213 protein-coding genes, 4 tRNA genes, 1 other RNA gene, 6 pseudogenes and 1 riboswitch (1 of these 225 cut by a window edge) are annotated in these 224011 nt (G+C 64.9%); of the genes and pseudogenes, 121 read left to right on the forward strand and 103 right to left on the reverse strand.

The annotated features are described in order from the left end of the window. A pseudogene (locus tag FDW84_RS19230) lies at nucleotides 1-631 on the forward strand (hypothetical protein); the annotation flags it as partial. Between the two features lie 269 nt (nucleotides 632-900). Here FDW84_RS19230 and FDW84_RS05185 read toward each other — a convergent pair. The 4 genes from FDW84_RS05185 to FDW84_RS05205 form a co-directional block, all read right to left on the reverse strand. Further along, a complete protein-coding gene (locus FDW84_RS05185) occupies nucleotides 901-1032 on the reverse strand; it encodes an Lsr2 dimerization domain-containing protein (RefSeq protein WP_305775689.1) in 132 nt (43 codons plus the stop codon). Between the two features lie 969 nt (nucleotides 1033-2001). Beyond that, nucleotides 2002-2265, reverse strand: coding sequence for a hypothetical protein (locus tag FDW84_RS05190; RefSeq protein WP_138607261.1), 264 nt, complete (start codon nucleotides 2263-2265; stop codon nucleotides 2002-2004). A 191-nt stretch (nucleotides 2266-2456) separates the two neighbouring features. Continuing rightward, complete coding sequence (locus tag FDW84_RS05195; RefSeq protein WP_138607263.1) at nucleotides 2457-2846, reverse strand: winged helix-turn-helix transcriptional regulator; 390 nt, start codon at nucleotides 2844-2846, stop codon at nucleotides 2457-2459. A 459-nt stretch (nucleotides 2847-3305) separates the two neighbouring features. After that, nucleotides 3306-4787 (reverse strand): amino acid permease, encoded by a 1482-nt coding sequence (locus FDW84_RS05205; RefSeq protein WP_138607265.1) that lies wholly within the window; start codon nucleotides 4785-4787, stop codon nucleotides 3306-3308. 410 nt (nucleotides 4788-5197) lie between these two features. On the opposite strand from FDW84_RS05205, the gene FDW84_RS05210 reads away from it, so the two are divergent. From FDW84_RS05210 to FDW84_RS05225, 4 genes are all read left to right on the forward strand, one after another. After that, the gene (locus tag FDW84_RS05210; protein WP_371419133.1) at nucleotides 5198-6031 is read left to right on the forward strand and encodes an IclR family transcriptional regulator; all 834 of its coding nucleotides are present in this window, start codon (nucleotides 5198-5200) and stop codon (nucleotides 6029-6031) included. Between the two features lie 202 nt (nucleotides 6032-6233). Then, the gene (locus FDW84_RS05215; RefSeq protein WP_138607267.1) at nucleotides 6234-7931 is read left to right on the forward strand and encodes a urocanate hydratase; all 1698 of its coding nucleotides are present in this window, start codon (nucleotides 6234-6236) and stop codon (nucleotides 7929-7931) included. A 2-nt stretch (nucleotides 7932-7933) separates the two neighbouring features. Beyond that, nucleotides 7934-9526, forward strand: coding sequence for a histidine ammonia-lyase (gene hutH / locus FDW84_RS05220; protein ID WP_138607269.1), 1593 nt, complete (start codon nucleotides 7934-7936; stop codon nucleotides 9524-9526). A 162-nt stretch (nucleotides 9527-9688) separates the two neighbouring features. After that, the gene (locus tag FDW84_RS05225; RefSeq protein WP_138607271.1) at nucleotides 9689-9925 is read left to right on the forward strand and encodes a hypothetical protein; all 237 of its coding nucleotides are present in this window, start codon (nucleotides 9689-9691) and stop codon (nucleotides 9923-9925) included. 107 nt (nucleotides 9926-10032) lie between these two features. Here the strand turns inward: FDW84_RS05225 and FDW84_RS05230 are convergent, their stop codons facing one another. Beyond that, nucleotides 10033-10293, reverse strand: coding sequence for a hypothetical protein (locus FDW84_RS05230; RefSeq protein ID WP_138607273.1), 261 nt, complete (start codon nucleotides 10291-10293; stop codon nucleotides 10033-10035). Between the two features lie 220 nt (nucleotides 10294-10513). Here FDW84_RS05230 and FDW84_RS05235 point away from each other — a divergent pair, with 220 nt between their 5' ends. Further along, nucleotides 10514-11404, forward strand: coding sequence for a fumarylacetoacetate hydrolase family protein (locus tag FDW84_RS05235; RefSeq protein ID WP_171046666.1), 891 nt, complete (start codon nucleotides 10514-10516; stop codon nucleotides 11402-11404). Here the strand turns inward: FDW84_RS05235 and FDW84_RS05240 are convergent. From FDW84_RS05240 to FDW84_RS05255, 4 genes are read right to left on the reverse strand one after another with little or no spacing between them, the layout of a single operon-like run. Next, nucleotides 11401-11793, reverse strand: a complete 393-nt coding sequence (locus FDW84_RS05240) for a universal stress protein (RefSeq protein WP_138132917.1) — start codon at nucleotides 11791-11793, stop codon at nucleotides 11401-11403. The genes FDW84_RS05235 and FDW84_RS05240 overlap by 4 nt on opposite strands. Next, nucleotides 11790-13430 carry a tripartite tricarboxylate transporter permease gene (locus FDW84_RS05245; RefSeq protein ID WP_138607275.1) on the reverse strand — a complete coding sequence of 547 codons (1641 nt, stop codon included), beginning with the start codon at nucleotides 13428-13430 and terminating at the stop codon, nucleotides 11790-11792. Before FDW84_RS05245 ends, FDW84_RS05240 begins: the two co-directional genes overlap by 4 nt. Beyond that, the gene (locus FDW84_RS05250; protein WP_138607277.1) at nucleotides 13430-13933 is read right to left on the reverse strand and encodes a tripartite tricarboxylate transporter TctB family protein; all 504 of its coding nucleotides are present in this window, start codon (nucleotides 13931-13933) and stop codon (nucleotides 13430-13432) included. The genes FDW84_RS05245 and FDW84_RS05250 overlap by 1 nt, the downstream gene beginning before the upstream one ends. Then, nucleotides 13930-14940 (reverse strand): Bug family tripartite tricarboxylate transporter substrate binding protein, encoded by a 1011-nt coding sequence (locus tag FDW84_RS05255; RefSeq protein WP_138607279.1) that lies wholly within the window; start codon nucleotides 14938-14940, stop codon nucleotides 13930-13932. Before FDW84_RS05255 ends, FDW84_RS05250 begins: the two co-directional genes overlap by 4 nt. A gap of 256 nt (nucleotides 14941-15196) precedes the next feature. Between FDW84_RS05255 and FDW84_RS05260 the strand changes: the two genes are divergently transcribed. Next, nucleotides 15197-16774, forward strand: a complete 1578-nt coding sequence (locus FDW84_RS05260) for a sensor histidine kinase (RefSeq protein ID WP_138607741.1) — start codon at nucleotides 15197-15199, stop codon at nucleotides 16772-16774. Beyond that, complete coding sequence (locus FDW84_RS05265) at nucleotides 16771-17436, forward strand: response regulator (RefSeq protein WP_138607281.1); 666 nt, start codon at nucleotides 16771-16773, stop codon at nucleotides 17434-17436. Before FDW84_RS05260 ends, FDW84_RS05265 begins: the two co-directional genes overlap by 4 nt. Nucleotides 17437-17464: 28 nt before the next feature. Here the strand turns inward: FDW84_RS05265 and FDW84_RS05270 are convergent, their stop codons facing one another. The 3 genes from FDW84_RS05270 to hutG all read right to left on the reverse strand — a co-directional run bounded on the left by FDW84_RS05270 (nucleotide 17465) and on the right by hutG (nucleotide 20065). Then, nucleotides 17465-18478 (reverse strand): cation diffusion facilitator family transporter, encoded by a 1014-nt coding sequence (locus tag FDW84_RS05270; RefSeq protein WP_138607283.1) that lies wholly within the window; start codon nucleotides 18476-18478, stop codon nucleotides 17465-17467. Then, nucleotides 18475-18984: a transporter substrate-binding domain-containing protein gene (locus tag FDW84_RS05275; RefSeq protein WP_138607285.1), complete on the reverse strand. Its 510-nt coding sequence runs from the start codon at nucleotides 18982-18984 to the stop codon at nucleotides 18475-18477. Before FDW84_RS05275 ends, FDW84_RS05270 begins: the two co-directional genes overlap by 4 nt. Nucleotides 18985-19075: 91 nt before the next feature. Beyond that, nucleotides 19076-20065, reverse strand: coding sequence for a formimidoylglutamase (gene hutG, locus FDW84_RS05280; protein WP_138607287.1), 990 nt, complete (start codon nucleotides 20063-20065; stop codon nucleotides 19076-19078). Between the two features lie 177 nt (nucleotides 20066-20242). On the opposite strand from hutG, the gene FDW84_RS05285 reads away from it, so the two are divergent. Next, complete coding sequence (locus tag FDW84_RS05285) at nucleotides 20243-21547, forward strand: cation:proton antiporter (protein ID WP_138607289.1); 1305 nt, start codon at nucleotides 20243-20245, stop codon at nucleotides 21545-21547. 11 nt (nucleotides 21548-21558) lie between these two features. Here the strand turns inward: FDW84_RS05285 and FDW84_RS05290 are convergent, their stop codons facing one another. Further along, a complete protein-coding gene (locus FDW84_RS05290) occupies nucleotides 21559-22998 on the reverse strand; it encodes an NCS2 family permease (RefSeq protein WP_138607291.1) in 1440 nt (479 codons plus the stop codon). A 111-nt stretch (nucleotides 22999-23109) separates the two neighbouring features. Between FDW84_RS05290 and FDW84_RS05295 the strand changes: the two genes are divergently transcribed. Next, nucleotides 23110-23733, forward strand: a complete 624-nt coding sequence (locus FDW84_RS05295; protein WP_138607293.1) for a copper resistance CopC family protein — start codon at nucleotides 23110-23112, stop codon at nucleotides 23731-23733. A gap of 35 nt (nucleotides 23734-23768) precedes the next feature. On the opposite strand, the gene FDW84_RS05300 is transcribed toward FDW84_RS05295, so the two are convergent. Then, nucleotides 23769-24395: an NAD(P)-binding protein gene (locus FDW84_RS05300; RefSeq protein WP_138607743.1), complete on the reverse strand. Its 627-nt coding sequence runs from the start codon at nucleotides 24393-24395 to the stop codon at nucleotides 23769-23771. A gap of 307 nt (nucleotides 24396-24702) precedes the next feature. On the opposite strand from FDW84_RS05300, the gene FDW84_RS05305 reads away from it, so the two are divergent. The 6 genes and pseudogenes from FDW84_RS05305 to FDW84_RS05330 all read left to right on the forward strand — a co-directional run bounded on the left by FDW84_RS05305 (nucleotide 24703) and on the right by FDW84_RS05330 (nucleotide 32415). Then, nucleotides 24703-25761 (forward strand): LLM class flavin-dependent oxidoreductase, encoded by a 1059-nt coding sequence (locus FDW84_RS05305; RefSeq protein ID WP_138607295.1) that lies wholly within the window; start codon nucleotides 24703-24705, stop codon nucleotides 25759-25761. Between the two features lie 301 nt (nucleotides 25762-26062). Then, nucleotides 26063-27100, forward strand: coding sequence for a universal stress protein (locus FDW84_RS05310; protein ID WP_138607298.1), 1038 nt, complete (start codon nucleotides 26063-26065; stop codon nucleotides 27098-27100). A gap of 129 nt (nucleotides 27101-27229) precedes the next feature. Further along, a pseudogene (locus tag FDW84_RS05315) lies at nucleotides 27230-29244 on the forward strand (PEP/pyruvate-binding domain-containing protein). Between the two features lie 69 nt (nucleotides 29245-29313). After that, a complete protein-coding gene (locus FDW84_RS05320; RefSeq protein ID WP_240721394.1) occupies nucleotides 29314-30549 on the forward strand; it encodes a LolA family protein in 1236 nt (411 codons plus the stop codon). 29 nt (nucleotides 30550-30578) lie between these two features. Then, the gene (locus FDW84_RS05325) at nucleotides 30579-31544 is read left to right on the forward strand and encodes an ABC transporter ATP-binding protein (RefSeq protein ID WP_138607748.1); all 966 of its coding nucleotides are present in this window, start codon (nucleotides 30579-30581) and stop codon (nucleotides 31542-31544) included. Nucleotides 31545-31560: 16 nt separating this feature from the next. Continuing rightward, complete coding sequence (locus FDW84_RS05330; RefSeq protein ID WP_138607745.1) at nucleotides 31561-32415, forward strand: ABC transporter permease; 855 nt, start codon at nucleotides 31561-31563, stop codon at nucleotides 32413-32415. Nucleotides 32416-32444: 29 nt separating this feature from the next. Here FDW84_RS05330 and FDW84_RS05335 read toward each other — a convergent pair whose 3' ends face one another. The 4 genes from FDW84_RS05335 to FDW84_RS05350 all read right to left on the reverse strand — a co-directional run bounded on the left by FDW84_RS05335 (nucleotide 32445) and on the right by FDW84_RS05350 (nucleotide 35963). Continuing rightward, nucleotides 32445-33365 carry a cation diffusion facilitator family transporter gene (locus FDW84_RS05335; RefSeq protein WP_138607300.1) on the reverse strand — a complete coding sequence of 307 codons (921 nt, stop codon included), beginning with the start codon at nucleotides 33363-33365 and terminating at the stop codon, nucleotides 32445-32447. A gap of 10 nt (nucleotides 33366-33375) precedes the next feature. Then, the gene (locus FDW84_RS05340; protein WP_138607302.1) at nucleotides 33376-33804 is read right to left on the reverse strand and encodes a metallopeptidase family protein; all 429 of its coding nucleotides are present in this window, start codon (nucleotides 33802-33804) and stop codon (nucleotides 33376-33378) included. Nucleotides 33805-33813: 9 nt separating this feature from the next. Next, nucleotides 33814-34797, reverse strand: a complete 984-nt coding sequence (locus tag FDW84_RS05345) for a DMT family transporter (RefSeq protein WP_138607305.1) — start codon at nucleotides 34795-34797, stop codon at nucleotides 33814-33816. A gap of 119 nt (nucleotides 34798-34916) precedes the next feature. Beyond that, nucleotides 34917-35963 carry a PHP domain-containing protein gene (locus FDW84_RS05350; protein WP_138607307.1) on the reverse strand — a complete coding sequence of 349 codons (1047 nt, stop codon included), beginning with the start codon at nucleotides 35961-35963 and terminating at the stop codon, nucleotides 34917-34919. A 164-nt stretch (nucleotides 35964-36127) separates the two neighbouring features. On the opposite strand from FDW84_RS05350, the gene FDW84_RS05355 reads away from it, so the two are divergent. The 8 genes from FDW84_RS05355 to FDW84_RS05390 all read left to right on the forward strand — a co-directional run bounded on the left by FDW84_RS05355 (nucleotide 36128) and on the right by FDW84_RS05390 (nucleotide 39118). After that, nucleotides 36128-36200 (forward strand) — tRNA-Glu (locus tag FDW84_RS05355). Nucleotides 36201-36291: 91 nt separating this feature from the next. Beyond that, nucleotides 36292-36365 (forward strand) — tRNA-Asp (locus FDW84_RS05360). Nucleotides 36366-36413: 48 nt separating this feature from the next. Further along, nucleotides 36414-36489: transfer RNA gene (locus FDW84_RS05365), tRNA-Phe, on the forward strand. 329 nt (nucleotides 36490-36818) lie between these two features. Beyond that, nucleotides 36819-37280 (forward strand): Asp23/Gls24 family envelope stress response protein, encoded by a 462-nt coding sequence (locus tag FDW84_RS05370; RefSeq protein WP_138607309.1) that lies wholly within the window; start codon nucleotides 36819-36821, stop codon nucleotides 37278-37280. Continuing rightward, nucleotides 37277-37468: a hypothetical protein gene (locus FDW84_RS05375; protein ID WP_138132894.1), complete on the forward strand. Its 192-nt coding sequence runs from the start codon at nucleotides 37277-37279 to the stop codon at nucleotides 37466-37468. Before FDW84_RS05370 ends, FDW84_RS05375 begins: the two co-directional genes overlap by 4 nt. Continuing rightward, nucleotides 37465-37845, forward strand: a complete 381-nt coding sequence (locus FDW84_RS05380; RefSeq protein WP_138607311.1) for a hypothetical protein — start codon at nucleotides 37465-37467, stop codon at nucleotides 37843-37845. Before FDW84_RS05375 ends, FDW84_RS05380 begins: the two co-directional genes overlap by 4 nt. Nucleotides 37846-37934: 89 nt before the next feature. After that, nucleotides 37935-38510 (forward strand): DUF6286 domain-containing protein, encoded by a 576-nt coding sequence (locus tag FDW84_RS05385; protein WP_240721412.1) that lies wholly within the window; start codon nucleotides 37935-37937, stop codon nucleotides 38508-38510. Continuing rightward, nucleotides 38507-39118 (forward strand): hypothetical protein, encoded by a 612-nt coding sequence (locus FDW84_RS05390; protein ID WP_138607315.1) that lies wholly within the window; start codon nucleotides 38507-38509, stop codon nucleotides 39116-39118. The genes FDW84_RS05385 and FDW84_RS05390 overlap by 4 nt, the downstream gene beginning before the upstream one ends. Nucleotides 39119-39137: 19 nt before the next feature. Here the strand turns inward: FDW84_RS05390 and FDW84_RS05395 are convergent, their stop codons facing one another. Beyond that, nucleotides 39138-40958, reverse strand: coding sequence for a glycoside hydrolase family 13 protein (locus FDW84_RS05395; RefSeq protein WP_138607317.1), 1821 nt, complete (start codon nucleotides 40956-40958; stop codon nucleotides 39138-39140). A 140-nt stretch (nucleotides 40959-41098) separates the two neighbouring features. Between FDW84_RS05395 and FDW84_RS05400 the strand changes: the two genes are divergently transcribed. The 5 genes from FDW84_RS05400 (at nucleotide 41099) to FDW84_RS05420 (ending at nucleotide 45750) form a co-directional block, all read left to right on the forward strand. Further along, nucleotides 41099-42385, forward strand: coding sequence for an ABC transporter substrate-binding protein (locus tag FDW84_RS05400; protein ID WP_138607319.1), 1287 nt, complete (start codon nucleotides 41099-41101; stop codon nucleotides 42383-42385). 6 nt (nucleotides 42386-42391) lie between these two features. Then, complete coding sequence (locus tag FDW84_RS05405; RefSeq protein ID WP_138607321.1) at nucleotides 42392-43426, forward strand: carbohydrate ABC transporter permease; 1035 nt, start codon at nucleotides 42392-42394, stop codon at nucleotides 43424-43426. Continuing rightward, complete coding sequence (locus FDW84_RS05410; RefSeq protein ID WP_138607323.1) at nucleotides 43423-44319, forward strand: carbohydrate ABC transporter permease; 897 nt, start codon at nucleotides 43423-43425, stop codon at nucleotides 44317-44319. Before FDW84_RS05405 ends, FDW84_RS05410 begins: the two co-directional genes overlap by 4 nt. Further along, the gene (locus FDW84_RS05415) at nucleotides 44316-44564 is read left to right on the forward strand and encodes a hypothetical protein (protein WP_013599672.1); all 249 of its coding nucleotides are present in this window, start codon (nucleotides 44316-44318) and stop codon (nucleotides 44562-44564) included. The genes FDW84_RS05410 and FDW84_RS05415 overlap by 4 nt, the downstream gene beginning before the upstream one ends. Before the next feature lie 133 nt (nucleotides 44565-44697). Further along, a complete protein-coding gene (locus tag FDW84_RS05420) occupies nucleotides 44698-45750 on the forward strand; it encodes a LacI family DNA-binding transcriptional regulator (protein WP_138607325.1) in 1053 nt (350 codons plus the stop codon). A gap of 25 nt (nucleotides 45751-45775) precedes the next feature. On the opposite strand, the gene FDW84_RS05425 is transcribed toward FDW84_RS05420, so the two are convergent. Both FDW84_RS05425 and FDW84_RS05430 read right to left on the reverse strand, forming a co-directional pair. Further along, complete coding sequence (locus FDW84_RS05425) at nucleotides 45776-46660, reverse strand: DUF8083 family protein (RefSeq protein WP_138607327.1); 885 nt, start codon at nucleotides 46658-46660, stop codon at nucleotides 45776-45778. Nucleotides 46661-46694: 34 nt separating this feature from the next. Next, a complete protein-coding gene (locus tag FDW84_RS05430; protein ID WP_138607329.1) occupies nucleotides 46695-47501 on the reverse strand; it encodes an exodeoxyribonuclease III in 807 nt (268 codons plus the stop codon). Nucleotides 47502-47754: 253 nt separating this feature from the next. Between FDW84_RS05430 and FDW84_RS05435 the strand changes: the two genes are divergently transcribed. Genes FDW84_RS05435 through FDW84_RS05450 form a run of 4 tightly spaced genes read left to right on the forward strand, consistent with a single transcriptional unit; the run spans nucleotide 47755 to nucleotide 52148 of the window. Continuing rightward, on the forward strand, nucleotides 47755-49254 hold the full coding sequence (locus FDW84_RS05435; protein WP_138607331.1) for a CoA-acylating methylmalonate-semialdehyde dehydrogenase: 1500 nt from the start codon (nucleotides 47755-47757) through the stop codon (nucleotides 49252-49254). Continuing rightward, entirely contained in the window at nucleotides 49254-50381 is a 1128-nt protein-coding gene (locus FDW84_RS05440) for an enoyl-CoA hydratase/isomerase family protein (protein ID WP_138607333.1), read from the forward strand. The genes FDW84_RS05435 and FDW84_RS05440 overlap by 1 nt, the downstream gene beginning before the upstream one ends. Continuing rightward, nucleotides 50374-51375 carry a 3-hydroxyisobutyrate dehydrogenase gene (gene mmsB, locus FDW84_RS05445; protein ID WP_138607335.1) on the forward strand — a complete coding sequence of 334 codons (1002 nt, stop codon included), beginning with the start codon at nucleotides 50374-50376 and terminating at the stop codon, nucleotides 51373-51375. Before FDW84_RS05440 ends, mmsB begins: the two co-directional genes overlap by 8 nt. Further along, nucleotides 51372-52148 carry an enoyl-CoA hydratase gene (locus FDW84_RS05450; protein WP_138607337.1) on the forward strand — a complete coding sequence of 259 codons (777 nt, stop codon included), beginning with the start codon at nucleotides 51372-51374 and terminating at the stop codon, nucleotides 52146-52148. Before mmsB ends, FDW84_RS05450 begins: the two co-directional genes overlap by 4 nt. 16 nt (nucleotides 52149-52164) lie before the next feature. Here the strand turns inward: FDW84_RS05450 and FDW84_RS19985 are convergent, their stop codons facing one another. After that, nucleotides 52165-52398 (reverse strand): hypothetical protein, encoded by a 234-nt coding sequence (locus FDW84_RS19985; RefSeq protein WP_371419134.1) that lies wholly within the window; start codon nucleotides 52396-52398, stop codon nucleotides 52165-52167. Continuing rightward, nucleotides 52376-53158, reverse strand: coding sequence for an NAD(P)/FAD-dependent oxidoreductase (locus tag FDW84_RS05455; protein ID WP_371419135.1), 783 nt, complete (start codon nucleotides 53156-53158; stop codon nucleotides 52376-52378). Before FDW84_RS05455 ends, FDW84_RS19985 begins: the two co-directional genes overlap by 23 nt. A gap of 65 nt (nucleotides 53159-53223) precedes the next feature. Here FDW84_RS05455 and FDW84_RS05460 point away from each other — a divergent pair, with 65 nt between their 5' ends. Beyond that, on the forward strand, nucleotides 53224-53799 hold the full coding sequence (locus tag FDW84_RS05460; RefSeq protein ID WP_138607339.1) for a helix-turn-helix domain-containing protein: 576 nt from the start codon (nucleotides 53224-53226) through the stop codon (nucleotides 53797-53799). Between the two features lie 79 nt (nucleotides 53800-53878). Beyond that, a complete protein-coding gene (locus FDW84_RS05465) occupies nucleotides 53879-54532 on the forward strand; it encodes a DedA family protein (RefSeq protein ID WP_138607341.1) in 654 nt (217 codons plus the stop codon). Nucleotides 54533-54545: 13 nt separating this feature from the next. Here FDW84_RS05465 and FDW84_RS05470 read toward each other — a convergent pair whose 3' ends face one another. Next, nucleotides 54546-55052: a MarR family winged helix-turn-helix transcriptional regulator gene (locus tag FDW84_RS05470; protein WP_138607342.1), complete on the reverse strand. Its 507-nt coding sequence runs from the start codon at nucleotides 55050-55052 to the stop codon at nucleotides 54546-54548. A gap of 95 nt (nucleotides 55053-55147) precedes the next feature. Here FDW84_RS05470 and FDW84_RS05475 point away from each other — a divergent pair, with 95 nt between their 5' ends. Together FDW84_RS05475 and FDW84_RS05480 are read left to right on the forward strand one after the other, a co-directional pair. Continuing rightward, entirely contained in the window at nucleotides 55148-56338 is a 1191-nt protein-coding gene (locus FDW84_RS05475; protein WP_138607344.1) for an acyl-CoA dehydrogenase family protein, read from the forward strand. A 150-nt stretch (nucleotides 56339-56488) separates the two neighbouring features. Beyond that, nucleotides 56489-57466 carry an SDR family oxidoreductase gene (locus tag FDW84_RS05480; RefSeq protein WP_138607346.1) on the forward strand — a complete coding sequence of 326 codons (978 nt, stop codon included), beginning with the start codon at nucleotides 56489-56491 and terminating at the stop codon, nucleotides 57464-57466. Between the two features lie 33 nt (nucleotides 57467-57499). Here FDW84_RS05480 and FDW84_RS05485 read toward each other — a convergent pair whose 3' ends face one another. The 5 genes from FDW84_RS05485 to FDW84_RS05505 all read right to left on the reverse strand — a co-directional run bounded on the left by FDW84_RS05485 (nucleotide 57500) and on the right by FDW84_RS05505 (nucleotide 61041). Beyond that, on the reverse strand, nucleotides 57500-58285 hold the full coding sequence (locus tag FDW84_RS05485) for a MerR family transcriptional regulator (protein ID WP_138607348.1): 786 nt from the start codon (nucleotides 58283-58285) through the stop codon (nucleotides 57500-57502). Between the two features lie 33 nt (nucleotides 58286-58318). Beyond that, entirely contained in the window at nucleotides 58319-58669 is a 351-nt protein-coding gene (locus FDW84_RS05490; protein WP_138607350.1) for a hypothetical protein, read from the reverse strand. 161 nt (nucleotides 58670-58830) lie between these two features. Beyond that, entirely contained in the window at nucleotides 58831-59034 is a 204-nt protein-coding gene (locus FDW84_RS05495; RefSeq protein ID WP_013599688.1) for a cold-shock protein, read from the reverse strand. Nucleotides 59035-59167: 133 nt separating this feature from the next. Then, nucleotides 59168-59794 carry a response regulator gene (locus FDW84_RS05500; RefSeq protein ID WP_138607352.1) on the reverse strand — a complete coding sequence of 209 codons (627 nt, stop codon included), beginning with the start codon at nucleotides 59792-59794 and terminating at the stop codon, nucleotides 59168-59170. Further along, on the reverse strand, nucleotides 59791-61041 hold the full coding sequence (locus tag FDW84_RS05505; RefSeq protein WP_138607354.1) for a sensor histidine kinase: 1251 nt from the start codon (nucleotides 61039-61041) through the stop codon (nucleotides 59791-59793). Before FDW84_RS05505 ends, FDW84_RS05500 begins: the two co-directional genes overlap by 4 nt. 219 nt (nucleotides 61042-61260) lie before the next feature. On the opposite strand from FDW84_RS05505, the gene FDW84_RS05510 reads away from it, so the two are divergent. The 3 genes and pseudogenes from FDW84_RS05510 to FDW84_RS05520 form a co-directional block, all read left to right on the forward strand. After that, nucleotides 61261-61830, forward strand: a complete 570-nt coding sequence (locus FDW84_RS05510; RefSeq protein WP_138607356.1) for a GlcG/HbpS family heme-binding protein — start codon at nucleotides 61261-61263, stop codon at nucleotides 61828-61830. A gap of 8 nt (nucleotides 61831-61838) precedes the next feature. Continuing rightward, nucleotides 61839-62543: an ankyrin repeat domain-containing protein gene (locus tag FDW84_RS05515; protein ID WP_171046667.1), complete on the forward strand. Its 705-nt coding sequence runs from the start codon at nucleotides 61839-61841 to the stop codon at nucleotides 62541-62543. Nucleotides 62544-62692: 149 nt separating this feature from the next. Beyond that, a pseudogene (locus tag FDW84_RS05520) lies at nucleotides 62693-63085 on the forward strand (IclR family transcriptional regulator C-terminal domain-containing protein); the annotation flags it as partial. Nucleotides 63086-63107: 22 nt separating this feature from the next. Here the strand turns inward: FDW84_RS05520 and nadE are convergent. After that, nucleotides 63108-63962 carry an ammonia-dependent NAD(+) synthetase gene (gene nadE / locus FDW84_RS05525; protein ID WP_138607358.1) on the reverse strand — a complete coding sequence of 285 codons (855 nt, stop codon included), beginning with the start codon at nucleotides 63960-63962 and terminating at the stop codon, nucleotides 63108-63110. 107 nt (nucleotides 63963-64069) lie between these two features. Here nadE and FDW84_RS05530 point away from each other — a divergent pair, with 107 nt between their 5' ends. The 5 genes from FDW84_RS05530 (at nucleotide 64070) to FDW84_RS05550 (ending at nucleotide 68604) form a co-directional block, all read left to right on the forward strand. Next, nucleotides 64070-65341: an FAD-dependent oxidoreductase gene (locus tag FDW84_RS05530; protein ID WP_138607360.1), complete on the forward strand. Its 1272-nt coding sequence runs from the start codon at nucleotides 64070-64072 to the stop codon at nucleotides 65339-65341. An 18-nt stretch (nucleotides 65342-65359) separates the two neighbouring features. Then, nucleotides 65360-65944: an orotate phosphoribosyltransferase gene (gene pyrE / locus FDW84_RS05535; RefSeq protein WP_138607362.1), complete on the forward strand. Its 585-nt coding sequence runs from the start codon at nucleotides 65360-65362 to the stop codon at nucleotides 65942-65944. Between the two features lie 47 nt (nucleotides 65945-65991). Next, nucleotides 65992-66759 carry a GAF and ANTAR domain-containing protein gene (locus FDW84_RS05540; protein WP_138607364.1) on the forward strand — a complete coding sequence of 256 codons (768 nt, stop codon included), beginning with the start codon at nucleotides 65992-65994 and terminating at the stop codon, nucleotides 66757-66759. Nucleotides 66760-66862: 103 nt separating this feature from the next. Continuing rightward, nucleotides 66863-67480, forward strand: coding sequence for a hypothetical protein (locus FDW84_RS05545; protein WP_138607366.1), 618 nt, complete (start codon nucleotides 66863-66865; stop codon nucleotides 67478-67480). Nucleotides 67481-67563: 83 nt separating this feature from the next. Then, the gene (locus FDW84_RS05550) at nucleotides 67564-68604 is read left to right on the forward strand and encodes an alpha/beta fold hydrolase (RefSeq protein ID WP_138607368.1); all 1041 of its coding nucleotides are present in this window, start codon (nucleotides 67564-67566) and stop codon (nucleotides 68602-68604) included. Between the two features lie 9 nt (nucleotides 68605-68613). Here FDW84_RS05550 and FDW84_RS05555 read toward each other — a convergent pair whose 3' ends face one another. Further along, the gene (locus FDW84_RS05555) at nucleotides 68614-69441 is read right to left on the reverse strand and encodes an HAD-IIA family hydrolase (protein WP_138132860.1); all 828 of its coding nucleotides are present in this window, start codon (nucleotides 69439-69441) and stop codon (nucleotides 68614-68616) included. 70 nt (nucleotides 69442-69511) lie between these two features. Here FDW84_RS05555 and FDW84_RS05560 point away from each other — a divergent pair, with 70 nt between their 5' ends. From FDW84_RS05560 to FDW84_RS05575, 3 genes are all read left to right on the forward strand, one after another. After that, entirely contained in the window at nucleotides 69512-70243 is a 732-nt protein-coding gene (locus FDW84_RS05560; RefSeq protein ID WP_138607370.1) for a TrmH family RNA methyltransferase, read from the forward strand. A 506-nt stretch (nucleotides 70244-70749) separates the two neighbouring features. Next, nucleotides 70750-71769: a class II fructose-bisphosphate aldolase gene (fbaA, locus tag FDW84_RS05570; RefSeq protein WP_138607372.1), complete on the forward strand. Its 1020-nt coding sequence runs from the start codon at nucleotides 70750-70752 to the stop codon at nucleotides 71767-71769. A 2-nt stretch (nucleotides 71770-71771) separates the two neighbouring features. Next, nucleotides 71772-72194, forward strand: coding sequence for a DUF3151 domain-containing protein (locus tag FDW84_RS05575; RefSeq protein ID WP_138607374.1), 423 nt, complete (start codon nucleotides 71772-71774; stop codon nucleotides 72192-72194). A 132-nt stretch (nucleotides 72195-72326) separates the two neighbouring features. On the opposite strand, the gene FDW84_RS05580 is transcribed toward FDW84_RS05575, so the two are convergent. Together FDW84_RS05580 and FDW84_RS05585 are read right to left on the reverse strand one after the other, a co-directional pair. Continuing rightward, nucleotides 72327-72956 (reverse strand): uracil-DNA glycosylase family protein, encoded by a 630-nt coding sequence (locus FDW84_RS05580; RefSeq protein ID WP_138607376.1) that lies wholly within the window; start codon nucleotides 72954-72956, stop codon nucleotides 72327-72329. Between the two features lie 212 nt (nucleotides 72957-73168). Continuing rightward, nucleotides 73169-74374 (reverse strand): cobalamin-independent methionine synthase II family protein, encoded by a 1206-nt coding sequence (locus tag FDW84_RS05585; RefSeq protein WP_138607378.1) that lies wholly within the window; start codon nucleotides 74372-74374, stop codon nucleotides 73169-73171. A gap of 11 nt (nucleotides 74375-74385) precedes the next feature. Then, a riboswitch (SAM riboswitch) is annotated at nucleotides 74386-74491 on the reverse strand. Nucleotides 74492-74708: 217 nt separating this feature from the next. Between FDW84_RS05585 and FDW84_RS05590 the strand changes: the two genes are divergently transcribed. The 4 genes and pseudogenes from FDW84_RS05590 (at nucleotide 74709) to FDW84_RS19660 (ending at nucleotide 78207) form a co-directional block, all read left to right on the forward strand. Next, on the forward strand, nucleotides 74709-75770 hold the full coding sequence (locus FDW84_RS05590) for a M14 family zinc carboxypeptidase (RefSeq protein WP_138607380.1): 1062 nt from the start codon (nucleotides 74709-74711) through the stop codon (nucleotides 75768-75770). A 259-nt stretch (nucleotides 75771-76029) separates the two neighbouring features. Then, nucleotides 76030-77319 carry an adenylosuccinate synthase gene (locus FDW84_RS05595; RefSeq protein WP_138607382.1) on the forward strand — a complete coding sequence of 430 codons (1290 nt, stop codon included), beginning with the start codon at nucleotides 76030-76032 and terminating at the stop codon, nucleotides 77317-77319. A 177-nt stretch (nucleotides 77320-77496) separates the two neighbouring features. After that, nucleotides 77497-77772, forward strand: a pseudogene (locus FDW84_RS19655) (GntR family transcriptional regulator); the annotation flags it as partial. Nucleotides 77773-77790: 18 nt separating this feature from the next. Next, nucleotides 77791-78207, forward strand: a complete 417-nt coding sequence (locus FDW84_RS19660) for a GntR family transcriptional regulator (RefSeq protein ID WP_240721414.1) — start codon at nucleotides 77791-77793, stop codon at nucleotides 78205-78207. 208 nt (nucleotides 78208-78415) lie between these two features. Here the strand turns inward: FDW84_RS19660 and FDW84_RS05605 are convergent, their stop codons facing one another. The 7 genes from FDW84_RS05605 to FDW84_RS05635 form a co-directional block, all read right to left on the reverse strand. Beyond that, on the reverse strand, nucleotides 78416-78940 hold the full coding sequence (locus FDW84_RS05605) for a flavin reductase family protein (RefSeq protein WP_205754727.1): 525 nt from the start codon (nucleotides 78938-78940) through the stop codon (nucleotides 78416-78418). Beyond that, nucleotides 78940-79296: a cupin domain-containing protein gene (locus FDW84_RS05610; protein WP_138607387.1), complete on the reverse strand. Its 357-nt coding sequence runs from the start codon at nucleotides 79294-79296 to the stop codon at nucleotides 78940-78942. The genes FDW84_RS05605 and FDW84_RS05610 overlap by 1 nt, the downstream gene beginning before the upstream one ends. Before the next feature lie 2 nt (nucleotides 79297-79298). Beyond that, on the reverse strand, nucleotides 79299-80765 hold the full coding sequence (locus tag FDW84_RS05615) for a 4-hydroxyphenylacetate 3-hydroxylase family protein (protein WP_138607389.1): 1467 nt from the start codon (nucleotides 80763-80765) through the stop codon (nucleotides 79299-79301). Continuing rightward, nucleotides 80762-81460 (reverse strand): DUF2848 family protein, encoded by a 699-nt coding sequence (locus FDW84_RS05620; protein WP_240721396.1) that lies wholly within the window; start codon nucleotides 81458-81460, stop codon nucleotides 80762-80764. Before FDW84_RS05620 ends, FDW84_RS05615 begins: the two co-directional genes overlap by 4 nt. Nucleotides 81461-81462: 2 nt before the next feature. Further along, nucleotides 81463-82257, reverse strand: coding sequence for a carbon-nitrogen family hydrolase (locus tag FDW84_RS05625; protein ID WP_138607393.1), 795 nt, complete (start codon nucleotides 82255-82257; stop codon nucleotides 81463-81465). Nucleotides 82258-82297: 40 nt separating this feature from the next. Next, on the reverse strand, nucleotides 82298-82957 hold the full coding sequence (locus FDW84_RS05630) for a GntR family transcriptional regulator (RefSeq protein ID WP_138607395.1): 660 nt from the start codon (nucleotides 82955-82957) through the stop codon (nucleotides 82298-82300). A gap of 82 nt (nucleotides 82958-83039) precedes the next feature. Then, nucleotides 83040-84404 carry an MFS transporter gene (locus tag FDW84_RS05635; protein ID WP_138607397.1) on the reverse strand — a complete coding sequence of 455 codons (1365 nt, stop codon included), beginning with the start codon at nucleotides 84402-84404 and terminating at the stop codon, nucleotides 83040-83042. Nucleotides 84405-84598: 194 nt separating this feature from the next. Between FDW84_RS05635 and FDW84_RS05640 the strand changes: the two genes are divergently transcribed. From FDW84_RS05640 to FDW84_RS05660, 5 genes are all read left to right on the forward strand, one after another. Beyond that, nucleotides 84599-86071 carry an APC family permease gene (locus tag FDW84_RS05640; RefSeq protein ID WP_240721397.1) on the forward strand — a complete coding sequence of 491 codons (1473 nt, stop codon included), beginning with the start codon at nucleotides 84599-84601 and terminating at the stop codon, nucleotides 86069-86071. A 23-nt stretch (nucleotides 86072-86094) separates the two neighbouring features. Beyond that, a complete protein-coding gene (locus tag FDW84_RS05645; RefSeq protein ID WP_138607399.1) occupies nucleotides 86095-86736 on the forward strand; it encodes a TetR/AcrR family transcriptional regulator in 642 nt (213 codons plus the stop codon). A 50-nt stretch (nucleotides 86737-86786) separates the two neighbouring features. Continuing rightward, the gene (locus FDW84_RS05650; RefSeq protein ID WP_171046668.1) at nucleotides 86787-88436 is read left to right on the forward strand and encodes an amidohydrolase; all 1650 of its coding nucleotides are present in this window, start codon (nucleotides 86787-86789) and stop codon (nucleotides 88434-88436) included. A gap of 191 nt (nucleotides 88437-88627) precedes the next feature. Next, complete coding sequence (locus tag FDW84_RS05655) at nucleotides 88628-88858, forward strand: hypothetical protein (RefSeq protein WP_138607403.1); 231 nt, start codon at nucleotides 88628-88630, stop codon at nucleotides 88856-88858. Between the two features lie 544 nt (nucleotides 88859-89402). Then, entirely contained in the window at nucleotides 89403-89627 is a 225-nt protein-coding gene (locus FDW84_RS05660; RefSeq protein WP_138607405.1) for a hypothetical protein, read from the forward strand. 513 nt (nucleotides 89628-90140) lie between these two features. Here FDW84_RS05660 and FDW84_RS05665 read toward each other — a convergent pair. Continuing rightward, entirely contained in the window at nucleotides 90141-90947 is an 807-nt protein-coding gene (locus FDW84_RS05665; protein WP_138607407.1) for a cyclase family protein, read from the reverse strand. Nucleotides 90948-91285: 338 nt separating this feature from the next. Between FDW84_RS05665 and FDW84_RS05670 the strand changes: the two genes are divergently transcribed. The 7 genes from FDW84_RS05670 (at nucleotide 91286) to FDW84_RS05700 (ending at nucleotide 99528) form a co-directional block, all read left to right on the forward strand. Then, on the forward strand, nucleotides 91286-92620 hold the full coding sequence (locus FDW84_RS05670; RefSeq protein ID WP_138607409.1) for an MFS transporter: 1335 nt from the start codon (nucleotides 91286-91288) through the stop codon (nucleotides 92618-92620). A 51-nt stretch (nucleotides 92621-92671) separates the two neighbouring features. Further along, nucleotides 92672-93811, forward strand: a complete 1140-nt coding sequence (locus FDW84_RS05675; RefSeq protein ID WP_138607411.1) for a thiolase family protein — start codon at nucleotides 92672-92674, stop codon at nucleotides 93809-93811. Then, nucleotides 93808-94125 carry a Zn-ribbon domain-containing OB-fold protein gene (locus tag FDW84_RS05680; RefSeq protein ID WP_138607413.1) on the forward strand — a complete coding sequence of 106 codons (318 nt, stop codon included), beginning with the start codon at nucleotides 93808-93810 and terminating at the stop codon, nucleotides 94123-94125. The genes FDW84_RS05675 and FDW84_RS05680 overlap by 4 nt, the downstream gene beginning before the upstream one ends. After that, entirely contained in the window at nucleotides 94122-95717 is a 1596-nt protein-coding gene (locus tag FDW84_RS05685) for an ATP-dependent acyl-CoA ligase (RefSeq protein ID WP_240721398.1), read from the forward strand. Before FDW84_RS05680 ends, FDW84_RS05685 begins: the two co-directional genes overlap by 4 nt. Before the next feature lie 32 nt (nucleotides 95718-95749). After that, nucleotides 95750-96712 carry a LysR substrate-binding domain-containing protein gene (locus FDW84_RS05690; RefSeq protein WP_138607415.1) on the forward strand — a complete coding sequence of 321 codons (963 nt, stop codon included), beginning with the start codon at nucleotides 95750-95752 and terminating at the stop codon, nucleotides 96710-96712. Between the two features lie 153 nt (nucleotides 96713-96865). After that, entirely contained in the window at nucleotides 96866-98584 is a 1719-nt protein-coding gene (locus FDW84_RS05695; RefSeq protein ID WP_138607417.1) for a thiamine pyrophosphate-binding protein, read from the forward strand. 68 nt (nucleotides 98585-98652) lie between these two features. Continuing rightward, nucleotides 98653-99528 (forward strand): PaaX family transcriptional regulator, encoded by an 876-nt coding sequence (locus FDW84_RS05700; RefSeq protein WP_138607419.1) that lies wholly within the window; start codon nucleotides 98653-98655, stop codon nucleotides 99526-99528. Between the two features lie 61 nt (nucleotides 99529-99589). On the opposite strand, the gene FDW84_RS05705 is transcribed toward FDW84_RS05700, so the two are convergent. Further along, nucleotides 99590-99988 carry a RidA family protein gene (locus FDW84_RS05705; RefSeq protein ID WP_138607421.1) on the reverse strand — a complete coding sequence of 133 codons (399 nt, stop codon included), beginning with the start codon at nucleotides 99986-99988 and terminating at the stop codon, nucleotides 99590-99592. A 136-nt stretch (nucleotides 99989-100124) separates the two neighbouring features. On the opposite strand from FDW84_RS05705, the gene FDW84_RS05710 reads away from it, so the two are divergent. The 7 genes from FDW84_RS05710 (at nucleotide 100125) to FDW84_RS05740 (ending at nucleotide 108755) form a co-directional block, all read left to right on the forward strand. After that, nucleotides 100125-100976, forward strand: a complete 852-nt coding sequence (locus FDW84_RS05710; RefSeq protein WP_138607422.1) for a fumarylacetoacetate hydrolase family protein — start codon at nucleotides 100125-100127, stop codon at nucleotides 100974-100976. A 5-nt stretch (nucleotides 100977-100981) separates the two neighbouring features. Then, nucleotides 100982-101464: a cupin domain-containing protein gene (locus FDW84_RS05715; protein WP_138607425.1), complete on the forward strand. Its 483-nt coding sequence runs from the start codon at nucleotides 100982-100984 to the stop codon at nucleotides 101462-101464. A 4-nt stretch (nucleotides 101465-101468) separates the two neighbouring features. Next, entirely contained in the window at nucleotides 101469-102341 is an 873-nt protein-coding gene (locus FDW84_RS05720; protein WP_138607427.1) for an acyl-CoA thioesterase, read from the forward strand. 52 nt (nucleotides 102342-102393) lie between these two features. Next, on the forward strand, nucleotides 102394-104052 hold the full coding sequence (locus FDW84_RS05725; protein ID WP_138607429.1) for an AMP-binding protein: 1659 nt from the start codon (nucleotides 102394-102396) through the stop codon (nucleotides 104050-104052). Between the two features lie 14 nt (nucleotides 104053-104066). Then, complete coding sequence (locus FDW84_RS05730) at nucleotides 104067-106457, forward strand: bifunctional salicylyl-CoA 5-hydroxylase/oxidoreductase (protein ID WP_138607431.1); 2391 nt, start codon at nucleotides 104067-104069, stop codon at nucleotides 106455-106457. Nucleotides 106458-106459: 2 nt separating this feature from the next. Then, a complete protein-coding gene (locus FDW84_RS05735; RefSeq protein ID WP_138607433.1) occupies nucleotides 106460-107833 on the forward strand; it encodes an MFS transporter in 1374 nt (457 codons plus the stop codon). 349 nt (nucleotides 107834-108182) lie between these two features. Continuing rightward, on the forward strand, nucleotides 108183-108755 hold the full coding sequence (locus FDW84_RS05740; RefSeq protein WP_171046688.1) for an adenylate kinase: 573 nt from the start codon (nucleotides 108183-108185) through the stop codon (nucleotides 108753-108755). 267 nt (nucleotides 108756-109022) lie between these two features. Here FDW84_RS05740 and FDW84_RS05745 read toward each other — a convergent pair whose 3' ends face one another. Next, the gene (locus tag FDW84_RS05745; RefSeq protein ID WP_240721400.1) at nucleotides 109023-109448 is read right to left on the reverse strand and encodes an acyl-CoA thioesterase; all 426 of its coding nucleotides are present in this window, start codon (nucleotides 109446-109448) and stop codon (nucleotides 109023-109025) included. A gap of 906 nt (nucleotides 109449-110354) precedes the next feature. Beyond that, the gene (locus FDW84_RS05750; protein ID WP_138607437.1) at nucleotides 110355-111434 is read right to left on the reverse strand and encodes a LacI family DNA-binding transcriptional regulator; all 1080 of its coding nucleotides are present in this window, start codon (nucleotides 111432-111434) and stop codon (nucleotides 110355-110357) included. Between the two features lie 194 nt (nucleotides 111435-111628). Here FDW84_RS05750 and FDW84_RS05755 point away from each other — a divergent pair, with 194 nt between their 5' ends. The 5 genes from FDW84_RS05755 to FDW84_RS05775 all read left to right on the forward strand — a co-directional run bounded on the left by FDW84_RS05755 (nucleotide 111629) and on the right by FDW84_RS05775 (nucleotide 116448). Next, nucleotides 111629-112462: an ABC transporter substrate-binding protein gene (locus FDW84_RS05755; protein ID WP_138607762.1), complete on the forward strand. Its 834-nt coding sequence runs from the start codon at nucleotides 111629-111631 to the stop codon at nucleotides 112460-112462. Nucleotides 112463-112569: 107 nt separating this feature from the next. Further along, nucleotides 112570-113358, forward strand: coding sequence for an amino acid ABC transporter permease (locus tag FDW84_RS05760; RefSeq protein WP_138607439.1), 789 nt, complete (start codon nucleotides 112570-112572; stop codon nucleotides 113356-113358). Further along, complete coding sequence (locus FDW84_RS05765) at nucleotides 113355-114137, forward strand: amino acid ABC transporter ATP-binding protein (protein WP_138607441.1); 783 nt, start codon at nucleotides 113355-113357, stop codon at nucleotides 114135-114137. Before FDW84_RS05760 ends, FDW84_RS05765 begins: the two co-directional genes overlap by 4 nt. Further along, nucleotides 114137-115195: a Gfo/Idh/MocA family protein gene (locus FDW84_RS05770; RefSeq protein WP_138607443.1), complete on the forward strand. Its 1059-nt coding sequence runs from the start codon at nucleotides 114137-114139 to the stop codon at nucleotides 115193-115195. The genes FDW84_RS05765 and FDW84_RS05770 overlap by 1 nt, the downstream gene beginning before the upstream one ends. A 71-nt stretch (nucleotides 115196-115266) precedes the next feature. Next, complete coding sequence (locus tag FDW84_RS05775) at nucleotides 115267-116448, forward strand: NAD(P)/FAD-dependent oxidoreductase (protein ID WP_138607445.1); 1182 nt, start codon at nucleotides 115267-115269, stop codon at nucleotides 116446-116448. A 114-nt stretch (nucleotides 116449-116562) separates the two neighbouring features. Here the strand turns inward: FDW84_RS05775 and FDW84_RS05780 are convergent, their stop codons facing one another. Further along, nucleotides 116563-117651, reverse strand: coding sequence for a LacI family DNA-binding transcriptional regulator (locus FDW84_RS05780; RefSeq protein WP_138607447.1), 1089 nt, complete (start codon nucleotides 117649-117651; stop codon nucleotides 116563-116565). 213 nt (nucleotides 117652-117864) lie between these two features. After that, nucleotides 117865-118719, reverse strand: a complete 855-nt coding sequence (locus tag FDW84_RS05785; protein ID WP_171046669.1) for a PfkB family carbohydrate kinase — start codon at nucleotides 118717-118719, stop codon at nucleotides 117865-117867. 269 nt (nucleotides 118720-118988) lie between these two features. On the opposite strand from FDW84_RS05785, the gene FDW84_RS05790 reads away from it, so the two are divergent. The 4 genes from FDW84_RS05790 to FDW84_RS05805 all read left to right on the forward strand — a co-directional run bounded on the left by FDW84_RS05790 (nucleotide 118989) and on the right by FDW84_RS05805 (nucleotide 122940). Beyond that, on the forward strand, nucleotides 118989-119861 hold the full coding sequence (locus FDW84_RS05790) for an ABC transporter substrate-binding protein (RefSeq protein WP_138607451.1): 873 nt from the start codon (nucleotides 118989-118991) through the stop codon (nucleotides 119859-119861). Between the two features lie 110 nt (nucleotides 119862-119971). After that, on the forward strand, nucleotides 119972-120988 hold the full coding sequence (locus FDW84_RS05795; RefSeq protein WP_171046670.1) for an SIS domain-containing protein: 1017 nt from the start codon (nucleotides 119972-119974) through the stop codon (nucleotides 120986-120988). Between the two features lie 636 nt (nucleotides 120989-121624). Next, a complete protein-coding gene (locus tag FDW84_RS05800; RefSeq protein WP_138607455.1) occupies nucleotides 121625-122176 on the forward strand; it encodes an RNA polymerase sigma factor in 552 nt (183 codons plus the stop codon). Further along, nucleotides 122173-122940 carry a hypothetical protein gene (locus tag FDW84_RS05805; RefSeq protein ID WP_138607457.1) on the forward strand — a complete coding sequence of 256 codons (768 nt, stop codon included), beginning with the start codon at nucleotides 122173-122175 and terminating at the stop codon, nucleotides 122938-122940. Before FDW84_RS05800 ends, FDW84_RS05805 begins: the two co-directional genes overlap by 4 nt. Before the next feature lie 13 nt (nucleotides 122941-122953). Here the strand turns inward: FDW84_RS05805 and FDW84_RS05810 are convergent, their stop codons facing one another. The 7 genes from FDW84_RS05810 to FDW84_RS05840 all read right to left on the reverse strand — a co-directional run bounded on the left by FDW84_RS05810 (nucleotide 122954) and on the right by FDW84_RS05840 (nucleotide 130841). Next, on the reverse strand, nucleotides 122954-123448 hold the full coding sequence (locus FDW84_RS05810; RefSeq protein ID WP_138607460.1) for a CoA-binding protein: 495 nt from the start codon (nucleotides 123446-123448) through the stop codon (nucleotides 122954-122956). Next, nucleotides 123445-124815 carry an O-acetylhomoserine aminocarboxypropyltransferase/cysteine synthase family protein gene (locus FDW84_RS05815; RefSeq protein WP_138607462.1) on the reverse strand — a complete coding sequence of 457 codons (1371 nt, stop codon included), beginning with the start codon at nucleotides 124813-124815 and terminating at the stop codon, nucleotides 123445-123447. The genes FDW84_RS05810 and FDW84_RS05815 overlap by 4 nt, the downstream gene beginning before the upstream one ends. Beyond that, nucleotides 124815-126005: a dimethylsulfone monooxygenase SfnG gene (gene sfnG, locus FDW84_RS05820; RefSeq protein WP_138607464.1), complete on the reverse strand. Its 1191-nt coding sequence runs from the start codon at nucleotides 126003-126005 to the stop codon at nucleotides 124815-124817. Before sfnG ends, FDW84_RS05815 begins: the two co-directional genes overlap by 1 nt. Next, nucleotides 126002-127954, reverse strand: a complete 1953-nt coding sequence (gene acs, locus FDW84_RS05825) for an acetate--CoA ligase (protein WP_138607764.1) — start codon at nucleotides 127952-127954, stop codon at nucleotides 126002-126004. The genes sfnG and acs overlap by 4 nt, the downstream gene beginning before the upstream one ends. Then, complete coding sequence (locus FDW84_RS05830; RefSeq protein WP_138607466.1) at nucleotides 127945-128847, reverse strand: ABC transporter permease; 903 nt, start codon at nucleotides 128845-128847, stop codon at nucleotides 127945-127947. Before FDW84_RS05830 ends, acs begins: the two co-directional genes overlap by 10 nt. Continuing rightward, nucleotides 128847-129899 (reverse strand): aliphatic sulfonate ABC transporter substrate-binding protein, encoded by a 1053-nt coding sequence (locus FDW84_RS05835; RefSeq protein WP_138607468.1) that lies wholly within the window; start codon nucleotides 129897-129899, stop codon nucleotides 128847-128849. The genes FDW84_RS05830 and FDW84_RS05835 overlap by 1 nt, the downstream gene beginning before the upstream one ends. 123 nt (nucleotides 129900-130022) lie before the next feature. Next, on the reverse strand, nucleotides 130023-130841 hold the full coding sequence (locus FDW84_RS05840) for an ABC transporter ATP-binding protein (RefSeq protein ID WP_138607470.1): 819 nt from the start codon (nucleotides 130839-130841) through the stop codon (nucleotides 130023-130025). Nucleotides 130842-131158: 317 nt separating this feature from the next. Between FDW84_RS05840 and FDW84_RS05845 the strand changes: the two genes are divergently transcribed. Beyond that, a complete protein-coding gene (locus FDW84_RS05845) occupies nucleotides 131159-131584 on the forward strand; it encodes a CoA-binding protein (RefSeq protein ID WP_138607472.1) in 426 nt (141 codons plus the stop codon). A 30-nt stretch (nucleotides 131585-131614) separates the two neighbouring features. Here FDW84_RS05845 and FDW84_RS05850 read toward each other — a convergent pair whose 3' ends face one another. Then, nucleotides 131615-132643, reverse strand: coding sequence for an isopenicillin N synthase family dioxygenase (locus FDW84_RS05850; protein ID WP_138607474.1), 1029 nt, complete (start codon nucleotides 132641-132643; stop codon nucleotides 131615-131617). A gap of 45 nt (nucleotides 132644-132688) precedes the next feature. Here FDW84_RS05850 and FDW84_RS05855 point away from each other — a divergent pair, with 45 nt between their 5' ends. From FDW84_RS05855 to FDW84_RS05870, 4 genes are read left to right on the forward strand one after another with little or no spacing between them, the layout of a single operon-like run. Further along, nucleotides 132689-133096, forward strand: a complete 408-nt coding sequence (locus FDW84_RS05855; protein WP_138607476.1) for an MmcQ/YjbR family DNA-binding protein — start codon at nucleotides 132689-132691, stop codon at nucleotides 133094-133096. Then, complete coding sequence (locus tag FDW84_RS05860) at nucleotides 133066-133647, forward strand: DUF1990 family protein (RefSeq protein WP_138607479.1); 582 nt, start codon at nucleotides 133066-133068, stop codon at nucleotides 133645-133647. The genes FDW84_RS05855 and FDW84_RS05860 overlap by 31 nt, the downstream gene beginning before the upstream one ends. Next, nucleotides 133644-133961, forward strand: coding sequence for a putative quinol monooxygenase (locus FDW84_RS05865; protein ID WP_138607481.1), 318 nt, complete (start codon nucleotides 133644-133646; stop codon nucleotides 133959-133961). Before FDW84_RS05860 ends, FDW84_RS05865 begins: the two co-directional genes overlap by 4 nt. 26 nt (nucleotides 133962-133987) lie before the next feature. Then, nucleotides 133988-134281, forward strand: coding sequence for a DUF503 domain-containing protein (locus FDW84_RS05870; RefSeq protein WP_138607483.1), 294 nt, complete (start codon nucleotides 133988-133990; stop codon nucleotides 134279-134281). A gap of 6 nt (nucleotides 134282-134287) precedes the next feature. Here the strand turns inward: FDW84_RS05870 and FDW84_RS05875 are convergent, their stop codons facing one another. From FDW84_RS05875 to purS, 4 genes are all read right to left on the reverse strand, one after another. Continuing rightward, nucleotides 134288-135109 (reverse strand): GDSL-type esterase/lipase family protein, encoded by an 822-nt coding sequence (locus FDW84_RS05875; protein ID WP_138607485.1) that lies wholly within the window; start codon nucleotides 135107-135109, stop codon nucleotides 134288-134290. 202 nt (nucleotides 135110-135311) lie between these two features. After that, nucleotides 135312-137699 (reverse strand): phosphoribosylformylglycinamidine synthase subunit PurL, encoded by a 2388-nt coding sequence (purL, locus tag FDW84_RS05880; protein ID WP_240721401.1) that lies wholly within the window; start codon nucleotides 137697-137699, stop codon nucleotides 135312-135314. After that, nucleotides 137699-138469 (reverse strand): phosphoribosylformylglycinamidine synthase subunit PurQ, encoded by a 771-nt coding sequence (gene purQ, locus FDW84_RS05885; RefSeq protein ID WP_138607487.1) that lies wholly within the window; start codon nucleotides 138467-138469, stop codon nucleotides 137699-137701. The genes purL and purQ overlap by 1 nt, the downstream gene beginning before the upstream one ends. A gap of 1 nt (nucleotide 138470) precedes the next feature. Further along, a complete protein-coding gene (gene purS / locus FDW84_RS05890) occupies nucleotides 138471-138722 on the reverse strand; it encodes a phosphoribosylformylglycinamidine synthase subunit PurS (RefSeq protein ID WP_138607489.1) in 252 nt (83 codons plus the stop codon). 310 nt (nucleotides 138723-139032) lie between these two features. On the opposite strand from purS, the gene FDW84_RS05895 reads away from it, so the two are divergent. Beyond that, nucleotides 139033-139218: a hypothetical protein gene (locus FDW84_RS05895; RefSeq protein ID WP_138607491.1), complete on the forward strand. Its 186-nt coding sequence runs from the start codon at nucleotides 139033-139035 to the stop codon at nucleotides 139216-139218. Between the two features lie 289 nt (nucleotides 139219-139507). Further along, nucleotides 139508-142612, forward strand: a complete 3105-nt coding sequence (locus FDW84_RS05900; protein WP_138607768.1) for a S8 family serine peptidase — start codon at nucleotides 139508-139510, stop codon at nucleotides 142610-142612. A 97-nt stretch (nucleotides 142613-142709) separates the two neighbouring features. Here the strand turns inward: FDW84_RS05900 and FDW84_RS05905 are convergent, their stop codons facing one another. From FDW84_RS05905 to FDW84_RS05920, 4 genes are read right to left on the reverse strand one after another with little or no spacing between them, the layout of a single operon-like run. Next, nucleotides 142710-143075 (reverse strand): serine protease inhibitor, encoded by a 366-nt coding sequence (locus FDW84_RS05905; RefSeq protein WP_240721403.1) that lies wholly within the window; start codon nucleotides 143073-143075, stop codon nucleotides 142710-142712. Further along, nucleotides 143072-144010 (reverse strand): 3-methyladenine DNA glycosylase, encoded by a 939-nt coding sequence (locus FDW84_RS05910; RefSeq protein ID WP_138607493.1) that lies wholly within the window; start codon nucleotides 144008-144010, stop codon nucleotides 143072-143074. Before FDW84_RS05910 ends, FDW84_RS05905 begins: the two co-directional genes overlap by 4 nt. Then, complete coding sequence (locus FDW84_RS05915; protein ID WP_240721404.1) at nucleotides 143982-144569, reverse strand: SSI family serine proteinase inhibitor; 588 nt, start codon at nucleotides 144567-144569, stop codon at nucleotides 143982-143984. The genes FDW84_RS05910 and FDW84_RS05915 overlap by 29 nt, the downstream gene beginning before the upstream one ends. Nucleotides 144570-144578: 9 nt before the next feature. Further along, entirely contained in the window at nucleotides 144579-145052 is a 474-nt protein-coding gene (locus FDW84_RS05920) for a MarR family winged helix-turn-helix transcriptional regulator (protein WP_138607495.1), read from the reverse strand. Nucleotides 145053-145128: 76 nt separating this feature from the next. Here FDW84_RS05920 and FDW84_RS05925 point away from each other — a divergent pair, with 76 nt between their 5' ends. Then, entirely contained in the window at nucleotides 145129-145371 is a 243-nt protein-coding gene (locus tag FDW84_RS05925; protein ID WP_138607497.1) for a hypothetical protein, read from the forward strand. Nucleotides 145372-145483: 112 nt separating this feature from the next. Continuing rightward, nucleotides 145484-145699 (forward strand): hypothetical protein, encoded by a 216-nt coding sequence (locus FDW84_RS05930; protein ID WP_138607499.1) that lies wholly within the window; start codon nucleotides 145484-145486, stop codon nucleotides 145697-145699. 109 nt (nucleotides 145700-145808) lie between these two features. On the opposite strand, the gene FDW84_RS05935 is transcribed toward FDW84_RS05930, so the two are convergent. After that, nucleotides 145809-147167, reverse strand: coding sequence for an aspartate kinase (locus FDW84_RS05935; protein ID WP_138607501.1), 1359 nt, complete (start codon nucleotides 147165-147167; stop codon nucleotides 145809-145811). Nucleotides 147168-147411: 244 nt separating this feature from the next. Between FDW84_RS05935 and FDW84_RS05940 the strand changes: the two genes are divergently transcribed. Together FDW84_RS05940 and FDW84_RS05945 are read left to right on the forward strand one after the other, a co-directional pair. After that, a complete protein-coding gene (locus tag FDW84_RS05940) occupies nucleotides 147412-148371 on the forward strand; it encodes an ABC transporter ATP-binding protein (protein WP_138607775.1) in 960 nt (319 codons plus the stop codon). Next, nucleotides 148368-149504, forward strand: a complete 1137-nt coding sequence (locus FDW84_RS05945; protein ID WP_138607503.1) for an ABC transporter permease — start codon at nucleotides 148368-148370, stop codon at nucleotides 149502-149504. Before FDW84_RS05940 ends, FDW84_RS05945 begins: the two co-directional genes overlap by 4 nt. A gap of 103 nt (nucleotides 149505-149607) precedes the next feature. On the opposite strand, the gene recR is transcribed toward FDW84_RS05945, so the two are convergent. From recR to FDW84_RS05965, 4 genes are all read right to left on the reverse strand, one after another. Next, nucleotides 149608-150207 carry a recombination mediator RecR gene (gene recR, locus FDW84_RS05950; protein ID WP_138607505.1) on the reverse strand — a complete coding sequence of 200 codons (600 nt, stop codon included), beginning with the start codon at nucleotides 150205-150207 and terminating at the stop codon, nucleotides 149608-149610. 82 nt (nucleotides 150208-150289) lie between these two features. Next, the gene (locus FDW84_RS05955) at nucleotides 150290-153784 is read right to left on the reverse strand and encodes a DNA polymerase III subunit gamma and tau (RefSeq protein ID WP_138607507.1); all 3495 of its coding nucleotides are present in this window, start codon (nucleotides 153782-153784) and stop codon (nucleotides 150290-150292) included. Nucleotides 153785-153805: 21 nt separating this feature from the next. Then, nucleotides 153806-153902, reverse strand: an RNA gene (gene ffs / locus FDW84_RS05960) — signal recognition particle sRNA small type. Nucleotides 153903-153947: 45 nt separating this feature from the next. Beyond that, complete coding sequence (locus FDW84_RS05965) at nucleotides 153948-154271, reverse strand: YqfO family protein (protein ID WP_138607509.1); 324 nt, start codon at nucleotides 154269-154271, stop codon at nucleotides 153948-153950. Nucleotides 154272-154599: 328 nt separating this feature from the next. Here FDW84_RS05965 and FDW84_RS05970 point away from each other — a divergent pair. Further along, nucleotides 154600-154684: transfer RNA gene (locus FDW84_RS05970), tRNA-Ser, on the forward strand. Nucleotides 154685-154762: 78 nt separating this feature from the next. Here FDW84_RS05970 and FDW84_RS05975 read toward each other — a convergent pair. Together FDW84_RS05975 and FDW84_RS19665 are read right to left on the reverse strand one after the other, a co-directional pair. Then, a complete protein-coding gene (locus FDW84_RS05975) occupies nucleotides 154763-155683 on the reverse strand; it encodes an oxygenase MpaB family protein (RefSeq protein ID WP_138607512.1) in 921 nt (306 codons plus the stop codon). Between the two features lie 219 nt (nucleotides 155684-155902). Next, nucleotides 155903-156139 carry a hypothetical protein gene (locus FDW84_RS19665; protein WP_171046665.1) on the reverse strand — a complete coding sequence of 79 codons (237 nt, stop codon included), beginning with the start codon at nucleotides 156137-156139 and terminating at the stop codon, nucleotides 155903-155905. Nucleotides 156140-156332: 193 nt separating this feature from the next. On the opposite strand from FDW84_RS19665, the gene FDW84_RS05980 reads away from it, so the two are divergent. From FDW84_RS05980 to FDW84_RS05990, 3 genes are all read left to right on the forward strand, one after another. Further along, nucleotides 156333-157535, forward strand: coding sequence for a M23 family metallopeptidase (locus FDW84_RS05980; RefSeq protein WP_171046691.1), 1203 nt, complete (start codon nucleotides 156333-156335; stop codon nucleotides 157533-157535). A gap of 108 nt (nucleotides 157536-157643) precedes the next feature. Next, nucleotides 157644-158129 carry a glutathione peroxidase gene (locus FDW84_RS05985; RefSeq protein ID WP_138607515.1) on the forward strand — a complete coding sequence of 162 codons (486 nt, stop codon included), beginning with the start codon at nucleotides 157644-157646 and terminating at the stop codon, nucleotides 158127-158129. Between the two features lie 162 nt (nucleotides 158130-158291). Then, nucleotides 158292-159221, forward strand: a complete 930-nt coding sequence (locus FDW84_RS05990; protein WP_138607517.1) for a phosphodiesterase — start codon at nucleotides 158292-158294, stop codon at nucleotides 159219-159221. A 100-nt stretch (nucleotides 159222-159321) separates the two neighbouring features. Here FDW84_RS05990 and FDW84_RS05995 read toward each other — a convergent pair whose 3' ends face one another. Together FDW84_RS05995 and FDW84_RS06000 are read right to left on the reverse strand one after the other, a co-directional pair. Then, nucleotides 159322-160737 (reverse strand): stealth family protein, encoded by a 1416-nt coding sequence (locus FDW84_RS05995; protein WP_171046672.1) that lies wholly within the window; start codon nucleotides 160735-160737, stop codon nucleotides 159322-159324. Nucleotides 160738-161014: 277 nt separating this feature from the next. Beyond that, on the reverse strand, nucleotides 161015-161944 hold the full coding sequence (locus FDW84_RS06000; protein ID WP_138607521.1) for a Cof-type HAD-IIB family hydrolase: 930 nt from the start codon (nucleotides 161942-161944) through the stop codon (nucleotides 161015-161017). Nucleotides 161945-162090: 146 nt separating this feature from the next. Between FDW84_RS06000 and FDW84_RS06005 the strand changes: the two genes are divergently transcribed. Together FDW84_RS06005 and FDW84_RS06010 are read left to right on the forward strand one after the other, a co-directional pair. After that, nucleotides 162091-162390: a type II toxin-antitoxin system VapB family antitoxin gene (locus FDW84_RS06005; RefSeq protein WP_138132825.1), complete on the forward strand. Its 300-nt coding sequence runs from the start codon at nucleotides 162091-162093 to the stop codon at nucleotides 162388-162390. Beyond that, nucleotides 162383-163054 (forward strand): LytR C-terminal domain-containing protein, encoded by a 672-nt coding sequence (locus tag FDW84_RS06010; protein WP_138607523.1) that lies wholly within the window; start codon nucleotides 162383-162385, stop codon nucleotides 163052-163054. The genes FDW84_RS06005 and FDW84_RS06010 overlap by 8 nt, the downstream gene beginning before the upstream one ends. 94 nt (nucleotides 163055-163148) lie before the next feature. On the opposite strand, the gene FDW84_RS06015 is transcribed toward FDW84_RS06010, so the two are convergent. Beyond that, complete coding sequence (locus FDW84_RS06015; protein WP_138607525.1) at nucleotides 163149-163799, reverse strand: TetR/AcrR family transcriptional regulator; 651 nt, start codon at nucleotides 163797-163799, stop codon at nucleotides 163149-163151. Between the two features lie 56 nt (nucleotides 163800-163855). Beyond that, nucleotides 163856-164554, reverse strand: coding sequence for a DsbA family oxidoreductase (locus FDW84_RS06020; RefSeq protein ID WP_138607527.1), 699 nt, complete (start codon nucleotides 164552-164554; stop codon nucleotides 163856-163858). A gap of 219 nt (nucleotides 164555-164773) precedes the next feature. Between FDW84_RS06020 and FDW84_RS06025 the strand changes: the two genes are divergently transcribed. Then, complete coding sequence (locus tag FDW84_RS06025) at nucleotides 164774-165835, forward strand: glycosyltransferase family 4 protein (RefSeq protein WP_138607529.1); 1062 nt, start codon at nucleotides 164774-164776, stop codon at nucleotides 165833-165835. 60 nt (nucleotides 165836-165895) lie between these two features. After that, nucleotides 165896-168076, forward strand: a complete 2181-nt coding sequence (locus FDW84_RS06030; RefSeq protein ID WP_138607531.1) for an amylo-alpha-1,6-glucosidase — start codon at nucleotides 165896-165898, stop codon at nucleotides 168074-168076. A 21-nt stretch (nucleotides 168077-168097) separates the two neighbouring features. Here FDW84_RS06030 and FDW84_RS06035 read toward each other — a convergent pair whose 3' ends face one another. From FDW84_RS06035 to FDW84_RS06055, 5 genes are read right to left on the reverse strand one after another with little or no spacing between them, the layout of a single operon-like run. Continuing rightward, nucleotides 168098-168631: a GNAT family N-acetyltransferase gene (locus FDW84_RS06035; RefSeq protein WP_138607533.1), complete on the reverse strand. Its 534-nt coding sequence runs from the start codon at nucleotides 168629-168631 to the stop codon at nucleotides 168098-168100. Nucleotides 168632-168647: 16 nt separating this feature from the next. Beyond that, nucleotides 168648-169643 (reverse strand): sugar phosphate isomerase/epimerase family protein, encoded by a 996-nt coding sequence (locus tag FDW84_RS06040; protein ID WP_138607535.1) that lies wholly within the window; start codon nucleotides 169641-169643, stop codon nucleotides 168648-168650. A 1-nt stretch (nucleotide 169644) separates the two neighbouring features. Then, on the reverse strand, nucleotides 169645-170844 hold the full coding sequence (locus FDW84_RS06045; protein WP_138607537.1) for a Gfo/Idh/MocA family protein: 1200 nt from the start codon (nucleotides 170842-170844) through the stop codon (nucleotides 169645-169647). Continuing rightward, nucleotides 170841-171983, reverse strand: a complete 1143-nt coding sequence (locus FDW84_RS06050; RefSeq protein WP_138607539.1) for a Gfo/Idh/MocA family protein — start codon at nucleotides 171981-171983, stop codon at nucleotides 170841-170843. Before FDW84_RS06050 ends, FDW84_RS06045 begins: the two co-directional genes overlap by 4 nt. Beyond that, nucleotides 171980-172726 carry a sugar phosphate isomerase/epimerase family protein gene (locus FDW84_RS06055; protein ID WP_138607541.1) on the reverse strand — a complete coding sequence of 249 codons (747 nt, stop codon included), beginning with the start codon at nucleotides 172724-172726 and terminating at the stop codon, nucleotides 171980-171982. Before FDW84_RS06055 ends, FDW84_RS06050 begins: the two co-directional genes overlap by 4 nt. 136 nt (nucleotides 172727-172862) lie before the next feature. On the opposite strand from FDW84_RS06055, the gene FDW84_RS06060 reads away from it, so the two are divergent. Next, on the forward strand, nucleotides 172863-174089 hold the full coding sequence (locus FDW84_RS06060; RefSeq protein WP_138607543.1) for an ROK family transcriptional regulator: 1227 nt from the start codon (nucleotides 172863-172865) through the stop codon (nucleotides 174087-174089). Here FDW84_RS06060 and FDW84_RS06065 read toward each other — a convergent pair. Beyond that, entirely contained in the window at nucleotides 174079-175038 is a 960-nt protein-coding gene (locus tag FDW84_RS06065) for a D-2-hydroxyacid dehydrogenase family protein (protein WP_138607545.1), read from the reverse strand. The genes FDW84_RS06060 and FDW84_RS06065 overlap by 11 nt on opposite strands. A 134-nt stretch (nucleotides 175039-175172) precedes the next feature. Here FDW84_RS06065 and FDW84_RS06070 point away from each other — a divergent pair, with 134 nt between their 5' ends. Then, nucleotides 175173-176366 carry an MFS transporter gene (locus FDW84_RS06070; RefSeq protein WP_138607777.1) on the forward strand — a complete coding sequence of 398 codons (1194 nt, stop codon included), beginning with the start codon at nucleotides 175173-175175 and terminating at the stop codon, nucleotides 176364-176366. A 244-nt stretch (nucleotides 176367-176610) separates the two neighbouring features. On the opposite strand, the gene aceB is transcribed toward FDW84_RS06070, so the two are convergent. Further along, nucleotides 176611-178263, reverse strand: coding sequence for a malate synthase A (gene aceB / locus FDW84_RS06075; RefSeq protein ID WP_138607547.1), 1653 nt, complete (start codon nucleotides 178261-178263; stop codon nucleotides 176611-176613). Nucleotides 178264-178598: 335 nt separating this feature from the next. After that, the gene (aceA, locus tag FDW84_RS06080; RefSeq protein WP_138607549.1) at nucleotides 178599-179915 is read right to left on the reverse strand and encodes an isocitrate lyase; all 1317 of its coding nucleotides are present in this window, start codon (nucleotides 179913-179915) and stop codon (nucleotides 178599-178601) included. A 175-nt stretch (nucleotides 179916-180090) separates the two neighbouring features. Between aceA and FDW84_RS06085 the strand changes: the two genes are divergently transcribed. Further along, a complete protein-coding gene (locus tag FDW84_RS06085) occupies nucleotides 180091-181578 on the forward strand; it encodes an XRE family transcriptional regulator (RefSeq protein ID WP_138607551.1) in 1488 nt (495 codons plus the stop codon). Nucleotides 181579-181820: 242 nt separating this feature from the next. Then, nucleotides 181821-183119, forward strand: a complete 1299-nt coding sequence (locus FDW84_RS06090; protein WP_371419136.1) for a serpin family protein — start codon at nucleotides 181821-181823, stop codon at nucleotides 183117-183119. A gap of 152 nt (nucleotides 183120-183271) precedes the next feature. Here FDW84_RS06090 and FDW84_RS06095 read toward each other — a convergent pair whose 3' ends face one another. Further along, nucleotides 183272-184144, reverse strand: coding sequence for a hydroxymethylpyrimidine/phosphomethylpyrimidine kinase (locus tag FDW84_RS06095; RefSeq protein ID WP_138607553.1), 873 nt, complete (start codon nucleotides 184142-184144; stop codon nucleotides 183272-183274). A 162-nt stretch (nucleotides 184145-184306) separates the two neighbouring features. On the opposite strand from FDW84_RS06095, the gene FDW84_RS06100 reads away from it, so the two are divergent. Further along, nucleotides 184307-185053, forward strand: a complete 747-nt coding sequence (locus FDW84_RS06100) for a queuosine precursor transporter (RefSeq protein WP_138607555.1) — start codon at nucleotides 184307-184309, stop codon at nucleotides 185051-185053. 64 nt (nucleotides 185054-185117) lie between these two features. Here the strand turns inward: FDW84_RS06100 and FDW84_RS06105 are convergent, their stop codons facing one another. The 6 genes from FDW84_RS06105 to FDW84_RS06130 form a co-directional block, all read right to left on the reverse strand. Then, nucleotides 185118-186047 carry a type IV toxin-antitoxin system AbiEi family antitoxin domain-containing protein gene (locus tag FDW84_RS06105; protein WP_138607557.1) on the reverse strand — a complete coding sequence of 310 codons (930 nt, stop codon included), beginning with the start codon at nucleotides 186045-186047 and terminating at the stop codon, nucleotides 185118-185120. A gap of 135 nt (nucleotides 186048-186182) precedes the next feature. Further along, nucleotides 186183-187502 (reverse strand): tRNA guanosine(34) transglycosylase Tgt, encoded by a 1320-nt coding sequence (gene tgt, locus FDW84_RS06110; protein ID WP_138607559.1) that lies wholly within the window; start codon nucleotides 187500-187502, stop codon nucleotides 186183-186185. Nucleotides 187503-187552: 50 nt separating this feature from the next. After that, entirely contained in the window at nucleotides 187553-188281 is a 729-nt protein-coding gene (locus FDW84_RS06115; protein ID WP_138607561.1) for an SRPBCC family protein, read from the reverse strand. Between the two features lie 83 nt (nucleotides 188282-188364). Then, a complete protein-coding gene (locus tag FDW84_RS06120) occupies nucleotides 188365-189372 on the reverse strand; it encodes a DUF6707 family protein (RefSeq protein WP_138607563.1) in 1008 nt (335 codons plus the stop codon). An 88-nt stretch (nucleotides 189373-189460) separates the two neighbouring features. Continuing rightward, nucleotides 189461-190000, reverse strand: coding sequence for an NUDIX hydrolase family protein (locus FDW84_RS06125; protein WP_138607565.1), 540 nt, complete (start codon nucleotides 189998-190000; stop codon nucleotides 189461-189463). 102 nt (nucleotides 190001-190102) lie between these two features. Then, nucleotides 190103-190834 carry a VOC family protein gene (locus tag FDW84_RS06130; RefSeq protein WP_138607567.1) on the reverse strand — a complete coding sequence of 244 codons (732 nt, stop codon included), beginning with the start codon at nucleotides 190832-190834 and terminating at the stop codon, nucleotides 190103-190105. Between the two features lie 92 nt (nucleotides 190835-190926). On the opposite strand from FDW84_RS06130, the gene FDW84_RS06135 reads away from it, so the two are divergent. After that, nucleotides 190927-191541, forward strand: a complete 615-nt coding sequence (locus FDW84_RS06135) for a YdeI/OmpD-associated family protein (protein ID WP_138607569.1) — start codon at nucleotides 190927-190929, stop codon at nucleotides 191539-191541. Nucleotides 191542-191613: 72 nt separating this feature from the next. Here FDW84_RS06135 and FDW84_RS06140 read toward each other — a convergent pair whose 3' ends face one another. Further along, nucleotides 191614-192924: a glycoside hydrolase family 76 protein gene (locus FDW84_RS06140; protein WP_138607571.1), complete on the reverse strand. Its 1311-nt coding sequence runs from the start codon at nucleotides 192922-192924 to the stop codon at nucleotides 191614-191616. A gap of 143 nt (nucleotides 192925-193067) precedes the next feature. Here FDW84_RS06140 and FDW84_RS06145 point away from each other — a divergent pair, with 143 nt between their 5' ends. Together FDW84_RS06145 and FDW84_RS06150 are read left to right on the forward strand one after the other, a co-directional pair. Beyond that, nucleotides 193068-193862 (forward strand): SDR family NAD(P)-dependent oxidoreductase, encoded by a 795-nt coding sequence (locus FDW84_RS06145; RefSeq protein WP_138607573.1) that lies wholly within the window; start codon nucleotides 193068-193070, stop codon nucleotides 193860-193862. Between the two features lie 11 nt (nucleotides 193863-193873). Then, complete coding sequence (locus tag FDW84_RS06150; protein WP_138607781.1) at nucleotides 193874-195079, forward strand: acyl-CoA dehydrogenase family protein; 1206 nt, start codon at nucleotides 193874-193876, stop codon at nucleotides 195077-195079. An 11-nt stretch (nucleotides 195080-195090) separates the two neighbouring features. Here FDW84_RS06150 and FDW84_RS06155 read toward each other — a convergent pair whose 3' ends face one another. Continuing rightward, nucleotides 195091-195909: a DUF1684 domain-containing protein gene (locus FDW84_RS06155; RefSeq protein WP_138607575.1), complete on the reverse strand. Its 819-nt coding sequence runs from the start codon at nucleotides 195907-195909 to the stop codon at nucleotides 195091-195093. Between the two features lie 169 nt (nucleotides 195910-196078). On the opposite strand from FDW84_RS06155, the gene FDW84_RS06160 reads away from it, so the two are divergent. The 4 genes from FDW84_RS06160 (at nucleotide 196079) to FDW84_RS06175 (ending at nucleotide 200674) form a co-directional block, all read left to right on the forward strand. Next, a complete protein-coding gene (locus FDW84_RS06160) occupies nucleotides 196079-196768 on the forward strand; it encodes an NADPH-dependent F420 reductase (RefSeq protein ID WP_138607577.1) in 690 nt (229 codons plus the stop codon). A 5-nt stretch (nucleotides 196769-196773) separates the two neighbouring features. Beyond that, nucleotides 196774-197319: a hypothetical protein gene (locus tag FDW84_RS06165; RefSeq protein WP_171046673.1), complete on the forward strand. Its 546-nt coding sequence runs from the start codon at nucleotides 196774-196776 to the stop codon at nucleotides 197317-197319. A gap of 112 nt (nucleotides 197320-197431) precedes the next feature. Continuing rightward, nucleotides 197432-200254: a phosphoenolpyruvate carboxylase gene (ppc, locus tag FDW84_RS06170; RefSeq protein WP_138607579.1), complete on the forward strand. Its 2823-nt coding sequence runs from the start codon at nucleotides 197432-197434 to the stop codon at nucleotides 200252-200254. Nucleotides 200255-200368: 114 nt separating this feature from the next. Next, nucleotides 200369-200674: a hypothetical protein gene (locus FDW84_RS06175; RefSeq protein WP_138607581.1), complete on the forward strand. Its 306-nt coding sequence runs from the start codon at nucleotides 200369-200371 to the stop codon at nucleotides 200672-200674. Here the strand turns inward: FDW84_RS06175 and FDW84_RS06180 are convergent. The 3 genes from FDW84_RS06180 to FDW84_RS06190 form a co-directional block, all read right to left on the reverse strand. Continuing rightward, nucleotides 200671-201297, reverse strand: a complete 627-nt coding sequence (locus tag FDW84_RS06180) for a DedA family protein (protein ID WP_138607583.1) — start codon at nucleotides 201295-201297, stop codon at nucleotides 200671-200673. The two genes, FDW84_RS06175 and FDW84_RS06180, sit on opposite strands and share 4 nt — an antisense overlap. An 81-nt stretch (nucleotides 201298-201378) precedes the next feature. Then, nucleotides 201379-202092, reverse strand: coding sequence for an AfsR/SARP family transcriptional regulator (locus FDW84_RS06185; RefSeq protein WP_138607585.1), 714 nt, complete (start codon nucleotides 202090-202092; stop codon nucleotides 201379-201381). A 186-nt stretch (nucleotides 202093-202278) separates the two neighbouring features. Further along, entirely contained in the window at nucleotides 202279-202479 is a 201-nt protein-coding gene (locus FDW84_RS06190) for a hypothetical protein (protein WP_138607587.1), read from the reverse strand. Nucleotides 202480-202692: 213 nt separating this feature from the next. On the opposite strand from FDW84_RS06190, the gene FDW84_RS06195 reads away from it, so the two are divergent. The 3 genes from FDW84_RS06195 (at nucleotide 202693) to FDW84_RS06205 (ending at nucleotide 205548) form a co-directional block, all read left to right on the forward strand. Further along, nucleotides 202693-202890 (forward strand): hypothetical protein, encoded by a 198-nt coding sequence (locus FDW84_RS06195; protein ID WP_138607589.1) that lies wholly within the window; start codon nucleotides 202693-202695, stop codon nucleotides 202888-202890. A 60-nt stretch (nucleotides 202891-202950) separates the two neighbouring features. Continuing rightward, complete coding sequence (locus FDW84_RS06200; RefSeq protein WP_138607591.1) at nucleotides 202951-203154, forward strand: hypothetical protein; 204 nt, start codon at nucleotides 202951-202953, stop codon at nucleotides 203152-203154. 87 nt (nucleotides 203155-203241) lie between these two features. Further along, complete coding sequence (locus tag FDW84_RS06205; protein WP_138607593.1) at nucleotides 203242-205548, forward strand: MinD/ParA family ATP-binding protein; 2307 nt, start codon at nucleotides 203242-203244, stop codon at nucleotides 205546-205548. A 3-nt stretch (nucleotides 205549-205551) separates the two neighbouring features. Here the strand turns inward: FDW84_RS06205 and FDW84_RS06210 are convergent, their stop codons facing one another. Further along, nucleotides 205552-206535 carry an RluA family pseudouridine synthase gene (locus FDW84_RS06210; protein ID WP_138607785.1) on the reverse strand — a complete coding sequence of 328 codons (984 nt, stop codon included), beginning with the start codon at nucleotides 206533-206535 and terminating at the stop codon, nucleotides 205552-205554. Nucleotides 206536-206579: 44 nt separating this feature from the next. Here FDW84_RS06210 and FDW84_RS06215 point away from each other — a divergent pair. Next, a pseudogene (locus FDW84_RS06215) lies at nucleotides 206580-206768 on the forward strand (ArsR family transcriptional regulator); the annotation flags it as partial. Beyond that, complete coding sequence (locus FDW84_RS06220; protein WP_138607595.1) at nucleotides 206761-207453, forward strand: SRPBCC family protein; 693 nt, start codon at nucleotides 206761-206763, stop codon at nucleotides 207451-207453. The pseudogene FDW84_RS06215 and the gene FDW84_RS06220, both read left to right, overlap by 8 nt. On the opposite strand, the gene FDW84_RS06225 is transcribed toward FDW84_RS06220, so the two are convergent. The 3 genes from FDW84_RS06225 to FDW84_RS06235 form a co-directional block, all read right to left on the reverse strand. Next, nucleotides 207450-208298, reverse strand: coding sequence for an Fpg/Nei family DNA glycosylase (locus FDW84_RS06225; protein WP_138607597.1), 849 nt, complete (start codon nucleotides 208296-208298; stop codon nucleotides 207450-207452). The two genes, FDW84_RS06220 and FDW84_RS06225, sit on opposite strands and share 4 nt — an antisense overlap. Further along, on the reverse strand, nucleotides 208291-213396 hold the full coding sequence (locus FDW84_RS06230) for a DNA glycosylase AlkZ-like family protein (RefSeq protein WP_171046674.1): 5106 nt from the start codon (nucleotides 213394-213396) through the stop codon (nucleotides 208291-208293). Before FDW84_RS06230 ends, FDW84_RS06225 begins: the two co-directional genes overlap by 8 nt. 91 nt (nucleotides 213397-213487) lie before the next feature. Beyond that, nucleotides 213488-215014 (reverse strand): FAD-dependent oxidoreductase, encoded by a 1527-nt coding sequence (locus tag FDW84_RS06235; protein ID WP_138607599.1) that lies wholly within the window; start codon nucleotides 215012-215014, stop codon nucleotides 213488-213490. A 192-nt stretch (nucleotides 215015-215206) separates the two neighbouring features. On the opposite strand from FDW84_RS06235, the gene FDW84_RS06240 reads away from it, so the two are divergent. After that, complete coding sequence (locus tag FDW84_RS06240; protein WP_138607789.1) at nucleotides 215207-215668, forward strand: DUF4383 domain-containing protein; 462 nt, start codon at nucleotides 215207-215209, stop codon at nucleotides 215666-215668. Nucleotides 215669-215792: 124 nt separating this feature from the next. Here FDW84_RS06240 and FDW84_RS06245 read toward each other — a convergent pair whose 3' ends face one another. Beyond that, nucleotides 215793-216248: a DUF4232 domain-containing protein gene (locus FDW84_RS06245; protein ID WP_138607601.1), complete on the reverse strand. Its 456-nt coding sequence runs from the start codon at nucleotides 216246-216248 to the stop codon at nucleotides 215793-215795. Between FDW84_RS06245 and FDW84_RS19990 the strand changes: the two genes are divergently transcribed. Beyond that, nucleotides 216247-216453 (forward strand): hypothetical protein, encoded by a 207-nt coding sequence (locus tag FDW84_RS19990; protein ID WP_371419137.1) that lies wholly within the window; start codon nucleotides 216247-216249, stop codon nucleotides 216451-216453. The genes FDW84_RS06245 and FDW84_RS19990 overlap by 2 nt on opposite strands. 163 nt (nucleotides 216454-216616) lie before the next feature. Here the strand turns inward: FDW84_RS19990 and FDW84_RS06255 are convergent, their stop codons facing one another. Next, nucleotides 216617-217369: a YcnI family copper-binding membrane protein gene (locus tag FDW84_RS06255; RefSeq protein ID WP_138607605.1), complete on the reverse strand. Its 753-nt coding sequence runs from the start codon at nucleotides 217367-217369 to the stop codon at nucleotides 216617-216619. Between the two features lie 83 nt (nucleotides 217370-217452). Then, on the reverse strand, nucleotides 217453-218079 hold the full coding sequence (locus tag FDW84_RS06260; RefSeq protein ID WP_138607607.1) for a hypothetical protein: 627 nt from the start codon (nucleotides 218077-218079) through the stop codon (nucleotides 217453-217455). Between the two features lie 219 nt (nucleotides 218080-218298). Here FDW84_RS06260 and FDW84_RS06265 point away from each other — a divergent pair, with 219 nt between their 5' ends. The 3 genes and pseudogenes from FDW84_RS06265 to FDW84_RS06275 form a co-directional block, all read left to right on the forward strand. Beyond that, nucleotides 218299-218646: a hypothetical protein gene (locus FDW84_RS06265; RefSeq protein ID WP_138607609.1), complete on the forward strand. Its 348-nt coding sequence runs from the start codon at nucleotides 218299-218301 to the stop codon at nucleotides 218644-218646. A 199-nt stretch (nucleotides 218647-218845) separates the two neighbouring features. Further along, a complete protein-coding gene (locus FDW84_RS06270) occupies nucleotides 218846-220063 on the forward strand; it encodes an NRAMP family divalent metal transporter (protein ID WP_138607611.1) in 1218 nt (405 codons plus the stop codon). A gap of 41 nt (nucleotides 220064-220104) precedes the next feature. Continuing rightward, a pseudogene (locus FDW84_RS06275) lies at nucleotides 220105-220536 on the forward strand (D-glutamate cyclase family protein); the annotation flags it as partial. Nucleotides 220537-220607: 71 nt separating this feature from the next. Here FDW84_RS06275 and FDW84_RS06280 read toward each other — a convergent pair. The 3 genes in view from FDW84_RS06280 to FDW84_RS06290 are tightly spaced (at most 31 nt apart) and all read right to left on the reverse strand, a layout consistent with a single transcriptional unit that may run on beyond the window. Continuing rightward, on the reverse strand, nucleotides 220608-221306 hold the full coding sequence (locus FDW84_RS06280) for a GntR family transcriptional regulator (RefSeq protein WP_138607613.1): 699 nt from the start codon (nucleotides 221304-221306) through the stop codon (nucleotides 220608-220610). A 31-nt stretch (nucleotides 221307-221337) separates the two neighbouring features. Further along, nucleotides 221338-223074: an acetyl/propionyl/methylcrotonyl-CoA carboxylase subunit alpha gene (locus tag FDW84_RS06285; protein WP_138607615.1), complete on the reverse strand. Its 1737-nt coding sequence runs from the start codon at nucleotides 223072-223074 to the stop codon at nucleotides 221338-221340. Nucleotides 223075-223085: 11 nt separating this feature from the next. Then, nucleotides 223086-224011, reverse strand: the 3' portion of a protein-coding gene (locus tag FDW84_RS06290) for a 5-oxoprolinase subunit B/C family protein (protein WP_138607617.1). It continues 745 nt past the right edge of the window; 926 of the gene's 1671 nt are visible here — the last part of the coding sequence; the start codon falls outside the window, past its right edge; the stop codon is at nucleotides 223086-223088.

Raw genomic sequence — 224011 nt, forward strand, 5'->3', positions numbered from 1 at the left:
CGTGGATGCTGTCGTTGACGTCGATCTTCTCAACGGCAACGGCACCGGCACCGACACCACCACCGGCGGCGTGGACGCTGGTGTTGATCTGGGCGTTGACCTGGGCGCCGGCGGCAACGGCGGCGTGGACGCTGGTGTTGATCTGGGCGTTGACCTGGGCGCCGGCGGCAACGGCGGCGTGGACTCTGGCGTTGATCTGGGCGTTGACCTCGGTATCGGGGGCGGCAACGGAGGCGCCGGCACGGAAAACCCGGGTAACGAAAACCCCGGAACCGGGAACCCGGGCAACGGCACCGGAGGCAACGGCACTATTGATCCCGGAACAGACGGTAATGGTTCCATTGATCCCGGAACCGGCAACCCCGGCACGGGCAACGGCGGCACCAGCGGCAATGGAACCAACGATGACGCGACCGTTACCGGCACCTCCGGTAGCGGCGGTGCCTTCGTGGCTCCTGCCGGGTCCACCTCGGTGGCCGGCGTAATTGCCACCGACTCGTCTCACCGCGGCACCACCACCCGCGGCGGCAGCGCTCTGGCCAATACCGGCGCGGACATCTCGTTCGTACCCTTCGCCCTGCTGCTGCTGGGCGCCGGGCTGCTCATGCTTCGCAAGCGGAGGATCTCCTAACACCTGCACTTTTCTGGCCCTGCTCCATGAGCAGGGCCAGAAAAGAAGGCCGATGCTTCAGCTTGGTTTAGGAGTAGCCCCGGCTACAGGATGGGCAAGGTCCCTAGTCCTGATTGCGCGGCCGAATTGTTTGCCTTGACGCCCGCATGAGCACCCCGTGGGTGCTCATTGGTGCAGCTTCCGCTAAGACGAACGGGTACCTACATGGCTGGCCTTACGCCTATCCCTGCTGCGTCCCCGCGTTCTACGGGCCGCGGAGAGGTAATTTTTTATCGCTTCGCGAAGTTCGTGCGTATTGGGCCGCTGAGGTCTATCTCGTAATCGGCGCCGTCGACGGCGAACTGCACGGTCTCGACCGCTTCGGATCCGTCGAGATCATCTTCAAGTACTACCACTGCCATTAGCGCCACTCAGTAAGCCTACTTGCCTAACAGGCCGAGCTGATCCTGAGGGTCCATACAAAGCGCTGCGCCGGGCGGCGCCGAATAGCGTAACGAATCCCTTCGTTAAGGAATCAATATGCATCTAACACCCGACCATCCCCTATATAACCTGTCATCCCGGTTTGAAGTTGTGAATGGCTATTGGATTCCCCGGGACATGGTGGAAAGCAGTTCGCCCTCCACCGTGCGCTGTACGAATAACGTCATTATCGCCCGTCCTCCCAAGACGCTTTCTACTTCCCAGGAACCCCCGGCACCTGCCTAGCGTAAGGCGCTGTGACGTGACCGATGCGGCCGCGGGAGACCTCAGTGAAGCTCTAACTCCCGATCAGTAGCCAACGTCCACCATAAGGGGGACGATACTTCAGTGCCGACATCTCTGAATGACCCCATCCCCCCTCGGTAGAGAGCGGAGCGCATCGGAAGCGGCTGCACGCAGAGCGCGCCTGTTGGTGATGCCGGTGAATTGTTCGTGGGCCAGTCGGCCGCTTGGTGCCGCTGTTTGTCCTGCTCCGATCGTGCGACGGCACGTAGCTCCGCCGTTGCGGCTACCAGGAAACAGGACTCAGCTCCGCTCACTTCTGTCTCGTAGGGAATTCTTTTTTGTCAGAGTATCCGGACAAGAAGCGCCGGCGGGATCACCCCTAAGGGCCGGATCACTACCGGCAGGCAGAGCAGAAGACTCGTCTCTGCTCGGATAAGAAGCCGAACGGAAGGTGGAATGTGGCCTGTTGACCATGTGACAGCGAGACAAAGAGACGGCGACTGTGAGCCCCGATTCGAATCTTCGTGCTTAAAGGGCACCTGCACCGGGCCCGGACGAGGAGATGGAGGGGAATGGTGCAGCGAAAGTTGGCTAGCGGTAGCTAGTGTGACGCGGACCGCTGCTAGGGACCGCCGGTCGCAGCTGCTTTCACAGCTGTAGCCTCAGTCCAGCTGCCTAAGCTGCCGGTGGTCGTAGAAAAATACGCCGTGAGCGGTGTCCACACCCACCGATGTGCCCTGCAGGAAAACCACCACTCCTTCGCGCCGTCCCTTGAAGGGATCGTCGCCCACCACCGCGTCGCCGATTCTGTAGGGCGATCGCGGAACGAAAGACCGGCGAAGCCGGTTCCAGGTTGCCGCTGCAGCTTTGGTCAGGCTGACAGGCTGGCCCAGGCTGGACATGTCGGGGACTTCGGCTTTGACCACGCGTACCAACTCCTCGAAAGCGGCACAGGCCGCCTACTGGCGGTGCAGGTTGGCCGGAACGCTCCCAGCAGAGGGCGGCCCTCCCATTCCGGCTGGCACCTTACGCCCAAGCTATGCGTTAATCACACCAGTCACACCAGTAACAGGTACTCATATCCGGCAAGGTGGCTACTTGCCTCTCTGTCCCCTGTTTACCGCTGCCCGTTGATGATGTCGTCCGCGTTTTCGAAGGCCCAGGCAACCAGGGGAACCAGCAGAGTTGTCAATTCGTACCCACGGTTGGTGAGGCTGTAGTCCACTCGAGGCGGGATGACGGGCTGGGCTTTGCGCGTGACAAGCCCATCCCGCTCCAGGGTCTTGAGGGTTTGTGCCAGCATTTTCTCGCTGATGCCCTCTGCCCGCCGTCGTAATTCGCTCCACCGCTGCCCACCCTCGGACAGGGCCAGCAGGATCAGGACACCCCACTTGCTGGTGATGTGGTCCAGAACGGTGCGGCTGGGGCAGCCGGCCGGGAAAACGCCGTCAGCAAGCGCGGCTGGGAGGGGCCCTCCATGGGCAGGGACAGGGGTACTGACTTCCATGCCAGTACCTTACTTCAAGGTGCGTACTCTCTTTGGGGAAGTATTCCGCAGGAGCTCTGGTTGTTCTTTCCGACCTGCGCCGGCTGACTGGACGGCCGGCTACCTCCCTGGCCGACGCTGTTCGTTCGGCGGCTGGCTCTTAGCAGCTGCCTTTCAACCTGCAGGCTCTGACACGCCTGGTCCTGATTGTCCTGTTTCTTGTGGGCGACTAGGACCTGGTGGCTGTCAGCACCAGGGTTCCGCCGAGGCCGATCATCCAGCGCCCCGCCGGTTGCCTCCACTGCGGAGACCCGGCGGGGCGACCGGGCAAACCACTGGCGGGCTGAACCTGCGGCGATCGCCCAGAGGCTGTCTGAGACCAGGGCGATTGCCAGGAACAGAACGCCCAGAACGGCCACTTGGATCTCATCTCCGGGGAGTCCGCCGGGGGACTGCTTCCCAGCCCCCCGGCGGCAGTTGTTATTCGGCTGGGGCAACCAAGGGCAGCGGCGACGTTTCGTCCACAAGCTCGGCCCGCCGTCGTCCGTCACCCTTGATCCACATGCGGTACGCGAGGACCAGAAGCGCCAACCATGCACTGCCCACGTAGAGGGCGACACGGGTGTCTTCGAAAGCGCCGAGCACCGCAATCACCAGCGCCATAAAGGCAATGGTCAGGACTGAGGCAGCGGGCCACAGCGGTGAGGGAAATTCCGACGCCGGCAGGCCCTTGCGTGCGATCTCCCGCTTCATTGCCACGTGGGACGCGAGGATCATGATCCACACCCAAACGGTGGCAAAGGTGGCGATGGAGGCAACGAGGATGAACACGTTCTTGGGGATGACCGCATTGAGGACCACGCCCACCAGGAGGATGACCGTCATCATGACCACTGTCATCCAAGGGACCCCATGCCGGGACACCTTGCCGAACGCAACAGGCGCATGGCCTTGGCGGGACAGGCCAAAGAGGATGCGTCCGGCGCCGAAGATGTCGCTGTTGATGGCGGACAGTGCGGCGGTGATCACCACGGCATTGAGGATGTGCGGGGCGGCCGGAATGCCGAGGCCGCTAAAGATTTGGACGAAGGGGCTGCCGTTGCTGCCGATCTCGTTCCACGGAAATAGGCTCATGAGGACGGCGAGGGTCAGCACGTAGAACAGCAGGACGCGCACCGGGACGGTGTTGACTGCCTTGGGGATGACCTTTTTGGGGTCGGCGGCCTCCCCGGCGGTGATCCCGAGGGTTTCGATCCCGCCGAAAGCGAACATCACCACCGCGAAGGAAGCCAGCAGCCCTTTAAAGCCGAACGGGAAGAACCCGCCGTGTTCCACGAGGTTGCCGAGGCCCGGAGTGACGGCCGGGCCGCCGGCCTGGAAACCGAAAACGATAATGGCTGCGCCACCGGCGATCATGGCGATGATGGCTGCCACCTTGATCAGCGAGAACCAGAACTCCAGTTCCCCGAAGACCTTCACGCTAAGCAGGTTGAGGGCGGCCAGGAAGAAGATGATCGCCAGGATCCAGACCCAGCGTTCCACCTGCGGGAACCAGAACCCCATATAGATACTGAACGCGGTCACGTCCGCGATGGCGACGATCGCCATCTCAAACACGTAGGTCCAGCCGGTGACGAAACCGGCGAGGGGTCCGAGGTAGCGGCTGGCGTACTGGCCGAATGAGCCGGAGACGGGGTGCCGCACGGCCATTTCGCCGAGCGCCCGCATCACCATGAACACGGCAGCCCCGCCGATGATATAGGCCAGCAGGACGGCCGGGCCGGCTTTCTGGATGGCGGAAGCCGATCCATAGAATAGGCCGGTACCGATCGCCGAGCCCAGGGCCATGAACCGGATATGACGTACGTTCAGTCCCCGGTTAAGGACGCTTCCGACGGCGGCAGTCGCGGTCCGGTGCGTGGCAGGACTTTCGTTCCGGGTTGGGCTTGGTGCTGGTTGCATGCAAATAACCTTCTCGTCATTGGGAGGGGAGCCGCTAACCAGCAGACCATTTCCGGAGGCAAAGTGATGAGCCTCACGGGAGCTTGGTGTCTTTCATTCCAGACGATGCGCTGGTTCCTGCTTCCTGCTGTGACGAACGGCTGTCAGCCCGCACCGCTCAAGCTTGCAGTAAGTATCGGACTAGCATCATTAAATGGTGCGGATTGTGGACTACATGCCGGAATACCGGGAAGAAGTCCTCGCGCTGTCCTTGCCGACTAAAGGCACTTTTCATGGGGCCGGTCTGTCCGGTAACCGAGACAGTATGACTGTCTAGTCTGGCTGTAAGCCGTCAGCGAGGGGGCATGCTTAAGTATGGGATTCCGGACTGCACAGGGATTTCGCGCTGAGATTTTTAAGGAGGGGAGCCGGTGACAACCACGGAAGTGCGCCCGCGCGCCGAAGGTGCACCAGGGCCGGCATCAAAGGTGACGTCCAAAGTCCCCGCCGCCGAAAACACGCTGCGCATCCTCAAACTGCTGGCCTCACGCCGCGGGCCGATGGCGGCGTCGCAAATTGCTTCCACGCTGGGACTGCCCCGGTCCAGCGTCTACCACCTGCTGGGGGTGATGGAAGCAAACGGCTTTGTACTCCACCTGCACGAGGAGCAGCGGTACGGACTCGGGATCAGCGCCTTCGAGCTCAGTTCCGCATATTCCCGGCAGGAACCGTTGTCCCGGCTGGGCCGGCCCCTGCTCGCGAGTCTCGTGGATGCCATCGGTGAGAGTGCCCACCTGGCGGTGCTCCATGGCCGGGACGTGCTGTACATCGTGGAGGAGCGGGCCAAGAACCGCCCGTCCCTGGTGACCGACGTCGGAGTCCGGCTTCCCAGCCATCTCACCGCCAGCGGTCGCGCGATCCTTGCCGCGCTTCCCAAGTCGCAGGTGCGGGCGCTCTATCCCAATGCTGCCGCCTTCACAGCCCGGCACGAGGTGGAAGGCGCCATCATGAAATACTCGGCCCTCTCCTCCCATCTGGACCAGGTGCGGCAGCGCGGCTATGCCACGGAGCATGGCGAGGTCACCCCGGGTTTCGGGTCCATTGCCGCCGCCGTCACAGACCACGTGGGATGGCCGACGGCGGCAGTCGCCGTGACGTTCCTCGAGGACAGGCTGCCGGCGGAGGAGTGGTCGGCGCTTGCCGGGCGCGTCCGTAAGGTCGCCGACGAACTGTCGGTGCGGCTCCACGGCCGCCCCGGAAAATAGCCTTCCCCTCCATGCTTGCCCTGTCACGTTTGGTTCCCATTCCTGCTTTTGGGGACCAAGGGTGACAGTGCAACAGAGTATCCGGACTGTCTTGAATCCCGGACAGCACCCTCCTGAAACCCCTGTAAAGCCCATCACCGAAGGGCTTTAGTTGAATAGAGAACCTCCTCCCCTCCACAACCTCACTACGTAAGGAGCCACCATGGCACCCGCCGATTTCACCACCGGTGCCCGCCCGGTCAAAGCAGCCCGCGGCACTGAGCTCACCGCCAAGTCCTGGCAGACCGAAGCGCCGCTGCGCATGCTGATGAACAACCTGGATCCCGAGGTGGCTGAACGCCCGGACGACCTGGTGGTCTACGGCGGCACCGGCCGCGCCGTCCGGTCCTGGGCAGCGTTTGACGCCATCACCCGCACCCTGGAAACCATGGAAAAGGATGAGACCCTTATGGTCCAGTCCGGTAAGCCCGTGGGGGTGTTCCGCACCAACGAGTGGGCACCGCGCGTGCTCCTGGCCAACTCCAACCTCGTGGGGGACTGGGCCACCTGGCCCGAGTTCCGCCGCCTCGAGGCCGAGGGGCTGATGATGTACGGCCAGATGACCGCCGGGTCCTGGATCTACATCGGCACCCAAGGCATCCTGCAGGGCACTTTCGAAACCTTCGCCGCGATCGCCCGGAAGCTCAACGGGGAAGAGAACGGCACCCTCGCCGGAACCCTCACCCTCACCGGCGGTTGCGGCGGCATGGGTGGTGCCCAGCCGCTCGCCGTCACGCTGAACGAGGGCGCCTGCCTGATTGTCGACGTCGACGAGACCCGCCTGCGCCGCCGCGCCGGCAAGCGCTACCTGGACGAGGTGGAAACCGACCTTGACGCCGCCATCGCCAAGGTGCTCAAGGCCAAGGAGGAGCGCCGCGGCTGGTCTGTAGGCTATGTTGGCAACGCCGCTGAGGTGTTCCCCGAAATCCTCCGCCGCCACAGGGCCGGCGAACTCACCGTGGACATCGTCACCGACCAGACCTCCGCCCATGATCCGCTGTCCTACCTTCCCGAGGGCATCTCCGTGGCGGAGTGGCACCGTGAAGCCGAAGCTGATCCCGAAGGCTTCACCAAGAAGGCCCAGGCCTCGATGGCCAGGCATGTCCAGGCCATGGTGGAATTCCAGGACGCCGGCGCCGAGGTGTTCGACTACGGCAACTCCATCCGGGACGAAGCCCGCAAGGGCGGCTACGAACGGGCGTTCGAGTTCCCCGGCTTCGTCCCGGCCTACATCCGCCCCCTGTTCTGCGAAGGGCTGGGCCCCTTCCGCTGGGTGGCGCTCTCCGGCGACCCGGAGGACATCGCCGTGACGGACCAGGCCATCAAGGAACTGTTCCCGGAGAACAAGCACCTCCACCGCTGGATCGACGCCGCGGGCGAACGGGTCGAGTTCGAAGGCCTGCCGGCGCGTATCTGCTGGCTCGGTTACGGCGAACGCCACAAGGCCGGGCTGCTGTTCAACCAGCTCGTGAAGGAAGGCAAGGTCAAGGCTCCCATCGTCATCGGCCGCGACCACCTGGACTCCGGCTCCGTCGCCTCCCCCTACCGGGAAACGGAAGCCATGGCCGACGGCTCCGACGCCATCGCCGACTGGCCCCTGCTGAACGCCCTGATCAACACCGCCTCCGGCGCCACCTGGGTCTCCCTGCACCACGGCGGCGGTGTTGGCATCGGCCGGTCCATCCACGCCGGACAGGTTTCCGTTGCCGACGGAACCGATCTCGCCGCCCAGAAACTCGAACGCCTCCTCACTAACGACCCCGGCATGGGCATCATCCGCCATGCCGATGCAGGCTACGAGCGTGCCCTCGACGTCGCCAAGGAACGCGGCGTCCGCATCCCCATGAACGAGAGTGAATAAACATGAGCACGATTACCCACGAACCGCTGACCGTCACCCTCGGAACCAGCGGTGTCACGCCCGAGGATGTGCTCGCCGTCGCGCGCCACAACGCTCAGGTGACCATCTCCCCGGAAGCACTGGAAACAGTAGCCAAGGTACGTGCCCACATCGACGACCTCGCCGCCAGCGACGTCCCGGCCTATGGCATTTCCACCGGCTTCGGCGCACTGGCTAACCGCCACATCCCGAACGAACTGCGCACCCAGCTCCAAAAGAGCCTGATCCGCAGTCACGCGGCCGGCATGGGGCCCGCGGTGGAGCGGGAAGTGGTGCGCGGCATCATGTTCCTGCGGGCCAAGACCCTCGCCTCCGGCCGCACCGGCGTCCGTCCCGTGGTCCTGCAGACCATGGTGGACGTCCTGAACGCGGGCATTACGCCAGTGGTCCGCGAGTTCGGTTCCCTTGGCTGCTCCGGGGACCTTGCCCCGCTGTCCCACTGTGCGCTGGTGCTGATGGGTGAAGGCGAGGCGGAGGGGCCCGACGGCGAGTATTTCGGCGGAGCAGGGCAGCGAACCGTCGCCGAACTGCTTGCCGACCACGGCATCGAGCCGGTAACCCTCGCCGAGAAGGAAGGACTGGCGCTGGTCAACGGCACCGAGGGCATGCTGGGCATGCTCCTCATGGCCATCGCGGACCTTCGCCAGCTGCTGACGACGGCGGACATCACCGCCGCGATGAGCGTCGAGGCCCTGCTGGGCACCGACCAGGTGTTCCTGCCGGAGCTCCATGCAGCGCTGCGTCCACATCCGGGGCAGGCCGCGAGCGCAGACAACATGCTGCGCGTGCTGTCCGATTCCCCCATCGTGGCGTCTCACAAGGTGGGCGACTCCCGGGTGCAGGATGCGTATTCGCTCCGATGCGCCCCCCAGGTTGCCGGCGCTGTCAGGGACACCCTGGACCACGCAGCGCTGGTGGCGTCCCGGGAACTCGCTGCCGCCATCGACAACCCCGTGGTCCTTCCCGACGGCCGGGTCAGCTCCAACGGAAACTTCCACGGCGCCCCGGTAGCGTATGTCCTGGACTTCCTGGCCATTGCGGTCGCCGACCTGGGCTCCATTGCCGAGCGGCGGACGGACCGGATGCTGGACCCGGCCCGGTCCCACGGCCTGCCTGCCTTCCTTGCCGCTGACCCGGGCGTGGACTCCGGCCTCATGATTGCCCAGTACACCCAGGCGGGGCTGGTCTCCGACAACAAGCGGCTGGCTGTCCCGGCTTCGGTCGACTCTATTCCGAGTTCAGCCATGCAGGAGGACCATGTCTCCATGGGCTGGCACGCGGCGCGCAAGCTGCGGAAAGCCGTGGAGAACCTGCGCCGCGTCCTGGCCATTGAGCTGGTGACGTCGGCACGTGCCCTGGACATCCGCACGCAGCTCTCCGGCGGGGTGCTGACACCGGGACCGGCAGGTGCCGCCGTCGTATCCGCGCTGCGGAACGTGGTGGGCGGGCCGGGGACGGACCGGTTCCTGTCGCCTGAACTGCAGGCCGCAGACCTGCTGGTCGCTTCGGGCGAGGTGCGCCGGGCGGCGGAATCGGCCGTGGGAGACCTCGCCTGATTCCGAATGATCTTCAGCTACTACGCGCCGAACGTCCACCTGCCGGAATTTCTGCCGTCACGGGCAGCAGGGGGCCAGTGAGTGTAGTAGAACTGAAGGTGTAGTGAAAGTCACATCACAGACGCTGTGGCGCCGAACGTATACAAAGGGGTAGAAGTTCAAATGAAAGCACGTGGGGCAGTCTTATCCAGGCGAAACGCCCATGCCGCCGCTGTTTCCGACTGGAGGACCCTCCAGGCCGGGGACCGCGTCGAGGTCATCAAGCATGCGCATGTGGTTGCTGCCGGGGAGGTGGAAGAGGTGTCGCAGAGCGGAAACGTCCTGTGGCTCGTGCCGGCCGGCCCTGCCGAGAAGCAGCTGTTCCTGAAGTCCGACGGCGTGCAGGTGCGCCGCGCGTAGCAGCCCCGAGAGATACAACAAAAAAATCCCCGTCCTGCTTCGGCAGGGCGGGGATTTTCTGTTGCTGGGGCAACCGTTTTTTGACGCGGCTGCAGAAGAGGGCCTGGTCAGGCCGCGACGGCCTCGTAGGTTTCGCCGAACGGTACGGATTCGTCGAGGGCAACGGTGTAGCGGCCTGGGTGCAGCCTGGTGACCAGGATGCCGCAGGACGCTTCCTGTGCCGCAACCTCGATCAGCTCGGCAACTGCCTCTTCCAGTCCTGCGTGGACTTCGTCCGCGCTCGAAAACGCAAGGTCGATGGACCTGCCGGCAGGAACTTCGGCAGGGTTGGAAACGGCGGGGGTCCGTTCCATGGTGACTGTTGTCATGAGGTGAACTTTCTGTGTTTCATGCCTGGTGGCCCCACAATTCTACCGGCTGCTCAAGGCAAATGTCAGATGTCTGCCCTTTCCGAGCTCGGCACCGGCCTTTCTTCCGTTGTCGATCCGGCCCTGGCAGGCAGTCACAATAGGCTGCTTTTGGCCCCGGCCGCCCGCCTGGGCAACGATGGAAAGAGCCGTGAACATCCATAGATCGAAGGAGATCCGAATGAAAATCATGCGCCTCGGTGACATAGGCAAGGAACAGCCGGCGGTCCTGGTTCCCTCTCAGGAGGGCGCCGCCCAGTACTACAGCCTGTTGCCGTTGACGCAGGATGTGGACGGTGCATTCCTGGCAGGCGGGGGAGTCGGCAAAGTCCGGGACGCACTGGAAGCCGCCACCCTGCCGGTGCTCGAAGGTGCCGAAGGGCTCAGGGTGGGGGCACCGGTGGCACGGCCGGGATCCATCGTTGGAGTCGGGATGAACTACGCAGCCCACGCCGCCGAGTCCGGTTCCGCGCCGCCGGAAATCCCCGTGGTTTTCCTGAAGCCAAGCAACACGGCAGCGGGACCCTTTGACGCCGCTCCCATCCCGCCGCACTCCAGCAGGTACGACTGGGAAGTGGAACTGGGGATCGTGATCGGGCGCGAAGCCAGCTACCTGGAATCCCCGGCGGAGGCGACGGCCTGCATCGCAGGATACGTCACTGCGAATGACCTGTCTGAGCGCGAGTATCAGCTTCCTGGCGCGGCCGGACAGTGGACCAAGGGTAAGTCACTCCCGGGGTCCACGCCCCTGGGCCCCTGGCTTGTTCCGGCAGAAGATATCGACGGCGGCAACCTGGCGTTGCGCAGCTGGGTCAATGGGGAGCCGCGCCAGGACTCAGCCACCTCCGAGCTCATTTTCGACGCACCCACCCTGGTCCAGCATTGCAGCCAGTACATGCGACTGGAGCCCGGTGATGTGATTCTCACCGGGACTCCAGAGGGTGTGGCCCTAAGCGGCCGCTTCCCCTACCTCCGGCCGGGCGATGTGGTGGAGGTAGAGGTTGAGGGGCTGGGCCGCCAGCGCCAGCAACTATATCGGGCAGGACAGGCAGGCCGGCCCGGGCCGGACTAACCGGCCTTTACCGCCAGGACCGGGCAGTCGGCCTCGAGCAGGATGCGCTGGGAGACGCTGCCCATGATGAGCTTGCCTACCGGCGTGCGCCGGCGGAGCCCGATCACGATCAGGTCAGCATTGTTCTCCTCTGCGGCGTCCAGCACTTCAGCGGCGGCATCGTGGCCACGGACCGGCTGCTTGATCACGTGGTCGATGCCCTGGATGGCCAGCCGGTCCTCGATGCTCTGGATCTCTGGCTCCTGGGCGTAGCGGTTGTCCACCAGCGCGTCGCCCTTGGACGAGTTGATGACCAACAGTTTTGTGTTGTTCTTGCGGGCTTCGGCAATGGCCTGGGTGAGGGCTGCTTCGCCCTCGGGTGTCGGGACGTATCCCACCACGATGGTCATGGTGTCTCCTTCTTGTCTTGGTGGGCGCTGCTGTCGGAAGCTGCCGTGCCATCCGCAAGGACGCGGTTGTCCGCATGGACGGGGTTGCCGGCAGGGGCGGAGCTGCCTGAGTGGGCGGCAGTTGCCTCGGCCGTCGACACGGTATTGGCGGCCGGGCGGTTCCGCCGGACCAGCTTGAAGAGCAGCGGCCACGCCAGGATGAGTCCCACGATGATGTAGATAACGACGGCGATCGGCTCGCTGAAGAGGCCGACGGGGTCGCCGGCACTGAGCTGCAGGGTCTTGCGGAGCTGGCCTTCAATGCGCGGCCCCAGAATGACGCCGAGGATCAGCGGGAGGACGGGAAGCCCGAAGCGCCGCATCATGAAGCCGAGTGCGCCGAGCACCAGCAGGATCACCAGGTCGAACGCCTGCAAATTCACGGAGTAGGCGCCCAGCGTGGCGAAGAACAGGATGCCTGCGTACAGGTATGGCCGGGGCAGCTGCAGGAGCTTGGCCCACAGCGGAGCCAGCGGGAGGTTGATCAGCAGGAGCAGCAGGTTGCCGATGAAGAGGCTCGCGATCAGCGCCCACACCAGGGGTCCCTGGCTTGAGAAGAGCTGCGGGCCCGGCTGAATGCCGTAGGAGGTGAACGCGGCCAGCATGACGGCGGCGGTGGCATTGGTGGGCAGGCCGAGTGCCAGCATGGGCGTCAGGGTGCCGGCGGCTGCAGCGTTGTTGGCAGCTTCCGGACCGGCAACGCCTTCGATGGCGCCCTTGCCGAATTCCTCGGGATGTTTGCTGAGGCGCTTCTCGGTGACGTAGGAGAGGAAGGTGGGGATTTCCGCGCCACCGGCGGGCAGGGCGCCGAACGGGAAGCCGAAGGCCGTGCCGCGGAGCCAGGGCTTCCAGGAGCGGCCCCAGTCCTTCTTGCCCATCCAGGGCCGGCCCACCGGGATGACGTGCAGCGGGGTGCGGCGCAGGTGGGCGGCAACCCACAGGGCTTCGCCCACTGCGAAGATGGCCACGGCCACCACCACGATGTCCAGGCCGTCCGCGAGGAGCGGCTGGCCGAAGGTCAGGCGGCGCTGGCCGGTGACTGAGTCGATGCCCACCAGGCCGATGGCCAGGCCAAGGCCCAGGGAAGCGAACCCGCGGAGCCGGGACGAGCCGAGCACTGCGGTGACGGCCAGCAGGGCCAGAACCATGATGGCGAAGTAGCTGGGGGCACCCAGGCTGACAGCGAATTCAACGACGATGGGTGCGCAGACGGCGAGGAGGGCGGTGCCGATGGTGCCGGCGATGAAGGAGCCGATGGCCGCCGTCGCCAGCGCCTGCGCGGCCCGCCCGGCCTTGGCCATCTTGTTGCCCTCAATGGCCGTCACCACCGACGACGATTCACCGGGTGTGTTCAAGAGGATGGACGTGGTGGAACCGCCGTACATGCCGCCGTAGTAGATGCCGGCGAACATGATGAAGGCGCTGGTGGGCTCCAGCGCGTAGGTGACCGGAAGGAGCAGGGCCACGGTCATGGCCGGGCCCAGGCCCGGAAGGACCCCGACGGCGGTGCCCAGGAGGACGCCGATCACGGCGTACAGGAAGTTCATGGGGGTGAGGGCGGTGGCAAAACCGTCCATCAGTGAGGACCAGACGTCCATCAGAGGATTCCTTCCAGGAGTCCGGCAGGCAACGCGATGCCGAGGCCGAGGTAGAAGCCGTAGAAGGTCAGCAGGGACAGGGCAACGGAGATGAGCCCGTCCCGGACATAGCGGCGGCTGCCCAATGCCAGGACGCTGCCCCAGAACAGGACCGTGCCGGAGATGACCCAGCCGGCCCAGTCGATGAGCAGGATGTTCAGGATGAATGCGCCTGCCAGGGGCAGGATGGTTTTCCAGTCGGCGGGGTGCGTGAGGTCAATGTCCTCGCCGCCTTCCGCCTCGCCCTGGCCGCCCCGGATCACGTTGATGGCCAGAAGGACCGCGCAGACCACCAGCAGTCCGGCCACGATGTACGGAACCGTCTTGGGGCCCACCGGGTCCGATTGGGAGTACGGGGTTACCAGGCCGTTGGCGTCCAGGAAGACCAGGACGCCGGCCGCGCCGAGCAGGAGTGCAACTCCCAGCTCGGCGCGGCCCTTAAGGCCTGTGGTCAGGGAGCTCACGCCAACCCAAGCTTGGTGAGGACGTCCGCCACCCGCTTGTCCTGCTCGGTGAGGAACGTTTCGAACTCTTCGCCGGTGATGAAGGCGTCGGACCAGCTGTGGGTCTTCAGCGCTTCCTTCCAGCCTTCGCTTTCGTGCATCTTCTCAAGGGCGGCGATCATGGAAGCCTTGTCCTCGTCGCTGATGCCCGGAGGGGCCACGATGCCGCGCCAGTTGGTGAACACCAGGTCGATGTTGGATTCCTTCAGCGTGGGGGCGTCCACGCCTTCCAGGCGCTCTTCGCCGCTGGTGGCCAGAACGCGGACCTCGCCGGATTCGATCTGCTGCAGGTATTCACCGGCACCGGAAGCGGCAAAGCCCAGCTTGTTGCCGAGGATCGCGGGCAGGAGGTCTCCGCCGCCGTCGTAGGAAACGAAGTTCACCTTGGTGGCATCGATGCCGACTGCTCCCGCGAGCTGCATGGGCAGGAGGTGGTCGGGGCCACCGGGGGAGGAGCCGCCGCCCACGGAAATGGAAGCCGGATCGGCTTTCCAGGCGGCCACCAGGTCGTCGATGGTCTTGTAGGGGGAGTCCTTGCTGACCATGATGGCGCCGGGTTCTTCGATGAGCCGGGCCAGCGGTGTGGTCTCGGTCAGCTTGGACTCGGACTTGTTGGTGTAGCTCGCGCCCACCACGCCCAGGCCCATGAGCATGGCGAGATCGCCGTTGCCCTTTTCGTTGACCACGCGGGCCAGGCCTACGGTGCCGCCGGCGCCGGCGAGGTTGAAGACCTCGGTGTTGCTGGTGATCTTCTCGTCCTCGAGGACCTTCGCAGCTGCACGGGCGGTGGTGTCGTAGCCGCCGCCCGGGGTGTTGGGGACCATGATCTGCAGTCCGGTGATGGGGCCGGCGGCAGCGCTGGAGCTCTCCGAACCGGTGGTGCTCTTGCCGGTGGCGCCGCAGCCGGTGGCCATCAGGGCGATGCCGGCGGCGACGGCGGCGACTCGCAATGCGCGGATCTGGCGCATGTGTTCCTCTTCTCAGTGATGCAATTCTGTACAAAATGATCAGCGGACCTGATCTGTCCTTCGATGCTAGGTCCCGCCGTGACGGCGATCACTCTTGTGTACGCAGAAAAAGTTAAGTTCATTGCGTTCACGTTTCCGGCCTCCCACCTGGGCACCCAATGCCGGGGCTACGCTGGGATATAGTTCCCGGTACTGCCGCCGTACCGTGCCGGCATCAGAAACAAAAGGAATCCACGCAGTGACGCGACGAAGAGGAATGTCCCTCGCCGGGCAGTACCTTGTGCTGCAGTTGCTGATTGTCCTGGCGGTACTGGTGGCAGTGGTTGCCATCTCCCTTGCCCAGTCTGCCGCCGCCTTCGAACGCATCGAGGGCCGCCGGGCACTGTCCGCCGCTGAGGCGCTGGGGAACAACCCCGCCGTGCGGGCGCTGCTCCCGGATGCTGAGCCGCGAATAGGCGCCGCCCTTCCCGCCGTCGCCGAGTCCGTCCGTACTGTCTCCGGCTCCTCCCATGTCACGCTGGCAAAGCTTGACCGCACGGTGGTTGCCGCGTCCGACCCCGGGCTGTTGGGCAAGACGCTGGAACTGGGCGCCAGCAGGGTCATGGAGGGGCGGGCATGGACCGGTGTGGTAAGCGGAAACAGCGCTCCCGTCCTGTCCGCCCACGTGCCGGTCCTCAACGACGCCGGAAAGATGATCGGGATCGCCTCGATCAGCCGGAATTACCCGTCCACGCTTGAGCGGCTGGGGGACGCCGTCCCCAATCTCTTGACGTACCTCGGCGTCGGCAGCGTCCTGGGGGTGGCGGGGTCCCTGCTGTTGTCCCGCAGGGTCAAGCGCCAGACCCTGGGCATGGAACCCAGTGAGATTACCGGGCTCGTGGAAAACCGCGAGGCGATGCTTCAGGGGCTCAAGGAAGGCGTGGTGGCGCTTGACCCGCACGAGCGCATTACCGTGGCCAACAACAGCGCCCGCCAGCTGCTGGGCCTGCCGCCGGACTGCGTGGGCAGGAAGATTGGCTCCCTGCCCGTGGACCCTGCCCTCAAGGTGGTCCTGACCAGGGAGCAGCCGGACCCGGACCAGCTGGTGTTGGTGGGGGAGCGGCTGGTGGTGCTGAACCGGGTTCCCATCCGTTCCCGCGGCCGCGACATCGGCTCAGTGACCACGCTGAGGGACCGGACGGAGCTGTCCTCGCTGGAGCGTGAGTTGGGCGCCACCCGCACCGCCACAGACACCCTGAGGGCCCAGGCCCATGAGTTCGCCAACCAGCTGCACGTGATCTCCGGCCTGATCCAGATCGGCGAATACGACTCCGTGGTGCATTTCGTCAACGGTGCCACGGTGGACCGGACCAGGCTGAACGATGAAGTGACCAGCCGTATTCAGGACCCGGCGCTTGCCGCGCTGCTGATTGCCAAGTCCAGCCTCGCCACTGAGCGGGGAGTAGCGTTGCAGCTGGAGCCGGAGTCAGCGTTGCCTCCTGTCAGTGACGAGTTGTCCCGTGACCTCACCACGGTGGTCGGCAACCTTGTGGACAACGCGTTCGACGCCGTCACAGGGCTTCCGGGCGCGGCCGTCCGCGTGCTGGTGGAGACCTCCGCCGACGCCGTTACCGTCACGGTCCGTGATACCGGACCGGGTGTTCCGCAGCAGGCCACCGAGGAGATCTTCCGCCAGGGGTTCTCCACCAAGGAGGCCGGGCCGGCTGATGTCCGCGGCTTTGGGCTGGCCCTCTCACGGGTGGTTTGCCGGCGGTCCGGCGGTGATCTCACGGTAGCCAACGACAACGGAGCAGTCTTCACGGCACGATTCAAACGAGGTGCAACGCAGCCATGATCAAGGTACTGATCGTCGACGACGACTTCATGGTGGCCAAGGTCCATGCTGGCTTCATTCAGCGGACCGCCGGCTTCAAGGTGGTGGGCGCCGCCCATACGGGTGCGCAGGCAGTCGCCGAAACCGAACGGCTGCAGCCGGACCTGGTGCTGCTCGATATCCACCTTCCGGACATCAACGGCCTGGACCTCATGCACCGGCTGCGGGACGTGGCCCCGGAGCTGGACGTGCTGGTGATCAGCGCTGCCCGCGAGGTGGAAACTGTGCGCAAAGCGCTGCGCGGCGGAATTGTGCACTACCTGATCAAGCCGTTTTCACAATCCGACCTCCAGGAACGGCTCGAGCATTACCGGAGCGCATACCAGGGGCTGGATTCGTCCAAGGACGTCGCCGAGCAGTCTGACGTCAACCGGGTCTTCGGACTGGACCGCGCCGAGCGCCCCCTGCCCAAGGGCTGCAGCGTCGAGACCCTGAAGCTGGTGGAGACCGCGTTGAAGGAGGCCGACGGCGACCTGTCGGCTGCCGAGGTGGCCGAACAGTTGGGCACCTCACGGGTCAGTGCCCGCCGCTACCTGGAGTACCTGCATGATGAAGGCCTGCTTGAAGTCCGGCTGAAGTACGGGGTGGGCCGCCCCGAGCGCAGGTACCTGCTCAAGGTCTGAGTCCGCCCGGCTCCTGGCGCTTCAGGTCCTAGCGCTCGCCGCCGCTGGTAGGGCCGGGCACGAACTCGGACGGCAGTTCCGCCACCGGGACGATCACCATGTCCTGGACCTTCCAGTCCATGGCTACGCAGGCATCGCGGGCGGCTTCAAGCTGTGCAAGCGTGGGCACGCTGCTTCCTGCGGGAACCACGAACGATTCCACGTGGAAAACGTGTCCCTCATCGCGAATCCGCGACTTGGCATCTACGGTCCAGTCGAGATTCCTCAGGTAATCGTCCAGTTTTTCGCCCAGCGGGTGGGGTTCGCGGTCGTCGTAGGTCATGGCCCGCTTGTCCATCAGGGCTGACACGGCGCCCTTTGTATTGCGAATTCCGTCACGGAGGATACTGGTGGAGATGATGAGGGCTGCGGTGTAATCGGCCCACCAGAGGCCGAAACCGATGCCTGCCACGCCCGCCACGGCCGCTACGGCAGTCATCCAGTCCGCCTTGTTCATGTCCGCGTCGGCATACAGGACCTTGTCGTGCAGCTGCTCGGCGAGCTTCATCTTCATCCTGCCCAGGACAACGGGAGGTGCCGCGGTGAGGATCATGACGCCCATCATCAGCCAGCCCAGCCAGATGGTGGTGCCGAACAGGCTGATGCCGCCGATGGTGGGATGCTCGGCCTTCAGGAGCCCGAGCGCGGATTCCACCAGGAGGTAGCCGCCCATCACGGTCAGGGCCACTGCGGCCACCACATGCGCCACCCCGGTGGACCGGTGGTATCCGTAGGGGTGGTCCTCTGAAGGCGGCTTCCGGATGATGCGTGCAGCCACCAGGAAGGAGACAGGCGGCAGGAAGGAGAGCAGGTCCTCAATCCAGGCCGCCTTCATAGCCTGGGAGTTGCCGAGCACCAGGAACACCAGGGTGGCGGTGACCGCCAAGAAGCCCATGGTGATCCATTCGATCCTGATGGCCTGGCGCAGTGCCTTCTGTTGCTCCGCCGGCAGCTTGGTGTGCCCGAACCGGATTGCGTCACTGCTGCTCTTGACGTTGGTCATGATGACTCCTTGGCTGCCATCAGGTAGCGGTCCAGCTCAAGAAGGAACGCATTTTCTCCCAGCGGCACGAGCATGACGTGCTTGCGGAGCTTGCCCCGGTCGTCCTTTGATTCGGCATAAGGGCGGGTCAGGCCGGCATGGGTCGTCCAGGGGGTCTTGTCGTCCAGCCCGCCGATCACCAGGTCGAGCCCGCCGTGCTTAAGCTCTTCAGCCAGGACCTGCTCGGTGCCCGCCACCCATTCGACGTCCGCTCCGAGCTGCTCGGCAAAGCCCCGCACCAGCTCTGCATCCTTGCCCTGCACATCGCTGTCACGGACGTTTCTGTCCGAAGTGTCGCCACCGGAGGTCGGGACTGCCACCCAGTCCCCGTTCAGGCTCGCACCCACCCGCAGGGTGCCGCCCCGCACCCGGTCCAGGGTTCCCTCGGGGTCAGCCGGATAAGCACCGCAGCCGGAAAGGCCCAGCAACGTTGCCAGCAGAAGAACCAAGATACTGCCCCGACTCATCACCCACTCCTTCCTTTAGGCACTCAACCATCATGATAGACAGCATGCTTATCATTTGGTGAAATGCCAGGGGGAGAATGAGCCGCAGGACTTAGCGGAGGAGGGTATCCAGGAGCCGCGCCGCCACCCGGGCCGTCCGCCCGTCGATGTCGAAAGCCGGATTCAGCTCCGCGACATCAAGGTGCAGCAGCTTCCCGCTCCGGGCAATCTGCCGGCAGACGGCGCTGACGACCGGCAGTGGAACCCCGTACGCAGCCGGCGCACTGACGCCCGGAGCAACTGCTGCCGGCAGTACATCGAGGTCGATCGTCAGGTAGAGGACGTCGATGCCTGCAAGGAACCCGGCCACGAAGTCACTCACGCGCTCCGCTTCGCAGTCTTCATCCAGCAGGTACTGCACGCCCAGCCCTTTGGCCGTGTCGAAGAGCGCGCGGGTGTTGTTGGGTTCGGAGATTCCGAGGACGGCGTACCGAAACTCCCGTCCCGCGGCTGCTTCCGCCCGGGCCATCTGGAGGAACGGCGTCCCGGAACTCGGAACAGGTTCGTCGCGCAGGTCAAAGTGGGCATCGAGGTTCAGGATGCCCAGCCGCTGGCCGCGCTGTACGGCCTCGGAAGCACTGACCCCCAGATAGCTGGCGTAGGCCGTCTCGTGGCCACCGCCGAGCACAGCGGTCAGGTGACCGGAATCCAGCAGTGCAGCGACATTCCGGCCCAGGCGTTCCTGGCCGTCCTCAAGCTGACCGTTGGACACCACCACGTCCCCGGTGTCAGTGACAGACCGGTTCAGATGGAACGCCAAGGGCCCCAGAGCCTTGCGGATGGCAGCAGGTGCGGCCGCAGCGCCGGTGCGGCCCTTGTTCCTGCGCACGCCCTCGTCGCTGGCGAAACCGAGCAGCACGGCCGGCTTCTGGCTTCCCTCCACGCTGCGGGAGCCAGCGGCTCCCGCACGCGCCGTCGCAGGCGTCACGCCGTCGTAGATCGCTACCGCCTGCCACCAGCGGCGGTGGGCTGCGCCGTCGCCGTCGAACCTGCCTGTCCAAGGCTGGTACGGGACATCGACGGCAGGAATCAGTGAAGGCATGTTCCAAGCTCACCGTATGCCTGCCGGGAAAACCAGACGTGCCGCCGTCGTCATGTCTGAGATTGGAGACCAAGCACCGGCCGGAAGCACGGGCTATGGTGGAGCAGTCCCTCCCCGGGGATGTGTCACCTTGCCTGCGCCCGATGGCGCAACCAATCAAGGCCGGAGAACAGCACCATGTTTGAAGCCCCCAATATTCTCTATGCCGCCGCCGGTATGGCCGTGTTCGTGGCCGCAGTACTCCCTAAGCTGCTGCGCGACATGCCTTTTTCCATGCCCATGGTGTTCCTCGGAGCGGGAATGGGTGCATTCGCACTGATACCCACCCTTCCTGATCCGGATCCCATAGCCCACGGCGATGTCGTTGTGCACCTTTCAGAAATTTGCGTCATCATCTCGCTGATGGGCGCCGGGCTGGCGCTGGATCGGCCCGTCGGCCGCAGGCGCTGGTCAACCACATGGCGGCTCCTGGGAATTGCCATGCCGCTGTGCATCATTGCCCTGACACTGATGGGGCTGTGGTTCCTGGGCTTGGGCCTGGGCGCCGCCCTGCTGGTGGGGTCCAGCCTCGCACCCACGGATCCTGTCCTGGCCTCGGAAGTGCAGGTGGGCGAACCGGCGGACCATGACGATGGCGCCAACCAGGAAGATGAGGTGCGCTTCGGGCTCACGTCGGAAGCCGGCCTCAATGACGGGCTGGCCTTTCCCTTTGTGTACCTGGCCATCGCCATCAGCATTACAGGATCGTCACCTTCCGCGTGGTTTCCGGAGTGGTTCGGCGTGGATGTGCTCTGGCGGCTGGCCATTGGGCTGCTGGGCGGCTTCCTGACCGGCAAGCTCCTGGCCCGGCTTTTCTTTTCAGCCCGCGCCGAAAGCCTGCGGCTGTCCAACCACTCGGAGGGGTTCGTTGCGCTCGCGGCCACCTTCCTGGCATATGGGGTGACCGAGATGGTGGAGGGTTACGGCTTCATCGCAGTGTTTGTCTGTGCCGTGACCATCCGTGCGGCGGAACGCACCCACGGCTACCACCGCGTCCTGCACTCCTACGTTGAGCAGTTGGAGCGGCTCCTGACCGTAGTGATCCTGGTCCTGCTGGGCGGCGCTATCGCGCGCGGACTGCTGGAAGGGATCGGCTGGGCGGAAGTGCTGGTGGCGTTGGCATTCCTGCTGGTGGTCCGGCCGCTGGCGGGTTGGGTGGGGCTTCTGCGCGGCAAGACGGGACCGCGGGAGCGGATTGCCCTGTCCTTCTTCGGGATCCGGGGGATCGGCTCGCTCTACTACCTCTCCTATGCCCTGGGCAAGGGCGAGTTCGGTGACCAGGCCGAGCGGCTCTGGGCGTTCATCGGGCTGGTGGTGGCGCTTTCCATCGTGATCCACGGCGCCACCACCTCGCCGCTGATGAACCGGCTGGACAAGTTGCGGGAAAGGAAGGCCCGGGCAGTGTCCGGTGATGAGGGACTCGCGCCCAACACGCCGGTGTAGGGCATGCGCGTTTACATGCCCATTGCGGCCTCGATGGGGCCGACAGCGAAGAACAACAGGAAGGCCGCGGCTACGGCCCACATCAGGGGGTGGATTTCCTTGATCCGGCCCTGGAAGGTGCGGATCAGGACGAATGCGATGAACCCTGCACCCAGGCCGTTGGCGATCGAGTACGTGAACGGCATGAGCGTGAAGGTCAGGAAGGCCGGGATCGCGACGCCCCAGTCCTGCCAGTCAATCCTGCCCACCTGGGACACCATCATGAAGCCCACCACGACCAGGGCCGGGGCCACTGCCTCGAAGGGGACCAGATTGATGAGCGGGGTGAAGAACATGGCCACCAGGAACAGCAGGCCGGTGACGATCGAGGCGATGCCGGTGCGGGCACCTTCGCCGATGCCGGCGCCGGCTTCGACGTAGATCTGGTTGGAGGAAACGGAGGCTCCGCCGCCCACGATCGCGCCCAGGGCATCCACCTGGAGGACCCGGTCGACGTCGGGAATGTTGCCGTGTTCATCCACGGTGCCTGCCTCGTTGGCCAGGCCTACCATGGTGCCCATGGCGTCAAAGAAGATGCTGAGCAGGATCACGAAGGCAAGGAGGGTAGCTGCCACGAAACCCAGGTGCCCGAAGGCGCCGAACGGGTTTGCCTTGCCAAGCAGGGACAGGTCCGGGGCCGCCCATCCGGTAAAGGTCGGAGCCACGAGGGACCAGCCCTGCGGGTTGGAGGTCTCGCCGTCGAAGCTCGGCCCGATGTGCAGGGTCATCTCCAGGAGCACCGAGATGATCGTGGACGTGATGATGCCGATCAGAATGGCACCCTTGACCTTGCGCACCACCAGGGCAATGGTCAGGATCAGGCCGAACACGAACACCGCGGTGGGCCAGCCCAAAAGCTTGCCTTCATAGCCCAGGCCAACCGGAACGGTGGTGCCGGCAACGTCAGGGATGCGGCGCACGAAGCCGGCATTGACCAGTCCAATCAGCGCGATGAACAGCCCGATGCCCACCACGATCGCGGTCTTCAGCCCGTCCGGCACGGCTTTGAAAACTGCGGTGCGGAACCCGGTGAGGACCAGGATGAGCATGGTGACGCCGGACAGGACCACCAGGCCCATCATGTCCGGCCAGGTGAGCCCCGGGTTGGTGGCAACGGTGACCGCCACGAACGCGTTGACGCCCAGGCCGGTGGCCAGCGCGAAGGGGTGCTTTGCCCAGGCGCCCATCAGGATGGTCAGGAGCCCGGCCACGAAGGCTGTCACGGCAGCCACCGCCGTGAAGCCCAAGGTGGCGCCGGTGGAGTCCGGCCCGGAGAGGATCAGGGGGTTCAGCACCACGATGTAGCTCATGGCAAAGAACGTGGCGAAGCCGCCGCGGATCTCGCGGGAAAGATTCGAACCGCGCTCCGTGACCTTGAAATACCGGTCCAGGGCAGAGCCTTGCTTAAGCATTAGTCCTCCGGGGAAGTCTGTGGGGATACCTGCATCCTATGGGGGCGGGGGCAGGACGGCCGGCAAATTCGCTTAGTCTGTAAGGAAGCCAACACAAGGAGCAGCCCAAGCATGCGTCCCATTCGCCGCCAGATCCTGAGCCTTGCGCTTGGGTTCCTCGTTTCCGCTGCCGCCGTGCTGGGACTGACCGGTCCCGCCGCCGCGCACGATGCCGCTGAATCCAGCAGCCCCTCCCCGGGCGCGTCCCTGCCAGCGCCGCCGGAACTGGTCTCTGTCACCTTTAACAGGAACCCCCTCGGCATCGGTGCCTCGTTTTCCATCAAAGACTCCTCGGGCACAGAGTGGGCTGACGGGCCGGTGGAGATCGTGGACAACATCGCATCGCAAAAGCTTCGCGCGGGAGGCCCTGCGGGGGAATACACGGTCGCGTGGCGGGTGGTGAGCTCAGACTCGCATCCCATCGAGGGGACTTTTGGCTTCACGGCTGCTGCCGCGGGCGGGCCGGCTGCCCCCCAGGCTGCTCCGGCAACCGTTCCGGCGGCGCCAGCTCCTGCGGCATCTGCACCGGCTATTGGTACCGCACAGCCCGGATCCACCATGGAGCGTGCGGAACCCGTGGACGCCTCCGAGCCGTTCCAGTGGAGCATCGTCATTTTCGCCGTCGTCGCGGTGGGGCTGCTTGCAGCCCTTGCCATCCTCGCCCGGCGCAGGCTAACGGCCGCAAGCGACGAATAGAAGGCGCCGCCGGCAGCCGGGGGCGCCTTCGCGTGCTAGCAGGGCAGGGCCGCGAAGCTTCCGGTGGCCGGGTAGGTCACGGTGTCCGGATGTACCTTGGCGGAAATGGCGTGGCCTACAGTCTTGGCTTGGCGCAGGACCTCTTTCGGTGATGGCGTGAGGAGCTCTCCCACGCCCACCAGGTAAATACCGATGGCCCGCATCGCGGCAGCGACGTTCCTTCCCACTGTGATACCGAAATCATTGATCATCCGGCGGAGCTGGCTGTGGGCGCAGCGGGTCAGGACGATGTGGTCAGCCACCAGGATTCCGGTGGGAGTGTGCACCTCCCACTGCGGAGCGGCGGTGCGCTCCGCTACCCCGTCCACCATGGACAACTGGACGGCGCGGGTAGTAGTGCGCACGTCCACCTCATGGCTCACGGCGTAGTTCCGGAGGTGGCGCATGATCTCGTGCCGTTCGCGAAGGGTGGCGGAGTCGGCTGCGTCGCAGCGTTGGAGCGCGGCGGTGTTGGGCGTCTGTGCGGCGCCCACGATGTCCAGTCCGTCCACCACAATTGCATCGACGCCGCGGCGGCACAGCTCAGCAGCCACGGCAAGGCCGGACAGGCCCGCGCCGATGATCACAGTGGTGGTCTGCTCGGTCCGGGCATTCCGAGGCATGGTTGACACGACAGTTCCCTCCTTCGAAGCTTCGCAGGTGCAGGCGTCCTCGCCCGCGCGCGTCCCAGTACCCCCAAAGTGCGGCCGCAGTGTTGCCGGGCAGCTTTCGAACGAAAGTGGAAGTCGGCGTCCCGGACCAACAATGTCCTGAAGACTACAGAACATTTTCGCCCGTGAACAGGCCGCAAGGGAAGATTCTTCTGCCCAAAATGGAGTCGAAGAAAGTGCTGCCTCCGGCGGCACGCTCTGGACGCCGTTCGGGCGCTTACTCTGAATAGCAGCCATATCCCGATCCTGAAGGAAGCTCATGCCCGACCCCGCACGACCATTGCGCAAGCTCGGATTCCTCACCATTGGCCTGTTCGATCCGGCCGATCCCGCAGCAGGCCACGAGTCAACTCTGCAGGTCATCGAACTGGGCGAGCGGCTCGGGTTCGACAGCGCCTGGCTGCGCCACCGCCATTTGCAGTTCGGAATTTCCTCTCCCATCGCAATGATGGCCGCAGCCAGCCAGCGCACCTCCCGGATCGAGCTTGGAACCGCTGTCACCCCGCTGGGCTGGGAGAACCCGCTGCGGATGGCGGAGGACCTGGCCACCGTGGATCTGCTCGCCGGAGGGCGAATCAATCCGGGGCTGAGCGTGGGGGAACCGATGCACTACGACACGGTCAAGCACGAGCTGTACCCGGATTCCGCGGAGCTGGAGGACTTCAGCTACGCCCGCGTGGAGCGGTTTGCCCGCCTGGTTGCTGGGGAACCGGTGCGGGATTTCTCCGGCAGGCAAGGTGTGGTGGAGGAGTTCTCCAACCGCGTCGAGCCGCACTCTCCCGGGCTGCGTTGCCGCCTTTGGTACGGCGCTGGCAGCACGAAGTCGGCGGTGTGGGCCGGTGCCAACGGCTTCAACCTGCTCTCCAGCAGCGTGGTTTTCCCCGAACCGGACCAGGAGCCGGACTTCGCCAAGATCCAACAATCACAAATCCGCGCCTACCGTGAAGCCGCTGCATCATCTGCGCAAGCGGACCGGCGTGCCCGGGTGTCGCAGGGCCTGGTGGTAATTCCCACCGATTCAGCATCGCCGGAACAGCGGGAAAAGTACCGGCGGTACGTCGACGAGCGCACGCCCCGCACGCGGGCGCCACAGGGGCCAAAGGGCATGCTGTTCGCCCCGGACCTCATCGGCACCAGCGATGAAATCGCCGAGCAGCTGTACGCACACGCAGGATTCCAGGAAGTTGACGAGGTGGCGTTCGCCCTGCCCTTCAGCTTTGACCACGAGGATTACGTCCAGATCCTTACGGACATCGCCGGCAAACTGGGTCCCGCACTTGGCTGGACCCCAGCCGGGGCAGGACGCGACTCGCGATAACCGGCAGCCACACGGTGACATAGCCTTCGATACCTGCCGCGCCCCGTACGCAGGAGTCAACGCGTTTCACACCCCGGAGAAAGCTTTTCCCGAACATGGCGGACAGGCTGTGGAAAAGCTGTGGATATTGTGTGGATTCCGCGCCTGGCCAGGCTTGCCATGGCAGGGCCGACGGAGAATAGTGAGAACCGGAAGCGGCAGTCTCGGCTGCGGCTGCGGCTGCTGACCGGGTGCGCAGCGAACTGTCCGCTTTCTGGCAGAATAGCGGCAACATCAGGCAGTAGCGCAAGGAGGCGGCCCCATGGGCGCACATGAATTGCATCCGGACCCGGCCCGGGACGGTGGCGGCAATTCTGCCGCTCCCGAAGGAATCGTTGTGGGAGTCGACGGGTCGGACCACGGCCAGTGCGCCCTGGTGTGGGCAGCCCGCGAAGCCCAGCGCCGCCGTCGGCCGCTGCACATTGTCACCGCATATTCCGTTCCCATTTTTGCTGCCTCAGGCCTCGACGGCGGCTACGCCACCGTGGATGATTCCGTGATCCGGGAAGGTGCGGAGGCGATCGTCAGGCAGGCGCTGGAGAAGGTCTTGTCCTACGACATCGACGTCACCGGATCCGTGGAAAACGGAGATGCTTCCGGTGTGCTGCTGGAGATGTCCGAGACCGCCGAACTCCTGGTTTTCGGCACCCGCGGCCGTGGCGGGTTTGTGGGCAGGCTGCTCGGTTCAGTAAGCAGCGCGCTGCCGGCCCACGCCAAGTGCCCCACCGTGACCATTCCCCTGGTTTGCGCGGACCGCTTGGGTGAGTCCACCGAGGACCGGCGCATCAGGGTTGAGCAGGCCAAAGCCGGGCACCAGCGCGTCGAAAACGTGGTGGTGGTAGGCGTGGACGGCTCAGAGCAGGCGCGCGTGGCCGTGCTGGAGGCGGCCGACCAGGCTGAACGGTTGGGTGCCATCCTCCGGGTGGTGTGTGCGGTGCCCCAGTACAGCGGGTCCCTGGCCTGGGTTCCCGCTCCCATGGACCGCAAGGCCCTGTTTGCCGACATCCGGACCACCCTGGACGCCGGCATGGCCTGGCTGCGGAGCCACTTCCCCAACCTGCCTACCGAGTCAGTGCTCAAGGATGGTTCGCCCGTGGACGTCCTGGTTGAAGAAAGCCGCCGCGTTGAACTGGTGGTGGTTGGCACCAGGGGCCGCGGCGGCTTCACCGGGATGCTCCTGGGATCAACATCCGATGGGGTGCTCCACCACGCCAAAGGCCCAGTAATGGTGGTCCCGGACAGGGAGGACCCGCGCCTAACGGACCGTTCGCGCTTTGGGCCAATGCTCGACGCATCGTGACCTGAGTTTCCCACCGGGAGCACCAGCATGGCTGCCGATCCGGCACGGAAGCCGGGGCACGAGTCCTCCGTACTGGGCGGGGGAAACAGCGCAGGCCTGGTCCTTCCCCTCAGCCAGGTCGGTTGCGGCATGCTTCGGCTGGTGGGCGGCAAGGCAGCCAACCTTGGGTGGACTGGCAGCGGCAGGGCTGCCGGCGCCTGACGGCTTCTGCCTCACCACCGAGGCCTACCGGGTGGCCACCAGGACGGTCAGCGATGGTGCCCTGCGGGAGCTCGGTAAACTCCAGGCATCGCTGCAGTGGGGCCAGGCAGCCACGTCCGGGAGCGCAGCCATGGCCACTCCGCTTGCCGCGTGGGCCGGCAGGGCACGCGAGGCTATCCGATCCGCTCCCGTCCCGCCGCGGATCGCGGCAGCGGTGGAGCAGGCATATGCAGCGCTGGGAAAGGCAACTCCGGTGGCGGTACGTTCCTCCGCCACCGCGGAAGACCTTCCGTTCGCGAGCTTCGCCGGCCAGCAGGACACCTACTTGAACGTGATCGGAGCTGAGGCCGTCCTGGAAGCCGTGCGCAACTGCTGGGCGTCCCTCTGGACAGACCGGGCGGTGGCTTACCGCGCGGCCCTGGGCATCGCGCTGGATCCTGCCGCGGATCTTCGATGTTATGGAAGCCAGGTCCGCCGCGGTGTTCCGCCAGGTTTTTGCGGACCCCCGGTTTTCGGTGACCCGCAGGACGCCGCTCGGACTCGTGCGCCACGTCCTGCCGGTGGCGGTGCGCGCCCGGGTCCCGGAGAGCCTTCTCCGAGCGCTGCTGGTGCCCAGGGCGGCGCTGCGACGGCTGGACCGTGTCACCCGCCGGTTCTCGGATGAGCTGGAGCCGGAGTCCGGAGCAGGGCCGGCTGCCCGGCTGGACCACGCCGAGCGGCTCATGGGACGGCTCTTCGCAGTGGTTCCAGGCATCCTGCCCCTGCCCGCTGTGGGGTGCGGGATGCTGTGGCTGGCCGGCAGGCTGCTCGGTCCCAACCGCTGGGAGGACCTGCAGCAGGTGCTCCGGGGCCTGCCCGGCAACGTCACCACGGAAATGGACCTGGACCTGTGGCGCCTTGCCTCGGCCGTGAAGGAGGACCGGGAATCACGCCTTGCCCTGGAAACAAGGAAGCCTGCCGCACTCGCAGCGTACTTCGGTGCCGGAGGCCTTCCCCCTGTCCTGCACGCAGGCCTGGCGCGGTTCCTGGACCGCTACGGGCACCGGGCTGTAGCCGAAATCGATGTCGGGATGCCCAGGTGGTCGGACGACCCCACGCACATCCTGGGCGTCCTGGCCAATTACCTGCCTTTGGCAGATCCCGCGTTGGCTCCGGATGAACAGTTTTCAAGGGCTGAGGCGGAGGCTGTCGCAGCCGTGGAACGGCTGGTGGCCGAGGCCCGCAGCAAGGGCAGGGTGCGTGCGCTGCTGGTGGGCGCCGCACTGCGCCGCGCCAGGCTCTTTGCGGGGATACGGGAACTACCCAAGTACCAGGTGGTCCTCGGCCTGGCCGAAGTACGGAAGCAGCTGCGGCAGGTGGGAGCTGTGCTCGCCGCGGATGGCCGGCTGGAGAACCCTGACGATATCTTCTTCCTCGATTTCGCTGAGGCCAGGCAGGCTCTCAACGGAGCGGGTAACGACGGGAAGGACTCTGACGGGGCCGGTCCTCCGGGGACGCTGCGCGGACTCGTCCTGGAGCGGCGTGCCGCCTACTCGCGGGAACTGGGCCGGCGGCACGTCCCCAGGGTGGTGCTCTCGGACGGCACCGAGCCCGAAGTGTTGTATGCCGCCGGTACAGGAGCAGCGGAGGGCGGGCTCTCCGGAAGCCCGGCTTCGGCGGGTTCGGTCACGGCTCCCGCCAGGGTCATCCTGGATCCTGTCGGCGCCCGCCTCGAACCGGGCGAAATCCTGGTGGCGCCGTCCACGGATCCCGGCTGGACCCCCTTGTTCCTGACCGCTGGCGGCCTGGTCATGGAGATGGGCGGCCCCAACTCGCATGGGGCGGTGGTGGCGCGGGAGTACGGGATCCCGGCCGTGGTGGGCGTTCCGGAGGCCACCGTCCGGCTCACCACCGGGCAACGGATAACGGTCGACGGCGGCGCGGGAACCGTAGTGCCCGGGTAGCCCATACGCTAACCGCAGATAGGCCGCTGGGCAGGTGTATGGGCGGGCACCGAGGCGTACCCTTGGACTATGGGCTCCAGCGACGGGGTGGACGGGACAATGAACCGGATTATGAACGGCCGGCAAAGGCAGCACGCGCCGGAGGTCCGCGGTGCCGATCGCGCGCGGAACCGGGCGTGGCTGCGGTGGGTTCCGGCAGCCACCGTGCCTGCAGTCATCGCAGCCGGGGTTCTGGCCGGCACCATTCCGGCCCGGGCGGGTGATCCCCTGCCAACCAAGACTCCCGCTGAAGTCATGGCCCTGGCGGCTGGACACAGGACCCATACTTTTTCCGGCACGATCGAACAGTCCTCGGAGCTGGGACTGCCGGAGCTGCCCGCAACAGGTCCCACCGCAGGCCCCGCATCGGCTGACGGGATCGCATCCGCCATGGAGTTCCTCACCGGCGAGCACACTGCCCGGGTGTTCATGGACGGCAAAACCAACGCGCGGATCCAGGTGGTGGACCGGCTCGCCGAAAGGGATGTGATCCGCAGCGGCGACGAAGTCTGGTTCTACTCCTCAAGGGATAACTCCACCGCCCACCTGACCCTGCCCGGCGACGCGAGCGACCTGCCGCTGGCCCACCCTGGGACCCCAGCCGCCCCGCACACGCCCCAGGAACTTGCCGATAAGTTCCTGGCGGCAGCGGACAGCTCCACTGCCGTCTCCGTGGGCCCCGACGTGCAGGCCGCCGGGCGCGCCGCCTACAACCTGCTGCTTGAGCCACGCACCAACGGCACCCTTGTGGGGAAGGTGGCCATCGCCGTCGACGCAGCCACCGGGATGCCCCTCTCCGTCCAGGTGACGGCCCGCGGCGCATCCCGGCCTGCTTTCAGTGCCGGATTCACCAGCCTGTCGCTGGACCAGCCGGACGTGGCACTGTTCAACTTCGTCCCCCCGCCGGGCAGCATGGTGGAGGAACTGCAGCCCCGCCACCATGAACGGCAGTCGCTCAACCCGGGAATTCCGGATTCGCACCCAACTCGGGAAGACCTGGCGGCGGCCCTTGAGCAGAAGGCCGGGGAATACACAACAGGCTCGGGTTGGGAGACAGTAGTGGAAGTTCCGGCGGAGGCGGGGGCCGCCTCGCGCCTGGATGCTCTGCTGGCCGGCAATCCGCTGCTGGCGCAGGCCGCCGTCGCCGTTCCCGGCGGGCGCGTGTTGTCCACCGCCCTGTTCAACGTCCTGCTCACCGACGACGGCCGGGTCTACGCGGGCATGGTCCCGGTGGAGAGGCTGCAGGCAGCATCCGCGGCTCCGTGACAGCAGCCGCGGGAGGCCCCGAATCCCGGATGTACGGCCTGACCATCGAGACGAAGGGGCTGACTAAGCGCTTCGGGCAGCAGGTGGCGGTGAATGCCCTCGATCTGGTGGTACCCCAGGGCGCCGTCTTTGGCTTCCTGGGACCCAACGGCTCTGGAAAAACCACCACCATCAGGATGCTGCTGGGGCTCGCGGCGGCCTCGGCCGGAACCGTCAAACTACTGGGGATGGAGATGCCCGGCCAGTTCCGGGAAGTCCTCCCACGGGTCGGGGCGCTGGTGGAGGGGCCAGCCTTCTATCCATTCCTTTCCGGGTCTGAGAACCTCCACCGCCTTGACGCCGCCACCCGGCATGCCGCCCCAGGCACCCGGAAAGCACGGGTGGACCAGGCGCTGGAACGGGTGGGCCTCAGCCATGCCGCCGGCAAACGGGTCCACGCGTATTCCCTGGGCATGAAGCAGCGGCTGGGGATCGCCAACGCCCTGCTTTCCCCCCGGGAGCTGCTGGTGCTCGATGAACCGACCAATGGGCTGGATCCCCAGGGCACCAGGGAGGTGCGGAACCTGGTCAGATCCCTGGCGGCGGACGGAACCACGGTTTTTGTTTCCAGCCACCTGCTGGCCGAGGTTGAACAGATCTGTACCCACGCGGCCGTGATGAGCGCCGGCCGGCTTGTGGCCCAGGGCCCGCTGCCCGACCTGAGGCGGTCCGGAAGCGCCCGCATCCGCGTGGTAACGCCGGACGGCGGCCCCGCGGCTTCCGTCCTGGCCCGCCTTGGGCTGGCACCTGAACCCGCACCGGAACAGCCGGACGGCCAGGTGGTGATGGCGGCGCTCGCCGGACTGGGCGCGGACACGGGACGTCCCGCCCCTGAGGACATTGTGGCTCACCTCGTGGCGGGGGGCGTGCGGGTCCGTGGATTCGTGGTGGAACGGGAAAGCCTCGAGGACAGGTTTGTGGCGTTGACCGGGGAGGGGTTCGACGTTGTCCAGTAGCGTACGGCCGGAGACTCTGGGAACAGCAGACGCAACGGATGCGGCGCCGCCGGGGGGATGGGGGCTTTCCCTATTTTGGTCAGAACTCCGGGTGTTGTTCGGCCGCCGCCGGACCTGGGCCCTGCTGCTTGCGCTTGCCGCCATTCCGGTGCTGATCGCGGTGGCCGTCCGCCTTTCATCCGCTGTCCCTGCCGGGCGCGGCCCGGCCTTTCTTGACCGTATCTCCCAGAACGGGCTGTTCGTTGCGTTCACTGCCATGCTGGTATCCGTTCCGTTGTTCCTGCCGTTGACCGTGGGGGTGGTGGCAGGGGACACGATCGCGGGCGAAGCCAACCTGGGGACGCTGCGATACCTGCTCGTCGCACCCACCGGCCGGGTGCGGCTGCTCCTGGTCAAGTACGCGGGGGCGCTGGCCTTCTGCCTGGCCGCACCGCTCACGGTTGGCCTGGCCGGTGCCGCCATCGGCGCAGCACTCTTCCCGGTGGGCCCGGTGACCCTGCTGTCCGGGGACGTGATCGAGCCGCCCCAGGCCGCGTTGCGCATCCTGCTGATAGCGGCGTACCTTGCCGTCTCCCTGGCCGGGCTCTCAGCAGTCGGGCTGTTCCTGTCCACCCTGACGGTGGTTCCGGTAGGTGCCATGGCTGCCACGGTTGTGGTGTCCGTGGTGTCCCAGGTCCTGGACCAGCTGCCGCAGCTGGAGTGGCTGCACCCGTGGCTTTTCAGTCACTACTGGCTGGGCTTCGGGGACCTGCTCCGGCAACCCCTGCTGTGGGACTCGTTCGCCAGTAACGCCCTGCTCCAGGCGGGGTATGTGGCAGTGTTCGGCGCGCTCGCCTACGGCCGCTTTGTCACCAAGGACATCCTGAGCTGACGGCAACCGCCCAGAGGAGCGCCGTCCGGTCAGGCGTGCTGGTGCGCCTCGTGCTCGGAGTGGCTGGCAGGCTCCAGCTGGAAGGTGCAGTGGTCGGTATCGAAGTGTGAGCCGAGGCAGGTGATCAGCTTGTCCAGCAGCTGGTCCGCTCCACGCGCGTTGAGCACCCCGTCTTCCACCACCACATGTGCCGAAAAGACGGGAACGCCGGAGGTGATGGTCCAGATGTGGATATCGTGCACGTCTGTCACGCCCTCGACGGACAGGATGTGCTCACGGATCATCTGTACTTCCACACCCTTGGGGCTGGCCTCCAGCAGGACATCCACCACATCGCGCAGCAGTGTCCAGGCCCGGGGCAGGATCAGCAGGGCGATCAGGACGGAGGCGATGGTGTCAGCCGCGTTGAAGCCGGTCACCATGATTACCACTGCCGCTGCGATGACGGCGAAGGAACCCAGGAGATCGCCCAGCACTTCCAGGTAGGCTCCCCGCACATTGAGGCTTTCCCGGTGCGCACCGTGCAGGATCACAAGGGAAACCACGTTGGCGGCGGCGCCGAGGATAGCGGCGAACAGCATGATGTCGGTCTGGACTTCCGGTGCAGCCCCGATCCGCCTGACCGCCTCAGTGAAGATGACCACCGAAATCACCACCAGGATCAGCGCATTGGCCATCGCGGCGAGCACCTCGGCACGCTGGTAGCCGTACGTCCTCTGGTCACTGGCGGGACGCCCTGCTATCCACGAGGCCAGCAGGGCGATGGTCACGCCTGCTGCATCCGAGAGCATATGGCCTGCATCGGCAAGCAGGGAGAGCGAACCTGAAAGGACGGCGCCCACAACCTGCACCAGGACCACGGTGAGGGTGATCACCAGCACGGCCACCAGCCGCTTCCGGTGCCGGCCGGTTGCCGTAATGCCATGCGCGAGGCTGTGGTTGTGTCCCATGCCTACAAGGCTAGCCCCAGCCAAGCTCGTGCAGCCGGTGGTCGTCTATTCCAAAGTGGTGGGCGATTTCGTGCACCACGGTCACCGCGACTTCGTGGATGACGTCCTCCCGGGAGGCGCAGATCTCCAGAATGGGTTCACGGAAGATGGTGATCCTGTCAGGCAGGGATCCGGCGTCCCACCAGGAATCGCGTTCTGTCAGCGGCACGCCCTCGTAAAGCCCCAGGAGTACGGTGTCCGGGTCCTCCCCGGGCCGCGGCACATAGTCGTCCTCGATGAACACCGCCACGTTGTCCATGGCACGCGCCAGCTTGTCCGGGATGCTGTCCAGCGCGTCCTGGACAGCGGACTCGAACTCGTCGGCCGGCATGGTGAAGTGCAGGGGCTCGCTGGGACCCTCGGGAATGATGGGCAGTCCCGGCGGCAGGCTGGCTGGCATACTTCGACTTTAGCGGGAAGCAGCCGGTCCCGTTCCCGGAACTTGCCGGCTCCTGCGCCGGGTCAGCGCCACGCCCACCAGGCAGACCAGCCCGCCCACCAGGCCCAGTGCGGTGGGTATTTCACCCAGCAGGAGCCAGGAGATCATGATGGTGGTTCCGGGCACCAGGTACGTGGTGGCGGCCAGTTTCCCGGCGTCCACCAACGAGAGGGCGTAGGCCCATGTGGTGAATGCAATCGCCGTGGGAAAGATCCCCAGGTAGACAAGCCCCCAGGCAGCCGCCGGCGGCGCGGCCTGCACTTCTGCGACCAGCTGGCCCGTGAAGGGCAGGCAGCACAGCGCCCCCACCAGGATCCCGAACCATGTGGCCTGGGCGGCAGGAAACCTGCGCAGCACCGGCTTCTGGACAATGACGCTGACGGCGGCGAGCACGGCGGCAAGGAGGCATAGCAGCACGCCCGCCACATCCGCCGTCGGACGTTCCCCTGAAGGGGACCCCTGGCTGGAACCGAAGGCGATCAGCGTCACCCCGGCGAAGGCAACCAGGCTCCCGATGATGAGCCACCGGGGGAAGCCCTCCTTGAGGAAAAGGCCCGCCATGATGGCCACCAGGATGGGGTTCACGTTAATGAGCAGGGCGCTGGTGCCCGCGTCCAGCACGTGCTCGGCGGCGTTCAGGGCCACGTTGTACCCGCCGAACCACATCACGCCGTAGGCGACGATCGGCCACCACTGCCTGCCCTTCGGGAGGAGCCGGCTCTTCAGGAGTTGGGGGAGGACCAGCAGGGACAGCACGACGGCGGCAATCGCCAGCCTGCCAAGGGTCAGGGAACCAGGGGAGAAGTGCGGGCCGATGGCCCGGATCCCCACGAAGGCTGACGCCCAGAGGACCACGGTGACCACCATGGCGGCAACCCCCAGCGCGTTGACCGGGCTGGCAGCCGATTCGGGACGTACGGTGGCGGTCCTGCCGGCGGGACTGGGTGAAGGCATGAAGCCAATCTAACCGGAGGATGGAGCAGCGGGCTGGCGGAAATCAGCCATCCCTGGCCAACATCCTGCCAAAGACATCAACTGTCCCGGGGCAAGCCCCTCGTCCACGCCAAGTAGGGCTAGTTGCCCGGCGCCGCCCACTCAAGGAGACGCTCCACCGGCCAGGTGGTGATGATCCGGTCTGCCGGGACGCCGTTCCGCTCCGCGCGCTCGGCGCCGTACTGCAGGAAATCCAGCTGCCCCGGAGCGTGGGCGTCGCTGTCGATGGAAAACAGGCACCCTGCGTCCAGCGCCAGTTGGATCAGCGCGTCCGGCGGATCCTGGCGCTCAGGCCGGGAATTGATCTCCACTGCCACATTGTTTTCCGCGCAGGCGGCGAAGACTTCCTTGGCATCGAACTCCGACGGCGGACGCGTCCCCCGGGAGCCCTCCACCAGCCGGCCTGTGCAGTGGCCCAGGACGTTGGTGTGCGGGTCCTGGATTCCGCCCAGCATGCGCCGGGTCATGGTTTTCCGATCGGCCCTGAGCTTCGAATGGACGCTGGACACCACGATGTTCAGGCGGTCCAGCAGCTCCGGGTCCTGGTCCAGCTCCCCGGACTCCAGGATGTCCACTTCGATGCCGGTCAGCAGGCGTACGCCGGTACCCGCCCGGCCGTCCGAGCCGGAGCGGGTGCCGTTGTTTATTTCGTCCACCACGTCCAGCTGCTGCAGCAGGCGTTCGGCTGAAAGCCCATTGGCGATGGTGAGGTTGGGGGAGTGGTCCGTAAGCGCGAGGTATTCCCTGCCAAGAACCCCTGCGGCCGCCACCATCAGCTCGATGGGGGATCCGCCGTCGGACCAGTCACTGTGGCTGTGCAGGTCTCCCCGCAGCGCGTCCCGGATGGTGGAGCCGCCGGAAGCGAGCGGCTTGGCGCCTTTTTCCCGCAGGTCCGCCAGGTACTCCGGGACCTGGCCCTCCACGGCCTGACGGATCACCTGGTAGGTCCGGTCACCTATGCCCTTCATTGACTTCAGCCGCCCGTTCCGGGCACGGGCAGCCACTTCCTCCGCAGGCAGCGGGCTGATGGCGGCGGCTGCTTTGCGGAAGGCCTGGACTTTGAAGGTGGCAGCGCGTCCGCGCTCCAGCCAGAAAGCAATCTCGTTGAGTGCTGCTACGGCATCCATCCGTCCATCTTCACCTGTCCCGCGCCCCCAGGGGTGGTGTTTTGGCCGATTTTGGATAATTCCGGACTAGGCCCTATAGTTTTAGAGTCCAGTTCGGAGAAACGCAAAGGACAAAGACGGAAAGCCCAGCTTTACGCCTTTTATTTTGTTCCGAACGGGTTCTGGCCCCCATCGTCTAGCGGCCTAGGACACCGCCCTTTCACGGCGGCGGCACGGGTTCGAATCCCGTTGGGGGTACGCAAGGAACTGGTCAAACAGACTAAAAAAGTCTGGTAGGCTGGAAGCCTTGAAAAAAGCGGTAGAGATACTGCTGAAGCAAGAAACGCAAGGCCCTGTAGCGCAGTTGGTTAGCGCGCCGCCCTGTCACGGCGGAGGTCGCGGGTTCAAGTCCCGTCAGGGTCGCTCTGATTGCTGGAAGACATTCCGGCTCTCATGGTGACTAGTCACCTAGGCTCTGTAGCTCAGTTGGTAGAGCGTTCGACTGAAAATCGAAAGGTCACCGGATCGACGCCGGTCGGAGCCACCAGCTGGAACCCCGCAAGTCCCGTAATTGTCCGGGAATTGCGGGGTTTCTTCGTTCAACATTTCCGGCGCCGCCCAAATCATTCTTAGGTTGTTGTTGCCGACAGGCGCTGTGCCACGCTGCCCTTTTCCTTGCTTCGGCCGGAACGGCCTCGGCCCGTTCGGCTACCTGCCCATCACGCCAAGGTTGGCGGCGAAGGCCACAAGTAAAAGCTGCTGCCGTAGACGCAGCTGAAGTACACGCGTGGATGTTTGCGTTGCGGGCATCCCTGCTGCTGCCGTTAAGTCACAGCCAAGGGATAGGGTTGGAAACAACAGAAGGGGGAGTGCCTGATGGAGTACCAGAACCCACAACCCGATGCAGCTATCCGGAGCGGAAGCGCCCCGGTTCCTGTCCCGGCGCCCGCACTGGGGCGCACCGTGATTTCTGAGACAGCAGTGGCCAAGGTGGCCGGGATTGCCGCCAGGGCAGTTCCCGGCGTTTACTCCCTGGGCTCTGTGCCGTCCCGTGCACTGGGCGCCATCCGCGACGCCGTCGGGAGCTCAGACCATGCGGCAGGAGTGCACGCGGAAGTCGGGGAAACTCAGGTGGCCGTGGACATCAGCCTGGTCGCAAGTTACGGAACGCCGCTCCACTCGCTGGCTAACGAGGTGCGGGCGGCCGTCTACCGTGCGGTCGAGGAACTGGTGGGGCTTCAGGTGATCGAGGTGAACGTGGAAGTCACGGACGTCTACGTACCGCCTCCCGTGAAACCGGCCACTGCCGGTTCTACCGAAAGGGAGGCGCTGCTGTGAATCTCACCGTGGCAGGTACGGCGATGGGCGCCTTTGTCGCCTTCATGTCCCTTCAGTTCGGCCTGTGGGGCTTCCTGGTATCCCTGCTTTTCATGGCCATCGGCGCGCTGCTGGGCCGTGCCGCAGAGGGGAAGCTGGACCTGCGCGGCGTGCTGGATGCCATCATCGGCCGGCGCTCGTCCTCATGAGCGCGCCCGCGCCGGCCGTGCGGGCCCAGGCGCTCAACGGTCACACCAGGATCAGCACCCAGGCGCTGACCAGCCTGGCAAAAGCCGCCGCTGCCCAGGCACTGGGCGTCGACGGCGAGGATGTCAGGGCGGACTGGACCGACGACGACGGGCTGCTGGCGCTGTCCCTCGTCACGCCGATCAGCGTGCCGCCGCTGCGGACGGTGGCTTCCCACCCTGGCCGGGTTGCTGCGTCCGGTGGCTCCATCTGGGACCGCACCGTCAGCGCCAAGGCCCACATCCTCGCCACCGTGACCGAACTCAGCGGCGCGCGGCTGAGCCGGGTGGACATCAGGATCAGCGGCGTCAGGATCAGTGAAGGAGGCCGGGTTCATTGAGTACACTCCAGCAAAGTCCCCGCCCTGAAGACCCCGGTGCGGACAGCACCGGGGCGGCAGCAGGGGGGCGGGGGGCGGACGAACCGGACATGGACCGGATCATTTACCGCGAAACCCATTCCTCCCGCGCGGTGATGGCCACCATTGCCGCCGTCGTGGTCGTGGCCCTTGCCGCCTATGGCCTGCTCGAAGCCGCCGTCCATGCGATCGGCCAGCCGGCATGGCTCATTGAACCCCAAGTGGCGGCGCAACGCATCGTGGCCCTGCCTGCGGGAATTTCACCGCTGCTGCTGGGGGTCATTGGTGCCGTGCTGGCAATGCTGGGCCTGGTGTTCTTCCTCCACGGAGTGCTGCCCGGACATAGGGCCCGGCATGTGCTGGCGCGCGGCCGGGGCGGGGCGGGCCCCGCCGTCGTGGTGGATGACGAAGTGATCGCGTCCTCGCTGGCCCGCCGGGCACGGCTCGCCGCCAACGTCACACCCGAACAGGTGATGGTGGTGGTTTCGCAGCGGCAGGTGCAGGTGAATGTCCGGCCCACGTCCGGGGTGCCTGTCCACGGGGACAGAGTGCGGGACGCAGTAAAGGCCGAGCTGGGGGACATGGGGCTTGAACCCGCACCGGAGGTCCGGATCAACGTGGCGCCGTCCGGGGTGATAGGGGCATGAACAGCACGCCAAGCGTCCTCAACCGTATCCTGATAACTGTTCTGGGCCTCAAGCTGCTGGCCGTGGGTGTCCTGCTGATGCTGCTGGCCTCGGTGCCGGCGGTTGCCGCATGGTGGCACTCCTGGTCCGCGGGGGTCTGGAACACGGTCAACGGGGCCTTCAACGCCACCCGGTTCCCTGGCCGGTCGGAAAGCTGGCTGTGGATCCTGGTTGCACTTGCCCTGCTGGTGCTGATCGTCCTCATGGTGGCCTGGATAGCACAGCAGGGCAAAGGCCGCTCAAACCTGCTCGCCGCCGAGTACGATCCCGGCAGCGTTCCGGGCGACGTCAGGATCGGCGGGGGAGTGGCTGAGCAGGCCCTCAAGCACGCCCTTGCCGGCAGGCCGGACCTCGCCGGTGCCACCGTTGTCACCTATGACATCAAGGGTTTCCCGGCACTGAAGGTCCGCCTCCAGCCGCGGCAGGGCGTGGCGCCGCATCTTCTGGCCGCCGAGGTTGCCGGACTGGTCAAAGCCCTCGAGGCCGTGGTGGGCAGGAGGATTCCTGTGCTCATCCATATTGGTGCCGGGGCGCGGACGCGCTTCAGCAGGGCCGAGCGCGTCCGCTGATACCCCAGTACCCGGAGCTTCAGTTCCTGGTCAGGTAAACCGCGCAGTCCACCGGCACTTCATGCATGAGTCCCCACTCGGACGACGGCTCAGGTCCGCTGAAGAGCTCCACGGAATAGCCGTCGGGGATGGGGGCCGAGGCGAAGCCCATGTTGGCCAGTACCAGGACGTCTCCGTTGTGAAAGGCCAACAGACCACTGTCCGGTGCATGTATGTCCGCCCATTCCAGCGAACCGGCCCCTAGGTGCCGGGCAGTCCGGAAGGCCAGTGCCGCCCGGTACAGCTCCAGCGTGGAGCCCTCCTCCTTATCCTGCTGGTCGGCGGCAAGGGGACCGAAGCTACCGGGCTGCGGCAGCCACGGCAGGGCGGCTACGCCCGGGAATGATTCCGCAAAGCCGAAGCCGGGCTTGTCCGCCGCCCACGGCAGCGGGACCCGGCAGCCGTCCCGCCCCGTTTCTGCGCCCTGGGTGCGGAAAAATGTAGGATCCTGCCGCGCCCCGGCCGGAAGAGTGGTGTGCTCTGGGAGCCCGAGCTCCTCGCCCTGGTACAGGTAGGCGGAACCGGGCAGGGCCAGCTCCACCAGGGTGGCCGCCCGCGCGCGTGCCAGACCCAGCGCCGCGTCCGGTTGTTCGTCGTCCGCTGCGATGCCCCTGGGGAACGTGGTGGGATCGGCCAGGCCGAACCGGGTGGTGTGGCGGACGGTGTCGTGGTTGCTGAGCACCCAGGTGCAGGGTGCCCCCACCGCCGCCGCTGCCTTCAGGGACGCCTCAATTGCCTCGGCCATCCGCTCCGCATTCCACCCAGCCATCAGGAAATCGAAGTTGAAGGCCTGCTGCATCTCGTCCGGCCGGACATAGAGGGCAAGCCGCTCTGCTGGCTCCACCCAAGCTTCAGCCACCATCATCCGGTCGCCGCCGTACTCGGACAGGATCCGGTGCCAGTCCCGGTAGATGTCGTGCACGCCATCCTGATCGAAGAAAGGCGAGGGCGGATAAACCGGGGAAACGGCGCGGTGAGGCTCCTCCGCATCGGTATGCGCGCCGGGTGCGTCACCAGGCGGGGAGGGTTCCCGTTTCACCTCCACTTTGCCTTCAGCCGCGGTCCCTTCAACCATCGCCGCGACGCCCTCCCAATCCGGAAGGCCCGGTTCCTTAACCATGCCGTGCGCAACGTCTACCCGGAAGCCGTCGACTCCCCTGTCCAGCCAGAAGCGGAGCACGGAGCGCATTTCTTCCCGGACTTCCTGGTTTTCCCAGTTCAGGTCCGGCTGCTTGCTGTCAAAAAGGTGGAGGTACCATTCCCCCTGGGAGCCGTCCGCTTCGGTCACCCGCGTCCAGGCAGGTCCGCCGAAGATCGACTTCCAGTTGTTCGGGGCCCTGTTGCCGTCCCCCGAGCCCGGCACCTCGTCCTTGCCGGGGCGGAAAATGTAGCGGTCCCTTTCAGGAGAGCCCGATGGCGCAGCAAGCGCGGCCTGGAACCATGCGTGCTCGTCTGAGGTGTGGTTGGGAACCAGGTCCACAATCACCTTCAAGCCGCGCCGGTGAGCTTCCTGCAACATCGCATCGAAGTCGGCCAGGGACCCGAAGAGTGGATCAACCTGGCGGTAGTCGGCCACGTCATATCCGCCGTCCGCCTGCGGCGATTTATAGAAGGGCGAAAGCCAAATGGCATCCACCCCCAGCCGCTCCAGGTACGGCAGATGGTCCCTGACACCGCGCAGGTCCCCCATGCCGTCACCGTTGCCGTCCGCGAAGGACCGCGGGTAGATCTGGTAGACGACGGCGTCCGCCCACCACTCCCGGCGGGCTGGGCTGTCAGCGGGAACGGCCGGGTTGGTCATTTGGTTCCTCTCAGATAACTTTTTGATGTAAACGCTTGCATTACCCGTCGCAACCTTACTAGTGTGAGCGTCACCACATCAACCTCACCTAGCAAGCGCACTGTCGACTTACTTGTCACTCAGCGAGGAGCTTCAAGCTAATGAAAACCCCTAGATTCCTACTGCCGGCTGCCACCGCCGGCGTCTTGGCCATCTCCCTGACTGCATGCGGCGGCGGAGGTGGCGGCGGGACCACCGGAGGCGGCAGTGACGCCGAAGCCAATCTCGACAGCCGGGGACCCATCACCTACGTCCAGGGCAAGGACAACAGCAACGTGGTGCGGCCGCTGATTGAAAAGTGGAATGCCGCCCACCCGGACGAAAAGGTCACCTTCAAGGAGCAGACTGACCAGGCCGACCAGCAGCATGACGACCTCGTCCAAAACTTCCAGGCCAAGAACGCGGATTACGATGTGGCCAGCGTCGACGTCGTGTGGACGGCCGAATTTGCAGCCAAGGGGTGGCTGCAGCCGCTGAAGGACAAGATGGCCGTTGAAACCGACGGCATGCTTGAACCCACCGTCGAGGCCGGTTCGTACAAGGGCACGCTCTACGCGGCACCCGTCTCCTCCGACGGCGGCATCCTGTACTACCGCAAGGACCTGGTCCCGGAGGCACCCAAAACCTGGGCCGAGATGATGGAGATGTGCTCCATCGCCAAGCAGAACAACATGGGCTGCTACTCCGGCCAGTTCAAGCAGTATGAAGGCCTCACGGTGAACGCTTCCGAGGCCATCAACTCCGCTGGCGGCTCCGTCCTGGATGACGAGGGCAAGCCGAACCTGAACACCCCTGAGGCCGAGGAAGGCCTGAACAACCTGGTGGAGGCCTTCAAGAACGGGAACATCCCGGCTGAAGCCATCACCTACCAGGAAGAGGAAAGCCGCCGCGCCTTCCAGGAAGGGAAGCTCCTCTTCCTGCGCAACTGGCCTTACGTCTACAACCTGGCCACCACTGAAGGATCATCCCAGGTGAAGGATGTGCTGGGCATGGCTGCCCTGCCCGGCAAGGATGGCCCCGGTGCTTCCTCCCTCGGCGGCCACAGCGCAGCCATCAGCGTCTACTCGGACCACAAGGCAACCGCCCTGGACTTCGTGAAGTTCCTGATTGAGGAAGAGCAGCAGAAGTTCTTCGCCACGCAGGGTTCGCTGGCTCCGGTCTTCGGAGCGCTGTACGAGGACCAGGAACTGGTTTCCAAGCTGCCGTACCTGCCGGTACTGAAGACCTCCATCGAAAACGCCGTTCCCCGCCCGGTCACCCCGTTCTACCCTGCGGTAACGCAGGCCATCCAGGAGAACGCCTACGCTGCCCTGAAGGGTGAAAAGCCGGCCAAGGATGCCTTGGCCGATATGCAGAAGTCGATCGAGTCCGCCGGCGCAGGATCGTAACAAGCCATGGCTACCGAATTGGGCCCGACGCCGGTCAAACCGGCGTCGGGCACCCCCGACGTCCACCACGGTCCCAAGGGCGTAGGCGAAGACAACCGGATTCTCAGCCAGGGCAAGTGGGCTTCCTGGCTGCTGGCACCCACCGTCATCGCCCTGGGTGTCGTCATCGTTTATCCCATCATCAGCGCCATCGTGATGTCCTTCCAGAAGGATGCGGGGCTGGACCCAGTCACTGGCCTGTTTACTGCCGGCGGCCCGGCTGGTATCCAGAACTACGTGAACTGGCTCGGGCAGCAGTGTGCCGCTCCGGGCGGCGGCACCGTGGCATGCCCGCCAGGCACCCTGGGTGGCCAGTTCTGGACAGCCACCGGCACTACTTTCCTGTTTACGGTTATCACCGTGGCTTTTGAAACCGTGCTCGGTTTCTGGATGGCCATGATCATGGCCCGGACCTTCAAGGGCCGCGGCCTGGTCCGTGCAGCTGTACTCGTCCCGTGGGCCATCCCCACTGCCGTTACGGCCCAGCTGTGGCTCTTCATGTTCGATTTCAACGGCATCATCAACAAGCTGTTCAATGCTTCCATCCTGTGGACCGGCAGCGAATGGCCTGCCAAGTGGGCCGTGATCATCGCCGACACCTGGAAGACCACCCCCTTCATGGCGCTGCTGATCCTCGCGGGCCTGCAGATGATCCCGGCAGAGGTCTACGAGGCGTCGAAGGTCGATGGCGCCAGCGCATGGCAAAGGTTCCGCCTCATCACGCTTCCGCTGGTGAAGCCGGCCCTCATGGTGGCCATCCTGTTCCGCACGCTGGACGCACTCCGGATGTTCGACCTTCCATACATCCTGACCGGCGGTGCCAACAACACCACCACGCTGTCCATCCTGGTGATCAACCAGATCAGGCAAGGATTCAACTCGGCGGCTGCCCTGTCCACCATTACGTTCCTCATCATCTTCCTGGTCGCGTTCATCTTTGTGCGCTTCCTCGGAGCCAACGTGGTGGAGCAAAGCGGAGCCACCGGCAAGGGGAAGAAATGACAACCACAGCTGCCTCCACGGGATTGCGGGCGGAGCAGGACAAGGGGCGCAAGACGGCGCAGAACCGGGAAAAGTGGGCGAGCGTCCGCACGTACATCAGCGCCGCCGTCATCCTGGTCTGGTGCCTCGCTCCCGCGTACTGGATGGTGGTGACGGCCTTCCGCGAGGTGGGCTTCACCTACGACACCACGCCCTGGCCCACGCACGTCACACTGGACAACTTCATCACTGCCTTCGACACCTCGTTCGGCAACCGGTTCGGCCAGGCCCTGCTGAACAGCATCATCATCGGGGTCACTGTCACAGTGATCTCGCTGATTATTGGTGTCTTCGCCGCCTACGCTTTGGCACGCCTGAACTTCCGGTTCAAGTACCTGGTGCTCGGCTTCATCCTGGGCGCGTCCATGTTCCCCGGCGTTGCCCTCATCACCCCGCTGTTCCAGCTGTTCACCAACATCGGCTGGATGGGTACCTACCAGGCGCTGATCATTCCGAACATTTCCTTCGTCCTGCCGCTTACCGTTTACACGCTCACGTCCTTTTTCCGCGAAATGCCGTGGGAGCTTGAGGAATCAGCGCGCGTTGACGGCTGCACGCAGGGGCAGGCGTTCCGGAAGGTCATCATGCCCCTGGCCGCTCCGGCGATCTTCACCACGGCGATCCTGGCATTCATCTCCTCCTGGAACGAGTTCCTGATCGCCAGCCAGCTGTCGAACGAGGCAACGAAACCGGTCACGGTTGCCATCGCCAGCTTTGCCGGTGCCCAGCCCAACCAAATTCCCTACACGGCCATCATGGCCGCGGGCACCATCGTCACCATTCCTTTGGTGATCCTGGTGCTGGTCTTCCAGCGCAAGATCGTTGCCGGCCTGACGGCGGGTGCGGTCAAGTGACAGGCGAAGCTTCCCGCTCCCGGTCCGCCGGGGCGGGAGGCGACCGCCGGCGCGTCAGGTCCGGCGAGGATTTTGACATCATTATCGGGTTCCTCGGCTTCTGGGCCCTGGTCCTGCTCGTGGTCACCGTCTGGATGGAGGTGACGGCCCAGCCCGCACTCGGCTGGGCGCTGGGCCTGCTGGCAACGCTCCTTGCGTTGTATGGCATGGTCCGGCTGCGGCGGCGGTTGCCGGACCGGAGGTAGCACTCCCGGCTGGTCCGCCCCGCCCTCCGCGGGAAGGTAACACTGCGGTTCACCCCGGCGCCCGAAATACCATGGCAGAGGGCATCGCACAGGAGCAGGGCGGATGCCTGCAGGAAGTACATGAGGGGACACCGTGGCACGCATAACTGAGAGGTCTCAACGGGGCGGCCACAGCGGAGTCAGCATCGAGGACGTGGCTGCAGCGGCGGGAGTCTCTACCGCAACAGTGTCCCGGGCAGTGCGGGGGCTGCCGAGGGTCTCGCCGGCCACCAGGGAAAAGATCCTAGAGGTGGCCGGAAACCTTGGCTATGTAGCTTCCTCCTCGGCTTCCGGCCTTGCCACCGGGCGCACCAGGACCATTGGTGTACTGGCCCCTTTCGTCAGCCGCTGGTTCTTTTCCAAAGCCATCGAGGGCGCGGACCGGGAACTCCACGCGCGCAACTACAACCTGTCTCTGTTCAACCTGGGCGGGCACGGCAGCAACCGGGAACGGCTGTTCAGCAAGACCATGGTCTACAAGCAGATCGATGCCCTGCTGGTCCTGTGTATGGCCCTCTCCCAAGATGAGCTGGACCACCTGCAGAAGATCGACATCCCGCTGGTAGTCGTGGGCGGCCATGTCGAGGAATGCTCCTACATCGGAATCGACGATTATGCCGCTGCGTCCACGGCGGTCCGCCATCTGATCGACCTCGGCCACCGGAACATCGCCCTTCTGCACGGCGACGACGAGACGGACCTGAACTTTGACGTTCCCCGCGTCCGGATCCTCGCGTTCAAGGACGTGATGGCGGCGGCCGGCCTGCCCACCCGCCCTGAATGGGATGAGTGGGGCGACTTCACCGTCCACAGTGGCCAGGCGGCCTTCCACCGGCTGTGGGCGAAACCGGGGGAGAAACCCACCGCCATCTTCTGCGCCTCGGACGAGATGGCCATGGGGGTGATTTTCGAAGCCGCGCGCCTGGGTGTGCGGGTGCCGGAGGACCTTTCAGTGGTGGGCATCGACAATCATGACTTCGCCGAGGCCATGGGCCTGACCACGGTTGGCCAGAGGCCGGACGAGCAGGCCGAACTGGCAACAAAGATGCTCCTTGACGAACTGGACGGGCAGGCGGGAGCCGTGCAGTCCGCCGTCGCGCCCCACGAACTGATTGTCCGGAGGACCACCGCGCCGCCGCAGGCCTAGCCGCAGGGCCCGGAAAGCGGCAGTGTCAGGAAGCGCGGGCCAGCTGGCGGATGGGGATCCAGCGGGAGGCCAGGCGGCGGTAGGCTGCGGCAGCTCCGGTCATGTCCCCTTCCGCGAGGCACTCGATGCCGAGGCGGATGTCCATGGGCGAATCATCCGGATACACCTTGTCCGCCACGGCGCCGTAATCCAGCTCCACCATCGAGTCCACATGGAACTGCTCAAGCCACTCCGTGAGCTGGGCCAGATCATCCAGCATGTCCAGATCCGGCGCAGCGAGGGCCAGGTTCGCCACTGCGTAACGGGCCCGCTCCAGGGCATCGGTAATCGTGGCCCAAACCCGGACGGTGACGATCCGCCCGGCTGACTCCACCACGTCCTTCCGGTCCGATTCCATGAACAGCGAAAACCAGCTGAAGGGGATTCCCCAGGTGGATGCGCGGGTGTGCACACGGATGGAACCGTCGCGGGCCTTGACCTGGTCGATCCGCTCCTGGTGCTTGTCACGCTGCTCTTCCGGGATCAGCAGTTCAGCGAGGGGTCCGTGGATGCCTTCCATCAGGGCGTTGGCCGCCAGGCCCGCGCGCAGTACCAGCTGGCTGGGGCAGTACAGCAGCACCGGGTCAGCGTCAGCACCGTCGTCGGACGTTCCAGCTGCCGGCGCCGGCGCAGTGGTGACGCGCACCAGGTCGGTGCGTCCCGTGGGGAAGGGATCACCGCCTGAACGGGTGATGCGTCCCAGCGATGCCAGCAGTTCGGCATTTTCGACGGCGGCGCGGGAGGCAGTGCGTGCCCCCGCCGCCTGGATCGCCTCGCGCTGCTCCTGAGGAAACGCCTCCAGTGGTTCATAAACCCGGAGGGTGGACGAGAACGGCAGGCCGGCCTGGCCCCGGTAGAGGTTTCCGGTCATCACGGTCTCCTTGTTTGGGTCCAGGACAGTGTCATCAGTCCGCCAGTTCCACCAGCACGGGGGCGTGGTCCGAGGCGCCCTTGCCCTTGCGCTCCTCGCGGTCGATCGAAGCGCCGGTGACCCGGGCGGCCAGCGCCGGGGAGGCCAGCACGAAGTCGATCCTCATGCCTTCCTTCTTCGGGAAGCGCAGCTGGGTGTAGTCCCAGTACGTGTAGACGCCAGGGCCCGGCGTGTAGGGACGCACCACATCCGTGAAGCCGGCCGATTCGAAAGCATGGAAGGCGGCCCGCTCGGGCGGGCTGACGTGGGTGGACCGGCTGTTGATGAACAGGTCGATGTCCCACACATCCTCGTCGAAGGGGGCGATGTTCCAGTCGCCCATCAGGGCAACCTGCGCCTGCGGGTCCTGCGTGATGAGCTCCTGCGCGTGCGTCTTGAGGCTTTCCAGCCACTTGAGCTTGTAGGGCATGTGCTCGTCGTCAAGGGAGCGGCCGTTGGGCACATAGAGGCTCCAGATCCGGACGCCGGCGCAGGTTGCGGCCATGGCTCGCGCCTCCTGCACGGGGTCCTTGCCCGCCTTGCCGAAGGATGGCTGGTCCAGGAAAGTGCGCTCAACGTCTTCAAGCCCAACCCGGGAAGCGATGGCAACGCCGTTCCACTGGTTCACACCGAAGTGGGCCACCTCGTAGCCCATCCGCTCAAAAAGCTCCCAGGGGAAGTTGTCGTCCTTGCACTTGGTTTCCTGGATGGCCAGGACATCCACGTTGCTGCGCTGAAGCCAGGCTTCGACGCGGTCGGCGCGGGCGCGGAGCGAGTTCACATTCCAGGTAGCTATCTTCACAGTTCCTAACTTACCGCGAGCACCGGGAATGCGGACCCGTGCCAGGCCCGGGCCCCTGGCACTGCCGCCGAAACAGGGCAGTACGGCGCGGGACACGCCAGCATCTTTGGCCTGCCCGGCAGTGCCAGGCGCCGATATGCCCCACGACGGCTCGCGCGGCAGGGGCATGCCGGGGCTTGTGGCAGTTAGTAGGAAGTCCGAGTATATTCGCAACCAGGAATGACCTGGATCACATGCGAAGGAGCGTGCAGTCATGGTCCGCGAGCTTTCCCACTACATAGGCGGCCGAGAGGTGGCAGGAATGTCCGGCCGTTACGGTAACGTCTTCGATCCATGCGCGGGCCAGGTCCGGGCCCGCGTGCCCCTGGCGAGCCGGGACGAGGTCCACGATGCTGTTGCCGCTGCGGAGAAGGCGCAGCAGGACTGGGCGGCCATGAATCCCCAGCGTCGCGGCAGGATCCTGCTGAGGTTCGTGGACCTGGTCAACAGGAACATGGAAGAGCTCGCCCGGCTGCTGTCCTCCGAACACGGCAAGACCCTCGCGGACTCCCGGGGTGACATCCAGCGGGGTCTGGAAGTGGTGGAGTTCGCAGCCGCAGCGCCGCACCTGCTCAAGGGCGAGTTTTCCAGCGACGCCGGCCCGGGGATTGACATCCATTCCCTCCGGCAGCCACTGGGTGTGGTGGCGGGTATCACGCCTTTCAACTTTCCCGCCATGATTCCGCTGTGGAAATCCGGACCCGCCCTCGCCGCCGGCAATGCCTTCATCCTGAAGCCCTCGGAGCGGGACCCCTCCGTGCCGCTCCGCCTGGCCGAGCTATACACCGAAGCGGGTATGCCGGACGGCGTGTTCAGCGTGGTCAACGGGGATAAGGAAGCCGTGGACGCGCTGCTGGAGGACCCGCGGGTCAAGGCCATCGGTTTCGTCGGTTCCACCCCCATCGCCCAATACATCTATGCGACGGCGGCCTCCCACGGGAAGCGGGCACAGTGTTTCGGCGGTGCCAAGAACCACATGGTGGTGATGCCGGACGCGGACCTGGACCAGGCGGCGGATGCGCTCATCGGTGCCGGGTACGGTTCAGCAGGGGAGCGGTGCATGGCCATTTCCGTGGCGGTACCCGTGGGGGAGGAAACGGCGGACAACCTGGTGGCCAGGCTTCAAAACCGGGTGGCCGCGCTCAAGGTGGGCCACAGCCTGGCGGAAGACTCGGATTTCGGCCCTGTCGTATCAGCCGAGGCCAAGGAGCGGATAGAGGGCTACATCCGGGCAGGCGTCGAGGAGGGTGCCGCCCTCCTTGCAGATGGAAGGGGCTTCAGCGTTCCGGGGCACGAGGGCGGGTTCTGGGTGGGCCCGACCCTTTTCGACCATGTCACGCAGGACATGGCCATCTACCGCAACGAAATCTTCGGCCCCGTCCTCAGCGTGGTCAGGGCAGCTGACTACGAAGACGCCCTGCGACTGTGCAGCGGGAACGAATTCGGCAACGGCGTGGCCATCTTTACGCGCGACGGCGATGCCGCCCGCGACTTCGCCACCCGGGTGGATGTTGGGATGGTGGGCATCAACGTCCCCATCCCCGTACCCCTGGCCTATTACACTTTTGGCGGTTGGAAAGCTTCGGGTTTCGGCGACCTGAACCAGCACGGCGCCGATGCTTTCCGCTTCTATACCAAGACCAAGACGGTGACCACACGGTGGCCTTCGGGAATACGGCACGGAGCCAGCTTCGTGATGCCGGAAGGAAGCTGATGGCGGGCAGGGTGGCGAACGGGATAACGGGTTCCGGCAACCCGGCTCACGACGCCGGCGAGGTGTTGTTCGAGCGCCGCGGCCAGCTGGGGGTGGTTACCCTCAACCGGCCCCGGGCGGTCAACGCGCTCACCGCGGGCATGGTTGAGCAGCTTCTGGAGCAGCTCACCGCATGGGCGGACGACGACGGCGTTGCCACGGTCCTGGTGCAGGGTGCGGGTGACCGGGGCCTCTGCGCAGGCGGCGACATCGTGGCGATCTATGAAGACATGCTGGCCGGCGGGGAGCGGACGGCGCACTTCTGGGAAACGGAGTACCGGGTCAACTCACTCATTGCCCGCTATCCCAAGCCCTACGTGGCGCTGATGGACGGGCTGGTGCTCGGCGGCGGCGTCGGAATTTCCGCCCATGGTTCCGTCCGCGTGGTGACGGAACGCACCCGCACCGGGATGCCGGAAACCACCATCGGCTTTGCACCGGACGTCGGCGGGACATTCCTGCTGTCCAGGGCACCGGGTGAAAGCGGCACCCACGCGGCGCTGACGGGCGCTCACCTCAGCGGACCGGATGCCCTGTTCCTGGGCCTGGCCGACCACTACGTCCCGTCCGGAAAGCTGCCTGCGCTGGTGGAAGCGCTGGAAACGGAAACTGCGGAAGCCGCCGTCGGGCGTCACCGGGAGGAGGCCCCGCCTTCGGTGCTGGAAGGGCAGCGGAACTGGATTGATGCCTGCTATGCCTCCAACCATGCTGCGGACATTGTGCGCCGGCTGCGCAGCTACGCGGGGGAAGGCGGCGCTGATGCCCTGAAAGCTGCAGGTGCGATCGAGGCGAAATCGCCCACTTCCGTGAAGGTCACGCTGGAATCCCTGCGCAGGGTGAGGGGCCGGTCGCTGGACGAGGCACTGGCGCAGGAATACCGGGTGGGCCTGCGGTTCCTGTCCGCACCGGATTTCCGGGAAGGCATCAGGGCGCAGGTGGTGGACAAGGACCGCACGCCGCGCTGGAAGCCGCCCACCCTCGCTGACGTGCAGCCCGGGCAGGTGGAGGAGTTCTTCAAGCCCCTGGGCGTCCGGGAACTGGACCTTCAACCCGTGGACCAGCAGCCAAAGGAAACCCATCATGCCTGACAAGTACACCATTGGCTTCCTGGGCCTGGGCCACATGGGCGGTCCGATGGCCGCCAACCTGGTCAAGTCAGGGCACGCCGTCAAGGGGTTCGACGTGGTGCCGGCAGCCCTGGAAGCTGCCCGGGCGCAAGGGATACCGGTTGTGGACAGCGCGGCGGATGCAGTGGCCGGGGCGGACGTGGTCCTGACCATGTTTCCCGGCGGCCGGCACGTGCTGGACGCCTACCGCGGCCAGGGCGGGCAGCCGGGGCTGCTGGCAGCAGCCGCCCCCGGCACCATTTTCCTGGACTGCTCCACGATCAACGTGGAGGAAGCCCGCGAGGCCGCCCGGCTGGCGGTTGACGCAGGGCACCGGTCCGTGGATGCGCCGGTCTCGGGCGGGGTGGTGGGCGCTGAGGCAGGCACGCTGACCTTCATGGTGGGCGGGGAGACTGAGGACGTTGAGAGGGTCCGGCCGCTGCTTGAGGTCATGGGGAAGCGCGCCGTGCACTGTGGCGCCCATGGGGCAGGCCAGGCAGCCAAGATCTGCAACAACCTGATCCTTGGGGTTTCGATGATCGCCGTCAGCGAGGCTTTCGTACTGGGGGAGAAGCTCGGCCTGAGCCACCAGGCGCTGTTCGACGTGGCATCTTCGGCCTCCGGCCAGTGCTGGGCGCTCACCACCAACTGCCCGGTGCCCGGACCCGTCCCCACCAGCCCGGCCAACCGGGACTATCAGCCAGGTTTCGCCGGGGCCCTGATGGCCAAGGACCTCGGGCTCGCCGTTAATGCGCTGCGGAGCACCGGGGTGGCGGGCCGGTTGGGCCAGCTCGCAGCCGAAATCTACGATACGTTTGCGGCGGAAGGCGGCGCCGGCAGGGACTTCTCGGCCATCATCACTGACATCCGCGACAGATCGGGCCGCTCCGCCGGCAGTGAACATAGCCAGATACCAGAAAGTGCATCACAGCGCGCTTCGCACAGCGCAGCACAGGACGACGGGAGCCCGGAGTGACGGAATACGAGAACATCCTGGTGGAGCAACGGGGCCGGGTGGGCCTGGTGACGCTGAACCGGCCGCAGGCACTGAATGCCCTGAACAAGGCCACCATGGAGGAACTCGTGTCCGCCGTACGTGCCATGGATGCCGATCCCGGCGTGGGAGCGGTGGTCATTACCGGCTCGGGGAAAGCTTTTGCGGCGGGGGCCGACATCAAGGAGATGGCGGGCCAGGGCTATATGGACATGTATGCCGCAGACTGGTTCCGCGGCTGGGAGGACTTCACCCGGCTGCGCATCCCCACGGTCGCCGCGGTCTCGGGGTTTGCCCTGGGCGGCGGCTGCGAACTGGCCATGATGTGCGACCTCATCATCGCCGGGGACAACGCGAAGTTCGGGCAGCCGGAAATCAACCTGGGCGTGCTCCCGGGCATGGGCGGTTCACAGCGGCTCACCCGCGCCGTGGGCAAGGCCAAAGCCATGGACCTGATCCTTACCGGCCGGTTCATCGGGGCGGAGGAAGCCGACCGCTGCGGCCTTGTTTCCCGGGTGGTCCCGGCGGAGGACGTTGTGGATGAGGCCGTCAAAGCTGCCGCCGTCATCGCGTCCAAATCCAAGCCGGTCGCCATGGTGGCAAAGGAAGCGGTGAACGCCGCCTTCGAAATTGGGCTGGCACAGGGGGTCCTGTTCGAGCGCCGGCTGTTCCACTCCCTCTTCGCCACGGAGGACCAAAAGGAAGGCATGGCAGCCTTCACGGAGAAGCGCGAGCCGGAATTCAGGCACCGGTAGTTCAGGCGCCGGTAGTTCAGGCGCCGGTGCTTCGAGCGCCTGTGAGGGACCTGGGTGCCCGGTAGGCCGCCAGGTCCGCTGCCAGTTCTTCAGCCATCAGGTGGTTGTTGATGACGACGGCGGTCCAGGCGGCTGCTGCGGCGGACGCCAGGACCTGCGCCCTCAGATCCGTTACGTTGCCCGCTGCCCAGACGCCCGGGACGGACGTGGCTCCTTCCGCGTCTGTTTCAAGGTAGGTTCCCACGCCCATGGGATGGACAGAGGGAGTCAGGCCCAGGGCAGAAAAAGGCATCCAGCCGGACGTGTGCCTCTGGTCCCACTACCACCGCGTCCACGGCAAATTCAGGGCCTCCGGCGAGGGCAACGCCCCGCAGATTGTCCTGCTCAACCCGGAGGGATTCCACGTGCCCCTTCACAACCCTGATACCGCGTGCCGAGAGCTGTTCGGCTTCAGCCTGTGACGGCACCGTCCTGTTGTTCAGGAAGAGCGTGACGTTGCTGCTCCACTGCCGGAAGAGCAGGGCCTGGTGCACGGACCATGCCCCGTTCCCCAGGATCCCGATGACCTGGTCCCGGACCTCCCATCCATGGCAGAAGGGGCAGTGCAGCACGTCTTTTCCCCAGCGCTCCCGGAGTCCGGGGATGGCGGGCAGTTCATCCACCAGGCCGGTGGCAACCAAGAGGCGGCGGCCCCGAAGGCGCGTGCCGTCGTCGAGCCTTACTTCAAAGCCCTGTTGCAGATCTCCGCCCGCAGCACGCACTTCGCCGCGGAGGATCGTTACGCCGTACTGCTCAGCCTCGGCGCGGCCAATCGCCAGGAGCTCTCCAGGCTTGACGCCGTCACGGGACAGGAAGCCATGAACACCCTTTGCAGGTGCGTTGCGGGGTTGGTCACTGTCCACCACGGTCACGGAGCGGCGGCAGCGGCCAAGCATTTGTGCGGCGCTGAGGCCCGCCGCGCCACCACCGATAATCAGGACATCTGAGATTGCTGCATTGTCTTTGGTCATGGCTTCATCTTTGGGCGCCCATCTGCCAATGGCAAGGTCTTTTGCTGGAATGGCAAGATAGCCATATGGATGAGCAGATAAACGATGTCCTGGCAACCGTTGGTCCAAGGCTGCGAGCACTTCGACTGGCACGGGACGTCACCCTGACGGCCCTGGCGGAAGCCACCGGAATCTCCGTCAGTACCCTTTCCCGGCTGGAGTCCGGCCAGCGGCGGCCCAACCTTGAACTGCTGCTGCCGTTGGCGAAAGCCCACCAGGTGCCGCTGGACGAGCTGGTGGGCGCCCCTGACACCGGTGATCCGCGTGTACACCTGCGGCCCATCGAAATGCGGGGTATGACGATCATTCCGTTGACCAGGAAGCCCGGCGGAATCCAGGCCTACAAGCACATCCTGCCTGCCGGGCGGATGGAAACGCCCGATCCCAAAGTGCATGAGGGCTATGAGTGGCTGTACGTACTGAACGGCCGGCTGCGCATGGTCCTTGGCAGCCAGGACCTGGTGCTCAAGCCGGGGGAAGCAGCGGAGTTCGATACGAGGGTGCCGCACTGGTTTGGCCGGGCAGATGGCAAGGCCGTGGAGTTCCTCAGCCTCTTCGGCACCCAGGGGGAGCGGATGCACGTCCGTGCCAAGGGGGACTGATTCCCGGCCCCCAGACTATCCACTAGTGCGTATGGTAGACAGGGCAGGGCGACTTTGCAGCGGACGGGGGACTTTTGTTATGTGGGGAACAGCGGCGGACGCGGACGGCTCGGCAGATAACCTCACTGGGCTGGTGGGTTTTGCCGCCCGCGGCATCGAGCAACTGGGCGAATGGGGCGTCGGCGCCTTCACCCTTGCCGAAACGGTGGTGCCTCCGATCCCCAGTGAGGTGATCCTGCCCCTGGGCGGCTACCTTGCCCGCCAGGGGGACCTGAACCTGCTCCTGATTTATTTCACCAGCACTCTCGGCGCCTATCTCGGCGCCCTGTTCCTGTACTGGCTCGGGGCCAAACTGGGCCTTGAGCGTTCCATCCGGGGGCTGTCCAAACTCCCCTTGGTGGACCGGGAAGACTTTGAGCACGCCGCCCACTGGTTCCGCCGCCATGGAAGGTCTTCCATCTTTTTTGGGCGGCTGCTGCCCGGCGTGCGCAGCCTGATTTCACTGCCGGCAGGTGCCTCCGGCATGCCGCTGGGCACCTTCACCCTATACACCCTGGCAGGCAGCGGACTCTGGAATGGGGCGCTGATCGGGTTGGGATACCTCCTGGGCACCCAATACCGGCTCATCGAGGAGTACTCCAGGTACCTGAATTACGCCGTATATGCTGCACTGGGCATCACGGTGATCCTCCTCGTGCTGAGGCATTTCAAGCGGCAAAGAATCCGGCGCTGACAGCCGGGCGCCCTTAGTCCTCGAAGTCCCCCGCGTTCCGGCGGAATTCGCCCAGGATCCGAATGAGATCCTTTACATCCCCAGGACTGAATCCCGGAGTGCTGAACACCTCGGTGTTGAGTGCTGCCGTCGCGTCTTTTGCTGCAGTCCGTCCCTTGGCTGTGAGTTCAATCAGCGTGGTCCGGCCGTCTGTCGGGTGCGGCGACCGGGCTACCAGGCCCGCACGTTCCAGCCGGTCCACTGAGTTGGTGACCGAGGTCGGATGGACCTGGAGCAGGGCGCTCGCCTTGTTCATTGGCAGGGCCCCCTTTCTGGCGAAATTCAACAGTGCCAGTAGTTCGTAGCGGGCAAAAGTCAGCCCGAACGGCTTGAGTGTGGACTCGATCCTGGCCAGCAGGATCTGCTGGGTGCGCATGATGGCGGTGATGGCCGCCATGGGAGCGGCCACGTCCCCCCACCCATGTTCTTCCCAATTGCGCTGGGCTTCGGCTATGGGATCGCGGGAGAGCGGATTGCCCATGGAAGACCTTTCGCCCGGGTGATTTGGCTCACTTATTGCGCCAGTATCTGAATATACTAGGACATCCAACGTTTAGGCGATGCGGAAGGGGCCCGATGCCCGTGCAGTCCCCTGAATCTGGCGATGCACTGCCTTTCCCGGATGCCGATCTCATGCACGTGGCGGACCTCCTCCCGCACTCTGAACAGGAGCGGTACTTTTGCCTCCGCAGCTTCCTGCAGTCTGCCGTCCGCCGGCAGTCCATCGAGTACTGGAACCGCGAGGAGTTTCCCTACGGGCTGCTCAGCGAAATGGGCAACCGTGGCCTGGGGGCGCTTCAGGTGGACGGCACCTCTATCCTTTTCAAGGGACTCATGTACGTAGAGCTGGCCAGGGCGGACGTCTCCCTTTCGGCCCTGGCCGGGATCCACAATGAACTGATCGTCGGCACCATTAAGGAATTGGGATCCGAGGAGCAGAAACGCACATGGCTTCCGGGGCTGGCGAACTTTACCCAGCTGGGAGCTTTCGCACTGACCGAACCCGGGCATGGGTCCGACATCTCGGGAGGTCTGGAAACCTCGGCCAGGCTGGACGGTGGCGAGTGGGTGCTGAACGGCGCCAAGCGGTGGATCGGCGCGGGCACTATGGCCGACTTTGCCCTGGTGTGGGCGCGGGATACGGCAGACGGACAGGTCAAGGCCTTCATCGTGGAGGCGGACAGGCCTGGCTATACAGCCACGAAGATCTCCAACAAGATTGGCCTGCGGATCATGCAGAATGCGGACATCAGCCTGCGGGAGGTGCGGATTCCGGCGGCTAACCTGCTTCCCGGAGCCGGAAGCTTCACCAACGCCAACAGCCTGTTGCGCGACTCGCGGGCGTGGGTGGGCTGGCAGGCCGCAGGGATCCAGCTTGCAGCCTTCGATGTTGCCCGTGCCTATTCGCTGGAGCGCCGGCAGTTTGGAAGGGAGTTGGCGCGGTTCCAGCTGGTCCAGCAGCAGCTTTCGGACATGCTGGGCAATGCCATGGTCTCCCTGGCCCTCATGGTGCAGCTGGCACGGATCCAGGAGGAGGGCAAGCTGGAGATGGCGCAGGCCGCCCTGGCGAAGGCCACCACCACCAGGCTGGCCCGGGCGACGGTCGCCATGGGAAGGTCCCTGCTGGGCGGCAACGGTATCAGCAGTGACTACGAGATGGGCAAGCTGTTCGGTGACGCTGAAATTCTCTACACCTACGAGGGCAGCTACGAGATTAACTCCCTTATTGTGGGGCGGGCCGTGACCGGAAAGTCCGCGTTCACCTGACAGTGGAGCTGCGATGCCTGCGGCTCGCAGTGCAAACTCTGGTGGGCGCTGTGCCCGTTGTCCGGCGGGCTCCTACTCGCTAGCATCGAACAGATAAGCCTACTTGCTGTTCTGGTTCTGCTCCTTGAGCGGAGGCGGGAAGGGAACCCGATGCGCATCAAGAACTCAGTAGTTGTCATCACCGGAGCCTCCAGCGGAATCGGCCGGGCCATCGCCCTTCGCTGCGCGGACATGGGCGCCAGGCTGGTCCTGGCGGCACGTGGAGCCGAAGAGCTTGAAGCGGTGGCCGGTGAGTGCAGGAAACGCGGAGCCCAAGCCATAACCGTCGCCACTGATGTGACGGATCCTGCCATTGTGGACAACCTGGCCGCCCGCGCCGTGGCAGAGTTCGGCCGGCTTGACGTATGGATCAACAACGCAGCGGTAGCGGCCTTCGGGCGGTTGACCGACATCCCGCCCGCGGACTTCCAGCGTGTGCTGGATGTCAATATTTCCGGTTACGTGAACGGCGCCCGCGCCGCCCTGCTGCGGCAGACAGCCCAGGGCTCCGGTGTCCTGGTCAATGTTGCCTCCGTGGTGGGGGAAACCCCGCTGCCGTACAACGCCGCCTACTCGATGTCCAAGGCGGCCGTCCGGGCGCTCAGCGTCAGCCTGCGGTCGGAGTTGGCCCTGGAAGGGGTATCCGGAGTGAAAGTGTCCACTGTCCTTCCGGCCACCATCGATACCCCCTTCTACCAGCACGCGGCCAACTACACTGGCCGCCGCGCGTCCGCGATGCCTCCGGTGTACACGCCGGAACGGGTGGCAAGAGCAGTGGTGAAGGTAATCAACCGGCCCCGCCGGGAAACCGTGGTGGGTAAACCGACCGGGCGCCTGCTGGTCCTGCAGCACAAGTTCAGCCCCCGTACAGTGGAAGGCTCCATAGCCAAGCAGGTGGACAGAACCCAGTTGCCCCGGCGGAAGCCGGCACCCATCACTGCCGGCAACCTGTACAAGCCCTCAGGGGAAATCAGGAAAGGGTCCGTGACGGGCGGCTGGCACGGCAGGCGCCGGACTGCCCAGCGCGGAATCATGAGTGCGGCAGCATTGGCCGGGACAGCGGTGGCCTTGCGGAAGCTGTTGGGCTGAGCGTGCAGACCCTGAGCCTGCACGGCCGGAGCCTTAGAGGTGCTGCCCGGCGTAAATGCGCAATGCGTCCCGCACGAAGCCGGCGCCGGTTTCGCCTCCGTAGTTGGCCGCGAACCGGGGATCAGCAACGTACATGTCCGCAAGCCCGGTGACGTACCCGCGGAGGTCTGCTCCCCGCTCCGCTGCGGGTGTCCCCGGTATCGATGCCAGCCAAGCCACATGCCGCCTGGCCAGCTCCTGGGCGGCAAAACTCTCCGGGCCGGCCCCTGAACCTGCCACAGCAATCCAGTCGCTGCCGAGTTTCCCGGCGTCGGCCATCCATTCCTGCTTCTCCTCCTCGCCCATTGCCCGCCACCAGGCGTCGCTCCTGGCGTAGGCGTCCTTGCCCCAGCGCTCTTCCACCTCGTCCTTGTACTGGGTGTGGTCGAAGCCGTCGAACATCTTCTCTGCTACCATGTCGCCCCCTCCTTTTACTGTTTCGATTGTTTGCCGCACCGATGCCATTTGCCGCGCCAGCCGTTGCTGTTCCTGTCCCAGCCAGTCCAGGTGGTGGCTCAGCGCCTGCACAGTGTCCGTCTGCTGCCGGAACACCTCCGCGATGGCCGGCAGGCCCAACCCAAGCTCCCGAAGGAGAAGGATCCGCTGCAGCTGCAGGAGGGCGTTGCTGTCGTAGTAGCGGTAGCCGTTACTGCCCACCCGGCTCGGCGCCAGCAGGCCGACTTCGTCATAATGGCGCAAAGTGCGGCTCGTGGTTCCGGCGATCCGGGCCACCTCCTGGATGGGCCAGTCCTGCCGGGCGCTGCTCCCGGTGTCTTCCATGGTTTGAGCGTAGGGGTTGACGCAGCGTCAACGTCAAGCGGGTTTTTCGGGGAGGCCGTGACCCGGTGGGCGGCGGCGTGAACGGGTGCGGGCCTGGGCGACGAGCCGGTTGAACGCGAAAATGAACACGGCCTCGATCAGGAGCATGAGCGCCACGGGGAGCCATTCGCCGCGGGCCGCAAAAAAGACGCAGCCGGTCAGCGCCAGGACTGTTCCCAGAGCCAGGGTATAGATGGCGAATCCGACAGCGACGCGTGCACTGCGGACTCCGGTGCGGAACCCGAAGCCCAGCGGTTCACCGCCGGGGTGCCCGGGGACGCGGTCAGGCACGGCCGGTCCCAGCCTGTCGAACTCCTCCCAGGGATCCTGGTCCTGTCCGCTCACCCTTCAATTATCCCCATGAGCAGGCAGGGGCACAGCGCAAGGGAAAGGAGGGCAAGAAGGACGAGGGCTGGTCGACGCAAAACAGCGGCCCCTCCAGCACGATGCTGAAGAAGCCGCTGCAGGTGCCGGTCCGCCGGCGGGAGCCGGGGAAAGGCTAAACCTTAAAGCGGGCGGATGTTCTCTGCCTGCGGGCCCTTGGGGCCCTGGGTCACATCGAATTCAACCTTCTGGTTCTCATCGAGTGAGCGGTATCCGCTGCTGGCGATTGCGGAGTAGTGGGCGAAAACGTCAGCGGACCCGTCATCGGGGGCAATGAAGCCAAAACCCTTTTCGGCGTTGAACCATTTAACTGTGCCTGTTGCCATGGCTGCATTCCTTCGTGTGACTCTGATTCTCTCCCCGGGCCATCGGCCAGGAGTGCGGGGAGAACGTCCCCCGCAGTCCCCAACGTACGGGGCGCAGGCCCCGGTTGCAAGGGTAAGGCAACATTTGTCGAGGTCAACGCATCCCTTCACGGCGGATGGCGGTGGCGATGGCGGCTGCCCTGGTGTCCACTCCGAGCTTGGCGTAGATATGCGCGAGGTGCGTCTTGACGGTTGCTTCAGAGATGAAAAGCCGCTGGCCGAGCTCCCGGTTGCTGAGCCCCTGGGTGAGCAGGCCCAACAGTTCTGCCTCGCGCGGCGTGAGGATTTCGTCCGGATTGCGGAGCTGCTGGAACAGCCGGGACGCCACTGGCGGGCTCATGACGCTCTTTCCCTGGACGGCACCACGGATGGCGGCGAAAATTTCCTCCGGAGCCGCGTCCTTGAGCAGGTAGCCCATGGCACCGGCGTCCACGGACCGCACGATGTCGGCGTCCGAATCATAGGTGGTGAAGACAAGGACCGCCTGTTTGCTGTTGGCTTCCCGGATTCTTCGGATCGCCTGGATGCCGTCCATCCCCGCGCCCATGGCCAGGTCCATGACCACCACGGCCGGCTCGTGTTCATGTACCAGCTGCACCGCTTCCTCCCCGGAGGCTGCCTCGGCCACCACCTCGATGTCGGGCTGGGTCCCCAGGAGGGCGCGAAGGCCGCTTCTCACCACCAGGTGGTCGTCCGCCAGCAGCACGGTGATGACGCTCATGGTCTTCCCGTCGTCCTTGCCCCGGGGCCGGGCACAGGCAGCTGGGCGGCCACGATGGTTCCGTCCCCGGGTGTGCTTTCCACGGAGAAGACCCCGCCCAGCTGCTCCACCCGTTGCCGCATGGCCCGCAGTCCGTAGCCTCCGGCGGCCGACGGCGGTGCTGCCGCCGCAGGATCAAAGCCGGCGCCGTCGTCGTAGATGTCCAGGGTGACGGACTCCGGGAGGAATCCCAGCGTCACGGTTGCAACGGTGGCGGAGGCATGGAGTTTGATGTTGGCGGCAGCGCTCTGCACCACCCGCAGCAGGGCATGCCGGGTTTCCGCAGGGACAGGGTGTGCTTCCCCGGTGACCAGGAGCCGGGCGTCCGGGACATACCGCCTGGCAGCGACGAGCAGCGCGTCCGGCAGCGGGGAGGTGTCCAGGCCGGGGGAGGCGAGCTCGTGCACCAGGCTGCGGGTCTCGGACAGATTGCCCCGCAGCAGGGCGGTTGCTTCACCGAGATCAGCCCGCGCGGTGGCACTTGGCCAGGCGCGCCCCGCCGCCTCAAGCAGGAGCAGGCTGCTGGCCAGCCCCTGGGTCACCGTGTCATGAATTTCCCGGGAAACCCGCTCCCGTTCGGCTATGGTGCCGGCCCGGCGCTCGCTGGCCGCCAGCTGTCCCTGCGCGCGCGTAACCTCCGCATGCAGCCGGCGCTGCTCCTCGGCGTCGCGCTGGATCCGGTCATAGATGAGCGTGAGCATGACGCCCACGGCAAGGGGCCCGAGGAGCATCGCCACATCAGTGCCGTTGGTCATCCGGAACAGGCCGGCGGCTGTGGCCGTGGCCGTAATCCCGGCCGCAGCGTAGGCTGCCGGGCCGGCCAGGGCGCTCCGGCTGAGGAAGAAGAGCGCGAACGAGCACCAGGCAAAACTGGGCGCGGCGATGACCAATACGGCCCACACGGCCACCAGGACGAACATCCACGGGGCGCCCGGGCGCTCCCGGCGGGCCAGCACGGCAACGACGGCGTACAAGAGGCAGGCGGCGGCGGCCAGGCCGAGGACCAGCAGGTTGTCTGCCGGGCTGTGCCGCATCACGTAGCGGACCAGAGACGCCACCAGCAGCACGGCGAAACCAAGGTGCACAGCGACATCGATGCTTGCCAGATGTGGTCGTGGCGGGGTGCCGGTGCTGAAGGGGCCAGTGGCTGGGGCGCCGCCAGCCGGGGCTGCATCAGCCGGGGCGCGGACGGAGGCTCGGGTAGGCATGGGGATTCCGGTTCGGAGGTAGGAAAAGCTATCCACCATGGTATTGCCCCTGCCGCTGCCCCGTCCCTCAGCCTTTTGGCTGATACTGCTGGCCTTTCGGTGCAGGAGGGAACAGCCAAAGGCCCGATGCCGGGAGAGGGCAGCGCCGGAAGGATGGAAACGTACCCGCTCCGGGACGTTGCAGAGCAACCCCCAACGTTGCAGATCAAAGGAAACAACATGAAGAAGTCCGCAAAAGTACTCGCCGCCGCAGCTGCAGGCACCCTTGCCCTCACCGCCGGGGCGACGGCCGCCGCCAACGCCGGCGCGGGTCCAGCAGCAACTGCAGTCCCTGCTGCCGACATCCAGCCCGTGCCCGACAACGTGGTGCAGCAAAACCGGATCTCCGTGGGTGCCTCGGCCAAAGCAGTGCAGGCGGCACTGGCGCGGTGCCAGGCGGACAGGCTCCCGTTCGTCACGGTGGCGCTGGTGGACCGTTTCGGGACAGTACAGGCGCTGCTGCGGGGCGACAATGCGGCGGAACACACTATCGAGGCCGCCAAGCAGAAGGCCTATACCGCGGCAGCCTTTGGAGCTCCCACCAGCGAACTGGCCAAACGGGTCAACGGCACCGGCCCCAGCATCGCAGACCTGCCCGGCACCCTCTTCCTGGCAGGGGGCGTACCGCTAAAGGTGAACGGCGTTTCGGTAGCCGGCATCGGCGTCGGCGGTGCTCCTGACGGCGCCCTGGATGAAGCCTGTGCCACCGCGGGAGCTGAGGCCATCGCCGCCGCCGGTACGGCTCAATAAGCTGGCGTATGAAGCGGCTTGGGGTAATCGGCATGATCCTCGGGACAACTCTGTCGATGGCAGCGTGCCAGGCAGGGCCGCCGGCGGAGCAGCCGCCGCAGTCCGCTCCGCCGTCGGTTCCTGCCGGCACTCCAACGGAACTCCCTGCAACACAGGAACCTGCTACCGCTTCGGTGAGTGAGCCGCCGCCTGTTCCTCCGGTGTTGTCCCCGGAGGAACAGGCGAACCTCAACCAGGAACTCATCGCCGCGGCCAAAGCCAACAACGTATCGCTGGTACAGGAATTGATCGGGCGCGGAGGCGATGTGAATGCCAAGGACGCCATTCAGGACTCCGCGTTCCTGTACGCCGGCGCCGAAGGGTTCAACGAGGTGCTGCAGTTGACCCTGGCGGCGGGAGCGGACGTCGCCAGCACCAACCGCTACGGCGGTACAGCCCTGATTCCTGCCAGCGAGCACGGCAACGTGGAGACGGTTCGGATCCTGATCGACGCGGGAGTGCCGGTCAACCACGTGAACAACCTCGGCTGGACCGCCATGCAGGAGGCGATCCTGTTGAACAACGGTGGGCCGCGGCAGCAGGAGGTGGTCCGCCTGCTCCTCGATGCCGGCGCAGATCCGTACATCCGCGACCCTGAAGGCCGGACTGCCCTGCAGAACGCCGAACGGCTGGGTTTCGCGGAGATCGCGGCCCTGATCCGGAGCCGAGGCTAACCCCCTGACCTGGAGGACAAAAACTTGGTAGGGGTTAGGGGGCCTCGAGGATGCTCACGTAGTTCGCGATGCCCACCCCGCCCATGTTCCGAACGGCCGCCCGGCGCGGGCCTGATGGGTTCAGTGGCGGCCGCAAGGTTTCCGATGGAGGATACCGGTTTCCGTTGGGGGTGGCTTCCGCGGGCACGGCGATCATGGCGTTCCTGCCGGAGGATGAGCAGGACGAGTTGCTCCGGGGCTGGACGGCGCATGCAGGCAGGTTCGCAGCAGGCCATTCGGAGGAAGTCGTCCGGGCCAACCTTGCCAGCACCCGGCTGGCCGGCTACTCCGTAAACCCCGGATTGGTGCTGGAAGGCAGCTGGGGCATGGGCGCGGCGGTGTTTGACCGCTCCGGCCGGCCGGCCTGGGCGCTGTCCCTGACCGGCATCGAGCCGCGCTTCCGGCCGGACCGGCAGGAGGAGCTGGGTGGCCTCCTCATGGCCGAGGCCCATCGGATCACCCAGCAGCTGGGCGGTGGCGAGGGTGGCCGACGACCCCGCTGAGCCCCCGGACGTTGACTGGTAATTAGAGTCCTGTGCGCGGCTCTTCCGGACCCTGGTGCTTCCACCAGATGTCGAAGATGGTAACGGGAACCGTGCGCTTGTGCCGGGTCCGCAGGTATTTCTCTTCGATCAGCTCAGCCACGGAGTCGGGAACCTCCCGGCCTTCCAGGTAATCGTCGATCTGGTCATAGCTCAGCCCGAGCTCGTCCTCGTCGGTGCGGCCGGGCTTGTCATCCAGCAGGTCCGCCGTGGGCACCTTTTCCCACACGCGGGCGGGCGCCCCCAGCTCGGCCAGGAGCGCGCGGTTCTGCCGTTTGTTCAGGCCGAACAGCGGAAGGATGTCCGCGCCGCCGTCACCGTACTTGGTGAAGAAGCCCGTGACGGACTCGGCGCCGTGGTCCGTGCCGATCACCAGGTAGTTGTGTTCTCCTGCCAGGGCATACTGGGCGGTCATGCGGGTCCGCGCCTTGGTGTTGCCCTTGTGGAAGTCCGAAATTTCAGTTCCCACGGTTTTCTCAAACTCATCCTCGAAGGCGTCCACGGCAGCGGAAATGTTGAACGTCCACTCGGTCTTGGGCCGGATGAAGTCCATGGCTGCCTGGGCGTCTTCCTCGTCATGCTGGACGCCGTAGGGCAGCCGCACGGCAACGAAGTTGGCCTCCACGCCTTCGGCCTCGAGCTCCTCCACGGCCAACTGGGCTAGCTTGCCGGCCAGTGACGAATCCAGGCCGCCGGAGATGCCCAGGACGAAGCCCTTGGTATGGGTGGCCTTGAGGTAGTCCTTAAGGAACGTGACGCGTTTGCGCACCTCCCCGGCAGGATCGATCCGGGGCTGTACGCCCATTTCTTCAATGATGCTTGCCTGGAGTTCGCGCATGTGGACCAGCCTAGCCAGCGGCGCCGAAAACGCTCAACTGTTCCGCCGGAAGTGCCGGCCGTGGCGGCACCGTGGTGGAGGTGGCTTCCCGGGCGTAGCGTGGGTGCATGGAGCGAACGGGGTGCGCCGTTGTCGGCGGCGGCCCGGCCGGGATGATGCTGGGCCTGCTGCTCGCCCGGGCCGGGGTGCAGGTCACGGTCCTGGAAAAGCATGGCGATTTCCTGCGCGATTTCCGCGGCGACACCGTTCACGCGTCCACGGTGCGGCTGATTGACGAACTCGGCCTGGGCGCGGGCTTCCGCAGGCTCCCGCAGAGCCGGCTGAACCAGGTGGCCTTCCCCATCCCGGGAGCCGGGCTGGTCACCGTGGGGGATTTCTCCGGTCTGAAGCCACCGTACAACTACATCGCCATGATGCCGCAGTGGGACTTCCTCAACTTCCTGGCTTCCGAGGCGGCGCGGGAACCGTCCTTCACGCTCCTGATGCAGCATGAGGCCACGGGATTGGTGTTCGACGGCGGCCGCGTCACCGGCGTGAGCTACCGGAGACGCGGTGGCGGCGGGAACGTGGTCCAGGACGGCGGACCGAACCGGGAAGGGGTGCTGCATGCCGACCTGGTGGTGGCCACTGATGGACGCCATTCGGTGCTGCGGCGCGCAGCGGGGCTGCAGCCGAAGCAGTATCCCGTGCCGTTCGACACCTGGTGGTTCAAACTCCCGCGCCCGGCTTCCGAAAAGGGGGTGGTGGCCGGCGTGGTGCCTGCCTTCGGCCACCGTGAGGCGATGATTGCCCTGTTCCGCGATGACTACTACCAGATGGGATACCTCGCCCCCAAAGGTTCGGATGCCCGGATCCGCGCCGAAGGCGTAAAGCGTTTCCGGGAGCGGGTTGCCCGGCTCCGCCCCGACCTGGCCGAACGTGTGGACGCCATCCGTTCGGTGGATGACCTGCACTGGCTGGATGTCCGGCTGGACCGGCTGAAGCGGTGGTACGTGGACGGTCTCCTCTGTATTGGCGATGCCGCCCATGCCATGTCGCCGGCAGGGGGAGTGGGAATCAACCTCGCAATCCAGGACGCCGTGGCAACAGCCGCAAAACTGGCACCCGGCCTGCTTTCGAGCCGGGTGACAACGAAGGATCTTGCGCGGGTAGAGCGGCGCCGCCGGATGCCCACCGCAGTTGTCCAGAATGTCCAGCGAATCATGCACAGGGCAATATTCGTTCCATTGTTCGCCGGGAAGAGGCCCCGGCCGCTGCCGGTCATGCTGTTCATCGTCCGGCACGCCCCGGTGGTTGGGCGGGTCCTGCCCAGGATCATCGCGTTCGGGCCGCTGCCCGAGCATGCACCCGCTTTCGCCCGCCGCGTCCCGGCCCCCTGACCCACTAAACTGGAGCCCATGACTTCCCCCAGTGATACAGCAGTTGACACTGCTGCCGCCCGTGCCCGCCTGCTGGAACTGATCAAGGAACTCGCTGTTGTCCGCGGCAAGGTGATCCTTTCCAGCGGAGCCGAGGCCGACTACTACATCGACCTCCGCCGCGTCACGCTGCATCACGAGGCCTCCAGGCTCGTGGGCCAGGTCATGCTCGCACTGGCGGACGAAGCCGGGATTGATTTTGAATGCGCAGGCGGGCTCACCATGGGCGCGGATCCTGTTGGTACGGCCGTCATGCACGCGGCAGTGGATGCGGGCCGGACTGTTGACGCCTTTGTGGTACGCAAAGCGCAGAAGTCCTATGGCATGGGACGCCAGGTGGAGGGGCCGTCCGTGGAAGGCCGGAAGGTCCTGGTCCTTGAAGATACGTCTACAACAGGCGGCTCGGCGCTGACGGCTGTGGAGGGTGTGCGGAAGGCCGGCGGGAATGTAGTGGCCGTGGCCGTGATCGTGGACCGTGACACCGGCGCCAAGGAAAAGATCGAGGCTGAAACAGGCGTTCCCTACCTGTTCGCCTTCGGCAAGGACGAACTGGGGCTTTCCTAGCTACGATTAGGCATAGTCCCTAATTCCTCGTACGGAGAACGTGCACCATGCTCCCCCCTGAACAGCCCTTGAGTGCCACTGACCAGGTCCAGAACCTCATTCTGGAGAGCGCCGATTTCGAGAAATTCATCAACGAACTCGCACGCTTTTCCGCCCACCAGATGGCTGGCGACGGGGATGACGCGCTGTGCGGAATCACGCTGCTGCGCGACCGGAAGGCTGCCACCATTGGCTGGAGCAGCGATTCCGCCCGGGAAGTGGATGAGATCCAGTATTCGCTCTCCCAGGGCCCGTGCCTTACCGCTGCCCGGGAGGAACGGGAGGTCCACGTTCCGGACCTGTATGAGGAGAACCGGTGGGGGCCGGACTACGCGTCCGCCGTGGCTTCCCACGGGCTGCGCTCGGTGCTCTCCCTGCCCTTCCACCTGCAGGGGGAAGCGAAGGCGGCGCTGAACCTCTACTCCGACGCGCCGCACAAGTTCAATGACCAGGCCACTGCCCGGGCCCGGGAATACACTCGGGAGATTTCCCAGGCGCTGCGGCTTGCAGTGCGGTTCTCGCTGCACACAGACAGCGCGGCAAACCTTCGGGCAACCCTGGAATCCCGGACCATCATCGATATCGCCATCGGCGTCGTCATGGCCCAGAACCGGTGCAGCCAGGAAACTGCAGTCGGTATTCTCACCGAAGCTTCCAGCAACACGAACACCAAGCTGAGGGACATCGCCAAATCGCTGGTGGATTCTGTAGGCGGTGCCGGCACCCGGACCCATTTCGAAGAACCCAGGGCAACCCAGGCGGACAGAACGGGTTAGCAAGCTTCCTTCCTTGTTACTGGCGGGTTGTGTCTGGACTGGCGGGAGGTTACGCTTACCGAGGTTGAGCCGTCGGCCATAGACACCCTCTTTTGGAGTACCTATGGACCGCGCCTTGAATGCCCTCGTTAACCTTGACGTCCCCGCCGACGTCGTCCGGATAGAAGTCCGGGGCAGCCTCGATGGCGGCTCCCGCCCCGAACTTCTCCACACTATTCGCCGGATCAGGCGGATGGGCATCCGTTCCCATATCCGCGTCGACCTTTCCTGGGCCGAACTGGTGGAGTCCTCCGCCTTGGCAGGTCTCCGCAGCGACTTGAATGCGATCGACACTAATACCCTTCCGGGGATTTACGGCAGTGGCGTTTCGCTGGATCTTTCCCCGGGTGTCGACTGGGATCTGGCCGGTTCCCATGAACAGCCGCTGGCACTCCTGGACGGCTTTGCCGATTTTCCGGAGGACGGACAGGACCCGGCCGAGGGCCTCCCGCTGCTGCCGGACCCCCGCTTCGAGGAGCTGTTCGGCCGGCCGCTGGAGGAGTACTCGGACGGGGAGCTGCTGACCGCGAGTGACTCGATTTTCGCCCTGCTGGACAACCCGAAAGCCTTCGCGGGCTCGGACCTGCTGGGCCGGTACACGGACATTGGCCAGGAACTGCTGCGGCGCCAACAGGGCAGCGTCGCACCGCTTACGGGCTCGGAGGGCCAGGCCGCCAGCTGAGAAGCCACTGCTGACCAGCTGTCGCTGAATGGTTACACCGAGCTGCTTGCGGGGGCGTCTTCCGGTGTGCCTACGGTAGGGGTGTGCCGTATGAGGGGGAGGTAAATTCGCAGGACCGGCGCGGGGTTTCGGGGGCCCGGCTGCTGGCGGAAAGTGCTGCCCTCAAGCAATTTTCCCGTCGCGGATTCCTGGCGGGCGCCGGGGCCTCGGGCCTGCTTGCGGCCGACATGCTCCTCACCCGGGAGGTGCAGTCCCAGCGCAGGACGGACAGGATCCTCACTGTCCCGGACGATTTCGCGGATACCTATTACCCGGACGCCAGCTGGTTCCTGTTTCCCGGCTACAAGACCAGCTGGGAGGAAGCCCAGTGGATCCTGAACTCGCTGCGCGGGGCGCTGAACAAGCGGGCCCGGCTGGCAGCCGTGGGCTATTCTAATCAAGGCCTGGACATCGACGCCATTGTGATTGCCGTCATTGAGCATGTCCGTGCCCAGAAACTGACCAAGCTCTTCTTCTACGGCCACAGCTTCGGGGGAATGGTCGCCACCCAGGTGGCCGCTCGCCTGCTGGAAATCCACGGCTTGGAAGTACAGTTCATCGTGCTGGACTCCAGCCCTTACAGCAAGCACGACGTGCTGGACCAGAGCTGGTTCGACGGTGTGGTGTTCCTGTACGAGCGCGGTTTCCGCTTCCCCTCCGCCCTCCGTGGCGGTTATGAGCTGGGGGAGCGGGTGATCCATAAGGACGAACGCACCTGGCGGCAGATCCTCGACCAGACCCTCGAACAGCTGTCGCCCATTGCCCCGTCCAGCCTCCTCATCCAGTCGGAGTCGGCCTACATCTATCACTTCGACGGCAGCCGGTTCGCGGGCAAAATCGGCGGCGCGAAAATGGCGTATATCGGCAATCCCCGGGACCGCACCGTCCGATACCAGACGGCGGTGGAGGCCTGGGCAGTAGCCTTCAAGGCCAACATGGTCTCCAGCAGCCTCCACACTGAAGGCGCCAGGCCCGCCCATGCCAGTCCTGGCTGGAATTCCCACGTCTACCGGCCCCTTTTGGACGAGCTGCTGGATGAAAACTTCCCGCTGCCCCGTGGTGGATCCCGCGTGACGGTGTTCTAGGGCCGGCTCCTAGATCTGGTTCTTCAGGTCCGCCACCGAGTTCAACACCTGGTTGGGCCGGAACGGGTAGGCGGCGATGTCGTCCTTGTGGGTGATCCCGCTGAGGACCAGGACGGTGTGCAGGCCTGCCTCCATGCCGGCGATGATGTCAGTGTCCATGCGGTCGCCGATCATGGCGGTGGTCTCGGAGTGGGCGTCGATCTGGTTCATCGCGGAACGGAACATCATCGGATTCGGCTTGCCCACGATGTACGGCTCCCGTCCCGTTGCCTTGGTGATCAGGGCTGCGATCGCCCCCGTGGCGGGCATGGGGCCGTCCTTCGACGGGCCGGTGGCATCCGGGTTCGTGGCGATGAACCGGGCACCGGCGAGGATCAGCCGGATGGCGGTGGTGATCGCCTCGAAGGAATAGGTGCGGGTTTCGCCAAGCACCACGAAGTCCGGATTTTGGTCGGTGAGGATGAAGCCCGCCTCGTGCAGCGCCGTCGTGAGTCCTGCCTCGCCTATGGTGTAGGCCCTGTTGCCCGATTCCGAACGCACCTGGTCCTTGAGGAACTGCGCGGTGGCCAGGGCGGAGGTCCAGATGTTTTCCTCCGGGACTTCCAGGCCGGAGGACCGCAGCCGCGCAGCAAGGTCGCGCGGGGTGAAGATGGAGTTGTTGGTCAGCACCAGGAAGCGCTTGGACGTGTCCACCCACCGCTGGATCAGCTCAGCTGCACCGGGAATCGGCTGGTTCTCGTGGACCAGCACGCCGTCCATGTCCGTCAGCCAGCATTCAATGTCCTGGCCGCTTCGGTAAACCGCCGGATTGCCCTTGACCTCGTCCGCTTCTGCCATGCCTGCCTCCGCCTGTAATAAAAGCCCGAAAGGTCCAGTCTAGTGTTGAGGGGTGAACCAAACGCCCGGTATGACAAACGAGCCCCAACCCGAGCCAGAGGAGGCCCAGACCCAGGAACCAGACCCCGCTAAGGCGGAGGTCGGCGTCGGGCCCTGGGAGGGCGAACTGCCGGAAGGCGACCACTGGGACCCGGATCTACTGGCCGACGGTGACAGGCGCAACGTGCTGGACAAGTACCGCTACTGGAAGCATGAGGCGATCGTGGCGGAGCTGGACTCCAGGCGCCACAACTTCCATGTGGCCATCGAGAACTGGCAGCATGACCTTAACATCGGCACGGTGGTGCGGACCGCCAACGCCTTCCTCGCCAAGGAAGTGCACATTATCGGCCGACGGCGGTGGAACCGGCGCGGCGCCATGGTCACCGACCGCTACCAGCACGTGCGCCACCACGCCACCGTGGAGGACTTTGTGGCGTGGGCGCAGGGGGAGGGGCTGGCGATCATCGGCGTCGACATCTTCCCCGACTCGGTGCCGCTGGAAACCTACGATCTGCCCAGGGACTGCGTGCTGGTGTTCGGCCAGGAAGGACCCGGCCTGACCCCCGAAGTGCACGAGGCCGCCGTCGCCACCCTGTCCATTGAGCAGTTCGGCTCCACCCGGTCCATCAACGCCGCGTCGGCAGCAGCCATCGCCATGCACGCGTGGGTGCGCCGGCACGTGTTCAACCAGCACGTTAGCGCCTCCCCTTCCCGCGACATAGCACTTAGCCGCAATCCCGAGGGACCCAATTGCCGATAAGTGTCACTTCGCACGGGGCTAGGGCTCCAGGGCTGTGGATAACTCCCGACGGGCAGCACGGACAGGCCAGAATGAGGGATGCGCAGGACCATCCTCCCCGATCATTTGACCAGCGGCTCTTTCTCACTCCGGGCCTCGGACAAGGCAGGGATCACCCGAACTCGCACGACAGCAAAAGACCTGTTCACGGTTTCCCGGGGCACCTGCTGACCTTCCACCCTGGTGAGGTGGTGGAGTACGACGGCGTCCGGCTCACTTCGCCTGCGCCGACGTGGCTGGACCTTGCCGGTCTACTGACCGTGGAGGAGTTGGTAGCCGGCACGCGGAGCCGAAGTGCGCGTGGTGGGCCCGCGCCCGGAGGGTTACCTGGCTGAGCTTGCGGGGTCAGGGTGCGGGTAGGGCGTAACCCACAGCACTCTCCGGGCGGAACTGGCTAGGATGGTGCTAGCCGTAAGCGGTACTCCAGGGTTACCAGCCCACAGACGAACCTCAGCATAGGAGTCAGCATGCCCATTGCAACCCCAGAGATCTACTCCGAAATGATCGACCGCGCAAAGGCGGGCGGCTTCGCTTTCCCGGCCGTGAACGTGACGTCCTCGCAGACGCTGAACGCTGCCCTCCGCGGCTTCGCCGAAGCTGAGTCCGACGGCATCGTGCAGGTCTCCACCGGCGGCGCGGCCTACTGGTCCGGCGCGTCCACCAAGGACATGGTTGCCGGTTCCCTTGGCTTCGCGGCTTTTGCCCGCGAGGTGGCCAAGAGCTACAACGTCAACATCGCCCTGCACACGGACCACTGCCCCAAGGACAAGCTGGACGGTTTCGTCCTGCCGCTGCTGGCCGCTTCCGAAGCTGAGGTCAAGGCCGGCCGCAACCCGCTGTTCAACTCCCACATGTGGGACGGTTCCGCGGAGACCCTGCAGGAGAACCTGCGCATCGCCCGCGAACTGCTGGAGCGCACCGCTGCCGCCAAGATGATCCTCGAGGTTGAGATCGGCACCGTGGGCGGCGAAGAGGACGGCGTTGAGAACGAGATCAACGAGAAGCTGTACACCACGGTTGAAGACGCCCTGGCAACCGTTGAGGCACTCGGCGCCGGCGAGAACGGGCGCTACATCACCGCACTGACCTTCGGCAACGTCCATGGCGTGTACAAGCCCGGCGGCGTGAAGCTCCGCCCGGAGATCCTCAAGGATATCCAGGCCCAGGTGGGCGCCCGGATCGGCAAGGACAGCCCGTTCGACCTCGTGTTCCACGGCGGCTCCGGCTCCTCCGACCAGGAGATCGCGGACGCAGTGTCCTACGGCACCATCAAGATGAACATCGACACCGACACCCAGTACGCCTACACGCGTCCGGTGGCACACCACATGTTCAAGAACTACGACGGCGTCCTGAAGGTTGACGGCGAAGTGGGCAACAAGAAGACCTACGACCCCCGCGTCTGGGGCGCAGCCGCCGAAGCCGGTCTGGCAGCCCGCGTGGTGGAAGCCACCAAGCAGCTCGGTTCCGCCGGAAAGACCTTCTAGGCATGTCCGACGAGTTCCGTAGGAACCTGATGGGCCCCGAGCCCACGCTCCTGCCTGCCGAGACCGAGGTCTACCAGCAGCTGGACGCGGGCCAGGAGCCGCTGGACCTCGTGGCCAAGCACCCCACGTCCTCGCTGCTGTGGGCGCTGCTCGCGGAAGAGGCGTGGGCGGAGGGGCGCACCATCGATTCCTACGCCTACTCCCGGGTGGGCTACCACCGCGGACTGGACTCGCTGCGCCGCAACGGCTGGCGCGGTGTGGGACCGATCCCGTGGGAGCACGAGCCCAACCGCGGCTTCCTGCGGGCCCTGTACTCGCTGGGCCGCGCAGCGGCTGCCATCGGAGAAGCAGACGAGCCGGAGCGGATCGAAAAGTTCCTCAACGACTCCGACCCTGCAGCGAAGGCAGCGATCGAAGCGAAGTAACGACCAGCGGTTTAAGCTCGACGGCGGGCGGTCACCTTCTCGAAAAGGTGACCGCCCGCCGTCGTTCTCCACCCGCACCCCCGCCTCGCAAGCCCGGCCAGGGAACGCTGCGGGCGTGGGCCCATTCTTTGGTTATGCCTTCTGCAGTCCGGTGCGGGCCATGGCGTCCGCGTAAGCGGCGCGCATGTCTTCGAGGAATTCCTCCTGGCGGGCCGGTGAACCGGCGAAGGCGCGGCCGCTGAGGGACCGGACCTTGTAGGTTTTCAGGCCGCGGCGCCAGAGCAACGGGACTTCCGTCTTCAGCAGCAGGTTGGCCAGGCGGTTGGCTTCGGTGCCGTGGGCAACGATCACCGAGGCGCGGGGTACGAGCGCCAGGAACTTGAGCAACGGCTTCAGGCCGGCCTGGATCTGGTCCGGAGTGAACTTGCCGTTGGCCTCGCCTGCTGTGTGCCAGGGGTGGACGTTCCACGGCATCACGAACTCGGGGCGCAGGCCCAGCTTCCACTGAATGCCGAGCATCCGCGTTGCGGCGTCCTGGTCACCCGGGTTGATGAATCCGGACTGGTCGGCCTCACCGATGTTTGAGAAGAGGCTGATGATGCGGCACTCGTCCACATCGTGCATGGGGTCCACGTAGGGCACGACGCTGCCGGGCCTGGCGTCCTGGAGGGAATCGCACAGCTCGTTCACGGCGGCAACGTTGGGTTCGTAACGGCGGCTCAGGAGCTGCTCATGGAAGGATTCGGGTGCCAGGGCTGTCATGTAGTGCTGGGTCTCCTGCGGGGATTGCTGGTGCTTCCACCGCTGAAAATGGGCGCACGGCGGCGCAGTTCATCAGCGGCGGTTAGTTGGGGTGAACCGATTCCGGGTCGGCCTTGCCCAGTTTAGCAAGCCCGGGGAAACGAAACGCCGGTCCCGTGCACCCGCAGGTTGGGGCACGGAACCGGCGCGCTCTGGCTGTGAAGGGCTGGCTGCTACCAGAGCCGCTTGGTGGCCCGCCTGGCCCCCTCGCCCAGGGCCTCAAGCTTGGCGAAGGCGATTTGCGGGTGGACGCGTCCGCCGAGGCCGCAGTCGGTTGAGGCAATGACGTTCTCCCGGCCCACCACGTCGGCGAAGCGGACGATGCGGTCCGCCACCAGGTTCGGGTGCTCCACCACGTTGGTGGCGTGCGAGACGATGCCGGGAATGATGACCTTGCCCTCGGGAAGCCTGGTGTCCTCCCATACGCGCCATTCATGCTCATGCCGGACATTGGCGGCCTCAAAGGAGTAGCCGCCGGCGTTGATCTCCAGCATGGTGTCCACCAGGTCCGCAAGGGGAAGGTCGGTGGTGTGCGGGCCGTGCCAGGAGCCCCAGCAGAGATGGAACCGGACTTGCTCCTCGGGAAGGCCGCGGAGGGCATAGTTCAGGGCCTCCACCCGGATCCGGGTGAACTTGAGGTAGTCCTCCACGGAAGGCTCCGGGCTGATCTGGTCCCAGTTCTCGGCAATGGAGGGATCGTCGATCTGCAGGATCAGGCCGGCGTCAACGATCGCTTTGTACTCTTCGCGCAGCACGTCGGCGCAGGCGTAGATGTACTCCTCCTCCGTGGCGTAGTACTCGTTGGTGATGCGGGAGGCGCTGCCGGGGGAGAGCGCGGCAACAAAGCCTTCCTTCAGACCGGCCGCGGCAAGGCCCGCCTTGAGGTTGGCGATGTCCGAGTCCACCGCCTCCTGGCCGGTGTAGGTGAGCGGCCCGGTCACCTTCGGGAACGGCTTCGGGCCGCCCGTGAAGATTCCGCTGGTGGGGTCGTTGTAGGCCTCGGCGAAGATGGTGCGGTCACGGCGGTGGATGAATCCGGTCAGCTGGACGTTGCCTGGGCTTGACTCCTTCGGTTCAACAGCCCACTTCGCGTCGTTGTCCAGCTCCAGCCCGCCCATGCGGGCAAAGGAGTAGGACCACCAGGCGCCGTAATCCACTGCTGCGGACATCGCGTGCCCGTACTCGCCGTCGTTGGGGATGTCGATGCCGAGGCTCTGCTGGCGCTGGACCAGGTCGACCACGGAAGCGGTGAGGAGCTCGTTGTAACCCTCGACGTCGGCCGGGTTTTCCTCGCGGGCGGCATTGGCGGCAATCAGTTCAGGGGTGCGGGGCAATGATCCGGCGTGGGTGACGCGGATGTGGTCGGTGTTCAGGGGCATGCTGGAATTCCTTTCCATCGGTCCTGGCAGTAGCACCTTCATGGGCAGGTACCAGCTGCTCCAAGTGGGTTGCTGCGGCGTCATTGAGCCAGGTCTCTCAGCCGCTCCGGATGGTTACTCTCACTTAAAGCCAAGCTCCCGCCCGGGAGCAAATTTGCGCCGGGAATGTGTCGGCCCGCGTCCCGCGGCGGCAGGTTTTCAAAACGTAATAACTGCCTGCAGGTTCCAGTCATAGGCATTGACAGCCCCCGTCCAGGTTGGTTGGCTTTTTGTCACAGCCTGCAATGGGGGACATGGCAGGCTGGACGCACCCACTCAGAAGAGGTAAAGCAACGTGAGAAAAACCCTGGCAAACCTCAGGACTTTGGCAGTTTCCGGAGCCCTGGCCCTGGCGGTCGTGGCTGCGCCGGCACCGGCGATGGCCGTGGGCGAAGGCCCCAGCTATGACGGCAACGGCCAAATCACCACATCGAAGCTTGCCACCTATGACCAGATGGTCTCGTTCCTCAAAGACCAGGACGCCCGCCAGTCCGCCATGGAGCTTGAGGTGATCGGCCAGACCGTGAAAGGCCGGGACATCCACCTGGTCAAGTACGTCTCGGACCCGGCCAAGCCCACCATCCTCTACCTGACGCAGCAGCACGGCAACGAGCAGCTCACCACCGAAGGCGCCCTGGAGTTCGTCAAGCACCTCGGCACCGGAAAGTCCCGGGACATCCTGGACGGCGTGAACATCCTCATCGTCCCCATGCTCAACGCGGACGGCGCAATGGGGGACGTGAACTTCTCCCTGGAGGACTACATCGCCAAGGGGGACCGCAACATGACCCGCTACAACGCCAACGCGGTGGACCTCAACCGCGACCATGTAGCCAAGGTCCAGCCTGAAACCCAGGCGCTGCACAACAACGTGATGCGCAAGTACAACATCGACTACATGATCGACCTGCACCACCAGGGCACGCGCAGCCAGCGCGACGGGGAGCTTGTGTCCGGGTCCATCCTGTATCCCACCACACCCAACGCTGATCCCGTCGTGGTTGAAAAGTCCAAGCAGCTGGGGGCCGTTGTCTTCGAGAACGTCGACTCCACCGGCTGGGGCCACCTGGGCAAGTATGTGGGCGGCAGTGCCGAAACCATCAGCCGCAACGGCATTGCCGTGGAGTACGGCATCTCAACCCTGCTGTTCGAGATGCGCGGCATGTCGGACCACTACCTCGACGGCTATGCCCTGGGGCTGCGCAGCAACGGTTACCTGATCAAGCAGACGGTGACCACGCTGACCGCCACCGCCGCTGCCATCGCCGACGGATCCATCGCCGACGCCGACACCTCCTTCTGGGACAGCCTCGCCACCCAGACCTCCCGCCCGGGAGAAGAAGCCGACGACGAATAGCAGCACCCGCTGACAGCCCGCCGCGGTCCCTTCCTGCAGGAGTCCTTTACTCCGCAGGACGGGCCGCGGCGGCGTTATCAAGTGGACGAAGCGGCCCATCGGCTAAACTTGGGTGGTAAGGGCCCCGGAACTCTTGCGTCGCTGCGCCGCCCGCGGACCAGCGAAGGCCGGTACGTTCGGGGCATTCTCATGAACGGCGCTGACGGGACGGCCATGCTGTGGCCGGAACCGGCAGCCCGAACGAATGGGGGAGGATCCCATGCCAGCAATTGTGATCGTAGGAGCCCAGTGGGGCGACGAAGGTAAAGGCAAGGCAACCGACCTGCTTGGCGGCCGCGTTGACTACGTCGTCAAGCCGAACGGCGGCAACAACGCCGGGCACACCGTCGTCGTAGGCGGTGAAAAGTACGAACTCAAGCTGCTGCCTGCAGGCATTCTCAGCCCCAACGCTGTTCCCATCATCGGCAACGGCTGCGTGGTGAACCTTGAGGCACTCTTCCAGGAAATCGACGGGCTGCAGGCCCGCGGTGCCGACACGTCCAAGCTCCGCGTCTCTGCCAACGCACACCTGGTGGCCCCGTACCACCAGGTGCTGGACAAGGTGACCGAACGTTTCCTTGGCAGCCGCGCCATTGGCACCACAGGCCGCGGCATCGGTCCCGCCTACATGGACAAGGTGGCCCGCCTGGGCGTCCGCGTGCAGGATGTTTTCGACGAGTCGATCCTTCGCCAGAAGGTGGAAGGTTCCCTGCGGCAGAAGAACGAACTCCTGGTCAAGGTCTACAACCGCCGCAGTGTCGTGGTGGACGAGATCGTGGACTACTTCCTGTCCTTCGCTGAGCGGCTCCGTCCGCTGGTCATCGACAGCACCCTGGTCCTCAACACCGCCCTGGACGAGGGCAAGGTAGTCCTGATGGAGGGTGGGCAGGCCACGTTCCTGGACGTGGACCACGGTACCTACCCGTTCGTGACCTCCTCCAACCCCACGGCCGGCGGTGCGTCTGTTGGCTCCGGCATAGGACCTACCCGCATCTCCCGCTCTATCGGCATCATCAAGGCCTACACCACCCGTGTTGGTGCCGGGCCGTTCCCTACTGAGCTCTTCGATGAGATGGGCGTGTACCTGCAGAAGACCGGCGGCGAGTTCGGCGTCAACACCGGCCGCCCGCGCCGTTGCGGCTGGTATGACGCCGTCCTGGCCCGCCATGCATCCCGAGTCAACGGCTTCACGGACTACTTCGTCACCAAGCTTGACGTGCTGACCGGCATCGAGCAGATTCCTGTCTGCGTGGCCTACGACGTTGACGGTGTCCGGCACGACGAAATGCCCATGACGCAGACCGAGTTCCACCACGCCGTGCCGATCTTTGAGTACTTCGAGGGCTGGACCGAAGACATCACCGGTGCCCGCACCCTTGCGGACCTGCCCGAAAATGCCCGCAACTACGTGCTGGCGTTGGAGAAGCTGTCCGGTACACGATTCTCCGCCATCGGAGTTGGCCCGGACCGGGACCAGACCATCGTGGTGAACGACCTCATTAACGATTGACGCTTTTTCGCAGCAGGCAGGACGACGGCGGCGGGCACCTTCCACAGGTGGCCGCCGCTTTTGTAGTACCTAGGGAACCAGGCTCCGCTGGAGCGCAGCTGCTGCCAGCTGAGCCTCCCGGAAAACTCAGCCCGTTGTAAAGGCTCAGGGATGTAGAAGCTAGGCGCAAAGGGCGGCATGTGCGGGTTAGAAGGCCGCGGGTCGGAGACAACTCGTATACTGGTTATCTGCAAGGAAAGGCGTGATGTGTCCCAGTTGACTCCCTCCAGCCAGTCGGCGCCAGAGACTGCATATAACTGGTTAAGAAGCTACATAGCATCGCTGCCGAGGGATGCCGAGACGTTTCTTAATGAAGCTGTCTTGACCAAAGAGACTGGAACATCGCGCACTCCAGTCCGCGAGGCACTCCTCCGGCTTGAGGCAGAAGGATTTATCAAAAGGGTGCCTCACAAGGGAGCCTACGTCCCTCCGATGTCTGACGCAGACGTACGAGCGATCCTGCAGGCACGTTCGGTCGTGGAGAAGTGGGCCGTCTTGGGCCTGGACGACATGGACGAAGGGCAGATCGACGCGTTGCAGGGCCTCATTGATCAGCAACGGGATGCTCACGATGATCCTGCCCGTTTCATTGAGCTTGATACAGAGTTCCATACCCTGATGGTGAGGGCGGCAGGCAACCCGATCCTTGCAGATTTCTATTCTTCCCTTCGGCAACGCCAACTTCGGATAGGGGTACTGGCTGTTACAAAGGGAAGTGGCCGGGCCGATCAGGTGCTGACTGAACATCAGTCGATTGTGGACGCCCTTCGGGCACGCAGCCTTGAATCCGCGCACGAGGCCATTAACTCCCATCTGAATTCGACCCGAGTAGCCATTATTGGCTTTTAGCTGTTCATAAGGGAGCCCGGTCCGGGCTCCCTTATGAACAGCTAAATGACGTTCACAATCGGCCCTTCCTGTCCGCTGAGACTACGCCGTACATTTGGCCCGGCTTGTTGTTCCCGACTGCCGGCACGCTCACCAAAGGGTTAGGTGCAAAAGGCCTCCCCTGCCCTTGGTGGGGCAGGGGAGGCTTCCTGGTTGCGAGGTTGCCGGGTTAGAACGTCCAGGGCATGGCGTCGTGGTTGAAGTCGTGAAAGGACCCGAATTTTCCGGCGCTGAAGGCCAGTCCGTCGCCATCCCGGTCACGGCAGGATGTGACCTGCCCGAAGAACACCTGATGGTCGCCGATGTCGTACTGGTGGACCACTTTGCATTCTGCCTGGGACAGGGCGCCTCGGACTACGGACAGGCCGCCTTCGGTGGTGTCGAAGTCGCCGGCGTCGAAGCGGGCTCCGCCGCGTTGGGCGAATTGCCGCGCCACGGCTTCCTGTTTGGCTCCGAGGATGGAGATCGCGAACTTTCCGCTGGCGAGGACGGCGTCACCGGTACGGGTGTTGAAGTTCAGCGAGATCATCAGGATGGGTGGGTCCAGGCTGATGGACGTCAACGAGTTGATGGTCATCCCGTACTGTTCACCGGCGTTTTCCGTGGTGACGACGGCGACGCCTGTGAGGAACCTGCCCATGGTGCGGCGCATTGCCAGCCCGTCGGGGACTGCGAAGGCTGCCGGAGCGCCCATCAGCTGTTGCCGTTCTGGTAGTAGCGCACCTCGAACATTTTTGCGCCGTTCTCCGAGATCCAGGGGCCGTGTTCCATGCCCGGGGGACGGGTTGCCCAGTCACCGGCTTTGAAGGTTTTTCCAAGGCGCTGGTCAACAAAGGAGCCTTCGAAGATGAAGACTTCTTCCCAGAAGTCATGGGTCAGCACACCGTTGGGGGAGGTGTCTGTTCCGGGTTCGAATTTGAGGATCCGGGTGACACTGTCGTTTTCGGTGTTCCTGGCCAGGATGGCTTCGGATAGCCCTTCAATCGGTGGGTTGCAGGGGGTGAATTCCACCGATGAGGTGGGAGTGAATTCAACTTCAGGTTTTGGCATGGCTAGTTCTCCTCCTTGCGGCCGTCGACGCCGTAGCCTGCCAGGAACTCGTCGAGTTCGGCGACTTGCGCTTCGTAGCCGTAGTTGCGGTAGGTGTAGACGCCCTTCACGACGAACGGGGCGCCGGCGTAGAAGAGCTCGTACTGCTGGTGTCGGCCGGCGAATTCCGAGCCGATGATGTCCCAGGCGAGGCGGAAGAGCTTGATGCGCTCTTCGCTGGGAACGCCGGGGGAGGCGATGTAGCGTTCGATGTCCGGTGCGGTGACTGGGCTCTTCATGTCCACGACGCCTGAGGGCAGCTGCAGGACGCCGCCGCCAACGAGGTCCCGCAGGATCGCGATGACGCGGGGGTAGGTCTCTGACTGCAGGCCCATGGCACCGTAGAGGGCGCGTTTGCCGGGTACCAGCATGCCGGAGGAGTCTGCTTCGGCGCTGTATTCGGCCGCGATCAGGGCGGACTCTACGGATGAGACGACGGCTGCGAGTTCGCCGAGCTTTTCCTGCACGCCGGGAATTTTGTCGGTGCCGTTCACCTGGGTGACCTTGCGTGCGACGGCGGCGATGAACTGCAGTTTTGTGGTGAACCGGGTCTGTGCTTGCCAGTTGCCCAGGGCGTGTGCGCCGGTTTCAAAGAACTGCCGGCGCAGGGTGTCGATGTTGCGATTGATGAAGACCCGGTCCCAGGGCACCAGCACGTCTTCGAAGACCACGAGGGCGTCCGGCTCGTCGTAGTGGCTGGTCAGCGGGTAGTCAAATTCACTGGTCGCGGCGGGCGCGAACGGCCGGCGGCAGAGGAACTTCAGGCCTTCGGTGGCCGCGGGCAGCGCGAAGCTGATAGCGAAGTCAACGTCATCCGGACCGAGGGGCTTAATGCAGGTGACGAACACTTCGTCGGCGATGGCGCCGCCGGTGGCGAGCATTTGTGATCCGCGGACGATCAGGCCCTCGTCGGTTTCCCTGACGACACCGACCTGCAGGAAGTCGCCTTCCCATCCGGAAGCTGTTGTGGCGCGGGAGACCTGCGGGGGGATGATGGCGTAGGAGACATACAGGTTCTCGGCGAGAATGCGCTTGTAGTAGCGGGTGATGTTCCCGGCGTAGTCGCGTTCGGTGTCCTCGAAGACTTCGGGGTGGGCGCCGAAGGCGGCGAAGAAGGTGCCGACGTGATCGGGGCTGCGGCCGACCCAGCCGTGGGTGTGCTTGGCCCAGCGTTCAACCGCCTGGCGGCGCAGCTTCAGTTCCTCCGGGGTGCGGGGAATGCTGAAGACGCGGTTCGCGGTGCCGTTGATTTCTTCGCTGTGGTACTGCATTCCGTTTGCCGGGTCCGCGGCGATGTCGAAGAGTTCGGCGATGGTGCCAATGACGTTGCGGAAGGCAGGATGTTCGGCGACGTTCTCAACGGCTTGCCCGTCGATCAGGACGGTGCGTCCGTCGTTGAGCGTCTTGATGTATTCGTCTCCGGTCCTCATGACTGGTGTCCTTTCGTGATGATGTATCTGTGGTCGATGGTGGTGCCGTCCGGGAAGGTGAGTTCGATTTTCCACTCGCGGCCATAGATGAAGTCGCCGCCGATAACGGGCAGGGTCCCGCCGAGGCAGACGAAGTCGCGGTCCCCGATGGCGTTGCGCTCAAGGAGCAGTTCGACGACGTTGGCCGGTGTCCGCAGGCCGTCGAGGGTTCCGTCTTGGTAGAGCCTGCCGTCAACCCAGCTGCGTGCCCGGCAGTCATCCAGTGACAGGGCCTGCAGGTCAGGGACGGGGATGACGGTGCCGGCTACCGGTTTGGGGCAGGCGCGTTTTGAATCGCCGATGTCCACTGTTTCGATGTGGCGGTCGGTGTGGTCCGAAGCGATGCCGAAGTAGTAGCGGCCGTCGTGCCTGATGTAGAGGGGTTCGATTTCACCGGAAGTTTGTTCGCCGGTGACGCCGAGTTCGGGGGCTGAGGTTACGGATTCGCTGTCCACCGGGTAGAACATCGGTACGGACGGCGGGGGTGCGACACCGATGGCGGCGAGTTCATCGATGTGGTGCTGGACTGCGGCGGCGTCGCGGCCTGTGTATCCGGCCACAACAGCATAATAATCGGTGAGTTCGATTGTTGTGTCTGTGCCGGCAACGGCAAAGGTGAGCGTTTCGGTAGTGGTTTCCATAGGATCTGCTTTCATGGTCATAGGGTCAGGCCTGAGTAGTCGGTAAGCCGGTCAGCGATCACCGGGAATTCACGGCGTGTGGTGTGCACCAGGTCCGGGTCGATGGTGGTGCGGAGGACTTCCTCGCCCTCTCCTGCTTCGGCGAGGAGGCGGCCACCGGGGTCGACGACCCGGCTTGTGCCGCCGAGCTCGACGCCTTCCTGCACGCCTGCGGCGTTGCAGGCCAGGACGTAGACCTGGTGCTCGACCGCGCGCGCGGAGGTAAGGAGCCGCCAGTGCTCGCGGCGGGCGGCAGGCCAGGCGGCGGGAACCACGACGATTTCCGCTCCACGCAGGCTCAGTTCGGACCACAGACCAGGGAAGCGCAGGTCGTAGCAGGTGGTGCCTGCCATTTTCCCGTAAGGGGTATCTGCCACCTGAAGGGAATCACCGGGGGTAAGCAGGTCGGCTTCAAGGGATTTGTAGCCAAAGACATGCAGCTTCGAGTACTGGTGGGCGATATTTCCCCTGGGGTCTACCAGGACAGAAGTGTTGCGCAGGGCCCCTTCGGCGACGCGTTCGACGATGCTGCCGACATGAACATAGGTTCCGAGTTCCTTGGCCATCGAAGCGCACATGCGTACGGTCTGTCCGTCCAGCGTTTCGGAAAGTTCCGGGTACTGGTCGAAATGGAAGTAGCCGGCGCTCCAGAGCTCGGGCAGGATGATGAGGTCTGCGCCCTCCTGCTCCCGCAGGAGCTTCTCGGTGCGTTCGATGCGTTGGGTCTGGCTCTCATCGTCCGGGCTGGACAACTGGACGAGTGCGATGTCCATTGGTGCTCCTTCATAGGTGGGGGCGGCAACCCCATTGGTCTTAGCCGCGGTGTGTTTGGGCAGGGATGGCTTTGAGGACGGTGAGTGTTGATTGGAGATGGTTCAGGACGGCAGCGGCCGCCGTTGGTGCATCCCTTTGCCGGATTGCTTCGACGATGGCCCGGTGTTCGTCCACGACGTGGTCGCTGCGACCTTGGCTGTCCTGGACAGCTTTGACGCCCATGCGTTGCTGTTTGATGCGCTGGGAGTCGTAGACCTCTTCCAGTGCCCGGTTACCTGCGGTATGCACGATGTGCTTGTGGAAGCTGATGTCGAAGTCGATGAAGGCGACCGGGTCGGCGAGGCTGTCCTGTTGGTCCTGGAGGAGCTGGTCGAGGTCGCTCCCCAGTTGGCCGGTAAAGCTCACTTTCCTGACGGCCCAGTCTTCGATGACCCGCCGTACTTCCATCATGTTCTCGATGTCCTGCGCAGTGAGCGCGGGTACGTAGGCGCCCTTGCGCGGGACCCGCCGGACCAGACCTGCGGCCTCAAGGCGGAGGAGCGCGTCGCGGACCGGGGTGCGGGACACTCCTGCGGCCTCGGCGATCGCGTTTTCGGTGAGGAAGGCTTCCTGGTCCCATGGCAGTAGTGAGATTTCCCGGCGCAGCCAGAGGTAGGCCGTTTCCGGTGCCGTCGGTGCGGGGTTCGGGAGAATACTCATGGGTCCGTTTTGTCCTTCCGGGTGAGGTGATGACCGCTGTCCGTGGCAGTGTGTTCCCGCTGCCACGGACAGCGCTCACGTATCAGAGCTGCTGCGCCGCCACGGGTGTGGGCTTCTCGTCAAGGTCGCTGAGCTTCATGTCCTTTGTTTCCCGTGCGAAGGAAACGGCAATGATGGAGATGACGCCCATGAGGACGAGGTAGAGGGCAATAGCCTGGCCCGTACCGAAAGCCTGGTACAGGGCAAGGGCGATAATGGGGGAGAGTGAGCCGGCGATCAGGGACGCGACGTTGTAGGCCACCGATGTTCCGCTGTAGCGCACCTTGGTGGGGAACAGTTCGGAGAAGAATGCGCCGATTACGGAGCTGTAGGCTGCGAAAATCAGCAGCCCACCAACTGCGGCGAGGATGATCATGCCCGGTTGCCGAGTGTCCAGGAGGGCGAAGAAGGCAAACCCCCACACCACGGTTGCTACGGAGGCTCCGATCATCATTGGCTTGCGGCCAATCCGGTCGGCAAAGATCGCCAGGATGGGGATCGCGACGACGGCTACGCCTTGGCCGACCATGACGGCGTTCAGGCCGGTCTGGCGGTCCATCTTCAGGATCTCGGTGACGTAGGTGATGAGGAACAGGGAGTAGATGTAGAAGCCGGCATTCTCGCCCATGCGGCTGCCTGCTGCTATCAGGATCTCTTTCCAGTTGCCTCGGAACAGTTCGGCCAGGGGAAGCTTTGCCTGCTTGGCATGCTCGACGTCAGCCTTGGCCTGTGAGGCCAGGAACAGCGGTGTTTCCTGCACATAGAGACGCAGGACCAAACCGATAACGACCAGCAGCGCGGAAAGACCGAAGGCGATCCGCCAGCCCCAGGCAAGGAATTGGTCCTGAGGCATCACAGCAGACAGCAGGGCAAGGACGCCGGCGGCCATGAGATTGCCCAGGGGTGGACCGACATTCGGCCATGAGGCCCAGAACGCCCGCTTGGTGCTGTTGTCACTGTATTCAGAAACCAGCAGGACGGCGCCGCCCCATTCGCCGCCGAGGGCAAAGCCCTGGACCAGCCGGAGGAACAAAAGGATCAGCGGGGCGATGATGCCGATCGACGCGTACGGGGGAATCAAAGCGATAAGGGCGGTAGCCACGCCCATCAGGAGCAGGCTGGCCACTAGCGTCGACTTACGCCCGTGCTTGTCGCCGAGATGGCCAAGAACGATCGCGCCCAGCGGACGGGCGACGAAACCCGCGGCGAAGGTTCCCAGGGCCAGCATCGTGCCAACCATGGGGTCCGCGCTGGGGAAGAACAGTTTGTTGAAGACAAGGGCTGCTGCCGTGCCATACAGGAAGAAGTCATACCACTCGACGGCAGTGCCGGCGAGGCTGGATGCAGCAACTGCGGGGAGGGAGGTGTGCTTACGCACACCCCGTTCCTGGTGGGACACATTGCTCATGAAAATCCTCGTTGAGTTTAGGGACGATGCCTTCAGCGCACCGTTGCGAAGAAGGAAGGCGCCGGGATAGCGCCGGCTCGGTGATCTGACTCACGTCGATGCCCTGCCTCGACTGTAGATTATTCGTATACAACTTGTCCACTACAAAAATACGGCTCTTGACGGGGCGTGTGATCCGCATCAATAATAAGCGAATGACTTTCACTAATGAAGCGGCGGCGATGGTGCCGCCCGCGCGGCCCGGGCCCAGGACCGAGCTGAAGAAGGATGCCATCGGCACCCGCGACATCGTTTTTATGCTGGTTTCAGCCGCTGCACCGTTGACCATCGTTGTCGGGATCGCTCCGCTGGCCCTGGCCGTGGGCGGCGTTGGTGCCCCCGTTATTTACATTGCCGGCGCCCTCGGTCTTGCTCTCTTCGCCGTCGGTTTCATGGCACTTACCCGCCACATCCAGTCCTACAGCGGCTTTTACGGCTATATCGCCAGGTCGCTGGGCAGGGTTGTTGGACTGGGCTCCGGGCTTACCGCGTGGATGAGCTACAACGGCATCCAGATAGGTCTGTACGGCCTCCTCGGCATTCAGGCTGATCTCGCTGTCAGGTCACTGACCGGGATTGAATTGCCCTGGTGGCTTTACGCGCTGGTAGCGATCGCGGCCGTCTGGTACCTGGGATGGCGTGGAATTGACGTGGGTGCAAAGGTGCTCGCTGTTCTGCTCACTTTGGAAACGGCAATCGTCGCGGTCGTGGCTGCAGCAGTGCTCCTCCAGGGCGGCGCCGAGGGAATCGGATTTGATTCGTTCAGCCCTGAGGCGATCTTTTCCCCGCAGTTTGCTGCAGTGATCGCCTTGGGTTTCTCGGCATTCATGGGTTTTGAATCCGGAGCTCTTTACCGGGAGGAAGCACGGAACCCGGACAGGAGCGTTCCCCGCGCGACCTACATCTCCATCGCTTTCATTGGCGCCTTCTACGCCTTTGCGGTCTGGGTCATTGTTCAGGCCTTCGGGCCGGCCGCGGTGCAGGCATTCGCTGCCGGACACCTGGACACAGGGGACACCGCGTACATCATGGCCGGAACATTTGCCGGGGACTGGTGCGTGAACCTGATGAGCGTGCTCATCGTGACCAGCATCTTTGCCTCCCAGCTCGCATTCCACAACACCATCAACCGCTACACGCTCTCGCTGAGCCGCGAGGGCATCTTCCCGAAGCATTCCGGCCGGATCAGCCCCCGATACGGCACGCCGTCAGTGGCGGGCATAGAACAAACCCTGCTGTCCGTGGCTTTGGTCGCCGGCGCCGCCCTGCTGCAACTGGACCCCTTCACGCAGTTCCTCATCTGGGCCAACAGTCCGGGCGTGATCGGTATTTTGCTGCTGCAGGCCCTCACCGGCGTCGGCGTCGTCGTCTTTTTCCTCCGGCACAGGGAGCATCGGCTCAAGTGGTATGTAATACCCTCGGCTGTCGCCGCGACCCTGATCATGTGTGTTGTGACGTATTTGATGGTGGACAACGTCGGGCTGCTCACAGGACTGCCCGACACTGACCCCGTCAACACCGCCCTCTTGCTCATCGCACCGGTGGTGTTCGCCGCGGGTGCCCTCCTTGCCATGATCCTGCGACGGGTGAACCCCGCCGCGTACCACCGCATCGGCCATGCCGTCTGAACCTTTGAGATTAGCCTTGAAGGATGCAGACTCCCGAAAAGACCAGCCGGATTGGACGGCCGCGAACGCCGAGGCTTTCCCGGAAGCAGATTGGCCGGGAAGCGCTGGCAATGTTCGAGGAGGAATCAGCACTGTCGATTCCACGCCTCGCCGAGCGCCTGGGCGTCCGGCAGTCATCGTTCTACAAACACGTCACAGGCCGCGACGACATCATCGAACTCGCCCGCGGATCCCTGGCCGACCGGGTACGCGTTCCCGACCTGACTGCCGCAAACCTCGAAGAACTTATCCGGCAGATCTTCGATGCCCTCCGCACCGCCTACAGCCTCGTGCCGGCCCTCCTGCCGCTGCTGCTCGCCCAACCGGTGTCGCATCCGGCGGCATTGGCCCTTTACGACAAGTTCGCAGAAGCCTTCCTGCGCGTCGGGGTACCGGAGCATCTCGTCATCCCGACCCTGGAAGCCCTTGACAGCGCCGCCATCGGCGCCAGCCTGGACGCCATCACGATGGAATCCGCCTGGACCATTCCCGAGCCCGACCGGGCAGATTTCCCCCACCTCTCTACGGCCCAGCAGGCCGTGACAACCAGCCACATGGACCGCTTCGCCTTCCTGGCCGACGTTTTGTCGGTAGGTCTCAAGGCAGCCATCAACGGCGGCACCTGACATAGTCCCGGGTGCCGGCCGTGGTTCCGCAACTTCACAGGAGTACACCCTTGAGCACGCCAGCAACCACCGACACCGTCATCCTTTCCTCCAGCATCCTTCACGGTGAGCGCCTTGAAGAGACGGCTGGCTTCATCGCCATCAACGACGGCCGTATCGTCGCCATAGGCACAACGGAGGAAGCAGACCAATGGACCCCACATGCTGCCCGCGTCATTGACGTGGGTAACGCCACGGTGACCCCCGGGCTGATTGACGCCCACATCCACCCGATACTTGGCATCAGCATCGCCCGCGGTCTGGACCTGAACGGCATAACCGAACTTAGCGACGTACGCCACGCACTTGCCGAACATGCCACACAAACGCCCCACCGGACCGGCAGCGACTGGCTTTTCGCCTGGGGCCTGGACCCGGTGATCTTCGGTGAAGCGGAGTTCAGCAACGACCTCTTCGACGGCATCCTCGACGGAGAACTCGTTTACATCACCCTTTTTGACGGCCACGCAGCCTTGGTATCCGACGCCGGCCTCAGCCTTGCAGGGGTAACAGGCAAGGAAAAGCTGGACAGCTCAGGATTCGTCGGCACGACCGCCGACGGCAAACCCAATGGCATGCTGTACGAGATGGCCGCCATGGAACTGGTGCAAACCAAACTCCCGCCTCTTTCATTCGACGAAAGAGTCAATGAGCTCGACCGGCTGCTGCGCTCGATGGCCGAAGCCGGACTCGTGGCCGGCCAGATGCTGGACTTCGGCCAGGCTGACTCTTTGGACGTTCTGGAAGCCCTGGAGGAACGGGGCGACCTATCCATTCGTCTACGCATTTCCCCGTGGGTCATGCCCGGGGCATCGCAGGAGGATCTGGACAAACTCCTGGCCATGCAGGGCCGCCATGGGCGCCGCTGGCACGTCCGCGGAATCAAACTCATGATGGACGGCACCATCGACAACGGAACCGCATGGCTTTTCGCCCCCGATACCCACGGCGAATCAGTGGACCCGCTGTGGCCCGAACCTGAAGGGCTCTCGGCCGCCATGAGATTCTTCCACGACAACCATGTCCCAACCGCCACCCACGCCATTGGCGACAAGGCTGTTTCCCACGTCGCCCAAACCATTGCCTCCCTTCCCCGGAACGGGACGGTCCACCGGATTGAGCACATCGAATCCATCCCCGACGACGTACTGAACCAGGTCGTCGACTCCGGCGCCACCACAAGTCTGCAGCCGACACACTGCACCCTGTACAGCCGTGCCGACCACACCGACAACTGGTCACGCCGCCTGGGAACCGAACGCGCCAACCACGCCTGGCGCACACGCGATCTGCGCGAGGCCGGAGCGGTCGTCGCTCTCGGCTCCGACTGGCCCATAGCCCCCTTCGATCCGCGCGGCATCATTACGGCCGCCCAAACCCGCAGACCAGCCGGCAGGCCCGACATCACGCCGGTGCAACCCCAACAGGCGTTGTCCGCCCGCGCCGCATTGGAAGGCTACACCAGCCAGTACTGGCAATCCGTGGGAGAAGCAGGCGGCATCCTGCGCCCAGGCGCCAGGGCCGACCTGACGGTTTTCGCCCAGAATCCACTAGATGCCGCCCCTGACGAATTTGCAGCGGCCCCCGTCATCCTCACAATGGTCGACGGCGACCTGGTGACAGACAAAACGGCGCAAATGAGCGCCTCAACACCGAACTAGCTCGACGCCCCGCCTGCAACCTCGGGCTGGCTCGAAAACCAGTCCCGGAGACAACCGCCTACCAAGCGGATACGCCCGTCCTAACGGGCTATAGACAACTCGTATACAAGCCGCCTACAATAAGAATGTGATTCGGCGCACGTGGAAGTACCTGAGGCGCAGCCCCCGTAATTCACATAGAGGTGATTCTCATGACCATGATTCAGCAGTCGGAAACCATGCTCGAAGTCGACGGCGACGATGCCCTCGTAATTCAGACAGAGCTGGATGCAGCGGTGGCGCTTGCGTCGTCCGCATGCCGCAGCCGCGGAGGAGGTGTGCTCGTAACCCAGCACGACTACTGGTCTTTCACTATTTCCGTGTCTCCGGACATTCCGGCCGGACACACCGTCAGGCGGCAGGCGTGGCGGGCCGCATGCTAACGGACTACGCGCCTGTCCTGCTGGCGCCGCCCGCAGGAACGGCAAGCTTCGAAGCATTGGTGGCGAATCCCTGGCTGATGTACCGAGGGCAAGAAGAACACTCTTCTCAGGCGGAGGCGGACGGCTGGTTGCCCACCCCAGCCTCGGTCCGAACCTGACACAGAACTTCCAACATCAACGTATGTCACGCAATCCTCTGAACTTTCTAAGCGCCTGCCGTAACCCGAGGGCAACCCCTTAATTAATGAAAAGAATGACGATGGAACACTCGGACCTAGGAAACAGCAGTGCCAACGCAACAATCACTGCAACCACGGACTGTGAAGACTCGTGCCACTTCTGCGAAGGACCCGAAACAGACTGAACGGCACCTTCGAACCCGCCAGACCGAATGCATCCACCCATATTGCACGCCCTCTTCGGCTGCCTGCTTGCCAACCCAATCCCATCGCCGCAAAAGCAGGCAGCCCTTGGCCGAAAGCGTTGTCCGGGATGGGACCCAGCTTCACCTAGTTGCTCCCAAGACCATTAGTAAGGAAACGACATGCGACTCGTCCCAGCCAGCACGCCAACAACCACTTTTCCTGGAGGTTCATCCCTCCTCGGCAAAAAGGTCGAAATCCAGCGTCAAGGCAAAGTGCTGCGGGTCGGCTACGTGGAATCAGCGACCCCTTCCGGAGAGGTAGTGTGGCTGGAAGCTTCCGGTATCGAGCAGCGAGCCATGTATGGCCCGGCCTTCGGCCACAGGGTTATCCCTTTGTCTGACTAACAACCTCATGGCCGAGTGCCTCATGGGCTTCGGGTTTCAACTTCCGAATGTTGGGGAGCAAACATCACGAGCTGATGCCAGGAACACGCCTTGTGGAGCCACTCTTCGTACCAAAATTTGCAACGCCGATGATGGATCTTCGGTCAAGTAGCCGGCGAAGCGCACCCCAAGCCGAAGGTGGTTGTACGCACCGCATCTGGCGAAGTTCGTGGAGACCGTCTCGCCGAGGCCGGCGTTGGCGTCAGAATAACCTGCAATTCCGTTTTATTGACAGTTGCTCAACGATGCCCTCAGATCCCACCCTGACAGTCCGAGGGGCAGGAGACTGAGGGCCGGTCCCGCTGAGCATCAGCGAAATAGCCGAAAATTCGGGCCTTGATGGTCATCACTGGGGGTAAGGACGGGCCATATCACCTCTTGCGGCCCTACGCGTGTCTGACAACCAGACCGGAGCTCCGTCAACATGTACATCCTTGCTGGCCAAGCGCCTGTGCTGCAGCCTGATGTGGACCGTCATTGACTAACCAGGGCGAGCACGCGGGCCGGGCTGCCGGTTCCACCGACGATCGGCAACGGGGCCACGATGAGCGCTGCGCCCACTGGCGGCAGCTGCGCCAGATTCCGCAGCGAAGTGATGCCGTACTTATCACTTCCCAGCAGGAAGTGATGCGCCGGGAAAGGGGGCTGTTGTCCGGCGGCTGCGCCGGCGTCAATGCCAACCGTCTCTACGCCGATTCCCGACAACCCGGATTCTTCTCCAATCCATTGGGCGCATTCGACAGTAAATCCGGGGGAGTGCGGGTTTCCCTGTTCATCCTTGTTCAGGAAGCGTTCACGGTCCTGGGAGCGGTTGTCCCACCCGGTACGAATGAGGAGCCAGCCACCCTCTGGCAGTAATCCATACTCTGACTCCCACTCGCGGATGTGGTGAACATCCAGCAGGAAGTCGGGGTCAGAGGCGGCCTCTGCGGTGACGTCCAGGACAAGGGCCGGGCCTACTAAGCGGGCTGGCTCGATCTGGGCGACGTCCTTGCCATCGCGCCCCGTGGCCCAATGTACCGGGGCGTCCAGATGAGTGCCGATGTGCTCGCCCGTATGAATGTTGTGGTGCTTCCAGTAGGGCCCTGGCTCGTTGTACGCGGAGACCTCCTCGAGCGAGAAATCAATGAGATTGGCAAACGGCGCAGGCAACTCCAGCGTGGGGGTGGCGGCGGAGAGCGGGGTAGTGAGGTCCACTACGCCGGTTCGTTTGGTGCCAAGATTACCGAGCAGGCGGGCCAAATTGGCCTGACGGGCGTCATTCACAGCGTCTAGTTCCATGAGAGCTCCTAAAGTTGTTCACTCCAGCAGAAGCCAGAGGAATTGCGTGGCTCGCGGCGTATACGCAAGGGCCAATGGCTGCGACGTTAGCACCGCGCTGTCTGGTCCGGAACACTTACTCCCGCGTATCAGGTTGCCTTACCGGAACCTGCATAGACCCTGGCGATAAAGGCATTCGACGGTGCCTGTCCCGGGAGGGACACTGAAGTTAATCGACGTAACGCCCGTCACACTCACCCAGCCGCTTTCCGGGCTCATCTGGATCAGCAGCGACATGGCTGAGATATGAATCGGGCCCCGGTGAAATGCCACAGTTTTAGCAGCACTAAGGAGCAACAATGTCTGATTCCCCAACCCCATTGCCGGGACAACGTCCCGGGGTCCGCAAGTACGTTGTTGCCTCGCTCGTCGGCAATGCGCTCGAGTGGTACGACTTCTTCCTATATGCCACAGCATCGGCCATCGTGTTTGGCCGTTTATTCTTCCCGGCCGACACAGACCCGCTCGTGGGCACCATGGGAGCTTTTGCGGGATTCGCTGTCGGCTTCGCTGCCCGTCCCTTGGGCGGAATAATCTTCGGTCACATAGGAGACAAGCTGGGGCGCAAGCAGTCGCTGGTCATGACGCTGACAATCATGGGGATCAGCACAATGCTGATGGGCTTGCTGCCCACTTACGCCCAAGTTGGGGTGTGGGCGCCAGCGCTGCTCATCGTCCTTCGGATCCTCCAGGGCATTGCCGCCGGCGGCGAATGGGGTGGCGGTGTTCTGATTATCAGCGAAAACAGCGGCAACTCACGCCGCGGCATGCTCGCAGCCTTCAGCCAGGGTGGCATCTCGCTCGGCTTCGTGCTGTCTTCCCTGGCCTTCTTCCTGGTCCAGTTGATGCCCGAACCTGAGTTCCTGGCATGGGGTTGGCGTCTGCCGTTCCTTGTCAGCATTGTTCTGCTGGGTGTGGGCGCCTACATCCGCCTCAAGCTTCCCGAGTCCAAAGAGTTCGCCGAAGTTCGCGAGACCCGCTCCGAGCACCGTGTCCCCGCGCTGGATGCACTGCGGGCCCACCCCCGTGAAATTCTCATCGCCATGGGCCTGCGCGTCGCTGAAAACGGCGGCTCGTACATCTTCCTTTCCTTCTCGATCGTCTACGGCGTCCACGTAGGAGTAGACAAGGGACTGTTGCTTTTGGCAGTGGCGGTATCGATGCTGGTCTCGTTCGGCGCTTACATCTTCTTCGGATATCTCTCCGACCGTATCGGCCGGCGCTCCGTGTACGCCTTTGGTGCCGTGGGTATGGGTGTGATGGCCTTCCCGTTCTTCGCAATGATCGATGCGAATACCCCTGCCGTGGTGATCCTTGCCTTTCTCATCGCCAACGGTGTTTGCCACGGTGCCATGATCGGTACCCAGCCGGCGTTCTTCCACGAACTGTTCTCCGCCGAAGTCCGATACTCCGGCATGGCAATTGCCCACGAAATCGCAGCCGTTTTCGCCGGCGGGGTAGCCCCCATGATTGCCACGGCCCTGCTGTTGAACTTCAACTCCTCCGCGCCGGTGTCGCTGTACCTCATTGCCATGGTGCTGGTGACCCTGATAGCGGTGGCCGCTGCGGGCGGCCGGAAAAAGCACGATGATCAGCGTCAGGAAGCAGGCCAGCCGGCCGAGACAGTCTCCTAAACGTCCGGATCGTTCCGCCCTTTGCTTACGGACACCCCAGAAAGGACCGACGTGACAATCTCCATCATCGGAACAGGGCAATCACCGTACACCCGCCACCCCCAACCGGGAACGGAAACATCCCAGGTTATCGCCCGTGCCGTCCGCAACGCATTGCGGGAAGCAGGTCTCACCCCGGGTGACGTCGACGGGTTCGCCGTCTCCAGCTTCACGCTCAACCCCGACCACGCTATCGACCTGGCCTGGCGGATGGGCCTTCGCCTGACCTGGCTGATGCAGGATACGAACGGCGGGGCAAGTGCCGGCGGCATGCTCCAGCACGCGGTGCGGGCGATCGAAGCCGGTGATGCCAAAGTCATCGTTCTCGCTGCAGGGGACCTGATGGACGGCCCGGCATTCTCACAGCTGGTGGCCAGCTACAACCGTGCGACCCAGGACCACCTCGCGCCACTGCCGATGAACGGACCGAACGCCCTGTTTGCAATGCTCACCACACGGCAGATGGAAGTGCTCGGCCTAACCCGTGAAGATTACGGACGCATCGCCATCGCCCAGCGCGAATGGGCCGCGGACAACCCCGGGGCTGTCTACCGGCAAGGCCTCACCATGGACGAATACCTCAGCGCACCGGCCGTCGCCACCCCGTTGGGCCGCTACGACTGCGTGCCTCCGGTGACCGGCGCCGACGCAGTTGTCCTCGTGGCTGACCCCGGCAACGGCACACCACGGGCAAAGGTACTCTCGGTGCGGGCGTCCTACAACGCCGACCAGCAGGCCGGTGACGGGCTGGAAACCGGGCTGCGGGCATGCGCCCAACCCGGATGGGAGGAAGCCGGAATCGGCCCGGGGGACGTCGGTCTCGCCTGCGTCTACGACGATTACCCCGCCATGGTGGTGGCGCAGCTGGCAGACCTCGGCGTTCTGCCGGCGGACGATCACCCTGCCGATTTCATCAAGCGCCGCATCGCCACCCGCGAACTGCCGGTGAACACCTCCGGGGGCCAACTCTCGGCGGGACAAGCAGGCGCTGCCGGCGGCATGCACGGGCTGGTTGAGGCAGCCCGCCAGCTCATGGGCACTGCAGGGGCGCGGCAAATTGCGGTCCGCCACGCTGTGGTCAGCGGATACGGCATGGTCCTGTACCGCTACGGCGCCTGCGCCACCATGTCCGTGCTGGAGGCCGCAAGATGAGCGCCGTGGTGCAGGAATGCCGCAACTGCCGGAGCCTCCTTTTCCCGGCCCGCCTTTTTTGCCCGGTCTGCGGCGAGGACAGTTTCTCAACAGTTGCAGCAGAAGACGGAACGGTTGAACAGACCACGACACTCTCTGACGGCACCGTCCTGGCAACCCTGGGCATCAACGGCGGCCTCCGGCTTATCGCGCGTCTGACCGGTTCTGCACCTGAACCTGGACAGCGTGTGCCCCTTACCAATGACCCCGTCGCCGGGTCCGGCGCCAACGCCTACATACCAATTCCCCCGAACCTGAATGAGGATCAGTCATGAATCCGACACTTGCCGACCGGCGTCAGCGCCCACTGACCATCCCGCAGATGCTGCTTGAGCGGGCCAGCAAAGCCCCCTCGTCATCGCTGTTCCGCTGGGGTGAGGTCAGTCGCGACAGCCAGGCAATGGTGGAGGCCGCAGCTGGAGCGGGAGGCATGCTGCGCAGAGCAGGGATCGAGCGCGGACAGACAGTTGCACTAATGTCCTCAAACCGGCCAGAGCTGCTCGACTTGATCCTTGGTTGCGCCTGGATTGGTGCCGTCGCTGTTCCTGTGAACACAGCCAGCCGCGGGGAACAGCTGCGGCATGTGCTGGAGAACTCCCAGGCCACACTCGTGGTGGCAGAAGCCGATCAGCTGCCACACCTGGCAGCAGTGGCTCCGGACGTCCTTCGCACGGCCTGGGTCATCGGCGTACCCGCCCCGGATCTTCAGGCACCCTTCAAGGTGCTCCCGATGCCGGAGCCTGGTGCTGGTGTGGAACCAGTGGATGCCGCTCCGGCCGAGACCGCCGCCATCCTGTACACATCAGGAACCACCGGGGTTTCCAAGGGTGTGCTGTGTCCCCAAGGCCAGTTTTACTGGTGGGCGGTGAACATGTCGGACCAGCTGGGGCTTGGTCCCGAGGACGTGCTGTACACGTGCTTGCCCCTTTTTCACACGAACGCCCTCAATGCCTTCATGCAGGCCGTAGAATGCGGCGGCGAGTACGTTCTGGGTCCGCGGTTCTCAGCATCCCGTTTCTGGTCCGATGCCGCCTCCGCCGGTGCTACCGTGACATATCTTCTCGGCGCAATGGTGGGTATCCTCGCCGGCAAGGACCCCGGGCCCAGGGAAACGGACCACAAAATCCGCCTGGCCCTCTCTCCGGCAACCCCTGCCCGGCTGGTGGAGCCTTTCCGCGACCGGTTCGGAGTGCTGCTGCTGGACGGCTACGGGTCCACGGAGACGAATTCGGTGATCGGATCAACTCCGGATCAATGGCGCCCCGGCTATATAGGCAAGGTGCGGCCCGGGTTCTCCATCCGCGTCGTGGACTCCGATGGTGTGCCCGTTCCCGCTGGTGTGCCCGGTGAGCTGTTGATCCGCAGCGACCAGCCTCACGCCATGGCCACCGGATACCACGCCATGGCGGAAGCAACAACCAAGGCCTGGCAGGACCTGTGGTTCCACAGCGGAGACCGGGTTGTAATTGACGAGGACGGATGGGTGCGGTTCGTTGACCGGATCAAGGATGTTATCCGGCGCCGCGGCGAGAATATCTCCTCTGTGGAAGTTGAGCAGGTGTTGCGGCAGCATCCTGCCATCCAGGACGCTGCAGTTTATGCCGTCGATTCGGAGTTGGGGGAGGATGAGGTGATGGCAGCACTTATCCTGCGGGAGCCAATCGATTTCACCGAGTTGTGTGATTTCTGTGGCCCACGGCTGGCGTCGTTTGCCATCCCGCGCTTCCTGCGCGTGGTGGATCAGCTGCCCCAGACCGAGAACGGAAAGGTACGCAAGCAGGTGCTCAAGGCGGCCGGCCGCGAGGCAGCCCAGTGGGACCGGGAAGTTGCCATCCCACGCCAGACTGCTGCGGCCGCTGCACGCTAATTGCCTGGAGGGCGAGCCCGTAGGATGAAGAGATGGACCTGCGGGCGCTGCTGACCACCCACCTGAAGCTGCGTCACCTTGTGATCGTGCTTGCGATTGCAGAACAAGGGAGCCTAGTCCGGGCTGCGGAAGAACTGTATTTGACACAGCCGGCTTTGAGCCGGGCCCTGCGGGAAGCGGAGCAAGCGGTCGGAGCGCCCCTGTTTGAGCGAACCGGACGCCGCATGGTACCCACACCGGCTGGGCAGGCCTGCCTCGAGCATGCCAAGGCGATTGTGGGTCATGTGGCTACCTTGCGGCGCCGGGTGGATGAGCTCGCAGACCCGGAAGCGGGTGTAGTGCGGGTAGGCGCGCATGTTACCGGCGCCAACCTACTGCTGCCACGGGCGGTAGCTCGGTTCACAGCTGAAAGGCCCCGGGTGGAAGTCCTGCTCCGGGAGGCTCCGCCGGAAGCCCTTATACAGGAGCTGGGCAACGGCGATCTGGACCTGCTGGTGGGCCGGGTTACCGATCATCCGAGTACGTCCCGGCTGCAGCTTGTCCCTTTATACCGGGAGGAATTCCGGATTGTTGCCGCACCCGGCCACCCCGTGCATGCCCTCCCGGAGGCCTCACTTAGGGATCTCGTCGGGCATCCCTGGGTAGTGCCGCTGGCGAATACCCCGCTGCGTGACGAACTCGAGGAGAACTTCCACGCCGTCGGCCTTACCCCGCCGGTTCAGCGGGTGGAATCCGGAACTCCTGCCACCTTGCGCGCCCTCGTGGCCGAGGCAGGATTCCTTGCCCTGATGCCGGAGTCCATGGCAGTTGTGGAGCCGGGCCTGCAGATGCTCGAGCTGCACCTCGCCGGACTTGCCCAGCAGGTTGGCATCCTGCTCCCAGCGGACAGGCCACTGGCCCCGAACGCTGCAATGTTTGCCGAGAAACTGCGGGAGGTGGGGGAGCAGATCCGGCGCGACCTCCTCGACACCAGCCCGGCCGCCACTTCACTCTGATTGCACCGTGGTCTGAACGCCCGTCAACACATCTGTTTCAAATGCTTGACGCTCGTAAATTTTCCGCGATAGTATCCCAATGGGCGGAATCCTGCGTGCGCCAACGACGCTGCCGGGTGCCGCTTCCGCACTGTCCCCAAAGGAGAAGAGACAATGACTGTTATTACCAGTGGGTTCGAAGGCAGTGACGTGGTTGCGCCGGATGTTCCGCCCGCCCTGGTGGCCGGCAATGTCAGTGAACTGGTCGGCTACACTCTTGCCCGGCTCGGTGTTGGCCACATTTTCGGCGTGGTGGGCAGCGGGAATTTCGTGGTCACCAATGCATTGCGCCGGGCCGGCGTGCCCTATACGGCAGCCCGGCATGAAGGCGGTGCTGCCACCATGGCCGATGCCTACGGGCGGATGTCCGGCAGGGTGGGGGTCGTTTCCACCCATCAGGGCTGCGGGCTTACTAATGCGGTGACGGGTATCGGCGAAGCTGCCAAGAGCCGTACGCCCATGATCGTCGTGACGGCTGATACGGCCGCTTCCGCGGTGGGTTCCAACTTCAGGATCGATCAGGACGCACTGGCACGCAGCGTGGGAGCGGTGGCCGAGCGTATCCACTCCCCGCAAAGCGCCGTAGCTGACACGGTCCGGGCCTACCGGACGGCCGTTAACGAGCGCAGGACGGTTGTACTGTCCTTGCCTACTGATGTCCAGGCGGTGCCGGCACCGGAGGGCATTGCGGAGCCGCTACCGGTGCTGCCGGCTCAGCGGTTCGCACCCACGGATGCGGCTGTTGAGGAGCTGGCCGGGCTTATCCGGAATGCCCGGCGGCCGGTTTTTGTCGCCGGCCGTGGCGGACGCCGCGCGGGACCAGAAATCGCCGCCCTGGCCGAGGCGGCGGGGGCGCTCGTGGCCACCTCCGCCGTCGCACACGGCCTTTTTCAAGGTGACCCCTTCAACCTGGGTATTTCCGGCGGCTTTTCCTCGCCGTTCACCGCGGCAACCATTTCCAACGCCGATCTGATCATCGGTTGGGGTTGTGCACTGAACATGTGGACCATGCGCCATGGTTCGCTGATCGGGCCCACAGCGAAGGTGGCTCAAGTGGACCTTGAGGACCGCGCCCTTGGCGCCAACCGTCCCATCGACCTGGGCGTGCTGGGCGACAGCGCAGAAACGGCAGCTGCCGTGCTTGCCAGGCTGAGGTCATCCCAGCACAGCGCGGTGGGCCTGCGAACCCCGGAAATGGCACGAGAGATTGCCGGACATGCCCGCTGGAATACGGAACTGACAGAAGACCTGTCCACCTCCGAGGTCATAGACCCCCGCGTGCTCAGCCGGGAACTTGACCGAATCCTGCCGGCCGAGAGGATCGTGTCCATCGATTCCGGGAACTTCATGGGCTATCCCAGTGCATACCTTTCCGTTCCTGACGAATTTGGATTCTGCTTCACCCAGGCCTTTCAGTCGATTGGTCTCGGCTTGTACACCGCCATCGGGGCAGCAAAGGCCCGGCCCGACCGCCTGCCAGTCCTGGGAGCCGGCGACGGCGGCTTCCTCATGGCGATCTCGGAACTGGAGACATTGGTGCGGGAGCGAATCCCCCTTGTTGCCATCGTCTACAACGACTCCGCGTACGGCGCCGAAGTGCACCACTTCGAAGCCGACGACCAGGATCTGGAAGTTGTGCGGTTCCCGCAGGTGGATATCGCCGCGATCGCCCGTGGATATGGCGCGGCCGCGCTTACTGTCCGCTCTGTTGGCGACCTTGACGGGGTCAAGGAGTGGCTGGCAGGGCCACGCAACGCACCGCTGGTCGTCGATGCCCGCATCGCTTCCGACGGCGGGGCCTGGTGGCTGGCGGAAGCGTTCAAGGGGCACTAAGTGGAGCGCCTCGTCTTTCAAATATGCTTGGAAGGACTGTGACCCTGACAGAATCGAGACCCGATCGCATGCTCGCTGCGCCTGTTCCTTCCCTGCCCCAGCAGCAGCTCATCCTGACGATTTACGGTCTCTACGGACGCCGAGGAGGCGGCCAGCTCCCCATTTCCGTGCTGATCCAGATGCTTGGCGAGCTGGGCCACGATGCACCCGGAGTCCGCTCGGCCGTCTCCCGGCTTAAGGCCAAGGGAGTACTGACGAGCGTCAAGAACGGGGGAGTGGCCCGGTACGAGCTCTCCGAGCGTTCACTAAAGCTTGTCAATGAGGGTGACGAGCGAATCTTCGCCCCCCACCGGGCAGCCACCGGAGCACCCTGGGTCCTGGCCATCTTTTCCGTACCCGAGTCCAAGCGGGACCGCCGCCACCAGCTGCGCACCGAGCTGACCAGGCTGGGCTTTGGTTCCATGGGGGCCGGGGTCTGGATCGCACCTTCCGGAGTACGGGAAGGGGCCAGGCAGCGCCTCGAATCCCGGGGGCTCGACAAGTATGTCGAGTTCTTTACCGGCGACTACGCGTCCGAGTCAGATATGCGGGCGAAGGTGGCCCAATGGTGGGACCTCGCGGCACTGGAGTCGCAGATCTCTGAGTTCATGGACACCTACGGCAGCTCGCTCGAAGACTGGACTGCCTTGGTTGGCGATGACCCCGAAAAGGCGTTAGCCGCTTCCTCGGAGGATCTTCGCCGAAACGCGTTCCGCTACTACGTCCCCATGCTGACCCTGTGGCGGCGCCTGCCCTACCGCGACCCCGGGTTGCCCCTTGAGTACCTCCCGCCCGGCTGGCAGGGACCCGAGGCGCGCCGGATCTTCTTCAGTGTGCACCGCCTGATCGCTCCGATGGCTGAGATATACGCCCTGTCCCTGGTGGAGCAAGCGGAAGCAGCCTAGCAACCCAAAAAGGGATCCGGCCGGCCAATTGGCCAGCCGGATCCTCTTTTACTTTCCAGGCTCAGCGTTCGCTGATGACGGCAATGGCCTGAATCTCGATCAACGCCTCTTCCTGCCATAGGCGGGTGACGCCGATACCCGCCATAGCCGGATACTGCGAATTTGCCATCTCCCGCCAGATCCGGCCAATTTCACGGCCGTTGGCCATATAGTCCTCCACATCCGTGAGGAAGATGGTCACGTTGACAAGATCTTCGGGCTGGCCGCCGGCCTCGCGCAGAGTGGTGAGGACGTTGGAGAACGCCTGCGTGAACTGCTCGACGATGCCACCAGGAACGATCTTCATATTCTTGTCCAAGGCCGTCTGGCCACCCAGAAACACCATGTTCCCAGCCAGCATCCCGTGTGCAAATCCTGATGGTTTGGGCAGTGATTCCGGGTTGATTGTCCTGTGGCCCATGCTGTTCCTCCTGGTAGATCGCTTCGGGAAAAAGTTCAGGAAAGGCTCTGTGCAGATCATTTCCGCCGTGCTACCTTGAGCATATGTGACGATCGTAAAAAAGTCGACACATTGATTCTCGAAGGGACGGAAACCCATGAAACTCGCCACCTTGCGTACGGCCGGGCAAGGCACGACGGCGGCAATCGCCACCGGTGCCGGCGCTTACCTTGCCCTTCCTGCCCTCGATGTCGGGGAACTGCTGGCACGCCCGGACTGGCGGGAGCTGGCTCTGGAAGCCGCCGACGCCGCTGGCCGCACTCTTCTTGAGGCCGGCGACATCGAGTACGCCCCCCTTCTTCCCCGAGCAGGCAAGGTCATCTGCTGCGGCCTGAATTACGCGGACCACATCCAGGAAATGGGCAGGGAACTTCCCCAGTACCCCACGCTTTTCGCCAAGTATGCAGACACCTTGGTCGGGGCGAATGACACCATCGAAGTCCGGGGCAGCGACCGCGTTGACTGGGAAGCGGAGCTGGCGGTCGTCGTCGGTTCCGAGCTCTTCCGTGCGGACGTGGAGCAGGCCGGTGCGGCCATAGCTGGCTACACCGTCGCCAATGACGTCTCCATGCGCGACTGGCAAAACCGGACACTGCAGTGGTTCCAGGGCAAAGCCTTTGACGCCACCACCCCTGTAGGTCCCGTCCTCGTTACACCCGACGAGGTTGGCGGAACCTTCGACGTTGTTGGCTACGTCAACGGCGACGTCGTCCAAAAGGGCAACACCGGCACCCTGGTGTTCGGCCCTGCCAAGCTCCTTTCCTACATCTCCCAATTCACCATCCTGCGCCCTGGCGACCTCGTCCTGACAGGCACGCCCGGGGGAGTGGGCATGGGCATGACACCGCCCCGTTTCCTGAACGACGGCGACGTGCTCACCACCGAAATAACCGGGATCGGACGCCTTGAAAACGTCGTCCGCATCAGTCCAACATCAACCAAGGAGTGACCACAATGAACCAGACAGCTACCGAATACCGCCTCGAAGGCGACAACTCCATCTATGCCCAGGCCGACGGCAAGGTAGTCCCCGTGGTCACCCGGGCAGGGCATGAGGACACCAACACCGCCCAGTCCGGGGACTGCATCCGCGTCTCGGGCGTCAGCATCCAACACACCCCGGCCACCAGGATCTGGTTCGGACAGGTATCCAACACCCCCGGCTACCGCTCCCTTCCCCACCACCACGGAGAAGCTGAAACGGGCGGGTACGTGCTGCGCGGCCAGGGGCGCATCTACTTCGGGGAGAACTACCAGGAATTCCTCGACATGAAGGCCGGCGACTGGGTCTTCGTCCCACCGTTCATGCCCCACGTGGAGGCAAACATGTCCGTCACCGAGGAACTCGTCTGGCTCACGGCACGCACGCCGGAAAACCTGGTGGTCAACCTCGACGACGTGGCCGACGAAACCCTCGCCGGCTACCGCAGGGCCTGACCGCATGATCACCGGAACCCTCACATCCGAGACCTTCCTGCGGGCAGTCGAGCTCACACCCGCCCCGGCAGAGGTCTACGACGAAGCGTATGAGGCAACAACCCAGTACGTGCCTTGGCCCAAGGCCTACGGCGGGGACATGGTGGCCCAGGCTGCTGCGGCAATGATGCGCTCAGTCAACGAAGACAGGGCGCTGCACTCCATGCACAGCTATTTCATGCGGCCCGTCGACGTCGGGGCAACTGTCCGCTACGAAGTGGAACGGCTGCGTGACGGCCGCGGATACTCCACCCGGACCGTCCGCGGATTCCAGAACGGCAAGGCCGTCTACGCCGCAATGGGATCATTCCAAGTACCCGAGAACGGCCCTGACTACCAGCCCGAGGCTCCCGCCGCCGTCGACCCTGCCTCCCTGCGCAGCGCAGCGGAGGCGCTGGAGGAAGCCGAAGGCCCTGCGGCCGATTACTGGTCCACCGGCCGCAGCTTCGACATGCGGCACGTACCGGGGCCGGTCTACATCAAGCTGGAGGGCGAGCCCATGCCCCAGCAGGCGATCTGGGTCAAGGCCTTCGACGCCTTGCCCGACGAGGCCAACCTCCACCGCGCCGCGCTGGCCTACGTCTGCGACTACACCATCCTGGAACCGCTTCTCAGGGTCAATGGGCTTCACTGGTCCAGCCTCGGACTTACCACCGCAAGCCTCGACCACTCCATGTGGTTCCACCGCGAGGGCCGCGCCGACGAATGGATCCTGTACGCCCAGGAGGCCGTGTCCAGCCAGAGCAACAGGGGCCTGGCAATGGGCCGCTTCTTCGACCGGCAGGGAAGGCTCCTTGCCACAGTCGCCCAAGAGGGCATGATCCGCCCCGGCGCCTGACCCCTCCCACACAAGCATCAGCTTCACCGACGCATCACTGAAAGGAACGGCCATGAGCATGACGCCATCGGCCCACGTGGACACGTTCACCCGCGACCACCTGCCGCCCGCCAACACCTGGCCGGCGCTCGAATTTACCCTCCCCGAACTTCAATACCCCGAACGGCTCAACGCCGCGGCTGTGCTCATCGACAATGCCGTCGCCGAGCACGGTCCGGACCGCCCCGCCCTGCGGACCCCCGACGGGAGGGCGTGGTCCTACGGTGAGCTGCAGCAGCGCGCCAACCAGGTGGCCCAAGTCCTCACTGATGACCTGGGTGTCGTGCCCGGAAACCGTGTGCTGCTCCGCGGGCCCAACAACCCCTGGCTCGTAGCTGCCTGGCTGGGGGTGCTTAAGGCGGGCGCAGTGGTGGTAACCACCATGCCGATGCTGCGCTCCAGCGAGATCGCAACGCTGATCCACCTCACCAAGCCCGTGGTCGCCATCTCCGACCATCGGTGCCTTGACGAACTCAAGGAAGCAGCACCTGACGCCCTAACAGTTCTGGCATACGGAGGGGCCGACAACGGGGACCTCACCACCCGATGCGCAAAAAAGAGCGGAAAATTCACCGTCGTCGACACAGCTGCCGACGACGTCGCACTGCTCGGCCCCACTTCCGGCACCACCGGGAAACCCAAAGTGACCATGCACTTCCACCGGGACGTCCTGGCCAACGCGGACACCTTCGCCCGGCACATCCTGCAGCCCACCGCCGAAGACGTCTTTGCCGGGTCACCGCCTCTGGCTTTCACCTTTGGGCTGGGCGGTCTTGTGGTTTTCCCGCTGCGGTTTGGCGCCTCGTCACTGCTCACAGAAAAAGCCGGGCCGGTGGAACTTGCCCAATATGCGGCCAAAGCAGGAGCAACCGTTCTCTTCACCGCTCCCACCGCCTACCGGGCCATCCTCAAAGAAAACCGCGGGGATCTTCTTCGCGGCCTCCGCGTTGCCGTATCAGCGGGTGAGCACCTGTCCAAGGAAACCTGGGTGGCTGTCCGGGAGGCAACCGGGCTCCGGCTGGTGAACGGCATCGGTGCCACCGAAATGCTCCACGTTTTCATCTCCGCTGCGGGTGACGACATCCGGCCAGGGACCACTGGCCGGGCAGTCCCTGGATACAGGGCAACCATCCTCGGCGAGGACGGGAACGACCTTGGACCCGGGCACACTGGACGGCTGGCAGTCATCGGTCCCACCGGATGCCGCTACCTCGACGATCCGCGCCAGTCGAAATACGTCGTACACGGCTGGAACGTCACCGGCGATACGTTCTCCATGGACGAGGACGGCTACTTCACCTACCAGGCACGGTCGGACGACATGATCGTCTCCTCCGGTTACAACATCGGCGCACCCGAGGTTGAAGCCGCCATTGAGCAGCACCCTGACGTGGTGGAGAACGCTGTCATCGGCCGTTCCGATCCCGAGCGCGGCACCGTAGTCTGCGCGTTCGTGGTGCTTCGCGACGGCGTCGTCGGAGACGCTGCAAAGCGCAAGGAAATCCAGGACTTCGTGAAAGCGACCATTGCGCCCTACAAGTACCCTCGCGACATCCGCTTCGTCGCTGAACTTCCCCGCAACCCCAGCGGCAAGCTCCAGCATTTCAAACTCCGCGACAGCATCGCGGACGAAACCCAACAACTTACCGCCGCCGGCCAGAGCCAGGCATAAAAGGAGCAAGACCAATGAAAATCGCCATCGTTGGAGGCGGCCCCGGAGGCCTGTACTTCGCAGCCCTGATGAAGCAACTCGACTCGTCCCACCAGATCACCCTCTGGGAACGCAACGCAGCAAACGACACCTTCGGGTTCGGCGTCGTCTTCTCGGATGAAACACTCGGCGGAATCGGCAACGCGGACCCCGTCGTGGCTGACTACATGAGCCGCCGCTTTGCCCGCTGGTCCGACGTCGACGTCCACTTTGGCGGGCAGATGATCAGCGTGGGCGGCCAGGGATTCGCAGCCATGAGCCGCAAGGAACTGCTGGAGCTGCTGCAGCGCCGGTGCATCGAACTCGACGTTGACGTCCGCTTCAGCACCCTCGCCCCTGCGATCGAGGAACTCGAAGCAAACCACGACCTGGTGCTGGCCGCCGATGGTGTGAACTCCCAGATTCGCGCCAAGTACGCCGAGGCTTTTGGCCCTGACCTGGATCCGCGCACCAACAAGTACATGTGGCTCGGTACGGACCAGGTGTTCGAAGCCTTCAAGTTCTTCGTGAAGGAAACCGAGTGGGGCGTCATGCAGATCCACGGCTACCCCTACTCGGACGAAGGCTCCACCTTCATCGTCGAGATGCACGAAGATGTGTGGCATGCCGCAGGGTTCAATGAGACCGCCGATGAGGTGTTTCCCCCCGGCGTCTCCGATGAGAAAGCCATCACCAAAATCCGATCCATCTTTGCCGAGGAGCTGGCCGGCTACGAGGTGCTGTCCAACAACTCAAAGTGGCTGAACTTCAACACCGTCCGTAACCGCAGTTGGCGCAAGGACAACGTGGTGCTGCTGGGAGACGCCGCCCACACCGCGCACTTCTCCATCGGCTCCGGCACCAAGCTGGCCATGGAGGACGCCCTCGCCTTGGCTGCATGCCTCCACGAACATCAGGACCTGGAATCAGCACTCTCTGCGTACGAGACCGAACGCCGCCCCGTTGTCGAATCCACCCAGCGCGCCGCCCAGGCGTCCTTGGAATGGTTCGAACGGATCGGCCAGTACAAAGACCAGGACGCCACCCAGTTCGCCTTCAACCTGCTGACCCGCAGTCGACGCATCACACAGGAAAACCTGCGCCTGCGTGACCCGGAATTCGCCGACGCCGTGGAACGGCATTTCGCACAGTCCCAGGGGCTTACCCAGACCGCGCCGGCCATGTTCCAGCCCTTCCGCATCGGGGAACTGGAATTAAAGAACCGCGTTGTGGTCTCTCCCATGGACATGTACTCCGCCGTTGACGGTATCCCCGGCGACTTCCACAAAGTCCACCTCGGCTCCAAGGCCCTCGGCGGCGCCGGCCTGGTGATGACCGAAATGGTCTGCGTCTCCGAAGCAGGCCGCATCACCCCGGGATGCACCGGACTCTACACAGACTCCCAGCGGGACAGCTGGAAGGAAATTGTGGACTTCGTCCACAGCCAGTCCACCGCCAAGATCGGCGCCCAGATCGGCCATTCCGGGCGCAAGGGATCCACCAAGCTCATGTGGGAGGGCATCGACGAACCTCTGGAGACTGGTAATTGGCAGGCGGTTGGCCCGTCTGCGGTCGCCTACGGCCCCCGAAACCAGGTCCCCCTGGAGCTGGACCGCGCCGGGATGGACGCAATCAAAGAGGAATTCGTCGCCGCCACGCTGCGGGCCCAGGAAGCAGGTTTCGACCTGCTTGAAGTTCACGCCGCCCACGGCTACCTGCTGTCCTCGTTCCTTTCGCCAGTTTCCAACCGGCGGACCGACGATTACGGCGGCAGCCTGGAGAACCGGCTCCGGTTCCCCCTGGAGGTGTTCGACGCCGTCCGTGCGGCCTGGCCTGCCAGCAAGCCGGTGACGGTGCGAATCTCCGCCACGGACTGGATCGACGGCGGCAACACCTCCGACGATTCAGTGGAAATCGCCCGAGCTTTCGTTGCGCATGGCGCAGCGGGCCTGGACGTGTCCACCGGCCAGGTAGCCAAGGAGGAACAGCCGGCCTTCGGCCGCAGCTACCAAACGCCGTTTGCAGACCGCATCCGCCACGAAGTGGCCGCCCCGGCAGGCGTGGCCGTCATCGCCGTCGGCGCCATCTCCACCTACGACGACGTCAACTCGATCCTCCTCGCCGGCCGCGCCGACCTCATCGCGCTGGGCCGCACCCACCTGTACGACCCCCAATGGACCCTGCACGCCGCCGCAGAACAGGAATACCAAGGACCCGGCGCACAGTGGATTTCGCAGTTCCGGGCCGGCCGGCGCAAACCGCCGAGCTCCCGCACTGACGCAGTACGTCCCCGCCTCTCCCTGCTGAAGGAACCGGATACGGAAGCCACCACACCACATCTCCGCTGGACCCCCGCGTCCGCCGCTGCACCGGTCCTGGTGAAGTAGCCATGGCCGCCGCACAGGTTACCACTTGGAGCGTGCCCAAGCGCAGCACCGGCCTTGTTCTGTTCTGCTGCTGGCTTGCCATCCTCGCGGAGGGCTACGACGTCGGTGTCCTCGGCGCCGTCCTGCCTGCGCTGGCCGAGTACAAGGAATGGAACCTAAGTCCGCTCGCCCTGGGTGGTCTTGGCTCCTACGCTTTGGCTGGGATGCTGATCGGCGCGCTGTTCATCGGCACGCTCAGCGACCTCGTTGGCCGCAAGAAGATGCTGCTGGCCTCGATGGCCATCTTCACCCTGACCCAGGCAGGCGCAGCATGGGCTCCCACCCCTGAACTGTTTGGCCTGTTCCGCCTGATAGGCGGGCTGGGCATGGGCGGTGTCATCCCCGTGGCAGCGGCGTTGACCATCGAATACTCAGCCCCGAACAAGCGCTCCTTCAACTACGGACTCATGTACTCCGGCTACTCGCTGGGCATCGTGGCTGCGGCCCTCGCCGCCTTGTTCGTCCTTCCCCTTGGCGGCTGGCGTGCCGTGATCGCCATCGGTGCCGCACCTGTAGTGCTCCTTCCAATCATCTGGAAGCTTCTCCCCGAATCGCTGGAGTACCTCGAGTCCAAGGGCCGCACGTCCGAAGCGAAAGCGCTGGCGGCGAGGCTTCGGATCACGGACTACGCACCGACGGCAGCGCCTGCACCTGCCATCGCGGGTGCAATGACGGAACCCTGGTGGAGGACCATCACCACCATGTTCTCCCGCAAGTACCTGCGGTCCACAGTCTTTTTCTGGATTTCGCTGTTCTGCGGACTGGTCCTTGTCTACGGACTGAATACCTGGCTGCCGAGTATCATGAAGAAGGCCGGTTACGATCTCGGCTCATCCCTCACCTTCCTGCTGGTCTTCAGCCTCGCTTCCGCCATCGGCGGACTCCTCCTGGGCCGCGCCGCAGACAAGTATGGCAAGAAGCTCATCCTGGTGGTGTTCTACATTCTTGGCGGCTTGGGCATCATGCTGCTGGTCTTCCCGAACACCATGGTGATCAACCTGCTGTTCGTCGCATTCGCCGGCGTTGGTTCTATCTCTACGTCCCTGGTTTTGACCGGCTACATTGCCGACTACTATCCCGCCAAGGTCCGTGGCACTGCCACTGGGTGGGCCTTGAGCTTCGCCAGGTTGGGCGCCATCTCCGGCCCCCTGATCGGGGGCTGGATTGCCGGTTCCAAGCTCCCGTTCGAGGCCAACTTCGCGATCTTCGCCGGAATAGCGGTGCTTGCAGCCGCGGCGGTAGCGCTGATTCCCAAGCCGCAACCTGAGCCGCTGGTCCTTTCGCGTACTGCCGACGGCGATCCGGACGAAGAGGTGGCCGGGGTCGGCGCACGCTAGGAGAATCATGGTTCACAGCGCGATGTGGGGGAGTGCCTTCCCGGAGAGCGTCAGAGCCCGCACGTGCAGTTTCCGAAGGCAAGCGTTGAAAGGACCGTTTTGTGATGGTGTACCGATACTTCGGTACACCATCACAATTCGGGGAGTCTCTTGGAGCTCCGGATGATGCAACTCCTCACCGGCGCATGATGGCCACGTTCAGCGCAGTCATCCACGACGCAGATTCTGGCGGGCAAATCGACTGCACAGCCTGCCCTGACCACTTTGTCAGGGCTGTACTGAGTCTGCCTGGCAGGACCATGTTCTGCAGTACCACTAACAATCTCAAAGGGCTTTTAACATGACCAGAATGTTGATCATTGGACCTCCTGGTTCCGGGAAGGGAATCCAGGCGGAGCGGATTTCTGAGCATCTTGGCATAATTGCCATCTCCACAGGCGCCATCTTCCGTGCCAATGTGAAGGGCCAAACCCCTCTCGGCCTGACAGCCCAGAAGTACCTGGACGTCGGTAACTTCGTTCCTGACAGCGTCACCAACAATATGGTCCGCGACCGCATTAGCGAGGCCGACGCAGAAAGCGGCTTTTTGCTGGACGGCTACCCCCGGACCGTTGCCCAGGTGGACTATCTGGACCTGATCCTCGCCGGAAGCGACCGTAAGCTCGACGTCGTCCTGGAGCTGACGGCCGACAATGACGAGCTCGTTGCCCGTCTGCTTGGTCGGGCGAAGGAAACGGGGCGCTCTGATGACAACGAAGCCGTCATCCGCCACCGCTTGGAGCTCTACAACGAGCAGACCGAAGCCGTTGTCGCAGGGTATGCCCAACGCAACATCCTTACCCAAGTCGATGGCAGTGGCGGCATCGACGATGTCACCGAGCGCGTGCTCTATTCCTTAGGCAGGTTTGCCGGAGTCTCTTAGTACTGTTCCCGCCGGCGATGGCGGCAATCGGCGTCATAACCCCTGGCAGAAGGCTTGACTTCGCGGCTGCCGCGACTCAGGGCAGCTGATTCTGGTCTCGGGACAGAAATTTGCCAACGGCGGAAGTGCCTAATGCGGGAGATCAGCCCCGGTGAAAGCGCTGGCCCGACAGGAGCCAGCACTTTCACGGGTTTCCTTACATTAGGATTTTTTCGAGTCAACGGGTCCTGGATTGCCTGCCTTGGAGTGGGCCTCCGCCCCTGACCGCTAGGGAAGTGCTACGGCTTGGACCACGGCGACCGGCCAGGGCTGAGCTTTGGGCGAGCCAGGCGGTACGTGAGCCACCGTTACTGTTCCGAAAGCGGCCACGCCTCCTGCCAAACCATCGTGCTGATGCCCGTAAACCTCAAAGGCGTAGGTCATGGACGTCCTGCCCAGCTTGGAGATGCCCACCGTCGCCGTAATCCTCTGCCCGAACCACAGCTTGGCCTTGAAGTGGATCTCCTGGTGAACGCGGGGAACACTCGGGAAATAGTCAGGCAGCTTGAGGGTATGAAGGAACAGCTCCGCCTCGGCGGACTCCACCCAGCGCATCACTGCCGAATTGTGCTGGTGCCCGGACGCATCCGTGTCCACCCATTCGACAGTGCGTTCTACGCTGGCACGGGGGCTTGTTCGGGACAAACGATCCACGGCGGACTCCTCTTGGTTTTGGGTTTCTGAAGAAAGCAGCGTCGTGACGTACCAAAACTAACTCTATAGTCTCTATGTCACTCTCTTTACGGTCGTCACGAGAGCAATATAAACTGTAACAAGGTGCACGCATGGCAGACACTACAAGCGACCCCTTCGTTAGGAGACAAAGATGCCTGGTTCACGTCCTGAAGAGACTACGGAAAATGCGCAGGAGCTGCGCATCGGCGCCCTACTTGACGAAGAGTTCCGATTTGTGTTTGGAGGTACGATCCCGGTCAGTACGCCGTGGGTCGGCCTGAACTTTATGTAGGTTAATTCTGCATCCGTGCCGTGGCGTGACACTATCTTCGAGCGAGCTATCCGGCGTCGCGGCAAGCTGTGAGCTAAGCGAGGGCGTTACAAGCGCATTCGGATGAAAGGTTTAGCTGTTACCGCGGAGCTGACGGGTGCCTGGGTTAGGAGAAAACGTGTCTTGCATGTTCCGACGGCATCGTCGCCCATTTTGGACCGCCGACGCTTGCTACCGCCGGTCGCCGTCCTCATATAGCACGCTAAATGGCCACGATCGGCGTCGGCGTCAGAATAGGGCAAAATTCCGTTTTATTGACAGTCACTCATGATGTGCTCAGATCCCACCCTGACAGTCGGAGGGGCAGGAAACTGAGGTGCGCGGTCCACTGAGAATCAGCGAAATATAGCCGAAACGTGGGCTTGATGTTGATCGCTGTGTGCGGGGCTGGCCATGTCGCCTCTTGCGGCTCTACAAGTGCCTGAGTACCAGATGGGAACTACGCCGACAGGCGAATCCTCGCTGGTCAGGCAGCCTCAACGTCAGGGTAGGGTGTGGCTCAATCGGAACAGACTCACGAACTCTGACCTTGCCCAACTTCGGGTGGGCAGGGGCTACGAATTAGACAGCACCTTGGCAGGCCCGACTGAGCCGCGGTGGATCAGTCGTGCCTCAAAGGCCGGCGCGGTGCCGGATGCTTTCCGTCCTTGAATTTGACGGAGCAAAGCATTGGCAGCGGCCACACCCATTTCATAGACGGGTTGGGCAATGACTGTCAGGGGCGGCGTGGTGAGGCGCGTCCATGCGAAGTCGTCATACATCAGGAACGAAACGTCCTCGGGGATCGAGAGTCCAAGGTCCTGAATGGCCCCCAGAACGCTGAGGGCGATCAGGCCATCTGATGCCACCACGACCGTCGCCGGATCCGGCATGCGGAGGAGTTCACGTGTGATCTTTTGGATGGAGTCTGCATCGCCGGCGTTGAGCCGCACCAGATCGTGGGGAAACGCCAGTCCCTTGTCCGAGAATGCCCGAAACATGCCGTCCAAACGCTCGGAAATTTGTGAAGAATCCACCTGAGTCTCAGCCTTGAACGGTGAGTCAGACTTCAAGGTGGAGATGAAGGCAATTCTGCGGTGGCCGGAGTCCAGTAGGTGCACCGTGGACTCGTAGGAGATGCCAGCCGTGTTAACAGCGACGGTTTCTGCTGCGAGTCCGTTGGCCGCTCGATCAAGCAGGACCAAAGGCCGTCCCGACTCGTAAACGCTTTGTAAGTGTTCTGTTTCGGTCGACGACGCAGGAGCCACTATCAGGCCGTCCACCCGCTTATCCAGCAGAATCTGCACGGCGTCCACTTCCGCGGCTTGTTCCTCGTCGGTGTTCACCAGGATGACGTTGTAGCCGCTCTTTTTGGCGGTGTCGGTGATGCCTCTGGTGGCGAGACCGAAGTGCGGGTTTTCAATGTCACCAACCACCACGCCTATCGTGTGTGATTTTCCGGTGTTCATGCTGCGGGCGAGTTCATTGGGGCGGTAGGAAAGTTCCTCGGCGGCGGCTAGGACACGCTCACGGACATCGTCGCTCACGGCCCCGTAATTACCCAGCGCCCGCGCAGCCTGTGCCTTGGAGACATTCGCTGCCTTGGCCACGTCGGCGACCGTGACATCCCGACGTCTGGAATTGTTGCTGCTCATTTGTGCCTTTCGGAAGGGGCCTTGACGGCCCATGTGGCTTGAGTTACATTTTTACCAACCCCCATGTGAGCCCGGTCTCAACCCTAGCGCTTGAGACCGGACTCAGCAACCAAAAATCAACATGGGCCAATGCCCTTTCTGCTTCCACGATTGGAAAAACCTTGAGCACACGATTCAACTTCCGCCCGGCGGTTATGGTGGCGGCCGCAGTTGCGGCACTCCTGGCGCTGTCGGGCTGCGGGGGGTCAACTCCCGCCCAGTCCTCAGCCGATAACCCGTACGGGCTGATCCAGCCGGGCACTGTCCGGGTCGCCAGCCTGGGCGATTCGAAGCCCTACACCTTCACGGACGCGCAGGGTAACTTTACTGGTTTCGATGTTGAGCTTTTCAAGGACGTAGCGAAGCGGGCTGGAGTGGACAACGTCGTCTTCACGGGCCAGGACTTCTCCGCGATCCTGCCCGCGGTAGCCAACGGGCAGTTCGACGTCGGCGTGGCCGCCATCGGAATCACCGAAAAGCGCAAGGAAACCGTGGAGTTTTCCAACGGCTACCTCGCCGGGTACCTGACCGTCCTGACCACCAAGGACGCCGGCATCAAGGACGCCAACGGCCTGTCCGGCAAACGGCTTGGCGTGGTGCAGGGAACTCTGCAGGAAGCCTACGCGGTGAAGAACTTCGCCACCGCGAACCTGGTCCGGTTCCCGGACAATAACTCAGCAATCGCAGCTGTCAACAGCGGCTCAGCTGACGCCCACTTCCTCGATTACGAAGCGGCCAAGGATTACACGGAGCAGCACGGCCTGGTCAGCGTAGCAGACATTCCATCCTTCGATGCGCCGGCAGGCTTCGCCGTTGCCAAGGACAAGACCGCTTTCAAGGAGGCCCTGAACAAGGCCCTGGCAGAAGCCATGGAAGACGGCACCTGGAAGACCCTGTACCAGAAGTGGTTCCCGGGATCACCAATGCCTGAGCAGTATCTGCCCAAAGCCGAGCGGACGGCAACACCGGCACCCTCGGCAAGCGAGTAAGCCCCTTCACGAACAAAGCCGGACACCAGCCGGCTGAAACATAACCGGGCGGACCGCCTTTCGCGGTCCGCCCGGGATTCATAAGCCAACTACGTCTGAGAGCAACCATGGACTGGTTCAACACCATCATCCGCACCTTTTTCGACTTCAAGGCGATGGCCGAAGTCCTCCCGCAACTCCTCGGAGTCGGGCTCGTCAATACGCTGATCATCTCTATCGCGGCAACTATTCTCGGCGTGGTCCTGGGCATGGTGATTGCCGTGATGGGCATCTCGCCCTCCAAATGGCTTCGCGTACCGGCACGGATTTACACCGATCTGTTTCGAGGCCTTCCCGCGATCCTGACCATCCTGCTGATCGGTCAGGGGTTTGCACGATTCAGCCAGTCGGTCTTCGGGCCCTCACCCTATCCGTTGGGCATCATTGCCCTGAGCCTGATCGCAAGCGCCTACATCGGCGAAATCTTCCGCGCCGGGATCCAAAGTGTCGACAAGGGCCAAGGCGAGGCTTGCCGTGCCCTGGGCATGAGCTACGCCAAGTCCATGGCCCTGGTAGTGATCCCGCAAGGCATCCGCCGCGTACTGCCCGCTCTGGTGAACCAGTTCATCGCCATCGTCAAGGACTCCTCGCTCGTTTACTTCCTGGGCCTGTTGGTCAGCGAGCGGGAACTGTTCCGCGTAGGCCAGGATGCCGCCGTTCTCTCGGGTAATCTCTCGCCACTGGTGGCGGCGGGCATCTTCTACCTGATCATCACGGTTCCCCTGACCCACTTGGTCAATTACTTCGACGCCAGGTTCCGCACCGGCCGGCGCCGCCCCGCACCGCCGACCAGCGGTTTGAAGGAAGTCAATGAACTCGATGCGGCCTCGCCGCTGATCACCGGGAGCAACACATGAGCCTCGCCAACAACACCTCAAGCACGGCCTCAGCCGCAGACATCGAGACTTTCCACGGTTCCAGCCTGGAATTGAAGAACCTGACGATGGCCTACGGGGACATCGAAGTCCTCCGCAACGTCAACCTCACCGTGGCGCCGGGCACGACCACCTGCATCATCGGGCCTTCAGGTTCAGGCAAGTCCACCCTCCTCCGGGGAGTCAACCGCCTGCATGAACCCAAGAGCGGAGACGTGCTTTTGGCAGGAGAAAGCGCGCTGAAGGTCAACCCCGACATCCTGCGTGCCCGTATCGGCATGGTGTTCCAGCACTTTAACCTCTTCCCGGACCATACCGCCTTGGAGAACGTGGCCCTGGCCCTGTGGAGTGTGAAGGGCATGCCCAAGGCAGCGGCACGCGAACGCGCCCGCCGCCGTCTTGCCGAAGTTGGGCTGGCCGAACGGGCAGACCATCGTCCACGGGATCTTTCCGGCGGCCAGCAGCAGCGCGTGGCCATCGCCCGCGCCCTCGCCATGGAACCTGAGGTCATGCTCTTCGACGAAGCCACCAGCGCTTTGGACCCGGAACTGGTCAAAGGCGTCCTGAACCTCATGGCAGGACTGGGACGCCGCGGAATGACCATGCTCGTCGTCACCCACGAAATGGGCTTCGCCCGCAAGGTGGCGGACCAGGTCGTCTTCATGGACGAAGGCGAAGTCGTCGAAGCCGGCACCCCCTCGGAGATATTCGACAACCCCAAGAGCGAACGCCTCCAACGGTTCCTTTCGGAAGTACTGTGATGCGGGAAGTTGCAGCCTCACCCATACGGACAGCAGTCGTGGGATTCGGCATTTCCGGCAAAGTCTTCCACGCCCCGCTCATCGCAGCGGATCCTGGCTACTCGCTGGACCTCATCGTCACAGCTGATCCAGACCGGGCTGCGGAGGCGGCCAGGCTTTACCCCCAAGCCCGGATCGTTCCAACCCCGGATGACATGTTCGCCCTCTCCGGCGGTCTTGACCTGGTAATCCTTGGAACTCCGCCGCTCACCCATTTCGACCTTGCCTCCACGGCCATGGCGCACGGGCTCCATGTGGTCGTGGACAAGCCGTTCGTTACCACATCGGCTCATGGCGAAGGCCTCATTTCCCAGGCGGCCGAAGCCGGAGTCCAGCTCACGGTCTTTCAAAACCGACGGTGGGACGCAGATTTCCTGACGCTCAAAAAGTTGTTGCGGGAACGCGCCCTGGGCGAGGTCCGCAGCTTCGAGTCCCGCTTCGAATGGTGGCGGCCGGAAGGCTTCGGGAATTGGCGCGACACCGCTTCTTTGGCGGAAGGCGGCGGGATCCTCCACGACCTCGGCGCCCACCTGATCGACCAGGCGATCCAGCTGTTTGGACCGGTCGAAGAGTGTTACGGGGAGACGGCAAACCACGGCCCGCATCAGAACGGAGCTGACACGGAGGCCTTCGTGTCACTGCTTCATAAATCCGGTGTCCGGTCCAGGCTGTGGATGAACGGCATGGCAGCGCAGGTCGGCCCACGCTTCCACGTCCTGGGTTCCCGGGCCGGCTACACCAAATCGGGCCTGGATAGCCAGGAACCTGCCCTGGCAGCGGGTATTTCCCCGTTGGACTCTTCGTATGGTGTTGAGCCCCAGGACGCTTGGGGGGTCCTGGGGATCGACGGTTCCACGACGAGCGTTCCCGCTAAAACCGGGGCCTACCCCCAGTTCTACGCAGAACTGGGGGCCGCCCTTCGCGGTGAAGGCCCCTTGCCGGTCGACCCGGCCGAGTCCCTTGAAGTCCTTCGAACCATTGAAAAAAGTCATGCGTTCGCCTGGCTGAAACAGAACTGAGCAGCCCAGGTGCAGTGCCCTCCGGCCTTGGGCATCATCATCGTCCCAAACACACCCAGAAAGGGAGAACCATGTCCTCCACAGCTCCAGCCAAACACGTTGCCGTTATTGGCGGCGGCATCCTCGGCGCATCGACCTGCATGCACCTCGCACGGGCAGGCGCACAGGTGACACTTGTAACAGCAGGCCCCCTCGCGAACGGGGCCTCGAGCCGCTCGATCGCATGGCTGAACTCATCGGGTGCCCGCACCGCGGAATACCACTACCTGCGGATGCTTGCCATCGACCGTTACCGCACCTGGAGCGCGCACCATCCCGAGAGCCGCGCCTACATCCGATTCGATGGCGCAATGAAGTGGGCCGGCGACAATGAAACGTTCCGCGACACCTTCGCCTTCGAGCGTTCAACCGGGTACCACTCTGTCTGGGTCGAGCGTGCTGACGTGGCCAGGATCGCACCTGACGTGAACGCCGACGCGGTGGCCGAAGAAGGCGCCATTTACAACCCGGGTGAAGGCTGGCTGAACATGCCGGACTTCATCCCGGCGCTGGTGGCTGACGCAGTGGCCAATGGCGCGGAGGTCCTCGAGAACGCCGGCGATGTCCGTGTCGACGTGCAGGACGGTGCCGTGGCCGGCGTGATACTCGGTGACGGGACCCGGCTGGCCGCCGACCAAGTAGTGTTGGCAACCGGCGGTGAGGTTCCAGCCCAGCTCGCCGCCTTGGGCGTAACGATTCCGGATGCCACTCCCGCCGCGTTTGTGCTGTTCACCGATCCGATCGACGTTGAAGTAAAGACCGTGCTGAACACGCCGCGCGTCGCGGTGCGGCCCACGCCTGACGGTCGACTCGTACTCGATTCCGATTGGGCTGAGCAGTCGGTGATTGTTGAGGACGACGGTTCATTCACGGTTCCGGAAGAGTCTGTGCAGGGCCTGCTCGACGAGGCTTCGAAGGTGCTTGCGGGGAACCCGCGACTGACTGCGCAGAAAGTTGGTGCAGGGCTTAAACCCATTCCGGGTGACGGCGAACCGGTGGTGGGCCCGGTGCCTGCAATCACGGGGCTGCACGTGATGTTCACGCATTCGGGCGCAACGCTCGGGCTTATTCTTGGTGAACTTCTCGCCGAGGAGATCCTCACCGGAGCCTCGTCTCCCGTGCTGGCGTCCTTCCGGCTTGACCGCTTCGATACTGGTGTTGCCGCGTCAGAGGCTGTGAGCACAGGGGCGTGGGCGCCCGTTAACCAGAACTAGCAGCCGGGAAGTGGTGGACACCACCGCCTCCACCACTTCCCGGGCGGCGCGCCATGCGGACTGGCATCTTCCGTCCGCACAAACGTGGTGGCTGTACTACTTACCTTGTACTTCCTATGGAGGAGGGCCCACCGAGTCCCGGATGTTGAGCCGTGCTTCCAGGACGTTATGCTTCGGAACGGATGTCTCGCCGGCGATCCTGGCAAGGAGAAGTTCCGCTGCCATTGAGCCGATGCGATGCACTGGCTGGTGGACGGATGTTATAGCCGGTTGCATGAATGCCATCCAGTCGAGGTCGTCGAAGCAGAGGACAGAAAGGTGCTCCGGGACCTTGATTTTGAGGTCGGCGATGGCCTGCATGAGTCCATGGGACATGGTTCCGTCGGCCGTGAAAACGGCGGTAGGTCGGTGGCCTGACTCGAGGAGTCGAACAGCTTCGTTGCGTGCGGCCTCTGAGGAGTAGGATCCCACGCGGCGGATCAGTTGCGTCTGCACGGGGATTTGGGCGTCCCGGTGGGCGTCGAGGTATCCGAGTAGCCGCTGCCAGCTTGGGTAGAGCGTTTGCGGTGTCACCGGCGAAAAGGCCGTTTGGGCGACAAAGTCCTCAAGGCTCCCACTTTCGAGCTGCTCCAGTTCAGCGATGATTCCTATACGTTTATGGCCTGCCTTCAGCAGGTATGCGACCGCGTCACGCGCAGAGCCCCGATTGTCCACCGTCACCGAGTCTGCTGCCAGGTTGTACGCTGCCCGGTCTATTTGGACTGTTGGGCAGCCGCCGGCTATGAGACTGCGGAGATGTTCGGATCCCTGGACGTCGCAGGGCGTGATGATGAGCCCGTCGACGCGTTTTTCGAGGAGAAGCTGGACGGCTTCCTTTTCGCGTTCAAGCTTTTCATCACTGTTGGTGAGGATGACGCCGAACCCCCTTGATCGTGCCACATCACCGATCCCTCGCAGGACCCGGGCATAAAAGGCATTGTCGATGTCAGCGGCGACCACGCCTATGGTTTGGCTTCGGCCTGTGACGAGGCTTCGGGCGACCATGTTCGGCTTGTAGCCCAGTTTCCGCGCCGCAGCTTGAACCCGGGCGGCAACCTCATTACTGGTATAACCGTAACCGCCCAGCGCCCGCCCGGCTGTAGCCGTGCTGACACCGGCTTCGGCTGCGACCTGAGTAATGGTGATCCTAGGCGGTGGCGACATGGAATTCTTTCCGTAATTTTGAGTGTTCCGAGCTGTGTGTGCAGCCGGAGCCGCGGGTCAGTAGCTTACCTTCCATAACAGCGCCCCTTCGAGATGCAGCGTCGCACTGCGCGAGGAGGCCAGGATGGATCAAGCACGGGGAAATAATTTCCCGTTACTTTGTCCGTCGGTTCCACGTCCGTCGGTTCCGCAGTTTTGGTGTCCCTGGTTTCGTCAGTGCAGGGTTTCCAGTGATGCGGAGCCGAGTTGTGACGGCGAAGGCATGACGGTGAGCGGTTCTCCTTTCCCGAACGCTCCGAGCCTGCTGCATGTGAGGGCAGACGCTTCCGAAGCCTTGGTCAAGGCTTCAGGTGGGTTGTTCGCTCGCAGGAGCTCAGTCAAAACGGTAGCGATGTAGGTGTCCCCGGCCCCCAGAGTGTCCACCACGGTGGTGTTTGCCGCCGGGGCATTGTAAGTGTGCTCCCCGTTCACCAGGACGGCGCCCTCTGCTCCCCGTGTCACCAGCGCCCAAGTCGCGCCAAGCGCGATCGCATGCCGGGCAAGATCGAGTCCCTCGCCCGCGGTGAGATCTCCTCCTGAAAAGGAGGCGAGATAACAGTGCGGTGCCACCGCCCTGAGCAGGGCGGTATCCCTGTTGGTGGAGAAGTCGAAGGACAGGCGTGCTACGGATGCGAGGTCCAGTGTCAAATGCTCCAGGGCGCTGGAGACGCTGAGGTGGACAGCATCAAAACCGGTGGCCGGTGTAACGAACCCTCCATCGAATTCAAGCCGTGAGACTCCGAACCCGACTTCCCGGAACACCCTGTCCCCGTTGTTCCGGCCAATCACGCAGTACGCGGTGCTGCCGGTCCGAACCTGCACAAAGTCCGTGGACACGCCTTCGAGAGTCAGGGCGTTCCGGATCAAACCCCCGGCGGCATCCGTTCCGATGGTGCCGGCGTAGGCTGCCCTTGCTCCCGCGCGCCGGGCGAAAACGGCGACGTTCAGGGCGTTTCCACCCGCAAAAACCTGCCCCTCGTCCAAGTAGCAGTCAACGACGTTGTCCCTCGCTGTCAAGATCGAAACCATGATGCCTCCCAAGTGCATTTATGACGAGCTTATGAGAACGTTCGCAGAATGTCGAGGGAGTTTTATCCATAAGACGGTTCGTTCCTCAGCGAAGCTCAGCTCCTCGCCCGCCTGCCGCGCATACAGAATCCGAGGCTCAAGTAACTCTTGACGGGGCTGGGGAGTGAAATGTAGCTTTGCCGTACCTGATAACGCTCTCACACTCGCTGCGAGGCGTTCCGATGAAATCGAGCCTTCAAGCGGCTGTCTCTTCGCAGATTGGAAAGCAAATGCCCACGTACAGTTCAAAAAAGTTCCGTCTCGTTGTGGCGATGGCATCGGCAGCCATGATTGCTGCTCTCGTCACCGCATGCGGCGGCAGTGCCTCATCCTCTCCTTCTGAGGACAATCCGTACGCGCTGATCCAGCCCGGCACTGTCAGGGTTGCCAGCGTCGGGGACCTGAAGCCCTATGCCTTTGCCGATGGGCAGGGTGATTTCACCGGTTTCGATGTTGAGCTTTTCAAGAACGTGGCGAAGCGGGCTGGAGTCGACAACGTCGTCTTCACCGGCCAGGACTTCTCGGCGATCCTTCCCGCGGTGGCCAACGGACAGTTCGACGTCGGAGTGGCCGCCATCGGAATCACCGAAAAGCGCAAAGAAACCGTGGACTTCTCCAACGGCTACCTCGCCGGCTACCTGACCGTCCTGACCACCAAAGACACCGGCATCAAGGACGCCAACGGCCTGTCCGGCAAACGGCTTGGCGTGGTCCAAGGCACGCTGCAGGAAGCCTACGCAGCGAAGAACTTCACCACCGCAAACCTGGTCCGCTTCCCCGACAACAACTCCGCAATCGCAGCCGTCAACAGCGGCTCAGCCGACGCCCACTTCCTCGACTACGAAACTGCGCAGGACTACACGGAACAGCACGGCCTGGTAAGCGTAGCGGACATCCCCTCGTTTGATGCTCCGGCAGGCTTCGCCATCGCCAAGGACAAGACCGCTTTCAAGGAGGCCCTGAACAAGGCCCTGGCAGAAGCCATGGAAGACGGCACCTGGAAGACCCTGTACCAGAAGTGGTTCCCGGGATCACCAATGCCCGAGCAGTACCTGCCCAAAGCCGAGCAGACCGCAACACCGGCCCCCACCGCAGCTAAGTAAGACCTGACCGAACACGGCCGGAAACCAGCCGGCTGAGACCTGCCTGGGCGGACCGCCCATCGCGATCCACCCGGATGCCACGCCTGTCACACGGAAATAGAGGAACAACAATGACCGACGGCACCTTCATTGGAATACAGCCTGTTAAAGACATCCCTGGCGATATCCGCGGATCCCAGGAGCACGCCTTGACCCTCTGGCCGGAAATCAGCTCATATGTCCTGGGCCTGCCGGAGCTCAACAGGGTCTACCTTGTCGGCGCCGGAGGCTCACTTTCCGGCCTGCACGCCGCACAGTACTTCCTGGACCGGCGGGCCACAACGCCGGTGACATCCGTAAACTCTGACGAGTTTTACTACCGTGCATCACCCGGCGTGGGGCCAGGCGCTCTGGTTATCTTACTTTCTGCTGCAGGCATGACCCCCGAAACCGCAAAGGCGGCCTCCTGGGCGCAGGAGCGGGGCGCCGCTGTTGTAGCAGTGACCCTGAACGCTGAAGGCGCCCTGGCACAAGCAGTCAACACCGCCTTTATTGCCAAGAATGGGGACGGCAACCAGGTCCTCCTTCAACTGCTCGCCCTCGCAATTTTGGAACGCGAGGGCCAGAACGTCTCCACAGAGCTCTCGGCCCTGGATGCACTGCCGGCCGCCACCGAAACCGCGGTTCAGGCGTTCGAGCCTTACGCCGCCAAAATCGCTGAGAACATGAAGGACGTTCCTGTAACGTACCTCATCGCTTCGGGATCCCTGCAGGGCATGGGCACCACCTTCACCAGTTGCTTCCTTCAGGAAATGCAGTGGATGCACGCGGCAACCATCAACGCAAACGAGTTCTTCCAAGGTGCCTTCGAGGTCTTCGACAAAAACACCAAAAGCATCCTGTACTTGGGCGAAGACGAAACCCGTCCCATGGCAGAACGTGCCGACCGTTTCCTGGAGGAGTACAGCGGCGAGACGTTCCGGGTAGATAGCCGTGAACTTGAGCTTCCCGGCATTTCCCCTGAACTGCGCGCGTTCGTCGCCCCTCTGGTCTTCTATACCATTTCATTCCGGCTCGCAGCCCACTACGCAGCCGTGCGGGGGTATTCGCTCGAAGGACGCCGCTACATGTGGCAGTTCGCCTACTAGTAAGACCCGAGAGAATCCGGGAGGGGTTGCTGAGCCCCTCCCGGATACTCCTTTTAATCTCTTTCGCGCCGCATCTTGTTCAGGGAACAAAGGTAGGGCCTGCGCGAGATGAGTGGCTGTCCCTGTCTTTTGTTTATCGCTGATGTTGCACCGTGCGTTGACCTGCCCAGACTAGGGAAGCTCTGCCTTCAGGAGCGCAATGCCGGAACCCTGGACTCTTGGGCGGGTCAATGGCTGGGATCGATTCGGGTATCCGCGGGAAAGATATTGGGAGCCGTTGGGGTAACTTCCGTAGCAGCAGCAGCAGCGGTGGACAACCCATGAGGATTGCCCCGGTTGTGGGCCGCACCATGCAAGTTTTTTAAACCTTTTGCCCTGGTTGCGTAACCCTTCGCAGGCCTGCAGCGATTACCCCTATGTAGCGCCGGTCTGGAACTTGTCCCCCATCACGTTCCAGGCCGGCTCTTTCACTTTCCAATGGCAGGGGCAGCTGCCACAAAGGGACCTGCAGCGTACGCGTGGCAGTCCCGGGCGGTGGTTACTGAGGGGTAAAGTGATGCGGGGAAAAGCCGTTCCGCAGGACGGACAGCTTCTCCCCTCCAACAACTCCCTCTTTTGACTGGAAGCACTACGTCCGTGACTGATGCACTGGCAGACGAGGCCTTGCGGGACGAACCTGCCGGGGTCTCTGTCTTCAGCGTTGTCTACCGGACCTATGCATCACAGGTCCTGGGCTATCTCACAGCCCGGGGAGTTGAAGATCCGGAGGCGGCCATGCAGGAGGTATTCCTTTCCGTCCTGCCGCGGCTTGCCTCTGTCCATGGCGGAGACGCCGGGCTGCGCACCTTTATTTTCTCGGTAGCCCATGCCCGGATGGTTGACGACCACCGGCGCCAAAGCCGAACCCCCGCCAAACTGCCCTTCGAGCCTGAGCTGGATCAACGGGAGGATTCCTCGGCCGAGTCGGAAGCCCTGCAAAGGATTTCGCCGCAGGAGGTTCTCGGACTGCTGGACACCCTGCCGCAGGACCAGCGCGAGGTGCTCTCCCTTCGCCTCGTGGGCGGACTGACTGTGGAGCAGACGGCGGAGGCCATGGGCAAGAGCGGGGGCTCCGTGAAGCAGCTCCAGCGCCGTGCACTCCTCAAACTCCGGGAACTCGCGGAAGTGAAGGAATACCTCAAGCCATGACAGCACAAGCACAACACCGTGCCGAGGTTCTGGAGGAGATGCTCCTCGACGCCGGGCTGTCGCAGGACGCCGAACTTCGCCGTGCACTGGTTTCGCTGGGGTCTTTTGCGGACCTCCCGATTCCTGATCCCGGCCCCGAACTTGCTGCCCTCCTGGCCCCGCCTGTTGACCAGTTGGATCGCCGCCGGAAGCTCCGGCGGCATCGGACTACCGTGGTGGGCATCGCCTTCGCCGCCGGGATGGGACTCGGTGCCACCGGAGTGGCCGCCAGTTCCGCACCCTCCGGAGGTACCGGCAGCCCTTCCGTGCAGCACCTGTTGGAAGACTGGATGCCGTCGTGGAGCATTGCTCCATCGCCTTCGTTCGGTGCGGCGGACAGCCGGCCGCCGGCGGGCGAACCGTCACCGGAGCCCAGCGCCTTGCAGGGGGACAGCGGTCTTCCGGAGCCGGACCCGACCATTGAGCATGAAGAGCCCGCCATGCCCGACGGCGGTGCTGCGGCGGGGAAGGTGCCCGACTCCGGTGCGGCGCGGCAGCAGAAGAGCAGCAGCGGTGAGGAACCCGGCAAGGCGCCGGAGCATGCGGCGCAGGAGGCGGCAGTCCGCAGGAGCCCCGGCGGCGGCGCAGGCCAATCGTCCCCGCGGGCTCCCCAGACGCCGGCAAGCGCGGCGCACGCTGGTGAAGCAGCCAAGAGCGCAACGAAAAACGGGGCCGCCCCTGGGGACGACCCCGTCCTGCCCTGGCTGAAAAAAGCCGACCGCTAGATGCCGTATGCGATCAGGCGAGGACCTGGCGCTTCGATGAAATAACGCCGGTGTCGAAGCCCGCCAGGTGGAGGCCGCCGTGGAAGCGGGCATGTTCAATCTTGACGCACCGGTCCATTACGACGTTAAGCCCGGCGGCTTCAGCCCCCGCAGCCACCTCCTCATGCCAGGACCCCAGCTGCAGCCACAGCGTCCTGGCGCCGGCAGCCACCGCCTCATCCAGCACCCCTGGAAGGTCATCGTGCTTGCGGAAAACATCCACGATATCGGGGCTCTCCGGCAGGTCGGCCAGTGAGGCGTACGTGGGCTGGCCCAGGATTTCCGTCACCACTGGATTGACGAAGTACACCTTGTAGCGGGTAGAGGACTGCAGGTAGGTGGCCACGAAGTAGCTGGCACGTGAAGGCTTGTCCGACGCGCCGACAATGGCGATGGACTTTGCTTCCCGGAGCAGGCTCAGGCGTTCGGGCGCTGACGGGCCGGTCCAGGTGCGTTCGGTGGTACTCATGCGTTTGCTCCAATCGTGCAGGCTTCCGCGGTGGTGGCTGGTCCCGCCGCAACCCCGGCTGCCACGGCGTCTCCCGCCGGGGCCTGCTGCGCTGCAGTCAGGGCCTGGTCCAGGTCCCACAGGATATCTTCGATGTCCTCGAGTCCCACAGAGATGCGCACCAAATCCTCCGGCACGCCTGCGGATTCCAGCTGGGCCTGGCTCAGCTGCTGGTGCGTGGTGGAGCCGGGGTGAATCACCAGGGTCCGGGAATCACCCACGTTGGCCAGGTGCGAGGCCAGTTGCAGCGACTCGATGAACTTCTGGCCGGCGGCGCGTCCGCCCCTCACGCCGAACGAGAACACCGATCCAGGACCCAAGGGCAGGTACTTCCGCGCACGTTCGAAGTGCGGATGGGACGGTAGGCCGGAGTAGTTCACGTAGGCAACCCGGTCATCGTTCTCCAGCCATTCGGCCACGGCCTGGGCGTTCTTCAGGTGCTCGTCCAGCCGCTGCGGGAGTGTTTCCACCCCTTGCAGCAGCTGGAACGCCGACTGCGGCGACAGGGCGGGGCCGATGTCGCGCAGCTGCTCGCAGCGCAGTTTGGTGAGGAAACCGTACTCGCCGAAGTTGCCCCACCATGAGACGTTCCCGTAGGAGGGCATGGGCTCGGTCATGGTGGGGAACTTCCCGTTGCCCCAGTTGAACCGGCCGCTCTCCACGATCACGCCACCCAGGGTGGTGCCGTGCCCACCCAGGAATTTGGTGGCTGAGTGGATCACAATGTCGGCACCGTGCTCCATCGGGCGCACCAGGTAGGGCGTGCTCAGGGTGGCGTCGACCACCAGGGGGATCCCGGCGTCGTGCGCCACCTTCGCAAGTGCCGCCAGGTCCTGGACCTCCGACGACGGGTTGGCCACCACCTCCACGAAGATCGCCTTTGTGTTGTCCCGGACCGCCGCGGCGTAGTCAGCGGGGTCCGTGCCGGGGACGAACGTGGTGTCCACGCCGAAGCGGCGCAGCGTAACGTCCAGTTGGGTGACAGTGCCGCCGTACAGCTGGGAAGCGGCCACGATGTGGTCGCCGGCCTGGGTCAGCGCGGCGAAGGTGATGAATTCCGCCGCCATGCCCGACGAGGTGGCAACTGCGCCGATCCCGCCCTCCAGTGCGGCGATGCGCTCTTCGAACGCTGCCACGGTGGGGTTGCCGATGCGGGAGTAGATGTTGCCGTACTTCTGCAGGGCAAACAGGTTGGCGGCATCCTGGGTGTCCTTGAACACGAAGGATGTGGTCTGGTAGATCGGGACGGCCCGGGCGCCGTGCTCGGCGTCGGGGGTCCCCCCGGCGTGCAGGGCGCGGGTGCGGAAACCGAATTTGCGGTCAGCCATCAGACAGCCACCGCCTCGGCCACGGGAGTGGCAGAGAGATTAAGTTCGGTTCCATTCTTGCGGGCCAGGTCGGCCTCCAGTTCGCGGACAATCGGCAGGATGTCCTTGCCGAAGGCGGCCACCTCCTCCTGGAAGTGCAGGTAGCAGGTGAGGAACAGGTTCACACCGATCTTCTTGTATTCGACGATCCGCTCGGCAATCTGTTCCGGGGTTCCGATCAGCTGGGTCTTGAAGCCGTCGTTGTACTGGATCAGGTCCTCAAAGCTGGAATCTGCCCACATGCCCTTGCCGTCCTTGGTGGAGGCGCCGGCTTCCTGCACGGCGTCCCGGAAGCCCTCGACAGCCGGCTTGTGCGCCTTCACGACGATCTCACGAAGCGTGTCCCGGGCCTCCTTTTCGGAGTCACGGGCGATGACGAAGCCATTGAGCCCGAAGCGGGGTACGGCCAGCCGGCCTTCAGTGCCGCGGCGGGTTTCTTCGGCTGAGGCCACAACCCCGGCGATGTTGTCCTTGAAGCCTTCCAGGTCCTTGCCGTTGGAGAAGTACCAGTCCGCCACGCGGCCGGCGGTGGCCTGGGCAGCCGTGGAGTTGCCGCCGAAGAAGATCTCCGGGTGGGCGCGGCCGGGGACGTCGACGGGCGCCGGGTTCAGGGTGAAGTCGGTGATGTTGTAGTACTTGCCGGACTGGCTGTATTCCTGCTCGGTCCACAGCCCGCGCAGTACCTTGATGAACTCCTCGGTGCGGACGTAGCGCTCATCGTGCTCCAGCCATTCCAGGCCGAAGTTGGTGAACTCGGACTTCAGCCAGCCGGACACGATGTTGACGGCGGCGCGCCCGTTGGAGATGTGGTCGGCAGTGATGATGTATTTCGCGAGGACTCCGGGGTGCCACATACCGGGGTGGACCGCGGCGATCACCTTGAGTCGCTCGGTGGCAGCCAGCAGGGCAAGGCTGAACGAGGTGGCCTCGTGCTGCTTGTCCGCACCGTAGGAGGCTGCGTAGCGGGTCTGTGTCAGGGCGTATTCGAAGCCTGACTGCTCGGCGATGCGGGCCAGTTTCCTGTTGTAGTCGAAGTCCCAGCCGGTGCGCTGTTCAATAGTGGAAACCACCAGGCCACCGGAGACGTTGGGTACCCAGTAGGCGAACTTCAGGGGTTCGGAGAGCCGGGCGACATTGCTGATCTCGGTCATGAATTTTCCTTTGCTTGGGCCCGCTGGCGCAGGACGTGCTGGATGCCGGCGATTGCCGGTTCGTTCTGGAGTGAGGTGGTGTCGCCGAGGGCTGTGCCTTCGAACAGCTGGGTCAGGAGCCGGCGCATGATCTTTCCGCTGCGCGTCTTGGGGACATCGGGGACCACGACGACGTCGCGCGGCTTGGCGATGGGGCCAATCTCCTTCGCCACGTGGTTGCGAAGGTCGGCGGCACAGTCCGCTGGGGCGTCAGCTTTCAGGACCACGAACGCCACCACGGCATGCCCGGTTTTTGGGTCCGCCACGGGACACACTCCGGCCTCCACCACATCAGGGTGGGACACCAGGGCCGATTCGATCTCGATGGTGGAGAGCAGGTGGCCGGACACGTTGAGGGTGTCGTCCACGCGGCCCAGAATCCAGATGTCGCCGTCGGAATCGTACTTTGCGCCGTCGCCGGCCAGGAACCAGCCCTGCTCTGCGTACTTGCTCCAGTAGGAGTCGAAGTAGCGGCGCGGATTGCCCCAGACGGTGCGCGCGATGGCGGGCCCAGGGGAGTCAACCACGATGTATCCCTGGACGCCCGGCGCGACGGTGTTGCCGCCGTCGTCAACGATGCGCGTGCTGACGCCCGGCAGTGAACGGGCCGCGCAGCCTGGCTTGAAGGCGCTGTCTGTGGGAGCGGGGGAGAGGATGGTGGCGCCGGTTTCGGACTGCCACCACGTGTCCACCACGGGTGCCGTGCCTGCGCCAACGTTCTGCCGCAGCCAACGCCAGGCTTCCGGGTTGACGGCCTCCCCCACAGTGCCCAGCAGGCGGATCGAGGAGAGGTCGTAGGTGTCCGGCACGCCGTCGGGGAACCAGCCCATGAGGGACCTCACCAGCGTGGGCGCAGTGTAGTACTGGGTGACGCCGTAGCGTTCGATGATCTCGAAGTGCCGGCCGGGGTGTGGCGTGTTGGGGGTGCCCTCGAAGATCACCTGGGTCGCGCCGTTGGACAGTGGACCGTAGATTTCGTAGGTGTGCGCCGTGACCCAGGCGAGGTCCGCGGTGCACCAGTGGACGTCCTGGTCGCGCAGGGCCGGGTCAGGGTTGCTGAACAGGTGCTCGAAACTCCACGACGCCTGGGTGAGGTAGCCGCCGGAGGTGTGCACCAGGCCCTTGGGCTTGCCCGTGGTGCCGGACGTGTACATGATGAACAGCGGCGTTTCGGCGTCGAAGGCTTCCGGTTCATGGACTTCCGCGGCGTTTCCGACGACGTCGTGCCACCACACGTCGCGGCCTTCCGTCATGGGGACGGTTGCCAGATCGCTGGCCGGCGTGGTGCGGTTTACCACGAGCAGGTGCTCGACGGCGTTTTCGCCGGCCACAGCGGCGTCCGCGTTGTCCTTCACCGGGACGGCCACGCCGCGGCGGAACTGGCCGTCGGTGGTGACCAGGAGCTTGGCGCCGGTGTCCTCCACCCGGAACTTCAGGGCTTCGGCGGAGAAGCCGCCAAAGACCAGGGAGTGGATTGCGCCAATGCGGGCCACGGCCAGGGTGATGATGACAGTTTCGGGTATGACCGGCAGGTAGACGACCACCCGGTCGCCCTTGGTGATGCCGAGTGCCAGGAGCGCGTTGGCGGCTTTGGCGACTTCTCTTTGGAGCTCCCCGTAGGTGATGGAACGGCGGTCGCCAGGCTCGCCTTCGAAGTGGAGCGCCACTTTGTTTCCGCGGCCTGCCGCGACGTGCCGGTCGACGCAGTTCGCGGCGACGTTCAGCTGTCCGCCCTCAAACCAGGTGATGCCCGGGCCCCTGCCCGCCCCGGCATCTGCCGGAACCCAGCGGTGCGCTGTGTGCCAGGGGGTGTCCCAGTCCAGGCGCCGCGCCTGCTGCTCCCAGAACGCGACGTTGTCCGGGCGGACACCCGTGTTCAGGGCGAAGGTTTCCGTGGTGCTCAGGCCCATCGTTTCACCGCCCATTTTTCGGCCAGGCCCAGCAGGGCGTCAGTAGCCTTTCCAATCACGGCCAGCATCACGATGGCCAGGAGCAGCCGGTCGGTCCGGCCGTTGTTTTGGGAATCAATCAGGAGGAAGCCCAATCCCATGGAGGATGCGATCAGTTCAGCGGCCACCAGGAACAGCCACGCCTGGGCCAAGGCCAGGCGAAGGCCGGAGAACACGGCGGGGACGACGGCGGGCAGCTGCACCGTGGTGAGCAGCCGGACGCCCTTGAGCCCGAACGCTCGTGCCGCTTCCACCAGGTTGCGGTCCACATGGCGCAGCGCCAGGGACACGGTGGTGAAGACGGGGAAGAACGCGCCGATGATGATCAGCGTGACCTTCGAGTCCTCGCCGATCTTCATCCACAGGATCAGCAGCGGCACCCAGGCCAGCGACGGAACGGCCCGCAGGGCGCCGATAGTGGGTGCCAGCAGGGCGTCGGCGACTTTGGACAGCCCCACGGTGGCGCCCAGGACGAGTCCAAGGGCCGCCCCCACCAGGAAGCCGATGAGGACGCGCTGGGTGGAGATGGCGATGTGGGTCCCCAGTTCACCGCGTTCCAGCAGCTCCCCGGCTGCCTCCAGAACCATCACCGGCGGCGGCAGCTGCACCACGGTGAACAGGCCGCTGGCCGAGGCCAGCTGCCAGGCCGCCAGCAGGGCCGCCGGGATGATCAGGCCAAGGGGCAGACGCGCCCAGTCCCTGGAGCGGACTCCGGCGGGAGACCATCCACGTGCCGGAGCGGGTGCCTCAGTGGCTCCCGCCTGGGCCGCGTCTGCCGTTGTTGCGGTGGCGGCTGCAGCACGCGCGTCCGCAACACTGGTGCTGGTGGGGAAAGTTTCTCCTGGTTGATTCATCAGGAGGCCTTTATGGCTGAGGGATCAGCCTTCTTCACCAGCGAGTCGTCGAGAAGGGAGCTCACGGCGTCGTCAATCTGCTGCTGCGTTTTGACGTCACCGGTTTCCACGAAGGTGGGCCCGATCTTCTCCAATACTTTGCGCTGCGCCTCGCCCGGCGCGGGGTCGACGTCCAGGTTGCTGCGTTCCAGCACCACCGTTTTGGCAACAGCGGGGTCCAGGCCGGCAACCTCAGCCAGGATGCGGGCCGTCTCGTCCGGGTTCTCCGCTGCCCAGGCACGGGCCTTTTCGTAAGCGTTCACTACCGCCTGGGCCAGTTCGGGCTTGTCCCTGAGGAACGATTCGGTGGCGTTGAGGAAGCCGTAGGTGTTGAAGTCCAGGTTGCGGTAGAAAAGGGTTGCACCCTTCTGTTCCGCCCCCGCCATGATCGGGTCCAGCCCGGACCAGGCCTGCACTGAGCCGTTCTCCAAGGCAGTGCGGCCATCGGCGTGCTGCAGGTTCTGCACCGTCACATCACCGGGCTTCAGCCCTGCCTGTTCCAGGGCCTGCAGCAGGAAGAAATACGGATCCGTGCCTTTGGTGGCGGCGACCGACTTGCCCTTGAGGTCGGCCACCGACGTGATGCCCGAGCCGGCGGGTGCCACCAGGGCTGCCCACTCGGGCTGTGAGTAGATGTCGATGGTCTTGATGGGCGAGCCGTTCGCGCGCGCCAGCAGGGCCGCGGAACCGGCGGTGGAACCCACATCGATGGCACCGGAACGCAGCGCCTCGTTGGCCTTGTTCGAGCCTGCCGACTGGATCCAGTTGACCGTGACGCCCTGGTCCTTGAGGCTGGTTTCCAGCCAGCCCTGGTCCTTGATGACCAGGCTGAGCGGGTTGTAGGTGGCGAAGTCGATGTTCAGCGTGCCGCCCTTGGTGTTGCCGGCAGCTGCGGCAGCACCGCCGGAGGATCCTTCACCGGCGACGCAACCTGTCAGGGCCAGGGCTGCAGACGCAGCGAGGGCTGCTGCGCCAAGGAGTGAACGGCGGGTGATGGGGCGTGCGTACGGCATGGTTTTCCTTAGGTGGGGATCAATCAGTGTCGGGTAGACAGCAACGTCGGGGAGATCAGGGCAACGGGGTACTGCCTGCGGCCCGGGAAGCAGGGGTGGGCCGCTCGTTTTGCTGGGTGGGAATCAGTGGCCGTCCACGCCCAGGGTCTGCAGCAGCGAAACGCGCAGTTGTGCCAGTACGGCGTCCGCACGGTCCCTTGGCCGGCCGCCCGGTACCTCGACAGTCCTCACGATCGTCGCACCGGGACCGTTGGCGTCGTCGTTGCCCAGGACGATGATCCTGTCCGCGAGCTGGAGCGCTTCATCAACGTCATGCGTGACCAGCAGGACGGTGGCCGGTTCCACCGTGTGGATGTCCAGGAGCAGGTCCTGCATCCGGATGCGGGTGAGTGCGTCGAGTGCGCCGAACGGTTCATCCAGGAGAAGGACGCCGGGGTTGCGGGCCAGCGCCCGGGCAAGGGATGCCCGTTGCGCCATGCCGCCGGACACTTCCCTGGGGCGGTGCTTGGCGAAGCGCTCCAGGCCAACGAGTTCCAGCAGGCGGGCCACCTTGGCCTTCCCCTCGCTGGCGCTGCAGCCGGTGGGCAGCCCAATGGCAATGTTGGCCTGCAGCGTGTGCCAGGGCAGGAGCCGGGGTTCCTGGAAGGCAAAGGCGCACCGGGAATCGATGCCCTGTACGGGGGAGCCCGCAATGACCACCGAGCCGGCACTTGGCGAGTCCAGTCCGGCAGCAGCCCGCAGCAGCGTTGACTTGCCGCAGCCTGATGGTCCGAGGATGGCCAGGACTTCGCCGGCTGCCACGTCAAATGTCACATCGCGCAGGACGGTGTGCGCTGTGGAGCCAGTACCGAAGGTCCGGCGCAGGCCGCGGAAGGACACCGGCAAGGCAGCAGCGTGGCCAGGGGCGGTCCCGGCAGAACGGGAAGGCAGAACTGTAGTCATAGGGTCACTCCATCGGTCCTGGCAGTAGCACCCTGCGGATCCAGTGCTGCGCCGGAGTGGTCAATTCCTTGGGGCGCATATTCAGGACCTTGCTGTTTATCGGAGCCTGGGGCCTCCGGTAACCAGGGTTGCTGCGGCGTCACAGATCCAGGTCTCTCTGCCGCTCGGGATGGTCACTACCAACTGAACCTAAATGAACGCGATATCCCAAATGCTGGCGGGCTTTATGTAATATTCGTTCATCGGCACGAAATGCGGGGTTGTCCAGCGGAAAATTCGGCGCCAGCTTCTTATCGGCAACGGCGTAAGGTGGAGGAATGGGCCACACGAACGATCCTGCAGTCATCGAACGCCTCATGCGAACCAGGGGACGCTGGGCAATCGTTGGTTTGACGACTAATGAGTGGCGTGCGGCCTACGATACGTCACTCTTCATCCGCGAACGGCTGGGGATGGAGATCATTCCCGTCAACCTTCCCGGAGACCCCGTGCACGGAGAAGCGGGCTACCGCACCCTCGGAGACATCCCGTCTGAAAAGCACCCTATCGACGTCGTGGACTGCTTTGTGAACTCACAAAAAGTGGGGGCGGTGGTGGACCAGGCCATCGCGGCAGGAGCGAAAGCAGTGTGGCTGCAACTGGGAGTGATCGACCAGGCTGCCGCGGAACGCGCCAAAGCGGCAGGACTGGACGTAGTGATGAATGCCTGTCCTGCCCAGTTGGCCTGGAAGTACAACCTCTGACTCCTGTGGCCTGGCCCATGCGCCGAGGACTCAGGGCGTCAAAAGATGGGGGTAATGGCGTTCGGTGACGTCCGGGTGGGCCCGCATCCTGCCCTTGAGCATGTTCAACCCATAGGAGGCCAGAAGCGGATTGGCGGGATCATCGGAAATGCCCCTCGCCTCCGCCTTCAACTCCGGCGGCAGCGGGACGGGGTCGATGACGGCGTCAAGGCGCGGGGACCAGAAGAACGGTACTGAGTACCGGTCCACGCCAGGCGGCGGCGCCTCTACCCTGTGGATGGTGGCCGCGAGATAGCCTTCCGTGGCCACCTCCAGCATCTCGCCAAGGTTCACAACGAGGGCTCCGGGAATAGGCTCCACCGGCTCCCATTCACTTGCCCCCGGCGGGAGCACCTCCAGCCCGCCCACGTCATCCTGCAGCAGCAGCGTGACGAAGCCGTAGTCCGCATGCGATCCGACGCCCTGGTCTCCCGCGGCCTCCACCACGCCGCCCACGTAGTGGACCAGCTTGCCCATCCATGCTGGGGAGTCCCGGAAGGGCTCGTCGAAGTAATCCTCCGGCAGCTGAAGGGAAACGGCGATGGCCCGGAGCAGCTCCATCCCAACCCCGGACATCAGCTCGGCCCAGTTCATGGCTGCCGGCCTGAGTTCGGGGAACGAATCATCGGGCCAGAGGTTGGGGCCCTGCAGCAGCCAGTACGGCTGATCCACCGGGTAATCCGTCACTGGCTCGCGCTCCGGCGAGTAGTCGATCTGCTCGCGGGCATCAGCGCGGCCCTGCGTGACTTCCGTGCCCATCCTGGTATAGCCGCGGAAATGGGGCGAAAGCCTGTTGTCCAGCTTCATCCTCTCCTCCAGCGGCAGGGCAAAGAACCGCCTGATGACGTCCAGGAGGTGTTCGGCCTGGCCGGGCGACCCGCCATATCCCGTGACCTGGAAGAAACCAACATTGTGGGTCGCGTTACGCAACTGCTCGATGAAGTCGGGGCTGAACGAGCCGTTGGCCTGCCGAGCAGTGCCCAGGTCCAGAACAGGTATGGCCCCCTGATCGTGTGACATCCTCGCAGACTAGCACCGGACGCCGCTGCTTTATAGGCTTCCTGCATGGACCCCGACGTACTGCGGAAGATCTGCCTCTCGTTCCCCGGAGCATACGAGGATTACCCCTTCGGGCCGGATACCGCCGTGTTCAAGGTCCGTGCGGACATTGCCGGCGGCACCCGGCATGAAGCGAAAGTTTTTGCCTTGTCCTCAATGGACGTCCGGGACTTCTACGTCAACCTCAAGTGTGAGCCGGCCCTGGCCGTCCAGCTCCGCACGGTGCACCCGGAAATTACCGGCGCATGGCACATGAACAAGACGCATTGGAACGGGGTACGGCTTGACGGGACTCTTCCGGACAGCATGGTCAGGGACATGGTGGAGGACTCCTACGACCTGGTGGTGGCCAGCCTCAGCAGGAAGCAGCAGGAGCAGCTGGGATGGGTCCGCCTCACCGGGGCCCGCGGGTGAAGTCCAGGCACCCGCGGCCGGACGGACTGGATTACCCCGGTATCGGAGGAACTGAGCATGGCGAGGCGCCCCGAAGCTACGCAACCGTCATGAAGGAAGTGCACCTCGGCGCCGGGCTGGCTACGTACCAGCGGGTGGCCGCGGGCATCCTTTCCTGGGAGCTGCAGCGGCGCGCCGGACTCCGTGTCCGTGCGGATTCACCCACCGTCGTCCCCGGTGCGCGGGTGGTCAGCGGCTTCGGCATCGGGCCCTTCCGGCTGAAGGTGCCGTGCGAAGTGGTGTGGGTCCACGAGCCGCGCCGACAGGATGAACCGCAGTCCGCAGGGTTCGGCTACGGGGCGTTGCCCGGGCATCCCGCCCGCGGGGAAGAATCCTTCGAGGTTCGGATAGACGGGTGCGGTGAGGTGTTCCTGCGGATCCGTGCCTTCAGCAAACCGGGCAACTGGTTTTATGCAGCAGGCGCCCCGGTGACCCGGGCGGCGCAGCGCTACGTTACTTCCCGGTACATTGAAGGGGCACGCCAACTCGCCGCGGAAGGACAAATCCCGTGATCTTTATCGTCGTCAAGTTCAAGGTCAAGCCTGAATGGTCGGAGCGCTGGCCCGGCCTGGTGGCTGATTTCACCGAGGCCACGCGCCAGGAACCCGGCAACCTCTGGTTCGACTGGTCCCGCAGCCTCGAGGACCCGAATGAGTACGTCCTCGTGGAGGCGTTCAAGGACGACGCCGCCGGCGACCACGTCAACAGCGCCCATTTCAAGCAGGCCATGGCAGACATGCCGCAGGCCCTTGCCGAGACACCGCAGATCATCAGCCGCCAGCTCGACGGCGAAGGCTGGGACCGGATGGGCGAGCTCACCATCTAGCTCCGCCACCTCGGTAGGCTGAAACCATGTGGATCGGCTGGATCGAATTCGACATCCTCCTGGGAGACGTTCAGAGCCTGAAGGAGAAGCGCTCCGTCATCAGGCCGCTGCTCGCCGAGATCAAACGCCGTTACGACGTCTCGGTCGCCGAGGTCGGAGACCACGACCAGTACCGGCGTTCCCAAGTCGGGGCCGGCCTGGTGGCGGCAGACCGCGCGCACCTCGTGGAGGTGCTCGCCGCCGTCGAACGCCTGGTGGCAGGACGCCCCGAAATTGAACTGCTGAGTGCACGGCAGCGGGAGCTGCACAGCGAGGACTGACTGCTGTCAGTCCTGCCAGAGTGCCCGCCAGGTGATGTCCGCCAGTATTGCCTGGCCCTGGAGGCTGGGGTGGAAGTAATCCAGCGTGCTCACGTCGCCAGGGCTTGGCATGTGCGCGAAAACCGCCCCGCCGTCCGTCCGGCACGTGGGGTACTTCCCGCAGGCCTCTGCCAGCACCCCATTGAAAGCCAGTTGGCGCTCGACTACCTGCTGACGCATATCCTCGGTATTGGACGCGGCCAACATGGATTGGCAGATCCGGGATCCGGACCAGGCCGACTGGGCAGCCGGATCGTTGCGCAGGGCACTCCAGAGCCCGTAGAGGTTGGGGATGCTTGCAACCAGTATTTGGGGCCGCGGCCGCATCTGGTCCAGGGTCTCCAGCGCCTCCGCCACATGCGAGCGGAAGCTCTCCACCGGCGTCATGCTTTCTGGGGACGGCGCACAAAGATCATTGGCACCCACCAGGACCGTGACATAGTCCGCCCGGGTTTCCGTGGCCTGCGCAGCCTGGCGGGGCAGGTCGGAAGCCTTTGCCCCGCTGACGGAGAGGTTGGCGTTGTTTCCCCTGATGGCGGGATCCAGCCGGAGGAGCCGTTCGTAATGGCTGGCCACGCCGTCGCCCGGCCCGTCGCCGGTGGCCCAGGAATTTTCCGGGCGGTCCCCGGGGCCGCAGCAGGCATTGTTGGCCTGCGTGATGGAGTCGCCAAGGGCTGCCATGCTGCCGGGGTACCCTGCCTCCCTGGCTGGAGGCGGTGTTGGTGCGGCCGCAACCGCCACCAGGGCCGGCAACAGCAGCGCAGCCAGGAACCTCGCAACCTTGCCCATGAGTCGATTAAAGCCGAACCGCGGCGGTTCCGGACACGTCCCCTGAAATCAGGGTACTAATGGTCCGGATCCGCCGCGGTCCTGGAATGGGCCCACGCCGCCGGGGTTCCCTGGCCGAGCTTGCGAGGTGAGGGCGGCGGTGGGGGGCCCACGCCGCCGGGGTTCCCTGGCCGAGCTTGCGAGGTGAGGGCGGCGGTGGGGACTAGCCGAAGTACTTCGGCAGAGTCCCTTCGTGGGCTTCGCGGAGGGCGTCCAGGGACAGGCTCTCCACGCCGTTGATCTCCAGCGTGCCGCTGGCCGCGTCCACCACGCCGATGCGGGTGTGGGCGAAGCCGCGGGCGGTGCACATGTCCGTGAACCGGACCTCCTCCGAGCGGGGGACACCGACGACGGCACGACCCTGTGACTCGGAGAAGAGCGCGGTGAACAGGTCAACGCCGTCCCGGTCCAGCACGTCCTGCAGTGCAATCCGGGCGCCCACGCCGTAGCGCAGCGAGGACTCCACGAGCGCTGCCGCGAGGCCGCCTTCGGAGAGATCATGGGCGGAGTCGATCATGCCGTCACGTGAAGCATTGATCAGGATTTCGCCCAGGGCGCGTTCGGCCTCGAGGTCAGCCTTCGGCGGCTGCCCGCCCAGGTGGCCGCGCATGTTGGCCCATTCGGAGCCGTCCAGTTCCGCGCCGGTAGTGCCGAGCAGGTAAATGGCCTGGCCGTCCTCCCGCCAGCCCGACGGCGTGCGGCGGGCAACGTCGTCGAGCTTGCCCAGTACTGCCACCACGGGGGAGGGGTGGATCGGCGTGCTGCCCGTCTGGTTGTAGAGCGAGACGTTGCCGCCGGTCACGGGGATGCCGAGCACCATGCAGGCGTCGGACAGGCCGCGGATGGCTTCGGCCAGCTGCCACATGACGTCCGGGTCCTCCGGGGAGCCGAAGTTCAGGCAGTCGCTGACGGCCATCGGGATGGCGCCGGAGGTGGCGACGTTGCGGTAGGCCTCGGCCAGCGCCAGCTGAGCGCCGTGGTACGGGTCCAGGTAGGTGTAGCGGCCGTTGGCGTCGGTAGCCAGGGCAACACCCAGGCCGGACTCCTCGTCCACGCGGACCACGCCGGCGTCGTCGGGGAACGCCATGGACGTGTTGCCGCCCACGTAGCGGTCGTACTGGTCGGTTATCCAGGACTTGGAGCACATGTTCGGCGATGCCACGAGCTCGGTGACGGCCTTGGCCAGCTCAGCCGGAGCCGCCGGGCGGCCGGCGTCCTGCACGGAGCCGGTGAAGGTGTCTGCCTGGACGGCGTCCTGCCACTCGGGACGGGCAAACGGGCGGTCGTAGACCGGCCCGTCGTGCGCGACGGTGCGGGGATCGACGTCGACAATCACCTCGCCTTCCCAGGTGATGATCAGGCGGCCGGTGTCGGTGACCTCGCCCAGCCAGGAGTACTCCACGGCCCACTTGTCCATCACGGCCTCGAACGCTTCCACGTTCTCCGGCGTGACAACGGCCATCATGCGTTCCTGCGACTCGGACATCAGGATCTCGCCCGGGGTCAGCGTGGGGTCCCGCAGCAGGACGGAGGTCAGCTCGACCTGCATGCCGCCGTCGCCGTTGGAGGCCAGCTCGGACGTGGCGCAGGAGATGCCTGCAGCGCCGAGGTCCTGGATACCTTCCACCAGGGAGCCCTTGAACAGCTCAAGGCAGCACTCGATAAGGACCTTCTCGGCGAACGGATCGCCCACCTGCACGGCGGGGCGCTTGGAGGGCTTGGTGTCGTCGAAGGACTCCGAAGCCAGCACGGAGGCGCCGCCGATGCCGTCGCCGCCGGTGCGGGCACCGAACAGGACCACCTTGTTGCCCTTGCCGGAGGCGTTGGCCAGGCGGATGTCCTCGTGCCGCATGACGCCCACAGCGAGGGCGTTCACCAGCGGGTTGCCCTGGTAGACGGAATCAAAGACCATTTCGCCGCCGATGTTCGGCAAGCCCAGGGAGTTGCCGTAGCCGCCGATGCCGGCCACCGCGCCATGCATGACGCGCGCTGTGTCCGGGTGGTCGATGGCGCCGAAGCGCAGCGGGTCCATCACGGCCACGGGGCGGGCGCCCATGGAGATGATGTCGCGGACAATGCCGCCGATGCCGGTCGCGGCGCCCTGGTAGGGCTCAACGAACGACGGCGAGTTGTGCGATTCGATCTTGAAGGTCACGGCCCAGCCGTCTCCCAGGTTGGTCACGCCGGCGTTTTCGCCGATGCCCACCAGCATGTCCTTCTTCATGTCCTCGGTGACCTTCTGGCCGAACTGGCGCAGGTGGTTCTTCGAGGACTTGTAGGAGCAGTGCTCGCTCCACATGACGGAGTACATGGCCAGTTCGGCGCCGGTGGGGCGGCGGCCCAGGACCTTGACGATCTCGTCGAACTCGTTTTGCTTCAGGCCCAGCTCGGCCCAGGGCAGTTCGGTGTCCGGAGTCTTCGCGGCGTGCTCAACGGTGTCGATGTTGAACTTCTTGACCTGGGTGATGGCACCCGGGGCAGCGGTGGGCGAGGCGGCGGCGGTTGCCGTGCCTTCGCCGTCGGTGATGGAGCCTGTCGAGATCCCGGTCATTACTTGCCTCCCACAATCTTGGTCAAAACGGAGGTGAAGAAGCCCAGCCCGTCGGTGTCGGAGCCGCCGACTCCGTCCAGGGACTCGGGGCCGAAGCCGGCCTCCACGGCATGTTCGGGGTGCGGCATGAGGCCCACCACGTTGCCGGCGGCGTTGGAAATGCCGGCAATGTCGCGGCGGGAGCCGTTGGGGTTGAACCCCACGTAGCGGAACACCACGCGGCCCTCTGCCTCGAGCGCGTCCAGGGTCTTTTCGTCCGCGATGTACTGGCCGTCCTGGTTCTTCAGCGGGATGGTGATCTCCTGGCCGGCCTGGTAGTCCACCGTCCACGCGGTGTTGCTGTTCTCGACGCGCAGCACCTGGTCGCGGCACAGAAACTTCAGGTGGTCGTTCTTGATCATCGAACCGGGCAGCAGGTGCGATTCGGTCAGGATCTGGAAGCCGTTGCAGATGCCGAGCACGGGGAGCTTCGCGTCGCTGTTGGCGGCGTCGATGATTTTGGACATCAGCGGGGCGAAACGCGCGATGGCGCCGGCGCGCAGGTAGTCGCCGTAGGAGAAACCGCCCGGAAGGATGACCGCGTCAACGTCGCCAAGTTCCTTGTCCGCGTGCCAGAGTTCGACGGCGGTTCCGCCTGCGAGGCGCACGGCGCGGGCGGCGTCGCGGTCATCCAGGGTACCGGGGAAGGTGACGACGCCGATGCGGGCACCGGCGAGGGGCGGTTCTGCGGCGACGGTGCTGGCCTCGCCGATCAGGGGAAGTTCAGTCATCTCAGGCCTCGATGACCTCGACGTTGACGACGTCCTCGATCACGGGGTTGGAGAGCAGGGTCTCGGCGGCGTCGCGGGCCTGGGCAAGGATCTCCTCGGTCACCTCGCCGTCGACCGTCAATTCGAAACGCTTGCCCTGGCGGACAGAGCTGAAGCTGGTAAAGCCCAGGCGGGGGAGAGCGCCGACGATCGCCTTTCCCTGCGGGTCCAGAATCTCGGGCTTGGGCATGACGTCAACAACGATCCGGGGCATCCGGTAACTCCTGTGCGTGAGCTTGGGTAAGGGCGCAGCGGAGTGGTGCCGTCTCACGCCGTACCGGGTGTCGAAGGCACGGTGTATGGACACTGTTGCTTCGACACTGTTTTTTAGACATCGTGGACGGGCGCTCCGCGAGCTTGCCCTATCATTCTACCGGCCGGAAGGCCCCACCTTGTATTCGGCGGAATCCTGCCTCCACCAGGGACCGGGTCCTGCGGTGTCCGGAGTGGAATGCTCGTCGCAATGGCGGCCGGCCCCTGGAGAGGTTCTGGAGTTGTGGGTATGGCCTCACTAGGATTGTTGAATGGCTGATAAACCGAATTCCGTGCTCTTGCCCATGGTCGCCGCTGCAGTCTTTGCCGGACTGGGAAGGATGGTGCTCCAGAAGATCAAGGCCGACCGGTTGGCCAGGGAGAACAGGGTTGCGGGACCCATGGATGAGAAGACCAGGCAGTGGATCAGCGACGTGGTCCGCACCCCGCGGCAATAGCGCGGGCGGCTGCCGGTTCCGGTTGCGCCGGGGCGTCCTGCGGGGCGCCCTTTTTTGTGTCTTCTTCCTGTCGAAGGATTTTTCCTGCTGCTCTGCAGGGTTGGGGAAATCGGCTTGTGTGGCCTATGTCATATTCGGCTATCAGTCTGTACTCTGTGAATCGGCTGGTCTCACGGAATGACAAGATCTGTAACTTCGCGTGCCATGCCAAGTCATTTCGGGCCCACAATCCTGGCTGGGCCGGTACATCGTGAAAGGGTTGCACGTGAGATCTACTGGAAAGAGCCCCATGCGGGGCGGGGGATTCCGGAAGGCAGCGGCCCTGGCCGTGGGCTTGCCGCTTCTCCTTACCTCGATGGCCATAAGCCCCGCTACAGCGGCGCCGGCCGGGCAGGACAAAGCAGTCACGGCGAAGAAGGCGGCACCTGCTGCTTTTAAGGACGGCCGCTACATCGTTGTCCTGGCGGGTGCGGCAGCGGCCGCTTATGAAGGGGAAATTGCCGGTTTTGGCGCAACGAAGCCCCAGAACGGGCGAAAGCTGGACGCGGGCAGCGCCAACTACAAGGCGTACGACGCACACCTGCGCAAAGTCCAGCGCGATGTTGCCGTCAGCCAGGGAGTAACGCCTGGGAAGCAGTACACCGCTGCGCTTAACGGTTTCACCGCTGAGCTGACAGCTGCCCAGGCCATGGAGCTGGCAAAGGATGAACGCGTCCTGACGGTAGCACCGGATGTGGAAAACAAGCCTGACTACACCACCACGGACTTCCTCAAGCTGACCGGCCCTGATGGCGTATGGGCCAAGCAGTTCGGCGGCGAAACCAATGCCGGCAAGGGCGTGGTTGTCGGTGTCATCGACTCCGGCTACGCGCCGGACAACCCCTTCCTGCAGGGTGAACCCGTCCAGCCGCTGACCGGCCCGGCGCAGGTGGGCGTTCCCTACCGCACCGCCGAGGGCAGGATCGCCATGCTCAAGGCAGACGGCACCACTTTCGAGGGTGAATGCCAGAAGGGCCAGGGGTCCGGCGCATCATTCGACGGATCCCTCTGCAACTCCAAGGTGGTGGGCGCCAGATACTTCGCGGACACCTTCCTGCAGTACGTGCCCCCCGAAAACCGGGCGCCCGAGGAACTCATCTCCCCGGTTGACGTCGGCAGCCACGGCACCCACACTGCCACCACCGCAGCGGGCAATGCCAATGTGGAGCAGGTCATCGATGGCTTGGGTTTCGGCAAGAGCTCGGGCGTTGCCCCCGCGGCCAAGGTCTCGGTGTACAAGGTCTGCTGGGAAGACACCAACCCCGACACGGGAGGTTGCTACTCCTCAGCCTCGGTGGAAGCCGTTGAAGCTGCCATCAAGGACGGAGTGGATGTCCTGAACTACTCGATTTCCGGCAACAACAACAACACGACGGATCCCGTGGCGCTGGCGTTCCTGAACGCGGCCGCTGCAGGCGTCTTCGTCTCCGCCTCGGCCGGCAACTCTGGTCCGACCGTTTCCACGGTCAACCATGCGTCGCCCTGGCTGACCACGGTTGCCGCCTCGACCTTCCCCAGCGACCTGCTGGGCACGGTCAAGGTATCTGATGGCTCGCTCTACCGCGGGGCATCAATCATGAAGTCGGAGGTGGCGGACAAGCCGGTTGTGGTTGCCGCGGCTGCGGCAGCGGCAGGAGCCGCGAACGCGAACCTTTGTGGTCCGGGCTCCCTCGACGCCGCGAAGGTGGCGGGGAAAGTGGTTGTCTGCGACCGCGGCGTAGTGGACAGGACGGCCAAGAGCCAGGAAGTGCAGGACAAAGGCGGCGTCGGGATGATCCTGGTAAACCTCACCAGCAGCTCCGAAGATGCCGATAACCACGTGCTGCCCACTGTCCATGTCAACGCACCCAAGAGCCTGGAACTGAAGTCGAAGCTGGAAGCGAACCCGGCATTGACTGTCAGCCTGGTCAAGGGTGACCTCACCGGGCTGCCGCCGGCTCCGGCGCCGCAGATTGCCGGCTTCTCCTCCCGGGGGCCCACCCTGGCCGCGGGCGGTGACCTGTTAAAGCCGGACGTTGCAGCACCGGGCGTGAATGTCTTGGCGGGCGTATCAACCATCGGCAACAACGGTGACCAGTTCGGCTTCATGTCCGGAACTTCCATGGCTGCTCCGCACATCGCCGGTTTCGGTGCCCTTGTGCTTAGCAAGCAGCCTGCCTGGTCCCCGGCGATGGTGAAGTCAGCCATGATGACCACCGCGTACCCGCTGGTGAACGCTGACGGCTCGCCCAACACCGATCCCTTCCAGGGCGGCGCCGGCCATGTCGACTCAACCCGGGTCCTCGATCCCGGCCTGGTCTACAACTCCGGCATCAAGGACTGGCTCGGCTTCCTCAACGGCCAGGGCGTGGACACTGGAGTTCCGCAGGCAGGCACCATCGCCGCCCGTGACCTGAACGTGCCGTCCGTCGCGCTCGGCAGCCTGGTGGGAGAAGTCCAGGTCAAGCGCCAGCTGACCGCCCTGGTGCCGGGAATGTACCGGCCGGAAGTCAACATGCCCGGCTTCAACGTCCAGGTGGAGCCCAAATCACTGAACTTCGCCAAAGCCGGCCAGACCCGCGAGATCACCCTCACCATCCGTAACGTCAGTGCCCCGGTGGGCAAGTTCAGCACGGGTACCCTGACCTGGAAGGGCCCCCGGACCGTCAGATCGCCCATCGCCATCCGTCCGGTCGATGCACAGATCGCGCCGTCCTTTTCCTTCAGCTCACCCGAGGGCAGCGGGAGCGGGACGATGGAGTTGGTTTCGGGCTCGGACAGTCCCATCAATGTGGGTGTGGAAGGCCTGGCTCCGTTGAGCGAGACCGCCATCACCAAAACCCCCGGCGAATACGCGCCGCGGAACGACGCGCACAACGCGCTGCTTCAGGTGACGGTCCCGCAGGGTGCCTCGTTTGCCCGCCTGGGCGTCCAGGCGCAGTCAGACGACGTCGACTGGGACATGGTGGTGTACGCGCCGAACGCTTCGGGCGGCTTCACCGCCACCCAGGTGGCGACGGCTTCCGCCAGCGAGTTCCTGGACCTGGAGTCCCCCCGCGCCGGCACGTACTACGTCGTTGCCAACCTGTATTCGACTCCGGACAACGGTGCAGCCAGCGCCTCGGTGCAGGCGGTGACTTTCGCCGGTGATGCCGGAAACCTCTCCGTCGAACCGAACCCGATCGTGGCTCCGAACGGCACAGCCACTTCAGCCACACTGTCCTGGACCGGCCTCTCCGAGGGTGCCTACCTGTCCCGGCTGAGCCTGGGCGACAACGGAATCAGGACCTGGGTCAACGTCCGGGTGGGCGACGCTCCTGCTGCCCTGGCCGGAGCCCCGCAGGTAGCGCTCGCGGATGCGGTTCCCGCGACGTAGCAGCCTGACGTTCCACGGGGAAGCAGGATCCCGGGTGGTTTAACCGCCCGGGATCCTGTTTAATCTTGCGGCAATGGCGGCTGCAGGACCCCGCGGACTACGTGGCGCCGAAGGCCCCGCCCCGGCTGCCGAGCAGAGGCGCCATGGCTTTCCAGCGTGAGATCTCGCAGCCGTCGGTCCTGGTAAAAATGGATTCCACGGCTCGTCCGTGGAAAGTTCCGGTGACAACGGCCACCTGCGGCCCGCCGTACTGTTGCGTGCACAGCTTGGGCGGGCCCGGCCGGGGGAAGAAAATGTCCTCGCCGTACTTTTCAACAGCGGCTAAGGCGGCCCCGGCGTCGGTAACCGTGGTTGCGGGCTGGATGTTCCCGCCGTCCGCGACCAGCCGGAACACGCGTTCGGTGGAGTCCGGATCCTCGCGCAACCGTATGGTCAGGTCGATTATCCGGGAACCAGCGATCATGCGGGGACCGGATTGGACAGCACAGCAAGTTCCATGGCCAGTTTTTCCCGCAATCCTGCTGCCTCGGCCGCGAAAGCACGCTGGTACTCCACGTAAGCTGCCTTGCCCTGTGGCGTCTCGATGGGGATTGCGGGATAACCCCATTCCGCCAGGTCATACGGGGAAGCCTGCATGTCCATGGCACGGATCCGCCAGGACAGCTCGAAGCAGTCCATCACCAGTTCGCTGGGCAGGGCAGGAAGGAGCTTATATGCCCACTTGTACAGGTCCATGTTCGCGTGGAGGCAACCTGGCTGCTCCAGCCGGCGTTGGTTTTCCCGGGTCGGTTCGAACTCGTTCAGTGGAGCGGCATCCGGCGTGTAGAAACGGAAGGCGTCGAAGTGGGTGCAGCGGATCCGGTTTTCCTCCACCACCTTGTCAGTTCCCGCGGACCCCAAACGCAACTGCAGGTATTCGTGGCGCAGGTCGAACCTGTCCTGGTGGTACACCATGGCCCACTCGTGGAGTCCGAAGCAGCCAAACTGGGCAGGCCGTACAGCCGTTCCGCGCAGGATGATGCCCGCAAAGGCGACGGCCTCGCTGCGCTCGGCAAGGAAAACCTCCCGGTCAAAGGTAACCGCGGTGCTTCCTGGCGGCAGCCCCAGGGAGCCCAACTCGCCTTTGTCGAGCATCCGGTAATGCTTCCAGTCCTGCCGCGCCGCTGCTTCCCTGCCCAGGAGGATGGAGCCCGCACCGGGGTGCCACCGGCGCAGCTGGCCCGGCTTCTGCGTGTAGTAGGTGAAAAGGAAATCTTCCACCGGGTGCTTCCTGCCCGCAGACCTGCGGGCGAGGTAGGGGTCGGCGTAGCGGCTGACCCGCAGGTGGTGGGCTTTCTCCAGCACCTGCCAATCGTCAGCAGCCAGGAGCTTAGGCTCCACCGGCTTCACCAAGAACATCCTTTGCCGCGTCCCAGGAACTGATTTCACACCCGTCGGTGCGGGAGAAGCTGGCCTCTACCGGTATCCCGTCCACGACGCCGTTCACCGTGGCCTTCTGGGGTCCGCCGTATTGCTGGGTGCAGGCCTGGTCTGTTCCGGGGGTGGCGGGGCTTACCAGCCCTGCGTTCTCCTTCAAAGCGGCACATGCGGCATCAGCGTCGGGATGTACGCTCTCGGCAGCAGGGACTCCGTCAGTGCACACCAGTGTGTAGCTGATTTCCTCTTCTCCCTCTGCCGGGATGATGCTGATGGCCAGTTCTGCATTCCCCTGGCCCGGGCCGGAAGGTGCTGCCGATGGCTCGGGGGCGGGGGCCGGAACGGTAGTTTCGGCATCCGGCGATGGACTGCCGGGGCTGGGTGCCGGCGATCCGGTGTCGGATGTTGTGGGAGCTGCGGTGGTTGCCGTCGGTGTGCCGCCGCCCTGTTCCGGGGAACAGGCCGGCAGGACCGCTGCCGCCAACAGCAGGGCAAGTGCCTGCAGATGCATTCTGCGCATGGACCGCGACCTGTCCTTCATGCACATATTCTACTGCCCCTGCGTTTGTCGGCCGTTGGAAGTGGCCGCAATCAGCCCCATCATCGAGGCGTGAAGTTCGCTGACCTGGCCGCGTGTAAGCCCCAGCCGTTCCATCATGGTGCCGGGAACGTCGAGGGCCTCCTGGCGGAGTGCCGCGCCTTTGGTCGTCAGTTCGACGGCGAGGGCACGCTCATTGCCGTCTACACGCCGTCGAGTAATGAGGCCTGCGGCCTCCAGCCGGCGCAGCAGCGGCGAGATCGTAGCGGGTTCAAGGGCAAGGGCTTCACTGATGTTCCGGACCGTACGGGGGCTGTTTTCCCAAAGGCACAACATGACAAGGTACTGCGGATGGGTGAGGTTGAGCTTCTCCAGCACCGGCTTGTAGGCGCCCACCACGCTTCGGGCGGCGACGGTCAGCGCAAAGCACAGCTGGTGCTCCAGTAGCAGGTTGTCGTCCTGCGAGATATCGGTGTCCACGGTCATCGCTCCTCGGATTGTTAGCTCCCTAACAATTAGCGTACACTCATGGCAGGAGCAGGGTAAACGGAAGGAGCCGGTGATGGCGAAAGGGAGCTCGGAAGACAGCGGCAACGCAGCGCAGCGGTTCATGCGGGTCACGGGCAAGCTGCGGGCTGTTTTCGGACCGGCCAACCGCTCCTCGACCGCACACGAGATGACCGAGGAAAACCGTAGGTTGCTGGCCCAGCGCCAGGCGGAGACCCAGCAATGGGAAACCGTCACACGGCCGGACGGCAGTACTTATGTGGTCCCGAGGAATCCGGACGACAAGTCCCTGCGCTGACCCCGCCCGACAGCCTCCGGGAGCATTTCACCGTCCAAGGGCTTAAAATGAGGGCACTGCTTTCGTAGAGGCAGCAGCACTTTCCCCTGGTATGGGAAGGGGGTGGAAAACAGTGGCACATTTCGTCAACGGGTTAATGAGCGTGACAGACAGGCTCCGTTTCTTCTTCGGCCCGGCTGCCCGGCTGGACTTCGGTTCGCCAGTGGTGCACAGGCACGATGAGTTTGAACAGGCCTCGGAGGAAGAGCTTTCGCACTTCATCGTGGAGACCGATTCAGCAGGCCATCACTACGCTGTCCGCCGCGAAGACCTGGAGAAGCAGGGCTGACCTGATGCGCCCGGTGCAGGGTGTGCGTCCAGGGCAGCTGCAGAGGCAAATGCAGAAAGGCCGAACTCCTTTCCCTTGAGGGGAAGGAGCCCGGCCTTTTCGCCGTCGCTCAGCGGCCGGTGCCGCCGTAGACTGTGGCTTCGCTTTCGCTGTCCAGGTCAAAGGCCTTGTGAATGACGCGCACAGCTTCATCCAGCAGGTCCGCGTGGGTAACCACCGAAATGCGGATCTCGGACGTGGAGATCATGTTGATGTTGATGCCCGCATCGGACAGCGCCTTGAAGAAGGTTGCTGAAACGCCCGGGTGGGAACGCATACCGGCACCGATCAGGGAGAGCTTGCCGATCTGCTCGTTGTATTCGATGCTTTCGAAGCCGATCTGGTCCTGCGCGGCGTGCAGGGCCGCCAGCGCGTCCGCACCTTCCACAATGGGCAGGGTGAAGGAGATGTCCGTCCGGCCTGTACCGTGCGTTGACACGTTCTGGACGATCATGTCGATGTTCGAGTGGGCGTCGGCGATGACCTGGAAGATTGCTGCCGCCTTGCCGGGGATGTCCGGCACGCCAACAACGGTGACCTTGGCTTCGGAACGGTCGTGTGCAACGCCGGAGATGATTGGCTGCTCCAAGGCAACTCCCTCTTGTGTGGTGATCTTGTCTTCGGCGCTGGGGATGACCCAGGTGCCTTCGTGCTGGCTGAAAGAGGAGCGGACGTGCAGCGGCACGCCAAACCTGCGGGCGTACTCAACGCAGCGCAGGTGCAGGATCTTGGCGCCGGAGGCCGCGAGCTCAAGCATCTCTTCGCTGGAGATCCTCTCGATCTTCTGCGCGGAGGGAACAACGCGGGGATCGGCCGTGTAGATGCCGTCCACGTCCGTGTAGATTTCGCAGACGTCCGCTTCCAGCGCAGCTGCGAGCGCCACCGCGGTGGTATCCGATCCGCCGCGGCCCAGCGTAGTGATCTCGTTGGTTGCCCGGCTCATGCCCTGGAAGCCGGCCACGATCGCGATGTTTCCCTTGTCCAGGGCGGTGCGGATCCGGTGGGGGTCGACGTCGATGATCCTGGCTTTGCCGTGGATGCCGTCAGTGATCATGCCCGCCTGGGAACCCGTAAAGGACTGTGCAGAGGCGCCGAGCTTGTTGATGGCCATGGCCAGCAGGGCCATGGAGATGCGCTCCCCGGCGGACAACAGCATGTCCATTTCGCGGGCGGGAGCGGAGTTTGTCACCTGCGCGGCGAGGTCCAGGAGTTCATCCGTGGTATCACCCATGGCCGAGACAACAACTACTACTTCGTTGCCCGCAGCCTGCGCATCCACAACCCGCTTGGCAACCCGCTTGATACCGTCTGCGTCAGCCACGGAGGAGCCGCCGAACTTCTGCACGATGAGCTGTTTGGTCACCATGCGGCCGTCGGGCAGCTCCTGCGGCTGCGTCGCGTTGTGCACTTCGGTAGTGGGCGTACTCATGCGCGTACCTTCACTGGATCAAATTGGAGTCCGGCCGGCAGCCGTAACGCTGTGGTGGCCATGGGGGCTGAACTAACGCCGTTGTTGGCGCGACTTCTCCCCACAGTTTATCGCCGCCCGCTCCTGCCCGTTGAATTGTGACCATTTTCAGCCCCTGCCTGCATCCGGGAGCGGGAAGGGGAGGCGTACGCTCAGAAAGTCAGGGTGCATAAACACTGTGGGGGACGGGTGCAAATTCATGGCAATGATTTCTGAAGTGCCGGGGGCTTCGGCCGGGCCGGAGTCCGGTGACGGAATAACGGCGAACGGCGTCAGCCGAAGCTTTGGTACGGTGCGCGCCGTCGAACACATGGATTTCCATGCCCCGGCAGGCAAGGTGACCGCCCTGATCGGGCCTAACGGCGCAGGCAAAACGACGCTCCTGCTGATGCTGGCATCGCTGCTGGCCCCGGACGAGGGCACCATCAGCGTGGGTGGCCTGGACCCTTTGCGGCAGCGCACTGAGGTGAGGGGCAGGCTGGGCTGGATGCCGGACACCCTGGGCGTCTGGGAGTCCTTGACCGCGCGGGAAATCCTCACGCAGATGGCCCGTTTCTACCGGCTGCCGGCACAGGGGATCGGGCAGCGGGTTTCGGAAATGCTGGAGCGGGTCCGGCTGGGCGGGCTCGCGGATCAGCCGGCCCGGGTGTTGTCCCGCGGGCAGCAGCAGCGGCTGAGCCTGGCCCGCGCACTGATCCATGATCCTTCCGTCCTGCTCCTTGACGAGCCCGCCTCAGGCCTCGATCCGGGATCACGTGTTGAGCTGCGCATCATGCTCAGGCAACTGGCGGCGGAGGGCAAGGCCGTGGTGGTCTCGTCCCACGTCCTCAGCGAACTTGATGAGGTGGCCGACGGAGCGGTGTTTGTCAACAAGGGCCGGACTGTCCGCCAGCAGACCACCGCCCAGGCGGCCGCCGAGGGACGGCGCTACGCAATTTCCGGTCCGGATGCTGCTGCCCTTGCCGCCAAACTCACCGAGTTTGGCCTGACCTTCCGCCGGGAGGACGGACGGCATCCGGACGTAAGCCTCATGCTGCAGAGCGACGGCGACGCGGAGCGCCTCCTGCGCGATTTGGTGCTGGCCGGCGTCGGAATCAGTTCCTTCGCACCGGCCACAGGGGCCCTTGAAGAGACCTACATGAACCTCGAGGGCGAGCAGCAATGAGCCAGGTAATCCGCAACACGTCCGAATCATCCGGCGGCCGGACCCCCACCGCCTACTTTGCTGCCATCCGCGACGTGGTGGTCCTGGAACTGAAGCAGCGGCTTCGTTCGCGCGGCTGGTACATCATGCTGGCCATCTGGTTTGCCCTGACCGGTGTGGTCACGTGGTTGACGTGGGCAAGCTGGAACGCTTCATTGGAGGCCCAGCGGGCCTACGGCGGCTACACCCCGCCGGAAGCCTCCAGCCCGGGCTCCATGATTTTTGAAGTGGTACTGGCGTTTGTCCTGTTGTTTGCCCTGCTGGTGGCACCAGCCTTGTCAGCAAATGCGGTTACCGGGGACCGGGCAGGCGGCACCCTGGCGATTCTGCAGGTCACCCTGCTTGAACCCGGCCAGATCCTGTGGGGGAAATTCTTTGCCGCGTGGCTGGCAGCCCTGGCATTTCTTGTGGCCAGCGCTCCGTTCCTGGTGATCGGTGTGGCTCTGGGCGGGCTCACACCCGGGCACGTTGTGGTGTCACTGGTGATGCTTGCCCTTGAAGTGGGAATAGTGTGCGCCCTGGGCGTGGGTATCTCGGCAATGGCCGGGCGTCCCCTTTTCTCCATCGTGACCACCTACCTGGCAGTCGCCGGCTTGGCGGTAGGGACCCTGATCGCGTTCGGGCTGGGCACCGGCCTCAGCCATGGCACAGTCCTCGCCAACCAGCCGCAGTACCGCCAGTCTGAGCCTTTGTCGCAGGGGCCCGTGCAACCCGAATACACCTGCGTTGGCCCGCTGCAGGAGCAGCCCGCGATGCGCACGGAACGCGTGGCCTGGCTGTTGTCCATGAACCCTTATGTAGTGGTGGCCGATGCCATCCCGTACCGGGACAGGACGGCGCAGCAAAACTCCTACATGCCGGCGGGCGCCATCGAGAACATCAGCCAGGGAGCCCGCCATGCCCTGGCAGGCCCGGAAGGTTCATATCCCTGTGCCAACGGTGAGGTGAAGCCGCAGTACCTGTCGCAGACCACCCCGCTCTGGCCCCTGGGCCTGGTCCTGCAGCTTGCGCTCGCCGGCCTGCTGTTGTGGCTGGGCTGGCGGGCACTCCGCACGCCTGCCCGTAGGCTTGCCCCCGGAACGCGTGTCGCCTGAGTAGGCGCTGCTCAGCCCCGGCTGATCCTCTGGACCAGCCGGGGCGCCGGCCGGTGCAGCCAGGGTGTGCCGGGAGGAGGGCTGCGCCTCCGTGCGGCTGAATTCAGGCCAGGGCGTTCCGGCGTCCTTCGAGCGCCCGCCCCAAGGTAACTTCATCCGCGTATTCCAAGTCGCCGCCCACCGGCAGCCCGGAGGCAAGGCGGGTGACGGTGATGCCGATGGTTTTCAGCATCCTGGCCAGGTAAGTGGCTGTGGCTTCACCCTCGAGGTTGGGGTCCGTGGCGATGATGACTTCCTGAATGGCGCCGTCGTTGAGCCTGGTCAGCAGTTCACGGATCCGGAGCTGTTCCGGGCCCACCCCTGCAATGGGGTTAATGGCACCACCCAGTACGTGGTACCGGCCCCGGAACGAGCGGGTACGCTCCACGGCCAGCACATCCTTCGATTCCTCCACCACGCAGATAACGGCCGGGTCCCTGCGGGGGTCACGGCAGATGTTGCAAAGTTCCTGCTCGGTGACGTTGCCGCAGACAGTGCAGAACTTGACCCGATCCTTGACTGTGGTGATTGCGTCAACCAACCGCTTCATGTCCTGGGGATCCGCTTCAAGGATGTGGAATGCCAGCCGCTGAGCGGATTTGGGGCCCACCCCCGGAAGGCGTCCGAGCTCATCAATCAGCTCCTGGACAGCACCTTCGTACACGTTTCCCTCTTTAACTCGGTGTTGATCGCGGGTAAAACAAAGTCATCCTCGAAGACTCCCGGCTGATCACCGGGACGGCCAGTCAGTAGCGCGGGGCGATGGGGCTTCCATCGGGGGAGCGCTCCTCAATCAGCTTTCCGCCCAGAATACGCTCCACGGCGGCACGCCCGAACACGCCTGACTCCTCGATCGTCTCATCGTCGGCGCTCGGGATGTCCTGGACGTAGTTGGCAGCGGCAGCCACAGCCCTGGCAGGCGCCTTGGCGCGGCCTGCTTCTGCTTCAGGACTGTTGGAAAGGCGCTGGTAAAGGCTCTGCCGAGCCTGAGCTGCGCCGGCAGGAGCCGACGGTGCAGTCTTGGCTGGCGCAGCCTTCAGCTGGGGGGCAGCGGCCGGCGAGGTTGTGACACGGGGGACTGTGGCAGGACTGGCCTGGGCGCTAACCGCGGGAGCGGAAGCAGTTGAGGCCATGGCGTATTCAGGGACCCGCGCGTGATCTGGCAAGGGTTGCTCCGTTGCCTCGGGTTCTCCTGCACCACCCGCACCGTCAGATGGTCCCGCCGGCGCCAGGCCCCAGTCCGGTTCCGGGCCCGCCTTCACCACTGGAATGGAGGGCGGAGCCGGGGCCGTGGCAGGTTCGTAGCGAGGGACCTGGGGCAGAGGCGTTTCGTCCGGCTTGCCGGCAGCGGTTCTGCCCACGTTACTTGCCTCGCCGACCACCCATACCCCGGGTGCCTGCTCTACGGCCCGCGCCCAAGGATCGGTGTCTGTGGCCGGTGCCCTGACTGCCCCAGGCTGCCCGTTGGGTCGGGACGCCGGGGAGGCCTCGGCCGTTTTTCCAAACGACGTGTCGGGGTTCCCGGTGGAGCCGACCGAAGTGGAGCCGGCCGCAGCGGAACCGGCCGCAGCGAAACCTGCCGGATCCAAGCGGGCCGAATCCAGACCGGCCGGTGCTGCCGCAGGCTGGGACCGGGAGGAAGGATCCCAGTCCATGGGAGGTTCCTCGTCCAGTGGGGGCGCGTCTTCGTCCCTGGCGGGACCCCAGTCGTCATCAGAGTAGGAATAATCTCCTGCCGGGTCGGCGTAAGGAGACCGATCAGAGGGCTCTTGACGGGGGGCAGGAACCTGCGTGGCAGGGCTCGAAGCGCCGGGCTGGACGGTTGTGACCTCCGGACCGGTGCCTTCCGGTGACGCCGTGACGGCAGCCGGTGCGGCGGGTACGGCGTAGGGCGGGGCGGCAGCTGCCGGGCCATCAGCGCGGGTGCGGCCGGCGCCGCCCGGTGCCTGCCCCTGGGCTGCGGGCTGCTGGGGCTTTGTTTCCGGCTGGTTGCCCTGCTGGGTTCCGGCGCCCGCCCCAGCTGCACTGGCCGGCTGCGGGGACGTGCCGCTGGGCGCCGGCGCCAGCCCCCAGGCGACATCAGCCGAAGTAGCCTGGGCCACCCGGTTGGCGGGTGCTTTTGGGTTTGGGTCAGAGCTCGCCTGGGTGGTTCCGCCGTTGGTCGATGCATTGATTTGGCAGTCGATGCCGATGGTCTTGTGGATTGCCTGCCGCAGGTTCTCTGAATGGTCTGCCCGGCCAAATGCGCCGGCAAGTCCTGGCGTTGTGAACGCAAGGGTGAGGACGTTGCCGTCGAATACAGCTACCTGGGCATTGGGTTCAACGAGTGCCCACGTACTGCGCTTGATTTTGGACAGTGTTTGCAGGATGTCCGGCCATGCGCGGCGCAGGACCTCAACATCACCCATTGGTCCAGGAGACGCTGCGGGCCCGGGCGCGCCGGCTGAATTGTCCTGCCGGCCAGCACCGGGGACTGCGCGCGGGTCAGAGCCCGGTACAGGCCCGGACCCGGCTGTAGGTCCTGACGCCGGCGCCGGTCCGGCTCCGGATACCCGGCCAGGTCCTTGCTCTGCACGCGCTGCAGGTGACTTGGGAGGTTCCAATCCAGCGCTTTGCGGACCCCCGACGCCGCCGGGGCCCGATGGATGGGCAGTAGGGGCGCCTGGGGCCCTGCTCCCGGCCGCATCCTCTTTGGGCCAGTCATTCGTGCTGACGCGGGGAGCAGCCAGTGGCGTGCGGTTTTCGCCCGGTTCCGCGGAGATGGCCTCGCCGCGTGGTGCGGCCTGTTCTGCGCCAGTAACAGATGATGCGGAAGCGCTGGACTGTGCGGCGGAAGCAACAGGGGCCGCTGCCACGGCACCGGCAGCAGCGGGGGCAGCAGGTACCGGCGGTTGCTGGGTAGCGGCCGGACGTGTGCCGGGCTGGGAAGCGGGGGAACCGGCAGTCGACGCGGCGGCCGGAGCTGCGGGGGATGCCGGACCTGCTACGGCCTCATCTGCTGCCGCCGCACGTTGGCCTGCGGGAGCCCCGACGTCGTTCCCCGCGTAGTTAAGCCGGCGCTCCACCCGGTCTATCCTGGCTGCAATGCCGCGCTCGTTCTGCTCGGAACTCGGCAGCAGGATCCGTGCGCACAGCAATTCAAGATGAAGCCGCGGGGAGGTGGCACCGGTCATCTCGGTCAACGCCGTGTTGGTGACATCGGCAGCGCGGGAGAGCTCGGCAGCGCCGAGGTTGTGCGCCTGGCTCTTCAGGCGTGCAATCTGGTCCGCGGGCATGCCCCGGAGAATGGTTTGGGCGCTCTCCGGCATCGCCTGGACGATGACGAGGTCGCGGAAGCGCTCCAGGAGATCCTCCACGAAGCGGCGGGGATCGTGGCCGGTCTGGATCACGCGGTCCACGGCGCGGAAAACGGTGGCGGCATCCGAGGCGGCAACAGCCTCCACAACGTCGTCCAGCAGCGAAGCATGGGTATACCCCAGGAGCGCGACGGCGAGCTCATAGTCCAGCCCGTTCGGCCCCGCTCCCGCCATCAGCTGGTCCAGCACGGAGAGCGAATCACGGACTGAACCGCCGCCGGCGCGAATCACCAGCGACAGGACGCCGGGGGCAACCTGAACGTTCTCCTGCCGGCACAAAAGCTCCAGGTAGGCCATCAGGGGTTCCGGCGGCACCAAACGGAAAGGGTAGTGGTGGGTGCGGGAGCGGATGGTCCCGATCACCTTGTCCGGCTCAGTGGTGGCGAAGATGAACTTGATGTGTTCCGGCGGTTCTTCAACAATCTTCAGCAGGGCATTGAACCCTGCCGAGGTGACCATGTGGGCCTCGTCGATGATGAAGATCTTGTAGCGGTCCCGCACAGGGGCGAAAGTGGCGCGCTCGCGGAGATCCCGGGCGTCGTCCACACCGCCATGGCTCGCGGCGTCGATCTCGATCACATCCAGGGAACCGGACCCGCCACGGGCCAGTTCGACGCAACTGGGGCAGGTGCCGCAGGGTGTGTCAGTAGGTCCTTGCGCGCAGTTGAGGCAGCGGGCCAGGATACGCGCGGACGTGGTTTTGCCGCAGCCCCTGGGACCGGAAAACAGGTACGCATGGTTGACACGGTTTTTCCGCAAAGCCGTCATGAGCGGCCCGGTGACATGCTCCTGCCCGATAACGTCAGCGAACGAATCCGGACGGTATCTGCGGTAGAGGGCGGTAGTAACTGTCACAGAGAAAACCCTACCAATCCGGGCTGACATCCTGCCGCCCTGTGGGGGAATAGTAAAGACCCCCCATGCACCCGCCAGAGCCCATTTACCCTTGCTACCTTCCGGTCCTGGGGGAGTTCAACAGGATGACGCCACATGAGGGGCCGTCAGATACTTTACCCGAACTTCCAGCACGACTCGAATCGACCCAAGATCAGCGCCAGTCCTCCACCTGCCAACTCATAAAGGCCGGTTCCTCGTAGGGATGGGCCGCCCGCAGTGCGGCAACCACGCCCGCGAGCAAAGCTTGATCAACCACGCACTCGATCCTGTCCTCGGCTGCCTGTTCCGGCTGCCCGACCCTCCCCAGGTACGGCTCGGCACCTTCCTGGGGAGTGAACCTGCCCGTTCCTGGCGTGACAAAGGAGCAGCGCGAGTACTTGCCAACCTTTCCTGCGCCGGCATCGCCGATAGCCGCCAGGACCTGCTCGGTATGGGAGCGGGGGACGTAAATCACCAAGGCATGAAGTTGGTTCATGCCCTCCATCGTGCCGGAACCACCCATGTCAGCGCACAGGATCCGTTGCGTATCCCTGCAGGTCCCCTGATCATGGATATATACACCGATTGGGGCAAGCTCGAGGTTGTGAGCTGCCTGGCCTGGCCGAACGGACCGGACCCGGCAGCTCAACGGTGTTCCGCTGGAAATGGGCGCGTTGGGGGCGTCCATTTTCGTGGTTAAGCAGGGAGGGTGCATGCCTCTCGGCGTGTTTGCGAACGCCCCTTCCGGCAGCTTTGCCTGAGCCAATTGGGCGATGCGCAAAAGATCAGGTAATCTAGTACCTGCTTTTGATTCAGAAGCAGATGGAGAATTCGCCTAGCGGCCTATGGCGCACGCCTGGAACGCGTGTTGGGTTAACGCCCTCGGGGGTTCAAATCCCCCATTCTCCGCACGGTTGGAACCCGGCCCCTGCATGCAGCGGCCGGGTTCTTCCTTTTTGTCTCCATTTCAAGCGCTGTCCGCGCTTATCATATGTCTGTAGCCGGCACGCCCAGCCTCCGGAGCCGCTCCCTGGCGGCCAGCTCGCTGGGGCCCCTCCTTCCGAGCGCAAGGCGTACGACGCCGAGAACCAGCTTGGTTGCGGACCTCACGGGCAGAGCCACGGGGCCCAGCCGTGGAACAGAAAGTCCGAGCATGCGGCGGTACCTTGGCTCGAGGCTGTACACCGCCCCGGCGAACAGGACCCGGTAACCGGGCCGGAGCATCCTGTTCAGCGGCGGGTTCCGGATGAATTCCACCGTCTCTGCCACTCGGGCGTCCACGCGAAGTTCGCCGCTGTCGTACCAGCGGTCCAGTTGCCTGTGCATGTCCTCCTCGGTAAGCGGCGGGTCCTCCACCCCCATCAGCCTGCCCGCATGGGCCCATTCCCGTACATACGCGTTCGGCCCTCCCGGGATGCTGCCGCCCCACAGCTTGTGTGCTGTCAGGAACGCATCAGTGAAAGTGAGGTGTATCCAGCTGGCAAGTTCCGGATCGTTGGCGCTGTAGGCGCGTTCCGCCCCGCTGTTGTCGCTGTAGGTGCCCCGCACAGTTTCATGCAGTTGACGGACCCTCCGTGAAGCTTTTCCCGCGGCTTCTGTGGAGCCGTACGTGACGGTGAAGATCCACCGGATGGTGTTGGCAAGCCTTCCCAACGGATCCTCGCGAAAGTTCGAATGTTCGTGAACGCCTGCCAGGGCGCCCGGGTGCAGGGACTGCATAAGCAGCGTGCGGATTCCGGCGACAATGGGTGACATCGAGCCGTGCACAGCCCATACAGCAGACCCGGGCAGATGGTAGCCGGGGTCGCCGCCTTCCGCAAGATCGAGCTGCCACTGCGGAACGCCTTCAGAGCCGTTGCTGAACGTGCGGATCAGGCGTCTCTTAACGGGACTCAGAATGCTCTTCATGGACGCCCTCCTGTGGAAACTTGGTGGGTCTTGGCTAATCGTAAGCACAAGGCGGCAGGTCCAATGACGCCGCCCGCCAAAAACACAATGGGGGGCACCCACAAAAAAACCGCAATGTGCAAATGCAGGGTTCACACGCTCCCAGCCGATGTGTTCCCATAGGAGGTACCGTCAAGACAGAGGGCGGTTGGCCAGTCCTGGAGATCATCTCATGGGCACTCACGCGGTATCCGGGAAGGACGCCAAAAGCCCCAAAGGGTTCTGCCTGCCTGCTGCGCGTGCAGTGGCGGCCACGGGGGTGCTCGCCGCCTCCGTATGGGCACTGAACCTATCTGGTGGCGCACCCGAGGCAGGGACAGCCACGGCCTCCGCCGTTCGTTCCGGCGCGGCCATGGGTGCTGCGGGCGTTCCGGCGCGTTCCGCTGCCCCGGCCCGTGCCAACACTGCCACTGGCATGCCCGGCAGCGCTGAGGCTGGCCTGCTGCCCCTGGACGGCCTTGTTGCCGGCCCCCAGACTGAGGCCCTCCTGACGGCCGCCGAAGTTGAGATCACTTTCCCGCGTCCTATGGTGGGCGGGGCTGGCGAGGAAACCTCCCCACCGTTGTCCGCGCAGCTGACAGGACTTGGCAGGCCGCCGGCGGGTTATCTTATGGCGCCCCTCAAACTGCTGAGTCCCTCGTCGCCCTTCGGGTTCCGGGTCAGCCCGTTGACTGGAGCTGACGGGGACTTCCATCTTGGCCAGGACTATGCGGCTCCATGCGGTACACGAGTCTATGCGGCCGATTCGGGATTGGTCCGTGCAGCGGGCTGGCACCCCTGGGGCGGCGGCAACCGGGTGGAGATAGATCACGGCAACGGGCTCATCACCACCTATAACCACCTTGAGTCCATTGCGGTCCGCAGCGGAGACTCCGTCAACGTTGGTGAAGTTATCGGCCGGGTGGGTTCCACCGGTTGGTCCACCGGTTGCCACCTGCACTTCGAAACAATCCTCAACGGGCGCCACGCCAGTCCACTTAAGTGGCGCCTGATACCGCTCATACCACTCGGCGTGGGAGAGGCCGACCTGCGGACGTACGTGCCGGAACCCGGTGGGCCGTCGACCGGACCCGTACGCTGGACCATTCCGATGGGGCAGGGCAGCGAGCCTCCGCCGGCTCCCCGCTGGTTGAATTGGCCGACGACGTCGCCCGCCTCGACGTCCAGTCCATCATCCTCGCCGTCGGCGCTATGGCCCGCCGATTCAGGGACGGCGGGCCCGTCTCCGACGCAGCCCTCTGATCCGGGGACGGCGGGCCCGTCTCCGACGCAGCCCTCTGATCCGGGGACGGCGGGCCCGTCTCCGACGCAGCCCTCTGATCCGGGGACGGCGGGCCCGTCTCCGACGCAGCCCTCTGATCCGGGGACGACGGGCCCGTCTCCGACGCAGCCGTCCGATCCGGGGACGGCGACCCCGTCTCCGACGCAGCCGGCCCCGAGTGATCCTGCACCGGAGCCTGCGCCGAGTGATCCTGCTCCGGCTCCGGTGGAGCCTGCGCCGAGTGATCCTGCTCCGGCTCCGGTGGAGCCTGCGCCGAGTGATCCTGCCCCTGCACCGGTGGAGCCTGCGCCAAGTGAGCCTGCCCCTGCACCGACTGTTGCCCCTGCGCCAAGCCAGCCTGCCCCTGCACCGGTGGAGCCTGCGCCAAGCCAGCCTGCCCCTGCACCGGTGGAGCCTGCGCCAAGTGAGCCTGCCCCTGCACCGACTGTTGCCCCTGCGCCGAGCCAGCCTGCCCCTGCACCGACTGTTGCCCCGACAGCCTCAGCCCCAACCGAACCTGCACCCACGACGAGCCTGTCCGCCACGCCGTAACCTCCGGTTTTATCGGGGCGGCCTCGCAAGGAAAACCAAGCCGGGGCCAGTACGGTTGTCCCTTGGTGACGAATTCCAAGCATGGACAACTACCCGAGGACGCAGCCTGTGACCCCCTTGTACCCGATCCCGCTGACCCTGAACGACGGTACTGCCACCGACTTCGGCAGATTCAAGGGGAAGGTGGTAATGGTGGTCAACGTTGCGTCCAACTGCGGTTTCACGCCCCAGTATGCGGGGCTGGAGACGCTTTATGAGAAGTTCCGGGACCGGGGCTTTGAGATCCTGGGCGTCCCCTGCAACCAATTCGCCGGTCAGGAACCGGGCACGGACAGTGAGATTGCGGAGTTTTGTGAGCGGAACTTCGGCGTGACGTTCCCGCTGACTGTCAAGGCAGACGTCCGCGGGAAGAACCAGCATGCGCTGTACGCGGAGCTCACCAAGTTCAAGACCGGGCTGCTGCCTGGGTTGGTGAGATGGAACTTTGAGAAGTTTTTGGTCAGTCGGGATGGGGATGTGGTGGCCCGCTTCGCGCCGACCGTGGAGCCGGATGCGCCGGAGGTCATTGACGCCATTGAAAAGGCCCTTGCCTGAGTGTGGCTTCCAGCCGAATGCAGACCTGCAAAAGCGCAGTTCTTTCATCTTTTTCCACATCACCTGCGGCAATTTACCCAAAATTTGCCCAATGTCTGATTGGATAAATATTACTGAAGGGTACAAGGGAAGCGCCGTTTCCCACCGACCACAGAGGCAGCAATGGAGCACATCGAGGCCGAACACCCCCGGCCGCGCCACTTCCTACTCCACCTGAGTGATCCCCACTTGATGGGCGGGCCGGATCCCCTTTACGGCGTCGTCGACAGCGAGGCGCGCCTCATCCAACTCTTCGAAGAGGTGAAGGCATCCGGGGCGCGGCCGGAGGCAGTGATCTTCACGGGAGACCTGGCTGACAAGGGCGAACCGGGAGCCTATGTAAAGCTTCGGGCCATCGTTGAACCGGCATGCAGGGAACTAGGTGCAGAAATCATCTGGGCCATGGGAAACCACGACAACCGCGCCAACTTTCGAACGGGCCTGCTTGATGAGCCGGCCGCTGACCATCCCGTGGACAAGAGCTATTTCATCAATGGGCTCCGGGTTATCACCCTGGACACCACAGTGCCGGGCTTTCATCACGGGGAGCTGGGCGCGTCCCAGCTGGAATGGCTCACTCGGCAGCTGGACACGCCTGCCCCCGACGGCACCATCCTGGCACTGCACCACCCGCCCGTGCCTTCAGTTCTCGACCTTTCGGTGCTGGTCGAGTTGCGGGACCAGGCATCGCTCGAGGCAGTCATCCGGAATTCGGATGTCCGCAGCATTCTCGCCGGGCACCTGCACTACTCGACGACGGCCACTTTCGCCGGCATCCCCGTCTCGGTGGCTTCCGCGAGCTGCTACACCCAGGACCTGAACGTGCCGGCGGGAGGCACTCGCGGGCAGGACGCCGGTCAGTCCTTCAACCTGGTGCACGTATACGAGCACACGATCGTGCACTCGGTGGTTCCGCTGGGCAGTTCGAGGACGGTGGGGGAGTACGTCTCCCCGGAAGAGACACAGCGACGGCTGGCTGCCGCGGGCATCCGGATCCCAGAGACCGCGAAGCAGCGGAACAGCGCGAAGCTCGGGCTGCCTGCGGGCGGTTAGAGCTCCTGCCCAGCCGGAAACCTGGCAGACAGAAACGCAGGCGAACAGGGCCGCCCTCCCGGTATCGAATCACGGGAGGGCGGCCCTGTTTTTTTGCCTTCTATTTTTCCCAGGGCGCCTTGATCGGGAAGTACTTTTCCAGGAAATCGGTGACCAGTTTGGCCCGTTCGTCAGCGTCTACCTCGGGGAAGCTGCCATCATTCAGGCAGAAGAAGTCCATGTTCCGCTTGGACAAGAGCTTTGGCAGGTAGTTCAGGCCCACCCGCATCGTGGTGTCAATGTAGCGGACCTTCGCGGCCGTCTGTGTCACGGCGCGTCCCGTGAGCAGGGCGTAGTAATGGTAGAAGGAGTTGGTGACGGAGATGTTGTCCGCTGCCCGGAAACGGCTGGCTGCCGTCTTGCGGAACTCCTCGGGGAACTCACGCTCCATTTTCGACACCACGCTGCGCCGCAGGGGTGCGGCGCAGTGCTCCAGGTGGCGTGTGGTGATCCGTCCAAACCTGTTCCATAGCAGTTTTCGGTTGACCCTGGCTGCGTTCTCGAAGCCGCTGCGTTCTGCAGCATTCTCGCCCAGGCCTATCCTGGTTTCGGCCTCGATGAACTTGGTGATGCCGCCAGGGGTGAAAAACAGGTCAGGGCTGACCGGCCGGCCAAAGAACATGTCGTCATTGGAGTACAGGAAATGCTCCGACAATCCTTCGATGTGGTGGAGCTGGCACTCCACGGCCTGTGAGTTGTGCGTGGGAAGGACGGAGGGGTCGGAAAAGAACTCCTCGCTGCGGACGATGGTCACCGACGGGTGTTCAGCCAGCCATTCCGGAGCCGGCGAATCCGTTGCGATAAAGATCCGGCGTACCCACGGCGCGAACATGTACACCGACCGGAGTGCGTACTTCAGTTCGTTGATCTGCCGGAAGCGGGCCTCGTGGTCATCACCCTCACCCAGGACCACGTCCTTCTGCTGGGCCCGCCTGGCCGCGATGTACTCGGGGGAGCTGCCGTCCACCCACGAGAACACCAGGTCGATGTCAAAGCTGATGTCGCTGGCGTGGTCGGCGAACATGTTCTCGATAGTGGGCCAGGTGTGCCCGTAGCGTTCGACGGTGCCACGCACCGCATCCTGCCGGAGCATCGTCCTGCGGGTGAGGGAGTTTTCGATCGGAAGGACGATCTCGTCGCCCTTGAAGGACCAAAGCTCGATCTGGACACCCGCGGACGCGCCGAATTCAAAGCCGCCCCCAGGCTCCACCCGGGGACGGTAGAGCCGGAAGATGCGCGTCTGCCGGTTGGTGGAAAGCTCGCCGTCGGCAACCAGGATGGAGGTCTTCTTCTTGGCATCCACGGTCATGGAGTAGAAGGGTTCATCCCGGCAGGCTTCCACCAGGGCCGCGCGGAGCTTCTTCCGGTCCTTCCAGTCCAGGGCTATGACGGGCCGGTCGTTGTTGCCCCGGACCAGCAGGTACGCCAGGCCTGCGTCCGCGAGGACAGTCCGCAGGAACAGCAGGTCCTCCACCATGGCCTGGTAGTGGGTCCTGTTGTAGTTGATAAGCGCATAACGTCCCCGGTGCCTGATGACGTCGGGACGGGGGTTCAGGCGGCGTTCCGCGGCAGCGGAGGTAGCTTCCTCGTGAAATTGTTCTTCTACGGACGCCTGGCCACCGAAGTAGACCTCGTCCTGTACCGGTGCTTCTGTAATGGTTGTCTCCGTGCTGGTGAAAGGTGAGCGTTGCTACGTGCATGATAGCCCTGCCGGGGTAACTGCAGGTTGCCAGCGCACTCGGCCGGAAGGGGGCTTAGGCGCCCAGCGCCTCCCGCCAGCTGCGCAGGAACGCGCCGCCGGCGTCGTCGTGAATAACGGATTCCCCAAGGCCCAGGTCCCCTGCGGTGAGGATGGTGTACGGCTTCGCCGGAATCCCGTCCGCGGGGCGGACGTCCACGTGCTTGACCGCGTGATCGTTGTGGTGCAGCCAGTCTGCCATGGCGTAGTCCGTGCGCGAATCGCCCACGGTCCGCCAGGCTTCGGGGATGATGCCCTGTGCAGCGAGCAGTTCCACCGCCCGGCTGGCGCCCAGGTCCTTGCCAAGCCGAACTGACTCAATGTCGGTGGAGATGATGGTGGGGTCAACGCGGTAGTCCACCTCGTCGTCGAAATTGGGGGCATGGTGGTCCAGCCGCACCACACCCAGCCCATGGCGCGCCATCAGGTCCACGGCGTCGGCGTCGAAGAGTTTCTGCTCCGCAAGGTAGTCCGCGCTGGGAACGCCGATGTGCTGCTCCACCGACACCATGGCACGCTTGGTCTCGTCAAAGAACATGTGCGCCGCGTAGTCCTCGGCCACCATGCGGCGGACGTCGTCGCCGTAGGCTGCCGGCACGGCGAGTTCACGGTCCACGTGTATGGGGCCCGGACCGGCTGATGTGAAGCTGAACCACACGGCACCCTTCTCGCACACGGCATGGATGATGGTGCCGGCCGGAATTCCGGCGGCGATCATGGGTTCCATGACCTGTTCCCGGATAAAGGCATCCGAGCGTCCGGTGTTGAAAACAACCGGAATGCCGGCTGCGGCGAGGGCCACGAGGTCATCGATGATCTCCGGCTTCACATTGCGCGTGACAGGACTTGCCACCGGCCCGTCCACATCAAGCAGGAGCGCCAGTGGCGGCGCTGCCGGCGGGTGGGCTGCGGGTGCGGACACGGCAGGGGCCTGGGATGCTGTCATGGTCCTATTCTGTCAGCAGTGCCGGGGCAGGCCCGTGCCGGCACTGCTGGGGAACCAATGTGACACTTGGTCACTGTTTGGCCACAACCTGCAGTGGCAGGGGCTGGACACTTTCGCTCAGCACGCAGGATGCCTAGTGTGGCAAGGTGATCTTTAAAGCTGTGGGCGAGGGCCGCCCTTACCCCGACCATGGTTATACGACGCCCAAGGAGTGGGCTTCGCTCCCGCCGCGTCCGGTCCGGCTGGACGAACTCGTGACCACCAAGCGGACCCTCGATCTCGAGGCCCTGCTGGCTGAAGATTCCACCTTCTTCGGCGACCTTTTCCCGCACGTGGTGCAGTACCAGGGAACCCTGTACCTGGAGGACGGGCTGCACCGCGCGGTCCGCACGGCCCTGCACCAGCGCACCGCGATCCACGCCCGTGTCCTGGTGCTCGATGGCTAGGAAGCAGCAGGACCCCAGCGTCCTTCACGGCCACCACGTTGTCACCGGTTCCGAACTCCGTGCCACCTTCGATGCTGCCCGCGAGGCTGACGATACCGCCCGCATCCGCCGCCGCTCTTTGCACGGGGTGGTGCTGGTTCTCCTGATCGGTCTGATTGTGGCGGCCATCATCACCGCCCTGGCCATAATTGACGGCCGGCTGAAGGTCCCCGCCGCCGAGCCTGCCGAAGAGACAGTCTCCGCCTGCCCGGACTCAACCTTCGATTACACGCCCAACGATCAGGTCAACCTGAACGTTTACAACTCCACCAGCCGGCCAGGACTTGCCCGCACCGTGGCGGACGAGTTCCTGGCCAGAAAGTTCGTGGTGGGTGCTGTGTCCAATATCGACGCCGGTTACCGTGGCGTTGCCGCGGTAATTTCCGGCGCAGCCGGACAGGCGGCAGCCTTCACTGTGCAGCGGAACCTGGCGGGGTCCGACTACTTTCAGGACGGCAGGGCGGACGGCAGCGTTGATGTGGTCCTGGCGCAGGATTACAGCGGGCTTACGCCGCCGGAGCTCGTTGACCAGACGCCCGGAACACTGAGTTGTCCCCGCGAAAGCCGGCGCATTGCAGATGACCAGCAGTCACCGGTTGTCCTGACGGCGGCGCCCAGTCCATGAGGGCCGGCAGTTGCGCTGTCAGGCCAAGTTGCTGAACATCCCTGATGAGGACACAACTGACAGGACAACTCGAGGACACAACTGACAGGACAACTCAGCCGGTCACGGCAGGAAGCTTGGTAACCCGCAAGGGGTGGCCTGCGTCGTCGAATCGAGCGCCGGCGCCCAACTGGATGAAGCGCACCGTCCTGGCCACGCGCGCCTCCAGCTCGTTGGGTTCGTCGCTGCCCCTGGCGGCGCTGGAGGAGAGCGTGCCCAGGATCAGCTGTGCCTGCTGGTGGACGTCCGCAGCAGGCAGGTAGCCCTGTTCCATCCCGTCCCGCAGGATGCCCTGCAGCAGGACGCTCAGCTCGCCCACATGGTCGGCAAGTTTGGCAAAGGACGACGGCGACAGCACCGCTCCCATGGCGGGTCCAGGAGGCAGGTGGCGGCGGCTGAGGTCAACCACCTGGGCGCGCACGTACAGCGCCAGCCGGTCCACCGGGTTGCCCAGGCGGCTGAGCTCCTCGCGCAGCTCGGACAGAAACCTCTCTGTTTCCTCCAGTGCGTAGGAAATCAGCAGCTCTTCGATGTCCGCGTAGTAGTTGTAGACGGCGGTCCGGCCCACACCCGCGTGACGCGCCACGTCCGTCATGGTCAGCCCGGGCAGGCCGTGGGAGAACAGGAGCTCGCCAAAGGCTGTGAGGATGCGGCGCTGGGTGTCCGAACGTTGTTCGGCGTTGCTGGCCGCTGAAATCCTGGGCATACAGACACTTTACCGCTATGTGTCAGTAAACAGCCCTACCGGCATGACCCAGACAGCTAAACCTGGCACCCGTCGGGGCCGCAGGCGTCACCGTCGGTGGAGTTCACGAGCACCAGCGGGTTGGATTCCTGCCATGCCTGGTTGAGTGCCGCGGTGAAGGTTTCGGCGGGCTGAGCGCCCGAAAGCCCGTACTTACGGTCAATGACGAAGAACGGGACGCCGCTGATGCCCAGGGACCGCGCCTCCTCGACATCGGACCGGACGCTGCCCGAGTACTTGTCCGAGGTGAACAGCTCCTCCACCTCGCCGCGGTCTATTCCCAGCTCCTCGCCCAGCGATGTCAGGTATTCGCGGCTGCCGATATCCTTGCCGCGTTCGAAGTGGTCGCTCAGCAGGCGTTCCTTGGCTTCGTCCTGCTTGCCGTGCGCTGCGGCCAGGTGAATCAGCCGGTGCGCCGTAAAGCTGTTGGCAACCACCACTGCGTCGAAACGGTACTCGAGCCCTTCAACCCTTGCCTGCTGCGCCACGTGATCGAACATCTGTGCAACCTGCTGCATGGGGAGTCCCTTGCGGCTGCTCAGGTACTCCAGTTCGGTCCCCTCATAGTGTTCGGGCAGGGTGGGGTCCAGCTGGTAGCTGCGCCAGGTCACCTCCACTGAATCGCGGTGTGGGAAAGCTGCCAGGGCTGCCTCAAAACGGCGCTTGCCGATGAAGCACCACGGGCACGCGACGTCGGACCAGATTTCGATCTTCATGTCCTGCCCAACAGCGGGGTGTCACCTGCCATTCCATGGAGGGGCTGTGAGATCCAGCACAAGGGGTCTTGTCTGCGGGTGGTTCGTGGGCGATAGTCAGACTGTCGGCTAAGCAGACGCCTTCTTGTACTCCGAAAAGCATTCGCGGAGCTGCATGATCCGCGGGAGAGGTGCCCGGCCTACTGGGGAGCCCGGCCTGTCATTCCATGGAGGTCAGGGATGAGGATAGGACTGGTTGCAGGACCTTGGATCACGGTCCCGCCAATGACGTACGGCGGAACAGAAAGAGTGGTGGACAGCCTCGCCAGGGGCTTCACTGCTGCCGGACATGAGGTTTTACTGGCGGCACCGTCGGACAGTGGATGTCCGGTGCCGAGGGTGGCAGGGATGAGGCCCTCAATACCGGAGGAGTTGAACCTGACTCTTTCCGAGCTGAGCCATGTCGTCCGGGCGTACGCCGGACTGGATGAGGTGGACATCATTCATGACCACACGATGGCCGGCCCGCTTTATCTGCAGCGGCCGGAACATGTCCCCCTGGTGACCACGATCCATGGCTTGCTCAACGCCGAAGCCAGGGACGTTTACGGTGCCATTGCGCACAAAGCAGCAATCATTGCCATTTCCCGGGATCAGTGTTCGCGTGCTCCCGAAGTTCCTGTCACCCGCGTGATCCACCACGGCATGGACCTCTCATCCGTCCCGGTGGGGTCCGGAAGGGGAGGGTATCTGTGTTTCGTTGGCAGGGCTTGCCCGGACAAGGGGCTGCTGGAAGCCGTCATGATCGCCCGCGAGGCCGGAATTCCGCTGAGGATTGCCGTTAAGATGCGCGAGCGGGAAGAGGTCCGCTACTTCCGTGAGGTCATCGAACCCATTTTGGGACCGAACGAAGACTTCGTCGGCGAGGTGGATGATGCTGTGAAGTACGAACTGATGGGGGAAGCGGCGGCCTTCCTCAACCCGATCCAGTGGCCGGAGCCTTTCGGGCTGGTGATGATCGAGTCGCTGGCCACCGGAACCCCGGTAATCGGCACGTCGATAGGTTCAGCACCCGAAATTGTCGACCACGGACGCACAGGCTATTTGGGATCAACTTCACAATTGGCCGGCTTTATCCAGCAGGCTGCCGGCCTGGATCGGAAGGTGTGCCGGCAGGTTGTGGCGGAGCGGTTCAGCGAGGATCGCATGGTGAATGACCACCTTCGGCTGTTCACGGAACTGCTTGACGGCAGAATGCCGGCAGGGGTTCCGGATGCGGTGGCTTTGCACCAGAATCTTTAAGGGGCGGGCGGTCCTCCGATCCGCGGAGCATCCCGAATCCTTTAGGAAGGAGCCCTTTCCATGACTGCATGGAACGCCGATACCGAGGCTGCAGCATCCGAATCAGGATCGGTAACGGTGGTGGAAGGATCCTCATTTTGCATCTCGTCCGGGACGGGAGACATCAGTTCCGACTCAGGCACTAACGGGGCCTTTTTCCAGGACACACGCATCATTTCCGACTGGGTACTGCGCATCAACGGATCCCTGCGGGAACCGCTGGTGGCCCAGCGCCCAAAACCCTTTGAAGCGACTTTTGTCGGAAGGGCGAAATGGCCGGACGGCCGTTTCGACAGCCCTCTCGTGGTGCGGCACACCCGGCATATTGGCGCCGGCCTCCAGGATGACATCACCCTGGAAAACTACTCCTCGGAGTCTGTGGACTGCGATATCGAGCTTTTAGTGGAAGCGGACCAGGCTGACCTGTTTGACGTCAAGGTAGGGCGGACGTCCCAGCATCCCGAACCTGTCCGCACCGTCCGTGACGGACAGCTCGTGATCGAAACGTCCCACAACGGCCATAAGCGCGGATCTGCCGTGCACGCGCGTGGCGCGACCGTCAGCAGTGAGGGGCTGCGTTTCCACACAACAATTCCGCCGCGCGGCAAGTGGGCAACGAGCGTCATTGTGGTGCCGCTGATCAACGGGCAGGCGCCCGCCGGAGCTTTCTCCGACGACGGGCTTCCGCGCCACCGGGAGGGTGTGCGCCGGCATCGGCATTGGGAGCAGAACGTCCCGGTGATTACCGTGGGGGATGCCAGCCTGCAGGCACTGCTGAACCGCAGCCAGAGTGATCTGGGGTCACTGCGCATTTTTGATCCCCACCATCCGGAGCGGGCTGCCGTGGCCGCAGGTGCGCCCTGGTTCATGGCGTTGTTCGGCAGGGACTCCATTTTGGCCTCCTACATGAGCCTGATGGTTGATCCCAACCTGGCCGCGGGGACGCTGCAGACGTTGGCCGGCCTCCAGGGCAGGAAAGTGGATCCGGACTCCGAGGAAGAGCCCGGGCGTATTCCCCACGAAGTGCGGCTCGGTGTCACAGCGGGCCTGTCCCTCGGCGGAACGGCCTATTACGGAACAGCTGATGCCACGCCCCTTTTTGCTGCACTCCTGGGCGAGCTGAGCAGGTGGGGGCTGTCGGAGGACATCATCGAATCATTGCTGCCGCACGTTGACCGCGCACTGGAGTGGATCGACCATTACGGCGACCGCGACGGCGACGGATTCGTGGAGTACCTCCGCCCCAACGACCATGGGCTCATCAACCAGGGGTGGAAGGACTCCTGGGACGGCATCAATTTCGCGGACGGAACCATGGCCGAAGCCCCCATAGCCCTTTGCGAGGTCCAGGCGTACGTCTATTCCGCCTACGTAGGCCGGTCGTTGCTGGCCCGCTGGAGCGGTGACGTTGCCCTGGAACAGCACTGGGCCCAGCGGGCAGCGGACCTGAAGGCCGCCTTCAACGAAAAGTTCTGGCTGCCGGAAAAGGGCTACTTCGCGGTGGCACTGGACAAGGACAAACGGCCGGTGGACGGGCTGACGTCGAATATCGGCCATTGCCTCTGGCTGGGCATCGTGGATGAGGACAAAGCAGCCTCCGTGGTGGAGCACCTGATGTCGCCCCAGATGTTCACCGGCTGGGGAATCCGCACGCTTGCCTCGGACATGGGGGCGTACAACCCCGTGAGCTACCACAACGGGTCGGTATGGCCGCACGACACAGCGCTGGTGGCCACTGGTTTGATGAGATACGGGTTCGTGGAGGAGGCCGGGCGGGTAGCCTCCGGCATCTTCGAAGCTGCCGAACATTTTGACGGCAGACTGCCTGAACTGTTCTGTGGCTTCGACCGCGGCGAGTTCCCCGGACCCGTGCCGTACCCAACGGCCTGTTCACCGCAGGCATGGGCGGCAGCTGCGCCCATTCAGCTGATCCGTGCGCTGCTGCGTTTCGACCCTGTCCACACCCGCGGTGTAGTGCATCTGGCCCCGATCCTGCCCGAGGACATGGGCGACTTCCAGGCCGAGAACGTGCTGCTGGACACTTCGCGGATCACGATTAAGGCGCACGGGAAGCACGGCGACATCGAGGGCCTTCCGCCCGGCCTCAAGCTCGTGACAGAGCCGCGGCCACCGCTGGCCTACCCGCCTCAGGAAGGGGCGGCAGGCTCCGGCCGAAGTGACCTGAAGCAGGCCGCAAGATAGGCCGCATCACACGCACGGTGGTCATGGAAGGGCCCGCTCCAGCACGAAGTCATGCTCCACCGTGCTTCCCAGCTGGAAGGACTTGGTGCCCACCTTACGGAACCCCGACTTTTTGTAGAACCGGATGGCGCGCGCATTCTGGCTGTTCACCCCGAGCCAGATGCCGGCACCGCCCGCGGCGGCTGCCGCCTGCAAGCTGGCTTGCATTAGTTCGGCCGCCGCGCCCACCCCGTGGTGCCCGGGATGGACGTAGCATTTGCTCAGCTCCACGGATGGCGTCCGCGTCAGCACCGAGGACACGTCTGGGTCCGCTGCGGGCCTGTTGACCAGGAGGCTGTAGCCCCGGAGGCCACCGTCCGCGTCAACGACCAGCACGGTGACGTCAGGGTCGCCGAGGTATTTCCGGAAGTGGACTTCGCTGAGGGTGTTGGCCAGGTGGACGGCAATGTCCTCAGGCGACGTGGACGGCGGGCATGCCAGCGGAAAGGTGACGGCCGCCAGTTCAGCCAGCGCCCCGGCGTCGTCCGTTGTTGCCTGTCGTATTGCTGAAGCCATGCAGGGATTGTATTTCCTACTGCTGGAAGGCGGCGTCGAAGGAGGTGTTTGACGGCGGGAAGTCGTACTTTTTCAGGGCGTTGAGGGCTTCGGGGGCGCCGTGGAGGCGGTCCATGCCGGCGTCTTCCCATTCGATGCTGATGGGGCCGTTGTAGCCGATGGCGGCGAGGGCGCGGAAGGAGGCCTCCCAGGGGACGTCTCCGCGGCCGGCGGAGACGAAGTCCCAGCCGCGGCGGGGGTCGCCCCAGGGCAGGTGGGAGCCGAGGACGGTGTTGCGGCCGGTCTGGCGGATCTTGGTGTCCTTGCAGTCCACGTGGTAGATCCGTTCTTTGAAGTCCCAGATGAAGGAGACGGGGTCGATGCCCTGCCACATCATGTGGGAGGGGTCCCAGTTCAGGCCGAACGCCGGCCGGTGGTTGATCGCTTCGAGGGTGCGGACGGTGGTCCAGTAGTCGTAGGCGATTTCGGAGGGATGGACCTCGTGGGCGAAGCGGACGCCGTTTTCGTCAAAGACGTCCAGGATGGGGTTCCAGCGGTCGGCGAAGTCCTGGTACCCGGCGTCGATGACTTTTTCGGGGACGGGCGGGAACATGGCGACGTACTGCCAGATGGCGGAGCCGGTGAAGCCGACGACGGTGTCCACGCCAAGTGCTTTGGCGAGCCGGGCGGTGTGTTTCATTTCCTCGGCAGCGCGTTGGCGGACGCCTTCGGGGTCGCCGTCGCCCCAGACTTTGGTGCCGACGATTCCCTGGTGGCGGAAGTCGATGGGGTCATCGCACACGGCCTGGCCCTTGAGATGGTTGGAGATGGCCCAGACCTTGAGGTTGTACTTGTCCAGGATCTCGAGTTTGGACTCGACGTAGCCGGGTTCGTCCCAGCGCCAGGCGTCCAGGTGCTCGCCCGAGACGGCGATTTCCAGGCCGTCGTAGCCCCAGCCGGAAGCCAGGCGCGCGACTTCTTCGAAGGGGAGGTCGGCCCATTGGCCGGTGAACAGGGTAAACGGGCGGGGCATGTCAGGCTCCTTCAGTGCGGGCAGTGGCAGCGGCGGCGGGGGAGTCCGGCGGTGGGGCCAGCTGGACGGTGGCGCTTTTGGCGGTGGCGGATTCCTCCACGGCGTTCAGGATGCGTTGGACTTCCAAGCCGTCCTCGAACGACGGCGAGGGCTCGGTACCGTTGTGGATGGCGAGCAGGAAGTCGCGGATTTCGTGGGTGAAGGTGTGTTCCCAGCCGACAATGTGGCCCTGCGGCCACCAGGCATCCAGGTAGGGGTGTTCCGGTTCCGTCACGACGATCCGGCCGAACCCCTGCTCCCGGGCAGGGGCGCTGGAATCTAGGAACGCGAGCTCGTTGAGGTTCTCCAGGTCGAAGCGCAGGGCACCCTTGTCGCCGAAGACCTCGATCTGCAGGGAGTTCTTCCGGCCGGTGGCCACCCGCGAGGCCTCCACTGAGGCGATTGCTCCGGAGGCGAGGGCGAGCGTGGCCCATGCGGCGTCGTCGACCGTTACCTCTTCCAGCCCGTCGGCACCGGGCCGCCGGTCCACGAAGGTCCGCAGGCGGCCGGACACTTCGGTGACCTGGTCCCCGAGCAGGAAGAGGACCTGGTCGATCGCGTGGGAGGCGATGTCGCCCAGGGCGCCGGAGCCGGCCGTTTCTTTTTTCAGCCGCCAGGTCATGGGTGCCTGATCATCCGCGAGCCAGTCCTGCAGGTAGGCCGCGCGGACCTGCCGGACAGTTCCCAGCCGGCCCTCGCTGATCAATTCCCTGGCCAGGGCAAGGGCCGGGACGCGCCGGTAGTTGAAGCCCACCATCGACTGCACGCCCCTTGCCCGGGCTTCCTGCGCGGCCGCGGTCATAGCCTCGGCCTCTGCCAGGGTGTTGGACAGGGGCTTTTCCAGCAGCACGTGCTTGCCGGCTTCAAGGGCGGCCGTGGCGATCTCGGCGTGCATCCACCCCGGCGCGCAGATGTCCACCACGTGGATGTCGTCCCGGTCCAGGATGCTCCGCCAATCCGTCGCGGTTTCGGACCAGCCATACCTGGCTGCGGCTTCGGAAACGGCGGCGGCATCCCGGCCCACCAGGACCTTCTGCTCAAAAGCGGGGACGTCGAAGAAACTGGCAACGTTCCGCCACGCATTCGAGTGGGCCTTGCCCATGAACGCGTAGCCGATCATCGCTACGCCCAGCGGCGGTCGGTTTGCCGGCTCCGTGCTCATGCCTCGTCCTCCAGCGTCAGCGTCTCGGGCGCCCAGTCCTCGGGGAGCGGTGCGGAGGCAGGAGCGGAGCTCTCAACGTCCATGAAGGTGCCCGAATTCATGGACTCCGTGATGGACACCATGGCATCCAGCACGTGGTAGGCCAGGTTGCCGGTGGCGCGGTGGAGGGTGCCCGCGCGCAGCGACCTCGCCATGTCCAGGACACCCATTCCCCGGCCGTTGGCCGGACCTGCGGCGGGGATGGTGGTCCAATCCTCGTCACCTGCCCGCCAGAGCCTGATGTCGCCGTCGAACATGTTGGGGTCCGGGAGGGAGATGGTGGCCTCGGTGCCGGTGATCTCCACGAATCCCATCCGGGTGCGGGGTGACTCGAAGGAGAAGACGCTGTGGGAGGACGCGCCGGACTCAAACTGGGCCATGGCGGAAACATGGGTGGGCACCTCCACCGTGAATTCCTCACCCGCCTTGGGTCCCGAGCCGATGACCCGGACGTCCTTCGCCTTGGACCCGACGGCGGCTACCTTGCGGATGGAACCGAAGGCCTGGATCAGGGTGGTGAGGTAATAAGGGCCCATGTCGAACAGCGGGCCCGCGCCGTACTGGAACAGGAAGGCCGGGTTGGGGTGCCAGGACTCCGGGCCGGGGGTCTGGAACGTGGTCATTCCGGTCAGGGGCGTGCCGATGTCGCCCCGCTGGATCAGGCGCAGGGCGGTCTGGAGTCCGGCGCCCAGGAAGGTGTCCGGGGCGCAGCCAAGGCGGATGCCTGCGGTGTCGGCGGTCTTGAGCAGGCCAAGGCCGGATTCGCGGTCCAGCGAAAATGGCTTCTCCGTCCAGACGTGCTTGCCGGCGTTGACGGCGGCGGTGGCCACTTCAACGTGGGCCGCCGGAATGGTCAGGTTGACGATGATTTCGACGTCGGGATGGTTCAGTGCCTTCTCCACCCCACCCCATTCGGGGATGCCGTACTCCTTCGCCCTCACCTCTGCGGCCTCTTCGAAAAGATCGGCGATGACGTGGACCTTGAGGTCCGGGAAGGTGGTGAGGTTGTCCAGGTACTGCTTGCTGATGTTGCCAGCGCCGATGACGCCGACGCCGACCTGGCCCTTGCGGAGCGATGGTGTGGTTGCGGGGGCGCTCATGCCTTGATTCCTTCGCCTGAAGCTATGAGGAACGACAGGCTCTCATTGATGCCTTCAAAGATGTCCCCGGCATAGTCGTCGAATTCCACCACGCCCACCTCCAGCGACTTTGCGGCGGCGATGACGTCCAGGACGGGAAGCTTTCCCTGGCCTGCCGGCTGCTGGGCCTTGGTGTCAGTGGTCAGCGGACCGTCCTTGATGTGGATGAACTTCACCCGGTCCCCCAGCTTCGTGAGGATCTCCACCGGATCCTGGCCGCCAACGGCAACCCAGTAGGTATCCACTTCCAGCACGAGTTCCGGGTCGAGCAGGTCAGCGAAGTACTCAAGCGCGGTCCGGCCCTCGATGCTGGACTCCAGCTCCCACTGGTGGTTGTGGTAGCCCACCCGGATGCCATATTCGGCACCCTTTTTCGCGGCGGCGTTCAGCTGGGCGGCGGTTTCCTGGATGTCTTCGGCCGATTGCCAGCGCTCTGCCGGGATGAAGGGATCGATCACGGTGCTGATACCCAGTTCCTTGGCGGCAGTGAAGATCTCGTCCTGGTCCTGGCTCAACAGGGGTGCGTGGCCCGAAGGTGCCGTGAGCCCGTTTTCCTCCAGTGCGGCGCCAAGTTCTTTGGCCATGGCTACGAAGTTGTACGGCTCCACCTGCGCAAAGCCGATTTCCGCAACCCTGCGGATGGTTCCCGGCAGGTCTTCCTGGACAGCGTTCCGCAGGGTATAAAGCTGGATTGAGTAGAACAAGATGTCTCCCGGTTGCTTGGACGTGTGCTGGCTGCTGTGATTTGGGTCTACCTGCAAAGCTATGAGCGCTTTTGCCAGACGTCAAGCAAAAGTTGTCGCCGTGACATAGATAAGTGCATCTGCTATCTATGTCTCTATGACTAAAACAGCCGGTCCGCGGACCGCTCCCGAGCCGCTGGGAGCGCAGGGACGGGCGGGAGACATCTTCCAGATACTGAGGGACGGGCGCGCACGTACCCGGGCCGAGCTTGCCGGGACCACCGGCCTTGCACGGTCCACAGTTGCAGCCAGGATCGATGCCCTGATCGCGTCCGGACTTGTCGGTCCCGCAGGTGAGGCCAGCTCGAGCGGCGGCAGGCCGCCGTCGCGCTTTGCCTTCAAACCTGCCGCCCGGGTGGTGCTGGCCGTGGATGTGGGGGCAACCCACGTTGCCGTGGCCGTCACGGACCTGGGCGGTTCCATCCTCGCTGAACGCCGCCTGGCCCAGCAGGTGGCGGACGGGCCGGAGAAGGTCCTGGGACTCGTGACAGGGCAAGCTGCAAAACTGCTGGCGGTGGCGTCGCGGGACGTTGCAGATCTCGCCGGAGTGGGGATCGGACTTCCAGGACCGGTGGAGCATGGCACTGGACGGCCGGTTAAGCCGCCCATCATGCCGGGCTGGGACGGCTTCGACGTGGTCCGGTTCGTCCAGCGCTCACTGCCTGTCCCCGTGTTGGTGGACAACGACGTCAACATCATGGCGCTGGGGGAGCGTACGGTGCACTGGCCGGATGAGGACAACCTGCTGTTCGTGAAGGTTGCCACCGGCATCGGCGCGGGCATCATCAGCAGCGGGGAACTGCAACGGGGCGCCAACGGGACTGCCGGGGACTTGGGCCACGTGCGCGTCCCCCGCGGAGACGACGTACTGTGCCGCTGCGGGAACCGCGGGTGCCTGGAAGCGCTCGCCTCAGGGCCGGCGATCGCGGCCGCCCTCGGGCAGGAGGGACTGGAGGTTGCGCAGGGGGCGGACGTGCTTGATCTCGTGGCGCACGGTAACCCGCACGCCATCCAGGCCCTGCGCCAGGCCGGCCGTGACCTGGGCGATGTGCTGGCCACCGTGGTGAATCTACTGAACCCCTCGGTAATCGTCATCGGCGGCAGCATCGGGGACTCCGGGGAGCACCTGGTGGCAGGTGTTCGGGAGGTGGTCTACCGGCGCTCGCTGCCCCTGGCCACGTCCCAGCTCCGGATTGGATCGTCCAGGGCTGGGGACAGGGCCGCCATCTTCGGGGCCAGCCAGCTGGTCACCCGGCACGTCCTTTCGCCGGCCGCCATCGAGGCAACCCTGCAGCCCGCCGCCGGAATTCCCGCTACGGCGTAATGACCCTGACGGGTGTGCCGGCCAGCCATGCCGTCACGTCCTCGAACGCTCCGCCGTAGAAATGGCGGTAGCTTTCCTGCGTGACGTAGCCGAGGTGCGGCGAGAGTACCGTGTTGGGGGCAGCAAGGAGAGGGTGGCCCGCCTGCAGGGGTTCCTGGTCATAGACATCCAGCGCCGCCCCGCGGATCCAGCCTTCGGCAAGGGCCTTCAGCAGGGCGTCCTGGTCCACCAGCGGGCCCCTCGCGGTGTTCACCAGGATGCCCTCCGGCCCCAGCAGCCGCAGCTCCTGCTCGCCGACCGTACTCTCTGAGCGCTCCGACAGCCGGAGGTGGAGGGTAGCCACGTCCGAGAGCCGGAACAGCTCTTCCTTGGATACCAGCCGGGCGCCGACTTCTGCCGCTGCCTCCGCCGTCAGGTTCTGGCTCCACGCCAGCACCTCCATTCCGAAGGCCTTCCCGTATCCGGCGATCCTCCGCCCGATTTTTCCGAGCCCCACAATGCCCAAGGTTTTGCCTGCCAGCTCAAAGCCGACCGTTGACTGCCAGGTTCCGGCCCGCAGCGAGTTCTCCTCTGCCGGCAGGTGCCGCGCGGCGGCCAGCAGCAGCGCCCAGGTCAGTTCCGGGGCAGCGGCGGGCGATCCCGGCGTGCCGCACACCGTGATGCCCTGTTCGGCTGCGGCGGCGACATCTATGGAGGCATTTGCCATCCCCGTCGTAACCAGGAGCTGAAGGGCGGGAAGCTTCTCGAGGACCTCACGGGGAAAAGCCGTTCTCTCCCGCATGGCGATTACGATGGTGGTACCGGCCAAAGCTGACACCAGGGCTTCCTGTGACGCAAAGGGTTCGCGGAACGTCATGACGGTGACGCCTTCGGCTTCCAGGGCGGCCCAGTCGGCGAATCCGTGGGCGACATCCTGGTAGTCATCAAGGATGGCGAGGCGGTGCTGCATGGCGATGTCCTTCGTCCCGGTGAACTGGCGTGATGTTCATCGTATGGCAGGCACTGTCCGTGGGCGCAGGAACCGCCGACCGCAGGCGTGATAGCAATGGAGGTGATGAAACCCCCTATCCCGCGCGCCGCCGCATGAGCGGCCGGATATTTTCCCGATTTCCCAACAGCTGGATCCTGCTCGCGTGCATCGGCCTGCTGGCGCTGAACCTGCGGGGCCCGTTCGTGGCGGTCGCCCCGGTTGTTGGCCTGATCCAGGCGGAGCTCGCCTTTTCGCCCGTCATGCTGGGGCTTCTGACCAGCATCCCCGTCCTCTGCTTCTCCCTGGCGGCACCGCTGGCTTCCCTGGCGGCGAGGAAGCTCGGTGCCGAGTTCGCGGTGACGCTGACAATCCTCGGCGTGCTGGCGGGGGTCCTGGTGCGCTCCGCGGGCGGGCCGGTGCTGGTGGTGGCAGGAACGGTGTTAATCGGGGTGGCCATTACGGTGGGCAACATTGCCGCGCCCCTGATCATCCGCCGCGACTTCGCCCCCAGGCGGCAGGGGACCGCGATGGGAATTTACACGGCAGCCCTGAACATCGGCTCGTTCCTGACGTCAGTGGTGACAGCACCTTTGGCCAGCGTGGCGGGGTGGCGGTTCGCGCTGGGCTCCGTGGCGGTGTTCGCCGTAGCCGCCGTCGTGGTCTGGACCCTGGCCGTGGGACCCCGCAACGCGTTCCTGGCGTCATCAGCGGACGGCGGGGACAGCAGCCGGGCGCCGGTGGCCGGATCCAGGTGGATCACTGCGGGATTAACCGCGGGCTTTGGCGGTCAGGCGTTCTCCTACTACGGGGTGACGGCCTGGCTGCCCAGCTACCTCAACGATGAGCTGGGGATGTCGGCCGCCGAAGCCGGCGCCGCTTCCTCGATCTTCCAGATCCTTGCCATCGTGGGCGCCCTGGGCGTGCCGTTTGCGGCCAGGTTCATGAGTACGACGGCGGTGGCGGTCACCGTGGGTGCGCTGTGGACGGCAGTGCCGGCCGGGCTGCTGCTGGCGCCGCAGCTCTGGTGGCTATGGTCCACCTTTGGCGGCATCGCCCAGGGCGGCGGCATCACTGTCATTTTTATAGCCATTATCCGGCTGGCCCGGGACCAGGCGTCCGCCGGCCGGATGTCCGCCACGGTCCAGGGCCTGGGCTACGCCCTTGCCGCGGTGGCACCGCCGCTGGTGGGCTTTGTCCACGATGCATCGGGTTCCTGGACTCCTGCGTTGCTGGTCATCCTCGCCTCGGTTCTGACCTTCTTCGTTGCCACCACCCTCTCCGTGCAGAAGGTGCCGAAAGGCCGCTGAGCCAGGCGCCGCCGTCGTACGTTCCAACTCCGTTCCGACGCTCTCTCACTTAACGTGGCAAAAGAACGATCGCTCTCTCACTTTCCCCTGGGAAGGGAGAGAGCGATCCGGAAATTCACGCATCAAGTGAGAGAGCGTTGGGATGGACGGCGGCTTGTGGAATGCTCCGCCGCCGGGCCGGCCCTCCGGATTTCGGAGGTTCCTGTTGCGATAGGTTTGCCGGCCCGACGGACGGAAGTTGGGTTTAGGCCGCGGCTAGCTCCTCAATGGTGGCCTTCTCACGGGCCTCTGTGAGGTAGCGGGCGTAGGCGGGGAGGGTGAGGAAGGACGGGAAGTCGCGGGCGAGGGTGACCTCCTCGAAGATGTCGCGGGCGTCTTCGAAACGGTCGCCGTCGAAGCGTTCGAGCCGGGCGAACTCTTCATCGAGGAGTTCTTCGATCCACTCGTGGGTGATGATCTCGCCGTGGTCGGTGATGGCGCGGGCGTAGATCCACTGCCAGAGCTGGGAGCGGGAAATTTCGGCGGTGGCGGCGTCCTCCATGAGGTTGTGGATGGCCACCGCGCCGTTCCCACGCAGCCAGGATTCGATGTATCGGATGCCCACCTCGATGTTGTTGCGGATGCCCTGTTCGGTGATGGTGCCGGTGGTGGCAGCTACGTTGATGAGGGCCCGGTCATCGGGGGTGACGTCCTCGCGGAGCCGGTCCAGCTGGTTGGGCTTGTCACCGAGGATGGAGTCGAATACTTCGCGGCAGACCGGCACCAGGTCGGGGTGGGCCACCCAGGAGCCGTCGAAGCCGTCGTTGGCCTCGCGGGTCTTGTCCGCGCAGACCTTCTCGAAGGCGTTGGCGTTCGCTTCCGGGTCCTTGCGGTTGGGGACTGCCGCTGCCATGCCGCCGATGGCCATGGCGCCGCGCTTGTGGCAGGCGCGCACGAGCTGTTCGGTGTAGGCGCGCATGAACGGGGCGGTCATGGTCACCTGGGCACGGTCCGGCAGGACGAACCGGGGGCCGCGGGTGCGGAAGTTCTTGATCAGGGAGAAGATGTAGTCCCAGCGGCCGGCGTTCAGGCCCGCGGCGTGGTTGCGCAGTTCGTAGAGGATTTCCTCCATTTCGAAGGCTGCGGTGATGGTTTCGATCAGCACGGTGGCGCGGATGGTGCCCTGCGGAATGCCGAGCAGGTCCTGGGCGAGGATGAAGATGTCGTTCCAGAGCCGGGCTTCGAGGTGGTTTTCGATCTTGGGCAAGTAGAAGTAGGGGCCCTTGCCCTGGGCCAGCAGGCGGCGGGCGTTGTGGAAGAAGAACAGGCCGAAGTCCACGATGCCCCCGGCGATGGGCTCGCCGTCGATGAGCATGTGCTTTTCGGGCAGGTGCCAGCCGCGCGGGCGGACCACGATGGTTGGCAGTTCCCCGGCGGGGCGCAGCTTGTACTCCTTGCCCTCCGGGGACGTGAAGTCGATCCGGCGTTCCAGGGCGTCGGTGAGGTTCAACTGGCCCTTGATGACGTTCCGCCACGTGGGGGTGGAGGAGTCCTCCATGTCCGCGAGCCAGACCTTCGCACCGGAGTTCAGGGCGTTGATGGTCATCTTCTTATCCACCGGCCCGGTGATTTCCACGCGGCGGTCCTCCAGGCCGGGGGCCGGGGGAGCGACGCGCCAGGTCGGGTCGTTGCGGATGTCCTCCGTTTCCCGGAGGAAGCGCGGGTCGGCGCCGGCGGTGATCCCTGCCCGGCGGGTCCGGCGGGCTTGCAGCAGTTCCTGCCGCCGGGCGGCGGTGGTCCGGTGCAGCCTGGCAATGAACGCCAGCGCATCCGGAGTCAGCACCTCGTTCTGCCGGCACACGGGCTGCGCGGTCAGAGTGATCCCGTTGATCGTAAAGCTGTCAGTAAAGCTGTTCATCTCAGTCTCCTTAAGACGACAAGGAAGTTCGACGGCGGCAAGCGGCAAAGTGGCAATTGAGGCACGAGGCCGAAGGAGCCGGTGTCGCGGCAGCCTGCGTAAAAAGGGGCCCTGTGCCCGCCCCCGACCGAGTTCTACGAGGTCATGGGGCGGGCATGGGTGGAGCCACAATGCCGAGGGGCCCCCGGCTGAGCTTGCGAAGCTGGGGAGGCATTGGGGAATAGCAGGCAGAGCGACGCCGGTCCGAAGGCCGGACGGAAGCGCCGCCGTCGTAGGTTGGGCCCACGGCCGTCTGGTTCCCTCGCGAGCTTGCGAGTGGAGGGGGCGGCTGGGGATTAGTGGAACTGGCCCTCTTCGGTGGATCCCGCCAGGGCCAGGGTGGATGCGTTCGGGTTGAGCGCGGTGGAGATGGTGTCGAAGTAGCCGGTGCCGACTTCGCGCTGGTGCTTGGTCGCGGTGTAGCCGCGGGTTTCGGAGGCGAATTCCTTCTCCTGGAGCTCGACGTAGGCGCTCATACCTTCGCGGGCGTAGCCGTGGGCGAGGTCGAACATCGAGTAGTTCAGGGCATGGAACCCGGCCAGGGTAATGAACTGGAAGGTGAAGCCCATGGCGCCGAGTTCGCGCTGGAACTTGGCGATAGTGGCGTCGTCCAGGTGCTTGCGCCAATTGAACGACGGCGAGCAGTTGTAGGAGAGCATCTGGTCCGGGAACTCGGCCTTGACGGCTTCGGCGAACTTACGGGCGAGCTCGAGGTCCGGGGTGCCGGTTTCCATCCAGATCAGGTCCGAGTACGGGGCGTAGGCCTTGGCGCGGGCGATGCAGGGTTCGATGCCGTTGCGGACCTTGTAGAAGCCCTCGGCGGTGCGTTCGCCGGTGATGAATTCCTGGTCGCGCTCGTCCACGTCGGAGGTGATCAGGGTGGCGGCCTCGGCGTCGGTGCGGGCGATGACGACTGTGGGGGTGCCGGCGACGTCGGCTGCAAGGCGGGCGGCGTTCAGGGTGCGGACGTGCTGCTGGGTGGGGATGAGGACCTTGCCGCCCAGGTGCCCGCACTTCTTTTCCGAGGCGAGCTGGTCCTCCCAGTGAACACCGGAGGCGCCGGCCTGGATCATGGACTTCATGAGCTCGTAGGCGTTCAGCGGTCCGCCGAAGCCGGCTTCGGCGTCGGCAACTATCGGGACCAGCCAGTCTTCAACGCTCTGGACGCCCTCGGCGAATTCGATCTGGTCCGCCCGGAGCAGGGCGTTGTTGATCCTGCGCACCACCCTGGGCACCGAGTTGGCGGGGTAAAGAGACTGGTCCGGGTAGGTGTGGCCGGAGTTGTTGGCGTCCGCGGCCACCTGCCAGCCGGAAAGGTAGATGGCGCGGAGGCCGGCCTTGACCTGCTGAACGGCCTGGTTGCCGGTCAGGGCGCCCAGGGCGTTGGTGTACTTGCCTTCCTTGTGCTCCTGGGTGAGCTGCTTCCACAGCTTCTCGGCGCCGCGGCGGGCCAGCGTGTGTTCCTCGGAGACGCGGCCGCGGAGGCGGACGACGTCGGAGGCTGAGTAGTCCCGGGTCACACCTTCCCAGCGGGGGTTGGCGGCCCACTCGAGCTCCAGGGCGGCAGCCTGCTGTTCGGGCGTCTGCGAGGTGGGCTCAAATGCTGCAGTCATCGTTGATCTCCTTGATTGAGCTCCGGATCGGGTAGGTGGGAACCTCGCCCTTGAGGTTCCCACCGGCTTTCCGGTGCGGTGTTTCTTTCCGTAACACTCACTTTTCAGGACTTTCAGAACGCTTTCCAGAGAAAAGTGCTGGAAAGAAGCGCGGTTTTTCACGTAATCTTCAAAAATGCCGCTTGGAAGCTGGAGCCGCGAGGCCGCGACGCAAACACCGCCCGCTTTGTCCCCCGAACTGGATGTCATCAGCCTTGGCCGGCGAGTGCGCCACCTGCGCAAACAGGCCGGGCTGACCCTCGACAACCTGAGCGCCGCCGTCGGCACTGCGCCCAGCCAGCTGAGCCTGATCGAGAACGGAAAGCGGGAACCCAAGCTGGGGCTGCTCCAGCACCTGGCGGCGGCACTCAACGTCAGCATCGACCAACTTCTTGGTGCCGAACCGCCCAGCCACCGCGCCGCCCTGGAAATTGAGCTGGAACGCTACCAGCGCAGCCCGCTGTACGAGACGCTGAACCTGCCCAAAATCCGCATCAGCTCAAGGCTTCCGCTGGATGTGCTGGAGGCCCAGGTGGGGCTGCTGCATGAGCTGGAGCGGAAGATGAATGAGCAGGTGGCCACCCCCGAGGAAGCACGCCGCGCCAACGGTGAACTGCGTGCCATGATGCGCGAGCGGGGCAACTATTTCCCGGAATATGAGGCGGAGGCGCAGAAGGTCCTCAAAGCCGTGGGTTACACCAGCGGACCGCTGAGCCAGCACGTGATCGCGGACATCGCCGAGAACCTCGGATTTACCCTCCACCACGTGGGCGACCTGCCGCATTCCACCCGGTCAGTCACGGATTTGAAGAACCGCAGAATTTATCTGACGCAGAACCAGCGCCAGGACCATGACCCGCGTTCCGTGCTGCTGCAGGCCTTGGGGCACTATGTGCTGGGCCATGAAACGCCTAAGAACTACGGCGACTTCCTGGCCCAGCGCGTGGCAACGAACTATTTTGCCGCTGCGCTGCTGCTCCCCGAGCAGGCCACTATGGAGTTCCTGCACAAGGCCAAGGCCGCCAAGGAAATCGCCGTGGAGGACATCCGCGACGCCTTTGCCGTTTCCTACGAAACCGCCGCCCACCGGTTCACAAACCTGGCCACGCAGCACCTGGGCCTTACCACGCATTTCCAGAAGACCCACCAGAGCGGCATCATCTACAAGGCCTACGAGAACGACGGCGTGACGTTTCCCCAGGACCATACCGGCGCCATCGAGGGTCAGCCGTCGTGCAAGGCGTGGACGTCCCGGGCAGTATTCGATGTACCGGACAAGTTCAGCGCCTACAGCCAGTACACGGACACGCCCTCGGGGACGTACTGGTGCACCGCCAGGACTGAACGTTCCGCCAGCGGAGAGTTTTCGCTGAGCATCGGGGTTCCGTACCAGCACGTGAAATGGTTCCGCGGGCGGGAGACGACGGCCAGGGCCAAGTCCACCTGCCCGGATCCGAACTGCTGCAAACGGCCGCCCGCGGAGCTCGCCTCGGAGTGGGCCGGCAACGCCTGGCCTTCCGCCCGGGCCCACTCGCACCTGCTGGCCGCCATGCCGCCGGGTGCCTTCCCCGGTGTGGACGAAACCGAGGTGTACAGCTTCCTGCAGGCACACTCGGGAGCCTGACCGCAGGCCTCATCCCTGCGGTATTTTGCCGGACGGTTTCTCGCTCCTTCGAGGACCAGTTCAAGACAGTGATAGCGCGTTCCCCTGGCGCCAAGTGGGAGAGAACCCGACGCGGCGTCCCGCGGGCGCGAGACTGAATCGAGTGCAAAGCGTGACCCTGCCGGCATGGTCCCGCGCCGCCGTCGCTGTTTTACTGGGAGGAGGCAGATTCCCGCCTTGGCACGCCGGGGGAGGCAACAAAGATGTTCCGTTTTCAGCGGACGATAGCGTTGGGTGCCCTGATGGGACTCGCGGGATGTGCGGTGCCAGCCCCGCCGCCGGCGCCACCGGAACTCCTTACGGCCGACGGCGTCGAGCGCGTCTCGGTTGACCGCGCGGACTACGCCGCTGAACTGCGCTCCTTCCGGGCTTCGGCGTTCCTCCTCGGCGAAGCGCTGCTGGCCGACGGCGGCGACCTCGGTAACGGGAACGTGGTGTCCTCACCCGGGAGCCTCCTGATTGCCCTCGCCATGCTCCGTACGGGTGCCACCGGTGGGACCGCGGCCGAGATGGACAATATCCTGCAATTCCCCGCAGAGAAGCGCGATGAGGCCATGAACTCCGTCCTCCGCTCCCTCGGAAAGTTCGACGGCGACCCCGGCGCAGTGGATGAGGACAACCCCCCGCGGAAACCGGTCATGCACTCGGACAACGGGCTGTTCGTCGACAAAGACGTGCCAACCGGACAGTCCTTCCTGGACACGCTGGCCCGGCACTATGGCACCGGCGTGTATCCCGTGGATTTCAGCGACGAGGGTGCAACGAAACCGGCCATTGATGCCTGGGTGAACAGGAACACCGGGGGCCGGATCAAGGAAGCCCCGGCGCAGTACGACCGCGACAATACTTTCAGCCTGCTCAACTCTTTGTACTTCGCCTCCGCCTGGAGTGCACCGTTCGATGCGAACGCCACCACTGACCTGCCCTTCACAACAGCCGCGGGCGAGGAAGTCGCTGTGCCGGCCATGCACAACGAACTCCAGATGAAATATGCGGAAGGCGCTGGCTGGCAGGGTGTGGATCTTCCCTACGCCGACGGTTTCGTGATGCGGCTGGTCCTGCCCGCGGACACGGCCGCTCCCGCTGGCACTCCCGCCCCTGCGGCTTTCGACGCGGAAAAACTGACGGAAATCGCGGACACGTTTGACAGTGCTGAGCCCGAATCAGTCCGGATACAGCTGCCCCGCTGGGACCACAGGTCCAGTTTTGACCTCCGAAAAGTTTTTGAAGCGCTGGGCCTGGAGCAGATGCTCGGCACCACAGAGGACTTCAATAACATCCAGCCGCAGATGATGATCACCCAGGCCGCCCAGGCCGCAAACATCACGGTGGCCGAAAAGGGCACCATTGCCGCCGCGGTGACCCAGATCAATGGAATGGCGACCAGCGCTCCGCCGGAACCCGAGCGGACCATCGACTTTGACCGGCCGTTCCACTATCAGGTAGTCCACGTTGAAACTGGGCTGCCGCTGTTCATGGGGACTGTTGCCGACCCCAGGTGAGTGAAACGTCCCGGGACCGTCCCGCCATCGTCCTCCTCCTCAGACGCTCCATCAGCTTATGCGGGAAAATCCGGAACCCTCTTGCCCCAGGTGCAAGAGGGTTCCGGAAAAACGCGCATTAAGTGAGAGAGCGTCCGGGGTGGGGTGGCGGGCTAGCGGGCACCGCCCTGCCACAGGGCATCGAAGGGGGCGCCCGACGCTACCCGGTTGCGGATGCCCGCCGTGACGAAGGCCTTGGCGGTGCGGGCAGCCTCCAGCGGTGAAGCACCCTTGGCGAGCTCGGCAGTCACGGCGGCAGCCAGCGAGCACCCTGCACCGGAAACAGCCACCTCGCCAACCTTGGGCGCGCTGAGGACCTCCAGGGTTTCGCCGTCATAAAAGACGTCGACGGCGTCCGGGCCCTCCAGCCGTACCCCGCCCTTGGCGAGGACAGCGGCGCCGCTGAGTTCGTGGATGCGGACGGCGGCGGCTTTGAGGGATTCGACGTCGGTGATGGCCAGGCCGGACAGCGACTCCGCCTCGAAGTGGTTGGGCGTCACGAACGTGGCCAGCGGCAGGATCTGTGCCTTGAGTGCCTGGTCTGTGTCCAGTGCATGGCCCGGTTCCTGGCCTTTGCAGATCAGCACCGGGTCCAGCACCACATTCCCGAACCTGTTGTCCTTCAGCGCACCGGCAACGGTGGCGATGGTGGCGGGGCTGCCCAGCATTCCGATCTTGACGCTATCCAGCACCGGACGGCTGTCCAGCGGCTCCCCGTCCTGCGCCCGACCGTAGGCGGCAGTCGTGGCTTCGAGCTGGTCCGCAATCACCTGCTGGTCCATCGGGACAAAGCGGTGGTTCCAGCTCTCGTTCGGATTGAACGAGACAATGCAGGTGAGGTTGGCGATGCCGAAGACACCGAGCTCCTGGAAGGTCTTCAAGTCCGCCTGGGCCCCTGCGCCGCCGGTTGCTTCGGAACCTGCGATGGTGAGGACAACTGCAGGAGCAGCAGCGGACTGTGGCGCGTCAGCAGAAACGGAAGTCATGGCACCCATCCTGCCATCCGGCGTCGGCCGCGCGCTTTGTGTGCCTGAACAGAGCGGCTTGACTGACACGTTCAATGGAACAATGGTGCGGACAGTGCTAATACAGCCGGCCCCCGGGATCCAATCCCGCACCCGAGCGAACCACTACGAACGGAAGCTCCCATGCCCACAGCCCCAGGCCACGACGCCCTGCCCGCAACCGCTGCCTCGGGCAGCCCGGCACGGTTTGCCTCGATCGGATCGCCCTACTTCGGGATCCTGCTCGCCATCATGGCTGTGGTGCTGATCCTGTCCAACATCGGCGCCTCCAAGGGCGTGGCCATCGGGCCGATCGTCACGGACGGCGGCTTCTTCCTCTTCCCGTTGGCATACATCCTGGGCGACGTCATCAGCGAGGTCTACGGCTTCAAGGTTGCCCGCAAAGCCATCTTCACCACCTTCGCGCTGTCCGTCTTCGCCTCGCTGTGCTACTGGATAATCATCGCCCTTCCCGGCTTCGATGATGAGTTCGGAACGACCAAGCAGGCAGCCCTCGAGGGTGCACTCGGTCCGGTGCCGCAGATCGTCCTGGCTTCGCTGCTGGCGTTCCTTGCGGGGCAGACCATCAACTCGTGGATTCTGGTGCGGATGAAGGCACGCACGGGGGAGAGGTCGCTGTGGGCCCGCATCATGGGTTCATCCGTGGCCGGCGAATTCGTGGACACCCTGATCTTCTGCAGCATCGCGGCCCCGGTCATTGGCATCGCTGACTTCGCGACCTTCGTGAACTACGTCGTGGTGGGCTTCCTGTACAAGACCCTGGTGGAGTTCATCCTGGTCCCGGTGACGTACCTGGTGATCGGCTGGATGAAGAAGCGCGAGCCGAGCTACGGCACTGCCGCCCCTGCAGTCGCTGGCAAAGCGGGTTAGCGGGAACGGTTCCAATCCGCTGTAACGGTGCGTCTCTACCGGGACGCTCCCGCTTATTGGAAGGTCAGGCAGCTAAAGCCCGAAGAATCAGGTTCTTGAATTCCTGCTCCCGGAACAGGTCCTTCCACTCCACCCGGATGAAGCGCCAGCCGTTTTCGCTCAGTGCTTTCTCCCGGCGCCGCTCCTCGAAGATCACCTCCGCCGTGGGCCGGTAATCGAAATATTTGGTCTTCCCATCGAACTCCAGCGCGAGCTTCCGTTCCCGCCAGGCGAAATCGAGCCGGAATAGCCCCAGCCGCGTCAGCACCTCCACCTGCGGTTCGGGGGCTGGGATCCGGAGCCGTGCCATGAGGTCCCGGGTCAGGGTTTCTCCAGGGGACTCAGAGCTGGGATCGGCAGCTGCGAGGACCCGCCGAAGATTCAGTACGCCCCGGCGTCCATCAAGACGTGCAGCCGCTGCGTCCAGCGCAGCTTTGTCAGCCCCGAGCCGGAGTGCGTGGTCCATGAGGATCAGTGCCTGCCGGTACGGAAGGACCAGGCCGCAGTCCGCCGCTGTCCGTTCGAGGCCGGTGGCGGCCAAGCCCGTGATGAAAGCCCGGTCAGCCTCGGCAACGGTTCCGGTATGGCAAACGACGTCAGGTCCATGGCCGTTGCTGGAAGGGGGAGTGGGTTGTGTCACGTGGATTTTGCTGTCGACATTCCAGAGGAAAAGCCGGTGCAGCCGCGCGGCTGAGGTGTGGCTGTAGCGGAAGCCGCCTGCCGACGTCGTACGTGTTCCGTGGGCGTGTGCGTGGATGAGCTGAAGCGCGCGTACGCCTGGTGATTGCCTTTCCCAGGCGCTGCCCCTGATGTAACAGCCCTGCCTTAGCCGAACCAGCGTTCCCACCGCCACCATCGACGCCACCGAGCGCTTGCTGATCCCCAGGTCCAGGAGTTCCTGAGTTCGCCAAAGGTTGCCCTGTGCAGGGAGGGCAACGGCAAATTTCGGAGTCATGAAACCAGCTTTGGCTGTCGGCGGACCCGGCTCAACCGGCTGCCGCCGCCATGTGCACAACCCGGCTTAGCGGGAACGGTCCCAGTTAGGTGTACTGCTACAGCTAACCCGGGCCGCTCCCGTGAAACCGCTGAATCAGGAGTAGTAACGCCCCAGGGTTTCGGCCTTGAAATCGAAGAACGTGCCGTCCTCGATGGCAAGCCGGGCGTCGTCCACTATCTTCACCACGAACCGCTCGTTGTGGATGGAGATCAGCGTCGCGGAGAGCATTTCTTTGGCCTTGAAGAGGTGGTGGATGTACGCCCGCGAATAGTTCCGGCAGGTGTAGCAGCCGCAGCCGTCCTGGAGCGGGCCGAAATCGCGTTTGTACTTGGCGCCGGAGAGGTTGAACCGCCCGTAAGGAGTGTAGAAGGCAGAGTTCCGGGCCACCCGGGTGGGGGAGACACAGTCGAAGGTGTCAGCGCCGTTTTCGATGGCCGTGAAGATGTCGTCCGGTTCGGAGATGCCCAGCAGGTGCCGGGGCTTGTCCTCGGGCAGCTCCTCATTGCACCACCGGACAATCGTGCCGAGGTTTTCCTTCTCCAACGCCCCGCCGATCCCGAACCCGTCAAATGGCATGGCGCCCAGATCCCGGCAGGCCTTACGGCGAAGGTCCTCGTACTGGGCGCCCTGGATCACGCCGAACAGTGCCTGGTACGGCTTGCCTGCCCGCTCGGCGGTCAGCCGGAAGTGCTCCTCAAGGCAGCGCAGTGCCCACAGCCGGGTGCGCTCCAGCGACTCCTCCTGGTAGGCCCGTGAGTTCTGCAGCGTGGTCAGCTCATCGAACGCGAACATGATGTCCGCGCCGATCTGGTGCTGGACCTGCATGGAGATTTCGGGGGAGAAGCGGTGCCGGTCACCGTTCAGGTGCGATTTGAACCAGACGCCGTCGTCGTCGATGTGGGCCAGGCGCTCCTTGCCGGGAGCGACGGCGTCATCCGGGCCGGGCGCGCCCGCGGCAGCAACAGTTTTCATGTCGATCACCTTCTTAAACCCTGAGCCCAGGCTCATCACCTGGAACCCGCCCGAGTCAGTGAAAGTGGGGCCAGGCCAGTTCATGAACGCGCCCAGCCCGCCCGCCTCATCCAGGATGTCCGCACCCGGCTGCAGGTAAAGGTGGTAAGCGTTGGCGAGCAGCGCCTGCGCCCCCAGCTCCGCCATGGATTCCGGCAGCACCGCCTTCACGGTGGCCTTGGTTCCGACGGCGATGAACGCCGGGGTGTGGATCTCACCGTGGGGGGTGGTGATGGTGCCGGTACGGCCCAGGAATTCCCCGCCGTTGTCAGCGATCTGCGCCGCCGAGGGCGGGCAGGATTCCGCCAGCCGGGTCCCCACGGTGAATGAGAACTGTGACAGGGCAGGCTCAGTGGCAGCGCCGGAGGCAGGGGAGGGGGCGGAAGCGGGGTTGGCTGGCACCGTACCAGTGTGCCAGCAATCAGCCCCGCCCCGGCAAATGGGGCAGGGGCTCAGCTCACCGGTTGCGAGGCGGGGTAGTTTTCAGACCGCCAGGAGTCCCAGGACGAGCGGATGGTCTCCAGCCTGGCGGCGCCAAGTTCGTAGGTGGAAGCGATGACCAGTGATCCTTCACCCTCCTGGCGCACGTCCTTGATGGCCGGATGGTCGGCCACCACCAGCAGCCCGTCGCCGTGCTCCGCGTAACTGTGCACGGTGAGGCCCACCTGGTGGCTGGTCCGGTACCAGACCTTCCCGCTGATCTCCTCGCCGTTGCCAAGGGTCAGCTGGTAGGGCTCGCCCGGCGCCGGGAGGTTGGCGAGGCCGAGCTTCTCGATCGCGGAGCCCTGTCCCTCCGTCAGGTGCAGGAACAGGGTGTGGCGCTTGCCGTGCGGGTGGCGTTCCAACGCGAAGCGGAGCTGCTGCAGGAACGTAAGCCAGCCCTGGGTGATGTCCTCGTCCCACGCTGCCCATTCCGAGTTGTGGTCCAGTGCCCCCCGCGTCACGCTTACCTGCGTGCCGCCGGGAACGGGATTCAGTTCGAACGTATCTCCGCCGTGGACGGTGAGGCTTGTGTGGTCCGCCGACTCTTCTACGTCGCCGGAGAAGTAGATCTCCTTGATCTCGGCGTCCAGGTCTTCAGACTGCCAGCCATGCCATTGGGCTACCCTGGACGGTTCACGCAGCATGGTCCAGACCTGCGGCGCGTCGGCGTTGATCACTACGCTGAGATTGTTCGTCATAGCCCCGAATGTACAACTCCGCCAGTGCCCCGGGTAGGGGCAATTTCCCCCTGCGCACAATGCCGTCGAAAAGGGGTGCGAGGTCAGGCGCGTACAGCCTCAAGCTCGTTGCTGATGCGCCGCTCCAGCTCGCCCATGCCGATGGTTTCGGAGCCGCCGTGGGCGCGAAGGAACAGCAGGGATTCCAGCCGCAGCAGCCGCCACTCACGTTCGGCATCGTGGTTTGAGTTATCGATGGAGCGGAAGATCTCCTTGTCGTACAGGTTTGGCTCGTTCAGCGAGCGCTGCCGGACCTTAGCCGCCATCCGGGCCTTGAACGGGTCCGTTTCCTGGTTTTCCGGGGTGCGGATGAGCTTTTCGTACACCGCTGCCCGTTCCGCCTGGCCGTCCTGCCTGCAAATGTAGCTGGACAGCGCCAGGGACGCCTCCACTGAGGCCCACCGGCCGGGGTTGCCGTCGAAGGGCAGGACGTTGAGGAGGTCGGCGACGGCGAGGGCACCGTCGGCGTCCTTGAGCGTGATGAACAGTTCATGCGCGAGGTCGCTCAGGTCCTTCAGGCAGCTGCCGGACTTGAAGTTCACTCCCTTGGCCAGCCGGTCCGCCAGCAGCAGCACTCCCACGGCATCCGGGTGGTCCTCTGCGGCAGCCTCCACCACTGATTCAGGCGTCCCGGCCGGGGCGGGGATCAGTGCCAGGTCCTCCTCGCTGGGGCCGCTGACCGCCGGCGGTACAAGAGGCAGTGGAGGTACGACGACGGCGGGCGCGGCGGCAGCGGGCGCAGTCCCGGCGCCGGACTGCTTCGGCTGTTCCTTGCCCTCCTCCGGCGCAAGGTCCGCGGCCGGCGGAAGCTGCGTGACGGCGTGGGACATTCCGTCCACGACTGTCACCGTGGTGCCCACCGCGATGCGCAGGGTTCCTCCGCCGGAAAGGCTGGCAAGGACCAGCGCAGGCGCCCCGAAGTCGTCCCGCTCAAGCTCAACCTGGTGTATCTCGGCCGTCCGCCCGCCGTCGGGCAGGAGGATGTGGTTGCCGGTAACCAGGGATCCAGCCTGCTGTTCCTGGTGGCGCCGGAGGGCTGGTGTTTCGGTCATGGGAGTCCTTAAGTTCTCTTGCGGTCCGCGCTCCAGTCTACAAAGCCGGACCCTTAAAACCGGGGACCCCCCTGCCCCGGCGGGGGTGTCAGAAGCCCACGCCGGCGAAGGCCAGTGCCTGTCGGATCAGTCCGCCGCGTCCGCCCACGAACTCCATCTGGACGCCGGGGCTGAGCACTTCCTCGGGGGTCATCCAGGTCAGTTCCAGGGCGTCCTGCCGCGGCTCGCATTCGCCAGTCACGGGAATGACGTAGGCCAGGGACACGGCGTGTTGCCGCTCATCCGTGAAGCCGGTCTGGGACGGCGCGGGGAAGTATTCCGCTACGGTGAAGGGGACGGGGCTGATGGGCAGCTGCGGGAACGCCAGCGGCCCCAGGTCCTTTTCCATATGCCGCAGCAGGGCGGCGCGGATGGTTTCACGGTAGATGACCCGGCCCGATACCAGGGACCGGACCATGGTCCCGTCCGAGTCTGCCTGCAGCAGGGTTCCCACCTCGTTGACGAAACCCAATGGATCCAGCCTGACCGGCACTGCCTCCACGTACACCATGGGCAAACGCCCGCGTGCCTCAAAGAGGTCTTCTTCGGAGAGCCAGCCGGGATTCGGGTCAGGTGTGCGCAGGTTCATGGTTAAGTTCTACCGCATGGGACCCTGCGGGACAGGGGAGGATCAGCTGGCGGCGGAATGCGTCGCAGGACCCGTTGGGGCGAAGATCAGGTGTGGCAGGGCTCAGGCGTGGCGCTGGGAGATCCAGAGCGTGTCGGGGACGTGGGCTGCTGTGGCACCGGGGGCATCGGGATTGGCAACGTGCAGGGTGCGGGCGAAAGCTTCCTCAGTAACGCTGGCCTGGAAGCCTGCGGAGGCAAGGCGCTCCTGCAGCGGTTCCAGCCCGCCGTCGTACTCGAATCCCAGCCCGGAGCGGGCCGGGCCTGTTGCCGGCCGCACCACCAGGACTCCGCCGTTCTTGGCGGTGAAGTCCGCTGTCTCGTCCTGGTCCGGTACCGGGCGCGGGCGCGCACCGATCTGCCGCAGGGTGCGGGAAGCCGCGTCGGGGTCCTGGGTGAACCAGACCGCGACGACGGCAAGGGCAGGGTCGGCATCGGCACACTGGGCGCCGTGGGCGGCTTTGTCCGCCAGGAAGCTGAACCCATCAGGGGCAGCGATCCGGCAGGCTTCGCCGTGGTCCGCGCTGGTCAGTTCCGCGGGGGTGGTCCCCTCCGCCTCCGCAGCCTGGTTGGTGCGCCGGGCGAATTCGGCCAGGTCGCCCACCTCCACGGCCAAGGCGGTGGTCCCTTCCTCTGCCGATCCTCTTGGCACCTCGTGCAGGGCCAGCCGGCCGGCGGCGGAGTCGTAGACACGGAAGCCGCCGTCGCCCTCGGTCAGGACCATGCCCAGCGCGGTCAGAAGGCGCTCCCAGGCCTCGATGTCGGACGTGAAGTGCAGGGGACGGACACGCAGCATCGAAGGTCCTGTCGCTCGAAGAAACGGGCTTGCCATGCCATAGTGCCACGCCCGGCCCGGTGACGGCAGGGGATCAGGAGCACAATAGGGCCATGGCCAAAGAACTTGAGGAACTGCTGGTGCCGGACGCAGCAACCTGGCGGGCGTGGCTGGAGGAAAACCATGCAACCAGCCCAGGCGTGTGGCTGGTCCTGCACAAGAAGGGCGGGCAGGTCACCGAACTCGATTACGCGGCAGCATTGGATGAAGCATTGTGCTTTGGCTGGATTGACGGCCAGGGCAGGCGCCGGGACGGGGAGAGCTCCTTCCAGCGAATGACTCCCCGCGGGCACCGCAGCGTCTGGTCCGCTCGCAACGTCACCTATGTTGCCCGGCTGGAAGCGGCAGGCAAGATGACGGAAGCCGGCCGGGCCGCCGTCGACGCCGCCAAGGCTGACGGACGCTGGGAGGCTGCCTACGCCGGGCAGGCGACTGCGGAAGTTCCGGCAGATCTGGCAGCCGCAATCGCCGCCGTGCCCGCTGCCCAGGCCATGTTCGACGTCCTTACCAGGACCAACCGGTACGCGCTGATCTACCGGACCAACTCAGTCAAACAGGAGGCAACGCGGCAGCGGAAAATCGCAGGGTTCGTGGAGATGCTGGCCCGGGGTGAAACACCGTACCCGCAGAAAAAACGCCCCGATGGCGCGGTGCCGGGAGCGGATTGACGTTACGCCTGATTCGGCCGGTGGCGGAACGCCGGTAAGGTTGACGGTTCACTTGCGCTGGTGCGCCATCCTTTAGGAGCCTGCACGGTCCGCGCCGGTTCCGCTGTGAACGGCCGCCGCGGCCTCCAGCGTCATCCAGGCCTGGAGCTGGGTGGAAAGCTCGACGACGGCCCCAGGCGGGTAGGTAGCCTCCGCAGGTTGGGTGGCGTGCATCGAAAAGATGCTCCTGCCCCTTTGCTTCGTGGACCCCTCGCCAGCGGCCAGGCCCCGCTTCCCCGCCCAGAAGGACTCGGCCGTGTCTGTCACCAGCCGCGCCGCCGTGGCCCGGGTCTTTGGAGGCAGCCGGGGGTCTTTTGCCACCAGCGCGAGGTAGCGGCACAGGATTCCGGTGAACAGCCCGCCGTCGCCCGTGCCCTCGCAACGGAGCACTCTACCGCCGTCGGACGCGCCTCCGGTACGGGCAGGAGTTGTCAGTATCCGGTCCACGGCATCCACCACCTCGGCTGTCCGGGCGAGGTTCGCATCCCCGCCCAGTTCCAGCAGGGCGCCCAGGACTGGTCCCTGGTTATAGGTGTACACCGCCCGTTCCACTACCAGTTCGCCGGCGGAATTCAACCGGGCACCATCGAGGTACAGGCCTTGGGCGGGGTCGAAGAGGGTCGCGTCCAGCCAGTCCAGCAGTGCTTGGCCCTTCCCGGGCTGGCCGGTCCGGGCATAGTAGAGCGCCACGGGCGCTGTGGCCGGGGTGTTCTTGAAGTCCCGCTTCCTGCTCCAAAAAACCCCGCCGCCCATATCGCTGGTGGATGCTGCATCGAACTGCAGGGTGAGGGACTTCCGGAGGCCTGCGTTACGCCGGCGGCCCGGCTTCCCGGCCTCCTCCGCCAGCCTGTCCAGGCGGTGCGCGGCCAGGGCAAGCCAGGCCATGTCGTCGTAGTAGTTGTTCACGAAGGTAAACCCGTTGCGCAGTCGGATCCCGGACACCAGCCGGGAGGCGAGCCGTCCGGCGCTGGGGTTGTCCGGTCCGTTGAATCTGGCGGCCGGCGTGCCGCCGTTGCCCAGTTCCCGCCGTCCCGCGTCCACGAGGCAGTCAACATAATGCGCCTGCCACCAGTAATGCCACGGGCCCAGCAACGCGCCCTTGAGGTCCCTGTACCAGGAGGGGGAGGGCCACAACACCGCGCCTACATGGGTCGCCGGCAGGAACAGCAGCCGCCTGCCGAAGAGGGTGGTGACCGAACGGGCCGCCTCGTTGGCGCGGTCCTGCCAATAGTCCCGGCCGGGGACGGGCGCAGTGGCAGGGGAGGGGAATTGGTTGGAGGCCGGGCTCGAAACCTGGGCGGTCGAGGGCTCGGGAACTGGGGCTGCGGGGTCCGGGCGCGTCATGGATTCCACCCTAATGCGGGCCCTTCCGCCGGATCCCCAGCCGTTGGGTGCCTGGTGGTGCGGGCCCTCCGGATTTCAGTTAACATTCACTAACCAACACCTTCGTTGCGACGCGGCAGGGGGACAGGCATCAAGGAGGATGTGTGGACGTCAAAGGTACTGTAGCGCTCATCACCGGGGGAGCTTCCGGCCTGGGGGCGGCCACTGCCCGGCGCCTGTTCGACGGCGACGCTTCCGTCGTGCTGGTTGACCTTCCGTCCTCTGCCGGGGCGGCGCTCGCAGAAGAACTCAACGCCTTCGGCGCCCCCGGAAAGTCCGCCGTCTTCTCCCCTGCAGACGTGACCCGCGAAGCGGAGGTGCAGGCCGCCGTCGACACCGCTGCGGGCCTGGGGCCGCTGCGGATCGTGGTGAACTGCGCCGGAATTGCCACCCCCGGGAAGGTGCTGGGCCGGGATGGCGTGCTGCCGCTCGAGGTGTTCAACCGGGTCATCCAGGTGAACCTCGTGGGTACCTTCAACGTGCTGCGGCTGGCGGCGGCGGCGATGGTTGCCACCGAGCCGGCCGTCACCGCGCTGGGCGGGCCCGAGCGGGGTGTCATCATCAACACTGCCTCGGTTGCGGCGTTCGAGGGGCAGATCGGCCAGCCGGCATACGCGGCCTCGAAGGGGGCGGTGGCGGCCATGACGCTGCCGGTCGCGCGGGAGCTGGCGCGCTCACTGGTGCGGGTGGTGACCATCGCACCCGGCATTTTCGAAACCCCCATGATGGCGGGCCTGCCGCAGGAAGCGCAGGACTCCCTGGGGGCACAGGTGCCGCACCCCTCCCGGCTGGGAAAGCCTGACGAGTACGCGAACCTCGTGGCCCACATCGTGGACAACGCCATGCTGAATGGCGAAACCATCCGCCTGGACGGCGCCATCCGGATGGGGCCGAAGTGACTGCCACCGGGATGAAGGGGGACAACCTGGCTGACCTGCCATCCGCCGACTTTTATGCCTTTGAATTCCTGCTGGACAAGGCGGAACGGGACAAGCTGGCCGAGCTGAGGGAATTCCTGGCCGCGGAGATCGCCCCATATGCCGGGGACTGGTGGAACAAAGCCGAATTCCCCGCCCATATCCTGCCCAAGCTCGCTGCCCTGGAACTGAGCACGCCGGCCCAGCGGGGCTACAGCAACCTGTTCGCCGGCCTGGTCATTGCCGACGTGACCCGGGTGGACACGTCCATCGCCACCTTCTTCCTGGTCCACCACGACCTGTTCGTCCAGTCCCTGCACGACTTCGGGAGCGAGGACCAGAAGCAGCGGCTGCTGGCGGACGCCTCAAGCCTGCGCATCACGGGGGCCTTCGCCCTTACCGAGCCGAACCACGGCTCGGACGTTGCCGGGGGCTTGGAAACCCGCGCCCGGCGGATCTCCTCCGCGACCGGCGAGCCGGACGACGGCGGTGACGCCTGGGTGCTGAACGGCGCCAAGCGGTGGATCGGCAACGGGACGTTCTGCGACTACATGCTGGTGTGGGCAGGCGACGAGGCGGACGGGTCCGTCCGCGGGTTCATCGTGGACGCCACCCTGCCGGGGGTCAGCCGGACCAGGATCGAGAACAAGATTGCGCTGCGGACGGTGCAGAACGCGGACATCGTGTTCCGGGACGTGCGGGTGGCCGAAGCCGACAGGTTTGCCTCCATCAACAGCTTCGAGGACACGAAGGAGCTGCTCCGGGGCTCGCGCGTCATGGTGGCCTGGCAGGCGGTAGGCCAGCAGCTGGCGGCCTTCGACGTCGCCCGGCAGTACGCCGTCGAGCGCCGGCAGTTCGGCCGCCCGCTGGCGCACTTCCAGCTGATCCAGCAACAACTGGTGACCATGCTGGGCAACGCCGTGGCAAGCATGGGGATGATGGCTGGGCTTGCACGGCTGCAGGATGAGGGCGCCGCCGGCATGCCGCAGGTGGCCTTGGCGAAGTCGTACCTGAGCGCGCGGATGCGCGAGACGGTGGCGCTGGGCCGGTCCATCCTGGGGGGCAACGGCATAGTCACCGATTATCGGATGGCCAAGATCTTTTCCGACGCCGAGGCCATCTACACCTACGAAGGATCCTTCGAGATCAACACGCTGATAGTGGGCCGGGCGGTCACCGGGATCTCAGCCATCGCCTGACTGCCGCTGCTTCACCCTGCGGGCAGCTTCTCGCCGGCCTCCACCCGCACGTCCAGCGTGTTGTTCCTTACGGGCATGGGGCAGGTGCCGTAGGGGGTGAAGGCGCTAGGGTAGTTGATGGCGCGGTTAAAGTCCAGGACCACGCTCTTGTCCGGCCGCGGCCGGGGCACGGCCAGCTTGCGCCAGTCGTCCGTGGTGTCACCGTTGGTTTCGTCATGGAAGGTGACGGTCAGGGCCTCAAGCCTTTCCTCCTCCGCCTGCAGCCGGAACTCGTGGCCGCTGCCGGGCACACGGAATACCACCTCGCCCACGGAGCGGTGCACGCCGTCCACCAGCGGGTTAGCCGTGGCGATGGGAACATCCACCGGCTCCGGATAGGGCTCGAACCTGCCCGTCACTTCCCAGTCCGGGTTGTAGGGGTAGGTGGGGACCCCGCCGAACCCGGTGAGGACGGGCGAGGCCGTGTCCCGGGTGCGGATGGCGTACTTCCCGGCCCGCATGGCCAGTTCCACCACCACTTGGTCCCCGCCGGGCCCGCCGAACTGCACCCAAATCAGCGACTCCTCGTCCGCCAGGACAGCTGTTATCGTGCCCGCTACCGGTTCACCCGTCCCCACCAGGGACAGTCCGTCCGCAGGCAGTGCGGCGAGTGCCGCCGTCGTACCGTCCGTTGACCACAGCCCGGGTGCCAGCTCGACGGCGGAAGGGCTGTCTTCCAGCCACTGGAAGGAGGTGAGCGTCAGCCAGCCGTGGCGGTCGGCGAGGGCCTTGTTGCGGTTGTCGCGGAAGCGCTGCCAGCGCTCTGTTTTGGCGGCCGGGGCAGTGTCCATGGTTCCTTTCACGGTATGTCGGGTGCCCCGGCTACAACTCCGCGGGTCCGGCGTTCATTCCACCCCTTGCCCGGCCCCGGGTGCGGAGTACCCTCGGAACCAGCAGGGCGGCGCCGCTTGCCGGTGCTGCCTGCACCTGACATGTCGCTACTTTCCAACGGGAGGGGCCATGAAGATTGCTGTTCTTGGAACAGGAACCGTGGGGCGCGTCCTTGCCGGGGCATTCGCCGCGCTGGAACACGAGGTGGTGATGGGCACCCGGGACCCGGAGGGCACCGCCGGGAGGACCCGGCCGGACATGATGGGAGGACCGCCCTTCAAGGAATGGCGTGCTGCCCACCGCAATATCCGGTTGGAGACGTTTGCCGGGGCCGCCGGGGCCGCGGAGATGGTGGTGAACGCGACGAAAGGCGCGGGTTCACTGGATGCCCTCGGTGCCGCGGGGGCGGCAAGGCTTGCCGGGAAGGTGCTGATGGACGTCTCCAACCCACTGGACTTCACCCAGGGAATGCCGCCGGTGCTGAATCCGGTCAACACGGACAGCCTCGCTGAGAGGATCCAGCGGGCCTTTCCCGGCGCGATGGTGGTGAAGACCCTCAACACAATGAACGCAGGTCTCATGGTCAACCCCGGCAAGATCGCGGGCGGGGACCACACGGTGTTCGTTTCGGGCGATGACGACACCGCCAAAGCAACTGTCGCGGAACTTCTGCAGGCGTTGGGGCACCGGGACATCATTGACCTGGGTGACATCACCAGTGCACGCGGAGCAGAAATGCTGCTGCCGCTGTGGCTGCGCATCTACGCCGCGCTGGGCATCCCTGATTTCAACATCAAGGTGGTCCGCAAGGTTGAATAGGTGGGATGGACATCCTTGCAGGAGTAAGCATCGAATGGCTCAGGGCGCTGACGTGGATCACCGCGGTGGTGGCCGGAGCGGCGCTGTTCCTGTGGCGGCCGCCGCGGCCCGACCTGGCACTACTGGCTTCCATCGTGGTCTTCATGGCCGCGAGTGCGGGTGCCGGAATCTACGTCCTGAACCACCTGGGCGACGGCCGCTGGGGCGGTGACGGGCAGCCGAAGCTCAGCCCTCCCGAGCTGTCCGGGACCCCGGTGGTGGGAAAGTTCCTGGAACCGCTGGAAGGTGCCCTGGGCGGCGTGACCAACGGCGTCAATGAGTTCGTTGACTTCCGGTCCGCCCTGCCGGTGGCACTTGATTTCTTTGCTGCGGCAGGCTGGGCCCTGGCGCTCTCCGTGCCCGTGGCGCTCGCGGCCCTGGCCGTGAATGCCCGGTTGGCGGGGCGGCGGAACGCCGAATTTGCCGCCTACAAAACCGAAGTTGAGCAGCTGCGGACGGAACTTGAACACGTCAAGCGCCATGTAGGTTACCCGGCGAACGACATTTACTGAGACGGATTCCCCCATGGCGCGCCACTGCGGGTAGCATCTTTAGCTAGTTACGTGGCTCACAGTATCCAGCGCAGTGTACGAGCCAAGTCCGAACCCTCGAAAGATAGTTTCCATGGCTCACACTGCAACGAATCCCGAAACCGATCTTGCCTCCGAACTCAGGGCAGACGTCCGTCGCGTTTCCACTCTGCTGGGCGAATCGCTGGTCCGCCAGCATGGCCCCGAACTCCTTGACCTGGTGGAGCAGGTCCGCCTCCTGACCAAGGAATCCAAGGAAGCGGCCCGAGGCGGAGCGGATGCCACCGGGCCCTGGAGCGCGCACGACGTCGTTGCCCAGGTCCGCGAGCTCCTCGGCTCCCTGCCGATCGAGCAGGCCACCGACCTTGTCCGTGCCTTCGCCTTCTACTTCCACCTTGCGAATGCTGCCGAGCAGGTGCACCGCGTCCGCGGCCTGCGCACGCGTGCGGAAAAGGACGGCTGGCTGGCGAAGACCGTGGCGGAGATCGCCGGCCAGGCCGGCCCGGCGGTCCTGCAGGAAGTGGTGAACGGGCTGGACGTCCGCCCCATCTTCACTGCCCACCCCACCGAGGCGTCGCGGCGCTCGGTGCTGGACAAGATCCGCAAGATCTCCGACGTGCTGGCCCAGCCCACCGTCGAGGGCACCACCGCCCGCCGCCGCCAGGACCGCCAGCTGGCAGAAATCATCGACCAGATGTGGCAGACGGACGAACTCCGCCAGGTCCGGCCCACTCCCGTCGACGAGGCCCGGAATGCCATCTACTACCTCGGCGGCATCCTGACCGACGCCATGCCGGAGATGCTCACCGAACTCTCCGAACTGCTGGCCGAGCACGGCGTGAGCCTCGCTTCACAGGATGCGCCCATCCGCTTCGGCTCATGGATCGGCGGGGACCGGGACGGCAACCCCAACGTCACAGCTGCCGTCACCCGCGAAATCCTGCAGATCCAGAACCAGCATGCTGTCCGCATCAGCATCGGCATGATCGATGAACTGATCTCCATCCTGTCCAACTCCACTGCGCTCGCGGGTGCGGACCAGGAGCTGCTGGCGTCCATCGAGGCCGACCTGAAGAAACTGCCCGGCCTGGATAAGCGGGTCCTGGAACTGAACGCCCAGGAGCCCTACCGGCTGAAGCTGACCTGTATCAAGGCCAAGCTCATCAACACCGGCAAGCGCGTGGCCGCGGGCTCCCAGCACGAGCATGGCCGCGACTACAGCGGCACCAATGAACTCCTGGCGGACCTTGAACTGCTGGAGCTCTCGCTCCGCAACCACTCGGCGTCGCTGGCCGCCGACGGTGCCCTGGCCCGCGTCCGCCGTGCCGTTGCCTCCTTCGGCCTGCACCTGGCCACCCTGGACATCCGCGAACACGCGGACTACCACCATGACGCCGTCGGCCAGTTGATGGACCGCCTGGGCGGGCCCGGCCTGCGGTATGCAGAACTCAGCCGGGAGGAGCGCTTCGAGGTACTCGGTTCCGAGCTCGCCTCACGCCGGCCGCTGTCCGGCCACCCGATCAAGCTCGAAGGCGCTGCGGACGGCACGTACGACGTCTTCCGTGAGATTCGCCGCGCATTGCGCACCTACGGCCCGAACGTCATCGAGACCTACATCATTTCCATGACCCGCGGCGCGGACGACGTCCTGGCCGCAGCGGTCCTGGCCCGGGAAGCCGGCCTGGTGAACCTCTTCGGCGAGAAGCCCTACGCCAAGATCGGCTTCGCACCGCTGCTGGAAACGGTGGAGGAGCTCCGCGCTTCCGCGGAGATCGTGGACCGGCTGCTGTCCGATCCCTCCTACCGGGAGCTGGTGCGGCTGCGCGGCGACGTCCAGGAAGTGATGCTGGGCTACTCTGACTCCAACAAGGAATCCGGCGTGATGACCAGCCAGTGGGAGATCCACAAGACGCAGCGCAAGCTGCGGGACGTCGCCGCGAAGCACGGGGTGCGGGTCCGCCTGTTCCACGGCCGCGGCGGCTCGGTGGGCCGCGGCGGCGGACCCACCTACGACGCCATCCTGGCCCAGCCCAACGGTGTCCTGGAAGGCGAGATCAAGTTCACGGAGCAGGGCGAGGTCATCTCGGACAAGTACTCCCTCCCCGAGCTGGCGCGCGAAAACCTTGAGCTGTCGCTTGCCGCCGTGCTGCAGGGCTCGGCCCTGCACCGCGACCCGCGCACCTCCGCGGACCAGCGTGAACGGTACGGGCACGTCATGGAGACCATCTCCGACGCCGCGTTCAACAGGTACCGGAACCTGATCGACGATCCCGACCTGCCGGCCTACTTCCTATCCTCCACCCCGGTGGAGCAGCTGGGCTCGCTGAACATCGGCTCCCGCCCGTCCAAGCGCCCTGATTCGGGTGCCGGCCTTGGCGGCCTGCGCGCCATCCCGTGGGTTTTCGGCTGGACACAGTCCCGGCAGATCGTCCCTGGCTGGTTCGGCGTCGGCTCTGGCCTTAAGGCTGCCCGCGAGGCCGGCAACTCCGCGCAACTGGTGGAGATGTGGGAGAACTGGCACTTCTTCCGGTCGGTGCTCTCCAACGTGGAGATGACTTTGGCCAAGACGGACATGGACATCGCCGGCTACTACGTGTCCACCCTGGTTCCCGAGGAGCTGCACCGGATCTTCCGCACCATCCGTGAGGAGTACGAGCTGACGGTTTCCGAGGTGCAGCACCTGACCGGGGAGCGCCTGCTCCTGGACGCCCAGCCCACCCTGAAGCGGTCCCTGGAAATCCGGGACCAGTACCTGGACCCCATCAGCTACCTGCAGGTGGAGCTCCTGCGCCGCGTCCGCACCGAAGCCGCCAACAAGGCAGACGGCATCAGCGGGGCGGAGATCGACGAACGCCTCCAGCGGGCCATGCTTATCACCGTTAACGGTGTAGCGGCCGGCCTCCGGAACACCGGCTAACCCCGGACGCTCTCTCACTTAACGCGGGTTTCCCATCAACCCTCTCTCACTCGGGAGAGAGGGTTGGTGGTTTTCCGACGTTAAGTGAGAGAGGGTCTGGGTAGGGTTGGAGGCATGCCTTCCTTCCAGACCCGACTCAAGATCACCGGGCTTCGGCCGGGCAGCCCGCCGGAAGCGGTAATGGACACTGCGGTGGAGGCGTTGGGAACGCGGCATCATGTCGAGGCGCACCAGCTGCAGATCGCTGGTGGGGTACCGCAGCTGAACCTGCGCTTCCTCGTCGAAGCCAGCGAGTACAGCGGCGAGAACCGGCAGGCCCGGGAGTCGGCGGCGATGATGCGCGACGCCGTCGAAGGAGTTGCGCTGACGGGTTCCCTTACGGTCTTGCGCCGTAGCCGCGGCAAGTGGTTGGCTGTCTAGCCTGCCTCAGGCGGCGGCCCGGATTCGTCCACCGGGGACGGGTTGCCGCGGCGGCGGGTGGCAATCATTCCGATGACGGCCCCTATCACCAGGCCGACCGCCACACCAATGAGGGAGCTGGCCCAGATCGGCAGCCCGGTAGCGGAACCGGTAAAGTAACCAAGCCCCACCAGCCAGCAGGCCCATAGTACGCCGCCGATTCCGGCGCACAGGCTGAAGCCGGGGACGGAAACGTTCGCGATGCCGGCCGCCGCCGACGTGGCAAGGCGGCCGCCCGGGATGAACCTTGCACCGATGATTGTCCCGTAGGTGGACGACCGGCCGGCCCTGGCGATCGCGTCGTGGATGCCACGGTGGACCCGCCGGCCCCATCTCCACCGGTCCAGCACGTGGCTCAACTGCCGCCGGAACAATTGGAAGACCACCAGGTCGCCGAGCCAGGATGCAAGCGCGGACAGGAACCCCACCAGGAACACGTTTGTCCGGCCGTCCGCTGACAGGGCACCGCCGGTGATCACCACCATTTCGGACGGGACAAGCGGAAAGATGGCATCGCCGAGAACCACGGGGATGATCCAGAAATAGATCGCCGCCCCCCAGCTGTCAGCGCTGCCGAAGTCCATGGGCACAAGGTACCGCACTTTGATCGGTGAGCGCGGGCGGGATTTTTGGCTGGTCCGGGGCAAGGGCGCGCCGGATAGTAATCACCGCGGATGGAACGCGGACACCAGGCCGGTCAGCTGGGGTGACGGCTGGACGCCGAGTTCTGCCTCCAGCCGGACGGCAAACATCCGGTAGGCACGGACTGCGGCTGCCCGGTTGCCGGCAGCAAGATGGGCCTGTACCAGGAGGAGGTGGGCGGACTCGCGGAGCGGTTCGATGTTGATCGCGGACAGCGCCGCAATCACAGCTTTGCCCGGCTCGTTCCCGGCAAGATACTGCCGTGCCATGAGCTCCAGCGCGCCAAGGCGCAGCTGCCGCAGCCGCTCCTGCTCAAAAACCACCCAGTCGTCGTACCAGCCGGGCAACAGTTCGGCCCTGCCCAGATGGTCCAGGTAGCTGTCCGGAAGATGGACTCCGGGCTGCTCGCGGAGTGTGGCGACGTGCCGCTGCAGGGATGCAACGTCCACGCTCACCGATTCGTCGAGCTCCAGGGTATCGGCGGCCGCATGAAGCAGGCGCGGAAACGTGTGGGAAATGCACCAGACTGAGGTGCGCAGGTTTCCTGCCGCCTGCGTTTCGCTGCTCCTGGGCCAGAGCAGGCCGGCGAGGAAACTTCTGCGGCGGCAGCCGAGGAGCCCAACACAGGCAATCAGCCGCTGTTCCCGGCTGGCCACCTGGAATGTCTCGTTGCCCTGTTGCAGACGCCACGCCCCCAGCAGGCTTAAATGCCAATCCTGCGCGAGAGCCCCAGTCATGCCATTCCCCTCCAAGCGGCAACACTTGAAACCCCCAACTCCATCGTGACATTTGCGCGGATGCTGTCAATAACGTGGGAAACAGAGGGGGGAAGTATTTACAAAAAAGGGGGAAATGAATTCCAGCAGGAGTTAGTGTTGCATACCAACCGGGACATCTTTATCGGCCGGGTAAACGTAGGCCGATCAGGCGCTGGTGCTTGCGTCCTGTTGCAGCAGCTCCAGCCAGCGGCGCACGGCAAGGATAATCTCATCGGCGCTGCCTGCGGCCTCCACCGATTCCCGCTCCTGGCCGGGGTGGCTGGAAATGAGGCGGGCCCGGATGGCCTGGTCTTGCGCAGGTTCCACCCAAGCGCGGATTACCATCGTGCCTTCGCTATCCGCCACGGGCGGTGCCTGCTTTCTTTCGATTCAGTATTTCCCAACAATCAACGAGCATATTACTGCCCGGTACCCCATCCTAAACGCAGCCGGTTGCCGGGCGGGCTTCCAAGCGAAGGTTCGAAGCGTAAAAACAACACAGCAATAACGCTGTAGTGATGAATGCATGACGGGTTCCCGCGTTGACTGAACGGGAGACTTCGAAAGGGGGTGATTGATATGAAGGAACTCAGCATCCAGGACCTGGACGGACAGCAGGTTGAGCTGCTGCCCCCGCGGGAGACTCTGTACATCGACGGCAGCCTCGACCTCGCCGGCGTTATGGCACACAACACGTCCTTGGCCGTGAACGCTGGCTCACTGTTCTCGAACGCCTACAGCGCTGCGCTGCAAAACGTCGAGATCACGCAGCATTAGTCCGTTTACCGTCCAATCATCTGGACCCGGGTAATGCCCGGGGGAGAGGGCTGAGGTGCAATGACCACTTCACCCGAGCTATCACCTGGGGAACTCGACGCCGAAGTCGTGGAACTGCTTCCCGCCAGGGAAACGCTGTGCTGCTTCGACATCAACATCTCGCCGGTAATCGCAGTTAACCTTTCAACGGCCATCAATGCGGGGTCGATCGGTTCCATCGCGAATGCAGGCGCGGTCCAGGAACTGCTGGTGCTCCAGAAGTGATCCGGCATTATTCCTAAATCCGGTGGGCATGCTCCAAACCCGGAGCGTGCCCACTCCTTAAATGCGGCTCAGCTTATTGGCGGGAAAGTGGCAACAGCACCGGAGGAAGCGTCTGACCAGCGCTGGGCCCCTGCGCCAGGCCTTGTTTTCCTCGGCCAGGTTGAAGGTTCAGGGCTCAAAGACCGCAGCTTCCTGCTGAAACGCGGTGACGGCCAGGTTGTCCAGCTTTCGGAATTGCTCCACCTGGTCATGGTCGCGGTCTCCCGGGACAAGCCCCTTCCGCAGGCGGCCCGGGAAGTCAGCGAGGCTTACGGCCGGGAACTGGGCGCCGACGGGCTTAGCTACCTTCTCCGGACCAGGCTGGCACCCCTGGGTTTGGTCGCTGACGCCGCGGCGAGCCCTGCGAAGGCTGCGGGGACGCCAACCGCCGACCCCTTGCTGGCGTTGCGTTTGCGCGGAACGCTCCTGCCTGAAAAGACAGTCAACGCGCTGGCCCGGCTTCTGTCGCCGTTGTTCTGGCCTCCGGTGGTGGCAGCTGTCCTGTTGGCGCTGGCCGCCGTCGACGTCCTGATGCTTGCCCGGGCCGACTTCCTCGCATCTCTGCAGCAGGTGTTCCTTGCCCCGGCGCTGCTCCTTGGCATCTTTGCCCTCCTGACAGCAGGGGCTGTGTTCCACGAACTGGGGCATGCAACGGCCTGCCGGTATGGCGGCGCCCGGCCGGGGGTGATCGGCGTCGGCGTCTACCTGGTTTTTCCCGCTTTCTTCACCAACGTGACGGACTCCTACCGCCTGGGCCGGGGTGGAAGGATACGCACGGACCTTGGCGGGCTGTACTTCAACTGCCTGTGCCTGCTCGCCTTCGGCGCCGCCTACCTGGCAACAGGCCAGGGATTTTTCCTGCTGGCGGCAGTACTGATGCACGTCGGGATGGTCCAGCAGCTGATCCCCACCTTGCGCTTTGACGGCTACTTTGTCCTGGCCGACATAGCCGGCGTTCCGGACCTGTTCAGCCGGATCCGGCCCGTTCTGCTGAGCCTTGTCCCCGGCCGTCCGGTGGAGCCACGGGTCAAGGAGCTCCGCCCCTTTGCCCGGTTTGTGGTGACCGCATGGGTGGTCACCATTGTGCCGCTCCTGCTGCTCGCGTTCGGCTGGATAATGCTGAACCTGCCCTTCATCCTGGAGCAGACGGCGCGTGCTGTCCGCGAACACGCCGGAACCGCTGTCCGTGCAGGCGGCGCAGGTGACCCGGCTTCTGCCACCCTCGCCATCCTGTCCATCCTCCTGCTGTCCCTGCCGGTGATCGGGCTGGGCATTCTGGTGTACCGGCTGCTGCGGGTCCTCCTCACCCTGCTCCACCGACTGGCGCTCCGCGCGTTGAAGCCACCCGCGTTCAAGCCATCACAGAAAGGAATTCCGGCAATGGCTATAGATGTCCCGCCCGCCGCTCCCCGCGACGACGGCGTTCCCACCCTTCAGGATTTCCTCGCCGAAAGGCCCGAGCCCCCGTCAGTCCTGGCTGAGGCAGGCTGGCAGGGCGCCCTTCGCCGGCTTACCGGAAACTCCATAACCGCTGCCCCCGGCCGCCGCGAACGCCTGCACTTGAAGGCTGTCGAAGACGTTCAGCGCCGCCTGAACGGGCCCAGGACCGTGGTGGTGGTGAACCCCAAGGGCGGCGCCCACAAGACCACCGCCACCCTGCTCCTCGCCGCCACCATGGGAATCCAGCGCGGCGGCTACACGCTTGCGTGGGACAACAACGAAACACGGGGCACCCTGGGCTGGCGGGCGCCGCTGGCCGGGCATGCCCGGACCGCCGTTGACCTGCTCCAGGAGGTGGACCGCTTTGACGATCCCGTCCGGGGCCGGATTGGGGACCTGGACCGGTATGTGCGCTACCAGGGCTCAACGCAGTTCGACGTGCTCGCCTCGGATGAGGACGCAGCGGGGGCAGCCACCATTGGCAGCAGCGAGTTCAACCGCCTGCACACTGCACTGCGGCGTTTCTACCGGGTCATCCTGGTGGACACCGGCAACAATATGCGGGCTTCCAACTGGGAGGCAGCGGTGGCGGCGGCGGACGAGCTGGTCATCGTTTCCACCCTCAGGGAAGACACGGTGGCCAGTGCCGTGTGGCTGGTTGACGGCCTGCGCGAACGCGGATTCGAGGCGAAAGTGGCCAACGCGGTGACGTTGCTTGCCGCTCCTTCCCGGCAGACCGACCTGCAGCTTCGCGCCAAGGCAAGCAGCCACTTTGCAGGACTGACCAGGGAAGTCCTGGACGTCCCCTACGACCGGTCCCTCGTCTCGGGGGCGCGGCTGAACTACCAGGCGCTGCTGCCGGAAACCCGTGAGGCGTGGCTGCATGCCTCGGCTGCCGTGATGCGGGGCCTGTAACCGTCAGCCGCGGGCATGGGCAACCTCGCTGAGTTCAAGCCGACTGCGGTACTCCACCGGGTTCCCCGTGACCGGATCAACAAAACGAATGCCGCGGGCCAGGAGCTGGAGTGGCCTGGCATAGTCATCCGGCGCCTTGTCCAGCAGGTCCGGATAAAAGGCATCGTTGATAATGCCCAGCCCAAGCGAAGCCATGTGCACCCGCAGCTGGTGGGTCTTCCCGCTGTGCGGCTCCAGGCGGTACCTCGCCAGGCGGGCGGCACTGCCGGATGCTGCAGCGGCGGTGCCGGCGGCACCCGGCGAAGCGCCGGCGTCGAACGTTTCCAGCCGCTCTATGCGCGTTTCCGCGTTCGGTTCACCGTCGATCACTTCCGCGAGGAGGTAGCTGCGGGACTTGGTCATCCGGTTGCGGACCACCACAGGGAATTGGACGGCGGGATGTCCCGGCGCGGGCTCCGCGGCGGCGACGCACTCGTATTCCTTCTGCACCTGGCGCTTTTCGAAGAGCACCTGGTACCGGCCGCGGGTCTGCGGATTGGTGGAGAAGAGCAGGACACCGGCCGTCATGCGGTCCAGCCGGTGCATGGGGATCAGGTCCGGCAGCCCCAACTGGTTGCGCAGGCGCACCAGCGCCGACTCCTGGATGTAGGTGCCGCCCGGCGTGGTGGGCAGGAAATGCGGCTTGTCCACCACCAGCAGGTGCTCGTCCTGGTGCAGGATACTGATGTCCACCGGAATCCGCTTTTCCGGCGGCAGGGTGCGGTAGTACCAGATAAAGGTGTGGTCCTGCAGCGGAGTGCTGCGGTCCAGCGGGATCCCGCCCTCGCCAACAATTTCGCCCGCGTCGAACCTGTTCGCGATGCCCTGTGGGTCGATATGCCCCCAGCGGTGCATCATGTAGTCCATGGCGGTGTCCCACGGGCCTTCCCCGGGAAGGCGCAAACGGGTGGCATTGACGCCGTCGCGCACGGGGAGGGGGGATTGCATCACCGGCCCATTCTACCGGGGGCCTTCGCTCGGCCAGACGGCCGACGATAAATACCGCCGCCGACCGTGCCGCCTTTGCCGGGGAACTCGGCGTGGCGGTCATAAGGCTGGTGGACAAGTACCACGACGACGGCGCTCCCCGCGGGCGGCGGCACCGACTGGTGGTGGCGCTGCACCCCGAACTCAAGACAACCAATCAATCACCCGCAGGCAAGGAGCAGGACAATGACTGACAACCGCGACTTCGAAATCGTTTACGACACGGAACTTCCCGGCACCCCCGAGCGGGTGTGGGATGCCGTCACCACCGGGACGCCCGCCTGGATGTTCCCTACGGACGAATGGCCCGACGTCAAGACGGTCAACGAGTATCCCCGCCACCTGGTGTCCAGGATTGACGGACCCGACGGCTGGTTCAACCAGCTCGAGCACGTCCTGGAACCGCTCGAAGGCGGACGTGCCCGCCTGCATTACGTCCACAGCGGGATCTTCGCAGACAACTGGGACCAGCAGTACGACGGCGCCAGCCGGCACACGGAGTTCTACCTGCACACCCTGGGCCAGTACCTGCAGTACTTCGACGGCCAACCGGTGGTGTTCACCGACATTCAGGGCCCGGCCGCGTCCCAGGCGCCCGATGGCTTCACCCGGCTCCGCACGGCCCTGGGGGTCGGGTCTGCGGGGCAGGGTTCGCAGGTGGACCTGGAGCTCGACGGCGTGGGCCGGCTGACAGGCGAAGTCGACTTCTTCAACGAGCACTTCCTGGGCCTGCGGACCGCCGATGCGATGTACCGGTTCTTCGGCCGCAATGCCTGGGGTGCTCCGGTGGGGATGACTGTGCATGACTTCAGCGGAGCCGGGGATTCGGAAACCACCGCCAAGGCGTGGGGCGACTTCCTGGAGCGGGTGTACGCCTAGGGCTGTGGACCGGCCCCGGCCGGCAGCGGCTGGCACCGGGGACAGTAGTAGATGTCCCGCTCTTCGTCGCCGTTGGGTTTCCCCAGCAGGCCGCGCCGAATAGGCGTCCCGCATTTGAGGCAGGGCTGGTGTTCACGGCGGTAGACCCAGTAGCCCGGCCGTCCGGCCATCCTCCCCACGGGCATGCCCCGCGCGTTGAGGATGGTGACGCGGCGGCCGGACCCCAGGTTGACCTCCAGGAGCTGCTTGGCGTCGGTCATCATGGTCCTCAGGTCCCTGACCGCCGACACCGGCGAGGCGGGGTGGACTCCGGACAGGAAGCACGCCTCGCACCGGTAGATGTTGCCGATTCCGGCCAGGTTCCGCTGGTCCAGCAACGCTACGCCAACAGGGACATCGGGGGCCGAGCGGATCCGCCGCTCGGCCTCGTCAAGGTCCCAGTCCGGCCCCAGCAGGTCCGGTCCCAGGAACCCCACAATGGAGTCCTCGTCCGCCGTGGCCACCACTTCCACGATCCCCAGGGAAAAGCCGACGGCGTCCGCAGCCTTGGTGCGCAGGACGCAGCGGGCAGTGTAGCCGGGTTTCCGCCACCTTCCGCCGGGCGGATAGACCTGCCAGGTTCCCTCCATCTTCAGGTGTGAATGGATGGTGAGCTTCCTGTCGTCCGGTCCCACCACACGCATCAGCAGGTGCTTGCCGCGGGGCACCACCTCGGCCACGGTCCAACCGGCCAGGTTCAGGGTGGCGAAGCGCGGCACGCGGAAATCAGAGGCGAGGAGCGTTTGCCCGGCCAGCGCCTGGTGCAGCTGGTGGGCGGCGCGCCAGACGGAATCACCTTCAGGCACGGATTCTCAGCCCCTTCGGGGTGGAGTATGCCCCGGCGGAGCTGAGAGCTGCGGCCACTGGGGTGTCCAGGATTTCGTGTCCGTTGACTTTCTCCATGATCAGCTTGTCGACGGCACCGCGCGTGACCACGCCCACGAGCGCCGTGCCCGCCGCCGCCAGAACGTCCTCATGGTCGCTGAAGGCAAGCAGTGTCTTTCCGCCCCGTTCCACGTAGAGGACCAGAGCCCCGTCCACCAGGACCACCAGGGCACCCGCCTTCCGTCCGGGACGGTGTCCGGTGCCAGCCTCGTCATGAAGCGCAGGCCAGGGGAGGGCTGCGCCGTAGGGGTTGGCGGGATCTGTTGCGGCCAGGGCGAGCGCCACCGGTTCCGGCCTGGCAAGCTGCGTGTCCTCGGAGTACGAGCGCAGCCGGTCCACGGTGGCCGGAACGGCGAACTGGGCTGCACCCAGATGCTCGATGAAGTAGCCGCGGCGGCACCGGCCTGCCTCCTCCAGTCGGGCCAGGACTTTATACATCAGGCCGAAACCGCCCAGGATTTGTTCTGCCATCACTGAACCCCTGGTTACTACGCCGTACCGATCCAGCAGGAGTTCGGCAGTAGCGCGGGCGTGGATGGTCGGATCGAGTTCGGGCTGTGGCAGGGCTGACCAACGCCCGGCGGCCATAGGTGGTGTTGGCACGGCGCCGGTGCCCGTGCCGTACCGGCCGCCGGCCAGCCCCGGCGAGCCCAGGAGGCCGGTCCCGTGGGAACGGCCCAGCCTGCTGAGCCGCGGAGCGCGGGCCCGGGGCGCCCGCGCAACCTGCCGATGGGCCGTGTGTCCGCCCGCGATAAGTGCCCGGACCGGCGTGAAGGTGTCACCGGTGATCCGGCCCGCCCATGCCAAGTCCCACAGGGCTGCCACCACTTCCTGGTCGCCCAGCACTGAGTCCATGCCGCCGGCCACGTCCGTCAGTTGCCGGAAGAAGTAGCCGCCGCCGTTGTTCCGGAGGTGGTCCAGCAGCCGCTGCTGGGCGTCACCGGGTTCGTAGTCGGGAGCGGGGTTCAGGGTCAGCTCCGCGGAGTCGGCCAGGTGGAAGCTGATCCATCCGTCGTTTCCGGGCAGGGCACCGGCGCCGGACCAGAGGATTTCTCCCGCCGCCATGAGCTCGTCGAGCATGGCCGGTTGGTAGTTGGCCACCCTGCCGGCGAGGACCAAGGGTTCCCATGCCGATGCCGGAATGGGGACCCCGGAGAGCTGGTCGATGGCAGTGACAATGCCGTCCAGGCCGCGGAGGGAAGGCTGGCCGCGGCCGCCGCCAGGGGTGCGGACGTGCTGCCAGGCCGGCAGGAAACGCCCGTAGGCTGCTGCGTCCACGGGTTCCACTTCGGCGCGCAGGGCAGCAAGCGAACGACGGCGGAGCTTCCGCAGCACCTCGGCGTCGCACCATTCATTGGCCAGCGCGTGCTGGGGCAGGTTCGGCAGGGCCTGTGCCGCCGCGGTTTGGGTACCCTCTTCCGGGCCGCTGCCGGGCGTAGGTTCCGGAGGCGCCGGATGTGGCCGGAACTCGCCCTCCACCACGCGGCCATCCGCGGCCAGCCGCTTCAGGGCGGTGCCCACTACTGCCACGCCCAGTCCCAGCCGGGCTGCTGCTTCCGCCGCCGTGAACGGCCCGTGGGTGCGGGCGTACCGGGACACCAGGTCCCCGAGGGGATCGGCGACCGGTTCGATAAAGGCCAGCGGTACCCCCATGGGAAGGGGGACGCCGATGGCATCGCGCAGCCGCGCCGCGTCCTCAACAGCAGCGAAACGCTCGACGCCGCCGATATTGACCTTGATGGCACGATTTGCCCGCTGCAGGGCCATGAGGTGTGCAGTGGCGGACTCGATGCTTTCATGGGCTGCTTCGGGTACAGGTTCGGCATCAGCCAGCCCGGGTTCAGCCTCTGATGGTTCGGTGCTGCCATGTGCCGCAGCTGATTTGCTGCCGGTATCCAGCCCGGCCGCTGCTTCCACCGCCTGCAGCCGGACCGCGGCTTCGTCGGGAGCCAGGGGCCCGAGAAGCCGCAGCAGGTCCGCCACTCCTTCCAGCCCGCGGACCCGGCGGTCCGGTGTCAGCCGCTGCAGCTCGCGCTCCGTGGCCTCGATAACCTTGGCGTCGAGCAGCTCCCGCAGCTCCACCCGCCCCAGCAGCTCGTTGAGGAGGGTTGAGTCCAGGGCCAGGGCAGCGGCACGGCGCTCTGCCAGCGGGGAGTCGCCCTCGTAGAGGAACTGCGCCACATACCCGAACAGCAGGGACTTGGCGAACGGCGACGGCTGCTGGGTGGTGGTCTGGACAATCCTCAGCTCACGCCGCTCCACGGAAGCGGCAATGTCCTTCAGCGCCGGTAAATCGTAAACGTCCTGCAGGCATTCACGGACAGTTTCCAGCACGATGGGAAAGGCCGGGTACTTCCTGGCGACGTCCAGCAGTTGGGCTGAACGCTGCCGCTGCTGCCACAGGGGCTGCCGCTTGCCGGGTGTCTGCCGTGGCAGCAGCAGGGCCCGGGCGGCGCATTCCCTGAACCGCGAAGCGAACAGCGCGCTGCCGCCCACTTCTGCCGTGACAATTTGCTCCAGTTCCTCGGGGTCAAACAGGAACAGCTCCGCTCCCGGCGGCTCGTCCTCCATCATGGGCACGCGCAGGACGATGCCGTCGTCCGCGGCCATGGCGGAACCGTCCAGTCCGTACCGCTGGTGGAGCCGCTGCCCGACGGCGAGGGCCCAGGGCGCGTGCACCGGCATGCCGAAGGGGCTGTGCAGGATTACCCTCCAGTCGCCCAGCTCATCGTGGAACCGCTCCACCACCAGCGTGGTGTCGCTCGGGACTACCTCGGTGGCCTGTTTCTGCTCCGTTAGGTACTGGATGAGGTTGTTGGCTGCGAACTCGTCCAGGCCGCTGGCCTTGCAGCGTTCCGTGGCAGGACCGGTGTCGGACGCGGACAGTTCACGGACAAACGCGCCGAGGGCGCGGCCAAGGTCGACGGGCCGGCCCAGCGAATCGCCCTTCCAGAAGGGAAGCTTGCCCGGCTGGCCGAAGGCGGGGGAGACGAGCACGCGGTCGTGGGTGATGTCCTCGATTTTCCAGCTGGTGGCGCCCAGGGCGAAGACATCGCCCACCCTGGACTCGTACACCATCTCCTCGTCCAGCTCGCCCACGCGCCGGCCGCCTTTGGGCGCGGGAGCGGGCTTTCCGTCCGCCGAAGGCGACGCTGTTCCTTCCATCTCCGTGCCGATGATGTAGACGCCAAAGAGGCCTCGGTCCGGGATGGTGCCGCCGGAGGTGACGGCGAGCCGCTGGGCTCCCGGCCTGCCTTCGATGGTGCCGGCGTTGCGGTCCCAGACAATCCGGGGACGGAGTTCCGCAAATTCGTCCGAGGGGTAGCGGCCGGCCAACAGGTCCAGCGTGGCCTCGAAGGCCGAGCGGGGGAGTGACGCGAAGGGGGCGGAGCGCCGGACGGTGGCGAACCATTCCTCGACGTCGATGCTGCCCAGAGCTGTGGCAGCCACGGTCTGCTGCGCGAGGATGTCCAGCGGGTTGGTGGGAATGCTGAGGCGCTCGATCCTGCCGTCCAGCATCCGTTCAACCGTAATGGCGGTATGGACCAGGTCCGCGCGGTGTTTCGGGAAGAGAACTCCTTGCGAGACTTCTCCCACCTGGTGGCCTGCGCGGCCCACACGCTGCAGGCCGCTTGCCACCGACGGCGGCGATTCCACCTGCACCACCAGGTCCACTGCCCCCATGTCGATGCCTAGTTCCAAGGATGACGTGGCCACCACGCAGCGCAGCCGCCCGGACTTCAGGTCATCCTCAATGAGGGCCCGCTGGTCCTTCGAGACTGAACCGTGGTGGGCGCGTGCCAACACGGGATCCGCCCCCGCAGAGCTTCCTGCCTGTGCCATCATGTGTGCCGGCGTGCCGGTGGAGGCAGGGACGCCGGGTGCGGGGAGGGGCCCGGGATCGTCCCAGCCGCCACCCACTGCCACCAGCTGACGCTCCGCATGGATCTCGTTGAGGCGTGCCGTCAGCCGCTCGGCCAGGCGGCGTGAATTGGCGAACACAATGGTGGACTGGTTTGCCAGTACAAGGTCAACAATTTTCTCTTCCACGTGCGGCCAGATGGACGCCTGGGGCTGCAGCCCGGAGGCAGGTCCGGAGTCAAAAGCGCCGGCAGCGCCCTGCAGGTCCGACATGTCCTCCACCGGGACCGAGACGGTAAGGTCCCAGTTTTTCCTGGCGGGAGGGGCAACTATTTCCACGGGGGCCGAACCGGCAAGGAACTGTGCCACCAGTTCCTTGGGCTCCACCGTGGCAGACAGGCCGATCCGCTGGGCTGGTTTGGGCAGCAGCGCATCCAGGCGTTCGAGCGAGACCGCCAGGTGGGCGCCGCGTTTGGTGCCGGCCACGGCGTGGACCTCGTCAATGATGATGGTGTCCACTTCGGTGAGGGTTTCCCGTGCCCTGGAGGTCAGCATCAGGAACAGCGATTCCGGTGTGGTGATGAGGATGTCCGGCGGATTGCTGAGCAGCAGGCGGCGGTCCGCGGCGGTGGTGTCCCCGGACCGGACGCCCACTGTAATCAGGGGTGCCGGCAGTCCGAGCCGTTTGGCGGTTTGGGTGATGCCTATCAGCGGCGAACGCAGGTTCCTTTCCACGTCCACGCCCAGCGCCTTAAGGGGCGAAATGTAGAGAACGCGGGTCTTGCGCTTCGGTGCGCGCGTCCGCTTGCCTTGCGCCGGGCGCTTCGAAACGCCGCCTTCTGCCGCCGCGGCCTCCGCGCCGACGGCCCCATCAGCCGTTTCCGGCGCCCCAGTAGAAGATACGAGCAGCCGGTCCAGCCCCCAGAGAAAGGCGGCAAGCGTCTTTCCGGATCCCGTGGGAGCCACCACCAGGGCATGGGAGCCGGACGAGATGGCCCGCCAGGCGCCTTCCTGGGCGGGAGTGGGCTCTGAGAACGCGCCCAGGAACCAGTCGCGGGTTGGCCTGCTGAACTGGGTCATGGGCTCAGGTGCAGTATCCGCGCCGGCAGCACTGCCGGGCGGAGTGATACCACGCGCTGTGGGCTTTTCCCGGTTCATGCCTCCATCATGCCCCAAGCCACCCACAGCGGCGCCGGTTGGCCAGCGGACCGCCGGAAGCGGCCCAGGAACCCGTCCCCAGCGCCTGGGCTCAAGCCTTGTCCACCACGGGAAGGTTCTTCGTGGCCGGGCCTTCCAGGAGCTTTCCTTCGTTGGTGAAGCGGGAGCCGTGCAGGGGGCAGTCCCACGTCAGTTCACTGTCGTTCCAGTGCAGGATCCCGCCCATATGGGTGCACACAGCGGAAAGCTTGCACGTGGTGCCGCCCACCGTGGACACGGCAACCGGTTTTGATCCTTCCCGGTAGACCTTGCCTTCGCCTTCACCCGGAGCTGCCGGCGCGGGAGGCGGAGCGGGCTCCTTCTTGTCCTTCCGCAGGCCCTCGGCGGCCAACTGGCCCCAGCCGGACGCCATTGTGGCTGCAACCCCTGCGTTGAGCGCGACGGCGGAGAAGGCACCGGAGGGGGAGGTGACCCGGTGGTGGATGGTGTCTGCCCAGGGCACGTTTCCGCCCAGGATGTCAGCTGAGATTCCGACGGCGGCCGCCACGGCATTGGTCATGCCCCACTTGTTGTAGCCGGTCCCGAAGTAGACATGACCCTTGCCCCGGGGGAACTTGCCGAAGAAGGGCATGAGGTTGGTGGGCAGGTAGTCCTGCGCGGACCAGGTGTGGGTGGTCACCGCACCGGGATAGTGCTGCGCGGCCCAATCCAGGAGGCTGCCCAAATGGTGCTTCTCGGACCGCGCCCGGCCCACGTGGTGGCCGTGTCCGCCCACCAGGAGCAGCCGCCGGCCGTCCACTTCGTAGTCCCGGAGCGAATGCGTTGGCTGTTCCACCGAGATGTACATCCCTGGGGGAGGGGTTTGGTCCTCCTGCAGCTGAAGCGCCGCGGCGTAGGAGCGGCTGGGCTTCAGCTTGGCGAAGTAAAGCCCCCTGTCCAGCACGGGGATGCCGGTGGCCAGCACTACCTCGTTGGCGGTGACCGTGCCGTGGTCGGTGTGCACCGTGGCAGGCCTGGCGCCGGTGACGTCCTGCAGCCGCACCCCGCCTACTATCGACCCGCCGCGGCTGCGGATGTCGGCCACCAGGGTATCCAGCACTTCCAGCGGATTGATTTGCGCCTGGTTCGCGAGGCGTACCGCGCCGTGGACGGCAAACGGCAGCCCGGCGTCGCGCACGTATTCCATGTCCAGCCCGGCAGTGGTGCCGGCGCTGACCTCTTCCCGGAGCTTTTCCGTCCCCTGCGGGGACGTTGCGTAGGTGTAGGCATCCCGGCGCTGGTAGGCCACGCCGTGTTCGTCGAGGTAGCGCAGGAGCCACGCCTGGCCTTCACGGTTGCCATCGACGTAAGCCTGCACCTGCTTTTGGGAGTACTGGCGGGACAGCTGTGACAGGAAGGTCCCCTGCAGCAGGGTGACTTTGGCCGTGGTGTTTCCCGTGGTCACGGCACCCGGGTACCTGGCCTCAAGGACGAGCACCTTCTGCCCGGAGCGGGCCAGCAGCAGTGCGGTCACCAGTCCAGTCAGCCCTGCGCCGGCCACCACGGTGTCATGGCTGCTTCCTGGCTCGAACGGATCACTGGTGAAGGAGTCGCTGCGGTCCAACCAAATCGACGTCATGGCTGTTCAACCTGCCTTCGGTCCGAGGGCCCTCCCGGGCCAGTTTGTAATGGGTCTGTTATAGACCCTATCTATCCGCGGCGGATTTGCTAAGTATACTTACGATGTCGGGGTTTAAGTCTATGGTCAGTTGGCAGCCCGGCAGCCAAGATGTGAACATAACGGCAAACAGCAGGAGAAATCATGACAAGCATGAGTTCCGACGGCCGAGCAGCAGGCCGGACCAACATTCAAAAAGCCGCCCTCGCAGTGGGAGCTGTGTTCCTTCTGGTGGGCGTCCTGGGGTTCATTCCTGGCATCACCACCCAGTACGAAACCCTCGGTTTCGCGGGGCACGAGTCCCAGGCGTTGCTGCTAGGTATTTTCCAGGTGTCGATACTGCACAACATCGTCCACCTCCTCTTCGGCGCAGCCGGCATCGCCATGGCCCGCAGTGCTGCACAGTCAAAGAACTACCTGGTGGTGGGCGGCGCGATCTACCTGGTCCTGTGGATCTACGGCCTGCTGATCGGCAAGGACACGGCGGCCAACTTCGTCCCCGTCAACGTCGCGGATGACTGGCTGCACTTCGTCCTTGGCGTGGCAATGCTTGGCCTGGGATTCGCCCTGTCCCGCGGGACGGCCCGCGCCGGCCGCACCACCACAGCCCACTAACACCACCTGGGTTTGGGCATCAGCACCAAGGCCAGTAAACGAGCAGCAAGAACACCACTGCAGGCGGTCCGGCACCTTGCCGGACCGCCTGCAGCTTCATGCGCCTGCGGCTTTATCAGGAACGTCAGGCCGGTTGGAACGGCCCGATGGTCAGCAGAGTGATGCCGGCGTTGCTGCAGGCCTTGGTGGGCTGGGGCAGGAACAGGGATGCGGTGTCCTCGGGCGGGTAGATCCGGTAGCCGGCGGCGTCCACCATGGCACAGTCGGTGTAGTTTCCCGCCTGGGTGTAGCGCAGCACGGCGGTGCCCGTTCCGCCCGGGGCCAGCAGGACGTCCGCCGGGGCTGTTGCTTGATCCCGCTGGGCCGGGGCACCGATGGGGGCGCCGGTGTTGTCCGCTGCCAGGGAGACGCCGGGGAAGCCCCGGAGGATGCACGGTTCGGAGCCCGTGTTGGTGAGGTTGAGCTTCATGTAAACGCTCCCGGCGGCGCCGCCGCCGGATGCGTCGGTTGCCGCAGAAAGCCCGGCCGCCTTGCACAGTCCTGGTGACGGTGCGGGAGCGGCAGGGGAGGAGGCGGACATGCCGGGTGACGGGTCCGCGGACGACGGCGTCGTGGACGTTGTGGTAGGTGCGGACGGTGCGCCCGGGCTGGCCGTGCCGCTGGCAGGGCCGGTGGCCGCAGGCGGCGTCGATTGCGTTTGCGGCTGGCTTGGACTGCACGCACTGAGCATCAGTGCTGCCGCCGCTGCCGCCGTCGTCATGGCCAACCCCTGGAAAATTCGCTGAGACCTCATGGCACCACCTTCATGGCAGCGGCTGCCCGCGTCAACGGCGCCACGAGGCGGCGAAGCATTTTGACGCCCGGATCGTGATGATCCGGGCGTCAAACGGGTAGCCCTGCTGAGGCGGGGCCCTGCCTGGCGGCTCTCCCGGCTTAGTCCCCTTTTGCTTAGCCGCCCGTTGTGTTGCTGCTGCCGGTTCCACTGCGCCGGGCAACGCTGCGGATGAAGGCAGCTCCGCCCAGCGCCAGTCCAGCCACACCGGCTCCCAGGCCTGCCCAGCTCCGCGCGTCCGCACCGCCGTCGGCTATTGCTGCCACCTTTTCGCCGGCATGGGGTGCAGCCGGGGAAGCTGCGCCGTGACCTCCACTACTGACCTCCTCCGTGACGGTGAGCGACGGCGCGGGAGCGGCCAGCGAGTGCGGGTCCTGGCCGTCCCGGGCGATGTCGGACCAGTCGGTCTGGCCCGTCTCGCAGGTCTGGAGCGTGGGGAAGTAGAGCGTTGATCCTGGTGCGTCGGGCAGTTTCACCGAGAGGACCAAGGCGTCCCTGAGTTGGTGTTCGAGCGGGGCTTTGGCGGTGTAGACGATCTGGCTGGTGCGTTTGGTGATGGAGGTACCGTCCGCGAGCTTCTTAGGCTCAGGGAGCTGCTCGGTCACTTTCTCCACCGTCCAGTTGGGATTGACAGTGGGCTGTGCGTCGTTCAGTTCCGGCGGCAGGGTGATGGCCACTTTGGTGGTCCCGGAGCCGTCGCAGCCGTGCGGGATCCCGAAGGTGAGCAGGGCATAGGAGTTGGCTGAGGTCTTGTCCGGCGTCACGCCGACGTGTGCGGCGGCGCCGCCGGCCGCTGCCAGCAGGAGCGCGGCGGCGCTTCCGGTGGCTGCGGCAGCGGTCAGGGTACGGCGAAGGAATGGGGTTTTCATGGGTTGCCTTTCTGGCGCACGCCCCGTTGGCCGGGGGGTGCGTAACTTTCGTGGGGCCCGACGCCGGCAGGTTCCGGTGCCGGTCAGGAGGAGAGCGCGACGGCGGAAGGCGGGCCGCGGCGGCTGTCCTGCCGGAGGTTGCGCCAGGGACGCAACGGCGCGGCGGAAGGTGGAGAGGCAACGGATGGCTGGGCACCGCCGTCGTTTTTAAGGGGACGGGGGAGGGCAAAGAGCGGCCGAAGCCAGTTGGCAAGCGCCCACAGCGCGTCCTCGCCCTTGGCAAGCATGAACGCGGACCCCAAGGTCGCCGTCACGTGGGCTGCAAGCATCAGGGGCCCGGAGCCTGCGCCGGCCCCGTACAGGTGGTCAACCATGGGGGCCAGGACGGCGGATCCGGAGTGGTGCCCCTCATGGATCAAGTTGCTGCCGGGCAGTGCCGTAACCGGAGGAGCGCTGAATCCGGTAAAGACCTTATGCAGCACCAACTGGCCGCCGCCCAGGAGCGCTGCCATGGCGGGAAAGCCCAGCTTCAGGCGGGTAGCCGTGGTGCCGGCCAGGGCGGTCAATGCGAGCATGGCCAGCATGATGACCGGCTGGGGGAGGGCTCCTCCGCCCGCAAGGTGGGCGCCGGCGGCAAGCGTCAGGATGACAGTGCTCAGTGCTGAGGCGCGGAGGAGGTGGAAGGGGGTCCGTGGACGGTGCGTTCGCACGGATAGCTCCTTCCAGTGGCGGAACGGGCCAAGGGCAGGGGGCGCCGGTCCAGGTTTTGGTTGTTCCGATTCTATCGTTTGCTACGGCCGCTTCCGTGGCTGATGGTTGCTGCAGCACGGCTTCGCGCCCACTGCGCGGAAGCGTTCCGGCTATGTACCCTCTGTTCAGGGCCGCGTTAGACTGCCAGCGTATGTGTCGGCGATCTTGAGGAGAAGTTCATGGACTACAACGGGAGCCAGTCAGAGAAGGCCATTCCAGCCGGTGAACTTGGCCGCAGCCACATCGGCCAATCCATCAGCTTCCAGCCCAACGAATTCACAGTCGTTTTTGGCAAACTGGCCGGAATCGCCCGCACGGAGGCGATGGTTTACCTGTCCCTGCAGGGGGTAGGCAACGGCACCCACCTGAAGGATGAGTACGACCTGCCGGTCACCCACGATGTTTACGTGCCGGTGGATGTCATCACCAATGCGGAGTCCACCATCAAGGATCTGTTCGGCAAGGTGCAGGAGAACCTGCGCGGCGCCGGGCACAAGGGCGGCGAGGACCGGAGCGACCGGTTGTAGCGCAGAGCCCTGACTGACAGGGCACAGAAGTGCAGGAGAAGGCTGGTACCCCTGGGTACCAGCCTTCTGTTGTCCCGCAGGCGGGGGGTACCTCAGCCGAGAATTGTTGAACAATGCCTTGCGGGGATTGTTCAACAACCTGTATCGTCGATCGGGACGATCATTGTGACTCCTGTCACCCTAGGCATTGGACTGATCCATGGCAGAAACCGGCATCAAACTGAATATGAGCTCCTCTGCTCGGCGCACGGCCCTCATGGGAGCTATGTTCCTGATGGCCACCAGCGCCATCGGACCGGGCTTCATCACGCAGACCACGGTCTTCACTGCGCAGATCGGCGCATCGTTCGCTTTCGCGATCCTGGCCTCGATTCTCATCGACATCGCTGTCCAGATGAATGTGTGGCGCGTCATCGGCGTTTCCGGGCTTCGCGCCCAGGAGCTGGGCAACAAAGTCATCCCCGGCATCGGCTGGTTCCTGGCCGGCCTGGTCTTCCTCGGCGGCGTCGTCTTTAACATCGGGAACATCGCCGGAACGGGCCTGGGTGCTAATGCCATGATGGGCGTTGACCCGAAGGTGGGCGGCACCGTGTCAGCCGTCGTCGCCATCCTGATCTTCCTCAGCAAGAAGGCCGGCATGGCGCTGGACCGGATCGTGGTCCTGCTCGGCGCCGTCATGATCCTGCTGATGATCTACGTGGCTGTTGTCGCCGCCCCGCCCCTGGGTGAGGCCCTGAAGAACACCATCCTGCCCGAGACTGTCGACTTTCTCATCATCACCACCCTGGTGGGCGGAACCGTGGGCGGCTACATCACCTACGCGGGTGCCCACCGCATGCTCGACTCGGGCGCCACCGGCGTCAGGCACGTCAAGGAGATCACCCGCAGCTCCGTCCTGGGCATCCTGGTCACCGGCCTCATGCGGGTGCTCCTCTTCCTGGCCATCCTGGGGGTGGTAGCCGGCGGCACGGTCCTCACCAGCAACAACATGGCGGCCGAAGCTTTCGGCACCGCAGCCGGCGAAATTGGCCTTCGGATGTTTGGCGTGGTTCTCTGGGCCGCCGCCATCACCTCGGTGATCGGCGCAGCGTTCACCTCCGTCTCCTTCATCACCTCGTCCCGCACCCCGGAGCGTAAGCGCAACCTCATCACCGTTGCCTTCATCGCCGGCTGTGCCATCGTGTATGCCTTCCTCGGCCAGGCACCGCAGCAGCTGCTGATCTTCGCAGGCGCCTTCAACGGGCTGATCCTGCCGGTTGGCTTCGCTGTCCTCCTTTGGGTGGCCTGGCGGCGCCGGGACCTGTTGCACGGCTACGTGTACCCCAAGTGGCTGCTGATTGTCGGCGTCCTGACCTGGTTCCTCACGTTGTTCCTTGGCTGGAACTCGGTTATGGGCCTCGCGAAGCTGTGGTCATGACCAGCCGGGCCTCCCTGCTTCCCGCCGAGGCCCGCAAGGCCACCTTTGAGGCAGCGCTGCAGGACGGGGGCATCCGGATTGCGCACATCGACCAGGGCGTCAACGTGCCGATGTACCGGACCAACCGGCAGTGCGCTCCGGCCGGTCCGATGTCCGGTCCGCTGGTGGTTTCCATGCGCCCCGTTCCCGCGGCGCAGGTTGCCGACGCTGTCCGCATCACGTCCCGCTACCCGGCTGTCCACGGCGCTCCCGTCCATGTGGGCAACCCGCACGAACTGGGCATCAGCGACCTGGCCAGGCCTGATTTCGGTGATGCAGTGAAGATACCGGATGGCTACCTGCCGGTCTTCTGGGCCTGCGGGGTGACGCCCCAGGCGGCAGTCATGCAGTCGCGGCCCCCGCTGGCCATCGGCCATGCACCCGGCCATATGCTGATCACCGACGCCCGGGACAGCGCTTATGTAGTCCCTTAGGGGACAACCGAAAGGTGTGGGGCAGGAGGAACTCCTGCCCCACACCATTTTTAGCCTGTCCGTTGCCTGTTCTACACGGCGCGCTGCCGCAGCTCCGACTGGCGGTCCTGCTCGTCGCCCAGATGCGCCAGCAGCTCCGCCTCGGCCGAGTCCAGGTACGCGCGCAATCCGGCTGCTGCTTCCTCCCGCTTGCCCGCGCGCAGCTGCTTTACCAGCGTCACGTTCCGGTCCACGTAATGGCTGTGGAAGTCCGGTGCTGACGACATGCTGTGGAACACCAGCCGCATTTCGGCGAGCACGCGGTCCATGAGCCCCTGGAGCGACGTGCTGCCGGTCAGGGCCACCACGGCCCGGTGCAGGGATTGGTTGGCGTCCGCCATGTCGGGGACCGACCCGCTGTCCCGGGCCTGCTGCGCCTGCTGCACAATGGCTTCCAGGTTATCCAGCACCTTGGGCGTAACGTCACCCCACAGCACCGCTGCCGGCTCGATCATCCGGCGCACCCGGTAGATTTCGCGGACTTCCTCCACGCCCGGCGACGCTACGAAGACCCCGCGGTTGGGAATGCGGGTCACGATGGATTCGCCGGCAAGGGTGGAGAAGGCCTGCCGCAAAGTATTCCGTGAGACGCCCAGCGCTGCGGACAGCGGCTCCTCGGACAGTTTTGAGCCGGGAGTCAGTTCACCTGCTGCGATGCGGCTGCGGAGCACAGACGCGATCCACGCGGTGGTATGTGCGTGCTCGGCTGTGCCGTCTGCCAAAGTATTCATGGTCTCCCCAGGTTTCCGTCGACTAACGATGCTAGCTGACGGTGCCCAACACTTCACCGCGGGTCACGGCAGCGCCCGGCTCCTGCCCGCCCCGCCGGAACGTGCCCGCGCTGGAAGCCACCACCACGGTTTCCATCTTCATGGCTTCAAGGACGGCAACGGGCTCCCCGACGCCGATCCCGGCTCCGTCGTCGGCCACCCACTTGACCAGGTTTCCGCCCATGGGAGCGGTCACCTCCCCGTTTGAGTCCGCCTGTTCCCCGGCTGATGAAGGGCCGACGGCGGCGCTCCCGCCATGGAGCAGCGCATGGTAGACCTGTGCCGGCAGCCCGAGCTGGACGGCCTTGCCGTCTATTTCCACAGTGCATGTTTCGCGCTTGGCAACCGGACCGGCGGCCCCGCTTTTCAGGGACACCTCCAGGCGGCCTGCGAAGTCCGTTTCGATCCAGGTGGTGTAAACGCCCAGCCGGTCCTCGGCTGTGAAGTCCCCGTCCCGCACCACGGCGCGGTGGAAGGGAAGCACCGTGGGAACGCCCTCAATCCGGAGTTCATCCAGGGCAGCCCGGGCACGCCGCAACGCCTGCGCCCGGTCCTCGCCGTGGACAATCAGCTTGGCCATCAGGGAGTCGTATTCCGCCGGAATGACGGAGCCTGAACGGACACCGGAGTCCACCCGGATGCCGGCGCCAGTGGGAGCCTCGAAGACCTCCACAGGGCCGGGGGAGGGCAGGAAGCCCCTGCCGGCGTCTTCGGCGTTAAGCCGGAACTCGAAGGCATGGCCGGAGGGCGCCGGGTCCTCGGTGACGGATACGGGCAACCCGTCGGCGATGCGGAACTGTTCGCGTACCAGGTCCAGTCCGGAGGTCATCTCCGTGACCGGGTGCTCCACCTGAAGGCGGGTGTTCACTTCGAGGAACGAGATGACGCCGTCGGGCGCCACCAGGTACTCCACGGTCCCGGCACCGGTGTACCCGGCCTCACGGCAGATGGCGCGCGCCGATTCGTGGATCCGGCTGCGCTGTTCCCTGGTAAGGAACGGCGCCGGTGCCTCCTCAACGAGCTTTTGGTTGCGCCGCTGCAGGGAACAGTCACGCGTACCCACCACCACCACGTTTCCGTGGGTATCAGCCAGGACCTGTGCCTCGACGTGCCGCGGCCGGTCCAGGAACCGCTCCACGAAGCATTCGCCCCGGCCGAAGGCAACGGTGGCCTCACGGACTGCGGAATCGAAGGCGTCGTCGATGTCTTCCATCCGGTAGGCAATCTTTAGGCCCCTGCCGCCGCCGCCAAATGCCGCCTTGATGGCCACGGGGACACCGTATTCCGCCGCGAAGGCACGGACGGCATCAGCATCGGCCACCGGGCCATCACTGCCGGGCACCAGGGGCGCACCGGCCCGGACAGCTATTTCCCGGGCTGTGACCTTGTTTCCGAGGCTCCGGATGGCTTCCGGCGAGGGGCCCACCCACGTGAGTCCGGCGTCGAGCACTGCCTGCGCAAAGTCGGCGTTCTCGGAAAGGAAGCCGTAGCCGGGGTGCACCGCATCGGCGCCTGAACGGGCAGCGACGCCCAAGAGCTTCTGGATATCCAGGTAGGTCTGCGAGCTGGCTGAACCGCCCAGGGCGTAGGCCTCGTCGCTGAGGCGGACATGCAGGGAATCGGCGTCCGGGTCCGAGTACACGGCCACGGATGCCAGGTTTGCATCGGCGCAGGCACGGGCAATGCGGACAGCGATCTCGCCACGGTTGGCAATCAGGACTTTTTTCATGGCTGCTTCTTTCACGTGCTCGGGGTGGGGGCCAGCGGCTGCAGGGTTTCGGGATCGACGTCGACAAAACGCACCGCAGTACCGGGGGGAAGCTGCGCGGCGGCAGGAAGGTCTTCGGGAATGACCGCACCAATGACCGGGTAGCCCCCGGTCACGGGATGGTCGGCCAGGAACAGGACCGGAAGGCCCGACGGCGGGACCTGCAGTGAGCCGACCACCACGCCTTCGCTGGGAAGTTCGCCGGTCCGGGCCCGCTCAAGCGGCTTACCCGGGGTTCCGGGCTCCTGCCCGCCTGCATCGAGCCGGACACCAATCCGGTTGGACTCGGCGGTCACGGTCCACACTTGCTGCGTCAGCGCTTCACGGGACTCGGGCGTAAACCAGTCGTGCCGGGGGCCGCTGGTAATGCGCAGGACCACCGGCCTGCCCGCTGCCGCGGACACCAGCTCACCGGGCAGTGCCGGCGGCTCCGGCTGGCCGACCGCCCGTGCAGTGGCCACCTCGCCGATGGGCAGGACGGCGCCGGCTGCCAACGGAGCGGGACCGATGCCGGACATCAGGTCTGTGGAGCGGCTGCCAAGGACAGGGGGAACATCAATCCCGCCGCGGATGGCGAGGTAGGTGCGCAGCCCTGCTTCAGGCACGTCGAGGTGCAGGCTTTCCCCGTCGTGGAGGGGGAAGGGTGCGTACATCGGCGCGGGCCTGCTGCCGTCCGGCCCTTGGATTGCGGCACTGGTTCCTGCCCCGCTCAAAGCGGCGGTCAGTTCGCCGTATGCGCGTACCGCCAGGCCGCCAAACACGTTCTCAATGACGGCGTCAGTTGGCAGGTTGCCCACCAGCCGGTTTGCCTGCCGGGCACTCCTGGCGTCGGCGGCGCCGGCTGGCGAGACGCCGAGGTCGCCCAGCCCTGGGCGACCGAGGTCCTGGATCAGGGACT

Origin of the sequence: Pseudarthrobacter sp. NamE5, assembly GCF_005796225.1 — a bacterium.
Taxonomy (GTDB): domain Bacteria; phylum Actinomycetota; class Actinomycetes; order Actinomycetales; family Micrococcaceae; genus Arthrobacter.

Coding starts and splice junctions, on each gene's coding strand:
- FDW84_RS05785 (WP_171046669.1), bottom strand. CDS start 118,719: ATGGTTTCGATCTTGACAGCGAGGGACAACGTCGTTGACTGCTACTTG.
- FDW84_RS06150 (WP_138607781.1), top strand. CDS start 193,874: ATGAAGGGGGACAACCTGGCTGACCTGCCATCCGCCGACTTTTATGCC.
- FDW84_RS05540 (WP_138607364.1), top strand. CDS start 65,992: ATGCTCCCCCCTGAACAGCCCTTGAGTGCCACTGACCAGGTCCAGAAC.
- FDW84_RS05305 (WP_138607295.1), top strand. CDS start 24,703: ATGCCCGACCCCGCACGACCATTGCGCAAGCTCGGATTCCTCACCATT.
- FDW84_RS05900 (WP_138607768.1), top strand. CDS start 139,508: ATGCGGGGCGGGGGATTCCGGAAGGCAGCGGCCCTGGCCGTGGGCTTG.
- FDW84_RS06090 (WP_371419136.1), top strand. CDS start 181,821: ATGTTCCGTTTTCAGCGGACGATAGCGTTGGGTGCCCTGATGGGACTC.
- FDW84_RS05605 (WP_205754727.1), bottom strand. CDS start 78,940: ATGGGCGCTCCGGCAGCCTTCGCAGTCCCCGACGGGCTGGCAATGCGC.
- purS (WP_138607489.1), bottom strand. CDS start 138,722: ATGCCCCGGATCGTTGTTGACGTCATGCCCAAGCCCGAGATTCTGGAC.
- FDW84_RS05875 (WP_138607485.1), bottom strand. CDS start 135,109: ATGGGCAAGGTTGCGAGGTTCCTGGCTGCGCTGCTGTTGCCGGCCCTG.
- mmsB (WP_138607335.1), top strand. CDS start 50,374: ATGCCTGACAAGTACACCATTGGCTTCCTGGGCCTGGGCCACATGGGC.
- FDW84_RS05435 (WP_138607331.1), top strand. CDS start 47,755: ATGGTCCGCGAGCTTTCCCACTACATAGGCGGCCGAGAGGTGGCAGGA.
- purL (WP_240721401.1), bottom strand. CDS start 137,699: ATGACCGGGATCTCGACAGGCTCCATCACCGACGGCGAAGGCACGGCA.
- FDW84_RS05670 (WP_138607409.1), top strand. CDS start 91,286: ATGTCTGATTCCCCAACCCCATTGCCGGGACAACGTCCCGGGGTCCGC.
- FDW84_RS05370 (WP_138607309.1), top strand. CDS start 36,819: ATGGAGTACCAGAACCCACAACCCGATGCAGCTATCCGGAGCGGAAGC.
- FDW84_RS05620 (WP_240721396.1), bottom strand. CDS start 81,460: ATGAAAGCAGATCCTATGGAAACCACTACCGAAACGCTCACCTTTGCC.
- FDW84_RS06195 (WP_138607589.1), top strand. CDS start 202,693: ATGAAGGAACTCAGCATCCAGGACCTGGACGGACAGCAGGTTGAGCTG.
- FDW84_RS06220 (WP_138607595.1), top strand. CDS start 206,761: ATGACTGACAACCGCGACTTCGAAATCGTTTACGACACGGAACTTCCC.
- FDW84_RS05325 (WP_138607748.1), top strand. CDS start 30,579: ATGTACGGCCTGACCATCGAGACGAAGGGGCTGACTAAGCGCTTCGGG.
- FDW84_RS05255 (WP_138607279.1), bottom strand. CDS start 14,940: ATGCGCCAGATCCGCGCATTGCGAGTCGCCGCCGTCGCCGCCGGCATC.
- aceB (WP_138607547.1), bottom strand. CDS start 178,263: ATGAACAGCTTTACTGACAGCTTTACGATCAACGGGATCACTCTGACC.
- FDW84_RS05265 (WP_138607281.1), top strand. CDS start 16,771: ATGATCAAGGTACTGATCGTCGACGACGACTTCATGGTGGCCAAGGTC.
- FDW84_RS05260 (WP_138607741.1), top strand. CDS start 15,197: ATGTCCCTCGCCGGGCAGTACCTTGTGCTGCAGTTGCTGATTGTCCTG.
- FDW84_RS05300 (WP_138607743.1), bottom strand. CDS start 24,395: ATGCCTCGGAATGCCCGGACCGAGCAGACCACCACTGTGATCATCGGC.
- FDW84_RS05215 (WP_138607267.1), top strand. CDS start 6,234: ATGGCACCCGCCGATTTCACCACCGGTGCCCGCCCGGTCAAAGCAGCC.
- FDW84_RS06125 (WP_138607565.1), bottom strand. CDS start 190,000: ATGAACCTGCGCACACCTGACCCGAATCCCGGCTGGCTCTCCGAAGAA.
- FDW84_RS19665 (WP_171046665.1), bottom strand. CDS start 156,139: ATGCCAGTGGCAGTGTTGGCACGGGCCGGGGCAGCGGAACGCGCCGGA.
- FDW84_RS05195 (WP_138607263.1), bottom strand. CDS start 2,846: ATGGAAGTCAGTACCCCTGTCCCTGCCCATGGAGGGCCCCTCCCAGCC.
- FDW84_RS05480 (WP_138607346.1), top strand. CDS start 56,489: ATGCGCATCAAGAACTCAGTAGTTGTCATCACCGGAGCCTCCAGCGGA.
- FDW84_RS05405 (WP_138607321.1), top strand. CDS start 42,392: ATGGCTACCGAATTGGGCCCGACGCCGGTCAAACCGGCGTCGGGCACC.
- FDW84_RS06115 (WP_138607561.1), bottom strand. CDS start 188,281: ATGACGAACAATCTCAGCGTAGTGATCAACGCCGACGCGCCGCAGGTC.
- FDW84_RS05995 (WP_171046672.1), bottom strand. CDS start 160,737: ATGGTGGAGGACCTGCTGTTCCTGCGGACTGTCCTCGCGGACGCAGGC.
- FDW84_RS05390 (WP_138607315.1), top strand. CDS start 38,507: ATGAACAGCACGCCAAGCGTCCTCAACCGTATCCTGATAACTGTTCTG.
- FDW84_RS05655 (WP_138607403.1), top strand. CDS start 88,628: ATGACCATGATTCAGCAGTCGGAAACCATGCTCGAAGTCGACGGCGAC.
- FDW84_RS05810 (WP_138607460.1), bottom strand. CDS start 123,448: ATGAGTACCACCGAACGCACCTGGACCGGCCCGTCAGCGCCCGAACGC.
- FDW84_RS06130 (WP_138607567.1), bottom strand. CDS start 190,834: ATGCTGCGTGTCCGTCCCCTGCACTTCACGTCCGACATCGAGGCCTGG.
- FDW84_RS05775 (WP_138607445.1), top strand. CDS start 115,267: ATGTCCTCCACAGCTCCAGCCAAACACGTTGCCGTTATTGGCGGCGGC.
- FDW84_RS06140 (WP_138607571.1), bottom strand. CDS start 192,924: ATGACGCGCCCGGACCCCGCAGCCCCAGTTCCCGAGCCCTCGACCGCC.
- FDW84_RS05895 (WP_138607491.1), top strand. CDS start 139,033: ATGGCTGATAAACCGAATTCCGTGCTCTTGCCCATGGTCGCCGCTGCA.
- FDW84_RS05945 (WP_138607503.1), top strand. CDS start 148,368: ATGAGCCAGGTAATCCGCAACACGTCCGAATCATCCGGCGGCCGGACC.
- FDW84_RS05495 (WP_013599688.1), bottom strand. CDS start 59,034: ATGGCAACAGGCACAGTTAAATGGTTCAACGCCGAAAAGGGTTTTGGC.
- FDW84_RS05630 (WP_138607395.1), bottom strand. CDS start 82,957: ATGAGTATTCTCCCGAACCCCGCACCGACGGCACCGGAAACGGCCTAC.
- FDW84_RS05690 (WP_138607415.1), top strand. CDS start 95,750: ATGGACCTGCGGGCGCTGCTGACCACCCACCTGAAGCTGCGTCACCTT.
- FDW84_RS05465 (WP_138607341.1), top strand. CDS start 53,879: ATGTGGGGAACAGCGGCGGACGCGGACGGCTCGGCAGATAACCTCACT.
- FDW84_RS05440 (WP_138607333.1), top strand. CDS start 49,254: ATGGCGGGCAGGGTGGCGAACGGGATAACGGGTTCCGGCAACCCGGCT.
- FDW84_RS05710 (WP_138607422.1), top strand. CDS start 100,125: ATGAAACTCGCCACCTTGCGTACGGCCGGGCAAGGCACGACGGCGGCA.
- FDW84_RS05680 (WP_138607413.1), top strand. CDS start 93,808: ATGAGCGCCGTGGTGCAGGAATGCCGCAACTGCCGGAGCCTCCTTTTC.
- FDW84_RS06175 (WP_138607581.1), top strand. CDS start 200,369: ATGCCTTCCTTCCAGACCCGACTCAAGATCACCGGGCTTCGGCCGGGC.
- FDW84_RS05735 (WP_138607433.1), top strand. CDS start 106,460: ATGGCCGCCGCACAGGTTACCACTTGGAGCGTGCCCAAGCGCAGCACC.
- FDW84_RS05515 (WP_171046667.1), top strand. CDS start 61,839: ATGAAGCGGCTTGGGGTAATCGGCATGATCCTCGGGACAACTCTGTCG.
- FDW84_RS05750 (WP_138607437.1), bottom strand. CDS start 111,434: ATGAGCAGCAACAATTCCAGACGTCGGGATGTCACGGTCGCCGACGTG.
- FDW84_RS06050 (WP_138607539.1), bottom strand. CDS start 171,983: ATGAGCGCCCCCGCAACCACACCATCGCTCCGCAAGGGCCAGGTCGGC.
- FDW84_RS05455 (WP_371419135.1), bottom strand. CDS start 53,158: ATGACCAAAGACAATGCAGCAATCTCAGATGTCCTGATTATCGGTGGT.
- FDW84_RS05285 (WP_138607289.1), top strand. CDS start 20,243: ATGTTTGAAGCCCCCAATATTCTCTATGCCGCCGCCGGTATGGCCGTG.
- FDW84_RS05965 (WP_138607509.1), bottom strand. CDS start 154,271: ATGAACCAACTTCATGCCTTGGTGATTTACGTCCCCCGCTCCCATACC.
- FDW84_RS06255 (WP_138607605.1), bottom strand. CDS start 217,369: ATGAAAACCCCATTCCTTCGCCGTACCCTGACCGCTGCCGCAGCCACC.
- FDW84_RS06265 (WP_138607609.1), top strand. CDS start 218,299: ATGGACTACAACGGGAGCCAGTCAGAGAAGGCCATTCCAGCCGGTGAA.
- FDW84_RS05205 (WP_138607265.1), bottom strand. CDS start 4,787: ATGCAACCAGCACCAAGCCCAACCCGGAACGAAAGTCCTGCCACGCAC.
- FDW84_RS06085 (WP_138607551.1), top strand. CDS start 180,091: ATGCCGCTTGGAAGCTGGAGCCGCGAGGCCGCGACGCAAACACCGCCC.
- FDW84_RS06200 (WP_138607591.1), top strand. CDS start 202,951: ATGACCACTTCACCCGAGCTATCACCTGGGGAACTCGACGCCGAAGTC.
- FDW84_RS05290 (WP_138607291.1), bottom strand. CDS start 22,998: ATGCTTAAGCAAGGCTCTGCCCTGGACCGGTATTTCAAGGTCACGGAG.
- FDW84_RS05320 (WP_240721394.1), top strand. CDS start 29,314: ATGGGCTCCAGCGACGGGGTGGACGGGACAATGAACCGGATTATGAAC.
- FDW84_RS06065 (WP_138607545.1), bottom strand. CDS start 175,038: ATGCAGCACCGCCTCGCCATCCTTGATGACTACCAGGATGTCGCCCAC.
- FDW84_RS05295 (WP_138607293.1), top strand. CDS start 23,110: ATGCGTCCCATTCGCCGCCAGATCCTGAGCCTTGCGCTTGGGTTCCTC.
- purQ (WP_138607487.1), bottom strand. CDS start 138,469: ATGACTGAACTTCCCCTGATCGGCGAGGCCAGCACCGTCGCCGCAGAA.
- FDW84_RS06165 (WP_171046673.1), top strand. CDS start 196,774: ATGGACATCCTTGCAGGAGTAAGCATCGAATGGCTCAGGGCGCTGACG.
- FDW84_RS05910 (WP_138607493.1), bottom strand. CDS start 144,010: ATGTTCTTGGTGAAGCCGGTGGAGCCTAAGCTCCTGGCTGCTGACGAT.
- FDW84_RS05510 (WP_138607356.1), top strand. CDS start 61,261: ATGAAGAAGTCCGCAAAAGTACTCGCCGCCGCAGCTGCAGGCACCCTT.
- FDW84_RS05780 (WP_138607447.1), bottom strand. CDS start 117,651: ATGTCGCCACCGCCTAGGATCACCATTACTCAGGTCGCAGCCGAAGCC.
- FDW84_RS05560 (WP_138607370.1), top strand. CDS start 69,512: ATGACAAACGAGCCCCAACCCGAGCCAGAGGAGGCCCAGACCCAGGAA.
- FDW84_RS06270 (WP_138607611.1), top strand. CDS start 218,846: ATGGCAGAAACCGGCATCAAACTGAATATGAGCTCCTCTGCTCGGCGC.
- FDW84_RS06020 (WP_138607527.1), bottom strand. CDS start 164,554: ATGAAGATCGAAATCTGGTCCGACGTCGCGTGCCCGTGGTGCTTCATC.
- FDW84_RS05870 (WP_138607483.1), top strand. CDS start 133,988: ATGTGGATCGGCTGGATCGAATTCGACATCCTCCTGGGAGACGTTCAG.
- FDW84_RS05645 (WP_138607399.1), top strand. CDS start 86,095: ATGCAGACTCCCGAAAAGACCAGCCGGATTGGACGGCCGCGAACGCCG.
- FDW84_RS05470 (WP_138607342.1), bottom strand. CDS start 55,052: ATGGGCAATCCGCTCTCCCGCGATCCCATAGCCGAAGCCCAGCGCAAT.
- FDW84_RS05915 (WP_240721404.1), bottom strand. CDS start 144,569: ATGAAGGACAGGTCGCGGTCCATGCGCAGAATGCATCTGCAGGCACTT.
- FDW84_RS06100 (WP_138607555.1), top strand. CDS start 184,307: ATGCCCACAGCCCCAGGCCACGACGCCCTGCCCGCAACCGCTGCCTCG.
- FDW84_RS05425 (WP_138607327.1), bottom strand. CDS start 46,660: ATGACCGGAAACCTCTACCGGGGCCAGGCCGGCCTGCCGTTCTCGTCC.
- FDW84_RS05235 (WP_171046666.1), top strand. CDS start 10,514: ATGAAAATCATGCGCCTCGGTGACATAGGCAAGGAACAGCCGGCGGTC.
- aceA (WP_138607549.1), bottom strand. CDS start 179,915: ATGACTGCAGCATTTGAGCCCACCTCGCAGACGCCCGAACAGCAGGCT.
- pyrE (WP_138607362.1), top strand. CDS start 65,360: ATGACTTCCCCCAGTGATACAGCAGTTGACACTGCTGCCGCCCGTGCC.
- FDW84_RS05185 (WP_305775689.1), bottom strand. CDS start 1,032: ATGGCAGTGGTAGTACTTGAAGATGATCTCGACGGATCCGAAGCGGTC.
- FDW84_RS06135 (WP_138607569.1), top strand. CDS start 190,927: ATGGCCAAAGAACTTGAGGAACTGCTGGTGCCGGACGCAGCAACCTGG.
- ppc (WP_138607579.1), top strand. CDS start 197,432: ATGGCTCACACTGCAACGAATCCCGAAACCGATCTTGCCTCCGAACTC.
- FDW84_RS05770 (WP_138607443.1), top strand. CDS start 114,137: ATGCGGGAAGTTGCAGCCTCACCCATACGGACAGCAGTCGTGGGATTC.
- FDW84_RS05240 (WP_138132917.1), bottom strand. CDS start 11,793: ATGACCATCGTGGTGGGATACGTCCCGACACCCGAGGGCGAAGCAGCC.
- FDW84_RS06035 (WP_138607533.1), bottom strand. CDS start 168,631: ATGGCTTCAGCAATACGACAGGCAACAACGGACGACGCCGGGGCGCTG.
- FDW84_RS05635 (WP_138607397.1), bottom strand. CDS start 84,404: ATGAGCAATGTGTCCCACCAGGAACGGGGTGTGCGTAAGCACACCTCC.
- FDW84_RS06025 (WP_138607529.1), top strand. CDS start 164,774: ATGAGGATAGGACTGGTTGCAGGACCTTGGATCACGGTCCCGCCAATG.
- FDW84_RS05835 (WP_138607468.1), bottom strand. CDS start 129,899: ATGCCGTACGCACGCCCCATCACCCGCCGTTCACTCCTTGGCGCAGCA.
- FDW84_RS06240 (WP_138607789.1), top strand. CDS start 215,207: ATGAGTTCCGACGGCCGAGCAGCAGGCCGGACCAACATTCAAAAAGCC.
- FDW84_RS06015 (WP_138607525.1), bottom strand. CDS start 163,799: ATGCCCAGGATTTCAGCGGCCAGCAACGCCGAACAACGTTCGGACACC.
- FDW84_RS05545 (WP_138607366.1), top strand. CDS start 66,863: ATGGACCGCGCCTTGAATGCCCTCGTTAACCTTGACGTCCCCGCCGAC.
- FDW84_RS05830 (WP_138607466.1), bottom strand. CDS start 128,847: ATGAATCAACCAGGAGAAACTTTCCCCACCAGCACCAGTGTTGCGGAC.
- FDW84_RS05625 (WP_138607393.1), bottom strand. CDS start 82,257: ATGGACATCGCACTCGTCCAGTTGTCCAGCCCGGACGATGAGAGCCAG.
- FDW84_RS05595 (WP_138607382.1), top strand. CDS start 76,030: ATGCCAGCAATTGTGATCGTAGGAGCCCAGTGGGGCGACGAAGGTAAA.
- FDW84_RS05385 (WP_240721412.1), top strand. CDS start 37,935: ATGGACCGGATCATTTACCGCGAAACCCATTCCTCCCGCGCGGTGATG.
- FDW84_RS05905 (WP_240721403.1), bottom strand. CDS start 143,075: ATGATCGCTGGTTCCCGGATAATCGACCTGACCATACGGTTGCGCGAG.
- FDW84_RS05275 (WP_138607285.1), bottom strand. CDS start 18,984: ATGAGTCGGGGCAGTATCTTGGTTCTTCTGCTGGCAACGTTGCTGGGC.
- FDW84_RS06060 (WP_138607543.1), top strand. CDS start 172,863: ATGACTAAAACAGCCGGTCCGCGGACCGCTCCCGAGCCGCTGGGAGCG.
- FDW84_RS05860 (WP_138607479.1), top strand. CDS start 133,066: ATGGGTCCGCCTCACCGGGGCCCGCGGGTGAAGTCCAGGCACCCGCGG.
- FDW84_RS05765 (WP_138607441.1), top strand. CDS start 113,355: ATGAGCCTCGCCAACAACACCTCAAGCACGGCCTCAGCCGCAGACATC.
- hutH (WP_138607269.1), top strand. CDS start 7,934: ATGAGCACGATTACCCACGAACCGCTGACCGTCACCCTCGGAACCAGC.
- FDW84_RS06155 (WP_138607575.1), bottom strand. CDS start 195,909: ATGGACACTGCCCCGGCCGCCAAAACAGAGCGCTGGCAGCGCTTCCGC.
- FDW84_RS06235 (WP_138607599.1), bottom strand. CDS start 215,014: ATGACGTCGATTTGGTTGGACCGCAGCGACTCCTTCACCAGTGATCCG.
- FDW84_RS05335 (WP_138607300.1), bottom strand. CDS start 33,365: ATGGGACACAACCACAGCCTCGCGCATGGCATTACGGCAACCGGCCGG.
- FDW84_RS05380 (WP_138607311.1), top strand. CDS start 37,465: ATGAGCGCGCCCGCGCCGGCCGTGCGGGCCCAGGCGCTCAACGGTCAC.
- fbaA (WP_138607372.1), top strand. CDS start 70,750: ATGCCCATTGCAACCCCAGAGATCTACTCCGAAATGATCGACCGCGCA.
- FDW84_RS19985 (WP_371419134.1), bottom strand. CDS start 52,398: ATGGGCGTGGGAACCTACCTTGAAACAGACGCGGAAGGAGCCACGTCC.
- FDW84_RS06095 (WP_138607553.1), bottom strand. CDS start 184,144: ATGACTTCCGTTTCTGCTGACGCGCCACAGTCCGCTGCTGCTCCTGCA.
- FDW84_RS05225 (WP_138607271.1), top strand. CDS start 9,689: ATGAAAGCACGTGGGGCAGTCTTATCCAGGCGAAACGCCCATGCCGCC.
- FDW84_RS19660 (WP_240721414.1), top strand. CDS start 77,791: ATGTCTGACGCAGACGTACGAGCGATCCTGCAGGCACGTTCGGTCGTG.
- FDW84_RS05920 (WP_138607495.1), bottom strand. CDS start 145,052: ATGACCGTGGACACCGATATCTCGCAGGACGACAACCTGCTACTGGAG.
- FDW84_RS05580 (WP_138607376.1), bottom strand. CDS start 72,956: ATGACAGCCCTGGCACCCGAATCCTTCCATGAGCAGCTCCTGAGCCGC.
- FDW84_RS05485 (WP_138607348.1), bottom strand. CDS start 58,285: ATGGAAGACACCGGGAGCAGCGCCCGGCAGGACTGGCCCATCCAGGAG.
- FDW84_RS05665 (WP_138607407.1), bottom strand. CDS start 90,947: ATGGAACTAGACGCTGTGAATGACGCCCGTCAGGCCAATTTGGCCCGC.
- FDW84_RS05695 (WP_138607417.1), top strand. CDS start 96,866: ATGACTGTTATTACCAGTGGGTTCGAAGGCAGTGACGTGGTTGCGCCG.
- FDW84_RS05805 (WP_138607457.1), top strand. CDS start 122,173: ATGACAGCACAAGCACAACACCGTGCCGAGGTTCTGGAGGAGATGCTC.
- FDW84_RS05760 (WP_138607439.1), top strand. CDS start 112,570: ATGGACTGGTTCAACACCATCATCCGCACCTTTTTCGACTTCAAGGCG.
- FDW84_RS06105 (WP_138607557.1), bottom strand. CDS start 186,047: ATGACTCCGAAATTTGCCGTTGCCCTCCCTGCACAGGGCAACCTTTGG.
- FDW84_RS05925 (WP_138607497.1), top strand. CDS start 145,129: ATGGCGAAAGGGAGCTCGGAAGACAGCGGCAACGCAGCGCAGCGGTTC.
- FDW84_RS05855 (WP_138607476.1), top strand. CDS start 132,689: ATGGACCCCGACGTACTGCGGAAGATCTGCCTCTCGTTCCCCGGAGCA.
- FDW84_RS06070 (WP_138607777.1), top strand. CDS start 175,173: ATGAGCGGCCGGATATTTTCCCGATTTCCCAACAGCTGGATCCTGCTC.
- FDW84_RS05840 (WP_138607470.1), bottom strand. CDS start 130,841: ATGACTACAGTTCTGCCTTCCCGTTCTGCCGGGACCGCCCCTGGCCAC.
- FDW84_RS05270 (WP_138607283.1), bottom strand. CDS start 18,478: ATGACCAACGTCAAGAGCAGCAGTGACGCAATCCGGTTCGGGCACACC.
- FDW84_RS05245 (WP_138607275.1), bottom strand. CDS start 13,430: ATGGACGTCTGGTCCTCACTGATGGACGGTTTTGCCACCGCCCTCACC.
- FDW84_RS06045 (WP_138607537.1), bottom strand. CDS start 170,844: ATGAGCACGGAGCCGGCAAACCGACCGCCGCTGGGCGTAGCGATGATC.
- FDW84_RS06285 (WP_138607615.1), bottom strand. CDS start 223,074: ATGAAAAAAGTCCTGATTGCCAACCGTGGCGAGATCGCTGTCCGCATT.
- FDW84_RS05530 (WP_138607360.1), top strand. CDS start 64,070: ATGGAGCGAACGGGGTGCGCCGTTGTCGGCGGCGGCCCGGCCGGGATG.
- FDW84_RS05700 (WP_138607419.1), top strand. CDS start 98,653: ATGCTCGCTGCGCCTGTTCCTTCCCTGCCCCAGCAGCAGCTCATCCTG.
- FDW84_RS06040 (WP_138607535.1), bottom strand. CDS start 169,643: ATGCCCCGCCCGTTTACCCTGTTCACCGGCCAATGGGCCGACCTCCCC.
- FDW84_RS06120 (WP_138607563.1), bottom strand. CDS start 189,372: ATGACCGAAACACCAGCCCTCCGGCGCCACCAGGAACAGCAGGCTGGA.
- FDW84_RS05845 (WP_138607472.1), top strand. CDS start 131,159: ATGGGCCACACGAACGATCCTGCAGTCATCGAACGCCTCATGCGAACC.
- FDW84_RS05715 (WP_138607425.1), top strand. CDS start 100,982: ATGAACCAGACAGCTACCGAATACCGCCTCGAAGGCGACAACTCCATC.
- sfnG (WP_138607464.1), bottom strand. CDS start 126,005: ATGACCGAGATCAGCAATGTCGCCCGGCTCTCCGAACCCCTGAAGTTC.
- FDW84_RS05850 (WP_138607474.1), bottom strand. CDS start 132,643: ATGTCACACGATCAGGGGGCCATACCTGTTCTGGACCTGGGCACTGCT.
- FDW84_RS05740 (WP_171046688.1), top strand. CDS start 108,183: ATGTTGATCATTGGACCTCCTGGTTCCGGGAAGGGAATCCAGGCGGAG.
- FDW84_RS05340 (WP_138607302.1), bottom strand. CDS start 33,804: ATGCCAGCCAGCCTGCCGCCGGGACTGCCCATCATTCCCGAGGGTCCC.
- FDW84_RS06210 (WP_138607785.1), bottom strand. CDS start 206,535: ATGCAATCCCCCCTCCCCGTGCGCGACGGCGTCAATGCCACCCGTTTG.
- FDW84_RS05730 (WP_138607431.1), top strand. CDS start 104,067: ATGAAAATCGCCATCGTTGGAGGCGGCCCCGGAGGCCTGTACTTCGCA.
- FDW84_RS05310 (WP_138607298.1), top strand. CDS start 26,063: ATGGGCGCACATGAATTGCATCCGGACCCGGCCCGGGACGGTGGCGGC.
- FDW84_RS05705 (WP_138607421.1), bottom strand. CDS start 99,988: ATGGGCCACAGGACAATCAACCCGGAATCACTGCCCAAACCATCAGGA.
- FDW84_RS05815 (WP_138607462.1), bottom strand. CDS start 124,815: ATGGCTGACCGCAAATTCGGTTTCCGCACCCGCGCCCTGCACGCCGGG.
- FDW84_RS19990 (WP_371419137.1), top strand. CDS start 216,247: ATGCCGGGTGACGGGTCCGCGGACGACGGCGTCGTGGACGTTGTGGTA.
- FDW84_RS05475 (WP_138607344.1), top strand. CDS start 55,148: ATGCCCGTGCAGTCCCCTGAATCTGGCGATGCACTGCCTTTCCCGGAT.
- FDW84_RS05505 (WP_138607354.1), bottom strand. CDS start 61,041: ATGCCTACCCGAGCCTCCGTCCGCGCCCCGGCTGATGCAGCCCCGGCT.
- FDW84_RS06245 (WP_138607601.1), bottom strand. CDS start 216,248: ATGTCCGCCTCCTCCCCTGCCGCTCCCGCACCGTCACCAGGACTGTGC.
- FDW84_RS05790 (WP_138607451.1), top strand. CDS start 118,989: ATGCCCACGTACAGTTCAAAAAAGTTCCGTCTCGTTGTGGCGATGGCA.
- FDW84_RS05585 (WP_138607378.1), bottom strand. CDS start 74,374: ATGCCCCTGAACACCGACCACATCCGCGTCACCCACGCCGGATCATTG.
- FDW84_RS05755 (WP_138607762.1), top strand. CDS start 111,629: ATGGTGGCGGCCGCAGTTGCGGCACTCCTGGCGCTGTCGGGCTGCGGG.
- FDW84_RS05660 (WP_138607405.1), top strand. CDS start 89,403: ATGCGACTCGTCCCAGCCAGCACGCCAACAACCACTTTTCCTGGAGGT.
- FDW84_RS05575 (WP_138607374.1), top strand. CDS start 71,772: ATGTCCGACGAGTTCCGTAGGAACCTGATGGGCCCCGAGCCCACGCTC.
- FDW84_RS06230 (WP_171046674.1), bottom strand. CDS start 213,396: ATGAACCGGGAAAAGCCCACAGCGCGTGGTATCACTCCGCCCGGCAGT.
- FDW84_RS05400 (WP_138607319.1), top strand. CDS start 41,099: ATGAAAACCCCTAGATTCCTACTGCCGGCTGCCACCGCCGGCGTCTTG.
- FDW84_RS05555 (WP_138132860.1), bottom strand. CDS start 69,441: ATGGCAGAAGCGGACGAGGTCAAGGGCAATCCGGCGGTTTACCGAAGC.
- hutG (WP_138607287.1), bottom strand. CDS start 20,065: ATGCCTTCACTGATTCCTGCCGTCGATGTCCCGTACCAGCCTTGGACA.
- FDW84_RS05345 (WP_138607305.1), bottom strand. CDS start 34,797: ATGCCTTCACCCAGTCCCGCCGGCAGGACCGCCACCGTACGTCCCGAA.
- FDW84_RS05610 (WP_138607387.1), bottom strand. CDS start 79,296: ATGCCAAAACCTGAAGTTGAATTCACTCCCACCTCATCGGTGGAATTC.
- FDW84_RS06000 (WP_138607521.1), bottom strand. CDS start 161,944: ATGACAGCATCCCAGGCCCCTGCCGTGTCCGCACCCGCAGCCCACCCG.
- FDW84_RS05955 (WP_138607507.1), bottom strand. CDS start 153,784: ATGTCAGCCCGGATTGGTAGGGTTTTCTCTGTGACAGTTACTACCGCC.
- FDW84_RS06030 (WP_138607531.1), top strand. CDS start 165,896: ATGACTGCATGGAACGCCGATACCGAGGCTGCAGCATCCGAATCAGGA.
- FDW84_RS05990 (WP_138607517.1), top strand. CDS start 158,292: ATGGAGCACATCGAGGCCGAACACCCCCGGCCGCGCCACTTCCTACTC.
- FDW84_RS06160 (WP_138607577.1), top strand. CDS start 196,079: ATGAAGATTGCTGTTCTTGGAACAGGAACCGTGGGGCGCGTCCTTGCC.
- FDW84_RS05975 (WP_138607512.1), bottom strand. CDS start 155,683: ATGAAGAGCATTCTGAGTCCCGTTAAGAGACGCCTGATCCGCACGTTC.
- FDW84_RS06010 (WP_138607523.1), top strand. CDS start 162,383: ATGGCTAGGAAGCAGCAGGACCCCAGCGTCCTTCACGGCCACCACGTT.
- FDW84_RS06180 (WP_138607583.1), bottom strand. CDS start 201,297: ATGGACTTCGGCAGCGCTGACAGCTGGGGGGCGGCGATCTATTTCTGG.
- FDW84_RS05935 (WP_138607501.1), bottom strand. CDS start 147,167: ATGAGTACGCCCACTACCGAAGTGCACAACGCGACGCAGCCGCAGGAG.
- FDW84_RS05500 (WP_138607352.1), bottom strand. CDS start 59,794: ATGAGCGTCATCACCGTGCTGCTGGCGGACGACCACCTGGTGGTGAGA.
- nadE (WP_138607358.1), bottom strand. CDS start 63,962: ATGCGCGAACTCCAGGCAAGCATCATTGAAGAAATGGGCGTACAGCCC.
- FDW84_RS05725 (WP_138607429.1), top strand. CDS start 102,394: ATGAGCATGACGCCATCGGCCCACGTGGACACGTTCACCCGCGACCAC.
- FDW84_RS06185 (WP_138607585.1), bottom strand. CDS start 202,092: ATGACTGGGGCTCTCGCGCAGGATTGGCATTTAAGCCTGCTGGGGGCG.
- acs (WP_138607764.1), bottom strand. CDS start 127,954: ATGGGCCTGAGCACCACGGAAACCTTCGCCCTGAACACGGGTGTCCGC.
- FDW84_RS06280 (WP_138607613.1), bottom strand. CDS start 221,306: ATGAATACTTTGGCAGACGGCACAGCCGAGCACGCACATACCACCGCG.
- FDW84_RS05230 (WP_138607273.1), bottom strand. CDS start 10,293: ATGACAACAGTCACCATGGAACGGACCCCCGCCGTTTCCAACCCTGCC.
- FDW84_RS05685 (WP_240721398.1), top strand. CDS start 94,122: ATGAATCCGACACTTGCCGACCGGCGTCAGCGCCCACTGACCATCCCG.
- FDW84_RS05615 (WP_138607389.1), bottom strand. CDS start 80,765: ATGAGGACCGGAGACGAATACATCAAGACGCTCAACGACGGACGCACC.
- FDW84_RS05720 (WP_138607427.1), top strand. CDS start 101,469: ATGATCACCGGAACCCTCACATCCGAGACCTTCCTGCGGGCAGTCGAG.
- FDW84_RS05350 (WP_138607307.1), bottom strand. CDS start 35,963: ATGGATGCCGTAGCAGCACTCAACGAGATTGCTTTCTGGCTGGAGCGC.
- FDW84_RS05940 (WP_138607775.1), top strand. CDS start 147,412: ATGATTTCTGAAGTGCCGGGGGCTTCGGCCGGGCCGGAGTCCGGTGAC.
- FDW84_RS05640 (WP_240721397.1), top strand. CDS start 84,599: ATGACTTTCACTAATGAAGCGGCGGCGATGGTGCCGCCCGCGCGGCCC.
- FDW84_RS05460 (WP_138607339.1), top strand. CDS start 53,224: ATGGATGAGCAGATAAACGATGTCCTGGCAACCGTTGGTCCAAGGCTG.
- FDW84_RS05410 (WP_138607323.1), top strand. CDS start 43,423: ATGACAACCACAGCTGCCTCCACGGGATTGCGGGCGGAGCAGGACAAG.
- FDW84_RS05795 (WP_171046670.1), top strand. CDS start 119,972: ATGACCGACGGCACCTTCATTGGAATACAGCCTGTTAAAGACATCCCT.
- FDW84_RS05980 (WP_171046691.1), top strand. CDS start 156,333: ATGGCGCCCCTCAAACTGCTGAGTCCCTCGTCGCCCTTCGGGTTCCGG.
- FDW84_RS05395 (WP_138607317.1), bottom strand. CDS start 40,958: ATGACCAACCCGGCCGTTCCCGCTGACAGCCCAGCCCGCCGGGAGTGG.